We start from the raw sequence: 230686 nt of genomic DNA, 5'->3' as shown, positions 1-230686 counted from the left end.
GCAACCTCGGCTTTGATACGCTCAAACTGCTCGCGGCGTTTGGCATTCACCAGCGGCACGACCACTTCAAGGTCTGGGTACGTCTTGCGGAGAATTTGCGCCGTTTTCAGAAAATCGGCACTGAGCATTTCAACTTCCGCACCCCGGCTCCCTGGCAGCAGCGCCAGACAGTGCACATCATGCGGGATGCCCAGTTCGTCACGCGCCGCATTTTTATCAGGGTCCAGCGGCATGGCATCCGCCATGGTATGACCGATAAAACGGCACGGGACATTAAACCTGTCGTAAAACGCTTTTTCGAAAGGCAGAAAAGCCAGCACCAGATTGGTGGACCGTCCGATTTTGAAAACGCGTTTCTGTCGCCACGCCCACACGGACGGGCTGACGTAATGGATAGTTTTGATCCCCTGCTTTTTCAGGTTCCCTTCAAGGGTAATATTGAAATCAGGTGCATCAATGCCGACAAAGACATCGGGCTTGAGGTCGGTAAAGCGGCGGGTAAGATCGGCGCGAATATGCAGCAGGCGACGCAGGCGGCCCAGCACCTCGACGATGCCCATCACAGCCAGCTCTTCCATTTCATACCAGGCTTCACAGCCTTCGGCCTGCATCAGCGGCCCAGCCACGCCCACAAAGCGGGCATTGGGTACACGGGCTTTAAGCGCGCGGATAAGACCTGCACCAAGAATATCGCCGGAGGTTTCTCCGGCGACCAGGGCGATAGTAAGCGGACGACTGTCGACCATTAACGAATCAGACCACGGGTTGAACGTTCAAAGAATTCCATGAACGTTTTCACTTCAGGATGCTTATTCGCCAGCTCGGCAATTTCCGGCTTCGCCTCTTCCAGCGTTTTACCGCTACGGTACAGCAATTTGTACGCGTTGCGGATCGCGGTAATCGCTTCGCGGCTAAAGCCACGACGCTTAAGGCCTTCAATGTTCACGCCAAACGGCGTGGCATGGTTGCCCTGCGCAATCACAAACGGTGGGACGTCCTGCGCCACACCGGAGCACCCGCCGACCATCACGTGTGCACCGATGATGCAGAACTGATGGACTGCGGTCATGCCGCCAATAATTGCGAAATCATCGACCGATACGTGCCCCGCCAGCGTTGCGTTGTTGGCGAGAATACAGCGGCTACCCACGGTACAGTCGTGCGCAATATGCGCATTAACCATAAACAGGTTGTCGCTGCCCACCTTCGTCAATCCACCGCCTTGCGTTGTACCACGATGAATGGTGACGCTTTCGCGAATGCGGTTACGATCGCCGATTTCCACGCGGGTCGGTTCGCCAGCATACTTAAGATCCTGGTTAACTTCGCCGATGGAGGCGAACTGATAGATCTCATTGTTGCAGCCAATGGTGGTATGACCATTCACGACAACGTGAGATTTCAGTACTGTACCCTCACCAATTTCGACATGGGGTCCAACAATACAAAACGGGCCAATGTGGACGTTTGCGCCAATGATGGCACCCGTTTCCACAATGGCGGTAGGATGAATAAAGGCGGATTTATCAATCACGTATCAGGCCTCCCGGCTACGCGCACACATCATTGTCGCTTCGCAAACAACTTTGCCGTCAACCATAGCTACGCCTTTGAAGCGAGTCAGGCCGCGACGCGTTTTTTCAAAAGTGACTTCCATGATCATTTGATCACCAGGCACGACCGGACGCTTGAAGCGCGCTTCATCGATACCCGCGAAGTAATAGAGTTCACCCGGCTCCAGTTTACCTACGCTTTTAAACGCCAGAATACCGGTAGCCTGTGCCATCGCTTCCAGGATCAACACACCCGGGAAGATAGGTTTACCAGGGAAGTGCCCCTGGAAGAATGGCTCGTTAACGGAGACATTTTTCACTGCGCGCAGAAAACGACCTTCTTCAAAATCCAGCACACGGTCTACCAGTAAAAACGGGTAGCGGTGCGGCAGAAGTTCTAAAATCTCTTCAATATGCAGAGTATGAGTGTCAGTAGTCAAAATACTCTTCCTGTCAAATGTACTAAGTAGCAATAATAACACGGCCTGCCGGTTTATAAACAAAGCCGACAGGCCGGGAAATTTAGCGTTAAACGGATGAACGCTTAGTCTTGTTGATCGATTTTGCGCTCAATCGCTTTGAGTCGCTTGCTCATATCATCAATATTCATCACCAGTGCAGCTGTTTTACGCCATACCTTGTTCGGTTGCAGCGGGATACCGGAGGAATAAACGCCGGGCTCAGTGATGGGACGCATCACCATACCCATCCCCGTCACCGTGACTTTGTCGCATATTTCCATATGGCCATTGATCACGCTGGCACCGCCTATCATGCAGTAACGGCCTATTTTCAGGCTGCCTGCCATGATAACACCACCCGCAACTGCGGTATTGTCGCCAATCACAACGTTATGTGCAATCTGGCACTGGTTGTCTATGATAACACCGTTACCAATAATGGTGTCGTCAAGTGCACCACGGTCAATGGTTGTGCAAGCGCCGATCTCAACGCGATCGCCGATAATCACGCGACCCAGCTGCGGGATCTTAACCCAGTTACCCCGATCGTTGGCGTAACCGAATCCGTCAGAACCAATCACCGTGCTGGACTGTACGAGGCAATTCTCGCCAATCTCAACCTCATGGTAGACAGAAACATTGGCCCACAGACGAGTCCCTGCGCCAATTTTCGTATTTTTTCCAACAAAGCAGCCTGGCCCAATCACCACGTTATCACCCAGCACAACGCCGGATTCGATAACGGCGTTTGCGCCGACTGCCACGTTGTTACCCAGCTGAGCCGTTGAATCAATCGCAGCGCTGGCTGCAATGTTCTGCGCCGGCTGCGGCGTGGTATCAAGAATTTGGGCCATGCGTGCATAGGTCAGGTAGGGATTTTTCACTACCAGTGCAGCGTTAGTGGCAAACGGAAGATCGTCCTGCGTCAGAACAACGGCAGACGCCTGGCACTGAGCCAGGTGTTCACGGTACTTAGGGCTTACCATGAAGGTAATAGTGCCTGCTTTAGCAGATTGCATGGACGCAACAGCGGTGATGACGATATCGCCATCACCGTGTAATTCTGCATCCAACTGCTGAGCTAAATCAGCCAGTCGAATTGAAGGCATTACTTATTTAACCTGTTTCAGAACATCAGCGGTGATGTCTTTAACATCGCTGCTGTTGAATGCAACGGCGTTCGCATCAACAACCAGATCGATGCTCTGATCGGCTGCTACTGCTTTAACGGCAGACTGAATACGCGTCACCAGCTTGCCACGCTCTTCGTTAGAACGACGCTGACGATCCTGCTCGAAAGCCTGCGCTTTCTGAGAGAAGGTCTGGCGCTGAGACATGACGTCTTTTTCCAGTTTGCTGCGCTCGCTCGCTTTCATGGTAGAACCATCACGCTGTAAACGCTGCATCTTGGACTGAAGATCACCTTCCATACGTTGCAGTTCGCTCGCACGGCCTTTGAATTCGTTTTCCAGCGTTGCAGAAACGCCCGTTTTCTGTGCAACCTGCTGGAACAAATTACCCATGTTGACGATTGCAATTTTGTCCGCTGCCTGAGCAGAAGTTGCCATCGCTAAACCGAGACCTGCAGCTAATAACCACTTTTTCACAATTAACTCCTTACCATCCCATTGGCACCCGAGGGGTGCCGTTCTTTGCGTGGCAAGGCGACCGTTTTACCGATCGCCGGTTGTCAGCGCTACACTGCCAACGCATTCCATTGCAGCGGATTATTACCAGGTTTTACCAATGTTAAACTGGAACTGCTCCGCTTTGTCTCCATCGTATTTCTTGAACGGCTGGGCGTAGGAGAAGACCAACGGCCCCAGCGGTGACATCCATTGTAATGCGATACCTGCGGACATGCGAATGTTGCCCGGATCGCTGTAGTCCGGAACGCCCGCTGCACGCATCTGGGCGGTATTCTCCCAGTTGGTATCCCACACCGTACCTGCATCCATAAAGAAGGAGGTACGGACAGAGTTCGCGTACTTATCACTGATAAACGGCGTCGGCGTGATGAACTCGAGGCTCGCCACGGCCATGGCGTTACCGCCTACCGCATCATCAGAGCTACAGACTTGTTTTGAATCGCGGCTTGCGCAGTTATCTTCGTCATTACCGCCGTAGTAAACCGCTTTCGGACCAATGTTATTGGACTGGAAGCCACGAACGGTGCTTGAACCACCGGCGTAGAAGTTCTCATAGAACGGCAGCTCTTTGCTTCCGATACCGTCACCATAGCCCCAGCGGGTACGACCCAGTACGACCCACTTGTGGTCGTCATCAATTGGGAAGTAGGACGCCGTATCCAGAGTGACCTTGTAGAACTCGTTATCCGAGCCCGGGATCGTCACCTTACCGTTCAGGTTAACGCGTGAACCTTCCGTCGGGAAGTAGCCACGGTCAAGACGGTTGTAGGTCCAACCGTAGTTGAAGGTGAAGTCATCCGCGGCGAAACCGTTGTCATCGCTGGACGTACTTGCAGACTGACCGATGGAGTCCAGGTAACGCCACATCGCCACCTGCGGTTGCATGTTAGACAGGTCGTTATGCACGTACCCTAAACCTGCACGCAGGGTGTTGTATTCGTTAACCGGGAAGCCGAGCGTACCATCCAGACCGTAACTCTTGTTGGTATACGAGGAGAGGTCCGCGTCGTCCGCTTTAAAGTCGTTATAGAAGATACGACCACCCAGGCTTACACCGTCCACGGTGAAGTATGGGTTGGTAACGGAGAACTCAGAGTAGGTCTGGTAGTCGTTTTTCGTCCCGTTGATACCGACAGAGTAACCCGTACCCAGCCAGTTATCCTGCTGAACGCCGACCTGGAAGCTCACGCCACTTTCAGTACCGTAACCAATACCGAAGTTGAAACTACCGGTATTACGTTCTTTAACTTTATAAACAACATCCACCTGATCCGGACGACCTGGTACACGCTGAGTATCGGTATCGACCGTTTCGAAGTAGCCCAGACGGTTCAGACGCTCTTTACCCTGGTCGACCAGATCGCTTCCCAGCCATGCCCCTTCCATCTGGCGCATTTCACGGCGCAGAACGGAGTCTTTAGAGGTATCGTTACCTTCGAAGCGGATTTTACGCACGTAGAAACGGTTGCCCGCATCAACGTTAACGTGAAGCTTAACAGTCTTATCCGCGTCGTTAATTTCCGGCTGCGTTTGCACACGCGGATACGCATAACCATAACGGCCGAGCAGCTTCTTAATGCTGTCTTCCATTTTGGTGACTTTAGATCCGCTATACAGATCGCCCGGCTGAATTTTGGTCAGAGATTCAATTTCAGCAGAATGTCCTGCCAGGTTGCCGCTGACTTCAACACCTGAAAGCGTGTATTTATCGCCTTCTGTGATGTTAACGGTAATGTAGATACCTTTCTTGTCCGGAGTCAGACTCACCTGAGTTGAATCGATGTTGAAACGGGCGTAACCGCGATCCAGATAGTAGCTGCGCAGGGTTTCAAGGTCACCCGCCAGTTTCTGTTTCTGGTATTTACGATCGCCTACCACGTTCCACCACGGCACTTCGTCACGCAGTTGGAAGTTGGAGATCAATTCGTCGGTGCTGAACGCGTGGTTACCCACAATGTTGATCTGCTGGATCTTCGCAGAAACACCTTCCTGGAAGACCAGTTTCAGGTCAACACGGTTACGTGGCAGCGGTGTAACAACCGCTTTAACGCTCGCGCTGTATTTACCGACGCTGTAATAGAAATCTTCCAGACCTTTTTCAATGTCTGCAAGGGTTGTGCGGTCCAGAGATTCCCCCACACGAACACCCGATGCCTCAAGGTTCTGCTTAAGCATGTCATCTTTCACCGACTTGTTGCCGGAGAAAGTGATGCTGGCAATCGTTGGACGTTCTTTTACCTGAACCACCAGCGTATCACCATCGCGCAGGACGCGGACGTCCTCAAAGTTGCCAGTGGCAAACAGAGCACGGATGGTGTTACTGATATCTTCATCATTAACCGTATCGCCGGGGCGCACAGGCATACTGAGGAGGGCCGCACCAACGGCGACACGCTGAAGGCCTTCGAAATGAATATCTTTCACTACGAACCCGTCAGCACCGTATACGGTCGCGCTGCTAAACAGCAGCGACGCTATGAGCAACTTTTTCATCGCCATCGTTATTATGCGTTCTTCCTAACTAACTCTCTTACAACCGAGAGAAATCATTGAAAAGTGCAAGCCCCATTAACAGCACCAGCAAAATCGAGCCAATGCGATAACTAAAGTCTTGAACTCGCTCGGATACCGGTCCGCCTTTTAGCTTTTCAATCGCTAAAAACAGCAGATGGCCCCCATCTAATACGGGAAGCGGGAACAGGTTGATTATCCCCAGGTTCACGCTAATCAGCGCAAGGAACATGAGATAGTAAATCACCCCGAACTCCGCTGACATCCCAGCCCCCTGAGCAATCGAAATTGGCCCACTGAGGTTGTTCAGTTTCACATCACCGGTTATCAATTTCCCCAACATGTTGACCGTAAGCTTCATCAGCTGCCATGTTTTATCCGTGGCCTCAACGATGGCGCTAAACGGCCCATACTGGCGTATTGTCTTGTACTCATCTGGCAGTGGGATCACTTTCGGCACAACGCCGGCAAACCCTTCCGCCTTACCGCCGCCCGATTTGGTATCCGGGGTGAGGGTCAGTGAGAGCGAACTCCCCTGCCTTTCCACTTCCAGCGCGAGCGGCTTGCCTGGATTATCGCGCACCAGAGTAACAAAGGTCATCCATTGTGTTAATGGCTGACCATCGACTTTAACGATCCTGTCACCCGCTTGTAAACCTGCTTTACTCGCTGCCGAATTAGACTGCACTTCGGCTAACACCGGCTCGATCTGCGCGCTGCGCGGGCGAATCCCCAGTGTAGCGACTGGATCCTCTTTGTCTGGCTCAAAGCGCCAGTGGCGTAAATCCAGCACTTTTTCCTGCCGCTGGTCGGAACCAAAAGGCGATACGCTGACGGTTGTCTGCTCATCACCGATTTTCGCAACCAGTTGTAACCTCACGGCATCCCAATCAGGGGTTTCGATACCATCAATCGCTTTAAGTTCCATTCCCGGTGTAATTTGCGCCGTTGCTGCAATGGAACCCGTGGTGATTTCACCCACAACCGGGCGTACGCCAGGCACGCCGATAATAAACACCAGCCAGTAGGCGAAGATAGCGAAGATGAAATTGGCTACCGGTCCGGCAGCGATGATGGCAGCACGTTGGCCAACAGTTTTATTGTTGAACGCGCTATGTCGAAGTTCCGGGGCGACAGGCTCAACGCGTTCGTCGAGCATTTTGACATAGCCGCCCAGGGGGATCAGAGCAATGACAAACTCGGTGCCATGCTTATCGGTGCGCTTCCAGAGCGATTTGCCAAAGCCAATCGAGAATCGCTCTACCCGCACACCACAGCGCCGGGCAACCCAGAAATGGCCAAATTCATGCACGGTAATCAGTACACCCAATGCAACAATGAACGCCGCCAGATTCCAGAGAATGCTCAGCATAAAACCTTCCGTTATATCGTCCCAAACACCAGTAAAAGCAGGCAAGCAAATACGGGAACAGCCGCGGTAAGGCTGTCAATGCGATCCAGTATTCCGCCATGTCCTGGAATCAGGTGACCACTGTCCTTAATCCCTGCTTCACGCTTAAACATGCTCTCGGTTAAATCACCCAGTACCGATGCCAGCGCCGCGAAAATCGAACATATCAGCAGCGTGGAGGGGGCAACCTCAAGATTCGCCCAGACGCCATAGCCCCAGGAGATAATCGCTGCCGTAAACAGGCCGCCGATGAAACCTTGCCAGGTTTTGCCCGGAGAAACCTTTGGCGCCAGTTTATGTTTGCCAAACAGTTTACCAAACATATAGGCTCCGGAGTCAGCCCCCCAGACGAGAATCATCACATAAAGCAGCCATATTGCGCCGCTGTAGTGGTTTTCGTCATAGTGCCAGGCGCGCAGCGCAACCATACCCCAGAAGAACGGAACAATCGTGAGCAGACCAAAAATAAGGCGCAACACTTTAGAGTTACGCCAGATCGCCGCAGAGCCCGGGTAGAAAAGCACTAAAACAAGCGCAGCAATCCACCAGGCCAGCGATATCCATAAGGATCCGGCAACCAGCGGCTGGTGAACATCGTGATGATATTCAGGCAAGGTATACAGCATCAGGGCCAGTAAAAAACCACAGAGTACCGCCAGCCATACCCGCTGAGTGCGCGAGGTAAAGCCGCTAAGCTGCCCCCATTCCCACGCGGCGAGCATACACACCACCAACGTAACAATAGCGAATCCCACCGGAGGCAGTAAAAACAGCGCTGCGATAACGACGGGTATTAATACAAAAGCGGAAATCAGGCGATACTTCAGCAAAAGCTACCCCCATCAGGCGTTATCGCCACCAGGCTCGGTGCCGCCGAAACGACGCTCTCGATTGGCAAAGGCATGCAGCGCACCTTCAAAGTCTTGTTCATCAAAATCTGGCCAAAGAACATCCGTAAAGTAAAGTTCAGCGTAGGCAATTTGCCACAGCAAAAAGTTACTTATGCGATGCTCCCCCCCTGTCCTTATAACCAAATCCACGGGAGCCAGTTCATTCATGCAGATTTGCTGACTCAGCGCCTCTTCATCAATCTGGTCGGGTCTTAACAGCCCTTCCTGAACCTGCTCAGCCAAATGCCGAACCCCCTGGATAATATCCCAGCGTCCGCCGTAATTCGCCGCGATATTGAGCGTCAGGCCGGTATTATTTTCCGTCAGCGCTTCAGCTTTGCGAATCCGTTCCTGCAAACGTGAGTTAAAACGACTGGTTTCGCCAATAATACGCAAGCGGACGTTGTGGCGGTGCAGGCTTTTTACTTCACTATCGAGCGCCCACACGAACAGTTCCATCAACGCAGTCACTTCTTGCGCAGGTCGATTCCAGTTTTCACTGCTAAAAGCATAGAGCGTTAACGCATCAATGCCGTTATTGGCGGCAAAAGAAACGGCGCGGCGAACAGATTTCGCCCCGGCTTTATGCCCAAAGGCTCGTATCTTCCCTTGTCTTTTCGCCCAGCGGCCATTGCCATCCATGATGATTGCAACATGGCGACAGCCATGTGCTGGCAAGTTTTCGCTTATTGGTTGATTCGCAGACAACATAACGCGTTTTTAGTCCCTGAAAGGATTTAACGGTACACAGGAATACTGAAGCCTATACATAAAAAAGCCGTGTCATACCACGGCTTACCTGACCACTTAAAGCCAAATACCTGCGATCAGGTGGCGCAGACTATATCACTGAAGCCCAACGCTAACAAATAGCACGACGACTAGTGCTTGCTTTATCACCAGCTTGCGAGACGTGTCACCTGTTTACGCGCAACAATACGTGCCTGTTCATCCACGGCCAGCACCTCTTCCACACTCTGCGGCTCACGCAAATCCATCATCTCCAGCACGGATAAATTCAACGCGGCGATATCAGTAAAGCGGATCTGCTGATTCAGGAATGCTTCAACGGTCACTTCATTGGCTGCATTAAGCGCCGTTGTCGCCGCCTGCCCCTGATCGAAGGCCGTCATCGCCAGTTTCAGGCAGGGATAACGGTCGTAATCAGGCTCGCTAAACGTCAGTGAACTCAGCTTGCAAAAATCGAGAGGCTTAACGCCCGATTTTACGCGGTTTGGCCACGCCATCGTATGAGCAATAGGCGTACGCATATCCGGCTCGCCCAACTGGGCCAGCACGCTGCCGTCCTGATAGCGCACCATCGAGTGAATCACCGACTGCGGGTGGATCAGCACTTCCATCTGTTTCGCCGACGCATTGAACAGCCAGCGAGCTTCAATGTATTCCAGACCTTTGTTCATCATGGTGGCCGAATCGACGGAGATCTTACGCCCCATTGACCAATTCGGATGACGACACGCCTGATCCGGCGTCATTGCGCTCAATTCAGACAGTGGCGTTTCACGGAACGGGCCACCAGACCCGGTAAGCAGAATCGACACAACGCCATTCTGCTCCAGGTCAGCGTACCCCAGGTTTTGTTGAAAAGGTTGGGGTAAACTCTGAAAAATCGCGTTGTGCTCGCTATCGACCGGCAAAAGACGCGCCCCACGCTGTTTTACCGCCTCCATAAAAAGGCGTCCGCAGGTGACCAGCGACTCTTTATTTGCAAGCAGAACATCTTTTCCCGCATCAATAGCGGCAAGCGTCGGCAGAAGACCCGCCGCCCCGACGATTGCCGCCATTACCTGATCAACTTCATCAAGCGAGGCCATATCGCAAGCCGCCTGTTGCCCGCTGAGCACTTCGGTACGACAGCCCTTCTCCTGCAACAGCGCTTTCACCTGGCGGGCGCTCTCTTCATCATCCATCACCGCAAAACGAGGGGTAAACTCCATGCACTGTTCGACCATTCGCTGCACGTTTTTTCCGGCCACAAGTGCGGTCACGGTGTAGCTGTCGGGATTATGACGTACGACGTCGAGAGTGCTGCAACCGATAGAGCCGGTCGAGCCGAGGAGAGTGAGATGCTTCATGAGATGCCCAAAAGTTAGACCAGATAAAAGCAAAACGCCGCCAGCAAGACTCAATGTCCTTCTGAACGGCGTTTATCAGTGTATAGCGAAAATCAGAACTGCATCAGTTCCGCTTCTTTTTCTGCCAGCGCCGCATCAATTTTCTTGATCGCCGCGTCGGTCATTTTCTGAATGTCGTCCTGAGAACGACGATCGTCGTCTTCGCTGATCTCTTTTTCTTTCAGCAGGGCTTTCACTTTATCGTTCGCATCGCGACGCACGTTACGCACGGAAACGCGACCCTGCTCTGCTTCACCGCGAACGACTTTGATCAGGTCTTTACGACGCTCTTCCGTCAGCGGAGGCAGTGGAACGCGAATATCCGCGCCCGCTGAGCTTGGGTTCAGGCCCAGGTCTGATGCCATGATCGCTTTTTCAACGGCCGGGCTCATTGAGCGATCGAACACGTTGATTTTCAGGGTACGGGTATCTTCTACCGTCACGCTCGCCAGCTGACGCAGTGGCGTAGGCGTACCGTAGTATTCTACGATGATGCCATCCAGCAGGCTTGGGGAAGCACGGCCAGTACGGATTTTGCTGATTTGGTTTTTGAACGCTTCTACGCATTTGTCCATGCGTACTTCAGCATCTTTTCTGATGTCGTTAATCACGATACGAATCCTTGAAAACTTGTCTCAGGCAGACTATCCGCCAGCACAGCGCTACAGGTGTGCTAAGTATAGTCGCGTTTAATTCATGACAGCGCCAAAGGCGCGTCCAGGTAAGATACCACTACAAAGTAAAGCGGAATCTTACCTGTATTTATCGCCGACGGAAATTATTCCGTGATCAAAGTGCCTTCTTTTTCGCCCATCACGACGCGACGCAGCGCGCCAGGCTTGTTCATGTTGAAAACACGGATCGGCAGTTTATGGTCGCGAGCAAGCGTGAAGGCGGCAAGATCCATCACTTTCAGCTCTTTATCCAGCACTTCGCTGTAGCTCAGCTGATCGTACATGGTCGCGGAAGGATCTTTTGCCGGGTCGGCAGTAAACACGCCATCTACTTTGGTCGCTTTCAGCACCACATCGGCTTCGATTTCGATACCGCGCAGGCAGGCTGCGGAATCGGTGGTAAAGAACGGGTTACCCGTACCGGCGGAGAGGATCACCACGCGGTTGTTGCGCAGCAGGCTGATAGCCTCTGCCCAGCTGTAGTTATCGCATACGCCATTCAAAGGAATAGCGGACATCAGGCGAGCGTTCACATAGGCGCGATGAAGCGCATCACGCATCGCCAGGCCATTCATCACGGTTGCCAGCATCCCCATGTGGTCGCCCACTACGCGGTTCATCCCCGCTTTCGCCAGACCAGCACCACGGAAAAGGTTGCCACCGCCAATGACCACGCCAACCTGAATACCCAGTTCGACCAGTTCTTTGATTTCCTGTGCCATGCGATCAAGGATGCTTGCGTCAATACCGAAGCCTTCCGATCCTTGCAGCGCTTCGCCACTCAGCTTAAGCAGAATGCGTTTGTACACGGGTTTTGCATTGGTAGCCATGTTTCTTTCCTGAGACTGTCAACGATTAAGATGGGGTTAATTCTGGCGACATGATATGTCGCAAATCAGCACAGCGATACTGGAGCCTGTCTGATTTCGTGAGACGGGTGACAAAAAGAAGCCGCCCTCAGGCGGCTCCTTTTCAATCATTAAGACTGCTTGGACATGGCAGCAACTTCTGCTGCGAAGTCAGTCTCAACTTTCTCGATGCCTTCGCCCACTTCGAAGCGGATGAAGCCAGTCACGTCAGCGTTGTGCTCTTTCAGCAGCTGAGCAACAGACTTGCTTGGATCCATTACGAAAGGCTGGCCAGTCAGAGAAACTTCGCCGGTGAATTTCTTCATGCGGCCTTCAACCATTTTCTCTGCGATTTCTTTTGGCTTACCAGACTGCATCGCGATGTCCAGCTGAACCTGGTACTCTTTCTCTACCACTTCAGCAGACACGTCTTCTGGCTTAACGAATTCTGGTTTGCTTGCAGCGATGTGCATTGCCAGCTGTTTAACCAGCTCTTCGTCAGCGCCTTTAGCCGCAACCAGAACACCGATACGCGCGCCGTGCTGGTAAGAGCCCAGAACATCGCCTTCCAGGGAAGATACGCGACGGATGTTGATGTTCTCACCGATTTTAGCAACCAGCGCAACACGCTCTTCTTCGAACTGTGCTTTCAGCACTTCAACGTCAGTGATTTTGCCTGCAACCGCTGCGTCCAGAACTTTGTTAGCAAATGCCTGGAAACCAGCATCTTTAGCAACGAAGTCAGTCTGGCAGTTAACTTCCAGAATGATGCCGTAGTTGCCGTCGATTTTGGTGATGATCACGCCGTCAGCAGCAACGTTGCCTGCTTTCTTAGCTGCTTTGATCGCACCGGATTTACGCATGTTTTCGATTGCCAGCTCGATGTCGCCGTTCGCTTCGGTCAGCGCTTTTTTGCAATCCATCATGCCTGCGCCAGTACGCTCACGCAGCTCTTTTACCAGGGATGCGGTAATTTCAGCCATTCTTAAATCCTCGGGAGATGTGAACTGCCCGGCCGGGAGCCAAACAGTATAAATTGAAAAAAGGGGCCGATAATGGGCCCCTATTCATACACGGTACTAATAAGGGGTAAAACCTTATTATTCAGCTTCTACGAAGCTTTCTTCCGCCTGAGAAGCCAGATCCTGGGAACGGCCTTCACGAACGGTAGCAGCTACAGCGCTCAGGTACAGGCTAACAGCACGGATTGCGTCGTCGTTACCCGGGATAACGAAGTCAACACCGTCCGGATCGGAGTTGGTATCAACGATAGCGAATACCGGGATACCCAGGTTGTTAGCTTCTTTGATTGCGATGTGCTCGTGGTCTGCATCGATTACGAACAGCGCGTCTGGCAGGCCGCCCATATCTTTGATACCGCCCAGGCTGTTTTCCAGCTTGTCCAGTTCACGAGTGCGCATCAGCGCTTCTTTCTTAGTCAGCTTATCGAAAGTACCGTCCTGAGACTGGGTTTCCAGATCTTTCAGGCGCTTGATGGACTGACGAACAGTTTTCCAGTTGGTCAGCATGCCGCCCAACCAGCGATGGTTCACGAAGAACTGGTCGCAGCTGTTAGCAGCATCTTTCACAGCTTCGCTTGCAGCGCGCTTAGTACCAACGAACAGAATCTTACCTTTACGGGAAGAGATCTTGCTCAGCTCAGCCAGGGCTTCGTTGAACATTGGTACAGTCTTCTCAAGGTTGATGATGTGAACTTTGTTACGTGCGCCGAAGATGAAAGGCTTCATTTTCGGGTTCCAGTAACGGGTCTGGTGACCGAAGTGAACACCAGCCTTGAGCATGTCGCGCATGGAAACAGTTGCCATGTTTAAAACCTCTATATTGAAAGTTGGGGTTATGCCTCCACGTATCCCATATTACCGACCCCGAAGGGCACCCCGGAATATGTGCCGATACGTGTGTGTTGTTACACAAAGTGAGATTTGTCGCTCCCGTCCAGCCTGTGTATCTGAGATGGATCGGAAGTCCGGCGCGCTTTATATCACAAAACACGGCCAGAAACCAATAATTGTTGGCGGAGTGTGCTGTTAATGATTCTCAATTTGGCACGGGGTGCGCCTGACTGATACCATTGACAACACTTACACTAGTATTGTCGAAAAAATCGACACCGATGGACAGATTACATGGCTATCTCTATTAAGACACCTGAAGAAATTGAAAAGATGCGCGTCGCCGGTCGTCTGGCCGCTGACGTGCTTGAAATGATCGAACCGTTTGTGAAACCGGGCGTCAGCACCGGCGAACTGGATCGCATCTGTAACGACTATATCGTCAACGAGCAGCACGCGGTCTCCGCCTGCCTTGGCTATCACGGTTTTCCAAAATCCGTCTGCATCTCTATTAATGAAGTGGTTTGCCACGGCATTCCGGATGACGAGAAGCTGCTGAAAGATGGCGACATCGTCAACATCGACGTGACCGTCATTAAAGACGACTACCACGGTGACACCTCTAAGATGTTCATCGTTGGCAAGCCAACGATTCTGGGCGAGCGCCTGTGTAAAGTCACCCAGGACAGCCTCTACCTGGCGCTGAAAATGGTGAAGCCAGGCATCCGCCTGCGCACCATCGGCGCCGCAATCCAGAAGTTTGTGGAAGCGGAAGGTTTCTCCGTGGTGCGTGAATATTGCGGTCACGGTATTGGTCGTGTGTTCCATGAAGAACCGCAAGTTCTGCACTATGATGCAGACGACGGTGGCGTAGTGCTGCAAAAGGGCATGACCTTCACTATTGAGCCAATGGTCAACGCGGGCGATTACCGCATCCGTACCATGAAAGATGGCTGGACGGTAAAAACCAAAGACAGAAGCTTGTCTGCCCAGTACGAGCATACTATTGTGGTTACAGACAACGGCTGCGAAATTATGACGTTGCGCAAGGATGACACCATCCCGGCGATACTGACGAACATTGAGTGATAAGAAGCCGGCGAATGCCGGCTTTTTTAATGGCGATAGCTTTTTCTTATGGGTGGCGCACGATGAGTAATCTCTTACCCGAACAGTATGCTAACACAGCACTTCCCACCCTCCCCGACCAGCCTGATAACCCGGGCGTCTGGCCACCGCATGAGCTGACCTGCGCACATATCAAATCCCATATGGCGGTTTTCCATCGCTGGCTGGGTAGCGCATTTGATGCAGGCGTCTCAGCCGAACAGCTCATTGAAGCGCGCACCGAATTTATCGACCAGCTCCTGCAACGTCTGTGGATCGACTACGGTTTCGGGCAGGTGAGCGACGTCGCGCTGGTTGCTGTCGGCGGATATGGCCGGGGTGAACTGCATCCGCTCTCTGATATCGACCTGCTAATCTTAAGCCGTAAAAAACTGCCGGACGATCGGGCGCAGAAAATCGGTGAGCTGTTGACCCTGCTCTGGGACGTGAAGCTGGAAGTGGGTCACAGCGTGCGCACGCTGGAAGAGTGTCTGCTGGAAGGGTTATCTGACCTGACCGTCGCCACCAATTTAATTGAAACCCGCCTGCTGATTGGCGACGTGGCGCTGTTCCTCGAACTGCAAAAGCACATCTTTAGCGACGGCTTCTGGCCTTCAGAAAAATTCTTCGCCGCGAAAGTCGAAGAACAAAACCAGCGCCACCAGCGCTATCACGGCACCAGCTATAATCTCGAACCGGATATTAAAAGCAGCCCCGGTGGCCTGCGCGATATCCACACGCTGCAATGGGTCGCCCGTCGCCATTTTGGGGCCACCTCGCTGGACGAAATGGTCGGTTTTGGTTTTCTGACCGAAGCCGAACGTAACGAACTCAACGAGTGCCTGCATCTGCTCTGGCGCATCCGTTTTGCGCTGCACCTGGAGGTCACCCGCTACGATAACCGCCTGCTGTTTGACCGGCAGCTTAGCGTGGCGCAGCGCCTGAATTACCAGGGCGAGGGCAACGAGCCGGTCGAGCAAATGATGAAGGATTTCTTCCGCGTCACTCGCCGCGTCTCTGAGCTGAACCAGATGCTGCTACAGCTGTTCGATGAGGCGATCCTCGCGCTGACGGCAGACGAAAAACCGCGTCCGATTGATGACGAATTTCAGCTGCGCGGCACGCTGATCGATCTTCGCGACGAAACGCTGTTCATCCGCGAACCGGAAGCGATCCTGCGAATGTTCTATACCATGGTGCGCAACAGCACGATCACCGGGATCTACTCCACCACCCTTCGCCATTTACGCCATGCGCGGCGTCATCTGAAGCAGCCGCTGTGTTACATCCCGGAGGCGCGCTCGCTATTCCTGAGCATGCTTCGTCATCCGGGCGCCGTCAGCCGCGGTCTGCTGCCGATGCACCGACACAGTGTATTGTGGGCCTATATGCCACAGTGGTCGCATATTGTCGGGCAGATGCAGTTCGACCTGTTTCACGCCTATACGGTGGATGAGCACACGATCCGCGTCATGCTGAAGCTGGAAAGTTTTGCCAGAGAAGAGACGCGATCCCGCCATCCGCTGTGCGTTGATTTGTGGCCACGCCTCTCTCACCCGGAACTGATCCTGATCGCCGCCCTGTTCCATGATATTGCCAAAGGTCGCGGCGGCGACCACTCCGTACTCGGTGCCCAGGACGTGCTGAAATTTGCCGAGCTGCACGGCCTGAACTCACGTGAGACGCAGCTTATTGCCTGGCTGGTTCGCCATCATCTGCTGATGTCGGTTACCGCTCAGCGTCGTGATATTCAGGATCCGGAAGTGATCAAGCAGTTCGCCGAGGAAGTGCAAACGGAGAACCGCCTGCGCTACCTGGTCTGCCTGACGGTAGCCGATATCTGCGCTACCAACGAAACCCTGTGGAACAGCTGGAAGCAGAGCCTGCTGCGCGAACTGTACTTCGCCACCGAAAAACAGCTGCGTCGCGGGATGCAGAACACCCCGGATATGCGCGAGCGCGTGCGCCACCACCAGTTGCAGGCGCTTGCCCTGTTGCGCATGGATAACATTAACGAAGAGGCACTACATCAGATTTGGGCGCGCTGTCGCGCCAACTACTTTGTGCGCCACAGCCCAAACCAGCTTGCCTGGCACGCCCGGCATCTGCTGAAGCACGACCTGACGAAACCAATGATTCTGCTCAGCCCGCAGGCCACGCGTGGCGGAACGGAGATCTTTATCTGGAGCCCGGACCGGCCTTATTTGTTTGCGGCGGTCTGCGCCGAACTGGACAGGCGTAACCTGAGCGTTCACGACGCGCAGATTTTTACCACCCGCGACGGCATGGCGATGGACACCTTTATTGTACTGGAGCCGGATGGCAGCCCGCTGTCGTCGGACAGGCATGAGGGGATACGCTTTGGCCTCGAGCAGGCGATTACGCAGCGCAGCTGGCAACCTCCGCAGCCGCGACGTCAGCCAGCAAAACTGCGCCACTTTACCGTCGATACCGAGGTCAATTTCCTGCCGACCCATACCGACCGTAAATCGTTCCTTGAGCTGATTGCGCTCGACCAGCCAGGGCTGCTCGCCCGCGTCGGCCAGGTTTTTGCCGATCTGGGAATTTCGCTTCACGGCGCCCGAATTACAACCATTGGCGAACGAGTAGAAGATTTATTTATAATCGCGACGGCCGACCGGCGTGCCCTTAATAATGACCTGCAACTTGAAGTGCAACAACGGTTGACAGCAGCCCTCAATCCAAACGATAAAGGGTGACGTGTTTTTTAGTGAAATGGAAAGAGTAAACAATGCAGCAGTTACAGAACGTTATTGAGTCCGCTTTTGAGCGTCGCGCCGACATCACTCCGGCAAATGTGGATACCGTGACCCGTGAAGCGGTAAACCAGGTTATTTCCCTGCTGGATTCCGGCGCGCTGCGCGTGGCAGAAAAAATCGACGGTCAGTGGGTTACTCATCAATGGCTGAAGAAAGCTGTGCTGCTCTCTTTCCGTATCAACGATAACCAGGTTATCGACGGAGCAGAAAGCCGCTACTTCGATAAAGTGCCAATGAAATTTGCGGATTACGACGAAGCGCGCTTCCAGAAAGAGGGCTTCCGCGTAGTACCACCGGCAGCCGTTCGTCAGGGTGCATACATCGCACGCAACACCGTGCTGATGCCATCCTACGTGAACATCGGCGCCTACGTTGACGAAGGCACCATGGTGGACACCTGGGCTACCGTCGGCTCCTGCGCGCAGATCGGTAAAAATGTTCACCTGTCCGGCGGCGTCGGCATTGGTGGCGTTCTGGAGCCACTTCAGGCTAACCCAACCATCATCGAAGACAACTGCTTCATCGGCGCACGTTCCGAAGTGGTTGAAGGCGTGATCGTCGAAGAAGGTTCTGTGATCTCCATGGGCGTGTACATTGGCCAGAGCACCCGTATTTACGATCGCGAAACCGGTGAAATTCACTACGGCCGCGTTCCAGCCGGTTCCGTTGTGGTTTCCGGCAACCTGCCGTCTAAAGATGGCAAATACAGCCTGTACTGCGCGGTCATCGTGAAAAAAGTGGATGCGAAAACGCGCGGTAAAGTGGGCATCAATGAACTGCTGCGCACCATCGATTAATCGGGTATAACAAAAAGCGGGGGCAACCCCGCTTTTTTTATATCCGAAGGTGGCGAAAATAGATTTTTTCGTTAATTATTCATAGGTTATGTTGAGATCAAGGGTACCGCTATGTACGATAATCTGAAAAGTCTGGGCATTACCAATCCTGATGAAATTGATCGTTATAGTCTCCGCCAGGAAGCCAATAACGATATTTTGAAAATCTATTTTCACAAGGACAAAGGAGAGTTCTTCGCCAAAAGCGTGAAATTTAAATACCCACGCCAGCGTAAGACCGTTGTCGCTGACGGTATCGGTCAGGGATATAAAGAAGTACAGGAAATCAGCCCTAACCTGCGCTACGTTATCGACGAACTCGATCAAATCTGCCAGCGCGATCGCAGCGAAGTCGATCTGAAACGTAAGATCCTTGACGACCTGCGTCACCTGGAAAGTGTTGTTACCCATAAGATCAGCGAAATTGAAGCTGATCTTGAGAAATTGACGCGTAACAAATGAGCCGTTTTATTGCCCGGTGGCGCTTCGCTTACCGGGCCTACGAACGCATGTAGGCCGGGTAAGGCGAAGCCGCCACCCGGCAAAAAGCATCATCTTTGTTCATCCAGCTGCAACGCCACATACAGCAGTAGCCGGTCGTCAAAATTCCCTAAATCCAGCCCCGTCAGTTCCGAGATCCGGTTTAGCCTATACTCCAGCGTATTACGGTGAATAAACAGCGCTTTTGACGTTGCCAGCGGCTGCACGTTATGCCGGAACCACGCCTGCAACGTACGGCGCAGCAGCCCGTTGTTGTCCATCGCTTTCAGACGCACCAGCGGGCGCGCCAGCTCGTTGGCCTGCCAGCCACCGCGCAAACTGTCGAGCAGGACCGGCAGCATCAGATCCTGATAGAAATAACTGCGGCTCTCCGGCATGCGCTGTTTACCCACCATCATGGTAGTGCGCGCCGTTCGCCATGAACGGGCGATACTTCCCGGCCCGGTAAAGTAATTTCCCAGCGCGACGCGAAAACGGAGCTGTCCGTTCTCCTTCATGCGCTCGATGAGCAGCTCAACGCGGCGACGATGATCTTCCGCGTCCCAGCGGCCAAACTGATTAAGCGCAGGCTTGAGCACCACCATTTCCGTCAAAGAGACGATTGCCACCAGGTTGTTACGCTCCGGCGTCGCCAGCATATTTTGCAGCTGCTGTAGCTCCACCATGGCGCTATCCACGCCAAGCTGGCCGCTATCCACCTCAATCACGGCGACCACGCGCGGCTGATTCAGGTCGATACCCAGACGCTGCGCCCACTCGCTCAGGGCAGGCGTGTGCTCCTCCGCCTGGATCAAATTCATCACCAGCTCTTCACGCAGGCGGCTGTCCTGGGCGAGCAGGTGCATCAGACGCGACTGCTCCAGCATCATCTCCGCCGTCATGCAGACCAGCTCGCCGTATTTACGCAGCGATTCAGGATCGCCGGTCAGACCGATAACGCCAACAATCTCTCCTTCCAGACGCAGCGGCAGGTTGATCCCCTGACGGACCCCGTGCAGATGTTTCGCCACGGCGTCATCAATGTCGACCACGCGCCCCTGAGAGAGCACCAGCAACGCCCCTTCGTGCAATTCACCAATACGCTCACGATCGCCGCTGCCGATAATGCGCCCTCGGGCGTCCATTACGTTGATATTGGTATCGATGATTCGCATGGTGCGCGCCACGATATCCTGCGCCATTTTGGTATCAAGATGCCAGCCAGCCATATAACCCTCCCGTGAGCAGAGCTCAAGCATAGGGAAGTTCAGCTAAGGCTGCATTGTGCAGATGCCCAAAGGCAGAGAGAGATGTATGGAGTTGTGGGAAAGGTCACAGAAAAGAGAAAGCCCCTGCGAACAGGGGCTTAAGAAGATTACTGCATCAGGAGATAAATAGAGGTATCACCACGCTGAATATTCAGTGCCAGCACGGACGGCTTGCTGTCGAGAATTTTGCGCAGTTCAGCGATGTTTTTCACCGGCTGCTGGTTAGCGCCCATGATCACATCACCTTTTTTCAGGCCGATACGGGCAGCAGGTGAGTTCGCTTTCACGTTGTTCACCACCACGCCTTTATCTGCCCCTTTGTTGCTCATCTCAGCACCTTCAATACCGCTGAAGATGGTGCTGGAATCCACCTGATTCTGACTGCTCTGTTGCAGTTCCAGGCTCACGTTAACTGGCTTACCTTCACGCAGCAGGCCGAGGGTCACTTTACTGCCGATTGGCATAGAACCCACTTCCGCACGCAGGGCGGCAAAGCTGCTGATCGGTTTACCGTTCAGAGAGGTGATCACGTCACCCGCTTTAATGCCGGCTTTCGCCGCTGAAGAGTTCGGCATGACCTGGCTCACGAATGCGCCGCGCTGAGCGTCCACTTTCATCGCTTTCGCCAGCTCGGAGTTCAGCTCGGTCCCCATGATACCCAGCTCACCGCGTTTCACCTGTCCATATTGCACCATCTGCGCAGTCAGGTTTTTCACCATGTTGCTCGGGATAGCAAAGCCGATACCGATGTTGCCACCGTCCGGTGCCAGGATAGCGGTGTTGATACCGATCAGTTCACCGTTCAGGTTAACCAGCGCACCGCCGGAGTTACCGCGGTTAATGGCCGCATCCGTCTGGATGAAGTTTTCATAGTTTTCCGCATTCAGGCCGCTACGTCCCAGCGCGGAGACGATACCCGAGGTCACGGTTTCGCCCAGACCAAACGGGTTACCGATGGCGACAGTGTAGTCACCCACGCGCAGCGCGTCAGAGTCGGCAAGCTTAATCGCCGTCAGGTTCTTCGGATCCTGAATTTGAATCAGTGCGATATCGGAGCGCGGGTCTTTACCGACCACTTTGGCATCGAATTTACGGCCATCGCTCATCTGAACCTTAATGGTGTTAGCATTATCTACCACGTGGTTATTGGTCACCACGTAGCCTTTCGCTGCATCAATAATAACGCCCGAGCCGAGTGCCATGAATTTCTGCTGCTGGCCGCCGCCCTGACCGTCATCCCCTGCGCCGCCGCCCTGACAGAACGGGGAGCTCTGGAATGGCGAACCGTCCTGGCAGAATGGCGAATTGTCGCCGAAGAACTGCTGGAAATTACGCGGCATACGCGGCGTATTGACGGTTGTGCTGCCCTCAACGTTAATACTCACCACCGATGGCATCACTTTTTCGAGCATCGGGGCCAGGCTTGGCATCTGCTGTGCAGTCGCTGCCGAGGAAGCTGTCTCGGCCGCCGTCGCCAGAGGGGACAACGCTAAACCTAAACTCAGAGCCAGTGCACTCATTGCTAATGTGGTTTTTTTCATGTTTCTCAATCTCGATTTACCAGATAACGCAAAATTGCTGTGTAACTCAGATTCGTTTTATACCGCTTAGTTCCGGGATTAAGTTTATGGAAAAAGTAAAAATTTATTGGTCGTCTTTACAAAACTCATGGCTTATTCAACGGCCATAAGCTTGCGGTATTCATCCCAGGCATACAAATCTGTCATCCCGCTGATATAGTCCTGGATAAGACGACAGCGATAATAATATTCCATGACTGGCCATTGGGAAGAATGACGATCTATTTTACTGACGGCCTCAATGTATGCCAGCCGGTGACGGGTTGAAAGCTTCTGATAGAGACGAGATTCAATCGGCAGGCGGCGAACACGTTCATTTTCGACCAGCTCGCAAAACTCATCGACCGTCAGCTGGAGCAGCGGGCCATAAATTTCCAGCAAACCGCTGATAACCCGGTATCCTTGCAGCTCCAGCTGTTCGACATCCGGGTGGCTGAAAACATGGCGAACAGCCACGTTTTTATATAATTCAAGCAGCTGACTAAAACTGCTCTCATCTTCTAGCAGGGCGTGATTAAATTCCCCGCTAAATATCATCGGCAAATTATCAATGAAACGGGCGGCCGCATACGGCACCAGTTTATTCAGCGTATTGACCCGCAAATACATAAAGAACTGATCTTCGGTACTGCGGCTCAGCGAATTTGAACGCGATTTATCCCAGGCATTCTCGACGACCTGTGCAAACAGAGAACCTTTTTCATGCTCTCCCCAGGCATCGTGAAGATGCTGATACAGCTCCTCGACGCTGAATATTCTTTTTTCCACTGCGTCTTCCAGATCGGCCACGCAATAAGAAATGTCATCAGCCGCTTCCATAATCCACGTCAATGGAAAACGGCCATTCGGCGTTAGCGAAAGTTCTTTACGCAACCGTTCAATGTACGCTTCTTCCGACAGGTAATAGCCCGGTTTTTTCATCAGGTAGCTATGGGTGGCAGGCGTTTCCCCCATCCACCACGCGGGACGCGTGTATTTAAGAATACAGCCCACCTGCGCCCAGGTCAGATTCATGCGCATCAGGGAGTGCACCAGACGGATCCCCTGCGCGTTACCTTCGAAATGACACAGATCCTGACGCACCTTGCGGCGCAGATCGTTCAGGCTATCTTCGCCCTCACGCAGGCGTAAATCGCGTACCACACAGCGGTCATCGCTGAGCGGCTGGCTTATGGCGTCAGAGGGAAAAAGCCGCTGTTTAAACCAGTCATTGATGGCGGCCTCGCCGAAATGACCAAAGGGAGGATTGCCGATATCGTGCATCAGGCAGGCCATCTCAACGATGCTTTCGAACGGCCCGGTCAGTTCATCCAGCCCGTAGGTTTCCAGCAGACGTTGCTCTTTAAGACGGCTGAGGATCTCTTTTGCAATGTAGCGCCCCACCTGCTGCACTTCCATGGAGTGCGTTAACCGCGTACGCACCGCGGCGTTACGCTCCAGCGGGAACACCTGGGTTTTTTGCTGTAACCGGCGGATGGCGGGCGAATTGATGATGCGTCCGCGATCGCTTTCAAAAATGCGCAGGATCTCATGTTCGCTCTTATCGCCCTGCGGCGAACGGAAACGTCGGTGCCAGTTAATTTTGGTGCGAAAATCGATTGGTGCCATGTGCTCCCCCGCGTGAGAATGCGTTTCCCCTTAACCGCATGATAGACTATGCATCTTAACAAGGCACATCGCGAGTAAATCTATGAAAATCGGCATTATTGGTGCAATGGAAGAAGAAGTTACGCTGCTGCGTGACAAAATTGAGAACCGTCAGACCCTCTCCCTTGGTGGCTGTGAGATCTACACCGGCCAGCTGAACGGCGTTGACGTGGCTCTGCTGAAATCAGGCATCGGTAAAGTTGCAGCGGCACTGGGCGCGACCCTGCTGCTTGAGCGCTGCAAGCCTGACGTTATCATTAATACAGGTTCGGCGGGCGGTCTGGCGCCGACGCTGAAAGTGGGCGATATCGTGGTTTCCGACGAAGCGCGTTACCACGACGCAGATGTCACCGCATTCGGCTACGAATATGGTCAGCTTCCGGGCTGCCCGGCCGGGTTTAAAGCGGATGATAAGCTGATTGCCGCCGCTGAAAGCTGCATTAACGAGCTGAACCTCAATGCGGTGCGTGGCCTGATCGTCAGCGGCGATGCCTTTATCAACGGCTCTGTTGGTCTGGCGAAAATCCGTCATAACTTCCCGCAGGCTGTGGCCGTTGAGATGGAAGCCACGGCCATTGCGCACGTGTGCCATAACTTCAGCGTGCCGTTCGTGGTTGTTCGCGCGATCTCTGACGTGGCGGACCAGCAGTCCCACATCAGCTTCGACGAGTTCCTGGCCGTTGCGGCCAAACAGTCCACCGTGATGGTGGAAACCCTGGTGCAGAAACTGGCGCGTGGGTAAGGTGTCATTCAGGGCGCTGGTCGCCCTGCTTCTGCTCGCCCCGGCCTGGCTCATCGCCGCGCCGCGGGTGATCACACTCTCCCCTGCCAATACGGAACTGGCGTTTGCCGCCGGGATTACGCCCGTTGCGGTGAGCAGCTTTTCCGATTATCCACCGCAGGCCGCCCATCTCGAACAGGTTGCCACCTGGCAGGGAATGAACCTGGAACGCATCGTGGCGCTGAAGCCCGATCTGGTTCTTGCCTGGCGCGGTGGTAATGCCGAACGACAGGTGAACCAGCTCTCTTCGCTGGGAATAACGGTAAAATGGGTAGATGCGGTGAGCATCGAACAGGTGGCGCAAACCCTCCGTGACCTCGCGCCCTTCAGCCCTACCCCCCAACGCGCCGAACACGCTGCACAGCAGATGCTCAACGACTATGCTGCGCTTAAAACCCGATACGGCACGCAACCGAAACAACGCGTTTTTCTGCAATTTGGCAGCCAGCCGCTGTTCACTACCGGGAAAGGCTCGATCCAGAACCAGGTGCTTGAGATCTGTGGAGGTGAAAATATCTTTGCCGAAAGCCGGGTCCCCTGGCCGCAGGTCAGCCGTGAGCAGGTTCTGGCGCGACAACCGCAGGCCATTGTGGTGGTCGGAAATGCGAGCGAGATTCCTAAAATAGAACAATTCTGGCATCGGCAGCTTAAAATTCCGGTCATCGCACTCAACAGCGACTGGTTTGAACGCGCCAGCCCGCGTATTATCCTCGCCGCAAAACAACTCTGCGCCGAACTGGCAGAGAGTCACTCAAACAGATAAATACCCTATTCGAGGATTTAACGATGCTCGTGTATTGGCTGGATATTCTTGGCACAGCCGTTTTTGCGATCTCCGGCGTTTTGCTTGCCGGAAAACTACGCATGGATCCTTTTGGCGTACTGGTGCTCGGCGTCGTTACGGCGGTAGGCGGCGGAACGATTCGCGATATGGCGCTGGCAAACGGCCCGGTATTCTGGGTAAAAGATCCAACGGATCTGGTGGTGGCGATGGTCACCTGCCTGTTAACCATCGTGCTGGTTCGTCAGCCTCGCAGACTACCAAAATGGATATTGCCAGTGCTGGATGCCGTCGGTCTGGCGGTCTTTGTGGGAATAGGCGTGAATAAAGCCTTTATTGCCGGGACTGGCCCGCTGGTGGCGATCTGTATGGGCGTGTTGACCGGCGTGGGCGGAGGGATTATTCGCGACATTCTGGCGCGAGAAGTCCCGATGATCCTGCGAACGGAAATCTACGCGACGGCCTGTATCATCGGGGGGATTGTTCACGCCACGGCGTATTATACCTTTGCTGTCCCGCTGGAAAACGCGGCGATGCTGGGGATGGTGGTAACGCTGGTGATCCGTTTAGCGGCGATACGCTGGCACCTGAAGCTGCCGACGTTTGCACTGGATGAAAATTCAAGATAGGTGTCGTTTATAAGCCCGGTGGCGCTTCGCTTACCGGGCCTACAATTTGCATTCAGGTTAAATACTGAATGAAGAACCACACCCGCAGGTGCTGGTCGCATTCGGGTTAGTCACCACAAAGCGCGAACCTTCCAGACCTTCAGTGTAGTCCACTGAACCGCCCACCAGATATTGCAGGCTCATCGGATCAACCACCAGCGCGACGCCCTGTTTCTCGATAGTCATATCACCATCGTTAACCTGGTCGTCAAAGGTAAAACCATACTGGAAGCCACTACAGCCGCCGCCGGTAATATAAACACGCAGTTTCAGATCCGGATTGTCCTCGTCGGCAATCAGGGTTTTCACTTTTTTCGCTGCTGCTTCGGTAAATTCCAGCGGCAACGCTACGTCATCACTCATCTTATGCTCCCATGAATACTGCGACTGCTATTGGGTAAAAATCACCCAATTCTTTTTGTCATTATCTAATACCCTGGTAATTCATTCAAGTATTCTGCTTCAGGGCCTGTTCAGCTTCCTGTTTCGCCAGGGTACGGGCAAGAATGGTGGAGTATAGCGGTTTTCCACCCAGGAATTGGGCTAATAGTGTCGCGCCGAGGCAGGTAATGATCATTGGCAAAATGAGCTGGTAATTGTCGGTCATTTCCAGCACCAGCACGATCCCGGTCAGCGGCGCACGCAGGGAGGCCGCCAGCAGCGCCCCCATTCCCGCAACCGCAAACGTCCCCGCATCCAGATGGTAGGCCGGGAAGCCTGCCGCCGCCGCCATCCCGAACGCCGTACCCAGCAGCGTCCCCAGCGCCAGCATCGGGGCGAAAATGCCGCCCGGGGCACCAGAGGAGAAGCACAATACCGTGGTGATGACGCGTGAAATAAACATAAACAGCAGCAGGCCTACGCTGAAATTCCCCGCCGCGGCAATGGGAATCAGACCGAAACCGCCGCCCGCCGCATTCGGTTCGATAAAACCGAGGATCCCGCACACGCCCCCAAGCAGGCCCCCCACCAGCACCCATTTCGTGGTATTTCCGCCATGGATGCGCTGAAACATATCCTGCACCCGTAAAATCAGGGTGTTAAAAAGCGGGCCAACGACGCCAAAAATCATCCCAAGAATCAGATACAGCCACAAAGTATTGACCGGCGCATTGGTTAGCTTGCCAACTTCAATCACCGCCCCTTCGCCGTTAAAGACGCGAAAGACAATGCTCGACATAATCACGCCGGTAAACACCGCTTTAATGGAGATCAGGTTGTAGCGGAACTGGGCGCGCATCTCTTCAATGATAAACAGGATACCCGCCAGCGGCGCGTTAAACGCGGCAGACAGCCCGGCCGCCGCCCCCGTTGCCAGCAGCGTATGGCGCGCTTCGGCGCTGCGCATACGGAACAGATCGCCGACCATGCGCCCGACGTTACCGCCCAGCTGTACCGTTGGTCCTTCCCGACCGAGCACCATGCCCGCTCCGAGCGTTCCCATCCCGCCGATAAATTTCACAGGAAGCACGCGCCACCAGCGAACCGGGCGTAGCTCTTCCAGCGCCCCCTCAATTTCAGGGATCCCCGAGCCACCTGCTTCAGGTGCGAATTTACGCACCAGAAAATAGCCCACCATGGCAAACAGGGCCGAAAGGCCAAAGGCCCACACCCAGACCAGCCATTCACGATCCGCGAAGCTGGCGACGGTACCTATGCGCCAGTTGAGCACCGCATTGACGGCTTTCTCAAACGCGACGCCTACCAGCCCGGCCAGCGTGCCCACAACGGCGGCTGCCACCAGAATGGCTAACGGGGTTTTGTCACGGTTGAGCAGCCGCCGGATACTGACCCGGTGCTTCGCGCGCGTAAACTGTTGTTGTTCAAAAGAAGGCGTGTTCTCGTTCATTACCTGTTCTGTTTCGTCATACAAAAGGCCGCAGGGATTCTACCAGAGACAATCCCCTCGTCCCCTGAAAAATACTTAACAATTGTTAAGCCTTCTATGGGGCAAAAATTTTATAACCTCTTCCGAATCACTTAGAATAGTTGCCTTAACTCATTTCTACGAACCAGGAACGACGCCATGAGCAAGTCTGAAAACCTCTACAGCGCAGCCCGCGAGCTAATCCCAGGCGGCGTAAACTCACCCGTGCGCGCCTTTACCGGCGTGGGTGGCACCCCGCTGTTTATCGAACGTGCGGATGGCGCATATCTGTATGATGTGGATGGTAAAGCCTATGTCGATTACGTCGGTTCCTGGGGTCCGATGGTACTGGGGCATAACCACCCGGCGATCCGCAACGCGGTGATTGAAGCCGCTCAGCGCGGCCTGAGCTTCGGTGCGCCAACCGAGATGGAAGTCAAAATGGCGGAGTTGGTCACCGAACTGGTGCCAACGATGGACATGGTGCGTATGGTGAACTCCGGTACCGAAGCGACCATGAGCGCTATCCGTCTGGCGCGCGGTTTTACCGGCCGTGACAAGATCATCAAGTTCGAAGGTTGTTATCACGGCCATGCCGACTGTCTGCTGGTGAAAGCCGGTTCCGGCGCGCTGACCCTCGGCCAGCCAAACTCTCCGGGGGTGCCGGCTGATTTCGCGAAACACACGTTGACCTGCACCTATAACGACCTGAGCACCGTTCGCGCCGCGTTCGAGCAGTATCCGCAGGAGATCGCCTGCATCATCGTTGAGCCAGTTGCGGGCAACATGAACTGTATCCCACCGCAGCCTGACTTCCTGCCGGGCCTGCGCGCCCTGTGCGATGAGTTCGGCGCGCTGCTGATCATCGACGAAGTGATGACCGGCTTCCGCGTGGCGCTGGCGGGTGCCCAGTCTTATTATGGCGTGGAGCCGGATCTGACCTGCCTCGGCAAAATCATTGGCGGCGGCATGCCTGTCGGCGCGTTTGGCGGCCGTAAGGACGTCATGGACGTGCTGGCGCCAACCGGTCCGGTTTACCAGGCGGGTACGCTCTCCGGTAACCCGATTGCGATGGCGGCGGGCTTTGCCTGTCTGACCGAAGTGGCGCAGCCGGGTATCCACGAAACCTTGACGGACCGGACGACGCAACTGGCAAACGGTTTGCTGGAAGCCGCAGAAGATGCGGGTATTCCACTGGTGGTGAACCACGTGGGCGGGATGTTCGGGATTTTCTTCACCGATGCGAAAACCGTGACCTGCTATCAGGACGTGGTGAAATGCGACGTGGAACGCTTCAAACGCTTCTTCCACCTGATGCTGGGAGAAGGCGTGTATCTTGCCCCGTCAGCGTTTGAAGCGGGCTTTATGTCCGTGGCGCACAGCGAAGAAGATATCAATAACACCATCGACGCAGCGCGTAAGGTATTTGCGAAGCTGTAAAATGTGCGGCTTGATGCCCTCACCCCAACCCTCAGCCCACAGGGAGAGGGAGCAAACACTGAAACGGCAATCTAAGGATTGCCGTTTACTTTTATTACCGACTCTGCTTTCTCAACAGATAAATAAAGTAAGGCGCGCCGATAAAGGTCGACAGGAGGCCCGCCGGGATCTGATACGGGAACAGCACCATCCTTCCGCACCAGTCAGCAAAGACCAGGATCGCCCCGCCCGTCAGCGCAGAGATCACGATATGCGGCAAAGTCCTGCGGAAACCCATCATACGGGCGATATGCGGCGCCATTAATCCGACAAAACTGAGCGGGCCGATAGTCATGGTGGCCGTCGCCGTCAGGCACGCGGCCAGCAGCAACAGCGCAATGCGCGTTGGCGTCAGCGCCACCCCGACCGCGCGGGCGGTATCCCCACCCAGCGGCAGAATGGTCATCCAGCGGCGGCACAGCGGCACAATCGCCAGCAGCACGATCATCACAATCCCGGTATGCACCACCTGACTGCCGGTGGCGTTGTATGTTGAACCGGAAATCCATGTCAGGATCTGCGCCATGCGCGGATCGCCGCTCGCCTGCAACATCATCAGCAGCATAGTAAACGCGGTGCTGAGCGCCATCCCGGCCAGCAGCATGCGGTGAGGTGAGAAACCACCTCGCCCGGAGGCGATCAGGATAATCATCAGCGTGACTGCCGCACCGATACTCCCGGCAGGCATCAGCCAGCCGAACGCATTTCCCGGTACGAGGAACAACATCAACACTACGCCAAACGCGGCCCCGGAGCTGATCCCTAATACTTCCGGGCTTGCCATCGGGTTGCCGGTGAGACGCTGGATAATACAGCCCGCCACCGCCAGCATGACGCCCGCAATCAGCGCGGAGAAAATCCGCGGCCAGCGCCACTGCATGAGTTCATGCAGCAAATCCCCCGTTGCCCAGTGCCAGCCCGTGGCGTCGCGTCCCAGCGAGAGTGCGGCAAACGAGGCGATAACCAGCACTGCCAGCCCGGCAAGGCTGAACCACACCACCGACTGACGCTCGGCATGCACTTTATCGCCGGCATCCATCGCCGGAGCGCTAATGCTGCGCAGGCGCGGCAGCAGCCACAGCAGCAGCGGCGCGCCGATCAGGGCCGTCACCGAGCCCGTGGAAACTTCCATCCAGACGCGCGCCAGCCAGAGAATGAGCTGATCGGAAAGCCAGAGGATCAGCGCACCAATCAGCGGCGCCAGCATCAGACGCGCCAGCAGACGGCGCGCGCCGAGCATTTTTGCCAGCAATGGCGCAAACAGGCCGATAAAACCGATGATGCCGACGGCGTTAACCAGTAACGCGCTCAGCACAATCGCCAGGGTCAGGGCCGCCAGACGGGCCAGCGACAGCGCCAGCCCGAGATTGCGCGCCACGCCGTCATCGAGGCCCATCAGCGTGAGCGGACGCAGCAGCAGCAGCGTCAGCACCACGCCGCCAAACAGCTGCGGCCACAGGCGCTGGACGATACTCCAGTCGGTCTGGGTGAGCGTGCCGGTACTCCACATAAACATGCTTTGCAGCTGGTCGTGGTGAAACAGCACCAGCAGCTGGTTGATCGCCCCACAGTAGAGGCTGACGACCAGCCCCGCGAGGATCAGCGTGACCGGTGAGAGACGTTTTCCCCAGGCTACGCCAAAGACCAGCGCACCGACCACGCATGCGCCTGCCAGCGCGGCAAACTGCGAGGTTAACGCTCCCGGCAGGGTCCAGAGCGTGGTGATGGTGATCCCCAGCTGAGCCCCCGTCGCCACGCCCAGCGTGGTTGGCTCCGCCAGCGGGTTACGTAGCACCTGCTGAAACAGTACGCCCACCAGTCCCAGTCCCGCCCCGACCAGCAGGGAGATAGCCAGACGCGGCAGCAGGCTGTAGTGGAACAGCATTTGCTGAATATTGTCGATATCCGGTGCGGCAAACGCGGCTGCCCACTGATCGCGCGGTAACGCCGTGGTCAGGTTAAAGCCGGTTAATGCCAGGGCAGCCAGAAAAATGAGCGCTAACAGTAACATCGGGAAACGGGCCATACGCGTGCTCATGCCTTGCCTCCCAGTGCATTGTCCAGCACGCGGGCAAAATGCATGGCCGACAGCGTCGCGCCGTAGAACCATACCGCTGGCGCGCGCAGGAAGCGCTGCTCGCGGACGAACGGCATTGCCTGCCAGAGCGGAGTCGCCATCAGGGTTTGCATTTCGCGCTCATTGCCGTGGTCAAAGCACAGCACGTCCACATCACGAAACGCCGCCAGACGGTCAATCCCCACGGCGGTACTGCCCCAGAACGTCATCTCGCCTTCCCAGGCATTGCGAATGCCAAAGCTGTCGAGCACTTCCTGGAACAGACAGTTATTTCCAAAGACCAGCATATGGCGGGCATCCAGCAGGGTCACCATCAGCAAAGGCCGATCGCCACGGTGGGCAAAGCGCGGCTTAAGGGAATCAATCAGCGCATCAAATTCATTGAGATGTTTTTTCGCCTCAGCCTCACGGTTGAGGAACTGCGCCATCTCGTGGATGGAATTTTTTGCCATGGTCAGCGGCTTTTTACCGTCGCTAAAGGAAAAGCCCCGTCCGGGCGCAATCTTCGCCATGGTCTCTTCCGACGGGCCATACCCCGCAGACCAGAATAAATAAGACGGTTTCATCTGGGTGAGAAGCTCGAGGTTCGGCTCCGTACGCAGACCGATGTCGATGACGGAGTCCGGCAGTTTTGGCTCATTCACCCACAGGGTGTAGTTGGGAATATCGGCCACGCCGTAAGGCGTCACGCCCAGCGCCATCATCAGTTCGACGGGCAACCACTCCAGCGCCACGATGCGGTGCGGATCGACTGCGGCAGCGCGGGCCGGGCCCATCTTTAACAGCAGCGGTGAGAGTGCCATGGCCGTCAGCAGGCGACGGCGGCTAATTAATGTTGGATCCAGCATCAGTAGACAAAGCTCACGGGTGCAGCCCCGGCCGGGTGAGGCAGAATGCCCATAGGAATACCGTAGATATGTTCCAGCGTTTCGCTGCGCATCAGTTCGGCAGGCGTACCCTGAGCGATCATTTCACCGCCGCGCAGCGCTACCAGATAGTCGCAGTAGCGTGCCGCCATGTTGATATCATGCAGAACGGCAATCACAGTCAGGCCGCGCTGCTGGCTTAAGCGATGCACCAGCGCCAGGACGTCAACCTGATGAGCAATATCCAGCGCTGAAGTGGGTTCGTCGAGCAGCAGGCAGCGGCTGTCCTGCGCTACCAGCATCGCGATCCATGCGCGCTGACGCTCGCCACCGGACAGGCTATCCACCAGACGGTGCGCCAGCGGTTTTAACCCAACCAGCGCGATCGCCTCTTCCACTTTCTCTCTGTCAGCAACGCCAAAACGCCCGAGCGCACCGTGCCACGGATAACGTCCAATCGCCACCAGCTCGCGCACCGTCATCCCCTCCGCCTGCGGCAACTGCTGCGGCAGATAGGCCACCTTGCGGGCAAAGGCCTTACTGCTCCAGCTCGCCAGCGGCTGGTCATCCAGCAGAATGTCGCCCTCGGACGGCGGCTGATGACGGCCCAGCATCTTCAGCAGCGTCGATTTACCGGAACCATTGTGCCCGATTAAACCGGTCACTTTACCTGCGGGAAACGTCAAAGAGAGCGGATGCAGCAAGGTGCGCCCGGGTACGCGAAAGGAGAGATTGTTGAGCGTGAAGGTGGAATCGGATTGCGTTTTAGTATCCTGCATGTCAGCCAACTTAAATAAAAAGGGCACGGCGAACCGTGCCCATAAAGAGGTTAGAAGCGGAAGGTCGCCGTGGCAACAACCTGGCGTCCTGCTCCCCAGTAGCATGCATACTCGCTGTAGCAGCTGGAGACGTATTCACGATCAAAGATGTTGTTCACGTTGACGCCGACGGAAGAGCCCGGCAGACCGAAGCGCGCCAGATCGTATTTCACGGTCGCATCCGCCAGGGCATAACCCGCGACGTTAAAGGACTCATAGGCTTTAGGCGACGCTGAGGAGTAGTACGTCACCGTGTTACCGATGTAGCGAGCACCCGCACCAACGGTCAGGCCGCTTAGCGCCGTCTCGTGGAAGGTGTAATCCGCCCACAGTGATGCCATGTTGCGCGGTACTTCTGCCGGACGACGACCTTCATACCAGGTGTCGTGGGTGTATTCCGCATCGGTGTAGCTGTAGGCCGCCGTCACGTTCACGTTAGCCGACACCGCCGCTTTCGCTTCCAGCTCAAAGCCTCGGGAGCGAATTTCACCGCCCTGCACGCTAAAGCCGCTGGTCGGGTTCGCCGGATCCGCGGTCAGGTTATTGTTCTTGGTCAGCTGGTATACCGCTGCCGTCACCACAACAGGCAGATCTTTTGGAACATACTTCACGCCCGCTTCATACTGCTTGCCGCGTGCCGGATCGAACGGTTTACCACCCTGAGTAGTGCCAGAGAGCGGTTCAAAGGATTCACTGTAGCTGAAGTATGGTGTAATCCCGTTGTCGAACAGGTAGTTAATCCCCCCGCGCCAGGTAAATGCCTGATCGTTAATTTCCGCGGTGGTTCCGTTATTACGGTTAAAGGCAGACGTTTTCGCAAAGTCATAGCGGCCACCCAAGGTGAGTACCCACTTATCCCATTCAGCCTGATCCTGCGCATAGAGCCCGGTCTGCTCCTGACGATTGAGCATGGCATACGGGAAGTTCACATTGACGTTCGCATTGCCGTGCTGAGGATTGTTCATGCTGATCGGATCGGCGGTGCCGTAGTCAGCATCAATGTCATTTCGCATACGAAGGTAATCCACACCCGTCAGCAGGGTATGGTCAACGGCGCCGGTCGCGAATTTCGACTGGAGCTGTGTATCAACCGTGAACGAGTTGAGGTCTTCATCTGAGCGCACGTAGGCACGGCTGATCTGGGCCGGGGCGATATAGCCGTTACCGTAAACTGAACGGTAAAGGGTGTTGATTTTGGTATAACGCAGGTTCTGACGCACGGTGAAGGTGTCGTTGAATTCATGCGCGAAGCTGTAACCCACCATTTTCTGACGACGGGAGATCTTATTGTCTTCATCTCCTTCGTTGAAGTCGGTCGGCAGTTTGTGCGCTTTTCCGTTAGCATCATAGTAAGGCACAACGGTACCTTCACGTGGCAGCCAGCCGTAGTAACCCGCATCCGGATCGCTCTGGAAGTTGCTCAGGAAGGTGAAATCGGTTTTATCATCAGGACGCCAGCTGAAAGACGGCGCAATCGCGTAACGAGTAGATTTCACCATTTCCTGCTGCGCGTTCTCACTACGTCCCAGACCGGTCAGACGGTAGGACCACACGCCGTCATCGTCAATCGCGTCGCTGAAATCAAACCCCGTCTGCCAGAGGTTATCCGTCCCCATTTTGAACTGAATTTCTTTCAACGGTTCCGTGGTTGGACGCTTACTGACCATACTCACTACGCCGCCCGGATGGCTTTTGCCATACAGTACAGACGTCGGGCCACGCAGCAGCTCTACGCGCTCAAGGAAGTACGGGTCCATGGACGCTTCAGAGTAGTTGTCTCCCTGCAACTTCATACCATCCAGATACTGGTTGGTATTCACGGTGCTGGAGGTCGTGAAACCACGAATCGAAACCACATCGTAAGTTGTTGAGGCGCCGCGCGTTGCGAAAACGCTTGGGGTGTAGGCCAGGGCCTGTTTAACCGTCCCCGGCTGTTTCATGTCCATCTCTTCACGAGTCACAACAGAAATAGACTGCGGGGTTTTCTCAATGGGTGTATCGGTTTTCGTCGCCGTTGCAGTGCGTTTTGCCGCAATCGTCGCAGCAGGACCCCAGGCACTTTCCTGTGCAGCCGGTGCGGCAGTCACGGTGATGGTTTCTTCTTTCTTGGGGGTTTCAGCGGCCTGTGCATAAGCAGACATGCCGGCAACCGCTGCGGCTACGACGGCTGCGATTTTACGCAGCGACGTGTTAATTGGCTGAGCAGTATTGGAAAGCGCCATGATGGATCTCTGATGAAAAAGGTGAATGATAACGTAAACGAGAATTATTATTATGACCGCAGAATAATATGCGAAACGCTGACGGCATAGCAAGCGATATGCGGCCCTACAAGAATTGAGGGTTTAAGAAATAATCAACGGAAAACGGGTCGTTAATAAGGATTGAAAACAGGGTTAAGGAAATGAGTTGCTGAGGTGAAAAAATACCCCCTTCCAGGGAAGGGGGTGTCATAAGGGCTAGTTGCCGCCGAACATATCCTTGATCCAGCCGGCGACGCCGTCGCTGTCTTTCTTCTCGTTCTGCTGCTGCGGCTGTTGCTGCTGCGGCTGCTGAGGTTGAGAAGACTGATCGAACGGGTTACCTGTCGGTTCTTCTGGCTGGCTTTGCTGGCACAGCGCATCCGGGTTGGTCGTCCAGACCGGCAGCGAACGCACGCCGCCGCCACAGATGAAGTTACCCGAGCTGTCCACGCCCATATCGACGATATCTTCCGGGGCAACGAGGTTCAGCGGCACCGGAGACTGATTGGCCAGATAGCGCTGGTAAATCGACATCGCGCCGCTCGCACCATACAGTTTGGTCGGCTGGTTGTTATCGCGGCCCACCCAGGTGATCACCACTTCACGGCCATCAATACCGGCGAACCAGGTATCGACGTTGTTGTTGGTAGTCCCGGTTTTACCCGCCAGATGCAGACCAGGATACTTCGCCCCCAGCTGACGCCCGGTACCGCGCTGGACCACCTGCTGCATGGTCCACAGCGTCATATAGGCCGCCTGCGCCGGAACAGCGCGCTCCGCCTGCGGGAAGCTCTGATACAGCACGGAGCCATCTTCGGCAATCACCGAACGCAGGGCGGAGAGCGGAGCACGGTTTCCGCCGCTGGCGATGGTCTGGAACGCCTGGGCCACTTCGATTGGCGTCAGGTTAAGCGCCCCCAGGATCATCGCTGGCACAGGGTGCAGCTGATCTTTCGGTACGCCCAGCTTCTGCCAGGTGTCGGTGATGGCGGGGAGGCCCAGCGCCATGCCGAGGTTAACAGTCGGCACGTTCATCGAGCGGGTTAACGCATCCACCAGCATCACCTGGCCGCTGAACTGCTTATCATCGTTCTGCGGAGACCACACCTGGCCGTTAGGCTGGCGCAGGGAGATTGGCGCATCGGCAATCCAGGTGTTCAGTCGATAGAGATTCGGCTGGCTCAGCGCGGTCAGGTAGGTTGCCGGTTTTGCCAGAGAACCAATCGAACGACGCGCCTGCATCGCGCGGTTATAGCCCGCATACTGCGGCTCGGCGCCGCCCACCATGGCGCGAACTTCGCCGGTGTTGCGATCAACTACCACCATCGCGGTTTCCAGATCGCTCAGCTTACGCTGCTTCTTCAAAACCGGAATACCTTCAACCGCCGCTTTTTCTGCCGCATCCTGCGCCACGGAGTCAAAGGTGGTGAAGATCTTCACCCCGGAGAGATCTTTCACTTTATCTCCGAGCTTAGACTGCAACTCCTGACGTACCATCTGCATAAAGGCAGGCTGCGGAGAGATCACCCCACCGCGCGGCTGAACGCCCAGCGGACGCGCGCTCAGCATGTCGTACAGCTCCTGGTCAATCACCTGCTGTTGTTGCAGCAGACGCAGCACCAGGTTACGACGCTCCAGCGCCAGTTTCGGGTTACGCCACGGGTTGTAGATCGACGCGCCTTTTACCATGCCCACCAGCAGCGCCTGCTGATCAAGGCTCAGCTCTTCTACCGGACGGCCAAAGTAGTACAGGCTCGCCAGCGGGAAGCCGCGGATCTCGTTATCGCCGCTCTGACCGAGGTACACCTCGTTCATGTACAGCTCAAGAATACGATCCTTGCTGTAGCGCGCATCCATCAGCACGGCCATGTACGCTTCGTTGGCTTTACGCCAGTAAGAGCGCTCGCTGGAGAGGAACAGGTTTTTCACCAGCTGCTGGGTCAGGGTACTCGCCCCCTGCACCGTACGCCCCGCGGTCAGGTTCGCCAGTACCGCACGACCAATGGAGTAGAGGCTAATCCCGTCGTGCTCGTAGAAGTGGCGGTCTTCGGTTGCCAGCAGGGTATCCACCAGCAGATCCGGGAAGCCGTTACGCGCCACGAACAGGCGCTGTTCGCCGTTTGCGGACGACAGCATGGTGATGAGACGTGGATCGAGACGGAAGAAACCGAACTGGCGATCGTTATCCATGTTCTCAATGGTTTCCAGGCGATCGCCGTCAAAGGTCAGACGCGCGCGCACCTGCCCTTCTTTACTGTCCGGGAAGTCGAACGGACGGCGGATCATCTCAATGCTTTTCGCCTGGACGGTAAATTCACCCGGACGGGTCATTTTCGTGACCTGACGATACTGCGTGGCTTGCAGCAGCTTCACCATCTCATTCTTGCTGATGGACATGTCCGGCTCAAGGTTCACCATGCGGCCGTACACTGCCGCAGGCAATTGCCAGACTTTCCCGTCAATACGGCTGCGGATCTTCTGATCCAGATAAACGCCGTAAATCGCGATCAGAACAACAAAAACAATAAACAGCTTCAGCAGCAGCCAGAACCAGCCGCGCTTACCACGAGGCTTACGCCCTTTGCCTTTCCCTTTACGCGGCATCGGTTCTTCATCCTCATAATCGTCTTCATAGTCATCGTCATACTCCTCATCTCTGAGGCGACGACGGCTTACCTTTTCTTTCGCCGGACGCGTCGGCTTTCCCTTACGTCCTATTGGCTCGCGGTCATTCCCCGCCATGCTTTTTCTCCGCAACATTCAGGCGCAAAGGCCAGATTTTCTTATCTTGCACAGGTCAGTGAAAGAAGAAATCTCTCAAAATAAACAGCAAGACTTTCCTGACAGGAAAGTCTTTAGTGTTTTCTCCCTCTCCCTGTGGGAGAGGGCCGGGGTGAGGGCATCAGGCCGCACTTTCCCTTTCAGGCCGCACTCCCCCATTACGAATATTTCTTCGTGCGCCGTGTCGGCGCGGTATTCGCCGGATCGTCCGGCCAGACGTGTTTGGGATATCGCCCCTTCATCTCTTTCTGCACTTCACGATAGCTCCCCGCCCAGAACGCCCTCAGATCGCGGGTGATCTGCAAGGGACGATGCGCAGGCGAAAGCAGCTCAAGCACTAACGGCACGCGCCCTTCAGCGATGGACGGCGTGGTGGCCTCACCAAACATCTCCTGCATCCGAACCGCCAGCGCTGGCGGATTATCCTCATGATAACGAATGGCAATCCGACTCCCGGTTGGCACAGTGTAATGCCCAGGCAGTTCACTATCCAGACGTTGACGTAACGACCAGTCCAGTAAATTCTGTAACGCTGCCTTAACATCAAGCGCCTTAAGGGCGCGCAGGGAGTGTACGCCGCTCATCTGCGGCAACAACCACTGTTCAAGCGTCGCGAGCAGCGTCTCATCATCCACCGCTGGCCACCCCTTTTCGGGCAGCCACTTCGCGGCGCAGTGCAGACGTATACGATATTGTTCAGCCTCAGGCGTCCAGTTCAATACGCTCAGCCCTTTTTCCCGAATGCCGTTCAGCATCGCCTGGTGTAACTCTTCCTCCGACGGCTTAGCCAGCGGTTTTGTCCCGAGCGTCAGTTTGCCAATCTGGCTACGACGGAACGCCTTCAGCGTGCCCTGGGCATCATCCCATTCGACAATGTCAGATTGCTGAAGCAGCTGCGGGCAGGCACGCGTCAGGGCGTCAATATCTACGGCAACCGCCTGCAAGATGCGCGCATCCGGGGAGTGACTGCCCTGGAGTAAGAGCGGCGCGATCAGCCATTCATGACGCGTCAGAGCATCATCGCTGTCCAGCATCGCGCCCATCCCATTTGCCAGTTGATAACGACCATCCAGCCCGCGACGGCGCGCGATTCTGTCCGGGAAGGCCTGGGCCAGCAGAGGGATAACTTTATCGCTGTCAGGCGATCCTCCCCGGCTCTTCAGGCGGTGACACAACTGCTGCGCGCGCTGTTGCCAGTTTCCCTGATGGCGTGAAAAGGCCTGTCCCAGATCGCTGCTGCCACCGCGCGGCGGCTCCTCAAGAATAGCCGCCAGTTTTGCCGCCGTGGCAATTTCATCGTCGCCTTGTGCTGCCACCAGCATCGCTGCCAGACGCGGATCGTTGCCCAGCGCCGCCATTTTCTGGCCGCGCGCCGTCAGTCGCTCGCCTTCCAGCGCGCCAAGCTGGGTCAGCAGGCTGCGCGCGGCGGAAAGGTTCACAACAGGCGGAGGATTAAGCCAGGTGAGCTGGTCAGGGTCCGGGCAGCCCCACTGCATCAGATCCATTACCAGCCCGGAGAGATCGCTTTGTAAAATCTCAGGCGTACTCTGCAATGCCGCACGCTCCGCCTGCTCGGCGCTGGTTAAATGCAGGCAAATACCCGGCTCAAGACGCCCTGCTCGCCCTGCGCGCTGCACCATGGAGGCCTGGCTGATGCGCTGCGTCAGTAGCCTGGTCAGCCCGGTACGCGGATCAAAACTGGCCACCCTCTCCTGCGTACTGTCCACCACCAGGCGAATGCCTTCGATGGTCAAACTGGTTTCGGCGATATTGGTCGCCAGTACCACTTTGCGCTGCCCCGCCGGTGCGGGAAGGATCGCCTTGCGCTGGTCAGCCAAATGCAGCGCGCCGTAGAGCGGGCACAGCATAACGTCACTGCTCACCCGGGATGCCAGTTGCTCCTGTACGCGCTGGATTTCGCCTACGCCGGGTAAAAACAGCAGCAGCGAGCCGGGTTCCTGACGGAGCAATTCGGCGGTGGCGATGGCAACGGCTTCGTCAAAACGCTGATGGGCAGGCAGCGGCTGATAGCGGCGCTCGACCGGGAACGCACGCCCTTCAGAGGAGATCATCGGCGCGTCAGGGAGCGTCTGCCGGAGCCGCTCGTTATCCAGCGTCGCCGACATAATCAGCAGCCGAAGGTCGTCGCGCAGCCCCTGCTGAACGTCGAGCAGCAGCGCAAGGGCCAGATCGGCCTGGAGGCTGCGCTCGTGAAATTCATCAAGGATCACCAGCCCGACGCCGCTCAGCTCCGGATCGTTTTGCAGCATACGGGTGAGAATGCCTTCAGTGACCACCTCCAGCCGCGTAGACGGGCCAATGCAGGTTTCGGCGCGCATCCGGTACCCTACCGTCTCGCCCGGTTTTTCATTCAGCAGTTCCGCCAGGCGCTGCGCCACATTGCGCGCCGCCAGCCTGCGCGGTTCCAGCAGGATAATTTTCCCGCTGATGCTCCCCTCGCGCAGAATTTGCAGGGGCAGCCAGGTGGATTTACCCGCTCCGGTGGGCGCGCTGAGCAAAACCTGTGGCGCATGTTCTAAGGCTGCGAGTAGCTCAGGAAGGACGACGGCGACGGGCAAAGAGGACACTTACGGCTCCAGAGGGTTAACATTAATCGGCGTACATTGTAGCATCGGCGCATATCATTACCGAGTCTTGCGCATGTCTGAGTCAAAACGGCTATTCTTCGCCATTGAATTACCCACCACGCTTCAACGGCAAATTGTTCGCTGGCGCGCCAGCCACTTCCCCGCGGATGCGGGCCGCCCTGTCGTCGCCGCCAATATGCACCTGACGTTAGCTTTTCTTGGCGAGGTGAGCGCAGAAAAGCAGCGCGCGTTAAGCGCAATGGCCGGACGCATTTCTCAGCCGGGTTTTACGCTGCATCTTGACGATGCCGGGCAATGGCTGCGCTCTCGGGTGGTCTGGCTGGGGACGCGGCAGCCCCCCCGCGGACTGCTCCAGCTCGCCAACATGCTGCGGGCACAGGCCGCGCGCAGCGGCTGTTATCAGAGCCCGCAGCCGTTTCATCCCCACATTACCCTGCTGCGCGATGCGGGTCAGGCTGTTGCCATCCCGCCACCGGGCTTTCACTGGTCCTTTCAGGTGAATGAATTTGCGCTGTACGAATCTGCCTTTGTACAAGGACGCACCCGCTATACTCCGCTCCAGCGCTGGACGCTGGGCGATACGTTAAGGAATCCTGATGAAGTTTAGCCCTGCACTCCAGCCCGCCACGCTGATCCAGCGTTACAAACGCTTTCTCGCTGACGTGATCACGCCTGAGGGCGAAACGCTCACGCTGCATTGTCCTAACACCGGCGCCATGACCGGTTGCGCCACACCGGGTGACACGGTCTGGTATTCCACATCAGAAAATACTAAACGCAAATATCCTCATACCTGGGAAATGACCGAGACGCAAAGCGGGGCATTTATTTGCGTTAATACCCTGCGCGCAAATCAGCTGGTTAAGGAAGCCCTGACAAATGGAATCCTTCCTGAACTGGTGGGTTACGGCACGCAAAAAAGCGAAGTGAAATATGGCGATGAAAGCAGCAGAATTGATTTTATGTTACAGGCGGAAGACCGCCCTGAGTGCTATATTGAAGTGAAATCAGTGACGTTAGCGGAAGAGGAAAACGGCTTCTTTCCGGATGCGGTAACGCTACGTGGCCAGAAGCATCTGCGGGAGCTAATGAGTGTAGCGGCGGCGGGCAAGCGCGCCGTGTTGCTGTTTGCGGTTCTGCATTCAGCCATTGAACGGTTTTCCCCGGCCCGTCATATTGATCCTAAATACGCGCAATTGTTGAATGAGGCACAAAAGCAGGGGGTAGAGATTTTCGCTTATAAAGCGGAACTTTCTGCCGATAATATGACTCTGAGATCCTCTCTTCCCATTGTCCTATAAGGGATTAGACGATTGACTAATAAGTGTTCTGGCCGCGTGCGCAAATACGCTTTTCCTCACAGGGTTGTCAAGTGTTACGTTTAGATAATTGCCATACGGAAAAGCATCTGCTATTTATAGCGACCTGATTTTTCCCCCAACACGGGGATCGATAGTGCGTGTTAAGGAGAAGCAACATGCAAGAAGGGCAAAACCGTAAAACATCGTCCCTGAGTATTCTCGCCATCGCTGGGGTGGAGCCGTATCAAGAGAAGCCGGGCGAAGAGTATATGAACGAAGCCCAGCTGTCGCACTTCAAGCGTATTCTTGAAGCATGGCGTAATCAACTCAGGGATGAAGTCGATCGCACCGTTACACATATGCAGGATGAAGCTGCTAACTTCCCGGATCCGGTCGACCGTGCCGCTCAGGAAGAAGAGTTCAGCCTCGAACTGCGTAACCGTGACCGCGAGCGCAAACTGATCAAAAAGATCGAGAAAACGCTGAAAAAGGTCGAGGACGAAGATTTTGGCTACTGCGAATCCTGCGGTGTTGAAATCGGTATTCGTCGTCTGGAAGCGCGTCCAACAGCCGATCTGTGCATCGACTGTAAAACGCTGGCAGAAATCCGCGAAAAACAGATGGCTGGCTAACGCCTTCCCTCTCACTACTCTGCTAAGGCGGGAGTTTCTCCCGCCTTGTTACCGTTGATATGTCTGAATCTCACTATATCGGGCGCTTTGCGCCATCTCCCTCCGGTGAATTACACTTCGGCTCATTAATTGCCGCGCTCGGCAGCTACCTACAGGCTCGCGCCCGTCAGGGTAAATGGCTGGTTCGCATTGAAGATATCGATCCTCCGCGTGAAGTTCCCGGTGCGGCAGAAACTATTCTGCGTCAGCTGGAACATTACGGTCTTCACTGGGACGGCGACGTACTCTGGCAGTCTCAACGCCATGATGCCTACCGTGAACGTCTGGCGTGGCTTGCTGAACAGGGCCTTTCCTATAACTGCACCTGCACGCGTGCGCGAATTCAGAGCGTGGGTGGCGTTTACGACGGCCACTGCCGTACGCGGCACAACGGCCCTGAGAATGCCGCCGTACGGCTGATACAGCGCGCTCCGGTGACGCAGTTTACCGATGTCCTCTCAGGAACCATTCAGGCGGATGATCGTCTGGCGCGTGAAGATTTTATTATTCACCGTCGCGATGGCTTGTTTGCCTATAACCTGGCGGTAGTTGTCGATGACCATTTCCAGGGCGTCACGGAAATCGTGCGTGGGGCGGATTTGGTTGAGCCTACCGTGCGGCAAATATCGCTTTACCAGCAGTTTGGCTGGACGGTGCCGGATTACATCCATCTGCCGCTGGCGGTCAATGAACAGGGGAGTAAGCTGTCAAAACAGAATCATGCCCCGGCGCTGCCTGACGGCGATCCGCGCCCGGTATTGATCGACGCGCTGCGATTTCTCAACCAGAATGTAACGCAGGAATGGCAGGATCTGAGTCTGGATGAATTGCTGAAAACGGCCATTGCTGACTGGACGCTTATGGCCGTGCCAAAAATCCAGCATTCTCAAATGCGTTGCGCTGAGCTATGATTAGCCGCTTTTTTGATAACAAAACACACTACGAGGTGTACTATTTTTACCCGAGTCGCTAATTTTTGCCGTAAAGTGCTGAGCCGCGAAGAGAGCATGGCGAATGATGCTATTGCACAGCCACACATGTCGGTCATTCCGCGTGAGCAGCACAATATTTCCCGCAAAGATATCAGTGAAAATGCCCTCAAGGTGCTCTATCGTCTGAATAAAGCAGGCTACGAGGCCTATCTCGTCGGCGGCGGGGTGCGCGATTTACTGCTGGGCAAAAAACCAAAAGATTTCGACGTGACGACCAGCGCCACGCCTGAACAGGTGCGTAAATTATTCCGCAACTGCCGTCTGGTTGGTCGCCGTTTCCGTCTGGCGCACGTGATGTTTGGACCAGAAATTATTGAAGTGGCGACCTTCCGCGGTCACCACGAAGCGGGCGTCAACGATCGCACAACTTCCCAGCGCGGCCAAAACGGCATGCTGCTGCGCGACAACATCTTCGGCTCTATTGAAGAAGATGCTCAGCGTCGCGATTTCACCATCAACAGCCTTTACTACAGCGTGGCGGATTTTACCGTGCGCGATTACGTCGGCGGTATGCAGGATCTGAAAGACGGCCTGATTCGCCTGATCGGCACGCCGGAAACGCGCTATCGCGAAGATCCGGTCCGGATGCTGCGCGCCGTGCGTTTCGCCGCCAAGCTAAACATGCGTATCAGCCCGGAAACCGCAGAGCCGATCCCGCGCCTGGCGACGCTGATTAACGACGTCCCCCCTGCCCGTCTGTTTGAGGAGTCGTTAAAGCTGCTCCAGGCAGGCTACGGGTTTGAAACCTACAATTTGCTGCGTGAATACAACCTGTTCCAGCCGCTGTTCCCGACCATTACCCGCTACTTCACCGAAAACGGTGACAGCGCAATGGAGCGGATGATTGCACAGGTGCTGAAGAACACGGATACCCGTATTCATAACGATATGCGCGTGAATCCGGCGTTCCTGTTCGCGGCCATGTTCTGGTATCCGCTGCTGGAAACGGCGCAGCGCATTACCCAGGAGAGCGGCCTCGCCTATTATGATGCGTTCGCGCTGGCGGCAAACGACGTGCTGGACGAAGGCTGTCGCACGCTGGCGATCCCGAAACGTATTACCACGCTGGTGCGTGATATCTGGCAGCTTCAGCTGCGTATGTCCCGCCGTCAGGGTAAACGTGCCTGGAAACTGATGGAGCATCCTAAGTTCCGCGCCGCGTTCGATTTACTCTCTCTGCGTGCTGAAGTCGAAAGAAACCAGGAGCTACAGCGCCTGGCGCAGTGGTGGGGAGAATTTCAGGTCTCTGCACCACCGGAGCAAAAAGATATGCTCACGGATCTCGATGACGAGCCGGCACCGCGCCGTCGTCACCGTCGCCCGCGCAAGCGCGCGCCGCGTCGTGAAGGCACAGCATGACCCTTGCGTATATTGCCATCGGCAGCAATCTGGCCTCTCCGCTTGAGCAGGTTAACGCTGCCGTTCAGGCGCTGGGGGAGATCCCGCAAAGCCATATCGTGGCGGTCTCCTCCTTTTACCGTACGCCCCCGCTCGGCCCGCAGGATCAGCCTGATTATCTGAACGCCGCCGTGGTGCTGGAAACAGCCCTTGACGCAGAAACGCTGCTGGATAATACCCAGCGTATTGAGCTACAGCAGGGTCGCGTACGTAAAGCCGAACGCTGGGGACCGCGCACGCTCGACCTCGATATTATGCTTTTCGGCCACAAGGTGATTAACACCGAGCGCCTCACCGTTCCGCACTATGACATGAAAAACCGTGGGTTTATGCTCTGGCCACTGTTTGAAGTCGCCCCCGATCTCACCTTCCCTGACGGCACCTCGCTGAACGCCGTTCTGCAAAGCCTCAACGCGGAAAAACCGGTCCGCTGGTAATCCCGTGTCACCCCCGATTAGCCATGTGTTAAATATGGTTAATCGATTGCCTAAAATCATTGTTCCCTCGAATGTTACTGTTAGAATGCGCAAAGATCCGCTTTTGGGCCATCAGGAAACAGTATGAAACCAACTACCATCTCCTTATTGCAGAAATGCAAGCAGGAAAAGAAACGCTTCGCCACTATCACCGCGTATGACTACAGCTTCGCAAAACTGTTTGCCGAAGAAGGGATCAACGTCATGCTGGTCGGAGACTCGTTAGGGATGACGGTACAAGGACATGATTCTACTCTGCCGGTCACGGTCGAGGATATTGCTTACCATACCCGCGCCGTGCGCCGGGGTGCGCCCGCCTGCCTGCTACTTTCCGATCTGCCGTTTATGGCGTATGCCACCCCGGAACAGGCCTTTGAAAATGCGGCAACTGTGATGCGCGCCGGCGCCAATATGGTCAAAATCGAAGGCGGCGACTGGCTGGTCGATACGGTGAAAATGCTCACCGAACGGGCCGTGCCAGTTTGCGGGCACTTAGGGCTGACGCCGCAATCCGTGAATATCTTTGGCGGTTATAAAGTTCAGGGGCGTGGCGATGCGGCGCAGACGCTGTTTGATGATGCCCTGGCGCTGGAAGCCGCTGGTGCACAGCTGCTGGTGCTGGAGTGTGTGCCGGTTGAGCTGGCTAAGCGTATCACTGAGGCGCTGTCGATTCCGGTGATCGGCATCGGCGCGGGCAACGTCACCGATGGCCAGATTCTGGTCATGCACGACGCCTTCGGGATCACCGGCGGTCACATTCCAAAATTTGCTAAAAATTTCCTGACAGAAGCAGGCGACATGCGTGCTGCTGTGCGGCAGTATATTGCCGAGGTTGAGTCCGGCGTTTATCCGGGCGAAGAACACAGTTTCCATTAAGGAGTCCAAGTGTGCTAATCATAGAAACTCTGCCGCTGCTGCGCCAGCATATCCGCCGTGCACGTCAGGAAGGTAAACGTATCGCCCTCGTCCCGACCATGGGCAATCTGCACGACGGCCATATGAAGCTGGTCGATGAAGCGAGAGCCCGTGCAGATATCGTGGTAGTCAGTATCTTCGTTAACCCGATGCAGTTCGATCGCGAAGACGATCTGGCGCGCTATCCACGTACCTTGCAGGAAGATTGCGAGAAGCTCAAAAAACGTCATGCGGATATCGTCTTCGCACCGGCCCCCGCAGATGTTTATCCTCAGGGTACCACTGAAGCGACCTACGTCGACGTACCGGGTATATCGACCATGCTGGAGGGTGCCAGCCGTCCGGGCCATTTCCGCGGCGTTTCCACCATCGTCAGCAAGCTGTTTAACCTGGTGCAGCCGGACATCGCCTGCTTTGGCGAGAAAGATTTCCAGCAGCTGGCGCTGATCCGCAAAATGGTTGCCGATATGGGCTACGACATAGAGATTGTCGGCGTGCCGATTGTACGTGCGAAAGATGGCCTGGCGCTTAGCTCCCGTAACGGCTATCTGACTGCGGAACAGCGTAAAATTGCGCCAGGCTTAAGCAAAGTCATGAATACCATGGCAGAGCAACTGCTGGCAAAAGAATTAACCGCAGAAGAAATCATCGCTCTGGCTGAACAGGCGCTGAACGAGAAAGGTCTTCGTGCTGACGACGTTCAAATTCGGGATGCCGATACGCTTCTGGAACTCTCAGATACCAGCAAACGTGCGGTAATTCTGGTGGCGGCTTGGCTCGGCCAGGCCCGCCTTATCGACAACAAAGTGGTTGAACTGGCGTAGTTTTACTACCCGGAAGTGAAAGGTAAACGTAATGATTCGCAAAATGCTACAAGGTAAGCTTCACCGTGTGAAAGTCACCCAGGCCGACCTGCACTATGAAGGCTCCTGCGCGATCGACCAGGATTTTCTCGACGCGGCGGGTATTCTCGAAAACGAAGCTATTGATATCTGGAACGTTAATAACGGCAAACGCTTTTCAACGTACGCGATTGCCGCTGAACGCGGGTCTAAAATCATCTCCGTTAATGGGGCAGCGGCGCACTGCGCGGACGTGGGTGATATCGTCATTATTGCCAGCTTTGTGATGATGTCTGACGAAGAGGCACGTCGCTGGCAGCCAAAAGTGGCATACTTTGAAGGCGATAATGAAATGAAACGTATTGCGAAGGCAATTCCGGTTCAGGTTGCCTAAGCCAATAGTACTGTTATAAATTACCCGACAAATAGGTTGGGTAATTTATACATAATTAAAATGAATAGCGTTCTTTTTATATATTTTTATTAATATATTCAAGTCACCCTGCCGAACACCTGCTCATCAAAATAATGAACAATTATTATCATTCACTATTAAATAATCATATTGACTTAAAGATCGTTTAAGTATTTCTAACGCCTAACGGCTTCTCACAACCATTACTCATCACTTAGAATCCTTTTCCCGAAGCATCTGTTCGGAACGAACATAAGCCTTGCTTATGTTCACTTTTCTAGCATTTAAATATGGATATAAAAAATGTCTTTTAATAAATTAGGTCTGGCAACTGTAGTAGCAATGGTTCTGAGTGCGGGTTCTGCAATGGCAGCTGATATTCCTTCAGATACAGGCACTATTACTTTCCACGGTATGGTTTCTAATAACACCTGTAAAGTATCCCTGGATCAGAAGATTGACCAGGATGGTAATGATTTTGACGTTAACCTGGATACCGTGTTTGTAAAAGACTTCGCTAATGCGCTGGGTACCACCAGCACCCTGGGAGAAAAGAAATTCTCCCTTACCCTGACAGGTTGTGATTCTGCTACCGTCAACCAGGCATCTGCTCAGTTTGATTCCTGGGCGGGTTCTTCTTCAACTTCCGGCGGTCTGCTGGTTCCACCATCAAATACTCAAGGCGCCGCTAAAAACGTCAATCTGGTACTGTCAAACGATGGCAACTCCGCTACCGATCAGATCAAACTGGATCAGACCAACAATACCCAGAAAGCAACGATTGATACCACAGGCGCAGGCGCACTTTACTACCGTGTAGCGTATACCCAGGGTCAGAACTGGGATGCGGCCAACAACCCAGTGTCAGCTGGTGTGGTTCAGGCACAAGCTGCATTCACCATGATCTACGAGTAATTTTAAGCGTATAAATAAAATGCTCATATTATCCCCTGACGTACGTCAGGGGACTATTGATATCATTCCAACAGGAAGTGGAAAAATGTTAAGCACATCATTTTATAAAGGATTTAAAGCTGCCTGCTTTACAGCTGCTGCTGTCGCGTCATTCCAGGCAAGCGCAGATATCGTTATTTCGGGAACACGTATTGTTTATCAGCAGTCGCAAAAAGATGTCATCGTTTCTTTAGACAACCGTGGCAAAAAACCACTATTAGTTCAATCATGGCTCGATGACGGTCGCGATGACACCAATCCACAGGAATTAAAACTACCGTTTATTATTACTCCACCAGTATCCCGAATTGATCCGCAAAAAGGTCAATCCGTTCGGATCTCGTACCTGGGTGGTTCATTGCCGCAAGATCGCGAATCCCTATTCTGGTTCAATGTGCTCGAGATTCCACCGAAGTCAAAAGTGAAAGACGGTGAAAATCCTAACCAGCTCCAGCTGGCATTCCGCACACGTATTAAACTCTTTTTCCGACCTGACGGCCTGAAAGGTACGCCAGGAGATGCAGCAGCCAAAGTAACGTGGTCACAACAAAAACAAGGTAATACGCTAAACCTGATCGCACACAATGATTCCCCTTACAACGTATCTATTTCAAATGTAAAGCTGAAATCAGCAAATAAAGAGTACCAGGTTGAGCATAAATCTATTTTACCGTTTAGTACTCAAATTATGCAGGTAAAAGGTTTAGGTAGTACTGCCACCGGCACTGTTGCTTACGAAACCATTAATGACAATGGCGGCTCTGATACTTTTGAAAGCAAAGTAAATTAATAACCGCACCACCGCCACATTATAAATATAACACGTATGAATGATTCATAGCATTCATACGACGACTTGTCTGGATGAAGCATGCTATTTCAACGATCAATTTTATGTCTCGCAATCTGTGCAGCATTTCCTCTGCATGCCAGCGAGACTGAAAAAAAAGCTGTAGACACCTCATCCGAAACAGAATCGGCCATTGAATTTAATGACCAGTTCCTTATCGATAATGGTGGAGGTATCAATGTCGATCGTTATGCTTATGGCAACCCAGTTATGCCAGGTACTTACCGTGTAAAAGTGAATTTGAATGGCAATTCAAAATCCACGGTCGAGATGACATTCATTGATAACAAAACGCCACGTGCCTCAGCATGTCTGACTAAACTCACGCTGACACAGGCAGGCGTTGATACCAGCATACTAGGCGATGATGTCAAAAACGACGAAACGTCTTGCGTAGATATCAAAAAATATTATCCCGGTGCTTCTGAAAATTTTGATAGTAGCAAGCAGGAAATGGATCTTAATTTCCCGCAAATCTACGTGCTTAAGCTTCCAGCAGGGTATGTCGATCCTTCATTATGGGATAATGGTGTTCCGGCCGGATTACTCTCATACGATCTTAATACCTGGCACAGCGAGTCAAACGGCACCAATTCAGATACCGCTTATGCGGGCTTGCATTATGGCCTGAACGTGGGGCCGTGGCGTTTACGTTCTCGCGGCAGTCTGAACTGGGACAGCGATAATGGCACACATTATTCCAGCCAGGATATCTACCTCCAGCGAGACATCACACCACTTAACGCACAGATGGTAATGGGTGATTCCTACACACGCGGTGATGTCTTTGACTCGGTGAGCCTGCGTGGTGCGCGTATGTATAACGATGACCGCATGCTCCCGGAAGGCACCTCTGGCTACGCGCCAGTAATTCGTGGTGTGGCAAACAGTAACGCCAAGGTTAGCGTAACGCAAAGCGGCAATAAAATTTATGAAACCACCGTTCCACCCGGTGCTTTCGAGATCAATGACCTCAGTACAACAGGCTATGGCAATGATTTGATTGTCACTGTAGAGGAAGCCGATGGAAGTAAACGGACGTTTACCGTTCCGTTCTCCTCAGTTACACAAATGCTCCGCCCAGGCTCCAGCCGCTGGGATGTGGGTTTAGGTGAGCTGAATGATGATTCATTGCACGATAAGCCAAACGTTGGCTACGCAACTTACGCGTATGGTCTGAATAATACCTTTACCGGTTACGTGGGTGCGCAATATACGGATATGGATTTCTACGCCGGCCTGCTTGGTCTGGCTATGAATACCCGTATTGGTGCATTCGCATTAGATGTTACCGGGTCCTATGCCGATATCGACGGGCTGGACACGCTTAAAGGGCAAAGTTATCGGCTGACCTACAGCAAAATGCTTGAAGCTACTAACACATCTCTTAACGTGGCAGCTTATCGCTTCTCTACAGAAGATTATCTCAGCCTTAACGATGCCGCCTCATTGCAGGACAGTATTCATCACGAGGAATATGGCAATCGATCTTATGACAGCAATGCCGAGCTTTATGCTGATTATCAGCGTACCAAAAACCAGATACAGGTCAGCCTGAATCAGCCATTGAATGTTAACGGTGATGAATACGGCTCACTCTATATTAGCGGCACCTGGCAGGATTACTGGAATGACTCTAGCTCCACTTCCGACTACAGCGTGGGTTACAACAATAGTTTTGCTTACGGTAGCTATAGCGTTTCTGTGCAACGCACGTACAACGAAACAGGGGAAAAGGATGACAGCGTTTATTTAAACGTCAGTATTCCATTCAGCATATTCAATAAAGATAGCGCGCAGTCAGGCGGATTCAATAACGTCAACATGAGCCTGCGCACTGATTTAAAAGGCGGTACCAGTTTTAACTCTACGGCAAGCGGCAACTCCAAAAACAGTGAAGTGAGCTATTCCGTTAGCGCCTCATCAAGCGGGGGCAACTACGGCAACCTGAACCAGGTCAGTGGCTATAGCTCATGGAACAGTCCTTACGGGCCGCTCGGTGTCTCAGCGTCCTTTGGCGATGACAATAGTAAACAGTATTCCGCGAGTTATAACGGCGGAATGGTTGTTCACTCGGGTGGCGTTGTATTTACATCCGGCAGTATCGGCGAAACGGATTCACTTGCGCTGGTAAAAGCAAGTGGCGCAACGGGTGCTCGGCTGGGTTACGGCCAAAGCCGCATTAACAGCTCCGGGTACGGGATTATGCCGTATATGTCAGCCTACAGAGAAAACCGAGTATCGCTCGATATCAGCACTCTCGAAGCAGACGTTGAAATCAAAAATACCAGCGCTGTTGCCGTACCTCGCAATGGCTCCGTTGTATTAGTGAATTTTGAAACGGATGAAGGTCGTTCGCTTGTTCTGGAATTACAACGTTCTGATAACGGCTTTATTCCGTTAGGTGCAGACGTTCTGAATGAGAAAAACGAATCTATCGGAACGGTAGGCCAGGCAGGACAAGCTTATGTACGCGGTGTGGAAGACAAAGGCGCTCTCCGGGTGGTATGGGGAAGCGATGGATCCAGCTCTTGCACGGTGCATTATCAGATTCCTGAAAATGCGAAGAAAGCAGGCTTAACCACGATTCTGAGTAATCAACAGTGCCAAATGTAATGATGTTAAAACAGGGAATCACACCCATGGGAAATAATATGAAGAAAAATCATTGCGGTTATTCATTAATCGCATTAGCAATGTTAGCGATGTCAGGTTCTGCTGCGGCAGCCGATCTCAATGTTAACTTCACTGCCAATATCCGCGAAACCACCTGCGATATGAAACTGGTCGGCGGTACGGGTTCAGATACGCAGCAAACGCTGACTATCGGTAATAACGGTCAGGTACGTTTAGATGATGTCAAAGCCGGAACGGCAAATGCCAATTTCAAAATTGTGCTCGTTGAATGCCCGGCGTCGCTAACCTCGTTAAAAACAACCGTAAAAGGAACCAAATCAGGTTATTTAGCTAGCGGCCTTGTTAACCAGATTGCAAAAACTAACGGTGGCGCTGATTACTCTGCGGCTGAAATCGCCAGAGCCGATGCACCAAATACTCCTTTTATCATTAACTCAACCCTGGATTCAGAGCGCCTGGTCTGGAGTCCGACAGAAATCCAGAATAAGGAAGTTGCTCTGGTGGCCACCTTACGTGAAACAAAAGAAAACAGCATGACCATTGGTGATTTTCAGGCCGTGGCGACCTTTGAATTTAGCTACGAGTGATTAGTGCAGGAAAACGGAGCAACATTATGAAATTCAATTCTACTTTTATCGCCCTGTCCGTTTCTGCTCTTCTGTTCTCGGGAATGGCAAGCGCAGCAATTACAGGCACCCCTAGTGTCGAATTAACGATTAAATCAAAAATTGTATCAGGCACATGTACCGCAAAAGTACTTAACGATGCAGGCACAGCCTCCACTGAAATTGCGTTCGGCGACGTATACAAATCCGATCTGGTGAACAAAACCCGTGTCGAGCCGCTCAAGATTAGTTTCACCAACTGTTCTGGAGTAACCAAGGCAACGGTGTCCGCTGCGAAAGGCGCTGGTGGTGAATGCAGTGGCGTCAACAAGACGGGTGATTCTTACTCTGGCGGCTTAGCAACGGGCTTTGAGATCTGGTCGGGTGTTGTCGATACTGGCGAGCTTATGAGCTGTAACACGCCTTCGGCTGCTAAGGATGTCACCATTACTGATGGTACCGGTGAATTCCCGATGAATTCCCGTATCGTTATCGGGCAAGGCCAAACCATTGCTGATGTAGGCGCGGGGGCGGTTACTGCGCCAGTCACGTTTACTATCGCTTATCCATAATACCAGGAACCAGTATGCAACAATCACCGTTTATTTTATACCAGCCCGGTCTTGTGTTGCTTATGGGCTTGGCTGGTGGCATCTTGCCTGGCGTAAGCCAGGCAAGCTCAGGATTAGACGTAAATATTACCGCTAACATTGTTAATAGCACCTGTAAGATGACCGTGGAAAATGACGGCGAAATTTATCTCCCCAATGCGATGCGCAGTTGGTTTTATAACCCGGATGGTAGCGATCGTTTTACTGCAACCGATGATGCAGGTGGTACGCCTTTTAAGATCCATGTAGATGATTGCTATGGAGACAGCGGTACGGCTAAAAAGCTGAGTTTTAGCTTTTCGCCGCAGTCGGGTTTCTGGCCAGGACAAAATCAGGTTTTCAAAAGTGATGATACCGCCGCAGGCGCGGCAAAAAATGTCGGCGTCGTCGTTTTCTCTGAAAAATATAAAAAGAATGTTTTAAACAACGACGGCACGTCAAAAATCACTTTTGACGTAAGCGGTCAGGATACTGCATTTTTAACGGATTATCAGTTCTATGCCCGATATCAAAATATTGGCGTAGTGGCTGGTGGTGTAGTTACCAGTAAAGTATTGGTTGACGTCACTTACGAATAATAATCAGAACAGGAAAAAGGATGAGAATGTTCAACTTTATAAGACAGGGTTTCAACGTGAAAGGCACAATGACGTTTGCCATGGCGAGCGCGTTATTTACCCTCAGCCACTCCTGCTGGGCAGGGGAGTGCCAAATGAATAATGGAAAAGGCGGCACAACCACGCTAATCAATTCTGACTACTCAGGTGGCACCGTACGTCTTCCCCCTCCGGGTAACTACGCCAGTACTCTTTTTAACGTTAACCTGACACCAGGCATTCAGGCCAAATGTGGTCCGGGGGACGATGGTTTTAACCTCGTGTCACAAACAAACCCGACCTTGCTAATGGGGAGTAGTTATGGCAGGGCTATGTTTGAAACAAATATTCCGGGGATTTATTATTCCGTAAGGGTGCACACCGCAGAAAGCACTGGAGGCATGGGTGGTTACTTCGCTATGAATACTACTGGCTGGACTACCGTTGCCTCCTCCGGAAAATCTGACCCGTGGGATGAAAAATGGATAAACACCTCAGTTCAAATTTATATTGATGAAGGTTACAGAGGCAACCCGAACAAAGAAACCTCAATCAGACCCAAACCCGGCACTCTGGGTAAAATGGCTATTGGTAATCCAGATGATAGTGACAACCAACCATGGACATTTATGGTCAACGAGGACTCATTCCAGATCCCGATCGTTCTTCCAACCTGCGACATGGCCATGCTATCGGATGGTACTAATAATGTTAACCTGGGAGAATATTATGTTTCAGATATTAAAAACAATCGGGTTAAGGATATCCCTTTTTCCATTAGCTTAAGCAATTGTACCGGTGTGGCAAATATCACAACCAAACTCACCACCTCAAAGCTAACCGGAAAAAATAATGATCTTCTTGGTAATACGCTTTCGTCCGGAGCTGAAGGCGCAGGCGTGAAAATCATGTATAACGGAACCTCTCAACTTCTGCCGAATAATCCTGACTCATCCTATGTCATAACGGATTACCAAACCCCTGAATCCAAGCAAATTAATTATGTTGCTCAACTGGTAGCAAACGGAAACACAGTGAAACCGGGGTCGTTTAAAGCCACCGGCGTATTCACCCTTTCATACGATTAACCGCTATCCCTGCGGCTGATTACTGATCAGCCGCGACATCGTCTCCAGTGAGTCCGTTCTTAAGATATACAAACGCTTCAACAGGAACGGATTATCCCCCGGCTTCACCTTCCCCTTCATCGTCGTCACTGCCATATGAAAACCAGCCTCATTCGCTGCCTTTATCGCTTTATTGTCATAACCGCCAAATGGATACGACACATACAATACGCGCGGGTTGAACTGCGCCAGTGCACGACGTGAGCGTTCAAAATCAAACAGGATCACGTGATAGCTACGGCTCAACAGGATGGGGTGTTTATAGCCATCCACGCGATGCAGGAAATGAGTGTGAGACTGAATGTCGAACACATCCTGGATGCCCTTAATTTCCTGAATGCTCATAAACTGCAGCGATTTTGGATCCCACTTCTGCGGGTGGCCTTTGATTCGGGATGAAATTATAAACGCCGTCGCGTTGAAGCCATACTCTTTTAGCACCGGATACGCATAGCGGCTCACCGATTTCAGGCCATCATCAAAAGTGATCACCACCGCTTTCGCGGGCAGGTTCATCTTGTTACGTACGTACCCTTCAAGCTGGTACATCGTCAGCGTGGTATAGCCCTGATCGCGTAACCAGGCCATCTGATTATTAAACGCACGTACGCTGGTCGTCGTGGAGGTATGTCGAAAACGGGTGTTCTCTTCATCACGCAAAATATGATGGTAGGTCAGAACCGGTAGCCCGTTATCTTCCTGCGCATCCAGGCTGCTTACCCATGCCAGACGATTACCGATACGGATCTGGAACCAGGTCTGGTTCAGGCGGTCTTTCAGCTTATTCAGAATCGGATAGCGAAGATTAGCGCTTAAGGTGCCAAAGGGCGCGCTTCCGCTGCTGGGGGCGTTATACACCGGCGTGTCTTTCCAGGTAATGAGGTTTTGATTACTGAGCGGCTTGTTCAAGTCACCCAAACTATCCTCAACGCGTTGTTTGCCCTGAACTTTTTCAAGGTGGTCTTTATCAATAAACCCCGTACCGAATCCGAAACGAAATTCATAGTAATCCGCCGCGGCCGGAAAGACAGCGAGGATCTGCCCGGCGCGGACATTCCCCACATTCACAACGGCATTTCCCACCTGCGCCCAGATGGCCGCATCTTCGGTGGTTTGCATATATTGGGCAGGAAGGCCTTGCTGACTGGTCAGGCTGGCAGACGCACCACCGGAAACCACGAGCAGAAGGATAAAGATAACGCGTTTGAGCATGGAATATAAATCGACACAGAAAATCAGCCGCCATTGTAACAAAAGCGGCATCAATACCAATGTTTAATGCTTATACAGATCGTGAAGCAGAACAAAAGGCGGGTTCTTCTGCTGCTGGTGCCACAAGCTGCTCACGCCCGGCGAGCCCTGCGCCACAATGGCGTGACGAAACTCAGCGCTGCTCAACGTTGCGCGCAGCGGATACATCGCTTCGAGTAAAGGCAGGCTGATACCGGAGATTACTTCACAGTTATCGTGCTTATGGCTCATTAGGGCAGCCGCACGGTATGGCGCCGCGCCGGATCTGTCAGTGAGAAAAATCACGCCATCGCCGGTGTCGGTTTCATGCAGCGCGTCACACATCATCCGGCTGAGCATATTGGTGCTCAGCCCTCGCCAGTAATTTACCGCACGACATTGCGCCAGGGGGCCAAATCGGGCCTCCAGCTTAAGCAGCATTTCCTGTGCCTCTTCATCGTGGCAGGTGATCACCCATCCCAGCATAACGTCTCTCCTTAGCAGGCGAGTAGTTTATCCAGGTGAAGGTTAGTTTACGGTGATAACTGTCAAAGAAAGTGCCCGGCAAACAGAACGTCGCCGGGCAGAAGGTTAGCTACGCAGCCCGCGTCCGCGCTGGATCAGATACCAGCACAGCAGATAGAATGCCACGATAAACACCACCAGCACCACAACGGTGGTGAACAGCGGGACATCGGCAATGCCGAGGAAGCCAAAGCGGAAGCCGCTGATCATGTAGACAATCGGGTTCAGGTGCGACAGCGCCTGCCAGAACGGCGGCAACAGCGTCAGGGAGTAAAACACCCCGCCCAGATAGGTCAGCGGCGTCAGCACGAAGGTCGGGATCAGGCTGATGTCATCAAACGTTTTAGCAAACACCGCGTTCAGCAGCCCGGCGAGGGAGAACAGGATCGCCGTCAGCAATAATGTGAGCGCCACGAACAGCCACGAATGCACCTGGAACGGGACGAAGAACAACGAAATCGCCGTCACCAGAATCCCCACGCACAGCCCGCGCGCTACGCCGCCGCCCACGTAACCGGCGATGATCACATGCGTTGGCACCGGGGCCACCAGCAGCTCTTCAATGTTGCGCTGGAACTTGGCGCTAAAGAACGACGACGCTACGTTCGCGTAAGCGTTGGTGATCACCGCCATCATGATCAGGCCCGGCACGATAAACTGCATATAGGTAAAACCGTGCATCTCACCAATGCGGGAGCCAATCAGGTTACCGAAAATGATGAAGTAGAGCGTCATGGTGATCACCGGCGGCACCAGGGTTTGCACCCAGATACGCATAAAGCGGTTAATCTCTTTTGCCCAGATGCTTTTCAGCGCGACCCAGTAAAGATGCGTCATGCCTTGTCTCCTTGTTTGTCGTGCACCAGAGAGACAAACAGCTCTTCCAGTCGGTTTGCTTTGTTACGCATGCTTAATACCTGAATGCCCTGCGCACTCAACTGTGAGAACACGCTGTTGATACCCTGCTCGCGCAGCACTTCTACCTCCAGCGTCGAGGTATCAACCAGGCGATAGTTGTAGCCCTCCAGTTTCGGCAGCGCGCTTTTCGCCGCCAGATCGAGGATAAAGGTCTCTGATTTGAGCTTGGAGAGCAGATTCTTCATCGAGGTGTTTTCCACCAGCTCACCGTGCTGAATGATGCCGATATTGCGGCACAGCATTTCCGCCTCTTCCAGATAGTGCGTGGTCAGAATGATGGTGGTGCCTTTATCGTTCAGATCTTTCAGGAAGCCCCACATGGAACGACGCAGTTCAATATCCACGCCAGCAGTCGGCTCATCAAGGATAAGCAGCTTTGGCTCGTGCATCAGCGCGCGGGCAATCATCAGGCGGCGCTTCATCCCCCCGGACAACATCCGCGCGCGTTCGTTACGCTTCTCCCACAGGTCGAGCTGTTTCAGATACTTTTCGCTGCGCTCAAGCGCCTCTTTGCGCTCAACGCCATAATAACCCGCCTGGTTAACAACAATCTGCTGTACCGTCTCAAACGGGTTGAAGTTGAACTCCTGCGGCACCAGCCCCAGCTGACGCTTGGCGTTGACCACATCTTTTTGCAGATCGTAGCCAAACACGCTGACGCGGCCGGAGGTTTTGTTGACCAGCGAGCTGATGATCCCGATGGTGGTGGATTTCCCCGCCCCGTTCGGCCCCAGAAGCGCGTAGAAATCTCCCGCTTCGACTTTAAGATCTATCCCGCGCAGCGCCTGAACGCCCCCCGGGTAGGTTTTTTTGAGCTGTTCAAGCTCCAGTGCAATCGCCATGAATTCAACTTACCTTAAGTTCTGACACACGTTGTGTGGTTTCATTAAAAGTCGGGTTACCCTATAGTAGCGCAACGCAATCACTTGGTTACAGGTCGCTAACCTCCATGAACGACATAGATACACTCATCAGCAACAATGCACTATGGTCAAAAATGCTGGTGGAGGAAGACCCCGGATTTTTTGGAAAACTCGCGCAAGCGCAGAACCCGCGCTTTCTCTGGATTGGATGTTCTGACAGCCGTGTCCCCGCCGAACGTCTGACGGGTCTTGAACCTGGCGAACTGTTTGTTCACCGCAATGTGGCTAACCTGGTTATTCATACCGATCTCAACTGCCTTTCGGTTGTGCAGTACGCCGTTGACGTTCTTGAGGTTGAGCACATCATTATTTGTGGCCACTACGGCTGCGGCGGCGTGCAGGCGGCGGTCGAAAACACAGAGCTGGGGTTAATCGATAACTGGCTGCTGCACATTCGTGATATCTGGTTCAAACATAGCTCACTGCTGGGCGAAATGCCGCAGGAGCGCCGTCTCGACACCCTGTGTGAGCTGAACGTAATGGAGCAGGTCTATAACCTGGGCCACTCGACGATTATGCAGTCTGCCTGGAAACGCGGGCAGAAGGTCTCCATCCACGGCTGGGCGTACGGTATTCACGACGGTCTGCTGCGCAATCTGGAAGTGACCGCCACCAACCGCGAAACGCTGGAACAGCGTTACCGATCGGGAATTGCCAACCTCAAGCTTAAGCATGTGAACCATAAATAACAAAGCCGGGGGTTTTCACCCTCTCCCTGTGGGAGAGGGCTGGGGTGAGGGCATCAGCCCGCAATTATTCGTCCAGAATCACTACTTTCCCAACATACGGCAGATGGCGATAACGCTGCGCGTAATCAATGCCGTAACCCACCACGAATTCGTCCGGGATGGAGAAACCAACGAACTCCACCGGCACCTGCACTTCACGGCGCTCAGGCTTATCCAGCAGGGTACAAATCGCCAGTGATTTTGGTTCACGCAGGCTCAGGATCTCACGCACTTTAGAGAGCGTGTTGCCGGAGTCGATGATGTCCTCAACAATCAACACATCTTTGCCACGAATATCTTCATCCAGATCTTTCAGGATTTTCACATCACGGGTTGTGGACATGCCGCTGCCGTAACTGGAGGCGGTCATAAAATCGACCTCGTGCGGCACCTGCACTTCACGGCACAGGTCTGCCATGAACATGAAAGAACCACGCAACAGACCGACCAGCACCATTTCGCTGCCGCTGTCCTTGTAATGTTCGGTGATTTGACGACCCAGTTCAGCGATACGCGCTTTGATCTCGGCTTCCGGGATCATCACTTCAACAGTATGTTTCATATTACTAACCAAATGATTTTAGTGAAAATCTCTCAATGCGGATGACTCTCGTTCCGGCATCGATACGCAAGCCAGCCATTATACCAGTAAATGGATAAGCCTGGCGCATGAGTTATAAAAAGCAATATTTGTAATTCCGATCACAGTTGTTAATACCTATAATTAATTGCTAGCAAATAATTAACAAAACTGACGAGTACTTTTCTATGGCTGAAACAAAAACTAAACAGCCGCGTCTACTGGTGACATTAACAGCCGCGTTTGCCGCATTCTGCGCGCTGTATTTGTTAATCGGTGGCGTATGGCTGGTCGCGATTGGCGGCTCCTGGTACTACCCGATTGCGGGTCTGGTTATGGTTGGCGTAACCGTCCTGCTTTTACGCAGAAAACAATCTGCTCTGTGGCTGTACGCAGCGTTACTGCTCGCAACCATGATCTGGGGCGTCTGGGAAGTCGGGTTCGACTTCTGGGCGTTGACGCCGCGCAGCGACATTCTGGTCTTCTTCGGTATCTGGCTGATCCTGCCGTTTGTCTGGCGTCGTCTGATCGTCCCTTCCAGTGGTGCTGTAGCCGGTCTGGTCGTTGCCCTGCTGATTAGTGGCGGCATCCTGACCTGGGCCGGATTCAACGACCCGCAGGAGATCCACGGTACGCTGAACACTGAATCCACACCGGCTGCGGCTATTTCGCAGGTGGCTGACGGCGACTGGCCAGCCTATGGTCGAAATCAGGAAGGTCAACGTTACTCCCCGCTGAAGCAGATCAATGCGGACAACGTGAAAAACCTGAAGGAAGCCTGGGTATTCCGTACCGGCGACCTGAAGATGCCAAACGATCCGGGTGAGCTGACCAACGAAGTGACCCCGATTAAAGTGGGCAACATGCTCTACCTGTGTACGGCGCACCAGCGTCTGTTCGCGCTCGACGCGGCCACCGGTAAAGAGAAATGGCACTTTGATCCACAGCTGAACTCCAACCCGTCGTTCCAGCACATCACCTGCCGCGGCGTCTCTTACCACGAAGCGCGCGCTGATAATGCCAGCCCGGAAGTCATTGCCGACTGTCCTCGCCGCATTATGCTGCCGGTGAACGATGGCCGCCTGTTTGCCATCAACGCTGAGACCGGTAAGCTGTGCGAAACCTTCGCTAACAAAGGCATTCTGAATCTTCAGACCAACATGCCGGACACTACGCCGGGTCTGTATGAGCCGACCTCCCCGCCAATCATTACCGATAAAACCATCGTGATTGCCGGTTCGGTAACGGATAACTTCTCTACCCGCGAAACCTCCGGCGTTATCCGTGGTTTCGACGTGAACACCGGTAAACTGCTGTGGGCCTTCGACCCGGGCGCGAAAGATCCCAACGCGATCCCATCGGATGAACACACCTTTACCTTTAACTCACCGAACTCCTGGGCACCGGCAGCGTATGACGCGAAGCTGGACCTGGTTTACCTGCCGATGGGCGTGACCACGCCGGATATCTGGGGTGGTAACCGTACGCCGGAGCAGGAACGTTACGCCAGCTCCATCGTGGCGCTGAACGCAACGACCGGTAAACTGGCATGGAGCTACCAGACCGTTCACCACGATCTGTGGGATATGGATATGCCGTCCCAGCCAACGCTGGCGGACATTACCGTTAACGGTAAAACCGTTCCGGTGATTTACGCCCCGGCCAAAACCGGCAACATCTTCGTGCTGGATCGCAGCAACGGTAAGCTGGTTGTTCCTGCGCCGGAAAAACCGGTTCCGCAGGGTGCGGCCAAAGGCGACTACGTTACCAAAACGCAGCCGTTCTCTGATCTGAGTTTCCGTCCGGAGAAAGACCTCAGTGGTGCAGACATGTGGGGTGCCACGATGTTTGACCAGCTGGTATGCCGCGTGATGTTCCACCAGCTGCGCTATGAAGGCATCTTCACGCCGCCGTCAGAGCAGGGCACGCTGGTCTTCCCGGGTAACCTGGGGATGTTCGAGTGGGGTGGGATCTCCGTTGACCCTAACCGTCAGGTCGCCATCGCTAACCCAATGGCGCTGCCGTTCGTTTCCCGTCTGATCCCTCGTGGTCCGGGTAACCCAATGGAGCAGCCGAAAGATGCGAAAGGCAGCGGTACCGAAGCCGGTATCCAGCCGCAGTATGGCGTTCCTTATGGTGTGACCCTGAATCCGTTCCTTTCTCCGTTCGGTCTGCCGTGTAAACAGCCTGCCTGGGGTTACATCTCCGGTCTGGATCTGAAGACCAACAAGATCGTCTGGAAGAAACGTATTGGTACGCCACAGGACAGCATGCCGTTCCCGATGCCTGTTCCAGTGCCGTTCAATATGGGTATGCCAATGCTGGGTGGCCCAATCTCCACCGCCGGTAACGTGCTGTTCATCGCGGCAACCGCAGATAACTACCTGCGCGCCTACAACATGACCAACGGTGAAAAACTGTGGCAAGGCCGTCTGCCAGCCGGTGGACAGGCAACGCCGATGACCTATGAAGTGAATGGCAAACAGTACGTTGTTATCTCCGCAGGTGGTCACGGTTCGTTTGGCACGAAGATGGGCGACTATATTGTCGCGTATGCACTGCCTGACGACGCTAAGTAATGAAAAAGCCCGGTGGCGCTAACGCATACCGGGCTTTCGGGTGTCCTATGTAGGCCGGGTAAGGCGAAGCCGCCACCCGGCTTTTTTTATACGGTAAAGCCCAGCATCATCCCCGTATCTTCATGCTCCAGCAGATGGCAGTGGGCCATATAGGCAAACTCTTTCGGCGCTTCGTGATCGAACTTCACCAGCACCTCGCTGACACCGCCTTCCACCCTCACCGTATCTTTCCAGCCCCGGCGATGCGCGTCCGGCGCTTTACCGTTCTCAGAGAGAATACGGAACTGCGTGCCGTGGATATGGAACGGGTGCAGCATCATGTCGCCTTCGCCTGAAATTACCCAGCGTTCAAACTGCCCTTTCGTGGCGGCGAACATGGGCGTGTTCATATCGAACGCTTTGCCGTTGATGCGGTTGGCGTTGTGGAAATCGAAACCATGGCCGCCGTGATCCATGCCGCCCATTTTACCGTGGTCCATATTCATATGGCCCATCATCTGGCCGTGGTGCATTCCCGCCATGGCCTGCTTGCCGTACTTCTTCATCAGCGCCTGCATGCCCATCATGTCGAGCATCGGGTCCATGGAGAGCTGAAGTTTACGCTGCGTAAGCCCGTCCAGCGACGGGAGTGCGGGTAGCGTGGTGAGGGCGTCCGGCAGCGTACCGGAAGCGGCGATCTGTAGCGGCTGAATGCGCAGGACCGGATGGGGTTTATCAAACGGCGCAACGGCCATCCCCATCTGGCTGACCGGCAGAGTCACCAGGTCAAACGCTTTGCCATCGCTGATATCCACCAGCACCTCGAAGCGCTCGCCCATCAGCATCGGCAGCTCGCTCACCTTCACCGGTTCCGGCAGCAGGCCGCCGTCGCTTGCCACCACATACAGCGGGCGTTTATCGCTGGTGGCGAAGTTCAGCGAGCGGGCGTTACAGCCATTTAGCAGGCGTAAACGCAGCCAGCCTTTTGGCGCGGCATGCTGCGGGTAGATTGCGCCGTTGGTCAGCAGCGTATCGCCAAACCAGCCTACCGCCGCGCTCATTACGTCCAGCTGATAGTCAATTTGCCCGTCAGCGCTGAATTTTTTGTCCTGCACAATCACCGGGACATCGTCGATCCCCCACTGTTTTGGCAGGCGCAGCAGGCGGCTTTCATCGTCTTCAATCAGCACCAGACCGGCCAGCCCCATCGCCACCTGATGGCCCGTTTTGCCATGCTGATGCGGGTGGAACCAGCAGGTCGCCGCACGCTGGTCAGGAGTAAAGGTGACGCTGCGTTTACCACCAGGCCTGATGACGCCCTGAGGCCCCCCATCCACTTCGCCCGGGACTTCCAGCCCATGCCAGTGCAGCGTGGTCTCTTGCGCTAGCGTGTTATGAATGTCTACCGTCACCGCCTTCCCTTTGCGTAACTGCAACGCAGGGCCGAGCAAATTGCCGTTATAACCCCACGTCGTGGCGGCGTGCTGACCGAACGTGGTTTTACCGGCCTGCACCACAAGCTGAATGCGGCTGCGGGCATCTGCGGCGAGTAATTCAGGTATGGGTAAAGCAGGTCTGTCGGCGGCAAAAACGGCGCGGCTCCAGAGCGGTAACGCGCTGGCAACCCCCAGCGCGGCAGAAAATTTTAAAAAATCACGACGTTGCATGTGCATTTCCTTATTTCCAGCAGGCGATCTTTTGAGCATAAACCCTCCCCTTACCGGAAGGTCAAGCACGGCGGCAATAATAAAGATCGTCGGCCTGGCATCAAGTATGCTAACGTTAATTTTCCGTGATGCAGTGGTAAAGGCAATGAAGACGTTTTTCAGAACAATTTTGTTCGCCAGCCTGATGGCGATGTGTGCGAACAGTTACGCGCTAAGTGAAAACGAAGCGGAAGATATGGCCGATCTGACGGCAGTTTTTGTTTTTCTGAAAAACGATTGTGGTTACCAGAATTTACCCAATGGGCAAATTCGTCGCGCACTGGTCTTTTTTGCCCAGCAGAACCAATGGGACCTCAGCAACTACGACAGCTTCGACATGAAGGCGCTCGGTGAAGACAGCTACCGTGATTTAAGCGGTATTGGCATTCCCACTGCTAAAAAATGCAAAGCGCTGGCTCGCGATTCACTCAGCCTGCTCGCCTACGTGAAGTAACCTTCCCGACGCCCCTTGTTGACCCGCTAACCGCTTCACGGCGGTGTTGTGTTGCGCCCATCTGCCGGATGTAATGGATGCTAACGAAGGAGGTGCTCCCCATGACCGAAAAAACGGTATGGCAAGAAACGCTGCATGACCAGTTTGGTCAGTATTTTGCCGTGGATAACGTGCTCTATCATGAGAAAACCGATCATCAGGATCTGATAATCTTCGAAAACGCCGCCTTTGGCCGCGTAATGGCGCTGGACGGCGTGGTGCAAACCACCGAGCGCGACGAGTTTATCTATCACGAAATGATGACCCACGTCCCGCTGCTGGCCCACGGCCACGCGAAGGACGTGCTGATTATCGGCGGCGGCGACGGCGCGATGCTGCGTGAAGTCTCGCGTCATCAGAATGTCGAAACCATCACCATGGTGGAAATCGACGCCGGTGTGGTGTCGTTCTGCCGCCAGTATCTGCCCAACCACAATGCTGGCAGCTATGACGATCCGCGGTTTAATCTGGTTATCGACGATGGCGTCAATTTTGTTAACCAGACCACGCAAACGTTTGATGTCATTATCTCTGACTGTACCGACCCTATCGGTCCGGGCGCGTCGCTGTTTACCTCGTCGTTTTACGAAGGCTGCAAGCGCTGCCTGAAGCCTGGCGGGATTTTTGTGGCGCAAAACGGCGTTTGCTTCCTGCAACAGGATGAAGCGCTTGATAGCCACCGTAAGCTGAGCACCTATTTTGCTGACGTCAGCTTCTACCAGGCGGCGATCCCCACTTACTACGGCGGGATCATGACCTTTGCCTGGGCGACGGATAACGACGTCCTGCGCCATCTCTCCACCGAAATTATCCAGGCCCGCTTCCACCAGGCCGGACTCAAATGCCGATACTACAACCCGGCGATCCACACCGCAGCCTTTGCGTTGCCTCAATATCTGCAAGACGCGCTGTCCTCAAAGGAGGTGAACTAATTGAAAAAGCTTAAACTGCATGGCTTTAACAATCTGACCAAAAGCCTGAGTTTTTGTATTTACGATATCTGCTACGCCAAAACAGCAGAAGAGCGCGATGGTTATATCGCCTATATCGATGAACTCTACAACGCCAACCGTCTGACCGAGATCCTGACAGAGACCTGCTCGATTATCGGCGCCAACATCCTGAATATCGCGCGGCAGGATTACGAGCCGCAGGGAGCAAGCGTCACCATTCTGGTCAGCGAAGAGCCGGTTGACCCGCAGCTTATCGACAAAACCGAGCACCCCGGCCCGCTGCCAGAAGTGGTTGTCGCCCACCTGGATAAAAGCCATATCTGCGTGCACACCTACCCGGAAAGCCACCCGGAAGGCGGACTGTGTACCTTCCGCGCGGATATTGAAGTGTCGACCTGCGGCGTGATTTCACCGCTGAATGCGTTGAATTATTTAATCCACCAGCTGGAATCCGATATCGTCACTATTGATTATCGCGTACGCGGTTTTACCCGTGATATCAACGGCATGAAGCACTTCATCGATCATGAGATCAACTCCATTCAGAACTTCATGTCCGACGACATGAAGTCGCTATACGACATGATGGATGTGAACGTCTATCAGGAAAATATCTTCCACACCAAAATGTTACTTAAGGAATTCGACCTTAAGCACTACATGTTCCACACGAAGCCGGAAGATTTAAGCGAAGAAGAGCGTAAGGTCATTACCGACCTGCTCTGGAAAGAGATGCGCGAAATTTACTACGGCCGTAACATTCCGACCGTGTAATCGTGGCCCGAAGCAGGGACGCTTCGGGGAATTACTTCTGTTTCATAAAGTCGCGGTAGGCGTTCACCACTTTCAGGAAATCTTCCACACCGCACAGCGACAGGCTTTCTTCGTCGTAGTAGCTCATCCCCTCTTCCATCTCATCACCCGAGAACTCAAGCTGGTTGGCACGCACCATCACCTCTTCGCCATCCATCCACAGGGTGTATTCGTGCCCGGCGCGTTGCCAGGAGCGTTCACTGCCTTTCACCGTTTCCGCTGCCTGTTCGACTTCATCCAGCAGCGCGAGGTTCTCTTTCACCTCTTCGTTAAACCAGTGTCCAACGGCTTCGTGCCCCATCGACATTCGCACTTTCACCACGCCGGTGATGTCGCGCAAAAATTCGTAATCCATAGCGTTTTCCTCTGCAAAGCCATTAGGGTAATTATCGCAGCAGAGAGGAAGAAAAAAAGCGGGAGAGGTGGGAGGAATGAAAATAAAAAAAATACCCCTCACCCTGGCCCTCTCCCAAAGGGAGAGGGAATAAAATCCCCCTCGCCCCTTGGGGAGAGGGGTTAGGGGTGAGGGGTTGGTTTTTTATACCGCGGTCTGGAAGATCACCCCGTCAGCCTTCTCGGTGTACTGAGAGAGCTGGTCGAAGTTCAGATAGCGATAGGTATCCACCGCCGTCTTATCTACCTGAGCCACAAAGGTCTGGTACTCTTCCGGCGTTGGCAGTTTGCCAATCAGCGCCGCAACCGCTGCCAGCTCCGCAGAAGCCAGGTAGACGTTCGCCCCGGTACCCAAACGGTTCGGGAAGTTACGGGTGGAGGTGGAGACCACTGTCGCACCGTCGGCCACGCGCGCCTGGTTGCCCATGCACAGGGAGCAGCCCGGAATTTCAATACGCGCCCCGCTCTTACCGAACACGCTGTAGTAGCCCTCTTCGGTCAGCTGCGCCGCATCCATACGGGTTGGCGGCGCCACCCACAGACGGGTCGGCAGCTGGCCTTTGTGAGTATCCAGCAGCTTACCGGCAGCACGGAAGTGGCCGATGTTGGTCATACAGGAGCCGATGAACACTTCGTCGATCTTATCGCCCTGTACGTCAGAGAGCAGACGCGCATCGTCCGGATCGTTTGGCGCACACAGGATTGGCTCTTTGATATCCGCCAGATCGATGTCGATCACCGCCGCGTACTCTGCGTCAGCGTCAGCTTCCAGCAGCTGCGGATCCGCCAGCCATTTTTCCATGCCCTGAATACGACGCTCCAGCGTACGGCGGTCGCCGTAGCCTTCCGCAATCATCCACTTGAGCAGCACGATGTTGGAGGTCAGATACTCAATAATCGGCTCTTTGTTCAGCTTGATGGTACAGCCCGCCGCAGAACGCTCGGCAGAGGCATCGGTCAGCTCGAACGCCTGCTCAACTTTCAGATCCGGCAGACCTTCAATTTCCAGAATGCGGCCAGAGAAGATGTTTTTCTTGCCCTTCTTCTCAACGGTCAGCAGACCCTGTTTGATGGCATACAGCGGGATTGCGTGCACCAGATCGCGCAGAGTGATGCCCGGCTGCATTTTGCCTTTGAAGCGCACCAGCACGGATTCAGGCATGTCGAGAGGCATCACGCCGGTCGCTGCGGCAAACGCCACCAGACCGGAGCCCGCAGGGAAGGAGATACCAATCGGGAAACGGGTATGGGAGTCACCGCCGGTACCCACGGTATCCGGCAGCAGCATGCGGTTCAGCCAGGAGTGGATAACGCCGTCGCCCGGACGCAGGGAGACACCGCCACGGTTCATAATGAAGTCAGGCAGCGTGTGGTGCGTAGTGACGTCAACCGGCTTCGGATATGCCGCAGTGTGGCAGAAGGACTGCATCACCAGGTCAGACGAGAAGCCCAGGCACGCCAGGTCTTTCAGTTCATCACGGGTCATTGGACCGGTGGTGTCCTGAGAGCCCACGGAGGTCATTTTCGGCTCGCAGTACGCGCCAGGACGGATACCAGCGACGCCGCAGGCGCGACCGACCATTTTCTGTGCCAGCGAGAAGCCGCGATTGCTTTCCGCCACGTCTTTCGCCTGACGGAACACGTCACTGTGCGGCAGACCCAGCGCTTCACGCGCTTTGGTGGTCAGGCCACGGCCAATGATCAGCGGAATACGGCCACCGGCACGCACTTCGTCGATCAGCACGTCGGTTTTCAGCTCGAAGCTTGCCAACAGTTCGTTGGTTTCGTGGTTGCGCACTTCGCCTTTATACGGGTAAACGTCAATCACGTCACCCATGTTCAGGTTGCTCACGTCCACTTCAACTGGCAGAGCGCCCGCATCTTCCATGGTGTTGAAGAAGATTGGCGCAATTTTGCCGCCGAGGCACAGGCCGCCGCCGCGCTTGTTCGGCACGTGCGGAATGTCGTCGCCCATGAACCACAGCACGGAGTTGGTGGCGGATTTACGGGAAGAACCGGTACCAACCACATCACCGACGTAGGCCAGCGGGAAACCTTTCTCCTGAAGCGCTTCGATCTGTTTAATCGGGCCAACGCTACCCGGCTGATCCGGCTCGATGCCTTCGCGGGCGTTTTTCAGCATCGCCAGGGCGTGCAGGGGGATATCAGGACGAGACCACGCGTCCGGAGCCGGAGAGAGGTCATCGGTGTTGGTTTCACCGGTAACCTTAAAGACGGTCACGGTAATTTTTTCAGCAAGCGCAGGGCGGTTCAGGAACCATTCGGCATCGGCCCAGGACTGCATCACCTGCTTCGCGTAAACGTTGCCTGCTTTGGCTTTTTCTTCTACATCGTAGAAGTTATCGAACATCAGCAGCGTTGAAGAGAGCGCTTTGGCAGCAATCGGTGCCAGCTTTTCGTTGTCCAGCGCGTCAATCAGCGGATGAATGTTATAGCCGCCCTGCATGGTGCCGAGCAGTTCAATGGCTTTTTCAGGAGTAACCAGTGGGGAGGTGGCTTCGCCTTTGGCGATAGCAGCAAGGAATCCGGCTTTTACGTAGGCAGCTTCATCTACGCCAGGCGGTACGCGGTTGATCAGCAGATCTAACAGGAATTCTTCTTCGCCCTCAGGCGGGTTCTTCAGCAGCTCGACGAGCGCGGCCATTTGGGTTGCATCTAAAGGTTTGGGTACAATTCCCTCGGCGGCACGTTCTGCTACGTGCTTACGGTATTCTTCTAGCACGACGGTTCTCCTCGCTCTCATTGTCATATGCGGCGGGCGTTCTCTTCACGCTCCTGTGAGACAGCAGTTTGTAGGGTAAATGCCCGATACCGCGTCGGGCAGCATAGCAGGATTTCTGCACAGTGTTAATCTGTTTACAAAAAAGCAACATTAAATTATTTGCTGAATCGTTAAGCATGGTGTAGCGGGGAGACGAGGCGAATCTTGTCCTCTTTCCCGTCGCCTTTTCAGCTATCCGATATAATTGTGTAATAAATACTCACACTCTTTATCCGGACGCTCCGGTTGGTTTCCCAACAATAGTCAAAACTGTAAAACACGAGTGAATGATACTCGCGGCAACAGCAACGCCTCACGGCACTGCACTCGTCTCGTTGGAGTCAATCTATGAAGTTGCCTTTTAAGCCACATCTTCTTGTTCTGCTTTGCAGTGCGGGGCTGTTTGCCGCCTCGGGTGTCATGTACGTTAAAAGCCGCGCAACGGAACCTGCTACGCCTGCTCCGGTTACACAACAACCTGGCGCACCGGTAGCCCAGCCTGCGCCCGTCGCTGCCCCGGTCTACACTGCGGCGCAAATCGACCAATGGGTTGCCCCTGTCGCGCTTTACCCGGATGCCCTGCTGTCGCAAATCTTGATGGCGTCGACTTACCCGTCAAATGTTATTCAGGCCGCGCAGTGGTCGAAAGATAATCCTAAAATGCAGGGTGATGCCGCCCTGCAGGCGGTAGCCACCCAGCCGTGGGATCCCAGCGTAAAATCCCTGGTTGCGTTTCCTCAGCTGATGTCGTTGATGGGCGAAAATCCGCCATGGGTACAAAATCTGGGAGACGCTTTCCTTGCACAGCCGAAAGATGTGATGGATTCCGTACAGCGGCTGCGCCTGCTGGCCCAACAAACGGGTGCGCTACAATCCACACCGCAGCAGACGGTCACCACCGTCACGAAACCTGCATCGACAAAAACCACGACAACCGCAACGCCTACCAGCCCAACGGTGATCAAGATTGAATCCGCCGATCCGCAGGTGGTGTATGTTCCCACGTATAACCCGAATACGGTTTATGGTAGCTGGCCTAACACCGCTTACCCGCCGGTCTATCTTCCGCCCTCACCCGGCGAGCAATTCACGGACAGTCTGGTTAAAGGATTAGGTTTTAGCCTCGGGGTCGCTACAACCTACGCCATTTTCAGCAATATTGACTGGGATGACGACGACTGGGATCACCATCATCACGATGATGACTGGGACAATCACGGCGGTTATAACCGCAACGGTGATAACAACATCAATATCAACGTGGATAATTTCAACAGAATCAGCGGGCAGCACCTGAACGGTAATAACCACACCTGGCAGCACAATCCTGCCTATCGTGAAGGCGTGCCTTACCCGAATAACCAGCTGGCTAACCGCTTCCACTCTACACAGACAGCCACCGGGCTAAGCGCGACGCAGCAAAATCCAGTCAATCGCGACAGCCAGCGCCAGGCCGCTCTCAGCCAGATGGAAAAATCAACGGGTAAAACCCTCCCACACTCAGTACATACAGCCACGCGGGACGCACAACGTCTGGCCTCAACGCAACAGTTGAAGCAGATCTCGCAGCGAAATAACTATCGTGGATATGACACCAGGCCACAGGCCGTAAAACGGACGAGCACGCCGCAGCGTGAACATCATCAGACTGACATGCACAGACAGGAGAAGCGGGTTTCACAGACGGTACAGCAGCCAGCCAGGCTGCATCGGGCCAATGCCCTGAGCGGCAACGACAGCCGCTCCGCGAACTGGCAAGCCCAGCAGCAGCGCGGGGCGCAAAGCCGGCAGCTCGCTACTCGTCAACATCAGCCGCGCCAGCTCACTGGCGAACGCGCTGAACGCCATGAATTCCGTCATCGTTAAGGGAGCCGACATGAAACGTCAATTACTCAGTGGAATGGTGTTGTTCATGGTCTCGGCGGCCGTCATGGCACAGCAATCGTTCAGTTCGCCAGAACAGGCGACCAGTGCGCTGGCAAGCGCCATCAGCGAGCAAAATGAAAGTGCGATGAACAATTTGCTCGGTGAAAACTGGCGCGATTTCCTGCCGCCCGAAGGCGTTGATCCTGATGCGGTCGATCGCTTCCTGCGCGACTGGAACGTTCATCATAAAACCGTCATCAGTGGCAACGTGGCGCACCTGGTGGTGGGCGATAACGGCTGGCAGCTACCGATCCCGGTGGTCAAAACGGCATCTGGCTGGCAGTTTGATATGCAGGAAGCCGCAGAAGAGATCCTGACCCGCGAAATCGGGCGCAACGAACTCGCAGCCATCGAAGCGCTTCACGCCTATGTTGATGCCCAGCAGAGCTATTTTGCGATGAACCAAAAGTACGCGCAGAAGATAGTCAGTTCTGAAGGTAAAAAGGATGGACTGTACTGGCCCGTCGCTCCCGGTGAAACGCCCAGCCCACTGGGTCCGGCGTTCAGTCCTCCACAGTCGGGGGGCGGGTTACCATGGTTACCGATTCCGCATCCTGCCGGATAAAAATGGCTTTGCCATGGTCGCCTGGCCGGTGAACTACGGTCAGACGGGGGTAATGAGCTTTGTAATTAACCAGGATGACGCGGTTTATCAGGCAGATCTCGGCAACGATTCGGCGCAGAAAGCGCAGGCTCTTAGTGAATACCAGCAGGATAAGACCTGGCAGCCTGTCACACCCTGAACGCAGCGCATAAAAAAAGCGGCCTGAGGCCGCTTTTTTCATCTGAAGAAACTTATTTCTTCTTCGCTTTCGCGTTTGGCAGGTCAGTAATGCTACCTTCAAACACTTCAGCCGCCAGGCCCACGGACTCATGCAGAGTCGGGTGTGCGTGGATGGTCAGCGCGATGTCTTCTGCGTCGCAGCCCATTTCGATAGCCAGACCGATTTCACCCAGCAGCTCGCCGCCGTTGGTACCGACAATCGCACCACCGATGACGCGGTGAGTCTCTTTGTCGAAGATCAGTTTGGTCATACCGTCTGCGCAATCGGACGCGATAGCACGGCCAGAAGCAGCCCACGGGAAGGTGGCAGTTTCATAGCTGATGCCTTTCTCTTTCGCTTCTTTCTCAGTCAGACCAACCCATGCAACTTCTGGCTCGGTATACGCGATAGATGGGATCACTTTCGGATCGAAGTAATGCTTCATGCCGGCGATAACTTCAGCGGCAACATGACCTTCGTGAACACCTTTGTGCGCCAGCATTGGCTGACCGACGATATCGCCGATAGCAAAGATGTGCGGCACGTTGGTACGCAGCTGTTTGTCAACGCGGATGAAGCCACGGTCGTCCACTTCCACGCCAGCTTTGCCCGCGTCGAGATTTTTACCGTTCGGCACACGGCCGATAGCCACCAGCACGGCGTCGTAACGCTGTGGTTCGGATGGGGCTTTTTTGCCTTCCATGGAAACGTAAATACCGTCTTCTTTCGCTTCAACGGCAGTCACTTTGGTTTCCAGCATCAGGTTGAATTTCTTGCTGATGCGTTTGGTGAAGACTTTAACGATATCTTTGTCGGCTGCCGGGATTACCTGGTCGAACATTTCAACCACGTCGATCTCTGAACCCAGCGCATGGTACACAGTACCCATTTCCAGACCGATGATACCGCCGCCCATAACCAGCAGACGCTTAGGAACGGTTTTCAGCTCCAGCGCATCGGTGGAATCCCACACGCGTGGATCTTCATGTGGAATGAATGGCAGTTCGATTGGGCGAGAGCCTGCCGCGATGATCGCGTTGTCGAAGTTGATCACGGTTTTGCCGTTTTCGCCTTCCACTTCCAGGGTGTTCGCACCGGTGAATTTACCCAGACCGTTTACCACTTTCACTTTACGGCCTTTGGCCATACCCGCCAGACCGCCGGTCAGCTGAGTGATAACTTTCTCTTTCCAGGTACGAATTTTGTCGATATCGGTTTTCGGCTCGCCGAAGACGATACCGTGTTCAGCCAGCGCTTTGGCTTCTTCGATAACTTTCGCTACGTGCAGCAGCGCTTTAGAAGGGATACAGCCGACGTTCAGACAAACACCGCCGAGGGTGCTGTAACGTTCTACGATGACGGTTTCCAGACCTAAATCCGCGGCGCGAAATGCTGCGGAGTAACCTGCCGGGCCTGCCCCAAGTACTACGACCTGAGTTTTGATTTCTGTGCTCATCATGACCTCTTAATGTATACCCGTCGTCCACCGGGTCGTTCTATCCGCCCGTATTTTACAAAATTGTTAACAATTTTGAAACAACAAACGGCTCACGAATTATCGCTTTCACCAATAACCTCAAAAACCCCATGAGATTATCAGAAAAAAGCCGGCCGACTGGCCGGCTTTTCGATTACATCACCAGGCGGCGAATGTCGCTCAGGGTGTTGTTGATGATGGTGATGAAACGCGCACCATCAGCCCCGTCGATTACGCGGTGGTCGAAGGACAGAGAGATTGGCATCATCAGACGCGGCACGAACTCTTTGCCATTCCACACCGGCTCCATCGCGGACTTGGACACACCGAGGATAGCCACTTCCGGCGCGTTTACAATCGGCGCGAAGTGGGTGGTACCCAGGCCGCCGATGCTGGAGATAGTGAAGCAGCCGCCCTGCATTTCGCCGGCAGTCAGCTTACCATCACGCGCTTTTTTGGAGATGGTGGTCAGTTCACGGGACAGCTCGGTAATGCTCTTCTTGTTCACGTCTTTGAAGACCGGAACCACCAGACCATTTGGCGTATCAACCGCAACACCGATGTTGATGTATTTCTTCAGCGTCAGCTTCTGGCCGTCTTCGGACAGGGAGCTGTTGAAGCGTGGCATCTGCTCAAGGGCAGCGGCAACGGCCTTCATGATAAAGACCACTGGGGTGAACTTCACGTCCAGCTTACGCTTCTCAGCTTCGGCGTTCTGCTGTTTACGGAACGCTTCCAGATCGGTGATATCGGTCTTATCGAAGTGCGTAACGTGCGGGATCATCACCCAGTTACGGCTCAGGTTAGCACCAGAGATTTTCTGGATACGGCCCAGCTCCACTTCTTCGATTTCACCGAACTTACTGAAGTCCACTTTCGGCCATGGCAGCATGCCCGGGATACCGCCGCCAGCTGCTGCCGCAGGTGCAGCTTCGGCGCGTTTCACCGCGTCTTTCACGTAAGCCTGAACGTCTTCGCGCAGGATACGACCTTTACGGCCGGTGCCCTTCACTTTCGCCAGGTTCACACCGAATTCGCGCGCCAGGCGACGAATCAGCGGAGTCGCGTGGACGTAAGCGTCGTTTTCAGCGAACTCAGATTTTTCTGCTTTAGCAGCAGGGGCAGCAGCAGGTTTAGCAGCCTGAGCCGGTGCAGCAGCAGGTGCCGGAGCAGCCGCGGCAGCCGGAGCGGCGGCAGGCGCTGCGCCTTCCACTTCGAAGACCATGATCAGAGAGCCGGTAGACACTTTGTCGCCGGTGTTGATTTTGATCTCTTTAACGGTACCGGCGAACGGCGCAGGCACTTCCATAGAAGCTTTGTCGCCTTCAACGGTGATCAGTGACTGTTCAGCGGCAACTTTGTCGCCCACTTTCACCATCACTTCGGTCACTTCAACTTCGTCACCGCCGATGTCCGGTACGTTAACGTCTTTCGCGCCGCCAGCAGCCGCTGGTGCAGCGGCCGGAGCCGGAGCAGCAGCCTGAGCAGGCGCAGCGGCAGGTGCAGCACCCGCCACTTCGAATACCATGATCAGCGAGCCGGTAGACACTTTGTCGCCGGTGTTGATCTTGATTTCTTTAACGGTACCGGCGAACGGTGCTGGCACTTCCATAGAGGCTTTGTCGCCTTCTACGGTGATCAGTGACTGCTCAGCCGCAACGGTGTCGCCCACTTTCACCAGGATTTCGGTAACTTCAACTTCGTCACCGCCGATGTCAGGCACATTTACTTCTTTCGCTGCCGCGGCCGCTGCTGGAGCAGCAGCAGGAGCGGCTTCTTTCTTCTCTTCCTGCGCAGGTGCAGCAGCTGCTGCACCGTCGGCGGAATCGAAAATCATGATCAGTTTGCCAGTCTCGGTTTTATCGCCAACAGAGACTTTGATCTCTTTAACGATGCCAGCCTGAGGAGACGGGACTTCCATAGAGGCTTTGTCGCCTTCTACGGTGATCAGCGACTGTTCAGCTTCAACTTTGTCGCCTACTTTGACCAGGATCTCGGTGATTTCAACTTCATCAGCCCCGATGTCCGGTACATTGATTTCGATAGCCATTATTCTTTTACCTCTTACGCCAGACGCGGGTTAACTTTATCTGCATCGATGTTGAATTTGGTGATTGCGTCTGCAACCACTTTCTTATCGATTTCGCCACGTTTAGCCAGTTCGCCCAGTGCTGCTACTACCACGTAGGAAGCATCAACTTCGAAGTGGTGACGCAGGTTTTCGCGGCTGTCAGAACGACCGAAGCCGTCAGTACCCAGTACGCGATAATCATCAGCTGGAACGTAAGTACGAACCTGCTCAGCGAACAGTTTCATATAGTCAGTAGACGCCACCGCTGGCGCGTCGTTCATCACCTGAGCGATGTACGGAACGCGTGGGGTTTCCATTGGGTGCAGCATGTTCCAGCGCTCACAATCCTGGCCATCACGCGCCAGTTCAGTGAAGGAGGTCACAGAGTACACATCGGAACCCACACCGTAGTCTTTCGCCAGGATCTGCGCTGCTTCACGAACGTGACGCAGGATAGAACCGGAGCCCAGCAGCTGAACTTTACCTTTGCTACCTTCGATGGTTTCGAGTTTGTAGATACCTTTACGGATACCTTCCTCGGCACCTGCTGGCATTGCCGGCATGTGGTAGTTTTCGTTCAGGGTGGTGATGTAGTAGTAAACGTTCTCTTGCGCTTCACCGTACATGCGCTGCAGACCGTCATGCATGATGACTGCCACTTCGTACGCGTAAGACGGGTCGTAAGAGATACAGTTAGGGATAGTCAGAGACTGAATGTGGCTGTGACCATCTTCGTGCTGCAGACCTTCACCGTTCAGGGTCGTACGACCAGAAGTACCACCGATCAGGAAGCCGCGAGCCTGCTGGTCGCCTGCCTGCCAGCACAGATCACCGATACGCTGGAACCCGAACATGGAGTAGTAGATGTAGAACGGGATCATCGGCAGGTTGTTGGTGCTGTAAGAGGTCGCAGCAGCCAGCCAGGATGCGCCTGCGCCCAGCTCGTTGATACCTTCCTGCAGGATCTGACCTTTCTCGTCTTCTTTGTAGTATGCAACCTGCTCACGGTCCTGCGGGGTGTACTGCTGGCCGTTCGGGCTGTAGATACCGATCTGACGGAACAGACCTTCCATACCGAAAGTACGCGCTTCGTCGGCGATGATTGGAACCAGACGATCTTTGATTGACTTGTTCTTCAGCATCACGTTCAGGGCACGAACGAAAGCGATAGTGGTAGAGATCTCTTTGTTCTGCTCTTCCAGCAGCTGAGAGAAGTCTTCCAGGGCTGGCAGTTCCAGCTTCTCGGTGAAGTTAGGCTGACGAGCAGGCAGGTAGCCTTTCAGCGCCTGACGACGTTCGTGCAGGTACTTGTGCTCTTCAGACCCTTCCGGGAAGGTGATGTAAGACAGGTTTTCTACCTGCTCATCGGTCACTGGAACGTTGAAACGGTCGCGGATATAACGCACGCCGTCCATGTTCATTTTCTTAACCTGGTGAGCGATGTTTTTACCTTCTGCGGTATCACCCATGCCGTAACCTTTGATGGTGTGGGCCAGGATCACAGTCGCTTTACCTTTGGTTTCCTGCGCTTTTTTCAGTGCAGCGTAAACTTTCTTCGGATCGTGACCACCGCGGTTCAGCGCCCAGATCTGCTCGTCAGTCCAGTCTGCAACCAGGGCTGCGGTTTCAGGATATTTGCCGAAGAAGTGCTCACGAACGTAGGCACCGTCTTTGGATTTGAAGGTCTGGTAGTCGCCGTCAACGGTTTCGTTCATCAGCTGGATCAGTTTACCGCTGGTGTCTTTACGCAGCAGCTCATCCCAACGACCGCCCCACATGACTTTGATCACGTTCCAGCCTGCACCCGCGAAGATGCCTTCCAGTTCGTTAATGATCTTGCCGTTACCGGTTACCGGACCATCCAGACGTTGCAGGTTACAGTTGATGATGAAGCACAGGTTGTCCAGCTTCTCACGGGTCGCGATGGTGATCGCGCCTTTAGATTCTGGCTCATCCATTTCACCGTCGCCCAGGAAGGCGTAAACGGTCTGCTCAGAGGTGTCTTTCAGACCACGGTGTTCCAGGTACTTCAGGAATTTAGCCTGATAGATTGCACCAATTGGACCCAGACCCATAGATACGGTCGGGAACTGCCAGAACTCAGGCATCAGTTTAGGGTGCGGATAAGAAGACAGACCCTTACCGTGAACTTCCTGACGGAAGTTGTTCATCTGCTCTTCAGTCAGACGACCTTCCAGGAAGGCACGTGCATAGATGCCCGGAGAGATGTGGCCCTGGAAGTACACCAGATCGCCGCCGTCTTTCTCGTTGGCTGCACGGAAGAAGTGGTTGAAGCACACTTCGTAAACGGTTGCAGAGGACTGGAAGGACGCCATGTGGCCACCCAGTTCCAGATCTTTCTTGGATGCGCGCAGAACGGTCATGATAGCGTTCCAGCGGATAGCAGAACGGATACGGCGTTCCAGATCCAGATTGCCCGGGTATTCCGGTTCGTCTTCGACGGCAATCGTGTTTACGTAGTTGCTAGCCCCTGCACCTGAAGCCACTTTCACGCCGCCTTTGCGCGCTTCTGAAAGCAGCTGATCAATCAGATACTGAGCACGCTCAACACCTTCTTCACGGATGACCGATTCGATCGCCTGTAGCCAGTCGCGAGTTTCGATCGGATCCACGTCATTTTGGAGACGTTCTGACATGGGGGTATTCCTTATCTATCTAATACGTTGATTTGTCTGGAACCTGTCCCATTGTGCTCTCGGTTAAGAACACAATAAGACAGGTTCTGCGTTTAGTTGCCGCGCTCTAAAAGTACCTGGCGCTTAATCCTTTCGTTGCTGTATGCGGCGCAATGAACGCTCGCGACGCGATTGTTCACGGCTGCGGTCCAGCAAGATTTCCTCAATGAAAGCCAGATGGCGGTGCGACGCTTCACGCGCCTGCTCCGGTTCCCCGGCCATTATCGCCTCGAATACTCGGGTGCGATGGTTGCTTACCAGCGGGAGCATCTCCCGACGGGCATACAACAATTCAAAATTCTGACGAACGTTCTGGGCCAGCATGGGCTCCATGCAGCGTAGCAGATGGAGGAGCACCACGTTGTGCGCTGCTTCGGTGACGGCAATTTGATACTGGACAACGGCGCTGGATTCGGCGTCTAAGTCGCCGGACTGCTGTGCCCGTTCAATGGCCTGATGCAGCTCGCGAATACGTACGCGATCTTCATCAGTGCTGCGAAGGGCGGCGTAATAGGCCGCGATACCTTCCAGCGCGTGACGGGTCTCAAGCAGATCAAACTGGGATTCTGGGTGGTCAGAGAGAAGTTCTACCAGCGGGTCGCTGAAGCTCTGCCACAGGCTGTTTTGCACAAAGGTTCCGCCACCCTGACGACGGAGCAACAGGCCCTTTGCTTCGAGACGTTGAATCGCCTCACGCAGAGAGGGGCGTGAAACGTCGAACTGTTTTGCCAGCTCGCGTTCTGGCGGGAGTTTCTCGCCCGGGCGCAGTGTCCCTTCGAGAATCAAAAACTCCAGCTGCTGCTCAATCACATCGGAAAGTTTTGGTTGGCGAATTTTGCTGTAGGCCATATTCCCTGTCTTACGCCTTTTTGCCCGGAGTCAATTGGTCTTACCAATTTCATGTTCGTATCGCTAAAGTAACAAAGTATTCACCTTCTGTCCATATTGGTTTTGATTGAAATCAGGAAACCCGGCACATTTTAACAACCTTACAGAACTAACGTTTCAGGAATGTAACTTTGCACAAATGAAATGGTTACTCCCAAAGGGGCAGTTTTAACCATATTTAAACGAGGGATTTTGCAATCTGAAGCGATTCAACAAGGCAAAATATGAAAATTCGTCCACTTATGACGCATTTCTATTCTATAGGTTGGGGTATGAGGGGTTAACGTACCGATTTACAATTGGTTTCTTTTTATTCAAGTCGTCATCATCCCTTCATAAAGCAGGTGCATTCGCTGGCACTTACCACTATTCTGGCGCTAACGGAAGCCATCTCCGCTTTTTTCGGTATCGTTAACCGTAAAGAAATAAATACAGAATATGGACTTTCATAATTACACACGCACAGCGTGAACATAACAACCACACACGAGGTTTCAAATGGAAGCTCAACAGCATGGCGATCAGCTAAAGCGCGGCCTTAAAAACCGCCATATTCAGCTCATTGCCCTGGGCGGTGCTATTGGTACTGGCCTGTTTCTGGGCAGTGCGTCCGTTATCCAGTCGGCCGGTCCGGGCATCATTCTGGGTTACGCAATTGCAGGTTTCATTGCGTTTTTGATTATGCGCCAGTTAGGGGAAATGGTCGTTGAGGAGCCGGTTGCAGGCTCTTTTAGCCACTTTGCCTACAAATACTGGGGCAGCTTTGCGGGCTTCGCCTCCGGATGGAACTACTGGGTTCTTTACGTGCTGGTTGCTATGGCGGAACTCACCGCCGTCGGTAAATACATTCAATTCTGGTACCCGGAGATCCCCACCTGGGCGTCTGCGGCAGTCTTCTTCGTGCTGATCAACGCCATTAACCTGACCAACGTGAAAGTGTTTGGGGAAATGGAGTTCTGGTTCGCCATTATCAAAGTAATTGCCGTTGTAGCGATGATCATTTTTGGCGGCTGGTTGCTCTTCAGCGGCAACGGTGGCCCGCAGGCAACCGTACGCAACCTCTGGGAACAGGGCGGGTTCCTGCCGCACGGCATGACCGGCCTGGTAATGATGATGGCGATCATTATGTTCTCCTTCGGCGGTCTGGAGCTGGTGGGCATCACCGCCGCGGAAGCCGACAACCCGGAGCAGAGCATCCCGAAAGCCACAAATCAGGTTATCTACCGTATTCTGATCTTCTACGTGGGCTCCCTGGCGGTCCTGCTCTCCCTGCTGCCATGGACACGCGTCACGGCGGATACCAGCCCGTTTGTGCTGATCTTCCACGAGCTGGGCGACACCTTCGTGGCGAACGCGCTCAACGTCGTAGTGCTGACCGCCGCGCTCTCTGTTTATAACAGCTGCGTTTACTGCAACAGCCGTATGCTGTTCGGCCTGGCGCAACAGGGCAACGCACCGAAAGCGCTGCTTACCGTTGATAAACGTGGCGTACCGGTTAACACCATTATCGTGTCGGCGGTCGTGACGGCGCTTTGCGTTCTGATTAACTACCTGGCACCGGAATCGGCCTTCGGCCTGCTGATGGCGTTGGTGGTTTCCGCGCTGGTGATCAACTGGGCGATGATTAGCCTCGCGCACATCAAGTTCCGCCGCGCCAAGCAGCAGCAGGGCGTAACCACGCGCTTCCCTGCCCTGCTCTATCCGCTGGGGAACTGGGTTTGCCTGCTGTTCATGGCGGCCGTGCTGGTCATCATGCTCATCACGCCAGGCATGGCGATTTCCGTCTACCTCATCCCGGTGTGGATTGCGATCCTCGGCGTGGGCTATATGGTGAAACAGAAAAATGCCAAAACGGTGAAAGCGCACTAAGTGTTTTCTCGCTGTACCCGCGGTTGCGGGTACAGCGTCTTGTTACCTTCCTCACAAATTCACGCCAACAGCAAAATCCTCCATATCACCGCCCTTATATTGCAACGCATATATCCGTTTGCCAGCGAATAATTCTCTCCATACCGAAACCCGGAGATCTGTCGATGGATAACAACAAACTGTCAGTAAAAGAAAAGATCGGCTATGGCATGGGTGACGCCGGATGCAACATTATCTTTGGCGCCATCATGTTATTTGTTAACTATTTTTATACGGATATTTTTGGTCTGGCGCCTGCGCTGGTTGGGGTACTGCTGCTGTCCGTTCGCGTGATTGACGCCGTAACGGACCCAATCATGGGCGCGATTGCCGACCGTACCCGCAGCAAATATGGTCGATTTCGTCCATGGCTACTGTGGATTGCCTTCCCCTATGCGCTGTTCAGCATCCTGATGTTCACCACCCCAGAGTGGAGCTATAACAGCAAAGTTATCTATGCATTTGTCACCTACTTCCTGCTGTCGCTGACCTATACCGCCATCAACATTCCGTACTGCTCGCTCGGTGGCGTGATCACCAACGACCCAAAAGAGCGCGTAGCCTGCCAGTCCTATCGTTTTGTTATGGTCGGTATCGCCACGCTGCTGCTGTCGCTTACGCTCCTGCCAATGGCCGACTGGTTCGGTGGGGATAACAAAGCCAAAGGCTACCAGATGGCGATGACCGTGCTGGCGCTGATTGGTACCTGCATGTTCCTGTTCTGCTTCGCCACGGTGCGCGAGCGCGTTCGCCCGGCGGTACAAACCCACGACGAACTGAAAAACGACCTGAAGGATGTGTGGAAGAATGACCAGTGGGTGCGCATTCTGCTTCTGACGCTCTGTAACGTCTGCCCGGGCTTTATCCGCATGGCGGCCACCATGTATTACGTCACCTGGGTAATGGGGCAAAGCACCCATTTCGCCACGCTGTTTATCAGCCTGGGCGTTGTCGGCATGATGTTCGGCAGTATGCTGGCGAAAGTGCTGACCGACCGCTGGTGTAAGCTGAAGGTCTTCTTCTGGACCAACATCGCGCTGGCGATTTTCTCCTGCGCCTTCTACTTCTTCGACCCGAAAGCGACGACAACCATTGTTGTGCTTTACGTCCTGCTGAATATCCTGCACCAGATCCCATCCCCTCTGCACTGGTCACTGATGGCCGACGTGGACGACTACGGTGAATGGAAAACCGGGAAACGTATCACCGGGATCAGCTTCTCCGGCAACATCTTCTTCCTGAAGCTGGGTCTGGCGATTGCCGGGGCGATGGTTGGCTTCCTGCTCTCCTGGTACGGTTATGACGCGGGCGCAAAAGCGCAGAGCGCGGATGCCATCAACGGCATTGTGCTGCTCTTTACCGTCATTCCTGGCATTGGATATTTAATTACCGCGGGCGTTGTACGTCTGCTGAAAGTGGACCGTGAGACCATGAAGCAAATCCAGTCCGATCTGGAGAAGCGTCGCACCAACTATCGTGAACTGAGCGACTATCAGGAATTTAAAGCCGCTGAGACTAAATAAGGAAAGCCGAATGCAAACCTGGCCAAACCCGTTTATTGAACAACGCGCCGACCCGTATATCCTGCGCCACGATGGACAATATTACTTTATCGCCTCCGTGCCGGAGTATGACCGGCTGGCGATCCGCCGCGCGGACTCGCTGGAAGATTTAGGCAATGCCGAAGAGGTAGTTGTCTGGCGCAAGCCCGACACCGGCCCGATGAGCCAGCTGATCTGGGCACCGGAACTGCATCATATCGACGGCAAGTGGTACATCTACTTTGCCGCCACACATACCCAGGCGCTCGACGAACTCGGTATGTTCCAGCATCGCATGTTCGCCATTGAATGCGCAGATCGCGATCCGCTCACCGGTACATGGGTGGAAAAAGGGCAAATCAAAACCCCGTTTGACACCTTCGCGCTGGATGCCACTACCTTTGTGCATCAGGGCAAACGCTGGTATCTGTGGGCGCAAAAAGCCCCGGACATTTCCGGTAACTCCAATCTTTACCTGTGTGAAATGGAAAATCCGTGGACGCTGAAAGGCGAGCCGGTGATGCTCAGTAAACCGGAATATGACTGGGAGTGCCGCGGATTCTGGGTCAACGAAGGCCCGGCGGTGCTGTTCCATGGCGATAAGCTATTTATCAGCTATTCCGCCAGCGCCACCGACGAGAATTACTGCATGGGATTACTGTGGATAGACGTAGATGCCGATCCGCAAAACCCGGCTAACTGGCATAAATCCCCGCGCCCGGTGTTCGTCACCAGCTACGAAAACCGTCAGTATGGACCAGGCCATAACAGCTTTACGCAGACGCCGGAAGGCGACGATGTGCTGGTCTACCACGCGCGAAACTACACTGAAATTGAAGGCGATCCGCTTTACGATCCGAATCGCCACACTCGCCTGAAGCTCGTCCGCTGGGACGACAACGGGATGCCTGATTTTGGCATCCCGCCTGCGGATACGCTGTAACGGCTTCGGCGCGCTGGGTCAGACCAGCGTGCCGTAAATCGTCAGCAACGCCACAATCACCACCACCACAAACGACGTTTTTTTCGCCATCGAGACGGCAGCTTTAGGCGTTTCGACTTTGTTCGTGTGCGGCTCGCGAGCCAGCGAGAATTGAGCCAGTCGGGTTAAGACCTGATACTGCGCGGTATGGCGGTCTGCAAGGGAGGCAAACCACGCTGGCAACGCCTTTTCACCGTGACCGATGAGGGCATAGACCACGCCGACCAGTCGCACCGGAAGCCAGTCGAGCACGTGCAGAATGGCATCAATGCCGGACTGGAGACGTTCATGCGGCGTAAGATAGCGGGCAAGCCAGGTCTGCCAGGCGCGCAGAAAAGCATAGCCCATCAGCAGTACTGGTCCCCATGGACCGCCCACCACAAACCAGAACAGCGGCGCCAGGTAGTAACGGAAGTTAATCCACAGCAGCGCGTTTTGTAGCTCGCGCAGAAATTCGCGTTCATCGCAGTCCGGCGGTACGCCGTGGATCATCGTCAGCTCGCTCGCCATCGCGCCGCGCGCGTGGACATCATCCCGGGAAGCAGCTTTCAGATACGCGTGATAGTGCAAACGCACCTTGCCCGCGCCAATACACAACACGCCCAGCAGTATCCATACCACCAGCAGCGGCACGTTGAAAAAGAGGCCGTAAAGTGAGCGTAGCAACAGGAACGTAATCACCATCACACCTGCCGTCATAAGCAGCGTGCGTAGCATAGAAAAATGCTTGATCCGGCGGAATAATACTTCCAGCCGATGATCCAGATGCCAGTGCTCGCCGAGTTTAAACAGGCGTTCGGCGATCATAACCAGCAGCATGGTAAACAACGTCATGTTATCTCCTTATCTGACGACGTGGTAAGCATGGCGTGAAACCGGGACCAGTCAAACGCCGGGCCGGGGTCGGTTTTTCTTTCGGGGGCGATGTCGCTGTGCCCCGTAATATTGTCTGCAATGGCGGGATAAAGCCCCACTAAAGTTTGCGTCACAGCAACCAGTTTCTGATATTGCGCATCGGTGTAAGGCGTGGTGTCCGTTCCTTCCAGTTCAATTCCAATGGAGAAATCATTGCACCGCTCGCGCCCCTGATACATCGACACGCCGGCATGCCAGGCTCGCTTATCAAAAGGAACATACTGAACCACTTCGCCATCACGGCGGATCAGGCAGTGCGCCGATACGCGCAAATGCGCAATCTCAGCAAAGTAAGGATGAGCATCGGGATCTATCGTTCCTGTGAATAACGCGTCGATCCACGGACCGCCAAACTCACCTGGCGGGAGACTTATGTTGTGAACCACCAGCAGTGTGGGCTTTTCATCCTCCGGGCGGCAATCGTGGTGCGGCGACGGTACATGTCGCGCGTCCACCAGCCATCCGTTTTCTAACAACATGCTGGAACTCCTTATCTATGGTGCTGTTACTCGGTTCAGAGTAGCATGTTTCAATATTATGATTCGTTACCAATTTGGAGTTTTATCATGCCGCCTCGCCGCTATAACCCCGACCACCGACGTGACGCGCTTCTGGAACGTATTAATAGTGATATCCCGGCAAGCGTTGCCCATGCCCTGAGAGAAGACCTCGGCGGTGACGTCAGCGCCGATAACGATATTACCGCCCAATTGTTGCCAAAAGAGACACGGTCGCACGCGGTAGTCATCACCCGCGAAGCGGGGGTTTTCTGCGGTAAACGCTGGGTTGAGGAGGTCTTTACCCAGCTGGCGGGCGACGAGGTGCAGGTAACATGGCACGTTGAGGACGGAGATGCGGTCACGGCAAATCAGCCACTGTTCGAGCTGGACGGCCCGTCCCGCGTCTTGCTGACCGGTGAACGCACCGCGCTCAATTTTGTGCAAACGCTCTCTGGCGTTGCCAGTGAAGTACGCCGCTACGTTGACCTGCTGGCAGGCACCCGCACGCAGCTGCTGGATACCCGTAAAACCCTGCCGGGCCTGCGCACCGCGCTGAAATACGCCGTGCTCTGCGGCGGTGGCGCCAACCATCGTCTGGGGCTATCCGATGCCTTCCTGATCAAAGAGAACCACATTATTGCCTCTGGCTCGGTACGTCAGGCCGTGGAAAAAGCCTTCTGGCTGCATCCGGATGTGCCGGTTGAGGTGGAAGTGGAAACGCTGGATGAGCTGGACGAGGCCATTAAAGCGGGGGCTGACATCATCATGCTCGATAACTTCGACACGGAGCAGATGCGTGAAGCGGTCAAACGCACAAACGGCCAGGCGCAGCTTGAGGTGTCCGGCAACGTGACGTTCGACACCCTCCGCGAATTTGCTGAAACCGGCGTCGATTATATCTCCGTTGGCGCCCTGACCAAGCACGTACGTGCCCTGGACCTCTCGATGCGCTTCAAATAACTGATCTTCCCCTCTCCCCCGGAGAGGGGAAATACGAAACCGCTCGCAATTACGCTGTCCTTCTCTGCAACACTGAATCATTTCCCTGAAAGCCCTTTCACGTTCGCGCTTTTGCCCCTCGTTTCTGCGCGCCGGTACTGCCACAGTAGCGCCACTTAACGTAAGGAGCAGATATGAACAGACAACAAGGATTTACCCTGATTGAGCTAATGGTGGTCATTGGCATTATTGCCATCCTGAGCGCGATTGGCATCCCGGCTTATCAGAACTACCTGCGAAAAGCAGCGCTCACCGATATGCTGCAAACGTTCATCCCCTACCGCACCGCTATTGAGCTTTGCGCCCTGGATCGTGGTGGTGTGGATCGCTGCGACGCAGGAACCAATGGCATCCCCTCCCCGACAACCACGCGTTACGTTTCAGCGATGAGCGTGGCGAAGGGGGTCGTATCGTTAACAGGGCAGGAAAGCCTTAACGGACTTGAAGTGCTCATGACACCGATCTGGAGCGACGGTAACGGTATGACGGGCTGGACGCGTGCCTGCAACATTGCGTCCGACACGGCGCTCAGACAAGCCTGTGAAGATGTTTTCCGCTTCGACAACAACTGACAGGAGTGGACAATGAACACCGAACAGCTTATGACGCTCTGTCAGCGCCATCACGCACTGCTACTCGCAAGCGACACCGAGATGATCAGCATTGCGGTGGTGGGTAATCCTGCCTCTGAGCTGATGGAAGCGTTACGCTTCGCCACGCAGAAACGTATTGATATTGAGTGCTGGACGGCCGAACGGATGGAAAAACGGCTTCAGTCCCTCTCATCATCACACCTGCCGGGAATAGCGCCAAACTCAGCCGCTGACGTGCTCAGTACAACGTTGCAGCAGGCAGTGAACCAGCGGGCTTCTGACATCCATATTGAACCGACGGAGCACGGCTACCAGATCCGTTTGCGAATCGACGGTGTTCTCTACCCGCAACCGCCGGTTTCCGCCGCCCTCGGTACGACGCTTGCCGCACGCCTGAAGGTGCTGGGCCAACTGGATATTGCGGAGCGCCGCCTGCCGCAGGACGGTCAGTTTACGGTGGAGCTGGCAAGCGTCCCCGTCTCTTTTCGTATCGCAACCCTTCCCTGTAGCGGTGGAGAAAAAATCGTGCTTCGTCTGCTTCACCAGGTACAGCAGGCTCTGGAGCTTGAACTGCTGGGGATGAGTGCAGACCAGCAGGCCCGTTTTTCCGGGGCGCTTAACAGCCCTCAGGGGTTGATTCTGGTCACCGGCCCGACCGGTAGCGGGAAAACGGTGACGCTGTACAGTGCGTTACAGGCGCGAAATACCCCTGACGTTAATATTTGCAGCGTGGAAGATCCCGTTGAAATCCCGCTTGCAGGCTTAAACCAGACGCAGATTAATCCGCGCGCGGGGCTGACCTTCCAGAGCGTGCTGCGTGCCCTGCTCAGGCAGGATCCTGACATCATTATGGTGGGTGAAATTCGTGACGGCGAAACGGCAGAAATTGCCATTAAGGCGGCGCAAACCGGGCATCTGGTGCTGTCCACCCTTCATACTAATTCGACGACTGAAACGCTGGTACGGTTGCAACAGATGGGCGTCGCGCGCTGGATGATCTCTTCGGCGCTCTCGATGGTGATTGCCCAGCGGCTGGTGCGTCGTTTATGCCCGTACTGCCGACAGGAAGCCAGCCGCCACACCGAATTACCTCGCACGCTGTGGCCCCGGCCGCTTCCTCGCTGGCAACCCACCGGTTGCGAGCGCTGCTACCACGGTTTTTATGGTCGCGTAGCCATTTTTGAAGTGCTCGTCATCGACGACACGCTGCGGCAGGCCATCGCCAGCGGAGCAAGCACGGAGGTGATTGGGTCAAGCGCTCGTCAGGCGGGAATGACCTCTTTGTTTGAGCACGGCTGCATGACCGTAGAGCAAGGGCTGACTACGCTCGAAGAGCTGTTACGCGTCCTGGGAATGCCCGATGGCTGCTAATTCGCTCTGGCGCTGGCGTGCCCTGACCACCGAGGGGGAGGTGCAAACCGGCACCCTCTGGGCCATCGACCGTAACGCAGCTTACACGGCTCTGGTGCTTAAACAGCTGCACCCGCTGGCGCTAAAACGCTGCCAGCAGCGACACCGATGGCAGGTGCAACACTGCTACGATATTTTTCGCCAGCTCGCCACGCTGCTACAGGCCGGACTCACGCTGTCCCAAAGCCTGCACATGCTGGCGGAACAGCATCCTTTGAAGCACTGGCAGGCGCTGCTGCACAGTCTTGCTGATGACCTGAGCGAAGGTTGCGCCCTGTCAGAGGCCATGAAGAAATGGCCAGAGGTGTTTAGCCCCCTTTATGTCTCGATGGTGAAGACGGGTGAGCTGACGGGTAAGCTCGAAGCCTGCTGCCGTCAGCTTGCGCTGCAGCAAAAATCCCAGCAGCAGCTCAGTGCAAAGGTGAAGAAAGCGCTGCGCTATCCGCTGATCATCCTGACGCTGGCCGTTTTCGTGGTGCTGGCGATGGTCACGCTGGTGTTGCCTGAGTTTGCTGCAATCTACAAAACGTTCAACACCCCGCTCCCTTTGCTCACGCAGGCAGTCATGGGGCTGGCGGCCCTGGTTCAGGCGCATATGCTCACCCTTTTGGCCCTGCTCGTGGCAATGGTTGTCATCGCCTGTAAGCTGCGGCGGCATCCGCGCTGGCAGTATGTCTTATTACACGTACCGGTGATGGGCACGCTGATGCGTGGGCAAAAACTGGGGCAAATTTTTACCGTGCTGTCATTAACCCAGCAGGCTGGAATTGCTTTTTTACAAGGAGTGGAGAGTGTGGAGGAGACCGTTGAGAGTGGCTATTGGCAGGAGAAACTCCGTGAGATACGCAGCGATATCGAACAGGGGATGCCCGTGTGGTCCTCCTTCCAGAAGGCCTCTGTTTTTACACCACTGTGTATTCAGCTCATTCGCACCGGAGAAGTGTCGGGTTCACTGGATGTGATGCTGATGAATCTGGCCCGCCATCATACGGAACAGACATTTCAGCAGGCAGACAATCTGGCGGCGCTTCTTGAGCCTTTGCTACTGGTCGTGACAGGTCTGATTATTGGCACGCTGGTGGTGGCGATGTATCTGCCAATTTTCCATCTGGGGGATGCAATGAGCGCGGGGTAATGCTGGCGCACGGACGCGCGCCAGCCGTAGCCGTCAGAGGCTATTAAATACACGGTTTTCCTGCTCCTGAACGCGGATAAACGTCGTGCGTTTCGTCAGCTCTTTCAGGCGGGAAGCCCCAACGTAGGTGCAGGCAGAACGCAGACCGCCGAGGATATCGCGCGCCGTGTTTTCGACCGGGCCACGCAGTGGCAGCTTAACGGTTTTGCCTTCCGCCGCACGGTATTTCGCGACACCACCCACGTGACGGGTCATCGCAGATTCAGAGCTCATTCCGTAGAACAGCATGAATTTCTCACCGTTCTCTTCCACCACGGTACCGCCGCTCTCTTCGTGGCCGGCCAGCATGCCGCCGAGCATCACGAAGTCCGCGCCGCCGCCGAAGGCTTTCGCCACATCGCCTGGCATGGTGCAGCCACCGTCGCTGATGATCTGGCCGCCCAGACCGTGCGCGGCGTCAGCGCATTCAATTACCGCAGACAGCTGCGGATAACCCACACCGGTTTTCACGCGCGTGGTGCAAACGGACCCCGGGCCAATGCCTACTTTCACAATGTCGGCCCCGGAGAGGATCAGCTCTTCACACATTTCACCGGTCACCACGTTGCCCGCGATGATGGTTTTGGTTGGCCAGGCTTCACGCGCCTTGCTGACGAACTGGACGAAATGCTCGGAATAACCATTTGCCACGTCAATGCAGACAAAATTCAGCGCCGGATTGGCGTTCAGGATCTGTTTGGTTTTCTCAAAATCTGCATCAGACGTACCGGTCGAGACCATCACATGCTTCACCACGTCAGCCGAGGCGGAGGCGACAAACGCATTCCACTCCTCAGGGCTGTAGTGTTTATGTACCGCAGTAAGGATGTCGAATTGCGCCAGCGCGGTCGCCATCTCGAAGGTCCCGACGGTGTCCATGTTGGCCGCGATAATCGGCACGCCAGACCACGTCTGACCGGAATGCTTAAAGGTGAATTGACGTTCGAGTTCAACGTCTGAGCGACTTTTCAGTGTAGAGCGTTTAGGGCGGATAAGAACGTCTTTGAAACCTAACTTCAGATCTTCTTCAATACGCATGTGCGGATTCCTGGGGTTAGAGGCAAATATATTAAAAGCACAACTCCAGTGACGCTATCATACGCACTAATACCTGCTCCGCAAGACTGCGAAATTCTCTTTTTTTACGCTACAATCCTATAAATTTACCTGGTAAAAAGCGGGTAAAGAGAGCTAAACATTGGCTGTTGTAAGTTTGAATTTTAAGCAACTGATTTTAAAACTGAATAATTCCCAGGATCTGATTTAATGGGGTATATCGTCGCATTAACCGGCGGCATCGGTAGTGGTAAAAGCACCGTTGCGCACGCGTTTGCTCGTCTCGGCATCACGATTATCGACGCCGATATCATTGCCCGTCAGGTGGTAGAACCCAATACACCCGCCTTAAACGCCATCGAAGCGCATTTTGGTCGCCGTGTGATACAGGCTGACGGCACCCTGAATCGTCGGCAGCTGCGTGAGTGCATATTTTCCGATCCGGCGGAAAAAGCCTGGCTTAATGCCCTGCTCCACCCCATTATCCACCATGAAACTCAGCGTCAGATTGCCGCAGCCAGTTCGCCCTATGTGTTGTGGGTGATCCCGTTACTGGTGGAAAATCAGCTACAGAATAAGGCGGACAGAACGCTGGTGATTGACGTTTCCCGCGAAACGCAAATCCAGAGAACCATGGCGCGTGACCATGTTTCACGCGAGCATGCTGAACAAATTCTTGCCGCACAGGCCACGCGCGAAGCGCGCCTCGCCGTTGCGGATGATGTTATTGATAATAACGGCGCACCAGATGCCATTGCATCGGATGTTGCTCGTCTGCACGCGAAGTATCTGACCTTCGCCGCGCAGGCCGTTGCACAGGAAAAACCATAATGTCGACTCATATCCTTTTTGAGCATCCGCTTAACGAAAAAATGCGTACCTGGCTACGCATAGAATTTCTTATTCAACAACTTTCACAACATCTGCCCGTCAACGATCATGCCACCGCGCTGCATTTTTTCCGCAACGTGGGCGATCTGCTGGATGTGATTGAACGCGGCGATGTCCGCACTGAGCTGTTGAAAGAGCTGGAGCGCCAGCAGCGTAAATTACAGGCCTGGGCCGAAGTACCGGGCGTAGATAAAAGTCGAATTGACGCTTTACGCCAGCAGCTAAAAAACAGCAGCGCGACGCTGATGGCCGCGCCGCGCGTTGGACAATTTTTACGCGAGGACCGTCTGATTGCGCTGGTGCGTCAGCGTCTGAGCATACCGGGCGGTTGCTGTAGCTTTGACCTTCCAACGCTGCATATGTGGCTGCACATGCCGCAGGAACAGCGCGATCGCCAGGTAAACAGCTGGATGGGCAGTCTGGAGCCGATGAATCAAACGTTATCCCTGATCCTCGATCTTGTGCGTCACTCTGCCCCGTTCCGCAAGCAGACCAGTCTCAACGGTTTTTATCAGGATAACGGCGACGACGCCGATCTTCTGCGTTTGAATCTCTCTCTTGGCGAGCAGCTTTACCCGCAAATTTCCGGACATAAAAGCCGTTTCGCGATCCGCTTTATGCCGCTGGACAGTGAGCATGGCACCGTGCCGGAACGCCTCGATTTTGAACTGGCCTGTTGTTAAGGAGTGCCGATGTCTGACGTAACCACCGTAAACTGCCCAACCTGTGGGAAAACTGTCGTCTGGGGAGAAGTGAGTCCATTTCGCCCATTCTGCTGCAAACGCTGTCAACTTATAGACCTGGGCGAATGGGCGGCGGAAGAGAAACGCATTCCGAGCGAAGGCGATCTCTCGGATAGCGATGACTGGAGCGAAAACCAGCAGTAACGTTCAAAGCCTGCTGGCGCTTCGCTTAGCAGGCCTACGGTTGTGCAACCAGCCGGAGGATCACAGGCTCATTGGCAGGCGGGAATTTTTCCGCATCGCTGGCCTGAAGCTCAATCCAGTTACCCGGCTGCCCCTCTTTTCCCCATGGCTCACCTTCCCAGTTTTCCACCAGCCAGAACCAGAGCGTGATGTGCCTGTCCGGAAACTGGTACTCCAGCTTATCGAATAGCGTTGCGTCAAGCGGGGTGATCCCCACCTCTTCCTGAAGCTCACGCACCAGCGCCTGCTCCGGCGTTTCACCTGATTCGATTTTCCCGCCGGGGAATTCCCATTTGTTGGCCATATGCGCATCGGCGGCACGTTGGGTAATGAAGATCTGGTTTTGCGGGTTGCGAATGATCCCGACAGCAATTTGCAGTGTTTTCATCATGTCACGTCCATAAAAAAGGCGCAGATATCTGCGCCTTTTCGGTTTGTTATGTTCTTAGCTCAGGCGGCCGTGGCACGCCTTGTATTTTTTGCCGGAACCGCATGGGCACGGATCGTTACGACCGACTTTACGATCGCCCGTCTGCGCTGCGATTGCCGCTGCGGCTTCGCTCTCATCGGTCTGATGACTCAGCTGCTGCATCTGTGCCAGACGCTCAGCTTCTTCACGACGCTGCTGCTCCATCGCTTCCACTTCTTCCGGCATACGCACCTGAACTTTGCTCAGAGTGCTGATGACTTCATACTTCAGCGACTCCAGCATGGCAGCAAACATGGAGAAGGATTCACGCTTGTACTCCTGCTTCGGATCTTTCTGCGCATAACCACGCAGGTGGATACCCTGACGCAGGTAGTCCATCGCCGCCAGGTGCTCTTTCCACAGGGAGTCCAGGGTCTGCAACATTACGCCTTTCTCGAAGTGACGCATCATCTCAGCGCCAACCACTTCTTCCTTACGCTTGTAGACGTCCAGCGCGGTTTCGTAGATACGCTCGCGCAGGGTCTCTTCGTGCAGCTCAGGCTCTTTGTCCAGCCACTCTTTGATTGGCAGTTCGAGGTCGAAGTCGTTTTTCAGACGTTCCTGCAGGCCTTCGATATCCCACATCTCTTCCAGAGACTGCGGTGGAATGTGCGCGTCGATAGTGGCTTTGAACACATCTTCGCGAATGCTGTTAATGGTTTCGCTCACGTCGGACACGTCCAGCAGTTCGTTACGCTGGGTATAGATTGCACGACGCTGGTCGTTGGCAACGTCATCATATTCCAGCAGCTGCTTACGAATGTCGAAGTTGCGGCTTTCTACTTTACGCTGGGCGTTGGCAATCGCTTTGGTAACCCACGGGTGCTCGATCGCTTCGCCAGGTTTCATGCCCAGTTTACGCATCATGCCGGACACACGGTCAGAGGCGAAAATACGCATCAGCGCATCTTCCATGGACAGATAGAAGCGGGAAGAACCGGCATCACCCTGACGGCCCGCACGACCGCGCAGCTGGTTATCGATACGACGAGATTCATGACGCTCGGTACCAATGATGTGCAGACCACCGGATGCCAGCACCGCGTCGTGACGCACCTGCCAGTCGGCTTTTATCTGCGCGATTTGCTCCGGGGTTGGGTTTTCCAGCTCGGCCACTTCGGCCTGCCAGCTACCGCCGAGCATAATATCGGTACCACGACCCGCCATGTTGGTAGCGATGGTTACGGCAGCCGGGTAACCCGCCTGCGCAACGATATCTGCTTCTTTAGCGTGGAACTTGGCGTTCAGCACGTTGTGCTTGATGCCCGCCTTGGTCAGCTCGTTAGACACCACTTCAGATTTCTCGATGGAGATGGTCCCCACCAGAACCGGCTGGCCCTTCGCGGTACGATCGCGAATATCTTCGATGATCGCCTGGATTTTTTCCGCTTCGGTCATGTACACCAGGTCCGGCATATCCTTACGGATCATTGGACGGTTGGTTGGTACTACCACGGTATCCAGCTTATAGATGGAGCTAAACTCAAACGCTTCGGTATCTGCGGTACCGGTCATCCCCGCCAGCTTCTCGTACAGACGGAAGTAGTTCTGGAAGGTGATAGACGCCAGCGTCTGGTTTTCGTTCTGAATATCCACGCCTTCTTTCGCTTCCACGGCCTGGTGCAGACCATCGGACCAGCGACGTCCCTGCATGGTACGACCGGTGTGTTCATCGACGATGATGACTTCACCGTCTTTAACGATGTAGTCAACGTCGCGGGTGAACAGGGCGTGCGCGCGCAGTGCAGCCGTTACGTGGTGCATCAGCATGATGTTGCTCGGGGAGTACAGAGACTCGCCCTCTTCCATAATGCCTTCAGCCACCAGCAGCTCTTCGATTTTCACCAGGCCGCGTTCGGTCAGGTTGACCTGACGCGCTTTTTCATCCACGGAGAAGTGACCTTCACCCTGGAAAGTATCGGAGTCTTCTTTCTCCTGACGCAGCAGGTGTGGAATGATTTTGTCGACTTTACGGTACATCTCGGAGCTGTCTTCGGCCGGGCCGGAGATGATCAGCGGGGTACGCGCTTCATCGATCAGAATGGAGTCAACCTCATCCACCAGCGCATAGTGCAGTTTACGCTGGACGCGCTCTTCAGGGCTGAACGCCATGTTGTCACGCAGGTAGTCGAAGCCGTATTCGTTGTTGGTGCCGTAGGTGATGTCCGCGTTGTAGGCTTCACGCTTCGCAGGTGCCGGCAGGCCGGACATGTTAATGCCCACGGTCATGCCGAGGAATTCGAACAGTGGACGGTTATTTTCGGCGTCGCGTTGCGCCAGATAGTCGTTGACGGTAACAACGTGAACGCCCTTACCCGTCAGCGCATTCAGGTAAGCCGGCAGCGTTGCAGTCAGGGTTTTACCTTCACCGGTACGCATTTCCGCGATGCAGCGCTCGTTGAGCACCATCCCGCCCAGCAGCTGCACGTCGAAGTGACGCATGCCGAACACGCGTTTACTGGCCTCACGTACTACGGCAAAGGCTTCCGGGATCAGGCTTTCTAAGGTTTCGCCTTTCTCCAGACGCGCACGGAACTCCGCGGTTTTTGCTTTCAGTTCATCATCAGAGAGCTTCTCCATCGCCGGTTCCATACCGTTGATGACGTTCACAGCTTTGCGCATGCGGCGCAGGGTACGATCGTTACGACTACCAAAAACTTTGGTTAATAATTTGATTAGCATAATAAATTCTCAAACGCCCCAGTCGGGCAGATAAATTAAGGTATTGAAAAAGGGTTAATTTAGCTGAGGCGTTGAGGCCCGGCACGGATGCCGTGAACCTGGCTAATCCAGGTCGAAACAGAGAAGGATGCGGGGGAAACAAAAGCAGTTTGCGCCGTCTGACTCACGGTCACAGGCGGCTGGTTGTCCTGCGTCAGAAGCGCATTGAGCGTATCGAGCAGAGCAAGGTGCTGAGCCTGGACCGGCAGCGTTTCTTCAGCAACAGGCATCGTCTGCGGCGCCATCGCGAACGACAGATGGCGAATAACCGTGCGAATCGCGTGTTGCTGCCAGTAATCAACGGAGAAATTGGGACGACGGTTGGCTTCAAGCCATGCGAGATTAGTGAAGTTAACCCGCGTGGTGAGATCATGCTTGGTCGTCGTGGAACGTGCTGGCGTTGCCGCGTCTGCGCTGTTGCTGAGCACAGGCAAGCCGAGACTCGCCGCGACCATCCCCAATAAGAGATGCGGCCAGAAGTAACGTCTGCCAAATTGTCGCCAGCGCGTCAGTATTCCGCTCACTTGCTCCACCACGTTCGCCCGCCAGTGCAGGCTGAGTTCAGTTATTCTTTTTTAGCGCCCAGATATTACCACTAAAGCCAATACACGACAGCAGGAATGACACCTTGCAGCAGGTAAAAACGGTCATTAATGCAGCGAACACACCGTTATTTGGCACCCAACACAGGCCAGGGGTGAGAGAGACAAATCCAGAAAGGGCAGAAATAAAAACGACTGGCTTCCCTGGTCGGAGAGAGTACCAGGTGAACCAGTCGCTTTTCTTACGAAACGGCTTTAACCGTTACGCCAGGACCATAGTCGGGGCTTTGAACGCCAGCGGCAGTTCAGCTTCGTCTTCGAAGGTCACATATTCCCAGGCTTCCTGTTTTGCCAGGACGGCCTGCAACAGTTTGTTGTTCAGTGCATGACCGGATTTAAACGCGGTAAAGGCACCAATGATGTTGTGACCACACATGAAGAGGTCGCCGATCGCGTCCAGCATTTTGTGACGAACAAATTCATCTTCAAAACGCAGACCGTCTTCGTTCAGTACGCGATAATCGTCAACAACGATGGCACAATCGAAGCTGCCGCCCAGGCACAGGCCGCGGGATTGCAGATATTCGATATCACGCATAAAGCCGAAGGTACGTGCTCGGCTGATCTGACGCATGAACGCATCCGCAGAGAAGTTCATCGCATAGCGCTGGGTGCTGGAGTCAATCGCCGGATGGTTAAAATCGATGGTGAAGTCCAACGAGAAACCATTGTACGGTTTGAATTCAGCCCATTTGTCGCCATCTTCGACGCGAACGGTCTCTTTAATGCGAACAAATTTCTTCGCGCAGTTCAGTTCTTCGATGCCGGCATCCAGCAACAAATAAACGAACGGAGCAGCACTCCCGTCCATGATCGGGATTTCTGGCGCATCGACTTCAACCATAATGTTGTCGATACCCAGACCCGCCAGGGCGGCGTTCAGGTGCTCTACGGTAGAAATCCGCACGTCATGCTCGTTCACCAGACAAGTACAGAGCATAGTATCACGCACAGATTTGGCATCGGCCGGAAAATCTACCGGTGGATTCAAGTCGGTGCGACGATAGATGACCCCGGTATTGGCCGGCGCAGGGCGTAACGTCAGTGTGACTTTCTTGCCGGTATGTAAACCGACACCCGTCGCCTGAACGATACGTTTAAGTGTCCTTTGTTTGATCATCGTATAATCTCGCCAAATTAACTATCCAACCGAGAGTGTATATCACTAACGGTGGGCCAGTTTAGCACAAAGAGCGCAAATCCCCAAATTCCAGCCAATTCTTAGTCAGCTTGCTTACGCAGGAACGCCGGGATATCCAGATAATCTGGCTCTTTTGCCGTTTGTGGAGTCGGGTCGTTCACCACTTTCGCAGCCGGTTTTTGCTCCTGAGTCAGAGGCGACATACCGTGCTGCTGGTAACGATCCATCACCGGCTGCTGAGTCTGTTTGTTGGTCACGAGGGTGATCTCAGGACGCTTGTCCATACCGATACCGGTGGCCACAACAGTCACACGCAGTTCGTCGTTCATTTCCGGGTCAAGGGACGTACCGATAACAACGGTCGCGTTGTCAGAGGCGAATGCACGGATGGTGTTACCCACGGTTTCGAACTCATCCAGACGCAGGTCAAAGCCAGCGGTAATGTTGACCAGCACGCCGCGCGCGCCAGACAGATCGATATCTTCCAGCAGTGGAGAAGAGATCGCCATTTCAGCGGCTTCTTCCGCACGGTCTTCACCGCTCGCCACGCCAGAGCCCATCATCGCATAGCCCATCTCGGACATCACGGTGCGAACGTCTGCAAAGTCAACGTTCATCAGGCCAGGACGGGTAATCAGTTCAGCAATACCCTGAACCGCGCCTTTCAGCACGTCGTTTGCCGCGCCAAAGGCGTCCAGCAGAGAGATACCGCGACCCAGCACTTTCAGCAGCTTGTCGTTCGGAATGGTAATCAGAGAGTCCACGTGCTTGGACAGCTCGGTGATACCCTGCTCCGCGAAAGCCATACGCTTCTTACCTTCAAAGTTGAAAGGCTTGGTCACGACAGCAACGGTCAGAATACCTAAATCTTTAGCGACTTCCGCCACAACGGGTGCTGCACCGGTACCTGTACCGCCGCCCATACCCGCTGCGATGAAGACCATGTCTGCACCGTCCAGTGCAGCGCGCAGCGCTTCACGATCTTCTTCAGCCGCGTTGCGGCCCACTTCCGGGTTAGCCCCTGCTCCCAGACCTTTGGTGATGCCACCACCGATCTGAATCGTCTGGCCAACAGCCGTTTTACGCAGCGCCTGCGCATCGGTGTTCACCGCGAAGAATTCAACACCTTCGATGCGCTCGCGCACCATGTGCTCTACGGCGTTACCGCCGCCGCCACCGACGCCGATGACTTTAATCACCGCGTCGTTGGTTAATTCCATAGGTTCAAACATAATCTCTCTCTCCGTTGTGCCTGTCGCCCGAGACCGCTAATTCTCTCCGGTCTCTTAAAAAATTAAAATTCTTTTCGCAACCAGGTGTTAAGTCGTTTGACCCACGACCCCACCGAGACGCGTTTTTCCACCTCTGCCTCACCACTTAAATGGGATTCTTTCCCGTAGTGCAGCAGGCCCACCGCCGTTGAATAGTACGGCTCCTGAGCATAATCCGTTAAACCGGTAATATTCAGCGGCGCACCAATACGCACCTGCGTATGGAACACGCGCTGAGCGCAGGCCGCAAGACCTTCAATTTGCGCTGCCCCGCCGGTTAATACAATCCCCGCTGCGAGATGATGTTTCACACCCTGCTGGCGAAGCTGTTCCTGTAACTGCAAAATCTCTTCGTTGACCAGGTTGAGCAGCTCGGTATAACGCGGCTCAATTACCTCTGCCAGCGTCTGGCGTTGCAGGCTGCGCGGCGGTCGACCGCCTACGCTCGGCACTTCAACGCTCTCGTCTTTGCCGACGATAGAGCCCAGCGCGCAACCGTGGCGCACTTTAATCGCCTCTGCATCGCTCGGTGGCGTACCAAAGGCGTAAGCGATATCGCTGGTCACCACATTCCCGGCGTACGGGATCACTTTGGTGTGGCGCAACGCACCGCCGGTATAGACAGCCATGTCCATTGTACCACCACCAATATCGACCACACAGACGCCCAGTTCACGTTCGTCTTCGGTCAGCACGGAATAGCTCGCGGCAAGTCCGGCGAAAATTAGTTGGTCAACTTTCAGGCCACAACGTTCAACGGCTTTTACAATGTTCTTCGCCATATCGTTGTGACATGTGATCAGGTGCACTTTTGCCTGCATACGTACGCCCGACAGACCGACCGGATTCTTGATACCTTCCTGGTAGTCGATCGCGTATTCTTGCGGGATCACATGCAGCACACGGTGCTCGTCGCGAACACGCACGGATTTCGCCGTGTGGACAACGTTCTCAACGTCTTCCTGCGTCACTTCTTCTTCAGAAATCGGCACCATACCGATTTCATTCTGGCAACTGATGTGCTTACCAGAAAGAGCCAGATAGACAGAGGAAATCTGGCAATCTGCCATCAATTCAGCCTGGTCGATGGCGCGCTGAACGCATTTCACCACCGACTCAAGGTCGTTTACCCCACCTTTATCCATACCACGGGAAGGGCAGCTGCCCACGCCAATGATATTGACCATACCGTCGGGCAGAACTTCCCCTACCAAAGCGGCAACCTTCGCGGTGCCAATCTCCAGTCCTACTACCAATTTTCTGTCCGTCGACTTGATCATTGTTGTTCTGCCTGTACCTGTGCCTGATTTTGTTGCTGATTAGGTTCCTCGACCGGAGCCGGCTCCCAACCGACTGCTGCGCCTGAGTCATAGCGCAAATCAACGTAGCTTATCCGTTTGCCATCCGTCTGCGCCTGCTGCTGTAAAACCGGGTAAAGTTCTACAAAACGCGCCAGACGTTTCATTGTGTCGCCGCGGCCAAGATTGAGCTTAATGCCATTCGTTAAGGTCAGCTGCCAGGAACGGCGCGCCGTCATCGCAGCATCTTTTAACGTAAAGCGATCCTTAGCCAGCACCTGCCCCATCTCACGAAAACCCTGCAATACTTCGTTTTCGCTGCCTTCCGGGCCATACAACATCGGTAAATTCTGCTTGTTGACACGATCGCTCGGGACGCTGAACGAATTTCCGTCTACGTCAACCATATGCTGATCATTCCAACGCGCAATCGGCACATATTCAACCAGATGAATCTTCAATTCATCAGGCCATTGCTTTCTGACACTCGCCTGTTTTATCCACGGCAGACGTTCAATCTGGCTCTGGATAATGTTGACGTCCTGCGTCATAAAGGTGCCAGGCGACCCCAGCGCCAGAATTGACTGGCGAATGTCATCGTTACGCGTGTAGTGACGCTCTCCGGTCACTACCAGCTTCGACAGCGGCAACCGCTGTGCGTCTTCCATCCAGCCCAGCACCATCCAGCCGCTGATAAACACGGTGCACAGCACCCCGAGCAGGAAGATAATCCCTGCAAGACGCGTTCCATTACTCCGGCGCGAAGAAGAATATTCTTCTTCGTCATCGCGGTTGCGCGTGTTCAACGCAGCCTGAGACATATCAGCCCGCCTGGTCCAGAATACGTACGACTAATTGCGAGAAGCTCATTCCCGCCTGACGCGCCGCCATCGGCACAAGGCTATGGCTGGTCATACCCGGAGACGTGTTTGCTTCCAGCAGATAAAATTGCCCGTCACCGTCAAGCATCACATCAATTCGTCCCCAGCCTCGGCATCCCAAAACATTCCAGGCTTTAAGCACCAGAGACTGTAATTCCGCTTCACGTTGTGCTTCAAGACCAGCTGGGCAGAAATATTGCGTCTCATCAGAGAGATACTTCGCCTCATAATCATAGAAGACTCCGGCGGGTTGGATGCGAATTGACGGTAAAATTTCTTCACCAAGCATCGCGACGGTAAATTCCGGCCCGCTAAGCCATTTTTCAATCAGAACTTCTTCATCATGTTGAAATGCCAGAGCTAAAGCGTCAGCCAAATCTACAGCTTTATCAACTTTGGACATTCCCACGCTCGACCCTTCACGGCTAGGCTTCACAATAACCGGTAAGCCCAGTGCCGCAATGCGTGTATTAACGCTGTCCGACAAGCCCAATTCAAATTCACGGCGCGTCAGTGCAACCCATGGCGCAACGGGCAGACCCGCCCCCTGCCACAGCAGTTTGCTGCGCAGTTTATCCATGGAGATAGCGGATGCCATCACGCCACTGCCGGTGTACGGCATACCGATCAGCTCCAGCAGCCCCTGCAACGTGCCGTCTTCACCGCCGCGGCCATGCAACGCGATAAAGACTTTATCGAAGCCCATCGCTTTCAGCTGCGTAACGTCCACCTCTTTCGGATCAACCGGATGCGCGTCCACGCCACCTTCACGCAGGCCCGCCAGCACGGCAGCGCCCGAATTCAGAGAAACCTCGCGTTCGGCGGAAGTGCCGCCAAACAGGACAGCAATCTTATCAGCCATGACGCTCGTCCTCCTGAGTTTGCGGCTTCAGTTTGATTTCAGCTAAGGTACGGGCGATTTTGCCGATATTTCCCGCACCCTGAATCAGGATCAGATCGTTACCCGTCAGGACCGGGGCAAGCATTTCAGCTACCTGCACCGGGTCGGGGACCAGGATAGGGTCCACTTTACCGCGTCCGCGGATGGTACGACATAAAGACCGACTGTCCGCGCCCGGAATCGGCGCTTCGCCCGCGGCATAAACATCCAGCATCAGCAGGGTATCGACCTGCGAAAGGACGTTGGCAAAATCGTCATACAGATCGCGGGTACGTGTGTAACGGTGCGGCTGGAAGATCATGACCAGATTCTTTTCCGGCCAACCCGCGCGTGCCGCTTTGATGGTTGCGTCCACCTCCGTCGGATGGTGACCGTAGTCATCGACCAGCATCGCAGAACCTGGCTTACCGTTTACTGGCTCCAGTGGGAACTCACCCAGGAAGTCGAAGCGACGGCCCGTTCCCTGGAAGCTTTCCAGCGCGCGCAGGATCGCCTCATCATCAATGCCTTCTTCCGTTGCAACAGCCACCGCCGCCGCCGCATTCAGGGCATTGTGACGTCCCGGCGCGTTCAGGGTGACATGCAGGAGCTCTTTATCCTGGCGTGCCAGGGTGAAATGCCCCTGCGCACCAATCTGCTTATAATCTTCCACGCGTACATCAGCGTCTTCGCTGAAGCCGTAGGTGGTAATTTGACGCCCGACGCGCGGCAGCAGCTCGCGGATCACCGGGTCGTCCACGCACATCACCGCACGGCCATAGAACGGCAGGTTGTGCAGGAAATTAATAAAGGTCTGCTTTAAGTTCTCGAAGTCGCCCTGGTAGGTATCCATATGGTCAGCTTCGATATTGGTGACGATAGCCACCATCGGCTGCAAATGCAGGAACGACGCGTCGCTTTCATCCGCTTCCGCAATCAGATAACGGCTGTGGCCCAGACGCGCATGCACGCCAGCGGCTTTCACCAGACCACCGTTAACGAACGTTGGGTCGAGACCCGCTTCCGCATAAATGCTGGAGACCATCGCTGTTGTTGTGGTTTTACCGTGCGTACCGGCCACCGCAATGCCGTGACGGAAACGCATCAGTTCCGCCAGCATTTCCGCGCGACGGATCACCGGAATGCGCGCCTCATGCGCCGCAACGATTTCCGGGTTATCCGCGGAGATCGCGCTGGACACTACAACCACGCTCGCATCGCTCACGTTTTCCGGGCGATGATTGAAATAGATAGTCGCCCCCAGCGACGCCAGCTGCTGCGTAACAGGGTTTGGCGCCAGGTCAGACCCGCTGATCTGATAGCCTTCGTTAGCTAACACTTCGGCAATACCGCCCATGCCAGCACCACCGATGCCGACAAAGTGAATGTGCCGGACGCGACGCATCTCGGGCACGATAGAACGCAGTTTTGCCAGTTGTTGTGTATTCATTCTCTAAACGCCATCGACTACTTCAAAAAAATCGTGCAGCGCAACACACGCTGCGAGAATTATGCCTGGGCTGCCAGGCTCACTTCTTTTGCCACCCGTTCCGTTGCATCCGGGATAGCGGTCGCGCGTGCGCGTTGCGCCATCTCCAGTAATACATCCCGGTTCCAGCCCGCCAGGGTAGTGGCGACCGCATCAGCGGTAAATTGTGGCTGCTCAAAAATCTTCGCGGCACCCGCTTTCTCAAGCGGCAGCGCATTCCAGTACTGCTGTCGGTCTTTGTGCTGGAACGGCACAAACAGCGCCGGCAAACCGGCGGCGGCGATTTCGCTCACCGTCAGCGCACCCGAGCGACAGACCACGACATCGGCCCAGGCATAGGCTGCGGCCATATCATCAATAAATTCAGTCACTTTATGCTGCGGCTGACCTTCCTGCGCGTAAGCCTGCTCAACGCTCTGCTGAGCGCCCTTCCCGCTCTGGTGCCAGATGGTCACCGCATCACCCAGTTTTGCCGCAACCTGTGGCATCGTCTGGTTTAAAATACGTGCGCCCTGGGAACCGCCGACAACCAGCACGCGCACCGGCCCTTCTCGGCCCGCCAGACGTGCATCTGGCAGCGGCAGCGCCAGCACGTCCACACGCACCGGGTTCCCTACGACATCCGCTTTCGGGAATGCCCCGGGGAAGGCCTGCATAACTTTGGTGGCGATTTTTGCCAGCCATTTGTTGGTCAACCCGGCAATACCGTTCTGCTCATGCAGAACAACAGGGATGCCCAGTGACCACGCCGCCAGTCCTCCCGGACCGGAAACGTAGCCGCCCATGCCCAGAACGACGTCAGGCTTAAAGCGCTTCATAATGTCGCGCGCCTGACGCCAGGCATTGAAAATGCGCACCGGCGCCAGCAGCAGCGCCTTGATCCCTTTGCCACGAAGGCCAGAAATACGAATAAAGTCGATCTCGATACCGTGTTTAGGTACAAGGTCGGCTTCCATGCGGTCTGCGGTTCCCAGCCAGCGTACCTGCCAGCCCTGTTCCATTAAATGGTGCGCAACCGCCAGTCCCGGGAACACGTGTCCGCCGGTCCCGCCTGCCATCACCATTAACCGCTTCGGTTGATTCATCGTGAACCTCGTGTAAACGCCTGAGCTTTCTCCAGACGCGTTTCATAATCTATGCGTAACAAAAACATGATGGCCGTCGACATGATCAACAGACTCGAACCACCATAACTGATCAACGGCAACGTCAGACCTTTGGTCGGCAGCATACCCGCTGCGGCCCCAACGTTTACCAGTGCCTGGAAGCTAAACCAGATACCAATTGAGCAGGCCAGGAAACCGGAGAAGCGGTGATCGATCTCCAGCGCTTTACGGCCAATCGACATGGCGCGGAAAGCGACGAAGAATACCATTAATAGCGCCAATACCACACCGATATAACCCAGTTCTTCCCCAATAATGGAGAAGATGAAGTCGGTATGCGCCTCCGGTAAATACTCCAGTTTTTGCACCGAGTTGCCCAGGCCTTGGCCCCAGACTTCGCCGCGGCCAAACGCCATCAGCGACTGTGTCAGCTGATAACCGCTGCCGAACGGATCTTCCCATGGGTTCCAGAACGAGGTCACACGGCGGATACGGTATGGTTCGGCGAGGATCAGCAGCACCACCGCCGAAATCCCCATCCCGATGATGGCAATGAACTGCCACAGTTTTGCTCCCGCCAGGAACAGCATCGCCAGCGTAGTGACAAACAGTACGACAACCGTACCGAGGTCGGGCTGCGCCAGCAGCAGGATCGCAAGTACCAGAATCACGCCCATCGGTTTTAAGAAGCCGCGCAGGTTGTTACGAACTTCGTCGACTTTACGCACCAGGTAGTTTGCCAGGTAGCAGAACAACGAAAGCTTGGTGAACTCTGCAGGCTGAATACGCAGCGGACCAAAGGCGATCCAGCGTGATGCCCCGTTAACGGAGCTCCCGACGACCAGAACGATCAACAGCATGATGATTGAGGCGATAAGCATGGCCGTACTGTGCCGCTGCCAGAACGACATCGGCAGGCGTAAGGTGATCATTGCCAGGCAGAACGCGAGAATGATGTACAGCCCGTCACGCTTGGCAAACAGGAACGGATCGTTTGCCAGACGCTGTCCGACAGGCATCGACGCCGAGGTGACCATAATAAAGCCGGTCGCAGCCAGCCCCAGCGTGAGCCAGAACAGCGTGCGGTCGTACATAATCAGGCTGTCGGAATCTTTATCCCGTGAAGCCATCACCCAGCCTTTCAGCGCCGTAAACAGCCATACCAGGATACCAAACCCTGGCAGACGCGGCATTTTCAGGCGAGGGAGAGATAAACGCATCAGCCTAACTCCTTCGCCAGGCGGGTAAAGACATCGCCCCGCTGTTCGAAATTCTTAAATTGATCGAGGCTGGCACAGGCTGGCGAGAGCAGCACCATATCGCCGGGCTTCACGCGGGGGGCGATAAGGCGCATCGCCTGTTCCATGGTCTCGGTTTGTTCGGCGACCTCAGGACGCAACGCCGCAAGCTCGCTGCCATCGCGGCCAAAGCAATAAAGGCGCACGTTATCACCGTTGAGGTACTGCTTCAGCGAGGAGAAATCGGCTGATTTACCGTCGCCGCCCAGCAGCAGATGCAGTGTGCCTTCAACGTGCAGACCGTTCAATGCCGCCTCGGTGCTACCCACATTGGTCGCTTTGGAATCGTTAATCCAGCGTACGCCGTTGTGTTCCAGCGCCAGCTGAAAACGGTGAGCCAGGCCGGTAAAGGTGGTCAGCGCCTTCAGGCTTGAAGATCGCGGCAGGCCAACGGCATCCGCTAGCGCCAGCGCCGCCAGCGCGTTGGTGTAGTTATGCTGGCCGGAGAGCATCATCTCTTTCACGTTCAGCACCTTCTCACCTTTCACCCGCAGCCAGGTTTCGCCCTGCTGGCGGTTAAGGTGATAGTCACCCATGTTAATACCGAAGCTAATGCAGCGATCGTCTGCGCCACGCACCGGCATGGTGAGTGCATCATCGGCATTCACCACGCAGACTTTGGCATTTTCATAGACACGCAGCTTGGCCGCGCGGTACTGCTGCAAGCCGAACGGGTATCTGTCCATATGATCTTCGGTGACATTAAGGATCGTCGCTGCCGCCGCATGCAGGCTTGAAGTGGTTTCCAGCTGGAAGCTGGAAAGCTCAAGTACAAACAGCTCACACCCTTTATCGAGCAGCATCAACGCGGGCAGACCAATGTTACCGCACACGCCGACATTTTTGCCCGCCGCTTTCGCCATCTCACCCACCAGGGTGGTGACGGTGCTTTTACCGTTTGAACCGGTAATGGCAACGATCGGGGCCTGCGCCTCCCGGCAGAACAGTTCGATATCGCCAACAATCTCAACGCCTGCATCCGCCGCGGCACTCAGCGAAGGATGCGCCAGCGCCATGCCCGGGCTGGCAACAATCAGATCGGCGACCAGCAGCCACTCATCATTCAGACCACCCAGGTGGCGTTCAACCTGCTCCGGCAGCTTGTCCAGACCCGGCGGAGAGACGCGCGTATCCATCACGCGCGGCGTCACGCCACGCGCAAGGAAAAAGTCCACGCAGGAGAGGCCGGTAAGGCCCAACCCGATGATAACGACTTTTTTGCCCTGGTAATCTGCCATGATTAACGTACCTTCAGCGTTGCCAGGCCAATCAGCACCAGCATCAGCGAAATAATCCAGAAGCGCACAATGACGCGCGGCTCCGGCCAGCCTTTCAGTTCATAGTGGTGGTGAATCGGTGCCATACGGAAGATGCGCTGACCGCGCAGCTTGAAGGAACCGACCTGCAAAATCACCGACAGGGTCTCAACCACAAACACACCGCCCATAATCACCAGCAGGAACTCCTGACGCAGCAGCACGGCGATAATGCCCAGCGCGCCGCCCAGCGCCAGTGAACCGACGTCGCCCATAAAGACCTGCGCCGGATAGGTGTTGAACCACAGGAAGCCCAGCCCCGCGCCGACAATCGCCGTACAGACGATCACCAGCTCACCAGCGTGTCGCAGGTACGGGATGTGCAGGTAGTTTGCAAAGTTCATGTTACCGGTCGCCCACGCCACCAGCGCGAAACCGCCCGCGACAAACACGGTTGGCATGATGGCCAGGCCGTCCAGACCATCGGTCAGGTTGACGGCGTTGCCGGTGCCGACGATCACAAAGTAAGCCAGCAGAATGTAGAACAGCCCCAGCTGCGGCATCACGTCTTTGAAGAACGGCACCACCAGCTCGGTGGCCGGGGTGTCTTTTCCTGCCAGGTAAAGCGCGAAGGCCACACCCAGCGCAATTACCGACATCCAGAAATACTTCCAGCGCGCGATCAAACCTTTGGTGTCTTTGCGCACGACTTTGCGGTAGTCATCAACAAAACCGATGATCCCGTAGCCAACCAGAACGGTCAGCACGCACCAGACGTAGGGGTTAGACGGATAAGCCCACAGCAGAACGGACACCACAATCGCGGTCAGGATCATGATCCCGCCCATGGTCGGCGTACCGCGCTTGCTGAAATGCGATTCCGGACCATCGTTGCGTACAACCTGGCCGAAAGAGAGTTTTTGCAAACGGGCAATCATGCGCGGGCCCATCCACAACGAGATGAACAGCGCAGTCAGCAGGCTGACGATGGCGCGAAACGTCAGATAGGAAAAGACGTTAAAGCCTGAATAATATTTGACCAAATGTTCGGCCAGCCAAACTAACATGTCCCGTTCTCCTGTAATGCGTGCACAACCTCTTCCATGGCGGCACTACGTGAACCTTTAACTAAAACAGTCACAATCTGTTTTTCTGTAATCAATGCCTTCAGGCGTTCGATCAGTGCAGATTTATCGGCAAAATGTTCGCCAACTTCACTGGCATCGGAAATGGCCTTGCTCAGCGTGCCTGCGCTCAGTACGCGGTCAAGCCCGGCAGCTTTCGCCGCTTCGCCAACCTGTACGTGGCAGGCTTCGCTTTCATCACCCAGCTCGGCCATATCGCCAACAACCATCACGCGATAGCCCGGCATCTCAGACAAGACCTGCACGGCCGCCGTCATGGAGCCGACGTTAGCGTTGTAGGAGTCATCCAGCAGGAGTTTGTTTTCAGCCAGCTGGATTGGGAACAGACGCCCCGGCACGGCTTTTAAATTCGCCAGACCAGTTTTTATCGCAGCGTGTGAGGCCCCTACCGCCATTGAGAGCGCTGCCGCAGCAAGCGCATTGGCGATGTTATGACGACCCGGCAACGGCAGCAGCACGTCGATGTCGCCCGTTGGGGTCATGAGGGTGAACTCGGTGCCGTGTGACGTCACATGAATGTTGGTCGCCGAAAAATCACTGTTTGCCGCATTCGGGGAGAAGCGCCAGGTTTTGCGTGAACCAATGATGCTCTGCCAGTTCAGCCAGTCATTGTTATCGGCATTCATAATGGCGATGCCGTCATCCGGCAGGCCGGTATAAATTTCACCTTTCGCTTTCGCCACACCGGCCAGCGAACCAAAACCTTCAAGATGTGCCGCCGCCAGGTTATTCACCAGCGCCGCTTCCGGACGCGTCAGGCTCACGGTCCAGGCGATTTCGCCCTGATGGTTAGCCCCTAACTCAATCACCGCATATTCATGCTCGTGGGTCAGGCGCAGCAGCGTCATCGGTACACCGATGTCATTATTAAGGTTGCCCGCCGTATAAAGCGTGTTTCCGCACTGGCTAAGGATCGCCGCCGTCATCTCTTTAACGGAGGTTTTGCCCGACGAGCCCGTCAGCGCCACGACGCGTGTTGGCACCTGCTGGCGAACCCATGCCGCCAGCTCACCAAAGGCCAGGCGCGTATCTTTCACCACAATCTGCGGCAAATCGATATCGAGCTTACGGTTGACCAGCAGCGCACCCGCGCCGTTATCTTTAGCCTGTTGCGCAAAATCGTGGGCGTCAAAACGTTCACCCTTCAGCGCCACAAACAGGCAGCCCGCCGTCACCTTACGGGTGTCGGTGGTCACAGCCTCGATGGTCAGATCCTGACCATGCAGCATCCCCTGCAATACCGCAGCGGCCTGGCTTAACGTAATGCTAATCATGCCACCACTCCCAGCAGACGCGCTGCCGTCACGCGGTCTGAGTAATCCAGACGACGATTGCCGACGATCTGATAATCTTCATGACCTTTACCGGCCAGCAGAACCACATCGTTCTCCTGCGCCTGCATAATGGCGTTAGTCACGGCCTCCGCACGGCCTTCGACCACGCGCGCACGACCCGCATCCAGCATGCCCGCCAGAATGTCGTTGATAATGGCCCTCGGCTCTTCGGTACGCGGGTTGTCATCGGTCACCACGGGAATATCCGCGAACTGCTCAGCGATGGCGCCCATCAGCGGACGTTTGCCCTTGTCGCGATCGCCACCGCAGCCAAACACGCACCAGAGCTTGCCAGCGCAGTGCAGACGCGCCGCTTCCAGCGCTTTTTCCAGCGCATCCGGCGTATGGGCGTAATCCACGACCACCGTCGGCTTGCCCGGCGCACTGAACACTTCCATGCGGCCACAGACCGGTTGCAAACGCTCAGACGTTTTCAGCAGATCTACCATCGGGTAACCCAGCGCCAGCAGCGTCGCCAGCGCCAGCAGCAGGTTACTGACGTTGAAAGCCCCCATCAGGCGGCTTTCAATTTCACCTTCGCCCCAGGTGGAAGCAAAGCGGATCGTCGCCCCGCTATCGTGGTAGTTCACTTCGACTGCCTTCAGCCAGCGGCCACGACAGTTCGGATTAATGCGATCTTCCATCGACACCGCCACCGCATCTGGCAGTTTTTCCAGCCAGCGGCGACCGACTTCGTCGTCGGCGTTAATGATCGCCTGCCCGTGGTGGTGAGTGGAATAAAGCAGCCATTTCGCCGCTTCGTAGTGCTCCATATCACCATGATAATCAAGGTGATCGCGGCTCAGGTTTGTAAAGACAGAGGCGGCAAATTTCAGTGCCGCCACGCGATGTTGTACCAGACCATGGGAGGAGACCTCCATCGCCGCGAAGGTCGCCCCCTGCTCTGCAAGGCCTGCCAGCACACGCTGCACGTCAACCGCCGAGCCTGTAGTGTTTTCCGTCGGGCTTACTTTGCCCAGAATACCGTTCCCCACCGTGCCCATGACGGCACCGGTTTCACCCAGCAGCTGAGCCCATTGCGCCATCAGCTGAGTGGTGGTGGTTTTTCCGTTGGTTCCTGTCACGCCAACAAGCTTTAACTGGTCGGAAGGTTCGTCGTAAAAACGTCCTGCCAGCGCGGAGAGACGCTCATTCAGCTGGCTGAGATAGATGACCGGCACGCCGTGCATTTCACGGATCTCACCGTCTGTTGCCTCATCTTTGGCCTCAGCAATAATGGCAGCAACACCTTGCGCAATCGCCTGCGGGATATAACGACGCCCGTCCGCCTGATGACCTACCACTGCCACAAAAAGATCGCCAGAAGCCGCTACGCGGCTGTCCAGTACCATCTCTCGCAGTGCTCGCGCAGGTAGCATAGGCACCCACGGAGCAAGAAGGTCGCGCAAATTACGATCTGCCACCTGTTCCCTCGCCTTGATTAATTACAAATTCACTTTTTTCGCCCGTCGCCAGCGCATCCGGTTCAATGTTCATGGTGCGCAACACGCCGCCCATAATAGCCCCGAACACAGGCGCGGAGACGGCGCCGCCGTAGTATTTACCCGCCTGCGGATCGTTGATGACGACCACCAGCGCAAAACGCGGATTGCTTGCAGGCGCTACGCCTGCGGTATAGGCAATGTATTTGTTGATATAGCGGCCGTCCGGCCCCACTTTTTTCGCTGTACCGGTTTTGATGGCGATACGATAGCCCTTAATCGCAGCCTTCACGCCACCACCACCGGGCAGCGCGACGCTTTCCATCATATGTACGACGGTACGAACGATAGATTCCGGGAAAACACGTTCCCCCGGAACCGGTGGATCAACTTTGGTAATCGACAGCGGGCGATAAATGCCATAGCTGCCAATCGTTGCGTAGACTCGCGCTAACTGTAAGGGAGTTACCATTAGCCCGTAGCCGAAAGAGAAGGTGGCCCTCTCTATGTCAGACCACCGTTGTTTTTGAGGATATAAGCCACTGCGTTCTCCGACCAACCCCAAATTGGTCGCCTTTCCCAGCCCAAAACGTGAGTAAGTATCTACTAACGCTGAGGACGGCATCGCTAACGCCAGTTTTGACACACCGACGTTACTCGACTTCTGTAAGACCCCGGTCAGGGTCAGTTCGCTGTAACGTGCCACGTCTTTTATTTCGTGGCCGTTAATTCGATAAGGGATCGTATTCAGAACGGTATTTTCGTTGACGATGCCCCGCTGTAGAGCCGTCATCACCACCATAGGTTTTACGGTTGAACCGGGTTCAAACACATCGGTGATGGAGCGGTTACGCATCGCATCTTTTGCTGTACCGGCAAAATTATTCGGGTTGTATGAGGGACTACTGGCCATCGCCAGCACTTCACCTGTCGCCACATCCACCAGCACGGCACTGCCCGATTCCGCCTTGTTAAACGCGACGGCGTTGTTCAGCTCACGATAGACCAGCGCCTGCAAGCGCTCATCAATACTCAGGGCCAGGTTGTGCGCGGCCTGGCTGTCTGTCGAGGAAATATCTTCAATGACGCGACCATAGCGGTCTTTACGCACGATTCGCTCGCCAGGCTGGCCGGTAAGCCACTTGTCGAAGCTTTTTTCAACGCCTTCAATCCCCTGGCTATCCACGTTGGTGAAGCCAATCAGGTGCGCGGTGACTTCGCCGGAAGGATAATAACGGCGGGATTCTTCCCGCAGATGAATGCCGGGCAGCTTAAGTTTTTTAATGTAATCAGCCATGTCAGGGTTCACCTGACGGGCAAGATAGATGAAGCGCCCTTTCGGGTTGGCGTTAACGCGTGACGCCAGCTGATCCAGCGGCATTTTCAACGCGTCTGAGAGCGCCTTCCAGCGGTTATCAAGGGTGATCCCGCCTGCGTCATGCAGCTCTTTAGGATCGGCCCAGATCGCCTTCACCGGTACGCTCACCGCCAGCGGGCGGCCGGAGCGGTCGGTGATCATCCCACGAGAGGTAGAAACTTCCTGCACGCGCAGAGAACGCATATCCCCCTGACGCACCAGCATGTCAGGCGCGATGATTTGTAGCCACGCCACGCGCCCCAGCAGGAAACCCAGCGCCAGTAAAATGCAGCCGCAAAGCAACGCAAAACGCCAACTGATAAAGTTGGCCTGTTCTTCCTGGCGTTTTGGTTTTAGCGTTTTTGCCGCTGCTTTCATGCGTCGCGTTTTCCCTTATTTTTGTACTACGATATTTTCCTGCGAAGGATCAACATGCTGTAATTGCAGTTTTTCCGTTGCGATCCGTTCAACCCGGCTGTGATCGCCGAGCGCGTTTTCTTCAAGGATCAGATTTCGCCATTCAATATCCAGCGCATCGCGTTCCAGTACCATCTGTTCGCGCTGCGCAGTTAACAAACGGGTATGGTGAGCGGTGGTTACCACCATGACTGCCGTCACAATGATGCAAATGAACAAGCAGAGTGGCAGCTTCCCAAACCGCAAAAGATCGTCGCCGATCACGCCAGGCAAGGCATGGCGCTCGTTGCTTCCTAACGATCCCTTAACTTTGCTTAGGGTCTCTGTCACTCTGCTGATCATGCGTTCGTCCTCTCTGCAATACGCAGCACTGAACTACGGGCACGTGGATTCTCTGCCACCTCTTCTTCGCCCGGCATCAACTTGCCTAATGCTCGCAAATGACGGCCTCCCAGCTTTCTGAGTTGTTCTTCCGTCATCGGCAGCCCAGCTGGAACCTGCGGACCGCGGCTCTGTTCACGCATAAAGCGCTTAACGATGCGATCTTCCAGCGAATGGAAGCTGATGATGGATAACCGCCCACCCGGGGCCAGCACGTCGAGCGAGCTTTTTAGCGCCAGCTCTATTTCCTCCAGTTCACTGTTTACCCAGATACGAACCGCCTGGAAGGTACGGGTCGCAGGATGTTTGTGCTTGTCCTTCACTGGCGTTGCCGCCGCGATGACTTCTGCCAGCTCTTTGGTACGGGTCATTGGCTCAACGCGGTTGCGCTCCACGATGGCGCGCGCAATACGTTTGCCAAAGCGTTCTTCGCCGAAGGTTTTGATCACCCAGGCAATATCCGCTTCGTCAGCAGTTTGTAACCACTCGGCGGCAGACTGGCCGCGGGTGGGGTCCATACGCATATCCAGCGGACCGTCGCGCATAAAGGAGAAGCCGCGTTCTGCATCATCAAGCTGTGGTGAAGAGACGCCAAGATCGAGGAGGATCCCGTCGATTTTGCCGGTCAGGCCGCGCTCGGCGACATAATCCGCAAGCGCAGAGAAAGGTCCATGCACGATGGAAAAGCGAGGGTCATCGATGGTTTGCGCAACGGCAATCGCCTGCGGATCGCGGTCAATTGCCAGCAGGCGCCCTTCCGCTCCAAGCTGAGAGAGGATCAAACGCGAGTGGCCACCGCGACCAAAAGTGCCATCAATATAGATGCCATCTGGACGAATATTCAGGCCGTTAACGGCCTCATCCAGCAGCACCGTTGTATGTTTATAATTTTCCATCATATTTATAGAGACAAGTCCTGCAGCCGTTCCGATAATGTTGCGGAATCAGACTGCTCAGCGTCGATATCTTCCTTGACCTGTTGATACCAGGTCGTTTCGTCCCACAGTTCAAACTTGTTGAACTGCCCGACCAGCATCACTTCTTTAGTCAGACCGGCATGTTGCCGCAACACAGGCGCAATCAATAATCGCCCGGCGCTATCCATCTGACATTCACTGGCATGTCCCAATAACAACCGCTGTACGCGGCGTTCCTGCGGGTTCATGCTCGACAGTCGCGACAGCTTTTGCTCAATGATTTCCCATTCAGGCAAAGGATAAAGCAGCAGGCAGGGGGAGTTGATGTCAATGGTGCAAACCAGTTGACCCGAAGCGTTCTCAATCAGCTGGTCACGGTATCGGGTTGGTACCGATAAACGCCCTTTGCTGTCGAGATTGACTAACGTTGCTCCACGGAACATGCCAGCCTCATCCCTCCTCACCACTTTAACCCACAAATTCCCACCTGAAGGAGTTTACGGAGCGAGGGAAAAGCTTGTCAAGCCAGGACTCTCTCTGTACGGACCCGAAAGCATCCTATTTACAGAGCAAGAGTGACCTGGCTAATAACTAAACAACTGGCGAGGCAAAATTAACGTTATGAATATTTGTAAGAAAAAAACCGAATATGCACACGAGCGTTAAGACTCACTCAATATCATCGCAGGGAAATATAAAGTGTCAGTTTGCGACGCGGGCAGCATTTTAAGGCATATCGCCGGGGGATAACAGCACCAGTTTAATCCCGAGGCAATATGGATTCGTTCGTGTGCATTGAGGCCTGGAGGGAGAGTGAAAAATGGCTGAATATTCATCGGCTGGCGCCTGTTTGTAACAAAACAATACAAAGAAATGTCAGTCAAAAATTTATAATTGTGCTTTTTAACACCAAAATGGATTCAGAAAAATAGCAGGCTATGAATCTTAGAGATAAATCCTAATTTTTATCCGGGAATTATTTATCGCAATAAATTCGCCGCAAAAGGGGCAGTTATACCGCCCCTGTGGAAATATTAATGGCGGCTCAAAATTCCGCGCCGATAGAGATTACGTTTGATACGCGTAAGCCCGGGTTTCGGCTTGCGGGGTTCATCCAGGCTTGCCAGAACAATCTCCAGCACGCGCTCGGCGACGTCGCGGTGACGCTGAGCCACGGCCAGCACTGGACATTGCAGGAAGTCGAGCAGTTCGTTATCACCGAAGGTAGCAATCGCCAGATCGGATGGCAGCTTGCCATCGCGACGTAACGTCACGTCCATCACTCCCTGCAACAGAGCAAACGAGGTGGTAAACAACGCCTGCGGCATCGGGTGCGTTTCCAGCCATTTCTCGAACAGCTGGGCAGCCGCTTCGCGCTCATAACTGTTGGCATAGAGATAATGAACGTCACGCGGATCGTCTTTCCATGCCGTACGGAACCCTTGTTCACGCAGGAAGCTTACCGAAAGTTCAGGCAAAGCGCCAAGATACAGCACCGTTTCAGCCGGGAAGGTACGCAGCTCGGCAGCCAGCATTTCTGCATCGTCCTGATCGGCACCCACGACGCTGGTGAAATGTTCACGATCGAGCGCACGATCCAGCGCCACTATCGGGAATGGATCGTTCGCCCAGCGCTGATAGAACGGATGCTCGGGTGGTAAAGAGGTCGACACGATGATGGCATCAACCTGACGTTGCAGCAGATGCTCAATGCAGCGCATCTCGTTGTCGGGCTGATCCTCGGAGCAGGCAATCAACAGCTGATAGCCCCGCTGACGAGCCTGACGTTCCAGATAGTTGGCGATGCGGGTATAGCTGGTGTTTTCCAGGTCCGGGATCACCAGGCCAATAGAGCGGGTGCGCCCGGCACGTAAACCTGCGGCGACAGCATTCGGATGGTAATTATGCTCACGAACGACTGCCATCACTTTCTCAACGGTCTTATCGCTGACACGATACTGCTTTGCTTTACCGTTAATCACATAGCTGGCCGTGGTTCTCGACACGCCGGCGAGCCGGGCGATTTCATCCAGTTTCACAATTGCCCCTCAAAAAAAGAAAAGAGTCCATGGCCCTGTCAAGGTTATGGTTAAATATTTTAACATCTAAACGCAGAATAGCCTTCACGGCAACCGCTTTTGTCTGCGTTGTCGGCGGATTACGCAAAAAAAAGCCCGGCTTTGGCTACCGGGCTGAAAGAGGCGAACCTATTGCGCTACTCACGCATGATTTTATCGCCGCGCGAGAGGCCAACAACGCCAGAGCGCGCAACTTCAACAATTTTTGCCACATCCCTGACAGAGGCCAGGAAAGCGTCCAGCTTATCGCTCGTTCCGGCAAGCTGGACAGTATATATAGAAGGCGTGACGTCAATAATCTGCCCACGGAAAATATCCGTGTTGCGCTTGACCTCTTCACGGCCGTAACCGCTGGCCTGAATTTTCACCAGCATCACTTCACGTTCGACGTAAGCCCCCTGCCCCAGCTCGCTGACGCGCAACACGTCCACCAGCTTGTGCAATTGCTTTTCGATCTGCTCAAGCACTTTCGCATCGCCGACAGTCTGGATCGTCATGCGCGAGAGCGTAGGGTCATCGGTCGGTGCCACGGTCAGGCTTTCAATGTTATAGCCGCGCTGGGCAAAGAGCCCAATAACCCGCGACAGTGCGCCCGACTCATTTTCCAGTAATACAGATAATATCCGGCGCATATCAGGTTCTCTCCGTTTTGCTTAACCACATTTCATCCATACCACCGCCACGAATATGCATCGGATAAACGTGCTCTGTGCCATCGACGATAACGTCCATGAAGACGAGGCGATTGTTTTTTACGTGCTCAAGCGCTTCGCCGAGCTTCGCTTCCAGCTCTGACGGATCGGTTACCCGCATGCCAATATGACCATAGGCTTCAGCCAGACGGACAAAGTCCGGAAGTGATTTCATATAGGACTGAGAGTGACGGCCCGAATAAATCATATCCTGCCACTGTTTTACCATGCCGAGGTAACCGTTATTCAGGTTCAGCACTAGCACTGGCAGTTCATATTGCAGCGCAGTAGAAAGTTCCTGAATATTCATCTGTATACTGCCGTCACCCGTTACGCAGATAACCGTTTCGTTTGGCAACGCCAGCTTTACCCCCAGCGCGGCGGGCAAACCAAAGCCCATCGTGCCGAGCCCGCCTGAGTTGATCCAGCGACGCGGTTTATCAAACGGGTAATACAGCGCAGCAAACATCTGATGCTGGCCCACGTCAGAAGTGACATACGCATCGCCATTGGTCAGACGCCAGATCGTCTCGATCACCGCCTGCGGTTTGATGTTCTCACTTTGCGTGTCGTATTTAAGGCACTGACGGCCACGCCATTGCTCGATTTGTTGCCACCAGTCGCGGATCTCGTCCAGCGGTTGAGAGGCGGTCTCCTGCGCCAGCAGATCCAACATTTGATCCAGCACCTGTCGTGCGTCTCCCACGATCGGCACATCCGCCGGCACCGTTTTAGAGATAGAAGTAGGATCGATATCAATGTGCAGCACCGTCGCATTCGGGCAGTATTTCGCCAGGTTGTTCGTGGTGCGATCGTCAAAACGCACGCCGACGGCGAAAATCACGTCAGAATTGTGCATCGTCATATTGGCTTCGTAGGTGCCGTGCATACCCAGCATGCCCAGCGCCTGCCGATGCGTGGCAGGGAATGCCCCCAGCCCCATCAGTGATGACGCGACAGGAAGATTGAGCCTCTCGATCAGTTCGCGTAGTTGCGTTTCGCAGGCTGCATTGACGGCGCCGCCCCCCACATAGACCACCGGTTTTTTCGCAGACAGCAGCGTTTGAAGCGCACGTTTAATCTGTCCTTTGTGCCCTTGCGTGGTCGGATTATACGAACGCATGCTCACCGACTCAGGCCAAAGGTAAGGCAGTTTATTCGCCGGATTGAGAATATCTTTTGGCAGATCGACAACCACTGGCCCAGGACGACCGCTGGCGGCCAGCCAGAAGGCTTTTTTCAGTACGCCCGGGATATCTTCAGTTTGTTTAACCAGAAAGCTGTGCTTCACCACGGGGCGTGAGATCCCCACCATGTCGCACTCCTGAAACGCATCATAGCCAATCAGCGACGTCGCCACCTGTCCGGAAAGAATGACCAGTGGAATAGAGTCCATATACGCAGTCGCTATGCCGGTAATGGCATTGGTCGCCCCCGGCCCGGAAGTGACCAGCACAACACCCACTTCGCCCGTGGCGCGGGCCAGGCCGTCAGCCATATGCACAGCAGCCTGTTCATGACGAACCAGAACATGATCAATACCGCCTACCGTGTGCAGCGCGTCATAAATATCGAGAACCGCGCCTCCGGGATAGCCGAACACTTGTTTCACGCCCTGATCGATAAGCGATCGGACGACCATTTCCGCGCCAGACAACATCTCCATGCTTTGCCTCCAGGCTTTTGTTATAGACGGTCTACAGAATTCATTTCCGCGCCGTCTTCTGACAGGGTAAACCCATCTTATAATGTGCAGAGTGATGGATACCTTAACCGCTCGTTATGAGGCAGGCAATTAGCAAACGGGATGCGGGAATGAGCAATAAAAGCAGAAAAAACAGCTGACAGACATGAATATGGTGAATTCGTCTGGTATGAGTGGAGACAATAATAATTCATCTCTTAAAAAGAGGATGGATCAGGAAATCATCTATTTTTGAGCATGCATAAGTAACTGAAAAAATGAACACAGAACATAATATCGCCAGTTTTAAAAACCGCAGAATAAACCGCATGACGCCATGCGGTTTATTCACCAGAACCTAGCGACGGCAAATATTGATCAGCAGCTCTTCCATCCACTGATGCCCTTTATCCCGACCCGCAGCCTCATGCCAGGAAAGATAACAGGTACGGCTATTAAGCTTGAGCGGCAGAGGTAAAATTTGCAGATTCAGTGAATCGGAGAACTCTTCAGCAAGCCAGCGCGGCGCAATAGCGACTAACTGCGTCTGAGAAACGACATTTAATACGCTGACCATGGCCATTCCCTGATAAGCCACGCAGGCTTGTTTATCGGCGGTGTCATACCACGGCTGACTGAATGAGGCATATCTGTCAAGAGCAACAACGGCGTGTTGCTCACTGTAAACATCGCTTTCACGCAGCGGCGAATTCATACGGGGATGTTTTTTACTGGCGACTAACACCATTTCGTCTTTGAACAACGGAACACAGGCAAACTCTGGACGGCGGAACTCTTCGTATCCCAGAACAAACTCTGTTTCCTGATAACGAAGCTGGTGTTCAGTGTTTTGATTTAATGATGATTTAAAAACGAGATGAATATTTGGGGCGATCTGTTCAACTTTATTATATATAACAGACGTCAAATAATTATCTAACGGACTGCAAACACAGAGATGGAAAACCCGCTCACTGCTTAAGGGTTCAAAGCCCGAACCGGGAAGTTCATTTTGAACCAGCTGTAGCGCCTGACGAATCGAACCGAATAGCTGGAATGCACGCGCTGTAGGCTGAATTCCCCTCCCATAACGAACGAATAACTCGTCGTTAAACATCACCTTAAGTCTGGCTACGGCATTACTCACGGCAGGCTGAGACATTCCCAGAGATTGCGCTGCTCGCGTAATATTCTGCTCCTGCATCACTGCATCGAATACAGTTAACAAGTTAAGATCCACTGTGCGTAACTGAGGCTTAACCCCATCATAAGTCTGTGGTTGGTTAATATTATTTTCTGGCATTTCTGACTCCACCGTCACGCTAAATTCCCTTTGCCCAGGTACAGTAATAACTTCGAAAAATATGATTTACCATGCATATACAACAAGCGAAAGGAAATTATTTAAAATTCGGAATATATAAAGAGCCCCATTCACCGAGCGGCTTTACGCACCCCATAAATGAAGAGTTAAAAATCGTTCAAAAGATATCTCAAACTTTATTGTGAGCATGAAACCATAAACCAGACAAATACACAATCAACGCTCTCATTAATAATGACTTAAGCGTTAATAAACTATTAATAGTATACAACGCATATTCATTAACAAATTGATATCAATTTTGATAACTTACTTACCCGTAAATCATTCATGAAGTTTATAAATCAATGATATGAAACACATTCCATTTCATAGCATGTTGGTGAAAATAGTATGTTCAATTGCTACCAATTATATTCAAATTATTCCAGAGATGAATCCCCAGTCCAATAATAGACAATAAAATCGTTTAGCCACGCACAAACCAGCACAATTAGCTAATGTATTCTCCCTGCGTTGGGTCCCCGTTTTGTCGGGGAGGGGTTGACATGAGTCGGCGTATCCAGTACCACTAAAAGCATATCGCATTCACCTGGAGCAGGATTCATGATTCGCACCCTTCGTTTCACCGGTCTACTACTACTAAACGCATCCACTGTGCGCGGTAGACTGGCGGGCGAAATTCAGCGTTGAATCGTCTTCAGTAAAACTAAAAACCCGCGCCACTGCGCGGGTTTTTTTATGCTCGTAGCAAGGCGCCCTAAGACTGACAAGGACCTAACCCATGAGCCAGCAAGTCGTTATTTTCGATACTACTTTACGTGACGGTGAACAGGCATTACAGGCGAGCCTGAGTGTTAAAGAAAAACTGCAAATTGCGCTGGCCCTGGAACGCATGGGTGTAGACGTAATGGAGGTCGGTTTTCCTGTCTCCTCGCCGGGTGATTTTGAGTCAGTGCAGACTATCGCCCGCACCATCAAAAACAGCCGCGTGTGCGCTCTGGCTCGCTGCGTTGAGAAAGATATCGATGTGGCCGCGGAATCCCTGAAAGTTGCAGAAGCTTTCCGTATCCATACTTTTATAGCCACCTCCCCCATGCACATTGCAACCAAGTTGCGCAGCACGCTGGATGAAGTGATCGAACGTGCGGTGTATATGGTTAAACGGGCGCGTAACTACACTGACGACGTGGAATTTTCCTGTGAAGATGCAGGCCGCACGCCGATTGACGATTTGGCCCGTGTAGTGGAAGCCGGTATTAATGCCGGAGCCAGAACCATCAACATCCCGGATACCGTCGGCTACACCATGCCGTTTGAGTTTGCCAACATCATTACTGGTCTGTATGACCGCGTACCAAATATTGATAAAGCCATTATCTCTGTACACACCCACGATGACCTGGGTCTGGCCGTTGGCAATGCTATCGCGGCGGTGCACGCCGGCGCGCGTCAGGTAGAAGGCGCGATGAACGGCATCGGCGAACGCGCAGGCAACTGTTCGCTGGAAGAAGTGATCATGGCGATCAAAGTGCGCAAAGACATCATGGACGTGCACACACGCATCAATCACAACGAAATCTGGCGCACCAGCCAGACCGTCAGCCAGATTTGCAACATGCCGATCCCGGCCAACAAAGCGATTGTCGGTACGGGCGCGTTCGCTCACTCTTCCGGTATCCACCAGGATGGGGTGCTGAAGAACCGTGAAAACTACGAAATCATGACTCCGGAATCCATCGGTCTGAACCAGGTTCAATTGAACCTGACCTCACGCTCTGGTCGCGCGGCAGTGAAGCACCGTATGGAAGAGATGGGCTACAAGGACAGCGATTACAACATGGATCAGCTGTACGACGCCTTCCTGAAGCTGGCGGACAAGAAGGGCCAGGTGTTCGATTACGATCTGGAAGCGCTGGCATTCATCAACAAACAGCAGGAAGAGCCAGAGCACTTCCGTCTGGACTACTTCAACGTCCAGTCCGGCTCAAGCGACATCGCCACCGCCTCCGTGAAGCTGGCCTGCGGGGATGAAATTAAAGCGGAAGCCGCCAACGGCAACGGCCCTGTGGATGCCATTTACCAGGCGATTAACCGCGTCACTGAGTACGACGTAGAGCTGGTGAAATACGACCTGACGGCTAAAGGGCACGGTAAAGACGCCCTGGGTCAGGTGGATATCGTCGTCAATTATAACGGTCGCCGCTTCCACGGTGTGGGTCTGGCGACAGATATCGTCGAATCCTCCGCGAAAGCGATGGTGCATGTCCTGAACAACATCTGGCGCGCCGCCGAAGTCGAAAAAGAGTTGCAACGCAAAGCTCAGAATAAAGAGAACAACAAGGAAACCGTGTGATGTCGAAGAATTACCATATTGTTGTGTTGCCGGGTGACGGTATTGGCCCGGAAGTGATGGCACAGGCGCTGAAAGTACTGGAAGCCGTTCGTTCGCGTTTTGCGATGAAAATTACCACCAGCCACTACGATGTGGGCGGTATTGCGATTGATAACCACGGTACGCCATTGCCGAAAGCCACTGTGGAAGGCTGTGAAAATGCCGATGCCGTGCTGTTTGGCTCCGTGGGCGGCCCTAAGTGGGAACATTTGCCGCCAGCAGAGCAGCCGGAGCGCGGTGCGCTGCTGCCGCTGCGTAAACATTTCAAACTGTTCAGCAACCTGCGTCCGGCGAAGCTGTACCCGGGGCTGGAAGAGTTCTGCCCGCTGCGCGCGGATATCGCGGCCAACGGTTTCGACATTCTCTGCGTGCGTGAGCTGACCGGCGGCATCTACTTCGGTCAGCCAAAAGGTCGCGAAGGCAGCGGTCAGCATGAGAAAGCGTTTGATACCGAGGTCTATCACCGTTTTGAAATTGAACGTATCGCCCATATCGCGTTTGAGTCAGCGCGCAAACGCCGCCGTAAAGTGACCTCTATTGATAAAGCGAACGTGCTCCAGTCTTCCATTTTGTGGCGCGAAATCGTCAGTGAAGTCGCTAAGCAGTACCCGGACGTTGCGCTGTCGCATATGTATATCGACAACGCAACGATGCAGCTGATCAAAGATCCGTCTCAGTTTGACGTGCTGCTGTGCTCCAACCTGTTCGGCGATATTCTCTCGGATGAATGCGCCATGATCACTGGCTCCATGGGCATGCTGCCCTCGGCCAGCCTGAACGAAGAAGGCTTTGGCCTGTACGAACCGGCGGGGGGCTCCGCGCCGGATATCGCAGGCAAAAACATCGCCAACCCGATTGCGCAGATCCTCTCCCTGGCTCTGCTGCTGCGCTACAGCCTGGATGCAGGCGATGCAGCAACCGCAATTGAAAACGCCATTAACCGGGCGTTAGAAGAAGGCGTCCGTACCGGTGATTTAGCACGCGGCACGGCGGCAGTCAGTACCGATGAAATGGGCGACATCATTGCCCGCTATGTCGCTGAAGGGGTGTAATCATGGCTAAGACGTTATATGAGAAGTTGTTTGATGCGCACGTTGTTTACGAGACGCCAGACGAAACCCCACTGTTGTACATCGACCGTCATCTGGTACACGAAGTGACGTCTCCTCAGGCATTTGACGGCCTGCGTGCGCACAAGCGCCCGGTGCGTCAGCCGGGTAAAACCTTTGCCACGATGGATCACAACGTTTCCACCCAGACCAAAGACATTAATGCATCTGGCGAGATGGCACGTATCCAGATGCAGGAGCTGATTAAGAACTGTAACGAGTTTGGCGTGGAGCTGTACGATCTGAACCACCCCTATCAGGGCATCGTCCACGTAATGGGGCCTGAACAGGGTATTACTCTGCCGGGCATGACCATTGTCTGCGGCGACTCCCACACCGCGACGCACGGCGCATTTGGCGCCCTGGCGTTCGGGATTGGCACCTCTGAAGTGGAACACGTTCTGGCGACGCAGACCCTGAAGCAGGGCCGCGCCAAAACCATGAAGATTGAAGTGAAGGGAAAAGCCGCGCCGGGTATCACCGCGAAAGATATCGTGCTGGCGATTATCGGCAAAACCGGCAGTGCAGGTGGTACCGGTCACGTCGTTGAGTTCTGCGGCGACGCTATCCAGGCGCTGAGCATGGAAGGTCGTATGACCCTGTGCAACATGGCCATTGAGATGGGTGCCAAAGCAGGCCTGGTGGCCCCAGACGACACCACCTTCAACTATGTGAAGGGGCGTCTTCATGCGCCGAAAGGACAGAATTTTGACGACGCGGTAGCGTACTGGAAAACCCTGAAAACGGACGAGGGGGCAATTTTTGATACCGTTGTGACGTTGCAGGCGGAAGAGATCGCCCCGCAAGTCACCTGGGGCACCAACCCGGGCCAGGTCATTTCCGTCAACGACAGCATTCCTGACCCGGCTTCCTTCGCCGATCCGGTCGAGCGCGCGAGTGCGGAAAAGGCGCTGGCTTACATGGGGTTGAAACCCGGCGTACCGCTGACCGACGTGAGCATTGATAAAGTGTTCATCGGCTCCTGCACTAACTCCCGTATCGAAGATTTACGCGCTGCGGCAGAAATTGCAAAAGGCCGCAAAGTGGCACCGGGCGTGCAGGCGCTGGTTGTGCCGGGCTCCGGTCCGGTGAAAGCCCAGGCGGAAGCGGAAGGTCTGGATAAGATCTTTATCGAAGCAGGCTTCGAGTGGCGCCTGCCCGGCTGCTCCATGTGTCTGGCGATGAACAACGACCGCCTGAATCCGGGCGAGCGCTGTGCCTCCACCAGCAACCGTAACTTTGAAGGCCGTCAGGGCCGCGGTGGGCGCACCCACCTGGTCAGCCCGGCAATGGCCGCCGCTGCGGCAGTCACCGGTCATTTCGCCGATATTCGCAGCCTGAAATAAGGAGACAATCATGGCAGAGAAATTTACCCAACATACGGGCCGTGTTGTCCCGCTGGACGCCGCTAACGTCGATACTGACGCGATCATTCCTAAACAGTTTTTGCAGAAAGTGACGCGCACGGGTTTTGGGGCGCATCTGTTCAACGACTGGCGCTTCCTCGACGATAAAGGCGAAGTGCCGAACCCGGAATTCGTCCTGAACTTTCAGGAATACAAAGGCGCCTCCATTTTGCTGGCGCGGGAAAACTTTGGCTGCGGATCGTCGCGTGAACACGCGCCATGGGCATTGACCGACTACGGTTTTAAAGTGGTTATCGCCCCAAGCTTCGCGGATATCTTCTACGGCAACAGCTTCAACAACCAGCTGCTGCCGGTGACGCTGAGTGACGAACAGGTCGATGAACTGTTTGCGCTGGTGCAGGCAAATCCGGGGATGTCGTTTGAAGTGGATCTGGAAGCAGAAGTGGTGAAAGCCGGTGACAAGACCTACAGCTTTAGCATTGATGCGTTCCGTCGCCACTGCATGCTGAACGGTCTGGATAGCATTGGCCTGACGCTGCAGCACGAAGAGGCTATCTCCACCTACGAGAAAAAACAACCTGCGTTTATGGGCTAAAGGCAATGGCCCGCAGGGCGCGGGCCATTGATAAGGGTGCGTTGAGGCGTAACCACTCTGGAGAGGCGGGGAAAAAACCCGCCAATACCGCTAACGTTTTGCTTCGTAAGCCAACACTGCCGCCAGCTCTGTTTTCTCCTGTCTGAAGTGCAGCTCACACAGCGAGTCACGCACCATCCAGGTGAAGATCAACAACGTCGTACAGATCAGAAACAAACCTAACAGCAGAGTACGTTTTGGCATTCCAGCCTCCTTATTGCTTTTCGGCAATGAAGAGACTAACCTCGCAATGTTGGTTGTGAAGTTGGTCTCCCCATCAGTTTTTTTGATGTGGGACTCTCCACTGTTTGCCTCTTGCGAAAGCCTGAGGCAAACAGCCTCAAGCACCCGTCACGCACTTTATGCGCCTTCTCTGCTCCTGTCAGAAAATCGTTTCATTTCGTGAAGCCGCCTTCCAGAATCAAACGTCTTTAACCCGGCACGTTAACACAAGCGTGATGACCGAAATCGCTGCGATCACCCAGTACACGGATGCATGTCCATAGCTTTGCGACAGCGCCCCCTGAATCACCCCTGCCAGAATCACGCCGGTAGAGATACTGTTAGTAAACAGCGTGGTCGCGGAGCCTGCTCGCCCCGGCATTAAATCCTGGAACCAGAGCATGCCGATCCCGGCAACGATTCCGATAAATACCGCGTTAAATAGCTGTAACGCCAGCAAAGCTTCACGCGAATGGAAAAGGATTAACCCCGCGTAGAACACCACCCCAGCCGCCACGGCGACGACCATCATCCGACGCTTTCCGAAACGTTTTACGTAGTAACCCGCCAGAATCATCGCCGGGATCTCCAGCCCGGCAGCGGTGCCCATCAGGATCCCCGCGAGCTTGTCGGGCAGTCCCAGATCGCTGCTGATCCACAGCGGCATATCGATAATGTACATGGTGTTGCAGGTCCACATCAGCGTGGAGGCGATAAACAACATGCGGACGTTTTTATCCTGCCAGCCGCTTACCTGGGTGATGGGCTTGTCCGTCACCTGCTCTACGCGCGCCACCGATGGCAGCACAAAGGCTATCAGCGCCAGGCTGATGGCAAAAATTCCCGCGGCGATGGTGAACATGACGGTGAAACCGTAGTTCAGCGCCAGCATGAACGCCAGCGGGGGGCCGATGACCCATGCGAGAGAGAGCTGCGCACGCATCACCGAGCTGAACATCACCACTTCCCGCGCCGAGTTGTCGGCGTACTCCCGGGCCAGGGCGAAGAGCTGCGGCATGGCGGTGTTCGCCAGAGAGGCCAACAGCACGCCACAGGTGATAAGCGTCAGGTAGTGACGATTAAAGGCAAACAGCAACGCGTTGCCCACGGCCATGGCGCAACAAAAGAGGATCAGCTTGCGGCGATCGCCCTGGCTGTCGGATCGTTTCGCCAGCCACAGGCTGACGAGGATCCCGGCAATGGCGTTGACGGTGTAGAACAGGCCTACCCAAAATGGCTGCGCCCCAACCTCACGACTGAGAAACAGGCTCAGCGTCGGCGCCTGTAGCGCACCGGCCACGCCCATCATGAAGGCCACCAGCATAAAAGCGGCGTACACGCCGTTCAGGCGTCGCCCCATCGTCATCAACCAGAGCATGCGCAAGTCCTTATGAAAGCGAATCGAAATTGGGTGAAATAGTAAACGAAAAAAGCCAGCAAAAACATTTTGCTGGCGGGTGATTAGCACCAATACTCAGTCACACATGATCGAGGCGAGTTAGCGAGAAGAGGTCGGTTTCGTAACGTCCCACTGCATCAGATCTTCCAGTATTCTCAGCCGCTGCTCTGCGCACTGGCGGGCCAGCCAGGACACTCCCTTTGTCGCTGAAAAATAGTGCTGATAAAACTGACGTGCGGTAGACCTCTTCATAATTTACCTCCTCGCTTCATCGATAAGGATTATTGGCTTAATATAGGGATTAATAAATTGCTGATTTTTTGTCAGGAGTTCCTCTTTTATGCCTTCTGGTCGTCTGCAACAACAATTTATCCGCCTCTGGCAGTGCTGCGAGGGGCAATCGCAGGAGACCACGCTGAACGAGCTGGCTGAGCTCCTCAACTGCTCCCGGCGTCATATGCGTACCCTCCTTAACACCATGCAGCAGCAGGGCTGGCTAAACTGGGAGGCCGAAGCCGGACGCGGTAAGCGCTCGCGCCTGACTTTCCTCTATACCGGCCTGGCGTTGCAGCAACAGCGGGCGGAGGATCTGCTGGAGCAAGACCGCATCGATCAGCTGGTCCAGCTGGTGGGCGACAAAGCCGCCGTGCGCCAGATGCTGGTCTCGCATCTGGGACGCAGCTTTCGTCAGGGACGCCACATTCTGCGAGTGCTTTACTATCGCCCAATGAAAAATCTGTTGCCCGGTACGGCGTTACGTCGCTCTGAAACCCACATGGCCCGGCAGATTTTTAGCGGCCTGACGCGGATAAATGAGGAAAACGGGGAACTGGAAGCGGATATTGCCCATCACTGGCAACAGGTGTCTCCGTTGCACTGGCGCTTCTTTTTACGTCCCGGCATTCATTTCCACCATGGACGCGAGCTGGAGATGCGCGACGTTATCGACTCCTTAGAACGCGCCCGCACGCTGCCGCTCTACTCGCATATCGCGCGGATCCACTCCCCAACGGCATGGACGCTGGATATTGAGCTATCGCAGCCGGACAAATGGCTTCCGTGGCTTCTGGGCTACGTGCCCTCGATGATCCTGCCTGCCGAGTGGCGATCCCTGAACAATTTTTCCAGCCAGCCGATTGGTACGGGCCCCTACTCCGTTTCACGGAACAACAGTAATCAGCTGAAGATCCGCGCCTTTGATGATTACTTTGGCTATAGGGCGCTGATCGACGAAGTCAACGTCTGGGTACTGCCGGATCTCAACGAAGAGCTGAGCGCAGGCCTGACGCTGGAAGGGCCAACAGCCGGTGAAAAGGCGTTCGAAAGCCGCCTGGAGGAGGGCTGCTACTACCTGCTCTTCGATAGCCGCAGCCATCGCGGGGCGAATCACGACGTACGCAGGTGGATCAGCCATGTTCTGGCGCCCGCTAACCTGATTTATCACGCAGAGGAGCAATACCAGACCTGGTGGTTCCCGGCCTATGGCCTGCTTCCGCGCTGGCACCATGCGCAGCCAGTACGCAGTGAAAAACCTGCCGGACTGGAGACCATCACCCTCAGCTACTATCGCGATCACATTGAACACCGGTTTATCGCAAGGATCATGAGTAAGCTGCTGGCAGCCGAGGGCGTGACGCTGGCGATACAGGAAGTGGACTATGATGAATGGCACCGTGGAGATGTTATCAGCGATATCTGGCTCAACAGTGCGAACTTCACGCTGCCGCTTGATTTTTCGCTCTTCTCTCACCTGTATGAAGTGCCCCTGATTCAGCACTGTATCAATCGGGACTGGCAGCGAGACGCCGCACGGTGGCGGGCAGGAGAAATGGATCTGGCCGCCTGGTGTCAGGAGCTGCTGGCCGGGCAGACGATCGTACCGCTGATTCACCACTGGCTGCTGATCCAGGGTCAGCGCAGCATGCGCGGCCTGCGAATGAATACCCTGGGCTGGTTTGATTTTAAATCCGCGTGGTTTGCGCCGCCGGAGCCATAACGCTTTCGTAATATTCACCAAATCATTACAATAGCGCCGTTCTCAACGGGGTGCTGCATCACTGATGTGCGCTGAGATAATACCCGTCGAACCTGATCCGGATAACGCCGGCGAAGGGATTTGAGGCTGTCTCTCAAAATCCTTTGCCACTCAACCCTGAGGTGCAAAGTGTTAAAAAACGTTCTTCCTCTGCTGGCGCTGTTTGCGCTGCCTGTTTTTGCTAAGCCTGTCCTGACGGTCTACACCTACGACTCCTTCTCCGCCGACTGGGGCCCCGGCCCGGCGGTGAAAAAAGCCTTTGAAGCCGACTGCAACTGCGAGCTGAAATTCGTGGCACTGGAAGATGGTGTCTCTCTGCTTAACCGGCTGCGTATGGAAGGCAAAAACAGCAAAGCCGACGTGGTGCTCGGGCTGGATAACAACCTGCTGCAAGCCGCCACTCAAACCAGACTGTTCGCCAAAAGCGGCGTGGCGGCAGATGCCGTCAACGTGCCGGGCGGCTGGAAAAACGACACCTTCGTTCCCTTTGATTACGGTTACTTTGCGTTTGTCTACGATAAAAACAAGCTGAAGAATCCGCCCAAAAGCCTGAAAGAGCTGGTCGAAAGCGATCAGAAGTGGCGCGTGATTTATGAAGATCCGCGCACCAGCACGCCGGGTCTGGGGCTGCTGTTGTGGATGCAGAAAGTCTATGGCGACAAAACGCCTGAGGCGTGGCAGAAACTGGCTGCGAAAACCGTTACCGTCACCAAAGGCTGGAGCGAAGCCTACGGCCTGTTCCTGAAAGGCGAAAGCGACCTTGTGCTGAGCTACACGACTTCTCCGGCCTACCACATTATCGCCGAGAAGAAAGACAACTACGCTGCCGCGAACTTTGCTGAAGGGCATTATTTGCAGGTGGAAGTGGCCGCCCGCACCGCCGCGAGCAAACAGCCGGAGCTCGCCGAGAAATTCCTGAAGTTTATGGTTTCACCGGCATTCCAGAATGCTATTCCGACAGGAAACTGGATGTACCCGGTCACTGATGTTGCGCTGCCGGCAGGTTTTGAGCAGCTGAACAAACCGCAAACCTCCCTGGAATTTACGCCGCAGCAGGTTGCCACCCAGCGCGCCGCATGGATAAGTGAATGGCAACGCGCCGTCAGCCGCTGATCCCCGGCTGGTTAGTTCCCGGGCTGCTCGCCGCTATACTGATGGTGGTCGTCAGCCTGGGTGCATTCCTTGCGCTGTGGTTTAACGCGCCAGAGAGCGATCTGCTTGCCCTCTGGCACGACAGCTATCTCTGGCACGTCATCCGTTTCTCCTTCTGGCAGGCGTTTCTTTCCGCGCTGCTGTCGACGCTCCCGGCCATTTTCCTCGCGCGCGCCCTCTATCGCAGACGTTTCCCCGGCAGGCTTGCCCTGCTGCGGCTGTGCGCGATGACGCTGATCCTGCCCGTGCTGGTGGCGGTGTTCGGCATTCTGAGCGTCTATGGTCGGCAGGGATGGCTGGCATTCCTTTTCAACCTGCTTGGTCTGGAATGGACCTTCTCGCCATACGGCCTGAAAGGCATTCTGCTGGCGCATATTTTTTTCAATATGCCGATGGCCACGCGCCTCTTTTTACAGGCGCTGGAAAACATTCCCGGTGAGCAGCGTCAGATTGCCGCCCAGCTTGGCATGCGCGGCTGGTCGTTCTTCCGCTTTGTCGAATGGCCGTGGCTGCGACGCCAGATTGCCCCGGTTGCCGCGCTAATCTTTATGCTCTGCTTCGCCAGCTTCGCGACCGTACTTTCTCTCGGCGGCGGGCCGCAGGCCACCACCATTGAGCTGGCGATCTATCAGGCTTTAAGTTACGACTACGATCCGGGCCGCGCCGCGCTGCTGGCGATCGTGCAGATGGTATGCTGTCTGGCACTGGTGTTACTCAGCCAGAGGCTAAGCAAAACGATCCCCGCAGGAAGCAATAACATGACAGGCTGGCGCGATCCGCAGGACAGCCTGTATAGCCGCGTCGCGGATTTTATGCTGATCGCACTGGCACTCCTGCTTTTGCTGCCCCCGCTGCTGGCCGTTATCGTTGATGGACTGAATCGCAATGTGTTGTCGGTACTGCAACAACCTGTCCTGTGGCAAGCGACGTGGACCTCCTTGCGCATTGCGCTGGCAGCCGGGCTACTGTGCGTGATTCTGACCATGATGCTGCTCTGGAGCAGCCGCGAGCTGTACGCGCGTCATGCCCGTAAAGCCGGACACGCGCTGGAACTGACGGGTATGCTGATCCTGGCGATGCCGGGCATTGTGCTGGCGACCGGATTCTTTTTACTGTTCAACAGCACCATCGGCCTGCCGGAAAGCGCCGACGGCATCGTCATTTTTACCAACGCACTGATGGCCATCCCTTACGCGCTCAAGGTACTGGAAAACCCGATGCGCGACGTCAACAGCCGCTACAGCTTGCTGTGTCAGTCGCTGGGCATGCAGGGCTGGCAGCGCCTGAAGGTGGTAGAATTGCGCGCACTGAAACGTCCGCTCGCCCAGGCGCTGGCGTTTGCCTGCGTGCTGTCGATTGGCGATTTTGGCGTAGTGGCGCTCTTCGGCAACGAGGATTTCCGCACGCTGCCGTTCTGGCTTTATCAGCAAATTGGCTCTTACCGTAGCCAGGACGGCGCCGTCACGGCGCTGCTCCTGTTGCTGCTGTGCTTTGCGTTATTTACCGTTATCGAAAAACTTCCGGGGCGTGATGTTAAAACTGACTGATGTAACCTGGCTTTATGAGCACCTGCCAATGCGTTTTACCCTCTCCGTTCGTCAGGGAGAGCGAATCGCAGTGCTTGGCCCCAGCGGGGCCGGAAAAAGTACCCTGCTCAATCTGATCGCCGGTTTTCTGCAACCTGCCAGCGGGTCGATCGTCATTGATAACGGCGAGTTTACCTACGCTCCGCCGGCTAAGCGCCCGGTGTCGATGCTGTTTCAGGAAAACAATCTGTTCAATCATCTTACGGTCTGGCAGAACATCGCGCTGGGTATGGATCCGGGGTTAAAGCTCAGTGCTGCGCAGCGTCAGACGCTGGAGGCGATCGCCGAACAAATGGGCCTGTCTGCGTTTATCAACAGACTACCGGGGGAGCTTTCCGGCGGCCAGCGCCAGCGCGTGGCGCTGGCACGCTGTCTGGTGCGCGAGCAGCCGCTGCTGCTGCTCGACGAACCCTTTTCGGCGCTCGACCCGGCTCTGCGTCAGGAAATGCTCTCGCTGGTTGAGGAGGTGTGCGAGCGCGAACAACTGACGATGCTGATGGTTTCGCACAGCATTGAAGATGCCGCACGCATCGCGCCGCGATCGGTGGTGATCGCGGAGGGCCGTATTTTGTGGGATGGAGAAACAGAAGAACTTCTGAGTGGTAACGCAGGGGCATCTTCATTGTTGGGTATTCGTGCGGTCTGATGCCCTCACCCTAACCCTCTCCCACGGGGAGAGGGAAAACACCTTAACGGCTCACCACCTTCAACAGGATCTCGCCGTACACCGGCATCAGCGGGTGGCGGATCAGCGCCACCAGCGCTACCACCGCCACGCCGAGCGTAAGTGGGGCCAGCCAGAGCAGGCGCGTGCGCGGGAGATAGCGGGTCAGGCGATCGACGCTCGCTTTCGCGCTGCGCCACAGGCGCCAGCAGAGCCAAACCGCCAGCCACAGCAGCACCGCCGTACCCAGCAGCAGCCATTTAAACTCACCGCTTTGCATACCGTCAGGAATATCAATCGCCGCGCCCGCCAGGATACCCGGCAGGAAGTAGAACGGCGGCCAGAAGACGCAGCCGATGATATTCGGCACCACAAACTTCGCGACGGGCAGATCCAGCATCCCGGCCACCATCGGCACCAGTGGACGCGTTGGCCCAACGAAGCGCCCCACGAGGATGGTGAACATGCTGTGCTGGTGCAGCGCGTGCTCGGTTTTATCCAGCAGCGCTTTGTTTTTTTTCATGAACGACCAGCGGTGTAGCGGCTTCTTAAAGCGCCAGCCCAGCCAGAAGGAGATCCAGTCCCCCAGCAAACAGCCGATAATACCGGCCATCCACGCCTGCCAGAAATTGACCTCGCCGCTGCCGATAAGCGCCCCAAGCCCCGCCATCATCACGGTGCCGGGCAGGATCAGCCCGACCAGCGCCAGCGACTCCAGAAACGCCACCAGCGCCACGGCGATGAGCGAATACATAACGGACTGGGTAATAAAATGTTCCAGCAATGCCTGCATAACTATTCCGGTCAGAAAACGAATCAGCGATTCTGCTTAGCGCCCTGCACCGCGTCAAGGCATCAATTGTCTGAATAGTTTACAAGATGCGCCTGAAGTTCACCTGAATGTTTACCGATTATTCACATCCCGCACGGAATTCGCTCGGGCTGGCACCGGTGCACTTCTTAAACACGCGAGAGAAATAGAGCTGATCTTCAAAGCCAACGTTACGCCCGACGGTGGCGATAGGCATTCGGGTGGTGCTGAGCAGCAGTTTCGCCTGGCTGATGCGCTGATCCTCGCGCCAGCTGAGTACGCTCACGCCAAGCTGCTGGCGGAACAGATGCGACAGCCGTGACGGCGACAGGCACACATGCTGGGCGACGCTGGCAATATCAAACTGGCTGTCGGCAAGGTGGTCGCTGATGTACTGGCAGGCGTCGCGGACGCGGTTGTCCAGCGGCGGATTAAGCGACTCGTTGATGGCCTCCATGCGGCGCAGCAGCACCTGTTCAAGCAGGTTGATGGCCAGCAGTTCGGCGTAGCGCCCTCCCGCCTGCCCTGCCTCAATAATCTGTGCAAACAGCTCACGGAACTGCGCCAGATGCGCCTCATCCGGGCGATAAAAACCGGTTTGCGCGAAAATGGCCGGCCACGAGAGCCACTCCTGCCAGTAGGCGCGCGGACGGAAATAGACCCACTGGTGATACCACTCTTTGGCATCCGGGTGGCGCCCGTAGTGGTGGATCTCCCCCGGCGGGAACAGCAGCATATCACCAGGGCGGCAGATAAACTGCCGATCGCCGTTTTTAATCACCCCTTCCCCGCGAACGGTCAGGTTCAGAATATACCCTTTCATTCCGAGCGGTCGATCGACGTAGAAATCGAGATACCCCTCGGCCTCAATGGGCGTCAGCCCCGCCACCAGATGGGCGTTAAATGAGTATCCCGGCAGCAGGGGATCGTTTTGCGGTTCGGCCATAGATTCAGTTCTCCCAAGGGTCCTGAAGGAAACCAATTGTCCATATCGATAAAAGCAGTATAAAAATGGCCCGCGAAAAGATCCAAAAAGCATCACGCCTCTTTTACGTCCGCCATGTTTCAGCCTTTTCCCCTGATTTCTCCGCCAGCACGGGCGGATAAGCAGTAACAAAAGTGTCTATAAGTACGGCAGAAATGTCCACATTGAATATTTGCACGGCGTCACACTTTCAATCGTAACAGCAATTTAATCCATAAGATTAGCGGATCCTGCCTGACGATTTTTGTCCCCAGTCTCTAATGTTCTTCCATACCTGTTTTGGATGGAGCAACACCATGGCAATTGCAATTGGCCTCGATTTTGGCAGCGACTCAGTTCGCGCGCTGGCAGTGGACTGTACGACTGGCCAGGAAATAGCAACCAGCGTTGAGTGGTATCCGCGCTGGCAAGAGGGGCGCTACTGCGATGCGCCGAACAACCAGTTCCGTCACCACCCGCGCGATTACATTGAATCAATGGAAGCGGCGATCAAAACCGTGCTGGCGGAGCTGACGGATGCCCAGCGGGCCGACGTCGTGGGGATTGGCGTCGACAGTACCGGTTCAACGCCGGCCCCGGTTGATGCAGAAGGCCGCGTACTGGCGCTTCGCCCGGAGTTTGCCGATAACCCGAACGCCATGTTTGTGCTGTGGAAAGACCATACCGCCGTGGAAGAGGCGGAAGCCATCACCCGCTTATGCCACCAGCCGGGCAAAACCGACTACTCGCGCTACATCGGCGGGATCTACTCCAGCGAATGGTTCTGGGCAAAAATCCTGCACGTTACCCGCGCGGATGGGTCGGTCGCACAGGCAGCGGCGTCATGGATTGAGCTGTGCGACTGGGTTCCCGCCCTGCTCTCCGGCACCACTCGTCCGCAGGCTATTCGCCGTGGCCGTTGCAGCGCCGGGCATAAATCGCTGTGGCATGAAAGCTGGGGTGGTCTGCCTCCGGCAGCGTTCTTCGATGAACTCGACCCGATCATCAACAAAAACCTGACATACCCGCTGTTTACCGACACCTTCACCGCCGATATTCCTGTCGGCACGCTCTGCGAAGAGTGGGCGAAACGCCTCGGTCTGCCGCAAAACGTGACCATTTCCGGCGGCGCGTTCGACTGCCATATGGGGGCCGTGGGCGCGGGTGCGCAGCCCAACACGCTGGTAAAAGTTATCGGCACCTCCACCTGTGACATTCTGACGGCAGATAAAGCCAGCGTCGGTGACCGCGCAGTGAAAGGCATCTGCGGTCAGGTTGACGGCAGCGTGGTGCCCGATTTTATCGGCCTCGAAGCGGGTCAATCCGCGTTTGGCGATATCTACGCCTGGTTTGGCCGGGTGCTCGGCTGGCCGCTGGATCAGCTGGCGGCCGCGCATCCTGAACTGAAAAACCAGATTACCACGAGCAAAAAACAGCTCCTGCCGCAGCTCACCGAAGCCTGGGCAAAAAATCCGTCTCTCGATCACCTGCCGGTGGTGCTGGACTGGTTCAACGGCCGTCGTACGCCGTTTGCCAACCAGCGTCTGAAAGGGGTGATTACCGATCTCAACCTGGCGACCGACGCGCCCGCGCTGTTTGGCGGCCTGATCGCCGCCACCGCGTTCGGCGCGCGCGCCATTATGGAGTGCTTCACCGGGCAGGGCATTGACGTGAACAACGTGATGGCTTTGGGCGGTATCGCCCGTAAAAACCCGGTGATCATGCAGGCCTGCTGCGATGTGCTCAACCGTCCGCTGCAAATTGTGGCTTCCGATCAGTGCTGTGCGCTGGGCGCAGCGATTTTCGCGGCCGTGGCCGCAGGCGTCCATGCGGATATCCCGATCGCGCAACAGCATATGGCGAGCGCCGTCGAAAGTACGCTCCAGCCGCAGGCACAGCAGGCACAACGCTTTGAACAGCTTTATCAGCGCTACCAGCAATGGGCAAAAAGCGCCGAACTTCACTATCTCCCTGTCGCCGCCCCGGCCAAAAGCACCGCGGACACTACGGCAACCCTGACACTTTAAGGACACGATAATGACCATTTTTAATAATTATGAAGTGTGGTTTGTGATTGGCAGCCAGCATTTATACGGACCGGAAGCGTTGCAGCAGGTGACGAAACACGCGGAGCACGTTGTGAATGCGCTGAACGCGGAAGCCAAACTGCCGTGCAAACTGGTGCTGAAGCCGCTGGGTACTACGCCGGACGAAATCACTAACATCTGCCGCGATGCCAATTACGATGACAAATGCGCTGGCCTGGTGGTGTGGCTGCACACCTTCTCGCCAGCCAAAATGTGGATCAACGGCCTGGCTATCCTCAACAAACCGCTGCTGCAATTCCACACTCAGTTCAACGCCTCCCTGCCGTGGGACAGCATCGACATGGACTTCATGAACCTGAACCAGACCGCGCACGGCGGCCGCGAGTTCGGCTTCATCGGCGCGCGCATGCGTCAACAGCATGCCGTAGTGACCGGGCACTGGCAGGACGGTCAGGCACAAAAACGCATTGGCTCCTGGATGCGTCAGGCGGTCTCTAAGCAGGATACCCGTCACCTTAAAGTGGTGCGTTTCGGCGACAACATGCGTGAAGTTGCCGTAACCGACGGCGACAAAGTGGCCGCGCAGATCAAGTTCGGCTTCTCCGTGAATACCTGGGCAGTGGGCGACCTGGTGCAGGTGGTGAATGACATCAGCGATGGCGACGTTAACGCGCTGGTGGACGAGTACGAAAGCAGCTACCGCCTGACGCCTGCGGCACAGGTCAACGGCGACAAGCGCCAGAACGTGCTGGATGCCGCACGCATTGAACTGGGCATGAAGCGCTTCCTGGAACAGGGCGGCTTCCATGCCTTCACCACCACCTTTGAAGATCTCCACGGCCTGAAACAGCTCCCGGGTCTGGCGGTACAACGTCTGATGCAGCAGGGCTACGGTTTTGCGGGCGAAGGCGACTGGAAAACTGCCGCTCTGCTTCGCATCATGAAGGTGATGTCAACCGGTCTGCAGGGCGGCACCTCTTTTATGGAGGACTACACCTACCACTTCGAGAACGGCAACGATCTGGTGCTCGGCTCGCACATGCTGGAAGTGTGTCCCTCTATCGCCGTCGAAGAGAAACCGATCCTCGATGTGCAGTACCTCGGCATTGGCGGCAAAGCGGATCCGGCCCGTCTGATCTTCAACACCCGTACCGGCCCGGCCATTAACGCCAGCCTGATCGACCTCGGCGACCGTTTCCGCCTGCTGGTGAACTGCGTCGATGCTGTGGAAACTCCGCATTCTCTGCCGAAACTACCGGTCGCGAACGCCCTGTGGAAAGCGCAACCTGACCTGCCAACCGCGTCGGAAGCCTGGATCCTGGCCGGCGGCGCGCACCACACCGTCTTCAGCCACGCGCTTGACCTGAACGATATGCGTCAGTTTGCCGAGCTGCACGACATCGAACTGACCGTGATTGATAACGACACCCGTCTGCCAGCCTTTAAAGACGCGCTGCGCTGGAACGAAGTCTATTACGGTTCAAAACGCTAAGCCCTGAATGCCCGGTGGCACTTCGTTTACCGGGCCTACGGTTCTGTAGGCCGGATAAGCGCAGCGCCATCCGGCAGGAGACGACAATGTTAGAAGATCTCAAACGTCAGGTACTCGAAGCCAACCTGGCGCTGCCAAAACATAACCTGGTGACCCTGACTTGGGGCAACGTCAGCGCCGTTGACCGGGAAAAAGGCGTGTTCGTGATCAAGCCTTCGGGCGTGGATTACACGGTGATGACCGCGGAAGATATGGTGGTGGTCAGCATCGAAACGGGTGAAGTGGTTGAAGGCGATAAAAAGCCCTCCTCCGATACGCCCACTCACCGCCTGCTGTATCAGGCCTTCCCGACCATCGGTGGGATTGTGCATACCCATTCGCGTCACGCGACCATCTGGGCGCAGGCGGGCCAGCCAATTCCGGCCACCGGCACCACCCACGCGGACTACTTTTACGGCACCATTCCCTGCACGCGTCTGATGACCGATGCGGAGATCGGCGGTGAGTACGAATGGGAAACCGGGAACGTGATCGTCGAAACCTTCGAAAAACAGGGTATCGACGCGGCGCAAATGCCCGGCGTGCTGGTGCACTCCCACGGTCCGTTTGCCTGGGGTAAAAACGCGGAGGACGCGGTGCACAACGCGATCGTGCTGGAGGAAGTCGCCTACATGGGGATCTTCTGCCGCCAGCTGGCACCGCAGTTGCCGGATATGCAGCAAACCCTGCTCGATAAGCATTATCTGCGTAAGCACGGCGCGAAAGCGTATTACGGGCAGTAGCTTGTTGGCCGGATAAGCGCAGCGCCATCCGACTGAACAGGCACTGTATAAAACCCCAGCAAACACCCCTCAACCAGGCTATAATCAGGCCTGGTTTTGTTTTATGGGATAACGCCGTGACGCAGGCGCAAGAAGGCTTTTTACTGACCAGACACTGGCGGGATACCCCTCAGGGTACTGAGGTTGAATTCTGGCTGGCAACGGACAACGGCCCGCTAAACGTTACGCTCCCGCCGCAGGAGTCCGTGGCCTTTATTCCTGAAGCTCACGTCGAGAAAGTGAAACAAATGCTGCGCGGCGAAAACGGCTGGCGCATAACCCCGCTTGAACTGAAAGATTTCCACCGCCAGCCGGTTTACGGCCTCTATTGCCGCGCCCATCGCCAGTTAATGCGCTATGAAAAACTGCTCCGTGAAGCGGGCGTGACGCTTTACGAGGCCGATATTCGCCCGCCTGAACGCTTTCTGATGGAGCGGTTTATCACCGCCCCCGTCTGGGTAGATGGCACCGCGCAAAATGGCAGGATCGTTAACGCGCGCCTCAAGCCTAGCCCGAATTATCGCCCCCCGCTCAAGTGGGTCTCGCTGGATATCGAAACCACCCGCCACGGCGAACTGTACTGCGTTGGTCTGGAAGGCTGTGGGCAGCGGGTTGTCTATATGCTCGGGCCGCCAAACGGCGATGCGTCCGCGCTGGATTTTAATCTGGAGTACGTCAACAGCCGCCCGCAACTGCTGGAGAAGCTCAACCAGTGGTTTGCCGAGCACGATCCGGATGTTCTGATCGGCTGGAACGTAGTGCAGTTTGACCTGCGCGTGCTGCAAAAACATGCCGAGCGTTACCGTATCCCGCTGATTCTGGGGCGCGGCAACAGCGAGCTGGAGTGGCGTGAGCATGGTTTTAAGAACGGTGTTTTCTTCGCGCAGGCTAACGGTCGCCTGATTATCGACGGCATCGAGGCGCTGAAATCCGCCTTCTGGAACTTCTCTTCCTTCTCGCTGGAAGCGGTCGCCCAGGAACTGCTCGGCGAAGGTAAATCCATCGACAATCCCTGGGACCGAATGGACGAGATCGACCGGCGCTTTAATGAAGACAAACCCGCGCTCGCCACCTATAACCTGAAAGATTGCGAGCTGGTGACGCAGATCTTCCACAAAACCGAGATCATGCCCTTCCTGCTGGAGCGGGCGACGGTGAACGGCCTTGCGGTCGACAGGCACGGCGGCTCGGTAGCGGCCTTCAGCCACCTCTATTTCCCGCGGATGCACCGGGCGGGCTATGTCGCCCCTAACCTCGGCGACGTGCCGCCGCAGGCCAGCCCCGGCGGTTACGTGATGGATTCACGGCCCGGGCTGTATGATTCGGTGCTGGTGCTGGATTATAAAAGTCTGTACCCGTCGATTATCCGCACATTTCTGATTGATCCGGTAGGGCTGGTCGAGGGGATGGCGCAGCCAGACGATGCGCACAGTACTGAAGGTTTTCTCGGGGCACGCTTCTCGCGCGAAAAACACTGCCTGCCTGAGATCGTGGGAAACATCTGGCACGGCCGCGACGAGGCAAAACGCCACGGCAACAAGCCGCTCTCACAGGCGCTGAAAATCATTATGAACGCCTTTTACGGGGTGCTGGGCACCAGCGCCTGCCGCTTCTTTGATCCGCGTCTGGCGTCGTCCATCACCATGCGCGGGCACGACATTATGCGCCAGACCAAAGCGTTGATTGAATCCCGGGGTTATGACGTTATTTATGGCGACACCGATTCCACCTTTGTCTGGCTGAAATCGGCCCATTCAGAAGACGACGCCGCGCAAATCGGCAAAGAACTGGTCGCCTTCGTGAACGCCTGGTGGCGCGAAAATTTGCAAAAAGAGCGGTTAACCAGCGCGTTAGAGCTGGAGTTTGAAACCCATTTTGCCCGCTTCTTAATGCCGACCATTCGCGGAACCGACCAGGGCAGCAAGAAGCGCTACGCCGGACTGATTCAGGAAGGCGACAAGCAGCGGATGGTGTTTAAAGGGCTGGAGACAGTGCGCACCGACTGGACGCCGCTGGCACAGCAGTTTCAGCAAACCCTTTATCTGCGGGTGTTCCGCAATGAGCCGTATCAGGACTACGTGCGCGAGACGATAGCCAGCCTGATGGCGGGCGAACTTGACGCGCAGCTGGTGTATCGCAAGCGCCTGCGCCGCCCGCTGGCGGAGTACCAGCGTAATGTTCCTCCGCACGTCCGCGCGGCGCGACTGGCGGATGAAGAGAACGTTCGACGGGGCCGCGCGCCGCAGTATCAGAACCGGGGAACGATCAAATACGTCTGGACAACGAACGGACCAGAACCCGTTGATTACCAGCAGTCTCCGCTCGATTACGATCACTACCTGACCCGCCAGCTTCAGCCTGTTGCGGAGGGAATTTTACCGTTCATCAACGACGACTTTGCTACACTAGTGACAGGACAACTTGGGCTATTTTGACGCGTGACGAAACCGTTGCCATCCAGTACCATAGCGCCCTTTCCATTCCCGGACCCATTTTTCGATGACCGTCTTTTTTGACGGGGTCGAACTATTGCCTGCAATTAAAGATTAGAGCCGAACAACTATGCCTTTTACACTTGGTCAACGCTGGATCAGCGATACAGAAAGCGAACTTGGATTAGGAACCGTCGTTGCCGTCGATGCGCGCATGGTTACCCTCCTTTTCCCTGCTACCGGTGAAAACCGCCTGTACGCTCGCAATGACTCCCCTGTTACCCGCGTAATGTTCAATCCGGGTGATACCGTGACCAGCCATGACGGCTGGCAACTGAAGGTTGAAGACGTAAAAGAAGAGAATGGACTGCTCGCCTACATCGGAACGCGTCTTGATACCGACGAGACAAATGTCATCCTGCGTGAAGTGCTGCTCGACAGCAAACTGGTGTTCAGCAAGCCACAGGACCGTCTGTTTGCCGGGCAAATCGACCGAATGGATCGCTTCTCCCTGCGCTACCGCGCGCGTAAGTTTCAGAGTGAGCAGTACCGCATGCCGTGGAGCGGCCTGCGCGGTCAGCGTACCAGCCTTATTCCCCATCAGCTGAATATCGCCCATGACGTGGGCCGTCGCCATGCGCCTCGCGTGCTGCTGGCTGATGAAGTGGGCCTGGGTAAAACCATCGAAGCAGGCATGATCCTGCACCAGCAGCTGCTCTCTGGCGCTGCCGAGCGCGTGCTGATTGTGGTTCCAGAAACGCTGCAACATCAGTGGCTGGTTGAAATGCTGCGCCGCTTTAACCTGCGCTTCTCCCTGTTCGACGATGAGCGCTATGCCGAAGCCCAGCACGACGCGGACAACCCGTTTGAAACCGAACAGCTGGTCATTTGTTCCCTGGACTTCGTGCGCCGCAGCAAGCAGCGCCTGGAGCATCTGTGCGACGCTGAATGGGATCTGATGGTCGTCGACGAAGCGCATCACCTCGTCTGGAGCGAAGACGCGCCAAGCCGTGAATACATGGCGATTGAGCAGCTTGCCGAGCGCGTACCGGGCGTTCTGCTCCTGACCGCTACGCCGGAGCAGCTGGGTCTTGAGAGCCACTTCGCCCGTCTGCGTCTGCTCGATCCCAACCGTTTCCACGATTTTGAGCAGTTTGTTGAAGAGCAGAAAAACTACCGCCCGGTGGCGGACGCCGTCGCGCTGCTGCTGGCCGGTAATCGTCTCTCTAATGATGAACTTAACACTCTCAGCGATCTGATTGGCGAGCAGGATATTGAGCCGCTGCTTCAGGCCGCGAACAGCGACAGCGATAATGCGGGATCCGCGCGTAAAGAGCTGATCGACATGCTGATGGATCGCCACGGTACCAGCCGCGTGCTGTTCCGTAACACCCGTAACGGCGTGAAAGGCTTCCCGAAACGCGAGCTGCACACCATCAAACTGCCGCTGCCGACCCAGTACCAGACGGCGATTAAAGTCTCCGGCATTATGGGTACCCGTAAATCTGCGGAAGATCGCGCGCGCGACATGCTCTACCCGGAGCAGATTTATCAGGAATTCGAAGGCGACACCGGCACCTGGTGGAACTTCGATCCGCGCGTGGAGTGGTTGATGGGCTACCTCACTGCTCACCGTTCCCAGAAAGTGCTGGTGATCTGCGCCAAAGCCGCTACCGCATTGCAGCTGGAGCAGGTTCTGCGTGAGCGCGAAGGCATTCGCGCCGCCGTGTTCCACGAAGGCATGTCCATAGTTGAGCGCGATCGTGCAGCAGCCTGGTTTGGTGAAGAGGACAGCGGCGCGCAGGTTCTGCTGTGCTCTGAAATCGGTTCTGAAGGCCGTAACTTCCAGTTCGCCAGCAATCTGGTGATGTTCGATCTGCCGTTTAACCCGGATCTGCTGGAGCAGCGTATCGGCCGTCTGGATCGTATCGGGCAGGCGCACGATATTCAGATCCACGTGCCGTATCTGGAGAAAACCGCCCAGTCCGTGCTGGTGCGCTGGTACCACGAAGGGCTGGACGCGTTTGAACACACCTGCCCGACCGGCCGCACCATTTACGATCAGGTCCATGGCGATCTGATCGGTTACCTGGCCGCGCCTGAAAATAGTGAGGGCTTTGATGAGCTGATTAAATCCTGCCGTGAGAAGCACGACGCACTGAAAGCGCAGCTGGAGCAGGGTCGCGATCGCCTGCTGGAGATCCACTCCAACGGCGGTGAAAAAGCGCAGCAGCTGGCCGAAAGCATTGAAGAGCAGGACGACGACACCAGCCTGATCAGCTTCTCCATGAATCTGTTCGACATCGTCGGTATAAACCAGGACGATCGCGGCGAGAACATGATCGTGCTGACCCCGTCCGATCATATGCTGGTGCCGGATTTCCCGGGCCTGCCGGAAGACGGCTGCACTATCACCTTTGAGCGTGATGTGGCGCTGTCCCGCGAAGACGCACAGTTCATTACCTGGGAGCACCCGCTGATCCGCAACGGTCTGGATCTGATCCTCTCCGGCGATACCGGCAGCAGCACCATTTCCCTGTTGAAGAACAAAGCCTTGCCTGTGGGCACGCTGCTGGTGGAGCTGATCTACGTTGTGGAAGCGCAGGCGCCGAAACAGCTTCAGCTTAACCGTTTCCTCCCGCCAACGCCGGTGCGTCTGCTGCTGGATAAAAACGGTACGAATCTGGCCGGCCAGGTGGAGTTTGAAAGCTTCAACCGTCAGTTGAGCGCGGTGAACCGCCATACCGGCAGCAAGCTGGTGAATGCGGTGCAACAGGACGTGCATGCCATTCTGCAACTGGGTGAAACCCAGGCCGAAAAAGCGGCCAGAGTGCTGATTGATGCGGCGCGCAGCGAAGCCGATGAGAAGCTTTCTGCCGAGCTGTCGCGTCTGGAAGCGTTGAAAGCGGTGAACCCGAACATTCGTGACGATGAGCTGGCCGCAATTGAGAGCAACCGCCAGCAGGTGCTGGAAAGTCTGAATCAGGCGGGATGGCGTCTCGACGCCCTGCGTCTTATCGTTGTGACGCATCAGTAAGCGGAGCGCAAAATGGTAATGGAGCCCTACAATCCCCCGATGGATCCGTGGCTGGTCATTCTGTATCAGGACGAGCACATTATGGTGGTTAACAAGCCGAGCGGCCTGTTGTCCGTGCCGGGGCGTCTGGAAGAGCATAAAGACAGCGTGATGACGCGTATCCAGCGCGATTATCCCCAGGCCGAGTCTGTCCATCGTCTGGATATGGCGACCAGCGGCGTGATTGTGGTGGCTCTTAATAAGGCGGCAGAACGTGAGCTGAAGCGTCAGTTCCGCGAGCGCGAGCCGAAGAAGCAGTATGTCGCCCGCGTGTGGGGCCATCCGGCGCAGGCGGAAGGGCTGGTGGATTTACCGCTGATTTGCGACTGGCCGAACCGGCCAAAGCAGAAGGTGTGTTATGAAACCGGCAAGGCTGCGCAGACCGAGTATGAAGTGCTGGAGTACGCGCCGGATAATACCGCGCGCGTCCTGCTGAAGCCGATTACTGGGCGCTCCCATCAGCTGCGTGTGCATATGCTTGCGATGGGTCACCCGATTCTGGGTGACAGATTCTATGCGCCGCCGGAAGCGCTGGTGTTAGCGCCGCGCCTGCAACTGCATGCGCAGACGCTCACCATCACCCACCCTGCTTTCGGCAACGCCATGACGTTCAAAGCCCCGGTGGACTTCTGAAAAAATGGCCCGACACTGTCGGGCCATTTTTTTATTTAAAACCTTTCTGCTCTTTAATCAGCTCGTAGGCTTTCTGGATTTCCTGCGCTTTCTGTTTCGCCATCTCCATCATCTCAGGCGGCAGGCCTTTCGCCACCAGCTTATCCGGATGGTGCTCGCTCATCAGCTTACGATAGGCGCGTTTGATGGTCGTGACATCGTCAGAGGGCTTCACGCCGAGGACATTACAGGCATCTTCAAGCGTAGGGCCACGCTGCGCCTGCTGCCAGCCGCCACCGGACGATTGCTGTTGATAACCGCCGCCAAAGTGCGCGCCGCCCTGCATCATGCGCAGGAACTGATCGAACTGCATGCGGGAAATGCCCAGCTCTTCAGCAATCACATACAGGACGTCCCGTTCATTCGGATGCAGAGAGCCATCCGCGAAGGCGGCCTGGATTTGAATTTCCAGAAACATCCGAATTAAATCAAAGCGCCCGAAGCAGATGCTACGGAACTGCCGCATTTTTTCACGCAGCGGGTAGTTATCCGCTTTACCAATCCGGAATGCATTCTGCGCCGCGACGCGGGATTCGCCGTGCAGATTCATGCGATCCATAAAGACGCTGGCAACCTGAATATCGGCTTCCGTTACGCGCCCTTTTGATTTGGTTAAGTGCCCCATCACCTCGAAGGTGGTGGAGAAGAAGAGTGACTGGCGCTCGCGCTGGTTGGCAAACCAGGCCATTTTGCGGCTGCGTGCTTTATCAAACATATGGCCGATAATGAGGCCAAGAACAACACCCCAGAATCCGGCACCCATAATAATTGCGAACGCAACGCCGATTATTTTACCCCAATACTGCATATACTCCCCGAATGGTCATGTTCCTGGCCGACGCAACGCCATCATTACAGTGGTCGCGCCACGGTCAATTGAGGGACATCGCCTATAATTTGCATTATCATACTCGTCATTCGATAGCGAGCCTAACACTCTGGCGCGCAAACGGGCAGGATTAACGCTGGTACTGCGCTGATGAGTAAGATAGTCTCTGAGCGTTTGTAAGCCGTAGCCACTGATGACGGAACAATAAAATACAACGTATGAAAAAACGTATCCCCACCCTTCTGGCCACAATGATTGGCACCGCCCTGTATAGCCAACAGGGGCTCGCAGCCGATCTCGCCTCGCAGTGTATGCTTGGCGTCCCAAGTTACAATCGCCCACTGGTGAAAGGCGATACGAATGACTTACCCGTCACCATTAATGCCGACAGCGCAAAAGGTAATTATCCTGACAATGCAACCTTTACGGGCAATGTCGATATTAACCAGGGAAACAGCCGTCTGCTGGCTGACGAAGTGCAATTGCACCAGAAGCAGCCGGAAGGTGCTCAGGCGCCTGTCCGTACGGTGGATGCGCTGGGTAATGTGCACTATGACGACAATCAGGTCATCCTGAAAGGTCCGAAAGCCTGGTCGAATCTGAATACCAAAGACACCAACGTCTGGGAAGGTGATTATCAGATGGTCGGTCGTCAGGGGCGCGGTACCGCAGACCTGATGAAGCAGCGCGGCGAGAACCGCTACACCATTCTCGAAAACGGCTCGTTTACGTCCTGTTTGCCAGGGTCAAATACCTGGAGCGTTGTGGGCAGCGAAGTGATCCACGACCGTGAAGAACAGGTTGCAGAGATCTGGAACGCCCGTTTTAAACTCGGCCCGGTGCCCATTTTCTATAGTCCTTACCTGCAACTGCCTGTGGGTGACAAACGTCGTTCAGGCTTCCTGATCCCGAACGCCAAGTACAGCACGTCGAACTACTTTGAGTTCTACCTGCCGTACTACTGGAACATTGCGCCCAACATGGACGCCACGATCACGCCGCACTACATCCATAAGCGCGGTAACATCATGTGGGAGAACGAATTCCGCTATCTGACCAAAGCGGGCGCGGGTCTGATGGAGTTTGATTATCTGCCATCAGATAAGGTGTTCCAGGACGAACATCCGAGCGAAGGTGATAAGCACCGCTGGATGTACTACTGGAAGCACGCCGGGGTATTGGATCAGGTGTGGCGCTTCAACATCGACTACACCAAAGTCAGCGATCCGTATTACTTCAACGACTTCGACTCTAAATACGGGTCCAGTACCGACGGTTACGCCACGCAGAAATTCAGCGTGGGCTACGCCATTGAGAACTTTGACGCGACGGTGTCGACCAAGCAGTTCCAGGTATTTGATACGCAATCGCGTAGTACCTATGGTGCAGAGCCGCAGCTGGACGTGAACTGGTACCAGAACGATGTGGGTCCTTTCGACACGCACGTTTACGCTCAGGCGGTCCATTTCGTCAACACCAACTCGGATATGCCGGAATCAACGCGTCTGCATATCGAGCCGACGATCAATCTGCCGTGGTCAAACGACTGGGCAAGCCTGAATACCGAAGCCAAGCTGATGGCCACCCACTATCAGCAGAAAAATCTGGACTGGTATAACAAACGCTATGGCACCGATCTTGAAGAGTCGGTAAACCGTACGCTTCCGCAATTCAAAATGGACGGGAAGCTGATTTTCGAACGTGACATGGCTCTTCTCGCGGATGGATACACCCAGACGCTTGAGCCACGTATGCAGTATCTGTACGTGCCTTATCGCGATCAGAGCAAAATTCAAAACTACGACTCGTCCTTCCTGCAATCAGACTACAGCGGCCTGTTCCGCGATCGTACCTACGGCGGCCTTGACCGTATTGCGTCTGCTAACCAGTTAACGACCGGCGTCACAACGCGCATTTATGATGATGCTGCCGTTGAACGTTTTAACGTTTCTGTTGGTCAAATCTACTATTTCACCGAGTCTCGTACCGGTGATGACGACATTAACTGGGAGAAAGACAACAAAACGGGCTCACTGGTATGGGCGGGCGACACCTACTGGCGTATGACGGATCGTTGGGGTCTGCGCGGTGGTGTTCAGTACGATACACGACTGGACAATATCGCGACGGGCAGCGCTGCCATCGAATATCGTCGTGATGAAGATCGCATGTTGCAGTTGACGTACCGTTACGCCAGCCCGGAGTATATCCAGGCGACACTGCCAAACTATGCGAATACAGACCAATACAAAGACGGTATTTCACAGGTGGGTACCGCCGCGAGCTGGCCGATCGCCGATCGTTGGTCAGTCGTCGGAGCGTACTACTATGACACGAATGCCCAAAAACCTGCTGACCAGATGCTGGGTCTGCAATATAACTCCTGCTGTTACGCAATACGTGTCGGTTACGAACGCAAACTTAACGGCTGGGATACGCAAAACAGTCAGGGCAAATACGATAACGTGATTGGCTTTAATATCGAGTTGCGCGGCCTGAGCTCTAACTACGGTCTGGGCACGCAGCAGATGCTGCGCTCGAACATTCTGCCGTATCGTAGTTCATTGTAATGTGCTTGATTTACAACGTAATCCGCTTTGCGGTTAATTGAAATGGAAAAAGTATGAAGAACTGGAAAACGCTGCTACTCGGTGTCGCTATGGTTGCGAATACCAGCTTCGCGGCCCCACAGGTTGTCGATAAAGTCGCGGCTGTGGTTAACAACGGCGTCGTGCTTGAAAGTGACGTTGACGGTTTGATGAAATCTGTAAAGCTCAACTCGGGCCAGGCAGGTCAACAACTTCCGGATGACGCTACGCTGCGCCACCAGATCCTGGAACGTCTGATCATGGATCAGATTGTCCTGCAAATGGGCCAGAAAATGGGTGTGAAGATCTCTGACGAGCAGCTCGATCAGGCGATCGCCAACATTGCAAAGCAGAACAACATTACCCCGGACCAGATGCGTAGCCGCCTGGCCTATGACGGCATCAGCTATGCCACCTACCGTAATCAGATCCGTAAAGAGATGCTGATTTCAGAAGTGCGTAACAATGAAGTCCGTCGCCGCGTCACCATCCTGCCTCAGGAAGTGGATGCCCTGGCGAAACAGGTGGGTAATCAGAATGATGCCAGCACTGAACTTAACCTGAGCCACATCCTGATCCCACTGCCGGAAAACCCAACCTCCGATCAGGCGGCTGAGGCGGAAAGTCAGGCGCGCGCTATCGTTGAGCAGGCGCGTAATGGCGATGACTTCGGCAAACTGGCGATCACCTACTCTGCTGACCAGCAGGCGCTGAAAGGCGGCCAGATGGGCTGGGGTCGTATTCAGGAGCTGCCATCCCTGTTTGCCCAGGCGCTGAGCACGGCGAAGAAAGGCGACATCGTCGGTCCAATCCGTTCCGGTGTGGGCTTCCACATTCTGAAAGTGAACGACCTGCGCGGTCAGAGCCAGAACATTTCGGTTACCGAAGTGCATGCGCGCCATATCCTGCTCAAACCGTCTCCGATCATGACTGACGATCAGGCCCGTGCAAAGCTGGAACAGATCGCCGCAGACATCAAGAGCGGTAAAACCACCTTCGATAAAGCGGCAAAAGAGTTCTCTCAGGATCCTGGCTCTGCAAACCAGGGCGGTGACCTGGGTTGGGCGGCAGCGGATATTTACGATCCAGCTTTCCGCGATGCGTTAATGAAGCTGAATAAGGGTCAGATGAGCGCGCCAGTGCACTCCTCCTTCGGCTGGCATCTGATCCAGCTGATGGACACGCGCAACGTGGATAAAACCGACGCGGCGCAGAAAGATCGTGCGTATCGGATGCTGTTTAACCGTAAGTTCTCTGAAGAAGCCGCAACCTGGATGCAGGAACAACGCGCCAGCGCTTACGTGAAAGTGTTGAGCAACTAATGAAACCGCATCGTGTTGTGATCACTCCCGGCGAACCCGCCGGGATTGGGCCTGACCTTGTGGTTCAGCTCGCCCAGCGCAGCTGGCCGGTAGAGTTGGTTGTTTGCGCAGATGCAACACTGTTACAAGACCGGGCAGCCTTGCTCGGTCTGCCTTTAACGCTCCTCCCTTACGTTGAAGGCCAACAGCCCGCACCGCAGCAGGCTGGTACTCTCACCCTGCTTTCTGTTCCGCTCCGTGCACCTGTTGTCCCCGGTGAGTTACACATCGAAAACGGCCACTACGTTGTCGAGACGCTGGCGCGCGCCTGTGACGGTTGCCTTCAGGGCGAATTTGCCGCCCTGATCACCGGTCCGGTGCATAAAGGCGTAATCAACGACGCGGGCATTCCGTTTACCGGGCATACCGAATTTTTCGAAGAGCGTTCGCACAGCCCGAAAGTGGTGATGATGCTGGCAACCGAAGCAATGCGCGTTGCGCTGGTAACAACGCACCTGCCGATCAAAGCCATTCCGGATGCCATTACGCCTGAACTCCTGCGTGAGATCATTGGCATTTTGCATCACGATCTGCAAACCAAATTCGGTATTCCGCAGCCGCATGTGCTGGTTTGCGGCCTGAATCCGCACGCGGGTGAGGGCGGACATATGGGCACTGAAGAGATCGACACCATCATTCCGGTGCTTGAGGAGATGCGGGCGAAGGGGATGAACCTCAGCGGGCCACTGCCTGCCGACACCCTTTTCCAGCCCAAATACCTGGATAAAGCCGATGCCGTACTCGCGATGTACCACGATCAGGGTCTGCCCGTGCTAAAATACCAGGGATTTGGTCGCGGGGTGAATATCACCCTCGGCTTACCCTTTATTCGAACGTCCGTTGACCACGGTACTGCGCTGGATCTGGCAGGCCAGGGAAAAGCGGATGTCGGCAGTTTTATCACGGCGCTTAATCTCGCCATCAAAATGATTGTTAATACTCAATGACTAATCGAGTCCATCAGGGCCACTTAGCCCGTAAACGCTTCGGGCAAAACTTCCTCAACGATCAGTTTGTGATCGACAGTATCGTTTCTGCCATTAATCCGCAGAAAGGCCAGGCCATGGTCGAAATCGGCCCGGGTCTTGCCGCGCTGACCGAGCCGGTAGGCGAACGCCTTGACGAACTGACCGTTATCGAACTCGACCGCGATCTGGCCGCGCGTCTGCAAACGCACCCTTTCCTCGGGCCGAAGCTGACGATTTATCAGCAGGATGCGATGACCATGAACTTTGGCGAACTGTCAGAAAAAATGGGACAGCCGCTGCGCGTGTTCGGTAACCTGCCGTACAACATCTCCACCCCGCTGATGTTCCATCTGTTTAGCTATACTGATGCCATTGCCGACATGCACTTCATGTTGCAAAAAGAGGTCGTTAACCGTCTGGTTGCAGGGCCGAACAGTAAAGCGTATGGTCGTTTAAGCGTGATGGCGCAATATTACTGCAATGTGATCCCGGTATTAGAAGTGCCGCCTTCCGCGTTCACGCCACCACCAAAAGTGGATTCTGCGGTTGTGCGCCTGGTGCCACATAAAACGATGCCGTATCCGGTCAAAGACCTGCGCGTGCTGAGCCGTATAACGACAGAAGCCTTTAACCAGCGCCGTAAAACGATTCGTAACAGCCTTGGCAATCTGTTTACCGTTGACGTGTTAGCTGAGTTGGGCATCGACCCGGCAATGCGTGCGGAAAATATTTCCGTAGAGCAGTACTGCAAGCTGGCTAATTACATCAGCGACAATGCGCCGCCGAAGGAGAGCTAAGCCATGATTGATTCGCCCCGCGTCTGTGTTCAGGTTCAAAGCGTCTACATTGAGTCCCAATCCACACCGGATGAAGAACGTTTTGTCTTTGCTTATACCGTAACCATTCGCAATCTGGGGCGGATGCCTGTGCAACTGCTCGGGCGCTACTGGCTTATCACCAACGGCAATGGCCGCGAAATTGAAGTCCAGGGTGAAGGTGTGGTCGGTGAACAACCCCATATCGCCCCTGGCGAAGAGTATCAGTACACCAGCGGTGCGGTCATTGAAACGCCACTGGGTACCATGCAAGGCCATTACGAAATGGTCGATGCCGACGGTAATGCTTTCCGCATTGCTATTCCTGTGTTCCGTCTCGCCGTACCTACACTTATTCATTAATCTAATGTCTACATATCTGATTGGCGACGTTCACGGTTGCTACGATGAACTGATCGCATTATTAAAACAGGTCGATTTTACTCCCGGGCAGGACACGCTCTGGCTTACAGGCGATTTAGTGGCGCGCGGCCCTGGCTCCCTTGACGTCCTGCGTTACGTCAAATCTCTGGGCGACAGCGTGCGGCTGGTACTGGGCAACCACGATCTGCATCTGCTGGCCGTATACGCCGGGATCAGCCGTAATAAGCCGAAAGATCGCATTACCCCCCTGCTGGAAGCACCGGATGCCGATGAGTTGCTCAACTGGCTGCGTCGCCAGCCACTGCTACAGATTGACGAAGAGAAAAAGCTGGTGATGGCTCATGCCGGCATCACGCCTCAATGGGATCTTGAGACGGCAAAAACCTGTGCGCGCGACGCCGAAGCGGTGCTGGCGAGCGACTCCTACCCGTTCTTCCTTGATGCGATGTACGGCGACATGCCGAATAACTGGAGTGATGACCTCAGCGGCCTGGCGCGGCTACGTTTTATCACCAATGCCTTTACGCGGATGCGCTACTGCTTCCCGAACGGGCAGCTGGATATGTATTGCAAAGATACGCCGGAAAATGCCCCTGCGCCGCTTAAGCCATGGTTTGCGATTCCGGGCCCTGTGACAAACGAATATAGCGTGGTATTTGGGCACTGGGCATCACTGGAAGGAAAAGGCACCCCGGAAAATATCTATGCGCTGGATACCGGATGCTGCTGGGGCGGGGATTTAACCTGCTTACGCTGGGAAGATAAAACCTACTTTGTCCAGCCATCCAACCGACAGCTGGATTTAGGCGAGGGAGAGGCGGTCGCCTCCTGAAGATGTTTATCCTCTCCCTTTGGGGAGAGGATAAAAACGTTAACGACGTTCCAGAATTTCGAAGCAGTAGCTGTGCGAGTTCTGCGCATCCGCATCGTGAAACTCACTGAATACGGACTCCCACTCGTCCGGATCGTAATCCGGAAAATGGGTATCCCCTTCCACTTCCGCATCAATGTGCGTCAGATACAGTTTCTGCGCTTTTGGCAGGAACTGCTCATACACGCGACCACCACCGATCACCATGATCTCTTCGGCATCGCCGCAGGCGGCAATCGCTTCATCAACGGATTTCACCCACTGCACGCGATCGTCAGTGCCCGGCTGGCTACTGATCACAATATTCTTACGACCCGGCAATGGACGACCAATCGACTCCCAGGTCAGGCGGCCCATCACTACTGGCTTGTTTAACGTAGTACGTTTAAACCATGCGAGATCGGCAGGCAGGTTCCACGGCATGGCGTTTTCCATGCCGATAACGCGGTCTACCGCCAGCGCTGCAATCAGACTGATCATTGAAAATTTCCCGGATGCAAAAAATTGCCGCCACTATACGGAAAGCTTAATCTTTCGTCGACTGGCGGCAGGGTAAAGAATTAGAAATTTTTTAATATTGCTGGCAACTCCACTTCACGCAGAGGGTTTACTCTCCGGTTCATCCGCAGGATCGCCGGTATGCTTGCCCTCTTCCGTCCCCTGCCAGCCGTGGCGCTGAACCAGCGACAGGTGATTACGATCCTCGTTGATGATTTCCGTCAGCATGGTGCTGGTGCGTTTAAACACCGCTGCGCGTTCGGTTGCCGTACTGCTCGCCATCGCCACCATCTCTTCCACCATCTCATGGTTAAAGCGGCGGAACAGATCGGCACGTTCACGCGCTTCATACGCACCAAGCCCCAGACTTTCCAGCGCCATGCGGCCAGATTTGAGCGCCCCTTCGAAGGTTTCACGTTCAGGGGCTGCCACCCCCGCCTGACGCAGCTGGATGTAGTGATCCACATCGCGCGCACGGGAGATAATGGTCAGATGCGGAAAATGCTCTTTAACCAGCTCAACCATCTGCATGCTGGTCTCAGGATCGTCGATGGCGTTAATCAGCACCTCGGCTTTCGCCGCCCCGGCGGATTCCAGCAGGTCCGCCCGGGTCGCATCACCGTAAAACACTTTCATATCGAATTTACGCAGCGTATCAACATGGTCAGGATCGTGATCGAGGATAACCATTTTCACACCGCTGGAGAGCAGTAAACGGCCTGCGATCTGCCCGAAGCGGCCAAATCCGGCGATGATCACGCGCGGCTGCTCCTCGTCGATCTCATCGGCTTCTCGCTCCTGTTCGCTTCCCGTTTTTTCCAGACGCGTCAGCAGCACCAGCAGAATTGGCGTTGCGGCCATCGACAGCGCGACCGCCAGGGTCAGCGCTTTTGCCCATTCCGGATCGAGTACATTTGCCATCTGCGCTGCGCCAAAGACCACGAAAGCAAACTCACTCCCCTGTCCCAACAGCACGGCAAACCAGCGGCGTTGCGGTTTTGGCACGTTTAACGGTCGGGCAATCAGCCACAGCATCGCCATTTTAATGACCAGGAAACCCACCAGCAGAATGATAATGCGCAGCGGGTGGGTTACCAGCGTCCCGAAGTCGATAGACATCCCGACGCCGATGAAAAACAGCCCAAGCAGCAATCCTTTAAACGGCTCGATATCGCTTTCCAGCGCGTGACGATATTCGGAGCTTGCCAGTAAGACCCCTGCGAGGAAAGCGCCCATCGCCATCGACAGCCCAGCCTCTTCAAGCAGCAATCCAAAACCAAACACCAGGAATAACGCAACGGCGCTGAATACTTCGCGCAGGCCAGAGCGAGCCACAAAGCGCAGCAACGGACGCGTTACGTAGCGCCCCAGAAGAATTACCAGCGCCAGCGCACCGACAACCTTCAGCGCAGATAAGGCAAATGCCCCCAGCGTCGTTGATGCGCCGCTGGTTGCCAGCAGCGGGATCATCGCTACCAGCGGGATGGCGGCAATATCCTGGAACAGCAGTACGGAGAAGGTGCTGCGCCCCATTTGCGAGACCGTCAGGTTACGTTCGTTCATTGCCTGCATGGCAATCGCCGTCGAGGAGAGCGCCAGCGTCATGCCGATCAGCTCTGCGACTTTCCACTCCATCCCCAGCAAAATGCAGAACCCGCCCAACAGCAGACCGCAGGCCAGCATTTGCAAAGCGCCACCGCCAAACACCGAGGCGCGCAGTTTCCACAGCCGCTGCGGATCCAATTCCAGGCCAATGACAAACAGCATCAGCACCACGCCGATTTCCGCAAAATGCAGGATTGACTCGGCATCCGTCACCAGCCGAAAGCCCCAGGGGCCAATCACACACCCGGCAATCAGATAGCCGAGCACCGAGCCCAGCCCCAGACGGACCGCCACGGGCACAATTAATGCCGCCGCGCCGAGGTAAATCAGCGCCTGTATCATCGTATGGCTATCCATTGTGCCCCTCCTGCCACTCGAGTAAGCGTTGTTTGTAGTGACGAGCCTGCGCCTGCAAGGTTTCATCGTCGCAGATAAAGGTACAGTGCATTGCAAAAGGCGGAAGCCAGTTCAGGCCACAGTAAAGGGCGGTAGCCTGGAGCGGCTGCGCCAGCACGTCAAATCCGGGGAAAGCGCCAATCTCAAAGTGGCTTTCACCCCCACCGGTGGTTACAGCCCACATCAGGCTTTTTCCCTGAAGCGCTTTGCCGTTATGTCCGTATGCCCAACCGTGCGACAAGACTTTGTCGATCCACAATTTCAGCAGCGGAGGTGTGCTGTACCACTGCATCGGATGCTGCCAGACGATCAGATCGGCACGAGAGAGCGCCTCCTGTTCGGCGGCGACATCGATACTGAAATCAGGATAGAGTTGATAGAGGGAACGTATCTCAACGTTTTCGAGCGTCCTTGCCTGCTCAAGCATCCGTTTATTCGCATGCGAATGTTGCGGATAGGGATGCGCATAAATTATCAGAACCATGAATATGCCTGTCTTTTACTTTTCTTGTAGCATTGAGTGTAGACAGTTACCACCCCGACTTAAAGGGGCTATCTAACGGTTAAAAGTAAAACGCAAGTATTGGCAACCCATCCCACCTTACCAGCGACAGTGGCGCTAAACACGAAGAGCGATACGCGAGACAAATTCATCCTACAAAATAGTTATGGCCATTCATATTATCAACAGATATTTTTAGCGAAACTTAAGTCATTATTTAATAAATCAACCTGTACATAACCCATTGAAAAAATAATAATTTTATGCTTTTTTGTTTTAAGCTCACGCTTTAAGACGGACTAAATACGTTTTACGCACGTTATCTAATGTTCCTTCTCACTCAAATGGATGTGTACATGAGCAACAATTTCTTTAGATTAAATCATACAACCAAAACTCTTGGAAAGATATTTCCTGCCTTGTTGATATGCACCCCTGCGGTTGCATTTTCTGCAACGATTGACCAATCAACTTCTGTTCCTCAAGATTTCTCAGCCGATGCTGAATATATTATTAATAAAAACGTGACGATCTCCTCCGCTGGTAGTGAAGCGGCGGTATCGGTCTCTGGGTTTGCGATCGATAATGTCACTAACAAAGGGAATATTTCTGGCACGGGAAATGGCCTGAATATAAATACTGGTGTACAGCGCATTGTAATTAATAACGACATCGGCGCAACCATTTCCTCCACCACCGCGAATGCGGTGAATATTCAGTCACTACTCGGTGATTTTAATAACAGTGGAAACATTACTGGCTCGGAAAATGGCATTTTTGTCAGTGAAAACTCCTCCGCAGTAAATATTACCAATACCAGCACCGGAACGATAAAAGGAAAAACAGGTCTTAGTACTCAGGTTGGCATTGGCATTAATAACAGTGGCGAAATTATCGGTACAAACGGTGATGCTATTACGGCAAATGATGGCAACACTAAGATTTTTAACAGTGCCACTGTGCAGGGAACCCAGTACGGAATCAATGTAAAAGATACAGCAAAATTAGATATCAAAAATAGCGGAACGATTAGTGGTGAAACAAACGCTATTATGTTTGCCAGCGATAAAAATAACACGCTACTGCTCGACACTGGCTCCAACCTCATCGGTGACGTAATATCCACAAATTCCAGAGGAAATACCCTGACGTTGATCGGCACCGGTACGGAAGACAGTAACTTCGTGGGTCTGAATAAAGGCGACGGTTTTGCCAGCGTAAAAATGGAGGGTGAAAGCTGGGCACTGTCGGGCGATCTCGACATTATTGGCTCTGGCGACTCCTTGCTGATAGAGACTGGCGCGTTAACCCTGTCGGGTGCGGTATCGAATACCGGTAATACGCGGGTGGCCAAAGACGCCTCGCTGCAACTGGGCGATGGCGAAAAAACTGCGACGCTCAGCGGTGGGCTCACCAACAATGGTATCGTCATTTTTAATCAGGGTAGCGATTTCACTTTCGCCACCGACATGACCGGTAGCGGTAACGTCGAAAAAGTTGATTCCAACACGCTGACCCTGACAGGCAAAAATAGCTATACAGGGAATACGGTTCTGCACGGTGGCACCACGCTGGTCTCCACCGGAGCAACGCTCGGCGTCAAGGGCAGTAACGCCACCGTTACCGTTGAAAACGGCGCGACCTTTGCCACCGCAGGCGAAGTGAACAACAACATCGCGATTCTTAGCGGCGGTACGCTGGCGGCATGGAATGCAGTCCAGGGTAACTCCACGCTCAGCGCTTCCGGTGTTGATACCATCAACGGCAACGTGGCTAATGGCGGCACGCTGTTGCTGAGTGCGGCTGATAATAGCGTTGGCAATAATTTTACGATTAATGGCGACTACACCGGCTCTGACGGTAGCCAGATTGTGATGAACAGCACTCTGGGTGAAGATAACTCACCAACTGACCACCTCACCATTACGGGCAGCAGCTTCGGTCAGTCCGGCGTCAGCATTACCAACATTGGCGGCGCAGGCGCGCAAACCCTTAACGGTATGGAAATTGTCAGCATTGGCGGCAGTTCCGAAGCCCAGCTGACGCTGGCAAAACCGGTCGTCGCAGGCGCCTGGGAGTATAACCTCTACCAGCACAGTGACGGAAACTGGTATCTGGAATCAAAGGCGACGCCTTCTGATGATCCTTCCGACGACACCGATGACGGTGGCAATAATGATGACGGCGGTAACACCGACGGCGGTGGCAACACCGATAATGGTGGTAACACCGATGACGGTGGTAACACAGATGACGGTGGTAACGCCGATGATGGTGGTAACACCGACAACGGCGGCAACACTGACAACGGCGGCAACACCGATAACGGCGGCAACACTGACAACGGTGGCAACACCGATAACGGCGGCAACACTGACAACGGCGGCAACACCGATAACGGCGGCAACACCGATAACGGCGGTAACAGTGCCCCGGAAGTTATGGCACCTGAAGTGGGTGCTTACTTAGGTAACTACCTTGCCGCGCAGAGCATGTTCCTGCATAAGCGCGACGATCGCGACCAGCTCACTTTCCGCAATGAAGACGATCTGAACACATGGATGTACGTTAAGGGTCGCTATCATGAGAACGATGCGGGTGGCGATAAAGTCAGCTACGACACCACCACCACCGTTCTGCAAGTCGGCAGCGATTTCATGAGCAAGCCAATGGATAACGGCATCCTGCGTGCCGGTGGTATGTTCGGTGCAGGCCAGGCGAAGACCCACTCTGATGCGAAGCACAACGTGCGTGACGCACAGGGTAAAGTTGATGGCTTCAATGTTGGGCTTTACGCCACCTGGCAGGAAGATCAGAAATTACGTCTGGGCAGCTACGTTGATACCTGGGCCGCTTATAGCTGGTACAACAACAAAGCCACCAGCAATCGTAACGATGAAGATTACGATAGCGAAGGTTTCGCCGCGTCTGTTGAAGTCGGCCACGCGTGGGTTATCCAGTCTGAAAATGAACGTACATGGAAGATCGAGCCACAGGCGCAGGTGATCTACAGCTATCTCGATCAGGAAAATCACACCGATCGCGACGGCGTACGCGTAACCACGCTGGACAATGACAGCGTCTTTGGTCGTCTTGGCGTTAAAGCAAGCTACTTCCAGCAGAAGGACGTCAAGGCCTGGCAGCCATACGTCGCAGTTAACTGGTTGAAAGGTGCTGGTCAAAACGATCTGGCATTCAACGACGAAACCGTCAGCAACGATACGCCAGAAGATCGTGGTCAGTTAGAGCTGGGCGTAACCGGCAACCTGAACGAAACCACAACGATCTCCCTGCGTGCCAGCGGTGAGTGGGGTGAAAACAGCTATGCCGCTTACGGCGGTCATATTTTGTTAAACCATCGCTGGTAATCGATCATTCTGACGCAAAAAAAGCAGTGGCATGTGCCACTGCTTTTTTTTAGTTATCCAGCTCACCCATTGATTTAACCTGGTCACGGTTAATCTGTTCAGTTTGACCGGTTTCGGCGTTTTTGTACGATACCAGACCGGTATCGTCATCCACCTGCGGTTTCCCGTCAGTAACGATAGTTTTACCATCGGTGGTTTTTACGGCCTGATTTGACGAACAGCCCGCCACGGTGAACATTGCAGTGGCAGCCAGAACGGAAGCGATCAGTAGTTTATTTTGCATGGTGTTTTCCCCTGCTCTCAGTTGAATTTTCGTTATCGACCTAACCATTTTAGGCTAACTGACTGAAAGCGGATGAAAAACCAGAAGGTTCTTAAGATGGGTAAAGAAAACCGTAGGGCGGGTAAGCGAAGCGCCACCCGCCACTTGCCCGGCGGCGCTAACGCTTGCCGGGCCTACGCAGATTACTTGCTAATCTGAGCGTGCATTTCCTGCACCGAAATCACCTTCTCGGTGGCATCCGCATTCAGCGCCATGGCCGTCGCGAAACCGCCGTTCAGGGTGGTGTCGTAATGCACTTTATACTGGAGCGCGCTGCGGCGAATCAGCTTGGAGTCTTCAATCGCCTGGCGACCTGCGGTGGTGTTGATGATGTAGGTGTACTCACCATTCTTGATACGGTCCTGAATGTGCGGACGACCTTCATGCACCTTGTTCACCAGACGCGGGTTGATCCCAGCTTCACCCAGCACAATTGCCGTGCCGTGGGTTGCATCCAGCTCGAAGCCCTGTTTAAGCAGCTTGGCGGCCAGGTCAACCACGCGCTCTTTATCGCCTTCGCGAACGGAGAGCAGCGCACGGCCCGATTTTCTCATGGTGGAGCTGCTGCCCAGCTGTGCCTTGGCAAACGCTTCTGCGAAGGTGCGGCCCACGCCCATCACTTCCCCGGTAGAGCGCATCTCTGGCCCTAACAGTGGGTCAACGCCCGGGAATTTGTTGAACGGCAGCACCACCTCTTTCACCGAGTAGTACGGCGGGATGATTTCTTTCGTGACGCCCTGCTGAGTCAGCGTCTGGCCAGCCATCACGCGCGCCGCCACTTTCGCCAGCGGAATACCGGTCGCTTTAGAGACGAACGGTACGGTACGTGCCGCACGCGGGTTGACTTCAATCAGATAAACTTCGTTGTCTTTCACTGCGAACTGAACGTTCATCAGGCCGCGAACCTGTAGCTCGAAGGCCAGCTTCTGCACCTGCTGACGCATCACATCCTGAATCTCCTGGCTCAGGGTGTACGCAGGAAGAGAACATGCGGAGTCACCGGAGTGCACGCCAGCCTGCTCGATGTGCTCCATGATGCCGCCAATCAGCACCATTTCGCCGTCGCAGATAGCGTCAACGTCGACTTCAACCGCGTCGTCGAGGAAGCGGTCGAGCAGCACTGGCGCATCGTTGGAAACGCTCACCGCCGTCTGGAAGTAGCGACGCAGGTCGGCTTCGTCATAGACGATTTCCATCGCACGGCCGCCCAGTACGTAGGATGGACGCACCACCAGCGGGTAACCAATCTCTTTCGCTTTCTCAACGGCCATTTCAATCGCGGTCACGGTGGCGTTCGCCGGCTGTTTCAGCTTGAGACGATCAACTGCCTGCTGGAAACGCTCGCGGTCTTCCGCACGGTCAATCGCGTCCGGGCTGGTGCCGATGACCGGCACACCTGCTGCTTCCAGCGCACGCGCCAGCTTCAGCGGAGTCTGGCCGCCATACTGCACGATCACGCCTTTCGGCTTCTCGATGCGCACGATTTCAAGCACGTCTTCCAGCGTAACCGGCTCGAAGTAGAGGCGGTCGGAAGTGTCGTAGTCGGTCGAGACGGTTTCCGGGTTACAGTTGACCATGATGGTCTCGTAACCGTCTTCGCGCAGCGCCAGCGAGGCATGCACGCAGCAGTAGTCGAACTCAATGCCCTGGCCGATACGGTTTGGACCGCCGCCCAGCACCATAATCTTGTCGCGGTCGACGGACGGGTTCGCCTCGCACTCGTCTTCATAGGTGGAGTACATGTACGCGGTATCGGTCGAGAACTCTGCCGCACAGGTATCCACGCGCTTGTAAACCGGGTGCAGGTCATACTGGTCGCGCAGCTTGCGGATCTCCGCTTCACGTACGCCCGCCAGTTTAGCCAGACGCGCATCGGCGAAGCCTTTACGCTTCAGCATGCGCAGTAAGTCTGCGTCAAGGCCGTTGATGCCCAGCTCTGCCACTTTCTCTTCCAGACGCACCAGCTCTTCAATCTGCACCAGGAACCAGCGGTCGATGTTAGTCAGGTTAAATACGCCGTCGATAGAGAGGCCCGCACGGAAGGCATCGGCGATGTACCAGATACGCTCTGCGCCCGCGTCTTTCAGCTCGCGGCGGATTTTGGTCAGTGCTTCCGGGTCGTCCAGGCTGACTTTCGGGTCAAAGCCGGTCGCGCCCACTTCCAGGCCACGCAGCGCTTTTTGCAGGGATTCCTGCTGCGTGCGGCCAATCGCCATGACTTCACCAACGGATTTCATCTGGGTAGTCAGACGGTCGTTCGCGCCGGCGAATTTCTCGAAGTTAAAGCGAGGAATTTTGGTCACAACGTAGTCGATGGACGGTTCGAAGGACGCTGGCGTGCGGCCACCGGTGATGTCGTTCATCAGCTCGTCAAGGGTGTAACCCACCGCCAGTTTCGCCGCCACTTTCGCAATCGGGAAGCCGGTGGCTTTGGAGGCCAGCGCGGAGGAACGGGACACGCGCGGGTTCATTTCGATAACAATCAGACGGCCGGTTTTCGGGTTCACCGAGAACTGCACGTTCGAGCCGCCGGTTTCCACGCCGATTTCACGCAGTACCGCCATCGAGGCGTTACGCATGATTTGGTACTCTTTGTCGGTCAGCGTCTGAGCTGGCGCAACGGTGATGGAGTCGCCGGTGTGGATCCCCATCGCGTCGAAGTTTTCGATGGAGCAGACGATGATGCAGTTGTCGTTTTTATCACGCACCACTTCCATCTCGTACTCTTTCCAGCCAATCAGCGATTCATCAATCAGCAGCTCTTTGGTTGGGGAGAGATCCAGACCGCGTTCGCAAATCTCTTCGAACTCTTCGCGGTTGTAGGCGATACCGCCGCCGGTGCCGCCCATGGTGAATGATGGACGGATGATGCACGGATAGCCCACGTCAGCCGCGACGGCCAGCGCTTCTTCCATGTTGTGTGCGATACCGGAACGCGCGGTGTCGAGGCCAATTTTTTTCATTGCTACGTCGAAGCGACGACGGTCTTCTGCTTTATCAATCGCGTCGGCGGTTGCACCAATCATGGTCACGCCGAACTCTTCCAGCACGCCCTGACGCTCCAGCTCCAGTGCACAGTTCAGCGCCGTCTGGCCGCCCATGGTCGGCAGCACCGCATCCGGACGCTCTTTCTCGATAATTTTGCGTACCACTTCCCAGTGAATCGGCTCAATGTAGGTCGCATCTGCCATTTCCGGGTCGGTCATGATGGTGGCCGGGTTAGAGTTGACCAGGATGACGCGGTAACCCTCTTCGCGCAGGGCTTTACACGCCTGCGCGCCGGAGTAGTCAAATTCGCAGGCCTGGCCGATCACGATCGGGCCAGCGCCAAGGATCAGGATGCTTTTTATGTCTGTACGTTTTGGCATGGTCTTCTCAGCTCCTGATTATTTAGCAGTCTTACGGTATTGCTCGATAAGTTCGATGAAGTGATCGAACAGCGGCGCGGCATCGTGTGGGCCCGGGCTGGCTTCAGGGTGGCCCTGGAAGCTGAACGCAGGCTTATCGGTGCGATGGATACCCTGCAAGGTACCATCGAACAGTGACTTATGCGTCACGCGCAGGTTAGCTGGCATCGTCGCTTCATCCACAGCGAAGCCGTGGTTCTGCGCGGTGATCATTACCGTGTTGTTGTCGATATCTTTCACCGGGTGGTTACCACCATGGTGGCCGAACTTCATCTTGACGGTGTTCGCTCCGCTCGCCAGCGCCAGCAGCTGATGGCCGAGACAGATGCCGAATACCGGGATATCGGTTTCAAGGAAGGACTTAATGGCGTCGATAGCGTAGTCACACGGCGCCGGGTCGCCAGGACCGTTAGAGAGGAAGATGCCGTCCGGGTTCATCTTCAGAACATCTTCCGCAGACGTTTGTGCCGGGACGACCGTCAGGCGGCAGCCACGGTCAACCAGCATACGCAGGATGTTGCGCTTGGCACCAAAATCGTAGGCCACCACGTGGAACGGCAGCTCGCTTTCCGGTTTCGCTTCCGGCAGGTCGCCTTCCAGAGTCCAGCTTCCCTGCGTCCAGCTGTAGGCTTCTGTGGTAGTCACTTCTTTCGCCAGGTCCATCCCGTTCAGGCCCGGGAAGGCTTTCGCTTTTTCCAGCGCCAGCGCCGCATCGAGGTTGTCCCCTGCGATGATGCAGCCATTTTGTGCACCCTTCTCGCGCAGCAGACGCGTCAGCTTACGGGTATCGATATCGGCAATCGCCACAATGTTATGGCGCTTCAGGTAAGAAGAGAGGTCTTCGGTGTTGCGGAAGTTGCTGGCAATCAGCGGCAGGTCGCGAATGACCAGGCCTTGCGCATGTACCTGAGAGGATTCTTCGTCAGCCGTATTGGTGCCGACATTGCCGATATGAGGATAAGTAAGAGTAACGATTTGGCGAGAATAGGAAGGATCAGTGAGGATTTCTTGATAACCGGTCATTGAAGTATTGAAAACGACTTCCCCAACCGCCGAACCCGTTGCCCCTATGGCCCGACCGATAAACTGGGTTCCGTCTTCCAGAACCAATAGCGCTGACTTAATCAAAACACCCTCCAGAGAATATTCACTCACTTTATTTGCATATTAATTCATAACCATGTCATGGATCAATGCAAATGTGTTGCCAGCGGATTTTTGGCAAACGGCGGCATTCTGGGGATTTGCCATGTAAAAGTCAACTTAAAACGGGGATTTTGTTTATTCTTTTGCAGGCCTGATGGCTTGATTTCAAATTAAGCGGCAAAAAGATCAACTAAATCACTGTGGAAACCGCTTGCGCAGGCAGTTTAAAAGAAACAATCGTCTTGCGGGAATAAAAAGTGGACCAGATGGTCAAAATTTACAGTACAGCAACATAAAATAGCATGAAAACACTTACTTTAAATGAGTTAAATGCAATAATCCTTTGAAATAGACAAAATAAAAGGGCAATAAAATATTGCCCTATGCAATCAAACAGTTACGACTGCAATAACCACATCACGATGGGTAATAACGCTTACAAATTGTTGAGTTCGAGCACATCTCGCATATCAAAAAGACCATTTGGCTTACCTTTTAGCCACAGTGCGGAGCGTACCGCCCCGTTTGCAAACGTCATGCGGCTGGATGCTTTATGTGTGATTTCGACCCTTTCACCAATATCGGCGAACATAGCGGTATGTTCGCCGACGATATCACCCGCGCGAACGGTGGCAAAACCAATGGTGCCAGGCACGCGCTCGCCAGTGTGACCTTCGCGAGAATAGACCGCGATGTCTTTCAAATCTTTATCCATTGCATAAGCAATCGCTTCGCCCATCGCCAGCGCCGTGCCAGATGGGGCATCGACTTTATGGCGGTGGTGCGCTTCAATAATCTCAATGTCGGTATAGTCGCCCATCACCTTCGCTGCCTTTTCCAGCAGTTTCAGCATAACGTTAACGCCTACGCTAAAGTTCGCGGCGAAGACAATCGCAATGTCGGCGGCTGCTTCCTGAATGGCCTGTTTACCGGCATCATCGAAACCGGTGGTGCCAATCACCATCCCTTTACCGTGCTGGCGGCAAAACGCCAGGTGAGTCAAAGTGCCTTCCGGACGGGTAAAGTCGATGAACACGTCAAAGTCTTCTTTCACCGCCTCCAGGTTGCTCTGCACGGTAACGCCTGTCTTGCCCGCGCCTGCCAGCTCGCCCGCATCGGAGCCCAGCAGGGATGAACCTTCACGCTCCAGCGCCGCGCCAAGTGCCACGCCATCCATCTGTAGTGCCGCCTGAATCAGCTGGCGACCCATACGTCCACCCGCGCCCGCAATGGCGACACGGATCTGTGCATCATGCATAGTTATTCTCTTACGTTAAAATGATGTAAACCGTTTTCAGATTAACCAGCCTTCGCTAACGCTGCCAACTGAAAACACCAATAATTAGAATTTAACGTGAAACCGACTCAGATATCAGTAAAAGACATGATTTTGTCGTCACGATAAGATACGAAGCAAAAAAAAGGCCAGCACAGAAGGTGCTGGCCTTTCATCAGAAAAGAAATTATTCCACTTCGCGGGCGTCAATTCGCAGCTCTTTCGGCACTTCAAAGACAATGTTCTCTTCACGGCCTTCCAGCGGCACCGCTTCGCCACCACCCAGCTCTTGCAGGCGGGCAATGACGTTTTGCACCAGAATATCCGGCGCTGAAGCACCTGCGGTAACACCGACGCAGGCCGCGTTTTTCACCCACGCTTCCTGAATGTCCGTTGCGTCGTCGATCAGAAACGCCGCTTTCCCCATACGCTGCGCCAGTTCGGCCAGACGGTTAGAGTTAGAGGAGTTTTTTGAACCGACCACCAGCACCACGTCCGCCTGTTCAGCCAACGCGCGCACGGCTTCCTGACGGTTGGTGGTTGCGTAGCAGATATCATCTTTGCGCGGCCCGACGATTTTTGGGAAGCGCTGGCGCAGGGCGTCAATCACGTCTGAGGTGTCGTCCACGGAAAGCGTCGTCTGGGTCATAAACGACAGACGCGCTTCGTTTTTCACATTCAGCGTAAAAACGTCTTCCGGCGACTCAACCAGATACATACCCCCTTCCGGGTTGCTGTACTGACCCATGGTGCCTTCAACTTCCGGGTGACCGGCATGGCCAATCAGAATCGACTCTTCACCACGACGGCTTGCACGCGCCACTTCCATATGCACCTTGGTCACTAACGGACAGGTGGCATCGAATACGGTCAGATCGCGGCTTTTGGCTTCGTTACGTACGGCCTGGGATACGCCGTGCGCGGAGAAGATGAGGATTGCGCCGTCCGGCACTTCGCTGATCTGCTCGATAAAAATCGCACCGCGCTCGCGCAGGCTGTCGACCACGTAGCGGTTGTGCACCACTTCGTGACGCACGTAAATCGGCGCGCCGTAAATCTCCAGCGCATTTTCAACAATGCTGATAGCGCGGTCTACACCAGCGCAAAAACCGCGCGGGTTAGCCAACAGGATCTGCATTTCAGTCCTCCAGCGCCGGATCGATCTCCAGCACTTCTACATCAAAATGAACGGTACGCCCGGCAAGCGGATGGTTGAAGTCAACGGTGATGGAATCCCCGTTGATTTCGCGGATCACGCCAGGCATTTCGCTGCCGTCCATAGCGGTAAAGAGCATAATCGCCCCGATCTCCGGTTCACCCGCATCCATAAACTCACGGCGCGAGAAGTACTGAATCAGATCCGGGCTTGGCACACCGAATGCCGCATCCGGCTCCAGTGAGAACGCTTTTTTCTCACCCTCTTTCAGCCCGAGAAGCTGTTGTTCGAGGCCTTCAGACAGGGAGGTGTCGCCCAGACGAAACAGCGCCGGTTTGCCATTGTTGCGGGTGGACTCGGCCGTGGAGCCGTCATCCAGCTTCAGCGTGAAATGAACGAGAACCGCGCTGTTGCTCTGTACGGATTTAGACATGCAAATTGCTCGCTTGTTTTGGGTCACCATTTGCCCGGTGGCGCTACGCTTACCGGGCCTACGGGGGCCACAAATTCTGTAGGCCGGGATCGCTACGCGTCACCCGGCTGGTTTTGTTACGCCTGCTCTTTCGCGGCCGGTTTAGGCAAGAAGCCTTCCAGCACGATTAACGCTGCACCAACGCATATTGCGCTATCGGCGAGGTTAAAGGTCGCAAAGTGCCAGTCGCCGACGTAGAAGTCGATCATATCGACTACAAAGCCGTGCCACAGGCGGTCAAACAGGTTACCCAGTGCGCCACCAATGATCAGCGCGTAGGCGATGTTATTCAGCTTTTGCGTGGCCTTCGAGCGGTACATCAGCACCGCGAGCACGACGCAGATACCCGTTGCGATACCTGCGAAGAACCAACGCTGCCAGCCACCGCTGTCGGCAAGGAAACTAAACGCCGCGCCGTAGTTGCGGGCGTAGTGCAGGTTAAGCGACGGGAACAGCGGGACCGTATCCCCCAGAGCGAAATTCTGGAGGATCAGGAACTTGCTGCCCAAATCAATAATCAGCACCACTACCACCAGCCACAGCCAGCGCAGTCCTGTTGAACAGAGAGTTTTACTCATCAGGCAAACTTACGTTTTTCGCCGTCGCCGGCGACGTTGCTTACACAGCGTCCGCAGATGTCTGCGTGTTCCGCCACCTGGCCGACATCGGTAGTGTAATGCCAGCAACGCGGGCATTTTTCACCATCGGCTTTGCTCAGTGCGACCTTCAGTCCTTTGAGCAGTTCGCTCTGCTGAGCATCAGCAGATGCCTCGGCATAATCCGCAACTTTCGCACCGGAGGTCAACAGGACAAATCGTAATTCATCGCCCAGCGCGGTCAGCTTCGCGGCCAGCTCAGGCTCTGCGTACAGGGTCACCGTCGCTTCCAGAGAGCCACCGACTTTCTTGTCAGCGCGCGCCTGCTCGATTACCTTGTTCACTTCGCCACGCACTTTCAGCAGCTCGTCCCAGTAGGCGTCGTTCATTGCTTCAGTGCTGGAGAGGTCGAACAGACCTTCGTACCACTCGCCGGTGAAGACATACTTCTCACGGTCGCCCGGCAGGTAACCCCAGATTTCATCTGCGGTGAAGGACATGATCGGCGCCATCCAGCGTACCAGCGCCTCTGCGATGTGGAACAGCGCGGTCTGGCAGCTACGACGCGCCACGCTGTCCGCTTTCGCGGTGTACTGGCGGTCTTTGATGATGTCGAGATAGAACGACCCCATCTCAATGGAGCAGAAGCGCATAAGGCGCTGCACCACTTCGTGGAAGTCGTAAGACTCATAGGCTTTCAGAATATCTTCCTGTGCCGCTTTCGCGCAGCCTACCGCCCAGCGATCGAGCACCACCATCTCTTCCGGCTTCACCATGTCTTTTACCGGATCAAACCCGTTCAGGTTCGCCAGCAGGAAGCGCGCGGTGTTACGAATACGACGATAGCTGTCAGCAGCACGTTTCAGGATCTCGTCAGACACCGCCATTTCGCCCGTATAGTCGGTGGATGCCACCCACAGGCGCAGAATATCCGCGCCCAGCTTGTTCATAACGTCCTGCGGAGAAACGGTGTTACCGATGGATTTGGACATCTTACGGCCCTGACCATCCACGGTGAAGCCGTGGGTCAGTACCTGGCGGTAAGGTGCTTTGCCCTTCATGGCGGTGGAGATCATCAGGGATGACATGAACCAGCCGCGGTGTTGGTCGGAGCCTTCCAGATACATGTCGGCAGCGTGACCGGCGAACTCAGGGCGCACGTCAACCACGGAGGAGTGGGTAGACCCGGAGTCGAACCACACGTCCAGGGTATCCGGCACTTTCTCGTAGTTGTCCGCGTCAGCGCCCAGGATGTCACGGGAATCGAGATCCCACCACGCCTGAATGCCGTCAACTTCAACGCGCTTCGCCACCTCTTCCATCAGTTCCAGGGTGTTCGGGTGCAGTTCCTGCGTCTCTTTATGCACGAACAGCGACATCGGCACGCCCCAGGTGCGCTGACGGGAGATACACCAGTCAGGACGGTTAGCCACCATGGATTCGATACGCGCCTGGCCCCAGTCCGGGATCCACTGCACGCCTTTGATCTCTTTCAGAGACTGCTCGCGCAGGCCTTTCTGGTCCATGCTGACGAACCACTGCGGGGTCGCACGGAAGATAATCGGGGTCTTATGGCGCCAGCAGCACGGATAGCTGTGCTGCATTTTCTCAACGTGCAGCAGCGCGCCGCTGGTGCGAAGCATGTCAACGATGATGTCGTTGGCTTTAAAGACGTTGATACCGTCCAGCGCCGGGTAGGTGCCAGGCAGGTAAGAGCCATCCGGACCGACCGGGTTGGCGATTTCCAGACCGTATTTCAGGCTGATGTTGTAGTCGTCAGGACCGTGGCCGCCGGCGGTATGCACCGCACCGGTACCCGCGTCCAGCGTGACGTGGTCGCCCAGGATCGCCGGAACGTCGAAGTCCAGGAACGGGTGTTTGAAGCGCATCAGCTCCAGCGCGTCGCCTTTTACGGTACCCAGCACGCTGTAATCAGTGATGTTCGCGCGTTTAAGCACGCTTTCAACCAGATCTTTTGCCAGGATAACCGCGCGACCATCAATTTGTACCAGCGCGTACTCAAACTCACCGGACAGGGAAATGGCACGGTTGGCTGGTAACGTCCACGGGGTGGTGGTCCAGATAACCAGCGAGACTGGACCGCTTACGCCTGGCAGGCCAAATTTAGCTTTGATCGCATCCTGATCGACCGCTTCGAACGCCACGTCGATAGAAGGCGAGGTTTTGTCGTAATACTCTACTTCCGCTTCTGCCAGCGCAGAACGGCAGTCCACGCACCAGTGCACCGGCTTAGCGCCTTTATGCAGGTGACCGTTGCCGATGATTTTACCCAGCGCACGGATAATGTTGGCTTCGGTTTTGAAGTCCATGGTCAGGTACGGGTGCGACCAGTCGCCTAGCACGCCCAGACGGATGAAGTCAGCGCGCTGACCGTCTACCTGGGTGGCAGCGTATTCGCGGCATTTCGCGCGGAACTCTGCGGCGGTGAACTTCTCACCCGGCTTACCGTACTCTTGCTCCACTTTCAGCTCGATTGGCAGACCATGGCAGTCCCAGCCCGGAACATAAGGCGAGTCATATCCCGCGAGTCCTTTGGACTTCACGATAATGTCTTTCAGAATCTTGTTTACAGAGTGACCAATATGAATGCTGCCATTCGCATAGGGAGGGCCATCATGCAGAATGAAGGTTTTTTTGCCTTTTTTGGCTGCACGAATGATGCCGTACAGGTCATCATCAGTCCAACGCGCCAGCATTCCCGGTTCGCGCTTGGCGAGATCGCCGCGCATCGGGAACCCTGTTTCCGGCAAATTCAGGGTTGATTTATAGTCACTCATCAGATTCTCGGTTCCGTATTTATCACGTAGGCAGTTAAGCCGGTTCTAAAGCCCAAAAAACTCGCGGGCCGTTAATTCATCTCGCGCGATTTGCGCCTTAAGTTCATCCAGCGAAGCGAATCGCTGTTCATTGCGTATTTTTTTACGCAGTATCACATCTATATGGCGACCGTAGAGGTCCATTACAACGTCCAGCAGGTGTACTTCTAACTGTTGACGCACACCGGAAACCGTTGGACGTGTACCAATGTTGGCAACACCGTAGAAAGGCTTCTCACCCAGTCCTGCCACTTCCACCGCATAGACCCCTTTAACCGGGGAGACCTGACGACGCAGCGGTATATTCGCCGTCGGAAAACCTATCGTGCGGCCCAGCGCATCGCCATGGACCACACGACCTGAAATTGTGAACGGATGACCCAGCAGCGTTTCTGCCGTGTCCAGTTCATCGTTCGCCAGCGCCTGACGTACCGCCGTGCTGCTGACGCGCACCCCGCCCTCACAGAAGGTCATCGTACTGGTGACGTCAAACCCGTACTCCAGGCCAGCCTTCTGTAATAACAAGAAATCGCCCTGACGACCAGCGCCAAAGCGGAAATCATCGCCCACGGCGAGAAACTGCACGCCAAGCTGCCTGACCAACAGATCGCTGACAAAGTTTTGTGCGGTCAGCGCGGCAAACCGACGGTCGAAGCGTACGCACAGGACGTAGTCCACGCCGGACTCCGCCAGGTAGCGTAACTTCTCACGCAGACGCGTCAGCCGCGCGGGGGATTTCTCGCCGGCAAACAGCTCCAGCGGCTGCGGTTCGAAAATCATCACCACAACGGGCAGGCCACGCGCCTCCCCTTCTTTACGCAATCCCTGCAACAGCGCCTGATGCCCACGATGCACGCCGTCAAAATTACCAATGGTCAGCACGCACCCGTGCGGGGCTTGACTGAGATTATGTATGCCGCGTATCAGCTTCATGACTGGCTCAAAACAGTGAAAATCGCCAAAGTATACCTTGTACGGCGGTTAAGGTTAACCGGCGATTGTTCACGCGAAACAGAAAGCCGTATGATTTCATCAGGCTGACCTTTCACAGCAAAAAAATCTGCCCGAGAACTGCGATTTTTATGCCGAAAGGCTGTATTCACGAAAGACAAGCTGGTAGAATCCTGCGCCATCACTACGTAACGTAGCGTCGCTCATTAACGGCGCTTATTTGCACAAATCCATTGACAAAAGAAGGCAAAGAGGGCATATTCCTCGGCCTTTGAATTGTCCACATAGAACATATTTGGGAGTTGGACTTGGCTAATATCAAATCAGCTAAGAAACGTGCCGTTCAGTCTGAAAAGGCTCGTAAGCACAACGCAAGCCGTCGCTCTATGATGCGTACTTTCATCAAGAAAGTATACGCAGCAATCGAAGCAGGCGACAAAGCTGCAGCGCAGAACGCATTTAACGAAATGCAACCAATCGTGGATCGTCAGGCTGCTAAAGGTCTGATCCACAAAAACAAAGCAGCGCGTCATAAAGCAAACCTGACCGCGCAGATCAACAAACTGGCTTAATCGCTACTTGTTGTTGCTTGTTTGAAAGAACCCGCTTAACGCGGGTTTTTTTATGTCTTCAGATTGCCGGCGGCGTAAACAGCGCCGAGTAGTCGCGGTTGCAGATTCGCTGCACCGCCGGGTGCTGAATCATCCTTTCGGCGAATATGGCGTGATACTCTTCCATCACGTTATCCACCCTGCCAATCTCGGTAATCTTGTCGTCTGAATAGAGATCGTGCGCGTACAGCGTCGGGGCAACGAAGATAGCGTTGTGCGCCTCGCCAAAAGCCTTCATCAAAGCCGCATCGTCGAACTCACCGAGGATCTCCACGTTCAGCCCCTGCGAGTTAAACCAGTTCAGCAGCTTACGTCCGAGCATAGACCGCCTACCCGGCACCAGCAGGCGGCGCTCTTCCAGGCAAGCAGGAAACGGTTTTTCCGGCGGCGGATTAATGCACCAGAAACTGACGCCGCATTCGCCAATTTTCACCGAGAACAAGCCTTCCTGCTGCGTGGAGTCGATTGGGCAATCCGAAATGATCATATCCAGCTTATGCTGGCTCAGCTGTTCCAGCAGCATCTCGTGAGTGGACTCAAAGCAGCGTAAATGAATCTGTTCATCTTCCACCACCGCCGCATCCAGCACACCGCTTACCAGCCGTTTGGACAACGCATCCGCCACGCCCACGTCAAAGAGCAGGTTCGACTCTTTGCGATAGTTAACGATATCCAGCATCTCCTGGCTCAGGGTGAACATCTTGTCCGCATAGCGGAACACCAGTTCGCCCAGCTCGCTCGGCTCAATGCCACGTCCTTTCCGCTTAAAAAGCTTGCCCTGTAAGCGCTCTTCCAGGGCTTTGATTTGCCCGGTAATAGTTTGTGGTGTCAGATAGAGCGCCTCTGCCGCTCCCACGACCGAGCCCTGCCTGTAGACATGCCAGAAGTAATAGAGATGGTTATAGTTCAAATGAGACATCACGTTTTCACTCCCTGATAGTTTATCGGGAGAAGGCTTCCCTTCTCCCGGTTTCCTGTTATGCCTGGACAGCCTGTCCGGACAACTTCACCTTCAACAAGGTATAACCAATAACCGCGGCCAGTAACGACCCGATAAGAATGCCGAGTTTCGCCCAGACGATAAGCTCAGGCGCGCTGGCACCAAACGCCAGCGTCGAGATAAAGATCGACATGGTGAATCCAATACCGCACAGCACGCCGATGGCCATAATCTGACTAAAGGTGGTTCCGTTTGGCAATGACGCCAGCTTCAGCTTCAGCGCCAGCCAGCAGAACAGGCTGATACCCAGCGGCTTACCGATAAACAAACCAGCGATGATACCCAGCGGCAGCACAGAGGTGAGTCCGTCCAGGGTAACACCGGCCAGGGAAACACCCGCGTTGGCAAATGCAAACAGCGGCAGGATCATAAAGCCCACCCACGGATGAAGCACATGCTCCAGCTGTCTGGCAGGCGATTTGCCGTCCTGCTCCTTCAGCGGAATAAAGAAGCCAACGATAACGCCCGCCAGCGTGGCATGCACGCCAGACTTCAGCACCGCCGTCCACAGCACCATCCCCACCAGAATATAAATACCCGTGCGTCGGACGTTGAAGACGTTCAGCAACGCCAGCACCGCAATAGCCACGGCCGCCACGCTCAGCGACAGAACCGACAGATCGCTGGTGTAGAACAGCGCGATAATCACGATAGCGCCCAGGTCATCGATAATCGCCAGCGCCATCAGGAAAATTTTCAGTGCTACCGGGACGCGGCTACCGAGCAAGGCTAAGACCCCGAGCGCAAACGCGATATCCGTTGCGGCCGGGATCGCCCAGCCGTCACGCGCAACCGGATCCTGCCATGCAAACGCGAGAAAGAGCAACGCGGGAACGATCATCCCGCCAATCGCCGCGATCACCGGAAACGCCGCGCGCTGTCGGCTGGCAAGAGAACCGATCACCAGCTCACGTTTGACCTCCAGGCCTACCAGCAGGAAGAACACCGCCATCAGCGCATCGTTGATCCACAGCAGCATGTTCTTGTTAATTTCCAGCGCCCCGACCTTCAGCTCGACGGGGGTTTCCAGAAATGCGTGATAGAGATCGCGCGTCATGCCCATATTGGCGAGCAGCATGGCGGCTGCAGCAGCAATAATCAGGATGACGCCGCCGGATGCCTCACTGCTAAAGAAACGGTGTAGTAATTTCACGTTTAAGCTCTCTTTTACAACAATACCTCGGTAAAACCATAATATCAGCGCAAACAGATCGGTAAAAACAGATTAATATTGGTTATAGATTCAGTTTAACCGAGGAATAACGCTATAAAGCAAAAAGCCCGGAATCGCTTCCGGGCTTTAAAGGATAGTAACCAGCTGGCAGGTTAGCGGGTTAAATCGTCGAAGAATTTTTTGACGCCATCGAAGAAGCTTTTGGAGCGCGGGCTGTTTTTCTCACCCGTCGGGCCACCAAAACTCTCCTGAAGCTCTTTCAGCAGCTGTTTCTGCTTGTCGTTCAGGCCGACCGGCGTTTCAACGACCACGCGGCATAACAGGTCACCCTGCGCGCCACCGCGAACGGATTTAACGCCTTTGCCGCGCATGCGGAACAGCTTCCCGGTCTGGGTTTCGCCAGGGATTTTCAGGTTAACGCGACCGTCCAGCGTCGGCACTTCGATTTCGCCGCCCAGCGCCGCCATCGCAAAGTTGATCGGCACTTCACAGTACAGGTTGTTACCTTCACGCTCGAAGATGGCGTGCTGTTTAACCTGAACCTGAACGTACAGATCCCCTGCCGGTGCGCCGTGCTCGCCAGCTTCCCCCTCACCTGCCAGACGGATGCGGTCGCCCGTATCTACGCCTGCCGGGATCTTAACGGACAGCGTTTTGGTTTTCTCCACGCGACCGTGACCGTGGCATTTGGTGCACGGATCTTTAATCAGCGTACCGCGACCATGACAATGCGGACAGGCCTGCTGCACCGCGAAGAAGCCCTGGCGCATCTGCACCTGACCGGAACCGTGACAGGTTGGACAGGTCTGTGGCTGAGTCCCCGCTTTCGCGCCGCTGCCGTGGCAAACGTCACACTCTTCCAGCGTCGGGATACGGATCTCTTTGGTTACGCCACGAACCGCTTCTTCCAGTGTCAGGTCCATGTTATAGCGCAGATCTGCGCCGCGCGCCGCGCGCTGACGACCACGACCGCCGCCGAAGATATCGCCAAATACATCGCCAAAGATGTCGCTGAAATCAGCGCCGCCGCCGAAGCCGCCGCCACCAAATCCACCGCCGCCCATGCCGCCCTGTTCAAAGGCCGCGTGACCATACTGGTCATAAGCCGCACGTTTTTGTGCATCGGTCAGGACTTCGTAGGCTTCTTTAATCTCTTTAAATTTGGCTTCAGCCTCTTTGTCACCCTGATTACGGTCAGGGTGGAATTTCATGGCCAGGCGCTTATATGCCTTTTTGATTTCACGCTCTTCCGCAGTTTTCGGAACGCCTAAAATCTCGTAATAGTCTTGCTTTGCCATTGGTTTTTTTAAGCCCCTTAACATGCGAGCACGGGCGTGGAGAATACTCCTACGCCCGTGCCGATTAATTACCCTGCATCAGGGCGATTATTTTTTATCTTTCACTTCTTCGAACTCAGCGTCGACAACATCGTCGTCTTTCGCGTTGTTCTGGGAAGCATCAGCGCCCGCCTGCTGCTGTGCGTGCTGCTGCTGAGCGATTTCCATCAGCTTCTGAGAAACCTGTGCCAGCTCCTGCATCTTCGCTTCAATGTCCGCTTTGTCTTCGCCTTTCAGAGACGTTTCCAGCGCGCTCAGTGCAGTTTCGATCGCAGTTTTGTCTTCCGCTGGCAGTTTATCGCCCGCTTCTTCAACCTGCTTACGGGTGCTGTGCAGCAGATGGTCACCCTGGTTACGGGTCTGAACCAGCTCTTCGAACTTACGGTCGGATTCCGCATTAGCTTCGGCATCACGAACCATTTTTTCGATTTCCGCTTCGTTCAAGCCAGAAGATGCCTTGATGGTGATCTTCTGCTCTTTACCGCTGTTTTTGTCTTTCGCAGACACGTGCAGGATACCGTCAGCATCGATGTCGAAGGTGACTTCGATCTGTGGCATGCCGCGTGGTGCCGGGTTAATACCGTCCAGGTTGAACTGACCCAAAGATTTGTTATCCGCCGCACGCTTACGCTCACCCTGAATCACATGGATGGTTACCGCAGACTGGTTGTCTTCAGCGGTGGAGAACACCTGGCTGTGTTTCGTCGGGATAGTAGTGTTTTTGTTGATGAGCGGAGTCATCACGCCACCCATGGTTTCGATACCCAGTGACAGCGGAGTAACGTCCAGTAGCAGTACGTCTTTCACTTCACCCGTCAGAACACCACCCTGAACCGCAGCACCGATAGCAACCGCTTCGTCCGGGTTCACGTCTTTACGTGGCTCTTTACCAAAGAATTCAGCAACTTTCTTCTGAACCATTGGCATACGAGTCTGACCACCTACCAGGATAACGTCCTGAATATCAGACACGGACAGGCCAGCGTCCTGCAATGCAACTTTCAGTGGCTCGATAGAACGGTTCACCAGGTCTTCTACCAGGCTTTCCAGTTTCGCACGGGTCACTTTGATGTTCATGTGTTTTGGACCGGTCGCGTCTGCGGTGATGTACGGCAGGTTCACGTCGGTCTGCTGAGCGGAAGACAGCTCGATCTTCGCTTTCTCAGCGGCTTCTTTCAGGCGCTGCATGGCCAGCGGGTCGTTACGCAGGTCAATGCCCTGATCTTTCTTAAACTCGTCAACGAGGTAGTTGATCAGACGGGTATCGAAGTCTTCACCACCCAGGTGGGTATCACCATTGGTTGCCAGAACTTCGAAGGTTTTTTCGCCGTCAACGTCGTCGATTTCGATAATAGAGATATCGAAGGTACCACCACCCAGGTCGTAAACCGCGATAGTGCGGTTGCCAACTTCTTTGTCCAGACCGTAAGCCAGCGCAGCTGCGGTTGGTTCGTTGATGATACGTTTTACTTCCAGACCTGCGATACGGCCAGCATCTTTGGTTGCCTGACGCTGAGCATCGTTGAAGTAAGCAGGTACGGTGATAACAGCTTCAGTTACCGGTTCACCCAGGTAATCTTCCGCGGTTTTCTTCATTTTCTTCAGCACTTCAGCAGAGATCTGCGGAGGTGCAGTTTTGGTGCCTTTCACATCAAGCCATGCATCGCCGTTATCGGCTGCGATGATTTTGTAAGGCATGATGGAAACGTCACGCTGAACTTCTTCGTCCTGGAAGCGGCGGCCAATCAGGCGTTTGATCGCAAACAGGGTGTTTTGCGGGTTTGTCACTGCCTGACGTTTAGCCGGCTGACCAACCAGAGTTTCACCATCCTGGGTATAAGCAATGATAGAAGGCGTGGTGCGATCGCCCTCGGCGTTCTCCAGCACACGTGCAGTAGTGCCATCCATAATCGCTACACAAGAGTTGGTAGTACCCAGGTCGATACCAATAATTTTACCCATCTAAACGTCTCCACTAAAAATTCAGTCAACATGTGGTTGTGTACCTGTAATAAGGGCAGAACGTACTTTTTCAACTGCCCAGATTTGATTTTTTTCAGGTCCACACACTGCGGTTGCTTACAAGATGGGGTCACAACGGCATCCATCAAGGGGGAAGGATAAAAAATTTTTTAATTTCACCCCGATGAGATCATAGACGGCGCCGATGCCGCCCATTATGATGCCGCGCCCCGTCAGGTAGAACTGGCGCGGGTTTAACCATTTCACCATATTAATGATGATTTTTTTGAGGACTTATGGGCAACACTAAGTTGGCTAATCCGGCTCCGCTGGGCCTGATGGGTTTTGGCATGACCACCATTCTGCTGAACCTGCACAACATCGGGATGTTCCCGATGGACGGCGTAATCCTGGCGATGGGCATTTTTTACGGCGGTATCGCGCAAATTTTCGCGGGCCTGCTGGAATATAAGAAAGGCAATACCTTCGGCTTAACCGCCTTTACCTCTTACGGTTCGTTCTGGCTGACGCTGGTCGCCATTCTGCTGATGCCTAAAATGGGCCTGGCAGATGCTTCAAACGCCCATTTCCTGGGCGTGTACCTGGGACTGTGGGGCGTGTTCACCCTGTTCATGTTCTTCGGCACCCTGAAGGCGAACCGCGCGCTGCAATTCGTCTTCCTGAGCCTGACCGTGCTGTTCGCTCTGCTTGCCGCGGGTCACCTGGCGGATAACGAAGGCATCGTTCACGTTGCCGGCTGGGTCGGTCTGGTGTGCGGCGCAAGCGCTATCTACCTGGCAATGGGTGAAGTGCTGAACGAGCAGTTCGGCCGCACCGTATTACCGATTGGTGAAAAACACTGATCCCTCTGTCGTGCCCGCGTCGCGGGCACGACATCCCTCTGACTGGCGAAGCCACATCCCCAATACCAGCCCCATCAGCGATAACGCCAGCACGTACCATGCAGGTGCAAGGGGTGACAGCCCCATCAACACCGTGACCACAATCGGGGTCAGCCCACCGAAAATGGCATACGAGACGTTATAAGAGAATGAGATGCCGGTGAAGCGTACCTCCGGCGGGAAGGCGCGGACCATTACGTACGGTACGGCGCCAACGACGCCCACGCACAGCCCGACGATGCCGTACAGCAGGAACAACTGTTCAGGATGGCTGCCCGCAAGATGGTAGAATGCCCAGCTCGACGCGGCCAGCAGCAGGCTGCCGACAATAAAGGTCACGCTGGCACCGAAACGATCCGCCGCCAGTCCCGCGGCCAGACAGCCAAAGCAGAGCATAATTGTCGCGATACTGTTCGCCTGTAACGTCACAGCAGGCGCAAAACCGTACTGTTTTTGCAGCCAGACCGGCGACATCAAAATGACCACCACGATACCCGCAGACAGCAGCCAGGTCAGAAGCATCGACACGACTACCGCTTTTTTATGCCGCACTACTACGGTTTTTACCGGCAATTCTTGCGCCAGCGCCTTCCGCTGCTGCATTTCCAGAAATACTGGCGTCTCCTGCAACCAACGTCGCAGGTACATTGCCACCAGCCCAAACGCCCCGCCCAGCAGGAACGGGATACGCCAGCCCCAGTCGTGAACGGCCTGTTGCGTCATGCTGGTATTGATGATGGTTGCAACCACGGAGCCAAGCAGAATCCCGATCGTCAGTCCTGCGGTCAGGGTTCCGCACGCAATGCCGATGCGGCGCACCGGGACGTGCTCAGCGACAAACACCCACGCGCCCGGCACTTCCCCGCCGATGGCCGCGCCCTGAAGAATACGCATCAGCAGCAGCAATAACGGGGCGATAATGCCCATCGACTCATAGGTAGGCAAAAGGCCAATCGCCAGCGTCGGCACGGCCATCAGCAGGATGCTGAGGGTAAACATCTTCTTGCGCCCAACCAGATCGCCAAAGTGCGCCATAACAATGCCGCCCAGCGGACGCGCCAGATACCCGGCAGCGAAAATGCCGAAGGTTTGCACCTGACGCAGCCATTCAGGAATATCCGCCGGGAAAAACAGCGCCCCCACGACGGCGGCGAAGAAGACAAAGATGATGAAGTCGTAAAACTCCAGCGCGCCGCCCAGAGCAGCGAGCGTGAGGGTTTTGTAGTCCTGTCGATTCAGAGGTCGGGTGTTATGTGACATAGCGAACCATTGTGCATGTGTTGTGGATTATTTTTTACAGTAATCGTAAAGAAAAAATTACTATATCGTAAATCCATTTACACGCTACTGCGGCTGGCGCTAATGTCACATTTAAAGCATTTTCAGGAGATTGTTTCGCGGCGAGCGCTTTTAGGGCGAAATGCTGCTACCACGTTGCCGTCAGTTTCCACGTACGGACCGTCAAGCAGTTGTATACAATACGGTACACTTGCAAAGATACCGTGGACGATAACGCTCCCGTCTTCGGCTTTTACTCCTTCCAGCGTTTCTTTTATCGACTTCGGCTGCCCCGGCAGGTTCAGGATCAGCGCCTGTTTGCGGATCACCCCGACCTGACGGGAAAGAATGGCCGTCGGGACAAAGTGTAGACTGATCTGGCGCATCTGTTCACCGAAGCCCGGCATTTCACGATCGGCGATAGCCAGCGTCGCGTCCGGCGTTACATCGCGGCGCGCGGGGCCGGTTCCGCCCGTCGTCAGCACAAGGTGGCAGCTCATCTCATCCACCAGCTCACACAGGGTCTGCTCGATGATCGGCTGCTCGTCCGGGATCAGGCGAGTCTGGATCTCAAACGGGGTAGTGAGCGCGCTGCCCAGCCACGCTTCCAGAGCAGGGATGCCTTTATCCTGATAAACACCGCTGGAGGCGCGGTCAGAAATCGACACTAAGCCGATGCGTAAGGTATTCATATCCATTCCATTCAAAAAGTACTGATTAAAGGGAATGATACACGCAGAGAGAAAATTCAGACAGAGGCGGGGGAAAGAGGCGTGACCGGGAACCCGGTCACGCAGAATGATTACAGCAGGTCGCCGATCATTTTTTCCAGTTTTTCCTGGTCGATAGCAAACTTACGGATACCGTCCGCCAGTTTATCTACGGCCATTGGATCCTGGTTGTGCTGCCACAGGAACTCGGACTCGGTGATGCGCTCTGGGCGCGCTTTCACTTCACCGGTGTAGGACAGTTTACGCTCGATAGCACCTTCGCTTTCTGCCAGCTCTTTCAGCAGCGCAGGGGCGATGGTCAGGCGGTCACAGCCAGCCAGCTCAATGATTTCACCGACGTTACGGAAGCTTGCGCCCATAACAACGGTCTCATAGCCGTGCTGTTTGTAGTATTCGTAGATTTCCGTCACGGAAATCACGCCTGGATCTTCAGACGCCGCATACTCTTTCTTGTCGGTGTTGGCTTTGTACCAGTCCAGAATACGGCCCACAAACGGAGAAATCAGGTATACGCCAGCTTCGGCACATGCACGCGCCTGTGCGAAGGAGAACAGCAGAGTCAGGTTACAGTTGATCCCTTCTTTTTCCAGCTGCTCAGCGGCGCGAATGCCCTGCCATGTAGAGGCCAGTTTGATCAGGATACGGTCGTTGCTGATGCCCGCATCGTTGTACAGTTTGATCAGGCGTTTTGCTTTGGCAATAGACGCTTCGGTGTCGTAGGACAGGCGAGCATCAACTTCAGTAGAGATACGGCCAGGAACGAGCTTCAGGATTTCCAGACCGATGTTTACTGCCAGTTTGTCAGTCGCATCCACAACCTGCTGCGCGCGGTCATTGCTCTGTGCTTTTGCCCAGGTCACCGCCTCGTCGATCAGTTTGCGATACTCAGGGATCTGCGCGGCGTTAAGGATCAGAGAAGGGTTGGTTGTAGCATCCTGCGGCTGGTACAGCTTCATTGCCGCAATATCTCCGGTGTCAGCGACGACAGTGGTGAACTGACGAAGGGAGGTCAATTTATCCGTCATGATAGTGTTTCTCTTTTAACGTTCCCTGGATAATTCACACTACCGACAGCCTGCCAGCAGCGGAAAAATGACAGGTTTACTTGTTAGGGGGATGTAACCGGTCTGCCCTGATGATAACACGAGTGAGAGGCAGCGCAACCGCAGACAGTGCGCTTAGGCAGAGTATGATAAACTCAGAATATTAACAGGCTGCTAAGTAACAGCATGCACAATCAGTGGTAGCGCTTACATATTCACGTTGGCATCAACAAGAGGGACGTTAGTGCCTGATTTCTTTTTCTTTATTAACGAAGTTCTCTGGGGTTCAATCATGATATACCTGCTTTCAGGGGCAGGTATCTGGTTTACGTGGCGCAGCGGACTGATTCAGTTTCGCTATATTCGCAAATTTGGCAGAAGTCTGAAAAACAGCGTCACACCACAGCCGGGCGGCCTGACCTCATTTCAGGCGCTCTGTACCAGCCTGGCCGCGCGCGTCGGCAGCGGTAACCTGGCCGGTGTCGCGCTGGCAATCGGCGCGGGCGGTCCGGGCGCGGTATTCTGGATGTGGGTGACGGCGATTATCGGTATGGCCACCTCCTTTGCTGAATGCTCGCTTGCGCAGCTCTACAAAGAAAAAGACGGCAACGGTCAATTTCGCGGCGGCCCCGCCTGGTATATGGCTCGCGGACTGGGAATGCGCTGGATGGGCGTCCTGTTCTCAATCTTTTTACTGATGGCCTATGGTCTTATTTTCAATACCGTTCAGGCTAATTCCGTCGCCCACGCGCTGCGCTTTGCCTTCAATTGTCCGGAGTGGCTGACGGGCAGCGCGCTTGCCCTTCTCACCCTGCTGACCATTGTGACCGGGCTGAGAGGGGTTGCCCGCCTGATGCAGTGGCTGGTTCCGCTGATGGCGCTGCTGTGGGTGTCAACCAGCCTGATGGTATGCGCGATACATATCGACGAGGTGCCGAACGTCATCGTCACCATTTTCCAAAGCGCGTTCGGCTGGCGCGAAGCGGCTTCCGGCGCGCTGGGTTACACCCTTAGCCAGGCTCTCACTGCGGGTTTTCAGCGAGGCATGTTCTCCAACGAGGCGGGAATGGGCTCCACGCCGAATGCCGCCGCAGCGGCCGCATCCTGGCCCCCGCATCCCGCCGCGCAGGGCATTGTACAGATGATTGGCGTCTTCACAGACACCATTGTTATCTGCTCCGCCAGTGCGATGATAATGTTGCTGTCCGGCGCCGTTGAACATCCATCCGGCAGTACAGCAGGCATTCACTGGGTACAACAGGCGCTGGTCTCCCTCGTCGGCGGTTGGGGCGCAGGCCTTGTCGCCCTTGTCGTGGGGCTTTTTGCCTTCAGTTCTATTGTGGTGAACTATATCTATGCCGAGAACAACCTTATTTTCCTGAAAGTTGACTCGCGTCTTGCCCGCAACATCCTTCGCGCGGGTGTGCTGGCGATGGTATTTGTCGGTTGCCTGCTTAGCATGCCGATGATCTGGCAACTGGCGGATGTCATTATGGCGCTGATGGCCATCACCAATTTGACGGCAATTTTGCTTCTTTCACCGGTTGTGGCGCTGATCGCGCGCGATTATCTGCGTCAGCGCAAGCTCGGCGTACAGCCCGTCTTTGACGCCTCACGCTATCCCGAAATCGAATCACAAATTGCCCCTGGCACCTGGGATGATTTGCCGCGGCAATAACAGCTATCGATCAATTCAGGGCGATTTTTTGTTAAAGTCGCTCTAAATTTCCTGCAAGGACTGGATATGCTGATTCTGATTTCACCTGCCAAAACGCTCGACTACCAGAGCCCGCTCGCCACTGAGCGTTATACCCAGCCGGAATTGCTGGACTACTCGCAACAGCTGATCCACGAGGCGCGTAAGCTTTCGGCTCCGCAAATCGCTTCGCTGATGAGCATCAGTGATAAACTCGCCGACCTGAACGCCACCCGTTTTCACGAGTGGCAGCCTGACTTCACGCCCGCTAACGCCCGCCAGGCGCTGTTGGCCTTCAAAGGTGACGTCTACACTGGCCTGCAAGCAGAAACGTTTAGCGAAGCCGATTTCGATTTTGCCCAGCAGCATCTGCGCATGTTATCCGGCCTGTACGGGGTGCTGCGCCCGCTGGATCTGATGCAGCCATATCGTCTGGAGATGGGTATCCGCCTGGAAAACGCCAAAGGCAAAGATTTGTACCAGTTCTGGGGCGATGTCATTACCGATAAGCTTAACGCGGCGCTACAAGCCCAGGGGGACAACGTGGTGATCAACCTGGCCTCCGATGAGTACTTCAAATCGGTGAAGCCGAAAAAGCTGGATGCGGACATTATCAAGCCGGTGTTCCTCGACGAGAAAAACGGCAAATTTAAAGTGATCAGCTTCTACGCCAAAAAAGCGCGCGGTCTGATGAGCCGTTTCATCATTCAAAACCGCCTGACGAAGCCAGAGCAGCTCACTGGCTTTAACAGTGAAGGGTATTTCTTCGACGAGGCATCGTCAGGAAAAAACGAGCTGGTGTTTAAGCGTCACGAGCAATAAAAGACAACCCCGCCAGCTGGCGGGGTTTGTGTTAATGGTGCTTCCGGTCCGGCCCCGGGCGATGATCGTCATGACGGTGATGATCGTGACGATCGCGATGTTCATCGTGCGGACGCCAGTGGTTATCGCGCCAGTCATAGTGCGCTTTCCACCAGTCATGGTCGCGCCAGCGGCCGCCATCCCAGTAGTGTCCGTTATTATCCCGATCGCCAATTTGCAGTTTTACCGCAGGGACGAGGGTGATCTCAGCTGCCTGCACCGCCATGGGAGCGACCAGCATCAGTGAAAGCGCGATAAGTGCAGGTTTCAGTGTAGACATAGGTGACTCCTTATTCTTCTTGCCCAACGTGGGCCGATGTAAGGAGAGTACGTGATGGGAACGGTGGATGTTATTCTCTGCAATCCTAAACCCTAAGTAACCGCATTTATTGGGAATTTCTGCTTTTTTCCTGCTGTTTTTCTCCTTATTTTCTCCATAAAAAAGCCGGGTGGCGGCTTCGCCTTACCCGGCCTACTTTCTGAAATGTTCCAGGCCCGGTAAGGCGTAGCCGCCACCGGGCAATAAACTCACGCTCGGGTCATCATCAGCTTACGCAGTGCGGCAAAGTCTGCGGGCAGCTCATGGGACAGCAACGGCAGGTCGGCGCGCTCGGCCAGCTCTTTTGGCAGCGGCAGCGTTTCACCCAGGATCGCTTCCACGCTCTCTTTGAACTTGGCCGGATGGGCGGTACCGAGGAACAGGCCATACTCACCCGGTTGAAGCTGATCGCGCAGGGCACGATAGGCAATCGCCGCGTGCGGCTCAGAGGTATAGCCCACCGCTTTCAGCTCGCGCATGGTGGCTTTCGTGGTTTCGTCCGTCACCGCTGCGTAGCCCAGGTCGCCCAGACGCCAGACCTTACGGCGGAACAGCTCTTCCACACGCGGCCAGTTGTTAGGCTGTGACACATCCATCGCATTGGAGAGCGTGGCTTGCGTCGCGTTCGGCGCCCATTTTCCGTCCTTCAGGAAACGCGGCACGGTGTCGTTGGCGTTGGTAGCGGCGATAAAGCGCTTCACCGGCAGGCCGAGTGATTTCGCCAGCAGGCCCGCCGTCAGATCGCCGAAGTTCCCGCTTGGCACAGAAACTACCAGCTGATTGCGCGCGTCCTGCGGCAGCTGGGCCACCGCTTCGAAGTAGTAGCAGATCTGCGCCAGCAGACGGCTGATGTTGATGGAGTTGGCAGAGTTCAGCCCCAGCGCCGCCTTCAGCTCTTCGTCATCAAAGGCCTGCTTCACCAGCGCCTGGCAGGCATCGAAATCGCCGTCGATCGCCACGGTTTCAATGTTGCCCCCAAGAGTGCAGAACAGTTTTTCCTGAAGCGGGCTGATTTTGCCTTTCGGATAGAGGATCACCACGCGGACGTTTTTCAGGCCGTAGAACGCATGAGCCACCGCCGCACCGGTATCACCTGAGGTCGCGGTCAGGATGGTCACCGGTTTGTCGCCGCTGATGTGGGTCAGCATCTGCGCCATAAAGCGACCGCCGAAATCTTTGAACGCCAGCGTCGGGCCGTGGAACAGCTCCAGACAGCCAACGTCAGGCTCCACCTGCTTCACCGGGGCCGGGAAAGCAAACGCCGCGCGCACGCGCTCTTCGAGCAGCTCCTGCGGGATTTCGTCGCCAATAAACGCAGACAGAATTTTGGTGCTGCGGGTGACAAAGTCCTGCTTAAGCAGTTCATCGATTTCAGTCAGTTGAAATTCCGGCAGGTCGTGGGGGAAGAACAGCCCCTGATTTTTGCCCAAACCCTGCGTTACCGCCTGCGCAAAGCTGACCTGCTCGTTATGATCTTTAAGGTTGTAGAGTTTCATTCGTTATCCCAGTACTCGTGCGCCAGCCGTGTCCAGACGGCAAATATGAACAAAGCCTTCCTGATTTTGCAGGTAGTGTTTAGAGAGCCAGTCCGCCACGCGCTGCGCGGTGTCTGGCTTGTCGCATAAGGCGAACAGCGTTGGGCCGGAGCCGGAGATGCCGCACGCCTGTGCGCCGATATCCATGGATGCCTGTCGCGCTTCGTTAAAGCCCGGCAGCAGCTTCGTGCGATACGGCTCGGCAATAACGTCTTTCATCAGTTTCGCCGCCAGCTGCGGCTGTCGGGTATAGCAGGCATGAATAAAGCCCGCCAGATGACGCCCGTGGGCGATACAGTCCTGACGACGATACTGCGCCGGCAGGATCGCACGCGCTTCGGCGGTAGAAACCTTAATGCCCGGATAGGCAAGCACCCACAGCCACTCATCAAACCCTGGCACCTGCTGGCTGATGATGCCATTTTCTTCAATCATCAGCTGCATGCCGCCAAGGAAGCACGGCGCCACGTTATCATAATGAATGCTGCCGGAGATGCGCCCTTCCAGCTCGCCCATCAGCGCCAGCAGGCGGCTGTTGTTCAGCGGCTTGCCGCAGTGCTCATTCATCGCCACCAGCGCGGCGACCACCGAGCAGGCGCTGGAGCCGAGTCCCGAACCAATCGGCATGCTCTTTTCCAGCGTCATGGCGACCGGCACGTTTTTACCGATCTCCTGACAGAAGCGTTCCCAGCACTGATAAACGATATTCTCACGCGGTTCAGGCGGCAGCTTGCTGGCAAAACGGCCGACGTTATTCAGGCTGAAGCGCTCTGCCGCCTCAACCGTTACCGTATCGCCCAGCAGCGAACCATCCACCGGCGTAACCGCCGCGCCCAGCACGTCAAATCCGACGCTCATATTGGCGCTGGAAGCCGGGGCATATACTTTAACCATCTTAAACTCCTAACTTCCATGACAGGGTACGCAGCAGATCGGCAAACACGCCCGCCGCCGTCACATCATTCCCTGCGCCATAGCCGCGAAGTACCAGCGGCAGTGGCTGATAATAATGGCTGTAGAACGCCAGGGCGTTCTCGCCGTTTTTCACCTTGTACAGCGGATCGTTGCCATCCACTTCGGCAATCTTCACGCGGCAGACGCCGTCTTCTTCAATATTGCCAACATAGCGCAATACCTTACCTTCATCACGGGCTTTCGCAACGCGGGCGGCAAAGGCGTCGTCAAGCTGCGGCAACCTGGCCATAAAAGCGCTGACGTCGCCGCTGTCATCAAATTCTGCTGGCAGCACCGGCTCAATCACGATATCCGAAAGCTCCAGCTCGCGGCCGGTTTCGCGCACCAGGATCAGCAGCTTACGCGCCACATCCATACCGGAGAGGTCGTCGCGCGGATCCGGCTCGGTGTAGCCCAGCTCGCGCGCGGCGCGGGTGGCTTCCGAAAGGCTCATCCCTTCGTCCAGCTTGCCGAAGATAAACGACAGGGAGCCGGAGAGGATGCCGGAGAAACGCTGTAGTTCGTCGCCCGCGTTCAGCAGGTTTTGCAGGTTCTCGATGACCGGCAGGCCTGCGCCCACGTTGGTGTCATACAGAAACTTGCGGCGCGACTTGCTCGCCGCCAGACGCAGCTGGTGATAGTAATCCATCGACGAGGTGTTGGCCTTTTTGTTCGGCGTCACCACATGGAAACCTTCGCGCAGGAAATCCGCGTACTGATCGGCCACAGCCTGGCTGGAGGTACAGTCGACGATCACCGGGTTAAGCAGGTGATACTCTTTCACCAGACGGATCAGACGACCCAGGTTGAACGGCTCTTTCGCCTCTTCCAGTTCCGCCTGCCAGTTTTCCAGGTTCAGACCGTGGACGTTAGTCAGCAACGCTTTCGAGTTCGCAATTCCGCAGACGCGCAAATCGATATGTTTCTTCTTAAGCCACTCCTGCTGGCGCTTTACCTGCTCCAGCAGCGCGCCGCCGACGCCGCCGACGCCCACCAGGAACAGCTCAATCACCTGGTCGGTGTTGAACAGCATCTGATGCACCACGCGCACGCCGGTAGTGGCGTCATCGTTATCCACGACAACGGAAATTGAACGCTCTGATGAGCCCTGGGCAATCGCCACGATATTGATATTGGCCCGCGCCAGGGCGGCAAAGAATTTGGCGGAGATTCCGCGCAGGGTGCGCATGCCGTCGCCTACCACGGAGATCACGGCCAGACGCTCCTGAATCGAGAGCGGCTCCAGCAGCTCTTCTTTCAGCTCCAGGTAGAACTCTTCTTCCAGCGCGCGACGGGCGCGCAGGCAATCGCCCTGCGGGACGCAGAAGCTGATGCTGTATTCGGAAGAAGACTGCGTGATCAGCACCACGGAGATCCCGTTACGGGACATGGCCGCAAATACGCGTGCCGCCATGCCAACCATACCTTTCATACCCGGGCCAGAGACGCTGAACATCGCCATGTTATTAAGGTTCGAAATGCCTTTTACCGGCAGGTCATCTTCATCAGCGCTGGCGCCAATCAGCGTACCCGGCGCCTGCGGATTACCGGTGTTTTTAATCAGGCAAGGGATCTGGAACTGGGCAATCGGGGAGATGGTACGTGGGTGAAGCACTTTGGCGCCGAAGTAGGAAAGCTCCATCGCTTCCTGGTACGACATCGACTTCAACAGCCTGGCGTCCGGCACCTGGCGCGGGTCGCAGGTATATACACCATCAACGTCAGTCCAGATCTCACAACAGTCTGCACGTAAACAGGCCGCCAGCACGGCAGCGGAGTAGTCAGAGCCGTTACGCCCCAGCACCACCAGTTCGCCCTTCTCGTTACCGGCGGTGAAGCCTGCCATCAGGATCATGTGGTCAGACGGGATTTTGCTCGCCGCAATGCGGCGTGTCGACTCGGCAATGTCGACGGCGGATTCAAGGTAGTGTCCCACAGCCAGCAGTTTTTCAACCGGATCGATGACCGTCACGTGGTGACCGCGCGCTTCCAGCACGCCCGCCATGATGGCGATAGAGAGTTTTTCACCCCGGCAAATCAGCGCCGCGTTGATGCTGTCCGGGCATTGACCCAGCAGGCTGATACCGTGAAGGACGTGTTTAATCTGGGCAAATTCGAGTTCCACGGTGCTTTTCAGCTGCGCCAGCGGGAAGCCAGGCTGGGCGTCTGCCAGCCCCTGAAGCAGTTCAGCGAAGATACGTTCGGCGTCGCTGATGTTCGGAAGTGCATCCTGGCCACCGATGGTTTTTTCAATCATCGCCACCAGGTGGTTCGTGATTTTTGCCGGGGCAGAGAGCACGGTAGCAACCTGCCCCTGCCTGGCGTTACTTTCCAGGATATCGGCAACACGCAGAAAACGCTCTGCATTTGCCACTGATGTACCGCCGAACTTCAACACTCGCATGGTTCTACCTCATTTCCTTTAGCCGAAAAAAAAGCCCGCACTGTTCAGGTGCGGGCTTTTTTCTGTTTTTCCTGTACGCGTCAGCCCGCATCGTTACCTGTGGTAATGATGATGGTTGTAGTAATGGTGGTGATGCTGATGCGTTTCATGGATGTTGTGTACTCTGTCATTATTATCTGTCTGTGCTCTATTCTTTTAGGGTTAAAGGATCGGACACCTTAAGTCAATGAATTTTTAATTTGATCACAACTCGGGACATTCTCACGTCCCGCTGCGTGCAGATTTATTTTCATCGGAATACCCCAGATGCAACCCCAGACATCAGCAGGATCGGCCATAATAAAAACCTATGACACTATTTTACTCGGCTAATTTTTTTTCAATATCATGAAGCAATCGGTGCAGCATTGCCGTGTCGCGCTGTTCAAGACGCCCCAGGCGCTGCTGTAACCAGTCCACCATTTTTTGATCGTCAGCGACGCCCAGTTGCTCGAGAAGCTTATCTGCACGAATACGCAGCGCCGCCAGCTGGTTTTCATCCGTTACTGACGCTGGCGGCTGAGAAATTTGTATTAAGGATGCTAATTGATAGCAGTACACCATCACCGCCTGCCCCAGATTGAGTGACGGATAATCCGCCACCATCGGCGCGCCCGTCAGGACGTCAGCCAGTTCCAGTTCTTCGTTAGTTAGCCCGGAATCTTCTCGCCCAAAAACCAGCGCGGCTTTCTCCAGCCACTGGCTTTTTTCTTCCAGTAGTGGCACCAGTTCAGCAGGCGTGGCGTAATAATGAAACTTCGCCCGGCTGCGCGCGGTCGTCGCGACGGTAAACGAAATATCGTGCAGCGCCTCAGCGAGCGTAGCGTAAGTGGTTATATTATCGAGAATATCACCCGAACCGTGCGCCACCCATCGCGCAGCAGGCTCCAGATGCGCCGCGCTGTCTACGATACGCAAATCGGTAAAACCCATGGTCTTCATGGCACGCGCCGCAGCGCCAATATTTTCAGCTCTTGCTGGTGCCACCAGCACAATCGACAGATGCATTTATGCTCTCTTTTTAATCAGTTAGCAGGTAAAAATGTGATTCACTTCAACATATTACGCAGCACGAATTTACAATTTTGCAACACAAATCACCGAAATAGCGTTTCATAACAATTAAAAAAAGCTAAACTATTTTGTGGCTGAACAATCAGTTAGAATGTTAACAGAAGTCCATTATCCTTATGTTTTGTAATGATAATGACCTTATGAATACTCTTTTCCGATTGGATTCGTACCGTTTATCAATCAATGTCCGCAACTAGTTGGTTTATTGAAAAATTGTGACAAAGGCTAGCATTCAGCTACGATGATTTCATCAAACTGTTAACGTGCTACAATTGAACTTGATATATGTCAACGAAGCGTAGTTTTATTGGGTGTCCGGTGTCACTTAGCCTGTTATGTTGCTGTTAAAATGGTTAGGATGACAGCCGTTTTTGACACTGTCGGGTCCAAAGGGAAAGTACCCACGACCAAGCTAATGATGTTGTTGACGTTGATGGAAAGTGCATCAAGAACGCAATTACGTACTTTAGTCACGTTAAGCCGATCATGTTAATTTGCGACATGCATCAGGCAGGTCAGGGACTTTTGTACTTCCTGTTTCGATTTAGTTGGCAATTTAGGTAGCAAACATGCAGACCCCGCACATTCTTATCGTTGAAGACGAGTTGGTAACACGCAACACGTTAAAGAGCATTTTCGAAGCAGAAGGCTACGATGTCTTTGAAGCGACCGATGGCGCAGAGATGCATCAGATCCTTTCTGAAAATGATATCAACCTGGTGATTATGGATATCAATCTGCCGGGCAAAAACGGGCTTCTTCTGGCGCGCGAACTGCGTGAACAGGCGAACGTCGCGTTGATGTTCCTGACAGGCCGTGACAACGAGGTTGATAAAATTCTTGGTCTGGAAATCGGCGCGGATGACTACATCACCAAGCCGTTCAACCCTCGCGAGTTAACCATTCGTGCACGCAACCTGCTGTCCCGCACCATGAATCTGGGTACGGTCAGTGAAGAGCGTCGTAGCGTCGACAGCTACAAATTCAACGGCTGGGAACTTGATATCAATAGCCGTTCGCTGATTAGCCCGAACGGTGAGCAGTACAAACTGCCGCGCAGTGAATTCCGCGCGATGCTGCACTTCTGCGAAAACCCGGGCAAGATCCAGTCCCGTGCAGAACTGCTGAAGAAAATGACCGGTCGTGAGTTGAAGCCACACGATCGTACCGTTGACGTAACCATCCGTCGTATTCGTAAACATTTCGAATCTACACCTGATACGCCGGAAATCATCGCCACGATCCATGGTGAAGGCTATCGTTTCTGCGGTGACCTCCAGGAGTAATCCTCCCGTCACGCAGTAAAAAACGGCGCTTTTGCGCCGTTTTTTTTATCAATGCCACGGCATAATCGGCACCGCGCTAATCGCGTTTTTCGGTGAGCCTTCCACGACTTTGTCGGAATAAGCCAGATAAGCCAGTGTGTTGCGCTTCGCGTCATAAAAACGGACCACCTGTAGCTTTTTGAACACCAGCGAGGTCCGTTTCTGGAATACAACGTCGCCCTGCGCTTTGCCGTTTTTAATTTTGTCACTCAATTCCACCGGACCAACCTGCTGGCAGGAGATGGCCGCGTCAGACGTGTCTTCAGCCAGCCCCAGGCCGCCTTTAATCCCGCCGGTCTTCGCCCGGCTGACATAGCAGGTGACGTTTTTAACGTCCGGATCGTCAAAGGCCTCCACCACAATTTTGTGGTCCGGCCCAAACATTTTAAACACGGTGTCCACGGAGCCAATTTGCTCCGCCTGTGCCACGCGCCCTGCCATCAGCGCCAGTGCTGCAAAGACTAAAACCTTGTATTTCATATTGTTACCATTCATAAAAATTACGCTGAGCGATTATTCAACAGGTTAGATAAAAATGTAGCAAGATCACAGGATTAGAATATATCCGCACTTAAATCACCACAAAAAGCATTTATGCGCAAAAAAAACACTGAATGCTAAAACGTCAAAAAATGCTATTATCCGCTAACCTGTAAACAGGCACCTGCGGCAGTTTTAAGGATGAGGATAGTATATGGATCAGGCTGGAATTATTCGCGACCTGCTCACCTGGCTGGAAGGTCATCTCGACCAGCCTTTGTCACTGGATAATGTGGCGGCAAAAGCAGGCTATTCCAAGTGGCATCTGCAAAGGATGTTCAAGGATGTCACCGGTCATGCTATCGGTGCCTATATTCGCGCACGTCGTTTATCAAAGTCTGCTGTCGCGTTGCGCCTGACCGCGCGACCAATCCTGGATATTGCCCTGCAATATCGCTTCGATTCACAGCAAACCTTCACTCGCGCCTTTAAAAAACAGTTCTCGTTAACGCCAGCGCTTTATCGCCGCTCGCCGGACTGGAGCTCCTTTGGTATGCGTCCGCCGCTGCGTCTGGGCGAGTTTGCGATGCCAAAATATGAAATCATCACCCTGCCGGAAACGCACCTGGTCGGCACCACGCAGAGCTACTCCTGTTCCCTGGAGCAGATCTCCGAGTTCCGCCATCAGATGCGCGTTCAGTTCTGGCGCGAATTTTTAAGCCACGCTCCGGCGATCCCGCCGATTCTGTATGGCCTGAACGAAACGTATCCAAGCCAGGAAAAAGATGACGAGCAGGAAGTGTTCTATACCACGGCGCTGACGCCTGACATGGCGAACGGTTACATTCATGGCTCGAAGCCTGTCGTGCTGGAAGGCGGCGAGTATGTGATGTTCTCATACGAAGGGTTAGGAACGGGCGTTCAGGAGTTCATCCTGACCGTTTACGGGACCTGCATGCCAATGCTGAATCTGAATCGCCGTAAAGGTCAGGACATTGAGCGCTACTATCCGGCGCAAGATGCAAAACCGGAAGAAGGCCCTATCAATCTGCGTATGGAATTCCTGATTCCGGTACGTCGTTAACGCTGCAACTCATCCAGTGCAGGGGCATCAAGATGCGAAATGTCCCCTGCCATCTCAACCACCCACCCCGATGCCAGCCAGGCACTTTCCTGATAGTCGATACGGGAAATGGAACAGTTGCGCAGACGCAAACGGCGCTCGGCGTAAGCCGGCAGCCCCAGAATGGTACTTACCAGGCAACCCAGCGCGATACCGTGGCTCACCAGCAGCGGTCGGCTACCTGCCGGGAGTTTCAGGCACTCGGCCAGCGCGGCATGCATGCGCACGCTCAGCTCCTGCATGGATTCCCCCTCAGGGATGCGACCATCTTCAGTGCCGTTCACCAGCGTGCGACGCCAGCCTTCTTCGGTTTCCGTCAGCGTATCGATAGGGCGTTTTTCCAGCACGCCCATATCCAGCTCGCGCAGGCGCGGTTCAAGGGTCACGTCGCAGCCACAGGCATCGGCGATGATGCGTGCCGTCTGCTGCGTGCGGCCTAAATCACTGGAGATGACGTGAGTGATACCCAGCGTTCTGGCGCGTTCCGCCACCTGCCACGCTTGCTGCACACCTTTGTCGGTGAGAGGACTGTCTGACTGGCCTTGAATACGTCGCTCGGCGTTCCACTGCGTTTCACCGTGGCGAACAAGGTATACCTGTAACATGCTTTTTTTCCGTTATACTGCGATGAATTTTTTAAATCGAGCTTAATTATGCACCATGTTGTCTCTGCTACCACCAATCCTGCCAAAATTCAGGCAATTCTAAGGGCATTTGAAGAGATCTTCGGCGAAGGATCCTGCCATATTGACGCCGTCGGCGTCGAGAGCGGTGTGCCGGAACAGCCGTTTGGCAGCGAGGAAACACGCGCTGGCGCACGAAATCGCGTGGCGAATGCAAAAGCCGCCGTGCCAGATGCTGACTTCTGGGTCGCGATTGAAGCAGGTATCGACGAAGGGGCGACCTTCAGCTGGGTTGTCATCGAAAGCCGCGAGCAGCGCGGCGAAGCGCGTTCAGCCACGCTGCCGCTGCCGGAGGTCATACTGGAGAAAGTCCGCGCGGGTGAGGCGCTGGGGCCGGTAATGTCGCACTACACCGGCATTGATGAGATTGGTCGTAAAGAGGGGGCGATTGGCGTCTTTACCGCGGGCAAGCTCACCCGTTCGAGCGTTTACCACCAGGCCGTTATTCTGGCGTTAAGTCCGTTCCATAACGCGATTTATCGTTAAGTTTGTAGGCCGGATAAGGCGAAGCCGTCATCCGGCGTTTTTAAGCAATACCGCTTCCAGCCACTGACGCAGTTCAACCGGCGCCGACTTCAGGCTGTTTGAACCCCGGGTAATCGTCGCGATGCCCGCGCCCAGCTCGTTTTTCAGTTCACGCTGGCTCATTTCGCCACGCAGCAGTTCCTCAATAATGCGTACCCGTGTACCCAGCGCTTCACGCTCGTCTGGCGTCAGCATCAGCTGTAGCAAGGGTAAATGCAGATCTTTGTCGTAAGACTGGCGGAGCAACTCCACAAAACGAAGCCACTCCTGATGACGCAGTTCGGCCATGGCCGAGGAATACGGGGAATGCTGGGTCATGTTATGCTGCCTCTTGTACTCATTAACGAGTACAGCATAACACAACCCGCGCCGATCAGTAACGTCTCTGCCACTCGGCATCGCTCATCAGGGCATCTTTCTCCCCCATGAAGTGCCGATAGTAGGCGTCATACGCCAGCACGTTCTTCACATATCCGCGCGTTTCCGAGAACGGAATGCTCTCGACGAACGCCACGGCGTCGAGTCGCCCTGCGCTGTTGCCAAGCCATGTCCGCACGCGGCCTGGCCCGGCGTTGTACGCCGCTGACGCGAAGATACGGTTATTACCGAACTGCTGATAGACGTACTGCAAGTAGCTGGTACCGATGTTGATGTTGGTCTCCGGATCCAGCAGCTGGGACGGGCTGCTGTAGCCTGGGATATTAAACATCTTCACCGTGTGCGTCGCGGTGCCCGGCATAATTTGCATCAGGCCGCTGGCCCCCACCGGCGAACGCACTTTCGGGTTCCAGGCGCTTTCCTGACGGGCAATGGCCATCGCGTAGCTTTGCGGAATATCTTTGCCGCTGGTGTAGCGATCGAACAGATCCTTATAAGCCAGCGGGAAACGCTCTTCGAGATGATCCCACAGCTTGCCGGCGATCGTCGCCTGCACGCTCAGATCCCACCAGCGATTATCAAACGCATAGCGGGCAAGCTGCGCCTTCTCGCCGGTGGTACGGCTGGTGACCAGGTTGGCCCATTCGCTGCGCGCGGTATTATCCAGATTCCAGTACATCAGCTCGCGCACGCGCGCCATTTCCGGACCCTGCGTCAGCGCCGGGTTCGCGTTGGCTGGCGCTTTGTCGATCTTCAGGGTGTACTCCTCGCCCAAACGCTGCGCCGCCGCCATCGGGTAGAAGCCGCGCTGCTGCATCAGGGAGTGGAGGATCGCTTTGGCTTCGTCTTCACGACCACGCTCCAGCAGCAGGTCCGCCTGCCAGTAACGCCATTCATCTTTCTCTTTAGCATCCATCGGCAGGCGCGCCAGCCAGGTATTGAGGCCACGACGATCGCCCGTTCCCAGCGCCATGCGCACGCGACGCTCCACCAGCGAGACAGAGTTTGAACGCATTACCGCATCGTCACGCCAGCGCGCCTGTTCGTCGGTGACATCTGTTCCCATCAGTCGCCATGCCACAATATCGCGCAGTTCCTGGGTTTGATCGTCATTAAGCTGCTGGGCCTGCACCAGCTGCGGGATCATCAGCCGGGCGTTTTCCACATCCTCACGCGCCACGCTGGCAAAGGCCACCGCCGCCATCTGGCGGGTAAAATCGGTCGCGCCGGTGGTACGCGCAAACGTCAGCACGGTATTGGGATCGTTTGCCAGACTGATAACGGCAGAGGCAATGGTCTGATAATCCGCGGGCATCTGGCCCGCCAGCACGGTGACCAGCCGGGTGTTACCGGCCTTCATCGCCAGGCGAATACGTTCCAGGTAAGAGAGCGGATCCTGCTTGCCCGAGGCGCGCCAGGCGCTGAACAGCGGATCACAGGCGTTTGGCTGGCTTTTGCCCGTCAACCACAGCTCTTTCGCGCCGGTCCAGGCTTCCTCCTGCTGACCGGTCGCCCATTTCGCATAATAGTAATTACACTGCGCTTCCGTCGCGCCCGGTTTATCCGGGCTGAAAGCCAGCAGGCCGCGCCAGTCTTCGCGACGGGCCAGCTCGTTCACAAACCGGGACTTCAGGGTGCGCGCAGGCGGCAGTGTCGGGTTCGCCTGAATGAAGTTATTTACGGTGACGGTCGGTTGATTCATGAGATCATCAGTGATCTGACGATACTCCAGATACGGATACAGCGGATAATCCTTCAGCGTCGGCATCAGCGCCTGCACGGTATCCATCTGCTTGTTGTCCCATGCCTGCTTAATCTGGGCATAGCGGTTACGTTGTTCATCCAGTGAATCGGCATGCACCGCCTGGCTTACCGCCATTACGCATACGCTGGCAGCCAGCAGACGCCAGACCACCCGTTTGGCTTTTTCCACAAGCTCTTCCTCATTGTTTTTCGTCAGTTGCAGCGTCTTGCCACGTTAAAGTTACCTCAACTTATGCTAACCAGGCATCCCACAACGCGCCACGTCATGGACACTTTTTTACCTTTCTTGCGCGTTTTAACACTCCCGACGTTCCTGGCTGGGATTAGGGCGTGAAAAAGGCTACACTTCGAGGCTGAAATTCATTCTCATCACGATAAAAGAGGCGAAGTCCAACGTGGCTCAATTCGTTTATACCATGCATCGTGTCGGCAAAGTTGTCCCGCCGAAACGTCATATTCTTAAAAATATCTCGCTGAGCTTTTTCCCGGGCGCAAAAATCGGTGTTCTGGGTCTCAACGGTGCCGGTAAGTCCACCCTGCTGCGCATCATGGCCGGCATCGATACAGACATCGAAGGTGAAGCCCGTCCGCAGCCTGGCATCAAGATCGGCTACCTGCCGCAGGAACCTCAGCTGAACCCGGAACACACCGTGCGTGAATCCGTTGAAGAAGCGGTATCCGAAGTGGTTAACGCCCTGAAAGGTCTGGATGAAGTGTATGCCAAATACGCCGAGCCGGATGCGGACTTCGACAAACTGGCCGCTCAGCAAGGCAAATTTGAAGAGATTATCCAGGCGCACGACGGTCACAACCTGAACGTGCAGCTGGAGCGCGCGGCAGATGCCCTGCGTCTGCCGGACTGGGATGCGAAAATCGCGAATCTCTCCGGTGGTGAACGCCGCCGCGTGGCGCTGTGCCGCCTGCTGCTGGAAAAACCAGACATGCTGCTGCTCGACGAACCGACCAACCACCTGGATGCGGAATCCGTGGCCTGGCTGGAACGCTTCCTGCACGACTTCGAAGGCACCGTGGTGGCAATTACCCACGACCGCTACTTCCTCGACAACGTGGCGGGCTGGATCCTGGAGCTGGACCGCGGTGAAGGGATTCCGTGGGAAGGCAACTACTCTTCCTGGCTGGAGCAGAAAGATCAGCGTCTGGCGCAGGAAGCGTCTCAGGAAGCGGCGCGCCGTAAGTCTATTGAGAAAGAGCTGGAGTGGGTTCGTCAGGGCGCGAAAGGCCGTCAGTCCAAGGGCAAAGCCCGTCTGGCGCGCTTCGAAGAGCTGAACAACACCGAATACCAGAAACGTAACGAAACCAACGAACTGTTTATTCCACCTGGCGCACGTCTGGGGGATAAAGTGGTTGAAGTGACCAACCTGCGTAAGTCATACGGCGACCGCCTGCTGATCGACGATCTGACCTTCTCCGTACCGAAAGGCGCTATCGTCGGCATTATCGGTCCGAACGGCGCGGGTAAATCCACCCTGTTCCGCATGATGTCCGGTCAGGAACAACTTGACAGCGGCTCTATCACCCTGGGTGAGACCGTGAAGCTGGCCTCCGTTGACCAGTTCCGTGACGCGATGGACAACAGCAAAACCGTGTGGGAAGAAGTCTCCGGCGGTCTGGATATCATGCGTATCGGCAACACCGAGATGCCAAGCCGCGCCTATGTTGGCCGCTTTAACTTCAAGGGCACCGACCAGGGCAAACGCGTGGGCGAGCTGTCTGGGGGTGAGCGTGGTCGTCTGCACCTGGCGAAGCTGCTTCAGGTTGGCGGCAACGTTCTGCTGCTCGATGAACCTACCAACGACCTGGACATCGAAACCCTGCGCGCGCTGGAAAACGCCCTGCTGGAATTTCCGGGCTGCGCCATGGTTATCTCGCACGACCGCTGGTTCCTTGACCGTATCGCAACCCACATTCTGGACTACCAGGACGAAGGTAAAGTGGAGTTCTTCGAAGGTAACTTCACCGAATACGAAGAGTACAAGAAACGCACGCTGGGCGCAGACGCGCTGGAGCCGAAGCGTATTAAGTACAAGCGTATTGCGAAATAAAAGCAAAACGGCAACTTCGGTTGCCGTTTTTTATGTTTGTTCCCTCTCCGCGTGGGAGAGGGCCTGGGTGAGGGCATCAGGCCGCACAGTGTGTAGGCCGGGTAAGGCGAAGCCGCCACCCGTCTTTTTTATTTGCCCACGTAATACCGCTTCACCTCATCAAACTGCATCGCAAAGTCGATATAGCTCATCAGCGCAGGCGAATTGAGCTTACGGCTCGGATAGGCCAGCCAGAGATCGTTCCCCTCAACGCGCCACTCCGGTAGCACCTTTACCAGCACGCCCTTTTCGATTTTATCTTCCAGCAGGAATGCGGGTAACAGCGTGATCCCCGCCCCGGCAATGGCGCATTCTCGGGCGTACACCAGGTTATCCGTCATGTGGGCGTTATCCGGTAGGTAGCGGTAATCCTCACTCTCGCTTCGCAGAAGCCACTCCGACCATGCCCGGTGCGTAATGCAGCGGTGATCCACCAGCTGTCGGGGATGGATTAACGGCGCCCGACGCGCCAGATAGTCAGGCGAGGCCAGCATGTAGCGCGGACAGTGCCCAATCATGCGGCCAATCAGGGAAGAATCCTGCGGTTTGCCGGTGCGCAGCGCCACGTCAAAACCCGACTCGACCAGATCTACCACATCGTCTGAAATTGATACATCCAGCGACACGTCAGGGTAGCGAAGCTGGAACTCGGCATTCATATGCGCCAGCAGCGTCGCGCCAATCCCTGCCGGACAGGTGATCCTCAGCCGTCCGCTGGGGTTTTCTCGCAGCCGCTGAATGGCATACTCCGCGCGCTCGCTGGCCGCCAGCATCTCGCGGCAGTGCACCAGATAGTGCTCGCCCGCAAACGTCAGGCTTATTCTGCGCGTCGTGCGGTTAAGCAGGCGGATCCCCACCTGCTGCTCCAGCTGGCTAATGCGCTGGCTGACGCTGAATTTCGGCAGTTCAGCCTTCTGCGCCGCCGCAGTAAAGCTGCCCATCTCAGCCACCAGCGCAAACAGCGCCATATCCTGTAGCTGTTTAAACATGATTGTTCACCCTGTACGAACGCTGAGTTCTTGATTGTCCATCTTATCATGCAGCTGACCACTTAATAGACTAGCCTCAACACAACGCATTCATTGAGGAGAACACCATGTCTGTTAAAGCCATTGCCGTTAACCCAGAAAATCCCTCCACCTTCGTTGAAATCACCCCGCCGATGCCGCAGCCCGGCGAGTACGATCTGCTGGTGGAGGTGAAAGCCGTCTCCGTAAACCCGGTGGATACCAAAGTACATGCAGGCATTGCCAAAAGCGGACTGAAGGAGCCGCGCATTCTCGGGTGGGATGCCAGCGGGATCGTCAAAGCCGTCGGGGCTGGCGTCACCGGATTCAAACCGGGTGACGAAGTATGGTACGCGGGGGATATCACCCGACCGGGCAGCAATACCACGCACCAGCTTATCGATGCGCGCATTGTCGGGCACAAGCCTGCAAACCTTGGCTGGGCCTCTGCGGCAGCACTGCCGCTGACGGCGCTCACCGCGTGGGAAGGCCTGTTTGAACGGCTGAAGATTCAGGATGCCGACGCAGATAAAACGCTGCTGATAATTGGCGGCGCGGGTGGAGTCGGATCGCTGGCGATCCCGTTTGCGAAGCACAACAGCAAGGTGAAGATCGTCGCAACCGCCTCACGAGAAGATTCCGCCCGATGGTGTCGCGATCGCGGGGCTGACGTTGTCGTAGATTACCGCGACCTGAAGGGTGAACTGGCGAAACAGGGGCTCACCTTTGTGGATTACATTTTTATCCTCAACGACACCGACGGGCACTGGGATGCGGTCAGCGATCTGATTGCCCCTCAGGGACACATTTGTTCCATCGTTGAAAATGCGCATCCGCTAAACCAGGACAAGCTGAAGTCCAAATCTGCCGCCCTGCACTGGGAATTTATGTACACCCGCAGCATGTACCAGACCGCGGATATGGCGCGCCAGGGCGAGATTTTAAATGAGGTGGCGAAGCTGGTGGATAACGGCGTGGTGGAAAGCTCGCTCAGCGAAACGCTGCACGGGCTGAGCGTGGAAAGCATTACCGAAGCGCACCGCATGGTGCTGGAGGGGCATATGCGTGGGAAAGTGGTGGTTGAGTTCTGAGTGGTTTGTTCCCCCTCACCCTGCCCTCTCCCCACGGGGGAGAGGGTAAAGACAGCTCCGTGCGATCCCCTCTCCCCTTTGGGGAGAGGGTTAGGGTGAGGGGTAAGTTTTTTACCCCTGCTCACCCATCATCTCTTTCACCAGCTCGACGCAGCGCAGGAAACGGGTGTCGTAATCCGACTCTTCCACATGCACAAACTCAACGTTGTTCTCGTTGAGCATCTCCACCAGCATGGTCTGGAACTCACGCCTGTCTACCGAGCTGCCCAGGCTGCGCATGCCGTCGGCTACCCATGGGGTGTTGTTTTCCAGCAGGATAACCAGATCAAAGCGGTATTCATCAATCAGCGCCTGCACAAACGAGTGCTCACGTCCTTCGTACTTTTTACAGAACGCCTGCGTGGTGACGAAATCGGTATCAATAAAGGCGACTTTATTGGCGTATTTCACCGCGAAATCAATGTATTGGGCATGACCGAGCGCGATTTTATCGTAGTCGGAATACTGTAATGCCATCTCGTCACCACCGAGGTGTGAGAAGACGTAATCGCGGCCATACTCCCACGCACTGGTGGTATTGAAGATATTCGCCAGCTTATTCACCAGCGTCGATTTCCCGCTGGACTCGCCGCCGAGGATCGCCACCGTACGCACGAAGAACGGCTTCACCTCGGTCGGAATGTAGTCCCAGTAGCGGAACGGGTTCTCGCGGATCTGCGCCCCGCTGATGTTCATAAAGGTGCGTTTAGGATCGATCAGCACGGTTTCGATGCCCAGATGCTCGCGGAACTGCGGCGCGTCGGACTCTTCAGAGGTGTAGATCCAGTTAGGCGCAATGCCCTTCTCTTCCATAAACGCTTTGATGCCGTTGCTCCACACGTCCCAGCCGTGCGGGTACGGCTCCATGCCCTCTTCGTTAAAGGCATGAATACGAATATTTTTCTGATATTTAAAGGTCTGAAGCAGCCAGCGCAGGCGATCCGGCACGGTGGGCTGCTGCGACATGGCGCTGTCTTCAAACAGCTGGCGATCGCGGGTTTCATCATAACCCATGATGATATGCAGCTCGTCGACCTGGCTACAGGCGCGCTGGATCAGATAGATATGCCCGGTATGCAGCGGGTAGAACTTACCGAACACCACGCCAATGTTCTTTTGCATCCGCGGAAATTCAAGCCCCAGAAAACGGTGCAGCGCTTCCAGCTTCTGCGCGCTGGGGCTTTTGATTTTGGCGTTCAGCAGTTGGCTCAGGTAGCCCTTGGTCATGCCGCTGGCGTCCGCTACCTGCTGTAACGTGCAACCCTTCTGGCGGATAGCGGTCTTGATGTAGTCAAATGATGACATAAATTACGGTGCCTCCTGCAAAATCGAATACGTAATTATAAGTCGTCAAAGACATTTAACGCATCTGCGAGTTTTTTAACGCCAAAAACCTGCATCCCTTCCGGAATTTTTTTCGGCACGTTGGCGGCCGGAACAATTGCGCGGCGGAAGCCATGTTTTGCCGCTTCGGAGATACGCTCCTGACCGCTCGGCACCGGGCGAATTTCGCCCGCCAGCCCTACTTCGCCAAATACCACCAGATCCTGCGGCAACGGTCTGTCACGCAGGCTGGAGACCATCGCCAGCAACAGCGCCAGATCCGCGCTGGTTTCCGTAACCTTCACCCCACCAACCACATTGACGAACACGTCCTGATCCGCCATTTGCAGGCCGCCGTGACGGTGCAACACCGCCAGCAGGATCGCCAGGCGGTTCTGTTCCAGACCGACCGCCACGCGCCGCGGATTACCCATCATCGAGTGATCCACCAGCGCCTGAATTTCAACCAGCAGCGGACGCGTCCCCTCCCACAGCACCATCACCGAACTACCGGACGTAATTTCGTCGCCACGGCTCAGGAAGATGGCCGACGGGTTGCTGACTTCGCGCAGCCCCTGCTCGGTCATGGCAAACACGCCCAGTTCATTCACCGCGCCGAAGCGGTTTTTATGGCTGCGCAGGGTACGAAAACGGGAATCCGCATCGCCGTCGAGCATCACCGAGCAGTCGATACAGTGCTCAAGCACTTTCGGGCCGGCCAGCGAGCCGTCTTTGGTGACGTGGCCCACCATCACTATCGCTACGCCGCGCGTTTTGGCAAAGCGCGTTAAGTACGCAGCCGTTTCACGCACCTGCGCCACGCTCCCCGGTGACGACTGAATGTCCGCCATGTGCATCACCTGGATGGAGTCGATCACCATCAGTTTCGGCTGCTCTTCTTCGGCAATCATGCAGATCTGCTCGATGCTGGTTTCCGAGAGCATATTCAGATTGCCGGTCGGCAGACCGAGGCGGTGCGCGCGCATCGCCACCTGCTGGAGTGACTCTTCGCCCGTGACGTACAGGGTTTTCATCTGTTCGGCGAGCTTGCAGAGCGTTTGCAGCAGCAGGGTCGATTTACCCGCGCCCGGGTTACCGCCGATCAGAATAGCGCTGCCCGGCACTACGCCACCGCCGAGCACGCGGTCAAATTCTTTGAATCCGGTTGAGAAGCGCGGCAGCGCCTCAAGGCTGATATCCGAAAGTTTTTGTACCTTCGACACGCCTGCATTGCCCGCATAGCCGCTCAGGCGTTCATTGCGGGCCACGCTCGGCGAAGCCGCCACACCACGCACTTCGGTGATGGTGTTCCAGGCATGACAGGCGCTGCATTGCCCCTGCCAGCGCGGATAATCCGCACCACATTCATTACAGACAAATGCGCGTTTTGGAGCTTTCGCCACGGTTTACCTCGTTATTTCTGTGCGGTCTGCGCGCCGGATAGCGCTGACGCTTACCCGGCCTACAAAAGCAGGCCGCTATTTTTGATTAATGCTGCCGGAGAGAATGCAGAACACGCCCATCAGGTCAGCATGACGGATAGTGACTTCCGTCTTTTCATTCACTTTCGGCTTGGCGTGGTAGGCAATACCCAGTCCGGCAACTTTGATCATCGGCAGATCGTTCGCGCCATCGCCGATGGCGACGGTCTGTTCGACCGGAATGGCGTATTTCTCCGCCAGACGCGTCAGCGTATTGGCTTTGTACTGCGCATCCACGATGTCGCCAATCACTTGTCCGGTGAGTTTGCCGTCCATGATCTCCAGCTCGTTTGCCACCACGGTGGTCAGACGCAGCTTGTCACGCAGGTAATCGGCAAAGAAGGTGAACCCACCGGAGGCAATCGCCACTTTCCAGCCGAGCGTCTCCAGCTTGAGCACCAGCTGCGTCAGCCCTGGCATCAGGGGCAGTTCATCGCGCACCTGACGCAAAATGTTAGCATCGGCCCCCTTCAGGGTCGCCACGCGCTGTCTCAGGCTGGCGGTGAAATCCAGCTCGCCGCGCATCGCGCGCTCGGTGACTTCCGCCACCAGCTCGCCGCTGCCCGCCAGTTTAGCAATCTCGTCAATACACTCGATCTGAATGGCGGTGGAGTCCATGTCCATCACCAGCAGGCCAGGCGTTTTCAGGTGCGGAATTTTGCCGAGCGGGGCTACGTCCAGCCCGGCATCGTGCGCAAGACGCGTGGCGCGCTGCGTCAGGGAACCCGCCAGGCGAATAACCTGATAATCTTCCACGCACCAGGCCGCAACGATGACCATCGCTGCGCCCAGTTTAGTTTGATACTGGGTGAGGCGTTGCTTATCCAGGCCGCGTCCGTACAGCAGCCAGCCGCTACGGCCAGCGTGGTAATCGAGAGGCATCACCTCATCGCCACTTAAAGAGAGCGGCAATCCTGGCCATAAAGAGACATCCGTTGGCAGGTCGCACCAGGTAATGTTCGGCATTGAAGCTCCTGTAATTTCGTTCGCGCCGGAAGGTTCCAGAGGGAAAATAACGCATGAGGCTACCCTGTAACCATCACTTCTGGCAACATTAAGCCGTAAATTTTAAGCAGGTGGAATATGGCTCGCGCAAAACTGAAATTCCGGCTTCATCGCGCCGTGATTGTCCTGATCTGTCTCGCACTATTAGTGGCGCTTATGCAGGGGGCATCCTGGTTTAGCCAGAATCACCAACGACAGCGTAACCCACAGTTTGAAGAACTGGCCCGTACGCTGGCGCGCCAGGTGACGCTCAACGTTGCGCCGTCTATGCGCACCGAAACACCGGATGACAAGCGGATAGCGCAGGTATTGCGCCAGCTTACGGAAAACAGCCGCATTCTGGATGCGGGCGTGTACGATGAACAGGGCGACCTGATTGCCCGCGCGGGTGAGCATGTCGACGTGCGCGACAGGCTGGCGCTGGACGGCAAAAAAGCTGGCGGTTATTTCAATCAACAAATCGTTGAACCCATTCAGGGCAAGAATGGCCCACTCGGCTATTTACGTCTGACACTCGACACCCACACCCTGCCAACCGAAGCCAAACAGGTGGATAACACCACCAATATTTTGCGCCTGATGCTGCTGCTCTCGCTGGCGATTGGCGTGGTACTGGCGCGCACGCTGCTGCAAGGCAAGCGCACCCGCTGGCAGCAGTCGCCGTTCCTGTTAACCGCCAGCAAGTCAGTTCCCGAAGAGGAAGAGAGCGAGAAGAAAGAATAGTGATAAAGTAGGCGGATGATTCGGAAAAGGAACTCTGCCATGTCGACGTTACGCCTGCTTATCTCTGACTCTTACGATCCCTGGTTTAATCTCGCGGTAGAAGAGTGCATCTTCCGCCAGATGCCCGCCACCCAGCGCGTCCTGTTTCTCTGGCGCAACGCTGATACGGTCGTTATTGGCCGCGCGCAAAATCCGTGGAAAGAGTGTAACACCCGCCGTATGGAAGAGGACAACGTCCGCCTGGCGCGCCGCAGCAGCGGCGGCGGTGCGGTGTTCCACGATCTCGGCAACACCTGCTTTACCTTTATGGCGGGCAAGCCGGAATACGACAAAACCATCTCGACCTCCATTGTGCTCAATGCGCTCAATTCGCTCGGCGTGACGGCTGAAGCCTCGGGTCGTAACGATCTGGTAGTGAAAACACCTGAAGGCGACCGGAAAGTGTCAGGCTCAGCCTACCGCGAAACGATGGATCGCGGATTCCACCACGGCACATTATTGCTGAATGCCGATCTGAGCCGTCTGGCAAACTATCTGAACCCGGACAAGAAAAAGCTCCAGGCGAAAGGCATTACCTCCGTGCGCGGTCGCGTGGCGAATCTGGTGGATCTGCTGCCGGGGATTACTCATGAGCAGATTTGCGACGCGATCCGTGAAGCCTTTTTCAGGCATTACGGTGAACGCGTAGAAGCCGAGGTGATTTCTCCGGATAAAACCCCGGACCTGCCCAACTTCGCGGAAACCTTTGCGCGCCAGAGCAGCTGGGAGTGGAACTTCGGTCAGGCACCGGCGTTTTCACACCTGCTGGATGAGCGATTTACATGGGGCGGCGTTGAGCTGCACTTTGACGTGGAGAAGGGCCATATTACCCGCACGCAGGTCTTTACGGATAGTCTCAATCCTGCACCGCTGGAGGCGCTGGCCGCACGTTTACAGGGCTGTCTGTATCGGGCGGATATGCTGCAGCAGGAGTGTGATGCATTAATTGGGGATTTTCCGGAGCAGGAAAAAGAGCTGCGGGATGTATCGGCGTGGATTGCTCAGGCCGTGCGCTAGTAAAAAAGCCCGCTGGCGCTACGCTTAGCGGGCCTACAAAACCGTAGGCCGGGTCAGGCGAGGCCGCCACCCGGCACAACAGCTCTTACTCTTTATCGCCCAGCAGAACGGATTCCAGCGCGATTTTGATCATGTCGTTGAAGGTGGTCTGACGCTCGGCAGCGGTGGTCTGCTCGTGAGTACGGATATGGTCAGACACGGTGCAGATGGTCAGCGCTTTCGCACCGAATTCAGCCGCCACGCCGTAGATACCGGCCGCTTCCATTTCCACGCCCAGAATGCCGTATTTTTCCATCACGTCGAACATGTCGCCTTCTGGCGAGTAGAACAGATCGGCAGAGAACAGGTTGCCCACGCGCGCGTCAACGCCCAGCGCTTTTGCTGCGTCAACCGCGTTACGCACCATGTCAAAGTCAGCGATGGCAGCAAAGTCATGATCTTTAAAGCGAATGCGGTTGACTTTAGAGTCGGTGCACGCGCCCATGCCGATCACCACGTCACGCAGCTTAACGTCCATGCGCACCGCGCCGCAGGAGCCGACACGGATGATTTTCTTCACGCCGAAATCGGTGATCAGCTCTTTGGTGTAGATGGAGCAGGATGGGATACCCATGCCGTGACCCATCACGGAGATTTTGCGGCCTTTATAGGTACCGGTGAAGCCCAGCATGCCACGCACGTTGTTCACTTCACGCACGTCTTCCAGGAAGGTTTCTGCAATGTGTTTCGCGCGCAGCGGGTCGCCCGGCATCAATACGACGTCAGCGAAATCACCCATTTCTGCATTAATGTGAGGAGTTGCCATCTTCAGTTCCTTTTACATTGTTGTTTTTGCCGGGTGGCGGCTGCGCCTTACCCGGCCTACATTCTCTTCTCCCTCTCCCTGTGGGAGAGGGTCGGGGTGAGGGCATCAGGCCTCACCCAATCCGTTTAGAACATAGCCTTGCCATATTCCATGTCAGACGTACCAAAGTATTTCGCAATCGTCTGGCCGATGTCCGCGAAGGTTTCACGATGACCCAGCGAGCCCGGTTTGACTTTCGGGCCGTACACCAGCACCGGAATGTGCTCACGGGTGTGGTCGGTACCGGTCCAGGTCGGGTCACAGCCATGGTCAGCGGTCAGGATCAGAATGTCATCTTCCCCCACCAGCTCCATCAGCTCTGGCAGACGGCGGTCAAACAGCTCCAGACCCGCGGCATAACCGGCAACGTCGCGACGGTGACCCCAGGAGGAGTCGAAGTCCACGAAGTTGGTGAAGACAATGGTCTTGTCGCCCGCTTCTTTCATCTCTTTGATGGTGGCGTCGAACAGCGCATCCAGACCGGTCGCTTTGACCTTTTTGGTGATGCCGCAGTTAGCGTAGATGTCCGCGATTTTACCTACGGAAACGACCTGGCCGTCTTTCTCGTCGACGAGTTTTTGCAGCACGGTCGGCGCCGGTGGCTCCACGGCCAGATCGTGACGGTTGCCGGTACGCTGGAAGTTACCCGCTTTGTCGCCGATAAACGGACGCGCGATAACACGGCCAATGTTGTAGCCGCCTTCGGTCAGCTCTTCACGGGCGATCTCGCACAGCTCGTACAGTTTATCCAGGCCAAACGTCTCTTCGTGGCAGGCGATCTGGAACACAGAGTCAGCAGAGGTATAGAAAATCGGTTTGCCGGTTTTCATGTGCTCTTCGCCGAGCTGATCCAGAATCACGGTACCGGAAGAGTGGCAGTTGCCGAGGTAGCCCGGCAGGTTGGCGCGCTTCACCAGCTTATCGAGCAGCTCCTGCGGGAAGCTGTTCTCGTGATCGGAGAAGTAACCCCAGTCAAACAGCACCGGCACGCCAGCGATTTCCCAGTGACCGGACGGCGTATCTTTACCGGAAGAGAGCTCGTGCGCCCACGCGTAGGCGCCCACCACTTCCGCGTTTCCGTCCATACCGGCTGCGATTTTACCGGTAGAACCTTCATGCGCTTTTACCAGCCCGAGGCGGGTCAGGTTTGGCAGGTTCAGAGGGCCTTTACGACCGTTGTCCGCTTCGCCTTTTGCACAGGCTTCCGCGATGTGACCCAGGGTATCGGAACCCACGTCACCAAAACGTTCTGCATCTTCGGTTGCGCCGATGCCGAATGAGTCCAGCACCATAATAAATGCACGTTTCATAATTGTTCTCCGTACTTAGTGCTTCATAAAAATGCGATCAGATCAGTATACCGCTATTCAGTGATACGACGATAGACCGTCGGTGTGGTTTCCGGTGCTTTATCGTCAAGAGTTATTGCCGCCTTCACCGCTTTCGCCGCGTCCTGCCAGCTGGCTTCGTCTTTCGCGTGGATCACCGCCAGCGGACGTTGGCCGTCAACGCTGTCGCCCAGACGGGCCATATCGGTAAAGCCGACGCTGTAATCAATGGTGTCCGATGCCTGACGACGACCGCCGCCCATAGACACGACCGCCATGCCGAGCGCGCGGGTATCCATAGCCGAGACAAAGCCTTCACTGTCCGCATAGACCGCTTTGCTGAGCATCGCGGTGGGCAGGTATTTCGCGTAGTTTTCCACGAAGTCGGTCGGGCCTTTCTGCGCCGCCACCATCCGACCAAAGATCTCCGCCGCTTTGCCGTTGTCCAGCACCGCCTGAAGCTTCGCGCGGGCTTCCGCGTCGTCTTTGGCCAGCTTGCCGGAGATGAGCATCTCAACGCACAGCGCCATGGTGACATCGAACAGGCGCGGGTTACGGTATTCGCCTGTGAGGAACTGCACGGCCTCGCGGACTTCAACGGCGTTACCGGCGCTGGACGCCAGCACCTGGTTCATGTCCGTCAGCAGTGCGGTGGTGCGCACGCCCGCGCCGTTGGAAACGCCAACGATCGCTTCAGCCAGCGCCTCAGAGAGTTCATAGGTCGGCATAAACGCGCCGCTGCCCACTTTCACATCCATCACCAGCGCGTCCAGCCCTTCCGCCAGCTTTTTGGCGAGGATAGAGGCGGTGATCAGCGGGATGGAGTCTACGGTCGCGGTAATGTCACGCGTCGCGTAGAAACGCTTGTCTGCTGGCGCAAGAGAGCTGGTCTGGCCGATAATCGCCACGCCAACGTCTTTAATAATGTCGCGGAAGCGGTTGTCATCCGGGAAGATATCGAAGCCCGGAATGGCTTCCAGTTTGTCGAGCGTACCGCCGGTATGACCCAGGCCGCGCCCGGAAATCATCGGGATGTAACCGCCGCAAGCTGCCACCATCGGGCCAAGCATCAGGGAGGTCACGTCGCCCACGCCGCCGGTGGAGTGTTTGTCCACAATCGGGCCGTTGAGGTTGAGGCTTTTCCAGTCCAGAACGGTTCCTGAATCTCGCATCGCCATGGTCAGGGACACGCGCTCAGGCATCGACATATCGTGGAAGAAAATGGTCATCGCCAGAGCCGCAATCTGCCCTTCAGAGATGGTGTTATCACGAATGCCGTTGATAAAGAAGCGGATCTCTTCGTCGCTTAATGCATGACCATCACGTTTTTTACGAATAATTTCTTGTGCGAGAAACACGGTAACCTCCATGCGGAATCGGGTGAATGGCGGCGGGTATGTTGACCCGCCCTACGATCCTGTAGGCCGGGTTAGCGTAGCGCCACCCGGCAATTCAAACTTAGTAGCTGCTTGCGCTCTTACCGTCACCGTGACCCAGCGCTTTCAGCAGGCTGGCCAGCAGGCTGGACGCGCCGAAGCGGTAGTGGCGGGAGTCCGCCCAGTCGGCGCCGAACAGCTCGTCGGCAATCGCCAGGAACTGCTGCGCGTCTTCTGCGGTACGCACGCCGCCTGCCGGTTTGAAGCCAACGGTTTTGGACACGCCCATATCACGGATAACTTCCATCATGATGCGCGCGCTTTCCGGAGTCGCGTTGACCGGCACTTTACCGGTAGAGGTTTTAATGAAATCCGCGCCCGCTTTGATAGCGATTTCAGACGCTTTACGAATCAGCGACTCTTCTTTCAGCTCGCCGGTTTCGATGATCACTTTAAGCAGCACGTTTGCCGCCGCACATGCGTCTTTACAGGCTTTCACCAGGTCAAAACCGACCTGCTCGTTGCCGGCGATCAGCGCGCGGTACGGGAATACCACGTCAACTTCGTCTGCGCCGTACGCAATCGCCGCGCGGGTTTCCGCCAGCGCGATCTCGATGTCGTCATTACCGTGCGGGAAGTTAGTCACGGTCGCAATGCGCACGTCCGGCGTGCCCTGTTCTTTCAGCGTTTTGCGGGCAATCGGGATAAAGCGCGGGTAGATACAGACGGCGGCGGTATTACCCACTGGCGTTTTTGCCTGATGGCACAGGGCGATGACTTTTTCATTGGTGTCGTCATCATTCAGGGTGGTCAGGTCCATCAGTTTCAACGCGCGCAGGCTGCTTGCAGTTAAATCGGTCATAACATTCTCCAACGGCAGTGCCGTATAAATTTTACCTTGCGGGTCTGTGAGTATTCTAACATTCACCCGCATCCACACTTCGACATTCATCACAGTTAATGAAAACTGTGTGCAAATTTGCATTACTGTAATGAGATCTTCTTCAAACTTTCATGCGTCAACCGCCGACAAAAGCAGCGATACCCCCTGTCGGATCAAAAGCCCCGGCAGGCTGGCTTCTTACAATTCGTTCACCATCCGCAGAACCCTCAAGGAAGTTGAACATGCCCGACGCCCTGCAACAACGTTGCCTGCACATTGTGACCAGCCCGGTGTTAACCCCGGAACAAAAACGTCATTTTCTGGCGCTGGAAGCGGAGAACAATCTGCTCTATCCCGCTCTGCCAGAGGCGGCCCGCGCCGCGCTGGACGAGGGATACATCTGCGACATGTTCGAAGGTCATGCGCCTTACAAACCGCGCTACGTGCTGCCGGACTACGCTAAATTTCTGGCTAACGGCTCAGAATGGCTGGAGCTGGAAGGGGCGAAAGATCTGGATGATGCCCTCTCACTGCTCACTATCCTTTATCACCATGTTCCGTCCGTCACATCAATGCCAGTCTATCTGGGTCAGCTCGATGAGATACTCAACCCATATGTTAAAATTCTAACACAGGATGAAATCGATAGCCGAATAAAACGTTTCTGGCGTTACCTGGACAGAACCCTGCCCGATGCCTTTATGCATGCCAATATCGGCCCGGCGGATACGCCCGTCACGCGTGCCATTTTGCGAGCGGACGCAGAGCTGAAGCAGGTCGCGCCGAACCTGACCTTTATTTACGACCCGGACGTCACCCCTGACGATCTGCTGCTGAGCGTGGCGAAAAACATTTGCGGGTGCAGTAAGCCGCATATTTCCAATGGCCCGGTGAATGATAAAATTTTCACAAAAGGTCGTTATGGCGTGGTGAGCTGTTACAACTCCCTGCCGCTGGCGGGCGGCGGCAGCACGCTGGTGCGCCTTAACCTGAAAGCGATTGCGGAGCACAGCCGCTCACCGGAAGACTTTTTCACCCGTACCCTTCCCCACTACTGCCAGCAACAAATCGCGATCATCAATGCGCGCTGCGATTTTTTATATGAACAATCCGGCTTCTTTGAGAATAGCTTCCTGGTGAAAGAGGGGCTGATTGATGCCGATCGTTTTGTACCGATGTTTGGCATGTACGGTCTGGCCGAAGCGGTAAACGTGCTGTGCGAGAAAGCAGGCATTACGGGACGGTACGGTAAAAACGAGCAGGCCAATGCGCTGGGTTACCGCATCAGTGAACAGCTGGCGGCGTTCGTTGAAAACACGCCGGTGAAACACGGCTGGCAGCACCGCGCGATGCTGCACGCGCAGTCAGGGATCAGTTCTGATTCATGCACCACGCCGGGGGCGCGTCTGCCGTACGGTGACGAGCCAGATCCCATCAGCCACCTGCTGGCCGTAGCCCCGCACCATAAACACTATCATTCGGGGATCAGCGATATTCTCACCCTGGATGAGACGGTTAAACGCAATCCTCAGGCGGTGGTGCAGCTGTGCCTGGGGGCGTTCAACGCCGGTATGCGTGAGTTCACCGCGAATGTGGCCGGAAACGACCTGGTGCGCGTTACCGGGTATATGGTGCGGCTCTCCGATCTGGAGAAATATCGGGAGGCCGGCTCGCGCACCAACACCACCTGGCTCGGCGAGGAGGCCGCGCGCAATACCCGTATTCTGGAACGTCAGCCACGCGTGATAAGCCATGAACAGCAGATGCGCTTTAGTTAGTCAGGTTATTCCCTTCTCCTGCGTGGACGGGCCGGGCAGCCGCCTGGCGCTGTTCCTCCAGGGCTGTAACCTGCGCTGCAAAACCTGCCACAACCCGTGGACCATCGGGCGCTGCAACGACTGCGGCGACTGTGTTCCCCACTGTCCTCATGATGCGCTGACGATTCAGGCCGGGCGCGTCTGGTGGCAGGAGAGTCACTGTCAGCAGTGCGATACCTGCCTGCACCTGTGTCAGCAGCAGGCGACGCCGATGGCGCAGCGATACAGCGTCGAGGAGATCCTCTCACGGATCCGCACGTCCGCGCCGTTTATTGAGGGCGTGACCGTCAGCGGGGGTGAAGCCACGACGCAGCTGCCGTTTGTGGTTGCGCTGTTCACCGCGATCAAAGCCGATCCGTCCCTGCGCCATCTGACGTGCCTGGTGGACAGCAACGGCCTGTTAAGCGAAACCGGCTGGCAAAAGCTGTTACCGGTGTTTGACGGCGCGATGGTGGATCTGAAAGCCTGGGGCAATGAACATCACCGTTTTCTGACCGGGCGCGAAAACACGCTGATCAAGCAGAGCATCCGCTGGCTGGCCGATCGTCATCGCCTGACGGAGCTACGCCTGCTGGTGATCCCCGATCGGTGTGATTATCTGCAACATCTGTCATCGCTGACCGCTTTTATCCACGCGTTGGGGAACGTTCCGGTGCGGATCAACGCGTTTCATGCCCATGGGGTTTACGGGGAGGCGGCGCGATGGCGGAGCGCCGCGCCGGAGGACATCGAGCCGCTGGCGCAGGCCCTGGAACGACAGCAGATCACGGTGATCCGCCCGACCCTTTATCTATAGCGTGATGCCGAAGACCGCGCGGGTATTTTCCAGCAGCGCGCTGGCAATCACATCTTCAGGCTCCTGACGCAGCTCACACAGCACATCAAAAACGCGCGCCGCCTGCTCCGGGCGGTTGGGCTGGCCCTGAAAACCATTCAGCGGCATGTCAGGGGCATCCGTTTCCAGCAGGAGCGAAGACAGGGGGAGCTGCGCCATCACATCCCGGGTTTTGCTGGCACGCGGATAGGTGATAGTGCCACCGACACCAATTTTATAGCCCAGCTCGATAAAACGCTGCGCCTGCTGAAGGCTTCCAGCGAAACCATGGACCACGCCCCTGCGCGGCACGTCGATGCGCTTCAGGTGCATCGCCAGTTTGTCATGGGTGCGCCTGGAGTGGAGGATCACCGGCAGATCGTGGCGCTTTGCCAGCCGGAGCTGCGCATCCAGGATCGTCTGCTGGCGTTCAAACTGCGGATCTTCACGATAGAGATCGAGGCCGATCTCACCGATGGCAACCAGCTTCGTATCCGCGTTTTGCAGCGTGGCATCCAGCCTGTCGAGATGGTCATCAAGATGGTGCTCAATCACGATCGGATGCAGACCCAGCGCGGCATACAGCGCATCGTGACCCTGGGCAAGCGCCAGGACTTTCTCGAATCTCGCCGCTTCAATAGCGGGCACAATAATGGCTCTCACACCGGCCTCAGCCGCACGCGCAATACTTGATGTTTCCTCCCCGCTAAACGGCGGGAAATCAAAGTGGCAATGGGTATCGATAAAAGAGTGCGTCACGCCAGGTCCTCGTTATCGAGTATGCCGTCGTTGGCCTGCGGCGCGTCCACCAACGGCATCGCCACCGCGTCATTGGCCACACTAGCGGGTGGCAATATGATGCTTTTATGCCGATGAAGAGGCGGTTGCTCGGCCAGCATTTTCCCGACGGTCGCCAGGAAGTATCGCCCGCATAGCCGCCCCGTTTTGTAATCCATACGCAACGCAGGCAGCCGACTGCCCAGCGCCATGCTCAGCAGCGGCTTCGGCGGGTAAATTTCAAAGATGCGCAGCTTGCCCGGTGGTTTTTCAATAAAACGCTGCATCGCGCCGTAGGTGGTTTCATGCTGCTTCGCGATATTCACCAGCGGTTGCAGGCTGCTGTCGCCCAGCCAGCGTTCCATCCGCTTAAACCACTGTGGGGTGTAATACATCTGAGAAGGCACCGTGCGGATCACCACTATGGTTTTCGCCCCGCGCCGTGCGGCCTCCTGTACCGGCACCGCGTCGCTGATACCGCCGTCAAGATAGTTTATCCCCTCCAGCAGCGCGCCGGTACGGTAGAAACCCGGGATCGCGCTGGAAGCGCGAATGATATCCAGCCAGTTCTCTTTCTGCGGCGAAAAGTAACCCGGTGAATAGTCATCGCCACGGCTGGCGCACATCCAGAACGCTTTGCCGGTATCGAACAGTCGTGACGCGGTATCCATGGCCAGCGGCATCTGGCTGGAGGTGGCATCCAGTAACCAGTCGAGATCGATCAGGTTCCCGCCGCGCACGAAGCGTACCGGATTGAAGAATTCTTTGGAGGTGGTGTAGCGCATAATCACTTTGCGCGCATAGCCGGGCTGGTTGCAGACATAGGCGGAGAGGTTCTGCGCCCCGGCAGAGGTACCGAAGTAGAGATCGAACGGGTTGAATTGCGCGCGCATAAATTCGTCGAGCACGCCGGCGGTAAAAATACCGCGCTGCCCGCCACCTTCACAGACCAGCGCAAGCTGGCCTGCATGAAACGGTTTTAACGTCAGCGGCGCAATATTGCCGAGCGTCACGGGAATTCGTTGCCCCACCTCTGCCTTCCTGTTTTCATTATTTTGATGAGACACAGTAACGCACATTCCCGATGGTTCTCAAACGAGAAAAAGCCAGTCACGAGGACTGGCTTGAGTTTGTTTAATAACTATTGCGTTTGCTACGGGCGACGTCGACCCGTAAACAGGCTGACCAGGAACAGAATAATACCGACGACGAAAACAATTTTCGCTGCCCATGCCGCGGTACCCGCCAGTCCACCAAAGCCCAATGCGGCGGCAATTAACGCGATAACCAGAAATATAATGCCCCAACGAAACATAAGCCTCTCCTTTACCATAGTTAATGTCGGCCGCTAAACGTGAGCGCTCAGGTCACTCACCGGCTTTTCCAGAGTCGTTTTTATTTCGCCCGCAGTTTTCAGCCAGACGGGCGAGTGGTACTGCTTTACTTCGTTTTCAGATCGTTTTTGACGCTTTTCACACCATCAATAGCTTTCGCAATTGACTCGGCACGATCGCTTTGTGCCTGGTTCTCAACCGTACCGGACAGCTGGACCACACCATCGGTGGTTTCAACTTTCACCATACGGGATGGCACGATGTCGTCAGCTAACAGTTTAGCTTTGATTTCGCTGGTAGTTGCTGCATCTCCGGCATAGCCCTTCACCGACGATTCTTTGCTGTCACGTACGTGCAGTTTGTCGCTTACAGAGCTTACGCCCTCAACGCCTTTCGCTACTTTAACGGCCTCTTCAGCCTGGGTCTGGCTTTCAACGAAACCGCTCAGAGTGACAACCTTGTTGTCGGTTTTAACAGAAATATCGGTGCTCTTAATGGATTCATGATCCACCAGTGCGGCTTTCACTTTTGCTGTGATAGAGCTGTCATCCATGAAATTACCGACTTTATTCATAGAGCTATCGATTTTTTCCCCTGCGGTATTAGCGGTATTTTGCGCTTTATCCATGGTGCTGGATTCCGCCAGAGCAGAACCGCTTACCAGGACACTACCCAACGTTACGGCCAGCAGAGTTTTAGAAATCTTCAGTCTTGTCATATTCATCGATTTATTCCTGTGTTTTGCCCGTTATTTGGGCGACATACTTCCCTAAATCTTGGTTTTATATATTGCGAATTAACACACGGGCGAAATGGAGAACCAGTGGACATGCATTGAACAGTTAATTCATCCACGCCCGGTGCTAAACACTGAGTTAAATATAGATCACAATCAGAGGGGTGCATTCAGAATTGGGGAAAAAACGAACGAATAGCGAAAAATTACGTTGAATTAAGAACATTCCGCAAGGGTTTAATAACACTGGAATTAAAGAAGAGCACGGCGGCTGCCGTGCTCTGAGAGGGAATTAATGCTCGCGCGTTTTGCGGAACTGAACGTCGGGATAACGTTCCTGCGTCAGGTTCAGGTTAACCATGGTCGGGGCGATATAGGTCAGATTATCGCCACCGTCCAGCGCCAGCTGAACTTCGTTCTTACGCTTAAACTCTTCGAATTTCTTCACGTCTGAACATTCAACCCAGCGCGCGGTCGCCACGTTCACCGATTCGTAAATCGCTTCCACGTTGTACTCGCTCTTAAGACGGGCAACTACCACGTCAAACTGGAGCACACCCACCGCGCCCACGATCAGATCGTTGTTGGCGATAGGGCGGAACACCTGTACAGCCCCCTCTTCCGAAAGCTGGACCAGGCCTTTCAGCAGCTGCTTCTGCTTAAGCGGATCGCGCAGGCGAATGCGACGGAACAGTTCCGGCGCGAAGTTCGGGATACCGGTGAACTTCATCATCTCGCCCTGCGTGAAGGTATCGCCGATCTGAATGGTACCGTGGTTGTGTAAACCAATGATGTCACCCGGATAGGCTTCTTCCACGTGGGAACGGTCGCCCGCCATGAAGGTCAGCGCGTCGGAAATCACTACGTCTTTACCAATACGCACCTGACGCAGCTTCATGCCCTTTTCGTACTTACCGGAAACCACGCGCATAAAGGCGACGCGGTCGCGGTGTTTCGGGTCCATGTTGGCCTGAATTTTAAAGACGAAGCCGGAGAACTTCTCTTCCTTCGCTTCTACTTCGCGGGTGTCGGTTTTACGCGGCATCGGCTGCGGGGCCCACTCAACCAGACCGTCGAGCATATGGTCAACGCCGAAGTTGCCGAGTGCGGTACCGAAGAAGACCGGGGTAATGTCACCGCTCAGGAACAGCTCTCTGTCGAACTCGTGAGAGGCGCCTTTGACCAGCTCAAGCTCATCGCGCAGTTGCGCGGCCAGCTCTTCACCGACAGCGGCGTCCAGCTCCGGGTTGTCCAGCCCTTTCACGATGCGGACTTCCTGAATAGTGTGGCCCTTACCGGTCTGATACAGGTAGGTTTCGTCTTTATAGAGGTGGTAAACCCCTTTGAACAGCTTGCCGCAGCCAATCGGCCAGGTGATTGGCGCGCAGGCGATTTTCAGCTCGTTTTCCACTTCATCCATCAGCTCCATCGGATCACGGATGTCACGGTCGAGTTTGTTCATAAAGGTAAGGATCGGCGTATCGCGCAGACGAGTGACTTCCATCAGCTTGCGGGTACGATCTTCAACACCTTTCGCGGCGTCGATCACCATCAGGCAGCAGTCCACCGCCGTCAGGGTACGGTAGGTATCTTCGGAGAAGTCTTCGTGCCCCGGGGTGTCCAGCAGGTTCACCAGGCAGTCATGATACGGGAACTGCATCACGGAGGTGGTAATCGAAATACCACGCTGCTTTTCCATCTCCATCCAGTCGGATTTAGCATGCTGGCTGGAGCCACGGCCTTTAACGGTACCCGCGGTCTGGATCGCCTGTCCGAACAGCAGCACCTTCTCGGTGATGGTCGTTTTACCGGCATCCGGGTGCGAGATAATGGCAAAAGTGCGGCGTTTGGCCACCTCTTGCAGATAAGGAGACAACGTCATAATCAATTCTTCTTAGGTAAGCGCGGCAGCAGGCCGCGCATCATGGAATACGAAAAATGCGGCTATTTTACCCATCAACAGGGGGCAGGCAATCATTGTTTACACAGGAGCTGCTCCAGTTCGTTCAATGACGTTACGGTCCAGGTCGGTTCGATGCCTTCAGGCAACGTGCGGCCATGCGCATTCAGCCAGACGGTCGACAGGCCCGATCTCATACCTCCCAGAATATCAGATTCTGCCGTATCCCCCACCATCAGCACGCGATCGCGGTCAGGATTGCCCGCTTGCGCCAGCGCATAATCGAAAATACGCGGATCCGGCTTCGGCACGCCTACCTCTTCGGAGATCACCAGCGCGTCGAAATGATCGCGCAAGCCAGTGCGTTCAAGGCGGATCTGTTGAAGCGCGGTAAAGCCGTTGGTGATGATCCCAAGCTTCACCTTCCCTTTCAGCGAATCCAGCAGAGAAACGGCACCGGGCAGCGGCGCGCAGATATCCGCCATCGCATTCAGGAAGGCCTCGTTCAGCACCCCAGGACTGATGTTTAACCGTTCAGCCCAGACGTCAAAACGCTGATGCTGAAGCTGTAACGCGGTGATGGCTCCGTTCTGGTAATCCACCCACAGCGGCTTGTTCACCGCCTGATAGTCCTGAAAATCTTCCGCGGTGAACGTCACGCTATAGTCGAGAAACATCCGCTGTAGGCCGCCGAACGAGTCAAACGTAAACAGCGTTTCGTCGGCATCAAAGAAAATCCAGTCCCATTTCATCGTTACAACCTTATTTTCGTTATCCAATCGGCAGAGCCATGATAATGGCGTCTTCACGTCCCTCTGCGGTGGGGTAGTAGTTACGGCGGATAGTCGCCTCGTTGAAGCCTAAGCTTTCATAGAGCGCGATGGCGGCGACATTGGACGCGCGCACCTCCAGCCACAGGGTGAAAACGTCACGGGTTTCCAGCTCACGAATGAGGTGCTCAAGCAGATCCCTGCCCAGCCCGCGGCGCTGGTAAACGGGATCGACCGCGATATTAAACAGCGTCGCCTCGTCCAGAACGACCTGCGTGATGGCGAACGCGGCCATCGCACCGTCAACGTCCAGGCGGAGATTTAAATAGCGTTCGCCCTGATTGCTGGCAAACGTCTTTTCGCTCCACGGAAAGGCATGGGCGCGTGTTTCAATCGCGAACGCGGTGGCCAGGTCAGCCGTCGTGAGGGAAGAAATCGTGTTCATATTCGCAAATTTGTTGCCATAGCGCGCTACGCGCTTTTGGGTTGGCTTTCAGTTCGTCCAGCGCTGGCGAGCTGATCTGGCTTCCTTCAAGAGGTAGCTCATCCACCGCCCCGATTCGCCAGCTGTTACAGCGGCTGTCAGGGGGAAGCATCGCGACGCTTTCGGGCGCCAGCTGTAATACCTGATCGTTTGTCACCTTCAGGGTGCGAAGGACATCCTCAATCAGGGGTTCGTTCAGGGCAGGCGGCGCTTCTGCCACCATCACCAGGCGGACATGCGCAGGGATGGAGATGGCTATTTCGCCCCGCAACGCCGTCGGGCGACGCAAAGCCCACTGGGTGATGCCCAGCTGCTGCAACTGCCAGTCTCGTCGGGATGTCATAGCGAAAACTCCTGTCTCTCAGGCGCGCAAATATAGCAAATGTGTCGAAACTGCGCCATCTACCTACTATAATCCCCGCCTGAGTTTATTGAGGAACAATTCATGTCTGCATTTACCCCGGCAAGTGAAGTCTTGCTGCGTCACAGTGATGATTTCGAAGAAAGCCGTATTCTGTTTGCCGGAGATATGCAGGATGACCTGCCCGCACGTTTCGACTGTGCTGAAAGCCGTGCCCACACCCAATACTACCACCACTGGCAGGTGCTGAGCCGCCAGATGGGCGAGCGCGCACGCTTTAGCCTGGTGGCGGAGCAGAGCGATATTGCTGACTGCGATACGCTCATTTACTACTGGCCGAAGAACAAACCGGAAGCCCAGTTCCAGCTGATGAACCTGCTTTCTCTGCTGCCGGTCGGCTGCGATATTTTTGTCGTCGGTGAGAACCGCAGCGGGGTGCGAAGCGCAGAGCAGATGCTCGAAGGCTACGCGCCGTTGACGAAAATCGACAGCGCCCGACGCTGCGGCCTGTATCATGGCCGTCTGGAAAAACAGACCACTTTTGATGCCAACACCTTCTGGGACGAGTACCAGCTTGACGGCCTGACCATTAAAACCCTGCCGGGTGTGTTTAGCCGTGACGCGCTTGATACGGGCAGCAAGCTGCTGCTGTCCACCCTGACGCCGCACACCAAGGGCAAGGTGCTGGATGTCGGCTGTGGCGCGGGCGTGCTGTCAACGGTTCTCGCCAGCCACTCACCAAAAGTGCGTTTAACCCTGTGTGACGTGAGCGCCCCGGCGGTAGAAGCCAGCCGCGCCACGCTTGCTGCGAACGGCATTGAAGGCGAAGTGATCGCCAGCAACGTCTTCTCCGACGTGACCGGTCGCTTTGACATGATCATCTCTAACCCGCCGTTCCACGACGGGATGGAAACCAGCCTTGAAGCGGCGCAAACGCTGATCCGTGGCGCAACCCGTCACCTTAACAGCGGCGGTGAGCTACGTATTGTGGCGAATGCCTTCCTGGCGTATCCGAAAGTGCTGGATGAAACCTTCGGCTTCCACGAAGTGATCGCCCAGACAGGCCGCTTTAAGGTGTATCGCACCGTGATGACGCGCCAGGCGAAAAAGTAATTCCCCTGCCCGGCGATGGCTGACGCTGCCATCGCCCATTTTTGCAGCAATCAAAACAACGTGCGCAATTTTCTGTTGACGTAAAGCTGAAAACATCTAGAATGCGCCTCCGTGGTTACGATACTTTTACAGTGTCGATGGTATGCGAAGGTGGCGGAATTGGTAGACGCGCTAGCTTCAGGTGTTAGTGTCCTTACGGACGTGGGGGTTCAAGTCCCCCCCCTCGCACCATAAATCACGTTGATATTGCTCGCACTGGGCGAAGGTGGCGGAATTGGTAGACGCGCTAGCTTCAGGTGTTAGTGTCCTTAGGATGTGGGGGTTCGAGTCCCCCCCCTCGCACCAACGAGGCGATATCAAACCAGTAAGATGACTGTGCGAAGGTGGCGGAATTGGTAGACGCGCTAGCTTCAGGTGTTAGTGTCCTTACGGACGTGGGGGTTCAAGTCCCCCCCCTCGCACCAATTATCTTACATCCCTTCAGCAGTACCTCTTGTTTTTCCCTTTTATTTCAAACTCATCAGAATCACCAGCAGTCCACTGATTAGCGCAACGCATGATGGCAACAGCACGTAATGCCGTAACTGTTTGTGCCAGATCATCGCGGATGTCACCAGCAAGCCCGAAACAATCATTGCTTTCCAGACATCAATGGGAAGATCGGCAAACATCAGCCCACCGATAATGGAACCAGGCAGCAATATTCCCCACCCACTTCCCAGCGCTTTGCTCAACATGGTTTCACCTCTCGCACTGATAATGATAACCAGTATCATATGATAGTAATTATCACTTGTCAGCATGCGACGTAAGAAATTGCGCCAGCAATTGCTTTCCCATAATGACAGAGAATGTGTAAGGTGATAAATTGCCCACCTGTTAACTTCCGATAACGTTTTTCTGATAATAAAAATTCAATTTTGTAGCGACCAATAATACATAACAACACCTTGCTCATTGTTTTAATTGAGTTTTAATAAAAACGCACGCATATGACATCACAATCCTGGCTGTCCTTAGTCAACAAGAAATATCAGCTTTCTTTACGTTTATTTTTATTTCTGAACGCTGCATCAGCATTGTTCTCGGTAACAAACCCTCTCTATTCCGTTCGTGTGTTATCAGTCCCCCTGTTTGCCGTATTGACTGCCAGCACTGGCTTACTTATCTGGCACTGGAAAAATAGCACGCGAAAAATAAATATCCCTGCTGTTTCAGCTATTTTTGGGTTTTTATGGGCATGGCAGATCGTCTCAAAATTTCTGTTAATAACGCACGATCACGCAACCTATTTAATGATGGCGCTATTAACAGTGCTTTTTATAGGGTCTCTGGCTTTCGCCAGTAATATTAAAGCCTTTACGTTACATTCATTTCCCGCTTTTATATCCTGCCTGTGGCTTAGCCCGTCCGAAAACTGGCTGAGAATGGCCTATTTTTTCGCGCTGCCGGTGGTCGCCATTGGTATCCATCATGTTCTTCAGCGGCGTAATGACCGTTTCGCCCAGGAGCTGCTTTCCGAACTGCTCGAAGAGCGTGAAACCCTGACCGATCTCAGCATGATGGACCCGCTCACCGGCCTATATAACCGTCGCGGGCTGCAAAGCCGGCTTGAGAACCTCCCCAGGCCTGACGCTGGCGAGCACTTTGTGCTGCTGATGGATATCGACCATTTCAAAGCCTACAACGATCATTACGGCCATATGATGGGCGATCAGGCCTTGATCAGGGTCTCGGCTGCGATCCGCGACGCCGTGCGCTCACGCGATGTTGTCGCCCGGTTTGGCGGGGAAGAATTTATGGTGCTGTTAAGTAACATCCCACTGGAGCAAGCGCGCCAGACAGCTGAACGCATACGTCAGAAGGTTTACGATCTCAAAATCCCCCACATGTTTAACGAAAGCGTCGCCACTAACGTGACCATCAGCATTGGCATAGCCATGTTCGAAGGTGAAGACGTTGATGGCGCACTGGCGAAAGCCGATAAAGCCCTCTATGAAGCCAAGCATATGGGACGCAACAGCATTCTACTGAGCGACGAGCTTCATATCGCCTGAAACCGCCTTCACAGCGCCAGGATAAAACGCTTGCGCTCGGTTTTATCTATAGTTAGGATTGGCAATCATTATCATTTAGATTTGTAATCCACACTATGGCGACTCGTACCGCACACATCGTTGAGCCACTACTCTGGCGAGCTCCACTCTCCGCCGGAGAAACGACGCTTGCGGATGCCATTCGGGAAAAAATCGCCGTAACACGTGCCCATCTGCTGGATTTCATCAAACTGGATGAAGCACCGCCGCATCATGCTCTGACGCTGACTCAGTGGCAACGACCTGCCGAGCTGCGGTCACTGCTGGCAACCTATTCCGACCATATTTATCGTAACCAACCGACGCTGGCGCGGGAAAATAAACCGCTGCTTTCCCTCTGGGCACAATGGTATATCGGGCTGATGGTGCCGCCTGTCATGCTGGCCCTGTTGACCCAGGAAACGATGCTCGATCTCTCGTCGGAACATTTCCACGTCGAATTCCATGAGACCGGACGCGCCGCCTGTTTCTGGATTGATGTACACGAAGATCCGAGCGCGAGTCACCTGTCAGCGCAGGCGCGTATGGAACGGTTGATTACAAGAGCGCTGGTTCCGGTCATTGATGCGCTGGAAGCGACGGGGGAGATCAACGGCAAACTGATCTGGAGTAATACCGGGTATCTTATCCACTGGTATTTAACGGAGATGAAGCCGTTGCTCGGCGACGAGAAAGTGGATGCGCTGCGTCAGAGCTGTTTCTTTGCCAGACAGCTGTCGGATGGGCGGGATAACCCTCTTTACCGCACCGTGGTTCCGCGTGAGGGACTTCTGGTGCGTCGTACCTGCTGTCAGCGCTACCGTCTGCCGGATGTCCAGCAGTGCGGCGATTGCACGCTTAAGTAGTCTGGCCCTGCCTGAAACCCGCAGAGAGAGGGAACAAACACTAAAAACGGCAACCTGCGTTGCCGTTTTGCTTTTACCTAAGCGACCTGCTGATTTTCCTCTTCCCCATTACGCTGTGCTTCTTCCGCTTCCTGCTGAAGCAACTGTTTCTCGTACACCTTGAAGAACGGGAAATAGATAATGGCGGAAACGCAGGCCAAAACCAGCACCAGAATGGCTGCACGGAAATCCCAGCCCAGCGCCCAGGCGGCACCAACCGGAGCCGGTGCCGTCCACGGCACAACGGAAATCACGCGGCCAATCAGATCAAACTTCATCGCTGCCCATGCCAGCACGGCATTGACCATCGGCGCCAGCAGGAAAGGAATAAAGAACACCGGGTTCATCACAATCGGCGTACCAAAAATCACCGGTTCATTGATATTGAAAATGCTTGGCACCACGCTCAGGCGTCCAATGGAGCGCAGGTGCGCGGAGCGGCTACGCAGGTAACAGAACACCAGCCCCATCGTCGCTCCTGACCCACCGATCACAATAAAGAACGTCCAGAAGGCTTCCATAAAGATGTGTGGTAAAGGCAGGCTCGCCGCCAGCGCGGTCTGGTTCGCCCCCAGGTTCGTCAGCCAGAACATTTGCAGCATACCCGATACAATCGCTGCACCGTGGATCCCGGCAAACCACAGCAGGTGGCCAATCAGCACCGCCAGCAGGATCGCTGGCAGCGAGTCCGCCGCAGAGACCAGCGGTTTGAATATCGACATGATGGCCTGTGGGATCAGCATACCGAACTGCGACTGGATCAACAGACTCAGCGGATAAAGCGTCAGCACCACCACCAGCACCGGGATCAGCAGGTCAAACGAGTTTTTGATCATCGGCGGAACCTGGTCTGGCAGACGGATCCCGATATTGTGTGCTTTCAGGAAACGCATCATCTCAACGCAGTAAATCGCCACCAGGATCGCGGTGAAAATCCCGGTCCCTCCAAGGCTATCAACCGGTAAGGCGCCTTTGGTTTTAGGCGCGGCGACCAGCAGGAACGCCATCAGCGACAGCATCGCGCACATGAACGGATCCAGCTGATGGGTTTTAACGTAATGTTTGCCCAGGTTGTAGGCGATAGCCGCACAGATATAGAGGGACATCACCCCCATCGTCATATCAAACGGCGTCAGAATTTGACCTTCAAACTGCTTCGCCATATCCAGCCAGGCGCGGGCAAAGCCCCAGGTGGTATCTGGCGAAAAAGGTGGGTAAGCGAACACTAATAAAAACGACCCGACAATCATAAACGGCATTGCCGAGATGAACCCGTCACGAATCGCCATAACGTGACGCTGGGAAGAGATGCGCCCGGCAATAGGGCTGACATAATTTTCAACGAAGCGGAAAATCAGATTAAATGCAGCATGGTTGGCAGACATAGCAGATCTCCTGTCAGACGTTCGTTTCGGACGTTCTCACGTCACACGTTGTTCCATACATCAGCGTCACAACCTTGCCGGATCGTGTACCTGCGGTACTGCTCAAACGGAATGGTTTCATAATTAGCTCTTATTATTAGATACAGGGGAAGTTACACACTCAGTATTAATCTCTGCATCACGCTCTGCAACCGGTTACTGTAACCGGTTTCTGTGAATGTGAAGGCGATCCAGAAATCGCCCCTGACGGATATTTGTTACTTAAGGGATATTTACAGCGACTAAATTCTTATGACAGATTACGGAAGATATTTGTCAGGAGGAATCAATGAGTTTGCAGTCTGTACAGCAGTTTTTCGCCGAACACGCTCCGGATATAGAAATCATCGAGCTTAACCAAAGCACAGCGACTGTTGCCCTTGCTGCTGCCGCGCACAACGTTGAACCCGGCCAAATTGCCAAAACGCTGTCACTGAAAATTAAAAATGATGTGATTCTGGTGGTTGCAAAAGGCGATGCGCGTCTGGATAACAAAAAGCTCAAAGAGACATTCGGCGCAAAAGCCCGCATGCTCAGCTGCGATGAGGTAGTAACCCTGACGGGTCATCCTGTTGGCGGAGTCTGCCCTTTTGGACTGGAAAATCCGCTCTCTGTTTACTGTGACATCACTTTAAAACAGTACGCCGAAGTGTTACCCGCAGCGGGCGCCATCCACAGTGCGGTGCGTATATCGCCCGACAGAATGGCGGAACTGACCGCAGCGAAATGGGTTGATGTCTGTATTTGAACGTTGCGCCAGAAAAATTCTGGCGCATCACTTAACACTACGAGAAAGAAGGAACGGTGAGAGCGGAACGGCGTATTTCCCTGACCGGGAGATGCGCCAGGATATCTGCCGCATCCAGTAATCCCACATCAGAATTGACGCCCAGTTTTACCATTGCGTTAAACTTATGCGCCCGGATGGTTTTGATATTGCGTTCAAGCTGTGCCGCAATTTCAGGGATCGAAAAACCCGATGACATATATCGCAGAATCGCCCTTTCAGTTGGGCTTAGCATACGATGCTGGCTCACACACCAGTGATTGTACACGTTGTCGTTCACGTGATGCGTTTCGCTGAGTAATGTCTCCAGCCCCTCCATTAACTGCTTCAGCGGAACCGATTTACTGATAATTCCATGTAAGCGAGAAGGTGAAAGATGGCTGACCAGTCTCGCCTCCATTTCATCAGAGGCCAGCACAATACGCTTGACGTCGCTGTGGGTGAAGGTGAGATCCCGCAAACAGGCCAGACAGTTTCGCCGCTCCTCACGCTCATCGGACAATGAATAAATTACGGCAAAGAATGAGATTTCCGAGAGCGCCGCTTTGAAGTTGTCAAATCTGGCAAACAGGTGCACCTGGTAATGGCTCAGGGCGGGCATCGCAAAAAGATGCTTCAGCCCCATAGCGCTCATTGAGCAGCTTTCGATGACGGCGATATGTTTTGTTGCAGTGGTCTTTTCCATTCCTCAAACTCTCCATAAGCCGACATTAAACTGAGTTCTCGCATTCCCTGGGTACTGCTTATCCACGCGTACATATCGGCATTACTGCGAAGTGATAAGCGACGCATTGCACTGTTTTTCTGTGCACTGATCGTTTTATTACTTTTATTAAGTAGCGTGGCTATTTGGTTGATTCCCCAACCTTTACCTAACAAACGCAACACCTTGCGTTCAGAGTGGGTAAGCGCAATCATTTGCTCACTCTCCTCTTCAATATCAGGATTTTCCGGTATCAATAACGTCTGGCTTATTCGCTCGGCACGTTCACTCCCCGCGCGAATAGCGTTAATTACGCCTTCAATGGGTTCCATATCCGAAAGCAGCGTGCTTTCCGGACGCATAAGAAGCTCTACTGCAAGTGGATAAAGGGGGCGCGAAACGAGGAATATCCAGTGAATATCCCGGTACTGATTCATTAACCCATAATATTGCTCAAGCGTGCCGCGTGGATTACGATACTCACCCGAAATATCGGCAATAACGACCCCAGCGCGACGCAATTGTAATAACGTCAACTCCTGCATCGAACGGCAGTACGTTATCTCAAAATCGGGAAAATGACGCGACATGACGCCACCTAACCCATTTTGCATAACCGGTACTCTGCTGATCACCACTCCGTGTTTACCATTCAATGGCAACATAGACCCTCCCTGTCATGAATTCTTTATTTAAGAACGAACTAACCCTGCAAGGTTAAACACGTTTGCATTCCGAAGTACAAACGGGTTAATACTCGCAAAATAGAACAAATATCACATGGGTTAAGAAACGCCCAATACAGGCCTAATATCGCATAAAGACCATTTAAATTTAATTCAAATTGCGTGAAAAGATCGAAAATATGAAATTAGAAATACTTAATATATTGTTTTTATAAATCCTAATTTCACATTCATTAAATAAATAACAATGCTGTCTTTCCTCCGCCCCCATCGCGCCACTGATCGCACAAATGTTGATCTGGCCCAGCGCAAAGGGCCCTGCACTTTGTGTTAAAAGTAAGCAATCTCTCTTCTCTTCAGGGCGTTTCATGCAGGCAGATCGGTCTACGCAACGTGCCACCACGCGGCTATGTATTCAGTGCGGGCTTTTTCTCTTACAGCACGGCGCAGAAAGCGCCCTCGTCGAAGAGCTCTCCACACGCCTTGGGCTGGCGCTGGGGATGGACAGCGTTGAGAGTTCCATCTCGTCAAATGCCATTGTGCTGACCACCATTAAAGACGGACAGTGCCTGACCTCCACCCGTAAAAATCATGACCGCGGCATTAACATGCACGTCGTGACGGAAGTGCAGCACATCGTGATCCTTGCTGAACACAAGCTGCTCGATCTCCGGGAGATAGAAAAACGTTTCAATCAAATCAAACCCCTCCGGTATCCGCGCTGGCTGGTTGTGCTGATGGTGGGACTGTCCTGCGCCTGCTTCTGCAAGCTCAACGCGGGCGGCTGGGACGGCGCTGTCGTGACCTTCTTTGCCAGCAGCATCGCAATGTATGTCCGCCAGCTGTTGACGCACAGACAGCTACATCCGCAAATTAACTTCTGCATCACGGCATTTGTGGCGACAACCGTATCCGGCCTGCTTTTGCGCCAGCCCTACTTCGCCAGCACGCCTACTGTTGCGATGGCCGCCAGCGTATTGCTGCTGGTGCCAGGTTTTCCCTTAATTAATGCCGTCGCTGATATGTTCAAAGGCCATATCAACACCGGTCTGGCGCGCTGGGCGATAGCCAGCCTGCTGACGCTGGCGACCTGTATCGGGGTGGTAATGGCCATGACACTCTGGGGGTTACGCGGATGGGCGTGATGGATTTTATGCTCGTACTGGCACAGGACATGCTCTTGTCTGCCCTTCCCGCCGTTGGTTTTGCGATGGTGTTTAACGTCCCACAGCGTGCATTACCCTGGTGTGCGCTGCTGGGTGCCATTGGCCACGGCTCTCGTATGATCATGATGACAGCGGGCTTTAATATTGAATGGTCGACGTTTATCGCCTCCATGCTGGTTGGCAGCATCGGTATTCAGTGGTCCCGCTGGTATCTGGCGCACCCGAAGGTATTCACCGTGGCGGCAGTGATTCCTATGTTCCCGGGCATTTCAGCCTATACGGCGATGATCTCCGCCGTCAAAATCAGCCACTTTGGCTACAGCGAACCCCAGATGATCCTGCTCCTGAGCAACTTCCTTAAAGCCTCGTCGATCGTGGGTGCGCTCTCCATCGGCCTGTCGATCCCCGGCTTATGGCTTTACCGCAAACGTCCACGCGTATAATAAAATCGCTTGCAATTGTATCGTGTACTATCTATATTCATTTCATGGACGCAAAAACGAACGACACCACCAACGCGCTTCTGCTGGATAACCAGCTCTGTTTTGCCCTCTATTCGGCAAATCTGGCGCTTAACAAGCTGTACCGGCAACTGCTGGCACCGCTTAACCTGACCTACCCGCAATACCTGGTGATGCTGGTGCTCTGGGAACAGGATGATATTACGGTGTCAGACATTGGCGAGCGGCTGTACCTGGATTCCGCCACGCTGACTCCCCTGCTGAAACGCCTGGAAAGCGCAGGATTGATCCTCCGCCAGCGTTCCCGTCAGGATGAGCGTCAGGTCGCCGTCACCCTGAGCGACGCGGGTCGGGCGCTGCAACAGCAGGCCGTGACGATACCCCACGCCGTGGGCTGTGCATCGCAGTGTGATACCGACACCATGCTGGCGCTCAAGCAACAGCTCGAAAGTTTGCGCCAACAGCTGCATCGCGCGTAAGGCTGTACTTTACGCGTCTAATTTTAACTTAAAACATCGCGCGCTATTTAATAGCGCATATAAACGTAAGATGAGGAACCTGCCATGTCTTTAGAAAAAGTTGTCTACACTGCCAAAGCCAAAGCAACCGGAGGCCGTGATGGCCGCGCCACGTCTTCCGATGGCGTTCTGGATGTCAAACTGGGTGTGCCAAAAGAGATGGGCGGCATGGGGGGTGAAGTAACCAACCCTGAACAGCTGTTCGCTGCGGGCTACTCCGCCTGCTTCCTGGGCGCAATGAAGTTCGTTGCGGCACGCGATAAATTCGCTCTGCCAAAAGACGCCTTTATTGAAGGCGAAGTAGGGATCGGCCCGCTGCCAACCGGTTTTGGTATCGAAGCGAAGCTGAACATCCACGTTGAAGGGATGGACGCAGCGGAAGCCAAAAAACTGGTGGATGCGGCGCACATCGTCTGTCCGTACTCTAACGCGACGCGCGGCAATATCGACGTGACGCTGAACATCATCGCGTAACCAGCCCCTGTGATTTTAGCCCCGGTAAGCGTAACGCCACCGGGGAAATCCTCTCCTTTCCTCCCCTCTCTCTGTGCTACCATAACCCTCAATCACGCCCGTAGTAATCAGTTGAGAAAGTGTTATGTCCTCCAGAATTCTGACCACCAGCATTGCTGGCATTGATGCCTTTATGCGCGATCCTCGCGGTGTGTTGACGCACGCCGAAGGCGGCACGCTCGCGGTATTTGCCGACAACGCCCCGGCGTTTTATGCGGTCACGCCGGAACGTCTGGCGCAGCTTCTGGAAATTGAAGAGAAGCTGTCGCGCCCGGCGAGCGATGTCATGCTGGATAATCAGTTTTTTGACGAACCCGCCAGCGCCCCGGTGGCCGTTCCAATGGGGAAATTTCCCATGTACGCCGGTTGGCAGCCGGACACCGATTTTCAGCGGCAGGCGGCCTTATGGGGAATAGCCCTCTCGCAGCCCGCAACACCGGAAGAGCTGGCAGCCTTTACCGCATACTGGCAAGCTGAAGGAAAAGTCTTCCACCATGTTCAGTGGCAGCAAAAATTCGCGCGCAGTCTGCAAATCAACCGCGCCAGCAACAACGGCCAGCCAAAACGTGATATCAATGCTTTTTCAGAACCGGACAAAAAAATCCCTGATGGATTCCGAGGTGCGAAATGAAAAACGTCGGCGACCTGATGAAACGTTTGCAGAAGATGATGCCTGCCAACGTGAAGCCCGCCTTCACCACCGGTGAAGAGCTGCTGGCATGGCAAAAAGAGCAGGGTAAAATTCGCGCGGCTGCCCTCGCCCGCGAAAACCGCGCGATGAAAATGCAGCGCACCTTTAACCGCTCGGGCATTCGCCCTCTGCACCAGAACTGCTCCTTCGAGAATTATAAGGTCGAGTCTCAGGGGCAGATGAACGCCCTTAACCAGGCGCGCCAGTACGTGGATGAATTTGACGGCAACATCGCCAGCTTCATCTTTAGCGGAAAACCCGGCACCGGGAAAAATCACCTCGCCGCCGCTATCTGCAACGAGCTGCTGCTGCGCGGGAAGTCAGTGCTGATTATCACCGTGGCCGATATTATGTCCGCCATGAAAGACACCTTCAGTAATCGCGAAACCAGCGAAGAACAGTTGCTAAATGATTTAAGTAACG

Annotated in this window: 204 protein-coding genes, 3 tRNA genes, 2 pseudogenes, 1 riboswitch and 1 other annotated feature (2 of these 211 running past the window's edge); of the genes and pseudogenes, 89 read left to right on the top strand and 120 right to left on the bottom strand. The window is 55.0% G+C overall.

Features of this window, described 5'->3' with window-relative positions; genetic code table 11:
- From lpxB to rpsB, 14 genes are all read right to left on the bottom strand, one after another.
- Positions 1-746, bottom strand: the 5' portion of a protein-coding gene (gene lpxB / locus L3069_RS04080) for a lipid-A-disaccharide synthase (RefSeq protein ID WP_038415379.1). 403 nt of this gene lie to the left of the window's left edge; 746 of the gene's 1149 nt are visible here — the first part of the coding sequence; the start codon lies at positions 744-746; its stop codon lies beyond the left edge, outside the window.
- Positions 746-1534, bottom strand: coding sequence for an acyl-ACP--UDP-N-acetylglucosamine O-acyltransferase (lpxA, locus tag L3069_RS04075; RefSeq protein WP_003856164.1), 789 nt, complete (start codon positions 1532-1534; stop codon positions 746-748). Before lpxA ends, lpxB begins: the two co-directional genes overlap by 1 nt.
- A gap of 3 nt (positions 1535-1537) precedes the next feature.
- Positions 1538-1993, bottom strand: a complete 456-nt coding sequence (gene fabZ / locus L3069_RS04070; protein WP_003856165.1) for a 3-hydroxyacyl-ACP dehydratase FabZ — start codon at positions 1991-1993, stop codon at positions 1538-1540.
- 104 nt (positions 1994-2097) lie between these two features.
- Positions 2098-3123 (bottom strand): UDP-3-O-(3-hydroxymyristoyl)glucosamine N-acyltransferase, encoded by a 1026-nt coding sequence (gene lpxD / locus L3069_RS04065; protein WP_038415377.1) that lies wholly within the window; start codon positions 3121-3123, stop codon positions 2098-2100.
- 3 nt (positions 3124-3126) lie between these two features.
- Positions 3127-3621, bottom strand: a complete 495-nt coding sequence (gene skp, locus L3069_RS04060; protein WP_006810039.1) for a molecular chaperone Skp — start codon at positions 3619-3621, stop codon at positions 3127-3129.
- A gap of 123 nt (positions 3622-3744) precedes the next feature.
- Positions 3745-6162, bottom strand: coding sequence for an outer membrane protein assembly factor BamA (gene bamA / locus L3069_RS04055; protein WP_022647109.1), 2418 nt, complete (start codon positions 6160-6162; stop codon positions 3745-3747).
- A gap of 31 nt (positions 6163-6193) precedes the next feature.
- Complete coding sequence (gene rseP, locus L3069_RS04050; RefSeq protein ID WP_022647108.1) at positions 6194-7546, bottom strand: sigma E protease regulator RseP; 1353 nt, start codon at positions 7544-7546, stop codon at positions 6194-6196.
- 11 nt (positions 7547-7557) lie between these two features.
- On the bottom strand, positions 7558-8415 hold the full coding sequence (gene cdsA / locus L3069_RS04045; RefSeq protein ID WP_023299368.1) for a phosphatidate cytidylyltransferase: 858 nt from the start codon (positions 8413-8415) through the stop codon (positions 7558-7560).
- Positions 8416-8427: 12 nt separating this feature from the next.
- Positions 8428-9186, bottom strand: a complete 759-nt coding sequence (gene ispU / locus L3069_RS04040; RefSeq protein ID WP_003856176.1) for a (2E,6E)-farnesyl-diphosphate-specific ditrans,polycis-undecaprenyl-diphosphate synthase — start codon at positions 9184-9186, stop codon at positions 8428-8430.
- A 185-nt stretch (positions 9187-9371) separates the two neighbouring features.
- Positions 9372-10571, bottom strand: a complete 1200-nt coding sequence (gene ispC / locus L3069_RS04035) for a 1-deoxy-D-xylulose-5-phosphate reductoisomerase (protein WP_023299367.1) — start codon at positions 10569-10571, stop codon at positions 9372-9374.
- Positions 10572-10663: 92 nt separating this feature from the next.
- The gene (frr, locus tag L3069_RS04030) at positions 10664-11221 is read right to left on the bottom strand and encodes a ribosome recycling factor (RefSeq protein ID WP_003856180.1); all 558 of its coding nucleotides are present in this window, start codon (positions 11219-11221) and stop codon (positions 10664-10666) included.
- 167 nt (positions 11222-11388) lie between these two features.
- Complete coding sequence (pyrH, locus tag L3069_RS04025) at positions 11389-12114, bottom strand: UMP kinase (RefSeq protein WP_008501910.1); 726 nt, start codon at positions 12112-12114, stop codon at positions 11389-11391.
- A gap of 149 nt (positions 12115-12263) precedes the next feature.
- The gene (gene tsf, locus L3069_RS04020; RefSeq protein ID WP_015572722.1) at positions 12264-13115 is read right to left on the bottom strand and encodes a translation elongation factor Ts; all 852 of its coding nucleotides are present in this window, start codon (positions 13113-13115) and stop codon (positions 12264-12266) included.
- A gap of 117 nt (positions 13116-13232) precedes the next feature.
- The gene (gene rpsB / locus L3069_RS04015; RefSeq protein ID WP_022647105.1) at positions 13233-13958 is read right to left on the bottom strand and encodes a 30S ribosomal protein S2; all 726 of its coding nucleotides are present in this window, start codon (positions 13956-13958) and stop codon (positions 13233-13235) included.
- Positions 13959-14279: 321 nt separating this feature from the next.
- Between rpsB and map the strand changes: the two genes are divergently transcribed.
- The 4 genes from map (at position 14280) to L3069_RS03995 (ending at position 19170) form a co-directional block, all read left to right on the top strand.
- Complete coding sequence (gene map / locus L3069_RS04010; protein WP_022647104.1) at positions 14280-15074, top strand: type I methionyl aminopeptidase; 795 nt, start codon at positions 14280-14282, stop codon at positions 15072-15074.
- Between the two features lie 62 nt (positions 15075-15136).
- Positions 15137-17812 (top strand): bifunctional uridylyltransferase/uridylyl-removing protein GlnD, encoded by a 2676-nt coding sequence (gene glnD, locus L3069_RS04005; RefSeq protein ID WP_032676702.1) that lies wholly within the window; start codon positions 15137-15139, stop codon positions 17810-17812.
- A gap of 32 nt (positions 17813-17844) precedes the next feature.
- The gene (gene dapD, locus L3069_RS04000; RefSeq protein WP_023299365.1) at positions 17845-18669 is read left to right on the top strand and encodes a 2,3,4,5-tetrahydropyridine-2,6-dicarboxylate N-succinyltransferase; all 825 of its coding nucleotides are present in this window, start codon (positions 17845-17847) and stop codon (positions 18667-18669) included.
- Between the two features lie 111 nt (positions 18670-18780).
- Positions 18781-19170: a DUF3461 family protein gene (locus L3069_RS03995; RefSeq protein WP_022647102.1), complete on the top strand. Its 390-nt coding sequence runs from the start codon at positions 18781-18783 to the stop codon at positions 19168-19170.
- Between the two features lie 89 nt (positions 19171-19259).
- Here L3069_RS03995 and L3069_RS03990 read toward each other — a convergent pair whose 3' ends face one another.
- The 3 genes from L3069_RS03990 to dgt form a co-directional block, all read right to left on the bottom strand.
- On the bottom strand, positions 19260-20417 hold the full coding sequence (locus L3069_RS03990) for a CdaR family transcriptional regulator (protein WP_003856217.1): 1158 nt from the start codon (positions 20415-20417) through the stop codon (positions 19260-19262).
- A 146-nt stretch (positions 20418-20563) separates the two neighbouring features.
- A complete protein-coding gene (gene degP / locus L3069_RS03985; RefSeq protein ID WP_022647101.1) occupies positions 20564-21997 on the bottom strand; it encodes a serine endoprotease DegP in 1434 nt (477 codons plus the stop codon).
- 132 nt (positions 21998-22129) lie between these two features.
- Positions 22130-23644 (bottom strand): dGTPase, encoded by a 1515-nt coding sequence (gene dgt, locus L3069_RS03980; RefSeq protein ID WP_023299363.1) that lies wholly within the window; start codon positions 23642-23644, stop codon positions 22130-22132.
- A gap of 82 nt (positions 23645-23726) precedes the next feature.
- Here dgt and mtnN point away from each other — a divergent pair, with 82 nt between their 5' ends.
- From mtnN to L3069_RS03965, 3 genes are read left to right on the top strand one after another with little or no spacing between them, the layout of a single operon-like run.
- Positions 23727-24425: a 5'-methylthioadenosine/S-adenosylhomocysteine nucleosidase gene (gene mtnN, locus L3069_RS03975; protein WP_003856223.1), complete on the top strand. Its 699-nt coding sequence runs from the start codon at positions 23727-23729 to the stop codon at positions 24423-24425.
- Positions 24418-25227 carry a vitamin B12 ABC transporter substrate-binding protein BtuF gene (gene btuF, locus L3069_RS03970; protein WP_023299362.1) on the top strand — a complete coding sequence of 270 codons (810 nt, stop codon included), beginning with the start codon at positions 24418-24420 and terminating at the stop codon, positions 25225-25227. The genes mtnN and btuF overlap by 8 nt, the downstream gene beginning before the upstream one ends.
- A gap of 23 nt (positions 25228-25250) precedes the next feature.
- Positions 25251-25874 (top strand): TRIC cation channel family protein, encoded by a 624-nt coding sequence (locus tag L3069_RS03965; RefSeq protein WP_003856227.1) that lies wholly within the window; start codon positions 25251-25253, stop codon positions 25872-25874.
- 57 nt (positions 25875-25931) lie between these two features.
- Here L3069_RS03965 and erpA read toward each other — a convergent pair whose 3' ends face one another.
- Entirely contained in the window at positions 25932-26276 is a 345-nt protein-coding gene (gene erpA, locus L3069_RS03960) for an iron-sulfur cluster insertion protein ErpA (RefSeq protein WP_003856230.1), read from the bottom strand.
- Positions 26277-26361: 85 nt separating this feature from the next.
- A complete protein-coding gene (clcA, locus tag L3069_RS03955) occupies positions 26362-27762 on the bottom strand; it encodes a H(+)/Cl(-) exchange transporter ClcA (protein WP_038415375.1) in 1401 nt (466 codons plus the stop codon).
- A gap of 177 nt (positions 27763-27939) precedes the next feature.
- Here clcA and hemL point away from each other — a divergent pair, with 177 nt between their 5' ends.
- A complete protein-coding gene (hemL, locus tag L3069_RS03950; RefSeq protein ID WP_038415373.1) occupies positions 27940-29220 on the top strand; it encodes a glutamate-1-semialdehyde 2,1-aminomutase in 1281 nt (426 codons plus the stop codon).
- 94 nt (positions 29221-29314) lie between these two features.
- On the opposite strand, the gene fhuB is transcribed toward hemL, so the two are convergent.
- From fhuB to hrpB, 6 genes are all read right to left on the bottom strand, one after another.
- Complete coding sequence (gene fhuB / locus L3069_RS03945) at positions 29315-31297, bottom strand: Fe(3+)-hydroxamate ABC transporter permease FhuB (RefSeq protein WP_032625558.1); 1983 nt, start codon at positions 31295-31297, stop codon at positions 29315-29317.
- Complete coding sequence (gene fhuD, locus L3069_RS03940; RefSeq protein ID WP_023299359.1) at positions 31294-32184, bottom strand: Fe(3+)-hydroxamate ABC transporter substrate-binding protein FhuD; 891 nt, start codon at positions 32182-32184, stop codon at positions 31294-31296. The genes fhuB and fhuD overlap by 4 nt, the downstream gene beginning before the upstream one ends.
- The gene (fhuC, locus tag L3069_RS03935) at positions 32184-32981 is read right to left on the bottom strand and encodes a Fe3+-hydroxamate ABC transporter ATP-binding protein FhuC (RefSeq protein WP_022647093.1); all 798 of its coding nucleotides are present in this window, start codon (positions 32979-32981) and stop codon (positions 32184-32186) included. Before fhuC ends, fhuD begins: the two co-directional genes overlap by 1 nt.
- 50 nt (positions 32982-33031) lie before the next feature.
- A complete protein-coding gene (gene fhuA / locus L3069_RS03930; RefSeq protein ID WP_100167730.1) occupies positions 33032-35242 on the bottom strand; it encodes a ferrichrome porin FhuA in 2211 nt (736 codons plus the stop codon).
- A gap of 237 nt (positions 35243-35479) precedes the next feature.
- The gene (mrcB, locus tag L3069_RS03925) at positions 35480-38005 is read right to left on the bottom strand and encodes a bifunctional glycosyl transferase/transpeptidase (RefSeq protein WP_022647091.1); all 2526 of its coding nucleotides are present in this window, start codon (positions 38003-38005) and stop codon (positions 35480-35482) included.
- 197 nt (positions 38006-38202) lie between these two features.
- Positions 38203-40632, bottom strand: coding sequence for an ATP-dependent helicase HrpB (gene hrpB, locus L3069_RS03920; protein WP_038415367.1), 2430 nt, complete (start codon positions 40630-40632; stop codon positions 38203-38205).
- A gap of 73 nt (positions 40633-40705) precedes the next feature.
- On the opposite strand from hrpB, the gene thpR reads away from it, so the two are divergent.
- From thpR to L3069_RS03840, 16 genes are all read left to right on the top strand, one after another.
- The gene (gene thpR / locus L3069_RS03915) at positions 40706-41260 is read left to right on the top strand and encodes an RNA 2',3'-cyclic phosphodiesterase (RefSeq protein ID WP_038415365.1); all 555 of its coding nucleotides are present in this window, start codon (positions 40706-40708) and stop codon (positions 41258-41260) included.
- Positions 41250-41954: a DNA/RNA nuclease SfsA gene (sfsA, locus tag L3069_RS03910; protein WP_023299353.1), complete on the top strand. Its 705-nt coding sequence runs from the start codon at positions 41250-41252 to the stop codon at positions 41952-41954. Before thpR ends, sfsA begins: the two co-directional genes overlap by 11 nt.
- 176 nt (positions 41955-42130) lie before the next feature.
- Positions 42131-42586 carry an RNA polymerase-binding protein DksA gene (dksA, locus tag L3069_RS03905; RefSeq protein ID WP_001155232.1) on the top strand — a complete coding sequence of 152 codons (456 nt, stop codon included), beginning with the start codon at positions 42131-42133 and terminating at the stop codon, positions 42584-42586.
- Positions 42587-42645: 59 nt separating this feature from the next.
- Positions 42646-43536, top strand: coding sequence for a tRNA glutamyl-Q(34) synthetase GluQRS (gene gluQRS / locus L3069_RS03900; RefSeq protein ID WP_022647088.1), 891 nt, complete (start codon positions 42646-42648; stop codon positions 43534-43536).
- Positions 43537-43578: 42 nt separating this feature from the next.
- Positions 43579-44976: a polynucleotide adenylyltransferase PcnB gene (gene pcnB, locus L3069_RS03895; RefSeq protein WP_071785222.1), complete on the top strand. Its 1398-nt coding sequence runs from the start codon at positions 43579-43581 to the stop codon at positions 44974-44976.
- Positions 44973-45452 carry a 2-amino-4-hydroxy-6-hydroxymethyldihydropteridine diphosphokinase gene (gene folK, locus L3069_RS03890; protein WP_038415362.1) on the top strand — a complete coding sequence of 160 codons (480 nt, stop codon included), beginning with the start codon at positions 44973-44975 and terminating at the stop codon, positions 45450-45452. Before pcnB ends, folK begins: the two co-directional genes overlap by 4 nt.
- 123 nt (positions 45453-45575) lie before the next feature.
- Positions 45576-46367, top strand: coding sequence for a 3-methyl-2-oxobutanoate hydroxymethyltransferase (panB, locus tag L3069_RS03885; RefSeq protein WP_022647086.1), 792 nt, complete (start codon positions 45576-45578; stop codon positions 46365-46367).
- 11 nt (positions 46368-46378) lie between these two features.
- Positions 46379-47230, top strand: a complete 852-nt coding sequence (panC, locus tag L3069_RS03880; protein ID WP_022647085.1) for a pantoate--beta-alanine ligase — start codon at positions 46379-46381, stop codon at positions 47228-47230.
- A gap of 31 nt (positions 47231-47261) precedes the next feature.
- On the top strand, positions 47262-47642 hold the full coding sequence (gene panD, locus L3069_RS03875; protein ID WP_022647084.1) for an aspartate 1-decarboxylase: 381 nt from the start codon (positions 47262-47264) through the stop codon (positions 47640-47642).
- A 324-nt stretch (positions 47643-47966) separates the two neighbouring features.
- Positions 47967-48578, top strand: coding sequence for a fimbrial protein (locus L3069_RS03870; RefSeq protein WP_023299349.1), 612 nt, complete (start codon positions 47967-47969; stop codon positions 48576-48578).
- Between the two features lie 85 nt (positions 48579-48663).
- Entirely contained in the window at positions 48664-49407 is a 744-nt protein-coding gene (locus L3069_RS03865) for a fimbrial chaperone (RefSeq protein WP_022647082.1), read from the top strand.
- Between the two features lie 81 nt (positions 49408-49488).
- Positions 49489-52083: an outer membrane usher protein gene (locus tag L3069_RS03860; RefSeq protein WP_038421468.1), complete on the top strand. Its 2595-nt coding sequence runs from the start codon at positions 49489-49491 to the stop codon at positions 52081-52083.
- Positions 52084-52121: 38 nt separating this feature from the next.
- Entirely contained in the window at positions 52122-52691 is a 570-nt protein-coding gene (locus L3069_RS03855) for a fimbrial protein (RefSeq protein WP_032625598.1), read from the top strand.
- Positions 52692-52717: 26 nt separating this feature from the next.
- A complete protein-coding gene (locus L3069_RS03850) occupies positions 52718-53281 on the top strand; it encodes a fimbrial protein (protein ID WP_038415359.1) in 564 nt (187 codons plus the stop codon).
- 14 nt (positions 53282-53295) lie between these two features.
- Entirely contained in the window at positions 53296-53898 is a 603-nt protein-coding gene (locus tag L3069_RS03845; RefSeq protein WP_038415358.1) for a fimbrial-like protein, read from the top strand.
- A gap of 20 nt (positions 53899-53918) precedes the next feature.
- Positions 53919-55004, top strand: a complete 1086-nt coding sequence (locus L3069_RS03840; protein WP_051979812.1) for a fimbrial protein — start codon at positions 53919-53921, stop codon at positions 55002-55004.
- 3 nt (positions 55005-55007) lie between these two features.
- Here L3069_RS03840 and L3069_RS03835 read toward each other — a convergent pair whose 3' ends face one another.
- From L3069_RS03835 to L3069_RS03820, 4 genes are all read right to left on the bottom strand, one after another.
- Entirely contained in the window at positions 55008-56255 is a 1248-nt protein-coding gene (locus L3069_RS03835) for a polysaccharide deacetylase family protein (RefSeq protein WP_038415356.1), read from the bottom strand.
- A 63-nt stretch (positions 56256-56318) separates the two neighbouring features.
- A complete protein-coding gene (locus tag L3069_RS03830) occupies positions 56319-56759 on the bottom strand; it encodes a PTS sugar transporter subunit IIA (protein WP_022647075.1) in 441 nt (146 codons plus the stop codon).
- Positions 56760-56864: 105 nt separating this feature from the next.
- Positions 56865-57635, bottom strand: a complete 771-nt coding sequence (locus L3069_RS03825) for an ABC transporter permease (RefSeq protein WP_022647074.1) — start codon at positions 57633-57635, stop codon at positions 56865-56867.
- Positions 57632-58558, bottom strand: coding sequence for an ABC transporter ATP-binding protein (locus tag L3069_RS03820; RefSeq protein ID WP_003856300.1), 927 nt, complete (start codon positions 58556-58558; stop codon positions 57632-57634). Before L3069_RS03820 ends, L3069_RS03825 begins: the two co-directional genes overlap by 4 nt.
- A 107-nt stretch (positions 58559-58665) precedes the next feature.
- Here L3069_RS03820 and can point away from each other — a divergent pair, with 107 nt between their 5' ends.
- Entirely contained in the window at positions 58666-59328 is a 663-nt protein-coding gene (can, locus tag L3069_RS03815) for a carbonate dehydratase (RefSeq protein ID WP_003856301.1), read from the top strand.
- A 64-nt stretch (positions 59329-59392) separates the two neighbouring features.
- Here can and hpt read toward each other — a convergent pair whose 3' ends face one another.
- On the bottom strand, positions 59393-59929 hold the full coding sequence (gene hpt / locus L3069_RS03810) for a hypoxanthine phosphoribosyltransferase (protein ID WP_003856303.1): 537 nt from the start codon (positions 59927-59929) through the stop codon (positions 59393-59395).
- 206 nt (positions 59930-60135) lie between these two features.
- Between hpt and L3069_RS03805 the strand changes: the two genes are divergently transcribed.
- The gene (locus tag L3069_RS03805) at positions 60136-62526 is read left to right on the top strand and encodes a glucose/quinate/shikimate family membrane-bound PQQ-dependent dehydrogenase (protein ID WP_023299340.1); all 2391 of its coding nucleotides are present in this window, start codon (positions 60136-60138) and stop codon (positions 62524-62526) included.
- 86 nt (positions 62527-62612) lie between these two features.
- On the opposite strand, the gene cueO is transcribed toward L3069_RS03805, so the two are convergent.
- Positions 62613-64172: a multicopper oxidase CueO gene (cueO, locus tag L3069_RS03800; protein ID WP_038415353.1), complete on the bottom strand. Its 1560-nt coding sequence runs from the start codon at positions 64170-64172 to the stop codon at positions 62613-62615.
- Positions 64173-64317: 145 nt separating this feature from the next.
- On the opposite strand from cueO, the gene L3069_RS03795 reads away from it, so the two are divergent.
- The 3 genes from L3069_RS03795 to speD all read left to right on the top strand — a co-directional run bounded on the left by L3069_RS03795 (position 64318) and on the right by speD (position 66431).
- Positions 64318-64665, top strand: a complete 348-nt coding sequence (locus tag L3069_RS03795) for a YacC family pilotin-like protein (RefSeq protein ID WP_003856306.1) — start codon at positions 64318-64320, stop codon at positions 64663-64665.
- 101 nt (positions 64666-64766) lie between these two features.
- The gene (speE, locus tag L3069_RS03790; protein ID WP_022647071.1) at positions 64767-65636 is read left to right on the top strand and encodes a polyamine aminopropyltransferase; all 870 of its coding nucleotides are present in this window, start codon (positions 64767-64769) and stop codon (positions 65634-65636) included.
- Positions 65637-66431, top strand: a complete 795-nt coding sequence (gene speD / locus L3069_RS03785) for an adenosylmethionine decarboxylase (RefSeq protein WP_022647070.1) — start codon at positions 65637-65639, stop codon at positions 66429-66431.
- 31 nt (positions 66432-66462) lie between these two features.
- On the opposite strand, the gene yacL is transcribed toward speD, so the two are convergent.
- Positions 66463-66825: a protein YacL gene (gene yacL, locus L3069_RS03780; RefSeq protein WP_022647069.1), complete on the bottom strand. Its 363-nt coding sequence runs from the start codon at positions 66823-66825 to the stop codon at positions 66463-66465.
- Between the two features lie 183 nt (positions 66826-67008).
- The gene (gene acnB / locus L3069_RS03775) at positions 67009-69606 is read right to left on the bottom strand and encodes a bifunctional aconitate hydratase 2/2-methylisocitrate dehydratase (protein WP_038415351.1); all 2598 of its coding nucleotides are present in this window, start codon (positions 69604-69606) and stop codon (positions 67009-67011) included.
- A 387-nt stretch (positions 69607-69993) separates the two neighbouring features.
- On the opposite strand from acnB, the gene L3069_RS03770 reads away from it, so the two are divergent.
- Both L3069_RS03770 and L3069_RS03765 read left to right on the top strand, forming a co-directional pair.
- Positions 69994-71511: a DUF3300 domain-containing protein gene (locus L3069_RS03770; RefSeq protein WP_032625518.1), complete on the top strand. Its 1518-nt coding sequence runs from the start codon at positions 69994-69996 to the stop codon at positions 71509-71511.
- A gap of 10 nt (positions 71512-71521) precedes the next feature.
- Positions 71522-72314, top strand: a pseudogene (locus tag L3069_RS03765) (DUF2950 family protein).
- A 52-nt stretch (positions 72315-72366) separates the two neighbouring features.
- Here L3069_RS03765 and lpdA read toward each other — a convergent pair.
- The 4 genes from lpdA to pdhR all read right to left on the bottom strand — a co-directional run bounded on the left by lpdA (position 72367) and on the right by pdhR (position 79428).
- Entirely contained in the window at positions 72367-73791 is a 1425-nt protein-coding gene (gene lpdA, locus L3069_RS03760) for a dihydrolipoyl dehydrogenase (RefSeq protein ID WP_003856313.1), read from the bottom strand.
- 175 nt (positions 73792-73966) lie between these two features.
- Positions 73967-75862, bottom strand: coding sequence for a pyruvate dehydrogenase complex dihydrolipoyllysine-residue acetyltransferase (gene aceF, locus L3069_RS03755; RefSeq protein WP_023299336.1), 1896 nt, complete (start codon positions 75860-75862; stop codon positions 73967-73969).
- A gap of 14 nt (positions 75863-75876) precedes the next feature.
- Positions 75877-78540, bottom strand: a complete 2664-nt coding sequence (gene aceE, locus L3069_RS03750) for a pyruvate dehydrogenase (acetyl-transferring), homodimeric type (RefSeq protein ID WP_022647064.1) — start codon at positions 78538-78540, stop codon at positions 75877-75879.
- Positions 78541-78663: 123 nt separating this feature from the next.
- Positions 78664-79428 carry a pyruvate dehydrogenase complex transcriptional repressor PdhR gene (gene pdhR / locus L3069_RS03745; protein WP_006173806.1) on the bottom strand — a complete coding sequence of 255 codons (765 nt, stop codon included), beginning with the start codon at positions 79426-79428 and terminating at the stop codon, positions 78664-78666.
- A 537-nt stretch (positions 79429-79965) separates the two neighbouring features.
- On the opposite strand from pdhR, the gene aroP reads away from it, so the two are divergent.
- The 3 genes from aroP to L3069_RS03730 all read left to right on the top strand — a co-directional run bounded on the left by aroP (position 79966) and on the right by L3069_RS03730 (position 83859).
- Positions 79966-81336, top strand: coding sequence for an aromatic amino acid transporter AroP (aroP, locus tag L3069_RS03740; RefSeq protein WP_023299335.1), 1371 nt, complete (start codon positions 79966-79968; stop codon positions 81334-81336).
- A 164-nt stretch (positions 81337-81500) separates the two neighbouring features.
- Entirely contained in the window at positions 81501-82898 is a 1398-nt protein-coding gene (locus L3069_RS03735) for a glycoside-pentoside-hexuronide (GPH):cation symporter (protein WP_022647062.1), read from the top strand.
- Positions 82899-82908: 10 nt separating this feature from the next.
- Positions 82909-83859: a family 43 glycosylhydrolase gene (locus tag L3069_RS03730; RefSeq protein ID WP_038415349.1), complete on the top strand. Its 951-nt coding sequence runs from the start codon at positions 82909-82911 to the stop codon at positions 83857-83859.
- An 18-nt stretch (positions 83860-83877) separates the two neighbouring features.
- Here the strand turns inward: L3069_RS03730 and ampE are convergent, their stop codons facing one another.
- Together ampE and ampD are read right to left on the bottom strand one after the other, a co-directional pair.
- Positions 83878-84732 carry a beta-lactamase regulator AmpE gene (ampE, locus tag L3069_RS03725; protein WP_022647060.1) on the bottom strand — a complete coding sequence of 285 codons (855 nt, stop codon included), beginning with the start codon at positions 84730-84732 and terminating at the stop codon, positions 83878-83880.
- Complete coding sequence (ampD, locus tag L3069_RS03720; protein WP_022647059.1) at positions 84729-85292, bottom strand: 1,6-anhydro-N-acetylmuramyl-L-alanine amidase AmpD; 564 nt, start codon at positions 85290-85292, stop codon at positions 84729-84731. The genes ampE and ampD overlap by 4 nt, the downstream gene beginning before the upstream one ends.
- An 87-nt stretch (positions 85293-85379) precedes the next feature.
- On the opposite strand from ampD, the gene nadC reads away from it, so the two are divergent.
- From nadC to hofC, 4 genes are all read left to right on the top strand, one after another.
- Positions 85380-86273, top strand: a complete 894-nt coding sequence (gene nadC / locus L3069_RS03715; RefSeq protein WP_022647058.1) for a carboxylating nicotinate-nucleotide diphosphorylase — start codon at positions 85380-85382, stop codon at positions 86271-86273.
- 173 nt (positions 86274-86446) lie between these two features.
- Entirely contained in the window at positions 86447-86884 is a 438-nt protein-coding gene (gene ppdD / locus L3069_RS03710) for a prepilin peptidase-dependent pilin (protein WP_023299332.1), read from the top strand.
- A gap of 12 nt (positions 86885-86896) precedes the next feature.
- The gene (gene gspE, locus L3069_RS03705) at positions 86897-88276 is read left to right on the top strand and encodes a type II secretion system protein GspE (protein ID WP_038415347.1); all 1380 of its coding nucleotides are present in this window, start codon (positions 86897-86899) and stop codon (positions 88274-88276) included.
- Positions 88266-89450 (top strand): protein transport protein HofC, encoded by a 1185-nt coding sequence (gene hofC / locus L3069_RS03700; RefSeq protein WP_063135787.1) that lies wholly within the window; start codon positions 88266-88268, stop codon positions 89448-89450. The genes gspE and hofC overlap by 11 nt, the downstream gene beginning before the upstream one ends.
- 33 nt (positions 89451-89483) lie before the next feature.
- Here hofC and L3069_RS03695 read toward each other — a convergent pair whose 3' ends face one another.
- Positions 89484-90527, bottom strand: coding sequence for a GMP reductase (locus L3069_RS03695; protein ID WP_022647054.1), 1044 nt, complete (start codon positions 90525-90527; stop codon positions 89484-89486).
- A 228-nt stretch (positions 90528-90755) separates the two neighbouring features.
- Here L3069_RS03695 and coaE point away from each other — a divergent pair, with 228 nt between their 5' ends.
- From coaE to yacG, 3 genes are read left to right on the top strand one after another with little or no spacing between them, the layout of a single operon-like run.
- Positions 90756-91376 carry a dephospho-CoA kinase gene (coaE, locus tag L3069_RS03690; protein WP_038415344.1) on the top strand — a complete coding sequence of 207 codons (621 nt, stop codon included), beginning with the start codon at positions 90756-90758 and terminating at the stop codon, positions 91374-91376.
- On the top strand, positions 91376-92119 hold the full coding sequence (zapD, locus tag L3069_RS03685) for a cell division protein ZapD (protein WP_038415343.1): 744 nt from the start codon (positions 91376-91378) through the stop codon (positions 92117-92119). The genes coaE and zapD overlap by 1 nt, the downstream gene beginning before the upstream one ends.
- Before the next feature lie 9 nt (positions 92120-92128).
- Positions 92129-92323 (top strand): DNA gyrase inhibitor YacG, encoded by a 195-nt coding sequence (gene yacG / locus L3069_RS03680; protein ID WP_003856332.1) that lies wholly within the window; start codon positions 92129-92131, stop codon positions 92321-92323.
- A 34-nt stretch (positions 92324-92357) separates the two neighbouring features.
- On the opposite strand, the gene mutT is transcribed toward yacG, so the two are convergent.
- The 23 genes from mutT to leuO form a co-directional block, all read right to left on the bottom strand.
- Entirely contained in the window at positions 92358-92750 is a 393-nt protein-coding gene (gene mutT, locus L3069_RS03675) for an 8-oxo-dGTP diphosphatase MutT (protein WP_032621758.1), read from the bottom strand.
- Between the two features lie 57 nt (positions 92751-92807).
- Positions 92808-95513, bottom strand: coding sequence for a preprotein translocase subunit SecA (secA, locus tag L3069_RS03670; RefSeq protein ID WP_022647050.1), 2706 nt, complete (start codon positions 95511-95513; stop codon positions 92808-92810).
- A 59-nt stretch (positions 95514-95572) separates the two neighbouring features.
- Positions 95573-96076 (bottom strand): secA translation cis-regulator SecM, encoded by a 504-nt coding sequence (gene secM / locus L3069_RS03665; RefSeq protein WP_032621757.1) that lies wholly within the window; start codon positions 96074-96076, stop codon positions 95573-95575.
- A 280-nt stretch (positions 96077-96356) separates the two neighbouring features.
- Positions 96357-97274, bottom strand: a complete 918-nt coding sequence (lpxC, locus tag L3069_RS03660) for a UDP-3-O-acyl-N-acetylglucosamine deacetylase (RefSeq protein ID WP_003856337.1) — start codon at positions 97272-97274, stop codon at positions 96357-96359.
- Positions 97275-97375: 101 nt separating this feature from the next.
- Complete coding sequence (gene ftsZ, locus L3069_RS03655) at positions 97376-98527, bottom strand: cell division protein FtsZ (protein ID WP_022647048.1); 1152 nt, start codon at positions 98525-98527, stop codon at positions 97376-97378.
- 62 nt (positions 98528-98589) lie between these two features.
- The gene (gene ftsA, locus L3069_RS03650; protein WP_003856340.1) at positions 98590-99846 is read right to left on the bottom strand and encodes a cell division protein FtsA; all 1257 of its coding nucleotides are present in this window, start codon (positions 99844-99846) and stop codon (positions 98590-98592) included.
- Positions 99843-100685, bottom strand: a complete 843-nt coding sequence (gene ftsQ, locus L3069_RS03645) for a cell division protein FtsQ (protein WP_003856342.1) — start codon at positions 100683-100685, stop codon at positions 99843-99845. Before ftsQ ends, ftsA begins: the two co-directional genes overlap by 4 nt.
- Position 100686: 1 nt before the next feature.
- Positions 100687-101607 carry a D-alanine--D-alanine ligase gene (locus L3069_RS03640; RefSeq protein WP_038415341.1) on the bottom strand — a complete coding sequence of 307 codons (921 nt, stop codon included), beginning with the start codon at positions 101605-101607 and terminating at the stop codon, positions 100687-100689.
- Complete coding sequence (gene murC, locus L3069_RS03635) at positions 101600-103075, bottom strand: UDP-N-acetylmuramate--L-alanine ligase (RefSeq protein ID WP_022647046.1); 1476 nt, start codon at positions 103073-103075, stop codon at positions 101600-101602. Before murC ends, L3069_RS03640 begins: the two co-directional genes overlap by 8 nt.
- A 59-nt stretch (positions 103076-103134) precedes the next feature.
- Positions 103135-104199 carry an undecaprenyldiphospho-muramoylpentapeptide beta-N-acetylglucosaminyltransferase gene (gene murG / locus L3069_RS03630; protein WP_038415340.1) on the bottom strand — a complete coding sequence of 355 codons (1065 nt, stop codon included), beginning with the start codon at positions 104197-104199 and terminating at the stop codon, positions 103135-103137.
- Positions 104196-105440 carry a cell division protein FtsW gene (gene ftsW / locus L3069_RS03625; RefSeq protein WP_022647044.1) on the bottom strand — a complete coding sequence of 415 codons (1245 nt, stop codon included), beginning with the start codon at positions 105438-105440 and terminating at the stop codon, positions 104196-104198. Before ftsW ends, murG begins: the two co-directional genes overlap by 4 nt.
- Positions 105440-106756, bottom strand: coding sequence for a UDP-N-acetylmuramoyl-L-alanine--D-glutamate ligase (gene murD, locus L3069_RS03620; protein ID WP_038415338.1), 1317 nt, complete (start codon positions 106754-106756; stop codon positions 105440-105442). Before murD ends, ftsW begins: the two co-directional genes overlap by 1 nt.
- 2 nt (positions 106757-106758) lie before the next feature.
- Complete coding sequence (gene mraY / locus L3069_RS03615; protein WP_003856353.1) at positions 106759-107841, bottom strand: phospho-N-acetylmuramoyl-pentapeptide-transferase; 1083 nt, start codon at positions 107839-107841, stop codon at positions 106759-106761.
- Complete coding sequence (murF, locus tag L3069_RS03610; RefSeq protein WP_038415337.1) at positions 107835-109193, bottom strand: UDP-N-acetylmuramoyl-tripeptide--D-alanyl-D-alanine ligase; 1359 nt, start codon at positions 109191-109193, stop codon at positions 107835-107837. Before murF ends, mraY begins: the two co-directional genes overlap by 7 nt.
- Positions 109190-110677 (bottom strand): UDP-N-acetylmuramoyl-L-alanyl-D-glutamate--2,6-diaminopimelate ligase, encoded by a 1488-nt coding sequence (murE, locus tag L3069_RS03605; RefSeq protein ID WP_023305439.1) that lies wholly within the window; start codon positions 110675-110677, stop codon positions 109190-109192. Before murE ends, murF begins: the two co-directional genes overlap by 4 nt.
- The gene (gene ftsI, locus L3069_RS03600) at positions 110664-112430 is read right to left on the bottom strand and encodes a peptidoglycan glycosyltransferase FtsI (protein ID WP_022647040.1); all 1767 of its coding nucleotides are present in this window, start codon (positions 112428-112430) and stop codon (positions 110664-110666) included. The genes murE and ftsI overlap by 14 nt, the downstream gene beginning before the upstream one ends.
- 15 nt (positions 112431-112445) lie before the next feature.
- Complete coding sequence (gene ftsL, locus L3069_RS03595; RefSeq protein WP_003856363.1) at positions 112446-112811, bottom strand: cell division protein FtsL; 366 nt, start codon at positions 112809-112811, stop codon at positions 112446-112448.
- Complete coding sequence (rsmH, locus tag L3069_RS03590) at positions 112808-113749, bottom strand: 16S rRNA (cytosine(1402)-N(4))-methyltransferase RsmH (RefSeq protein ID WP_038415333.1); 942 nt, start codon at positions 113747-113749, stop codon at positions 112808-112810. Before rsmH ends, ftsL begins: the two co-directional genes overlap by 4 nt.
- Positions 113750-113751: 2 nt before the next feature.
- Positions 113752-114210: a division/cell wall cluster transcriptional repressor MraZ gene (gene mraZ / locus L3069_RS03585; protein WP_014830641.1), complete on the bottom strand. Its 459-nt coding sequence runs from the start codon at positions 114208-114210 to the stop codon at positions 113752-113754.
- Between the two features lie 591 nt (positions 114211-114801).
- The gene (gene cra, locus L3069_RS03580) at positions 114802-115806 is read right to left on the bottom strand and encodes a catabolite repressor/activator (protein WP_003856369.1); all 1005 of its coding nucleotides are present in this window, start codon (positions 115804-115806) and stop codon (positions 114802-114804) included.
- A gap of 176 nt (positions 115807-115982) precedes the next feature.
- Positions 115983-116477: an acetolactate synthase small subunit gene (ilvN, locus tag L3069_RS03575; RefSeq protein WP_001252742.1), complete on the bottom strand. Its 495-nt coding sequence runs from the start codon at positions 116475-116477 to the stop codon at positions 115983-115985.
- Between the two features lies 1 nt (position 116478).
- Positions 116479-118203, bottom strand: a complete 1725-nt coding sequence (gene ilvI, locus L3069_RS03570; protein WP_038415330.1) for an acetolactate synthase 3 large subunit — start codon at positions 118201-118203, stop codon at positions 116479-116481.
- A gap of 376 nt (positions 118204-118579) precedes the next feature.
- The gene (gene leuO, locus L3069_RS03565; protein WP_038415328.1) at positions 118580-119524 is read right to left on the bottom strand and encodes a transcriptional regulator LeuO; all 945 of its coding nucleotides are present in this window, start codon (positions 119522-119524) and stop codon (positions 118580-118582) included.
- Between the two features lie 627 nt (positions 119525-120151).
- On the opposite strand from leuO, the gene leuL reads away from it, so the two are divergent.
- From leuL to leuD, 5 genes are all read left to right on the top strand, one after another.
- Positions 120152-120238: a leu operon leader peptide gene (gene leuL, locus L3069_RS27430; protein ID WP_057979999.1), complete on the top strand. Its 87-nt coding sequence runs from the start codon at positions 120152-120154 to the stop codon at positions 120236-120238.
- Positions 120239-120329: 91 nt separating this feature from the next.
- Positions 120330-121901, top strand: a complete 1572-nt coding sequence (gene leuA, locus L3069_RS03560; protein ID WP_100167727.1) for a 2-isopropylmalate synthase — start codon at positions 120330-120332, stop codon at positions 121899-121901.
- Positions 121901-122992: a 3-isopropylmalate dehydrogenase gene (gene leuB, locus L3069_RS03555; protein ID WP_038415326.1), complete on the top strand. Its 1092-nt coding sequence runs from the start codon at positions 121901-121903 to the stop codon at positions 122990-122992. The genes leuA and leuB overlap by 1 nt, the downstream gene beginning before the upstream one ends.
- Before the next feature lie 2 nt (positions 122993-122994).
- A complete protein-coding gene (leuC, locus tag L3069_RS03550) occupies positions 122995-124395 on the top strand; it encodes a 3-isopropylmalate dehydratase large subunit (RefSeq protein WP_038415324.1) in 1401 nt (466 codons plus the stop codon).
- A 10-nt stretch (positions 124396-124405) separates the two neighbouring features.
- On the top strand, positions 124406-125011 hold the full coding sequence (gene leuD, locus L3069_RS03545) for a 3-isopropylmalate dehydratase small subunit (RefSeq protein WP_023299315.1): 606 nt from the start codon (positions 124406-124408) through the stop codon (positions 125009-125011).
- A gap of 90 nt (positions 125012-125101) precedes the next feature.
- On the opposite strand, the gene L3069_RS03540 is transcribed toward leuD, so the two are convergent.
- The 3 genes from L3069_RS03540 to sgrT all read right to left on the bottom strand — a co-directional run bounded on the left by L3069_RS03540 (position 125102) and on the right by sgrT (position 126923).
- Positions 125102-125254 carry a Hok/Gef family protein gene (locus L3069_RS03540; RefSeq protein ID WP_010427008.1) on the bottom strand — a complete coding sequence of 51 codons (153 nt, stop codon included), beginning with the start codon at positions 125252-125254 and terminating at the stop codon, positions 125102-125104.
- A gap of 217 nt (positions 125255-125471) precedes the next feature.
- The gene (locus tag L3069_RS03535; protein WP_022647031.1) at positions 125472-126650 is read right to left on the bottom strand and encodes a sugar efflux transporter; all 1179 of its coding nucleotides are present in this window, start codon (positions 126648-126650) and stop codon (positions 125472-125474) included.
- Positions 126651-126770: 120 nt separating this feature from the next.
- Complete coding sequence (sgrT, locus tag L3069_RS03530; protein ID WP_003856388.1) at positions 126771-126923, bottom strand: glucose uptake inhibitor SgrT; 153 nt, start codon at positions 126921-126923, stop codon at positions 126771-126773.
- Between the two features lie 88 nt (positions 126924-127011).
- Here sgrT and sgrR point away from each other — a divergent pair, with 88 nt between their 5' ends.
- The 4 genes from sgrR (at position 127012) to thiQ (ending at position 132090) form a co-directional block, all read left to right on the top strand.
- On the top strand, positions 127012-128667 hold the full coding sequence (sgrR, locus tag L3069_RS03525) for an HTH-type transcriptional regulator SgrR (RefSeq protein ID WP_022647030.1): 1656 nt from the start codon (positions 127012-127014) through the stop codon (positions 128665-128667).
- Between the two features lie 36 nt (positions 128668-128703).
- Positions 128704-128804, top strand: a riboswitch (TPP riboswitch).
- 31 nt (positions 128805-128835) lie between these two features.
- The gene (gene thiB / locus L3069_RS03520) at positions 128836-129819 is read left to right on the top strand and encodes a thiamine ABC transporter substrate binding subunit (RefSeq protein WP_022647029.1); all 984 of its coding nucleotides are present in this window, start codon (positions 128836-128838) and stop codon (positions 129817-129819) included.
- The gene (gene thiP, locus L3069_RS03515) at positions 129795-131405 is read left to right on the top strand and encodes a thiamine/thiamine pyrophosphate ABC transporter permease ThiP (RefSeq protein WP_022647028.1); all 1611 of its coding nucleotides are present in this window, start codon (positions 129795-129797) and stop codon (positions 131403-131405) included. Before thiB ends, thiP begins: the two co-directional genes overlap by 25 nt.
- Positions 131389-132090, top strand: coding sequence for a thiamine ABC transporter ATP-binding protein ThiQ (gene thiQ, locus L3069_RS03510; RefSeq protein ID WP_032621321.1), 702 nt, complete (start codon positions 131389-131391; stop codon positions 132088-132090). Before thiP ends, thiQ begins: the two co-directional genes overlap by 17 nt.
- Positions 132091-132133: 43 nt before the next feature.
- Here thiQ and L3069_RS03505 read toward each other — a convergent pair whose 3' ends face one another.
- Entirely contained in the window at positions 132134-132901 is a 768-nt protein-coding gene (locus L3069_RS03505) for a DedA family protein (protein ID WP_017383796.1), read from the bottom strand.
- Positions 132902-133019: 118 nt separating this feature from the next.
- Complete coding sequence (araC, locus tag L3069_RS03500; protein WP_032625458.1) at positions 133020-133865, bottom strand: arabinose operon transcriptional regulator AraC; 846 nt, start codon at positions 133863-133865, stop codon at positions 133020-133022.
- Positions 133866-134200: 335 nt separating this feature from the next.
- Here araC and araB point away from each other — a divergent pair, with 335 nt between their 5' ends.
- The 6 genes from araB (at position 134201) to rluA (ending at position 144385) form a co-directional block, all read left to right on the top strand.
- Entirely contained in the window at positions 134201-135910 is a 1710-nt protein-coding gene (gene araB / locus L3069_RS03495; protein WP_038415321.1) for a ribulokinase, read from the top strand.
- A gap of 10 nt (positions 135911-135920) precedes the next feature.
- A complete protein-coding gene (araA, locus tag L3069_RS03490; RefSeq protein WP_015572656.1) occupies positions 135921-137423 on the top strand; it encodes an L-arabinose isomerase in 1503 nt (500 codons plus the stop codon).
- Between the two features lie 86 nt (positions 137424-137509).
- On the top strand, positions 137510-138205 hold the full coding sequence (gene araD, locus L3069_RS03485) for an L-ribulose-5-phosphate 4-epimerase (RefSeq protein WP_022647024.1): 696 nt from the start codon (positions 137510-137512) through the stop codon (positions 138203-138205).
- A gap of 116 nt (positions 138206-138321) precedes the next feature.
- Positions 138322-140679, top strand: a complete 2358-nt coding sequence (polB, locus tag L3069_RS03480) for a DNA polymerase II (protein WP_038415320.1) — start codon at positions 138322-138324, stop codon at positions 140677-140679.
- A gap of 127 nt (positions 140680-140806) precedes the next feature.
- A complete protein-coding gene (rapA, locus tag L3069_RS03475) occupies positions 140807-143713 on the top strand; it encodes an RNA polymerase-associated protein RapA (protein WP_023299306.1) in 2907 nt (968 codons plus the stop codon).
- 12 nt (positions 143714-143725) lie between these two features.
- The gene (rluA, locus tag L3069_RS03470; protein ID WP_038415318.1) at positions 143726-144385 is read left to right on the top strand and encodes a bifunctional tRNA pseudouridine(32) synthase/23S rRNA pseudouridine(746) synthase RluA; all 660 of its coding nucleotides are present in this window, start codon (positions 143726-143728) and stop codon (positions 144383-144385) included.
- Positions 144386-144416: 31 nt separating this feature from the next.
- Here rluA and djlA read toward each other — a convergent pair whose 3' ends face one another.
- Entirely contained in the window at positions 144417-145232 is an 816-nt protein-coding gene (djlA, locus tag L3069_RS03465; protein WP_023299305.1) for a co-chaperone DjlA, read from the bottom strand.
- A gap of 239 nt (positions 145233-145471) precedes the next feature.
- On the opposite strand from djlA, the gene lptD reads away from it, so the two are divergent.
- From lptD to apaH, 6 genes are read left to right on the top strand one after another with little or no spacing between them, the layout of a single operon-like run.
- The gene (gene lptD / locus L3069_RS03460) at positions 145472-147823 is read left to right on the top strand and encodes an LPS assembly protein LptD (RefSeq protein ID WP_023299304.1); all 2352 of its coding nucleotides are present in this window, start codon (positions 145472-145474) and stop codon (positions 147821-147823) included.
- A 53-nt stretch (positions 147824-147876) separates the two neighbouring features.
- On the top strand, positions 147877-149163 hold the full coding sequence (gene surA, locus L3069_RS03455; protein WP_003856417.1) for a peptidylprolyl isomerase SurA: 1287 nt from the start codon (positions 147877-147879) through the stop codon (positions 149161-149163).
- Positions 149163-150149 (top strand): 4-hydroxythreonine-4-phosphate dehydrogenase PdxA, encoded by a 987-nt coding sequence (gene pdxA / locus L3069_RS03450; protein WP_022647019.1) that lies wholly within the window; start codon positions 149163-149165, stop codon positions 150147-150149. The genes surA and pdxA overlap by 1 nt, the downstream gene beginning before the upstream one ends.
- Positions 150146-150967, top strand: a complete 822-nt coding sequence (rsmA, locus tag L3069_RS03445) for a 16S rRNA (adenine(1518)-N(6)/adenine(1519)-N(6))-dimethyltransferase RsmA (protein ID WP_003856423.1) — start codon at positions 150146-150148, stop codon at positions 150965-150967. Before pdxA ends, rsmA begins: the two co-directional genes overlap by 4 nt.
- Positions 150968-150970: 3 nt before the next feature.
- Positions 150971-151348 (top strand): Co2+/Mg2+ efflux protein ApaG, encoded by a 378-nt coding sequence (apaG, locus tag L3069_RS03440; RefSeq protein ID WP_003856425.1) that lies wholly within the window; start codon positions 150971-150973, stop codon positions 151346-151348.
- A gap of 4 nt (positions 151349-151352) precedes the next feature.
- Complete coding sequence (gene apaH / locus L3069_RS03435; RefSeq protein ID WP_022647017.1) at positions 151353-152201, top strand: bis(5'-nucleosyl)-tetraphosphatase (symmetrical) ApaH; 849 nt, start codon at positions 151353-151355, stop codon at positions 152199-152201.
- 39 nt (positions 152202-152240) lie between these two features.
- Here apaH and folA read toward each other — a convergent pair whose 3' ends face one another.
- The 3 genes from folA to kefF form a co-directional block, all read right to left on the bottom strand.
- Positions 152241-152720: a type 3 dihydrofolate reductase gene (folA, locus tag L3069_RS03430; RefSeq protein WP_003856431.1), complete on the bottom strand. Its 480-nt coding sequence runs from the start codon at positions 152718-152720 to the stop codon at positions 152241-152243.
- A gap of 114 nt (positions 152721-152834) precedes the next feature.
- A complete protein-coding gene (kefC, locus tag L3069_RS03425) occupies positions 152835-154700 on the bottom strand; it encodes a glutathione-regulated potassium-efflux system protein KefC (RefSeq protein ID WP_022647016.1) in 1866 nt (621 codons plus the stop codon).
- Complete coding sequence (gene kefF, locus L3069_RS03420) at positions 154693-155223, bottom strand: glutathione-regulated potassium-efflux system oxidoreductase KefF (RefSeq protein WP_022647015.1); 531 nt, start codon at positions 155221-155223, stop codon at positions 154693-154695. The genes kefC and kefF overlap by 8 nt, the downstream gene beginning before the upstream one ends.
- Positions 155224-155585: 362 nt before the next feature.
- On the opposite strand from kefF, the gene L3069_RS03415 reads away from it, so the two are divergent.
- Complete coding sequence (locus tag L3069_RS03415; RefSeq protein WP_369874995.1) at positions 155586-158609, top strand: autotransporter outer membrane beta-barrel domain-containing protein; 3024 nt, start codon at positions 155586-155588, stop codon at positions 158607-158609.
- Between the two features lie 49 nt (positions 158610-158658).
- On the opposite strand, the gene L3069_RS03410 is transcribed toward L3069_RS03415, so the two are convergent.
- The 10 genes and pseudogenes from L3069_RS03410 to L3069_RS27425 form a co-directional block, all read right to left on the bottom strand.
- Positions 158659-158892, bottom strand: coding sequence for a YgdI/YgdR family lipoprotein (locus L3069_RS03410; protein ID WP_003856439.1), 234 nt, complete (start codon positions 158890-158892; stop codon positions 158659-158661).
- A 182-nt stretch (positions 158893-159074) separates the two neighbouring features.
- Complete coding sequence (carB, locus tag L3069_RS03405; protein WP_038415313.1) at positions 159075-162299, bottom strand: carbamoyl-phosphate synthase large subunit; 3225 nt, start codon at positions 162297-162299, stop codon at positions 159075-159077.
- A gap of 18 nt (positions 162300-162317) precedes the next feature.
- Positions 162318-163466: a glutamine-hydrolyzing carbamoyl-phosphate synthase small subunit gene (carA, locus tag L3069_RS03400; protein ID WP_038415311.1), complete on the bottom strand. Its 1149-nt coding sequence runs from the start codon at positions 163464-163466 to the stop codon at positions 162318-162320.
- Positions 163467-163920: 454 nt separating this feature from the next.
- Entirely contained in the window at positions 163921-164742 is an 822-nt protein-coding gene (gene dapB / locus L3069_RS03395; RefSeq protein WP_022647011.1) for a 4-hydroxy-tetrahydrodipicolinate reductase, read from the bottom strand.
- 205 nt (positions 164743-164947) lie between these two features.
- Positions 164948-165898, bottom strand: coding sequence for a 4-hydroxy-3-methylbut-2-enyl diphosphate reductase (ispH, locus tag L3069_RS03390; protein WP_022647010.1), 951 nt, complete (start codon positions 165896-165898; stop codon positions 164948-164950).
- Position 165899: 1 nt separating this feature from the next.
- Positions 165900-166349, bottom strand: a complete 450-nt coding sequence (fkpB, locus tag L3069_RS03385) for an FKBP-type peptidyl-prolyl cis-trans isomerase (protein ID WP_022647009.1) — start codon at positions 166347-166349, stop codon at positions 165900-165902.
- Positions 166350-166465: 116 nt separating this feature from the next.
- Positions 166466-166966 carry a signal peptidase II gene (lspA, locus tag L3069_RS03380; RefSeq protein WP_038415309.1) on the bottom strand — a complete coding sequence of 167 codons (501 nt, stop codon included), beginning with the start codon at positions 166964-166966 and terminating at the stop codon, positions 166466-166468.
- The gene (ileS, locus tag L3069_RS03375) at positions 166966-169782 is read right to left on the bottom strand and encodes an isoleucine--tRNA ligase (protein WP_038415308.1); all 2817 of its coding nucleotides are present in this window, start codon (positions 169780-169782) and stop codon (positions 166966-166968) included. The genes lspA and ileS overlap by 1 nt, the downstream gene beginning before the upstream one ends.
- Positions 169783-169827: 45 nt before the next feature.
- The gene (gene ribF / locus L3069_RS03370; RefSeq protein ID WP_023299293.1) at positions 169828-170754 is read right to left on the bottom strand and encodes a bifunctional riboflavin kinase/FAD synthetase; all 927 of its coding nucleotides are present in this window, start codon (positions 170752-170754) and stop codon (positions 169828-169830) included.
- A 7-nt stretch (positions 170755-170761) separates the two neighbouring features.
- Positions 170762-170979: pseudogene (locus L3069_RS27425) on the bottom strand (DUF2575 domain-containing protein).
- A 101-nt stretch (positions 170980-171080) separates the two neighbouring features.
- Here L3069_RS27425 and rpsT point away from each other — a divergent pair.
- Positions 171081-171344 (top strand): 30S ribosomal protein S20, encoded by a 264-nt coding sequence (gene rpsT, locus L3069_RS03365; protein WP_003856458.1) that lies wholly within the window; start codon positions 171081-171083, stop codon positions 171342-171344.
- 58 nt (positions 171345-171402) lie between these two features.
- Here rpsT and nhaR read toward each other — a convergent pair whose 3' ends face one another.
- The 4 genes from nhaR to dnaK form a co-directional block, all read right to left on the bottom strand.
- A complete protein-coding gene (nhaR, locus tag L3069_RS03360; RefSeq protein WP_008502038.1) occupies positions 171403-172302 on the bottom strand; it encodes a transcriptional activator NhaR in 900 nt (299 codons plus the stop codon).
- 58 nt (positions 172303-172360) lie between these two features.
- Complete coding sequence (gene nhaA / locus L3069_RS03355; protein WP_038415304.1) at positions 172361-173536, bottom strand: Na+/H+ antiporter NhaA; 1176 nt, start codon at positions 173534-173536, stop codon at positions 172361-172363.
- A 173-nt stretch (positions 173537-173709) separates the two neighbouring features.
- Complete coding sequence (dnaJ, locus tag L3069_RS03350; RefSeq protein ID WP_008502040.1) at positions 173710-174855, bottom strand: molecular chaperone DnaJ; 1146 nt, start codon at positions 174853-174855, stop codon at positions 173710-173712.
- A gap of 87 nt (positions 174856-174942) precedes the next feature.
- Complete coding sequence (gene dnaK / locus L3069_RS03345) at positions 174943-176856, bottom strand: molecular chaperone DnaK (RefSeq protein ID WP_006810169.1); 1914 nt, start codon at positions 176854-176856, stop codon at positions 174943-174945.
- A gap of 296 nt (positions 176857-177152) precedes the next feature.
- Here dnaK and satP point away from each other — a divergent pair, with 296 nt between their 5' ends.
- Entirely contained in the window at positions 177153-177719 is a 567-nt protein-coding gene (gene satP, locus L3069_RS03340; protein WP_022647004.1) for an acetate uptake transporter, read from the top strand.
- Here satP and L3069_RS03335 read toward each other — a convergent pair.
- The 3 genes from L3069_RS03335 to tal all read right to left on the bottom strand — a co-directional run bounded on the left by L3069_RS03335 (position 177696) and on the right by tal (position 180792).
- Entirely contained in the window at positions 177696-179018 is a 1323-nt protein-coding gene (locus L3069_RS03335; RefSeq protein WP_023305417.1) for an MFS transporter, read from the bottom strand. The genes satP and L3069_RS03335 overlap by 24 nt on opposite strands.
- 122 nt (positions 179019-179140) lie before the next feature.
- Positions 179141-179728 carry a molybdopterin adenylyltransferase gene (gene mog, locus L3069_RS03330; protein ID WP_003856479.1) on the bottom strand — a complete coding sequence of 196 codons (588 nt, stop codon included), beginning with the start codon at positions 179726-179728 and terminating at the stop codon, positions 179141-179143.
- A gap of 110 nt (positions 179729-179838) precedes the next feature.
- The gene (gene tal / locus L3069_RS03325) at positions 179839-180792 is read right to left on the bottom strand and encodes a transaldolase (RefSeq protein ID WP_003856481.1); all 954 of its coding nucleotides are present in this window, start codon (positions 180790-180792) and stop codon (positions 179839-179841) included.
- Positions 180793-181054: 262 nt separating this feature from the next.
- On the opposite strand from tal, the gene L3069_RS03320 reads away from it, so the two are divergent.
- Positions 181055-182488 (top strand): sodium:alanine symporter family protein, encoded by a 1434-nt coding sequence (locus tag L3069_RS03320; RefSeq protein WP_038415297.1) that lies wholly within the window; start codon positions 181055-181057, stop codon positions 182486-182488.
- 66 nt (positions 182489-182554) lie between these two features.
- On the top strand, positions 182555-183328 hold the full coding sequence (gene yaaA, locus L3069_RS03315) for a peroxide stress protein YaaA (RefSeq protein ID WP_022650381.1): 774 nt from the start codon (positions 182555-182557) through the stop codon (positions 183326-183328).
- A gap of 31 nt (positions 183329-183359) precedes the next feature.
- On the opposite strand, the gene L3069_RS03310 is transcribed toward yaaA, so the two are convergent.
- From L3069_RS03310 to yjjY, 7 genes are all read right to left on the bottom strand, one after another.
- The gene (locus L3069_RS03310) at positions 183360-183647 is read right to left on the bottom strand and encodes a DUF2502 domain-containing protein (RefSeq protein WP_022646999.1); all 288 of its coding nucleotides are present in this window, start codon (positions 183645-183647) and stop codon (positions 183360-183362) included.
- A 248-nt stretch (positions 183648-183895) separates the two neighbouring features.
- Positions 183896-185182, bottom strand: a complete 1287-nt coding sequence (gene thrC, locus L3069_RS03305; RefSeq protein WP_003856490.1) for a threonine synthase — start codon at positions 185180-185182, stop codon at positions 183896-183898.
- A 3-nt stretch (positions 185183-185185) separates the two neighbouring features.
- Positions 185186-186115: a homoserine kinase gene (gene thrB, locus L3069_RS03300; RefSeq protein WP_023299286.1), complete on the bottom strand. Its 930-nt coding sequence runs from the start codon at positions 186113-186115 to the stop codon at positions 185186-185188.
- A gap of 1 nt (position 186116) precedes the next feature.
- Positions 186117-188579 (bottom strand): bifunctional aspartate kinase/homoserine dehydrogenase I, encoded by a 2463-nt coding sequence (thrA, locus tag L3069_RS03295; protein ID WP_038415294.1) that lies wholly within the window; start codon positions 188577-188579, stop codon positions 186117-186119.
- 24 nt (positions 188580-188603) lie between these two features.
- Positions 188604-188721, bottom strand: a sequence feature (Thr leader region).
- The gene (gene thrL, locus L3069_RS03290; RefSeq protein WP_015572623.1) at positions 188660-188728 is read right to left on the bottom strand and encodes a thr operon leader peptide; all 69 of its coding nucleotides are present in this window, start codon (positions 188726-188728) and stop codon (positions 188660-188662) included. It overlaps the preceding feature by 62 nt.
- 211 nt (positions 188729-188939) lie before the next feature.
- Positions 188940-189626, bottom strand: coding sequence for a tRNA/rRNA methyltransferase (locus L3069_RS03285; RefSeq protein WP_038415292.1), 687 nt, complete (start codon positions 189624-189626; stop codon positions 188940-188942).
- A 399-nt stretch (positions 189627-190025) separates the two neighbouring features.
- The gene (yjjY, locus tag L3069_RS03280) at positions 190026-190166 is read right to left on the bottom strand and encodes a protein YjjY (protein ID WP_001541509.1); all 141 of its coding nucleotides are present in this window, start codon (positions 190164-190166) and stop codon (positions 190026-190028) included.
- A 95-nt stretch (positions 190167-190261) separates the two neighbouring features.
- Between yjjY and arcA the strand changes: the two genes are divergently transcribed.
- Positions 190262-190978, top strand: coding sequence for a two-component system response regulator ArcA (gene arcA / locus L3069_RS03275; RefSeq protein ID WP_003856501.1), 717 nt, complete (start codon positions 190262-190264; stop codon positions 190976-190978).
- 48 nt (positions 190979-191026) lie between these two features.
- Here arcA and creA read toward each other — a convergent pair whose 3' ends face one another.
- The gene (creA, locus tag L3069_RS03270) at positions 191027-191497 is read right to left on the bottom strand and encodes a protein CreA (RefSeq protein WP_003856503.1); all 471 of its coding nucleotides are present in this window, start codon (positions 191495-191497) and stop codon (positions 191027-191029) included.
- A gap of 214 nt (positions 191498-191711) precedes the next feature.
- Here creA and robA point away from each other — a divergent pair, with 214 nt between their 5' ends.
- Positions 191712-192581, top strand: a complete 870-nt coding sequence (robA, locus tag L3069_RS03265) for an MDR efflux pump AcrAB transcriptional activator RobA (RefSeq protein ID WP_022646995.1) — start codon at positions 191712-191714, stop codon at positions 192579-192581.
- On the opposite strand, the gene gpmB is transcribed toward robA, so the two are convergent.
- A complete protein-coding gene (gpmB, locus tag L3069_RS03260; RefSeq protein WP_006810187.1) occupies positions 192578-193225 on the bottom strand; it encodes a 2,3-diphosphoglycerate-dependent phosphoglycerate mutase GpmB in 648 nt (215 codons plus the stop codon). The genes robA and gpmB overlap by 4 nt on opposite strands.
- A gap of 48 nt (positions 193226-193273) precedes the next feature.
- Here gpmB and yjjX point away from each other — a divergent pair, with 48 nt between their 5' ends.
- On the top strand, positions 193274-193789 hold the full coding sequence (gene yjjX / locus L3069_RS03255; protein ID WP_038415289.1) for an inosine/xanthosine triphosphatase: 516 nt from the start codon (positions 193274-193276) through the stop codon (positions 193787-193789).
- A gap of 27 nt (positions 193790-193816) precedes the next feature.
- On the opposite strand, the gene trpR is transcribed toward yjjX, so the two are convergent.
- Together trpR and sltY are read right to left on the bottom strand one after the other, a co-directional pair.
- Positions 193817-194146: a trp operon repressor gene (gene trpR, locus L3069_RS03250; protein ID WP_038415287.1), complete on the bottom strand. Its 330-nt coding sequence runs from the start codon at positions 194144-194146 to the stop codon at positions 193817-193819.
- Between the two features lie 55 nt (positions 194147-194201).
- Entirely contained in the window at positions 194202-196139 is a 1938-nt protein-coding gene (sltY, locus tag L3069_RS03245; RefSeq protein WP_038415284.1) for a murein transglycosylase, read from the bottom strand.
- A gap of 226 nt (positions 196140-196365) precedes the next feature.
- On the opposite strand from sltY, the gene ettA reads away from it, so the two are divergent.
- A complete protein-coding gene (gene ettA / locus L3069_RS03240) occupies positions 196366-198033 on the top strand; it encodes an energy-dependent translational throttle protein EttA (protein WP_126509566.1) in 1668 nt (555 codons plus the stop codon).
- Between the two features lie 128 nt (positions 198034-198161).
- Here ettA and L3069_RS03235 read toward each other — a convergent pair whose 3' ends face one another.
- Positions 198162-199061: a LysR family transcriptional regulator gene (locus L3069_RS03235; RefSeq protein WP_100167726.1), complete on the bottom strand. Its 900-nt coding sequence runs from the start codon at positions 199059-199061 to the stop codon at positions 198162-198164.
- Positions 199062-199168: 107 nt separating this feature from the next.
- Here L3069_RS03235 and L3069_RS03230 point away from each other — a divergent pair, with 107 nt between their 5' ends.
- Complete coding sequence (locus L3069_RS03230; protein ID WP_032676682.1) at positions 199169-200170, top strand: zinc-binding alcohol dehydrogenase family protein; 1002 nt, start codon at positions 199169-199171, stop codon at positions 200168-200170.
- A 111-nt stretch (positions 200171-200281) separates the two neighbouring features.
- Here the strand turns inward: L3069_RS03230 and nadR are convergent, their stop codons facing one another.
- From nadR to serB, 3 genes are all read right to left on the bottom strand, one after another.
- On the bottom strand, positions 200282-201514 hold the full coding sequence (gene nadR / locus L3069_RS03225; RefSeq protein WP_038415278.1) for a multifunctional transcriptional regulator/nicotinamide-nucleotide adenylyltransferase/ribosylnicotinamide kinase NadR: 1233 nt from the start codon (positions 201512-201514) through the stop codon (positions 200282-200284).
- A 35-nt stretch (positions 201515-201549) separates the two neighbouring features.
- Positions 201550-202935: a DNA repair protein RadA gene (gene radA, locus L3069_RS03220; protein ID WP_003856523.1), complete on the bottom strand. Its 1386-nt coding sequence runs from the start codon at positions 202933-202935 to the stop codon at positions 201550-201552.
- Positions 202936-203010: 75 nt separating this feature from the next.
- Positions 203011-203979, bottom strand: coding sequence for a phosphoserine phosphatase (gene serB, locus L3069_RS03215; RefSeq protein ID WP_003856524.1), 969 nt, complete (start codon positions 203977-203979; stop codon positions 203011-203013).
- A 117-nt stretch (positions 203980-204096) separates the two neighbouring features.
- Between serB and L3069_RS03210 the strand changes: the two genes are divergently transcribed.
- Together L3069_RS03210 and lplA are read left to right on the top strand one after the other, a co-directional pair.
- The gene (locus L3069_RS03210) at positions 204097-204741 is read left to right on the top strand and encodes a YtjB family periplasmic protein (protein WP_015572615.1); all 645 of its coding nucleotides are present in this window, start codon (positions 204097-204099) and stop codon (positions 204739-204741) included.
- A gap of 39 nt (positions 204742-204780) precedes the next feature.
- Entirely contained in the window at positions 204781-205797 is a 1017-nt protein-coding gene (gene lplA / locus L3069_RS03205; protein WP_038415276.1) for a lipoate--protein ligase LplA, read from the top strand.
- An 85-nt stretch (positions 205798-205882) separates the two neighbouring features.
- Here lplA and deoD read toward each other — a convergent pair whose 3' ends face one another.
- The 4 genes from deoD to deoC all read right to left on the bottom strand — a co-directional run bounded on the left by deoD (position 205883) and on the right by deoC (position 210207).
- Positions 205883-206602: a purine-nucleoside phosphorylase gene (gene deoD, locus L3069_RS03200; RefSeq protein ID WP_003856538.1), complete on the bottom strand. Its 720-nt coding sequence runs from the start codon at positions 206600-206602 to the stop codon at positions 205883-205885.
- A 125-nt stretch (positions 206603-206727) separates the two neighbouring features.
- On the bottom strand, positions 206728-207951 hold the full coding sequence (gene deoB / locus L3069_RS03195) for a phosphopentomutase (RefSeq protein ID WP_022646989.1): 1224 nt from the start codon (positions 207949-207951) through the stop codon (positions 206728-206730).
- A 53-nt stretch (positions 207952-208004) separates the two neighbouring features.
- A complete protein-coding gene (gene deoA, locus L3069_RS03190) occupies positions 208005-209327 on the bottom strand; it encodes a thymidine phosphorylase (RefSeq protein ID WP_022646988.1) in 1323 nt (440 codons plus the stop codon).
- 100 nt (positions 209328-209427) lie between these two features.
- A complete protein-coding gene (gene deoC / locus L3069_RS03185; RefSeq protein WP_038415274.1) occupies positions 209428-210207 on the bottom strand; it encodes a deoxyribose-phosphate aldolase in 780 nt (259 codons plus the stop codon).
- Between the two features lie 263 nt (positions 210208-210470).
- Here deoC and L3069_RS03180 point away from each other — a divergent pair, with 263 nt between their 5' ends.
- The gene (locus L3069_RS03180; RefSeq protein WP_038415273.1) at positions 210471-212006 is read left to right on the top strand and encodes a YjjI family glycine radical enzyme; all 1536 of its coding nucleotides are present in this window, start codon (positions 210471-210473) and stop codon (positions 212004-212006) included.
- A complete protein-coding gene (locus L3069_RS03175; protein WP_032625395.1) occupies positions 211981-212841 on the top strand; it encodes a YjjW family glycine radical enzyme activase in 861 nt (286 codons plus the stop codon). The genes L3069_RS03180 and L3069_RS03175 overlap by 26 nt, the downstream gene beginning before the upstream one ends.
- Here the strand turns inward: L3069_RS03175 and L3069_RS03170 are convergent.
- From L3069_RS03170 to L3069_RS03135, 8 genes are all read right to left on the bottom strand, one after another.
- Entirely contained in the window at positions 212836-213618 is a 783-nt protein-coding gene (locus L3069_RS03170) for a TatD family hydrolase (RefSeq protein WP_022646984.1), read from the bottom strand. The two genes, L3069_RS03175 and L3069_RS03170, sit on opposite strands and share 6 nt — an antisense overlap.
- Entirely contained in the window at positions 213615-214667 is a 1053-nt protein-coding gene (locus L3069_RS03165; RefSeq protein ID WP_023299272.1) for a patatin family protein, read from the bottom strand. The genes L3069_RS03170 and L3069_RS03165 overlap by 4 nt, the downstream gene beginning before the upstream one ends.
- A gap of 122 nt (positions 214668-214789) precedes the next feature.
- Positions 214790-214951: a DUF1328 domain-containing protein gene (locus L3069_RS03160; RefSeq protein ID WP_003856556.1), complete on the bottom strand. Its 162-nt coding sequence runs from the start codon at positions 214949-214951 to the stop codon at positions 214790-214792.
- Between the two features lie 125 nt (positions 214952-215076).
- Positions 215077-215694, bottom strand: a complete 618-nt coding sequence (gene osmY / locus L3069_RS03155) for a molecular chaperone OsmY (RefSeq protein WP_022646982.1) — start codon at positions 215692-215694, stop codon at positions 215077-215079.
- A 304-nt stretch (positions 215695-215998) separates the two neighbouring features.
- A complete protein-coding gene (gene prfC / locus L3069_RS03150; protein WP_022646981.1) occupies positions 215999-217588 on the bottom strand; it encodes a peptide chain release factor 3 in 1590 nt (529 codons plus the stop codon).
- 92 nt (positions 217589-217680) lie between these two features.
- Positions 217681-218358 carry a pyrimidine 5'-nucleotidase gene (yjjG, locus tag L3069_RS03145; RefSeq protein ID WP_022646980.1) on the bottom strand — a complete coding sequence of 226 codons (678 nt, stop codon included), beginning with the start codon at positions 218356-218358 and terminating at the stop codon, positions 217681-217683.
- A gap of 19 nt (positions 218359-218377) precedes the next feature.
- Complete coding sequence (rimI, locus tag L3069_RS03140) at positions 218378-218821, bottom strand: ribosomal protein S18-alanine N-acetyltransferase (RefSeq protein WP_038415270.1); 444 nt, start codon at positions 218819-218821, stop codon at positions 218378-218380.
- Positions 218790-219203 carry a DNA polymerase III subunit psi gene (locus L3069_RS03135; RefSeq protein WP_022646978.1) on the bottom strand — a complete coding sequence of 138 codons (414 nt, stop codon included), beginning with the start codon at positions 219201-219203 and terminating at the stop codon, positions 218790-218792. Before L3069_RS03135 ends, rimI begins: the two co-directional genes overlap by 32 nt.
- A 102-nt stretch (positions 219204-219305) precedes the next feature.
- On the opposite strand from L3069_RS03135, the gene rsmC reads away from it, so the two are divergent.
- The 4 genes from rsmC (at position 219306) to L3069_RS03115 (ending at position 220798) form a co-directional block, all read left to right on the top strand.
- The gene (gene rsmC / locus L3069_RS03130) at positions 219306-220334 is read left to right on the top strand and encodes a 16S rRNA (guanine(1207)-N(2))-methyltransferase RsmC (protein WP_032625390.1); all 1029 of its coding nucleotides are present in this window, start codon (positions 219306-219308) and stop codon (positions 220332-220334) included.
- Between the two features lie 144 nt (positions 220335-220478).
- Positions 220479-220565: transfer RNA gene (locus L3069_RS03125), tRNA-Leu, on the top strand.
- A gap of 28 nt (positions 220566-220593) precedes the next feature.
- Positions 220594-220679, top strand: a tRNA-Leu gene (locus L3069_RS03120).
- A gap of 32 nt (positions 220680-220711) precedes the next feature.
- Positions 220712-220798 (top strand) — tRNA-Leu (locus tag L3069_RS03115).
- Between the two features lie 42 nt (positions 220799-220840).
- On the opposite strand, the gene L3069_RS03110 is transcribed toward L3069_RS03115, so the two are convergent.
- The gene (locus L3069_RS03110) at positions 220841-221110 is read right to left on the bottom strand and encodes a DUF1435 domain-containing protein (protein ID WP_026080652.1); all 270 of its coding nucleotides are present in this window, start codon (positions 221108-221110) and stop codon (positions 220841-220843) included.
- A gap of 216 nt (positions 221111-221326) precedes the next feature.
- Between L3069_RS03110 and L3069_RS03105 the strand changes: the two genes are divergently transcribed.
- Positions 221327-222391 (top strand): GGDEF domain-containing protein, encoded by a 1065-nt coding sequence (locus L3069_RS03105; RefSeq protein WP_023305406.1) that lies wholly within the window; start codon positions 221327-221329, stop codon positions 222389-222391.
- A gap of 95 nt (positions 222392-222486) precedes the next feature.
- A complete protein-coding gene (gene fhuF, locus L3069_RS03100) occupies positions 222487-223275 on the top strand; it encodes a siderophore-iron reductase FhuF (protein ID WP_022646974.1) in 789 nt (262 codons plus the stop codon).
- Between the two features lie 77 nt (positions 223276-223352).
- Here fhuF and L3069_RS03095 read toward each other — a convergent pair whose 3' ends face one another.
- Positions 223353-224699 carry a PTS cellobiose transporter subunit IIC gene (locus tag L3069_RS03095; protein ID WP_006810218.1) on the bottom strand — a complete coding sequence of 449 codons (1347 nt, stop codon included), beginning with the start codon at positions 224697-224699 and terminating at the stop codon, positions 223353-223355.
- Between the two features lie 328 nt (positions 224700-225027).
- On the opposite strand from L3069_RS03095, the gene L3069_RS03090 reads away from it, so the two are divergent.
- Positions 225028-225486 carry a YbaK/EbsC family protein gene (locus L3069_RS03090; RefSeq protein WP_022646971.1) on the top strand — a complete coding sequence of 153 codons (459 nt, stop codon included), beginning with the start codon at positions 225028-225030 and terminating at the stop codon, positions 225484-225486.
- A gap of 37 nt (positions 225487-225523) precedes the next feature.
- Here L3069_RS03090 and bglJ read toward each other — a convergent pair whose 3' ends face one another.
- On the bottom strand, positions 225524-226159 hold the full coding sequence (gene bglJ / locus L3069_RS03085) for a DNA-binding transcriptional activator BglJ (RefSeq protein ID WP_032625381.1): 636 nt from the start codon (positions 226157-226159) through the stop codon (positions 225524-225526).
- Positions 226156-226893 (bottom strand): response regulator transcription factor, encoded by a 738-nt coding sequence (locus L3069_RS03080; protein WP_022646969.1) that lies wholly within the window; start codon positions 226891-226893, stop codon positions 226156-226158. Before L3069_RS03080 ends, bglJ begins: the two co-directional genes overlap by 4 nt.
- Positions 226894-227282: 389 nt before the next feature.
- Here L3069_RS03080 and L3069_RS03075 point away from each other — a divergent pair, with 389 nt between their 5' ends.
- The 6 genes from L3069_RS03075 to dnaC all read left to right on the top strand — a co-directional run.
- Positions 227283-228059, top strand: a complete 777-nt coding sequence (locus L3069_RS03075) for a threonine/serine exporter ThrE family protein (RefSeq protein WP_017383842.1) — start codon at positions 227283-227285, stop codon at positions 228057-228059.
- The gene (locus L3069_RS03070) at positions 228050-228523 is read left to right on the top strand and encodes a threonine/serine exporter (RefSeq protein ID WP_038415262.1); all 474 of its coding nucleotides are present in this window, start codon (positions 228050-228052) and stop codon (positions 228521-228523) included. Before L3069_RS03075 ends, L3069_RS03070 begins: the two co-directional genes overlap by 10 nt.
- Positions 228524-228567: 44 nt before the next feature.
- A complete protein-coding gene (locus tag L3069_RS03065; RefSeq protein WP_126509564.1) occupies positions 228568-229020 on the top strand; it encodes a MarR family winged helix-turn-helix transcriptional regulator in 453 nt (150 codons plus the stop codon).
- A gap of 84 nt (positions 229021-229104) precedes the next feature.
- Positions 229105-229533 carry an organic hydroperoxide resistance protein gene (locus tag L3069_RS03060; protein WP_003856578.1) on the top strand — a complete coding sequence of 143 codons (429 nt, stop codon included), beginning with the start codon at positions 229105-229107 and terminating at the stop codon, positions 229531-229533.
- 124 nt (positions 229534-229657) lie between these two features.
- The gene (dnaT, locus tag L3069_RS03055) at positions 229658-230203 is read left to right on the top strand and encodes a primosomal protein DnaT (RefSeq protein ID WP_038415259.1); all 546 of its coding nucleotides are present in this window, start codon (positions 229658-229660) and stop codon (positions 230201-230203) included.
- Positions 230200-230686, top strand: partial view of a DNA replication protein DnaC gene (gene dnaC / locus L3069_RS03050; protein ID WP_038415258.1) — the 5' portion only. Its footprint extends 251 nt past the window's final position; only the first 487 of its 738 coding nucleotides appear in the window; it begins with the start codon at positions 230200-230202; its stop codon lies off the right edge, out of view. The genes dnaT and dnaC overlap by 4 nt, the downstream gene beginning before the upstream one ends.

This window comes from Enterobacter cloacae complex sp. ECL411 (genome assembly GCF_021869665.1).
In the GTDB taxonomy this organism is placed as follows: domain Bacteria; phylum Pseudomonadota; class Gammaproteobacteria; order Enterobacterales; family Enterobacteriaceae; genus Enterobacter; species Enterobacter intestinihominis.
This window is presented reverse-complemented; position numbering and strand designations above follow the sequence as displayed.

What these genes read in the sequence shown, in the direction of transcription:
- lpxD (WP_038415377.1), bottom strand. Translation starts at nt 3,123, where the DNA reads ATGCCTTCAATTCGACTGGCTGATTTAGCTCAGCAGTTGGATGCAGAA.
- bamA (WP_022647109.1), bottom strand. Translation starts at nt 6,162, where the DNA reads ATGGCGATGAAAAAGTTGCTCATAGCGTCGCTGCTGTTTAGCAGCGCG.
- rseP (WP_022647108.1), bottom strand. Translation starts at nt 7,546, where the DNA reads ATGCTGAGCATTCTCTGGAATCTGGCGGCGTTCATTGTTGCATTGGGT.
- ispU (WP_003856176.1), bottom strand. Translation starts at nt 9,186, where the DNA reads ATGTTGTCTGCGAATCAACCAATAAGCGAAAACTTGCCAGCACATGGC.
- ispC (WP_023299367.1), bottom strand. Translation starts at nt 10,571, where the DNA reads ATGAAGCATCTCACTCTCCTCGGCTCGACCGGCTCTATCGGTTGCAGC.
- pyrH (WP_008501910.1), bottom strand. Translation starts at nt 12,114, where the DNA reads ATGGCTACCAATGCAAAACCCGTGTACAAACGCATTCTGCTTAAGCTG.
- tsf (WP_015572722.1), bottom strand. Translation starts at nt 13,115, where the DNA reads ATGGCTGAAATTACCGCATCCCTGGTAAAAGAGCTGCGTGAGCGTACT.
- rpsB (WP_022647105.1), bottom strand. Translation starts at nt 13,958, where the DNA reads ATGGCAACTGTTTCCATGCGCGACATGCTCAAGGCTGGTGTTCACTTC.
- map (WP_022647104.1), top strand. Translation starts at nt 14,280, where the DNA reads ATGGCTATCTCTATTAAGACACCTGAAGAAATTGAAAAGATGCGCGTC.
- glnD (WP_032676702.1), top strand. Translation starts at nt 15,137, where the DNA reads ATGAGTAATCTCTTACCCGAACAGTATGCTAACACAGCACTTCCCACC.
- dapD (WP_023299365.1), top strand. Translation starts at nt 17,845, where the DNA reads ATGCAGCAGTTACAGAACGTTATTGAGTCCGCTTTTGAGCGTCGCGCC.
- L3069_RS03995 (WP_022647102.1), top strand. Translation starts at nt 18,781, where the DNA reads ATGTACGATAATCTGAAAAGTCTGGGCATTACCAATCCTGATGAAATT.
- L3069_RS03990 (WP_003856217.1), bottom strand. Translation starts at nt 20,417, where the DNA reads ATGGCTGGCTGGCATCTTGATACCAAAATGGCGCAGGATATCGTGGCG.
- degP (WP_022647101.1), bottom strand. Translation starts at nt 21,997, where the DNA reads ATGAAAAAAACCACATTAGCAATGAGTGCACTGGCTCTGAGTTTAGGT.
- dgt (WP_023299363.1), bottom strand. Translation starts at nt 23,644, where the DNA reads ATGGCACCAATCGATTTTCGCACCAAAATTAACTGGCACCGACGTTTC.
- mtnN (WP_003856223.1), top strand. Translation starts at nt 23,727, where the DNA reads ATGAAAATCGGCATTATTGGTGCAATGGAAGAAGAAGTTACGCTGCTG.
- L3069_RS03965 (WP_003856227.1), top strand. Translation starts at nt 25,251, where the DNA reads ATGCTCGTGTATTGGCTGGATATTCTTGGCACAGCCGTTTTTGCGATC.
- erpA (WP_003856230.1), bottom strand. Translation starts at nt 26,276, where the DNA reads ATGAGTGATGACGTAGCGTTGCCGCTGGAATTTACCGAAGCAGCAGCG.
- clcA (WP_038415375.1), bottom strand. Translation starts at nt 27,762, where the DNA reads ATGAACGAGAACACGCCTTCTTTTGAACAACAACAGTTTACGCGCGCG.
- hemL (WP_038415373.1), top strand. Translation starts at nt 27,940, where the DNA reads ATGAGCAAGTCTGAAAACCTCTACAGCGCAGCCCGCGAGCTAATCCCA.
- fhuB (WP_032625558.1), bottom strand. Translation starts at nt 31,297, where the DNA reads ATGAGCACGCGTATGGCCCGTTTCCCGATGTTACTGTTAGCGCTCATT.
- fhuD (WP_023299359.1), bottom strand. Translation starts at nt 32,184, where the DNA reads ATGCTGGATCCAACATTAATTAGCCGCCGTCGCCTGCTGACGGCCATG.
- fhuC (WP_022647093.1), bottom strand. Translation starts at nt 32,981, where the DNA reads ATGCAGGATACTAAAACGCAATCCGATTCCACCTTCACGCTCAACAAT.
- fhuA (WP_100167730.1), bottom strand. Translation starts at nt 35,242, where the DNA reads ATGGCGCTTTCCAATACTGCTCAGCCAATTAACACGTCGCTGCGTAAA.
- mrcB (WP_022647091.1), bottom strand. Translation starts at nt 38,005, where the DNA reads ATGGCGGGGAATGACCGCGAGCCAATAGGACGTAAGGGAAAGCCGACG.
- thpR (WP_038415365.1), top strand. Translation starts at nt 40,706, where the DNA reads ATGTCTGAGTCAAAACGGCTATTCTTCGCCATTGAATTACCCACCACG.
- sfsA (WP_023299353.1), top strand. Translation starts at nt 41,250, where the DNA reads ATGAAGTTTAGCCCTGCACTCCAGCCCGCCACGCTGATCCAGCGTTAC.
- dksA (WP_001155232.1), top strand. Translation starts at nt 42,131, where the DNA reads ATGCAAGAAGGGCAAAACCGTAAAACATCGTCCCTGAGTATTCTCGCC.
- gluQRS (WP_022647088.1), top strand. Translation starts at nt 42,646, where the DNA reads ATGTCTGAATCTCACTATATCGGGCGCTTTGCGCCATCTCCCTCCGGT.
- folK (WP_038415362.1), top strand. Translation starts at nt 44,973, where the DNA reads ATGACCCTTGCGTATATTGCCATCGGCAGCAATCTGGCCTCTCCGCTT.
- panB (WP_022647086.1), top strand. Translation starts at nt 45,576, where the DNA reads ATGAAACCAACTACCATCTCCTTATTGCAGAAATGCAAGCAGGAAAAG.
- panD (WP_022647084.1), top strand. Translation starts at nt 47,262, where the DNA reads ATGATTCGCAAAATGCTACAAGGTAAGCTTCACCGTGTGAAAGTCACC.
- L3069_RS03870 (WP_023299349.1), top strand. Translation starts at nt 47,967, where the DNA reads ATGTCTTTTAATAAATTAGGTCTGGCAACTGTAGTAGCAATGGTTCTG.
- L3069_RS03865 (WP_022647082.1), top strand. Translation starts at nt 48,664, where the DNA reads ATGTTAAGCACATCATTTTATAAAGGATTTAAAGCTGCCTGCTTTACA.
- L3069_RS03860 (WP_038421468.1), top strand. Translation starts at nt 49,489, where the DNA reads ATGCTATTTCAACGATCAATTTTATGTCTCGCAATCTGTGCAGCATTT.
- L3069_RS03855 (WP_032625598.1), top strand. Translation starts at nt 52,122, where the DNA reads ATGAAGAAAAATCATTGCGGTTATTCATTAATCGCATTAGCAATGTTA.
- L3069_RS03850 (WP_038415359.1), top strand. Translation starts at nt 52,718, where the DNA reads ATGAAATTCAATTCTACTTTTATCGCCCTGTCCGTTTCTGCTCTTCTG.
- L3069_RS03845 (WP_038415358.1), top strand. Translation starts at nt 53,296, where the DNA reads ATGCAACAATCACCGTTTATTTTATACCAGCCCGGTCTTGTGTTGCTT.
- L3069_RS03840 (WP_051979812.1), top strand. Translation starts at nt 53,919, where the DNA reads ATGAGAATGTTCAACTTTATAAGACAGGGTTTCAACGTGAAAGGCACA.
- L3069_RS03835 (WP_038415356.1), bottom strand. Translation starts at nt 56,255, where the DNA reads ATGCTCAAACGCGTTATCTTTATCCTTCTGCTCGTGGTTTCCGGTGGT.
- L3069_RS03830 (WP_022647075.1), bottom strand. Translation starts at nt 56,759, where the DNA reads ATGCTGGGATGGGTGATCACCTGCCACGATGAAGAGGCACAGGAAATG.
- L3069_RS03825 (WP_022647074.1), bottom strand. Translation starts at nt 57,635, where the DNA reads ATGACGCATCTTTACTGGGTCGCGCTGAAAAGCATCTGGGCAAAAGAG.
- L3069_RS03820 (WP_003856300.1), bottom strand. Translation starts at nt 58,558, where the DNA reads ATGGCGATTGCACTGGAGCTTGAACAGCTCAAAAAAACCTACCCGGGG.
- can (WP_003856301.1), top strand. Translation starts at nt 58,666, where the DNA reads ATGAACGACATAGATACACTCATCAGCAACAATGCACTATGGTCAAAA.
- hpt (WP_003856303.1), bottom strand. Translation starts at nt 59,929, where the DNA reads ATGAAACATACTGTTGAAGTGATGATCCCGGAAGCCGAGATCAAAGCG.
- L3069_RS03805 (WP_023299340.1), top strand. Translation starts at nt 60,136, where the DNA reads ATGGCTGAAACAAAAACTAAACAGCCGCGTCTACTGGTGACATTAACA.
- cueO (WP_038415353.1), bottom strand. Translation starts at nt 64,172, where the DNA reads ATGCAACGTCGTGATTTTTTAAAATTTTCTGCCGCGCTGGGGGTTGCC.
- L3069_RS03795 (WP_003856306.1), top strand. Translation starts at nt 64,318, where the DNA reads ATGAAGACGTTTTTCAGAACAATTTTGTTCGCCAGCCTGATGGCGATG.
- speE (WP_022647071.1), top strand. Translation starts at nt 64,767, where the DNA reads ATGACCGAAAAAACGGTATGGCAAGAAACGCTGCATGACCAGTTTGGT.
- yacL (WP_022647069.1), bottom strand. Translation starts at nt 66,825, where the DNA reads ATGGATTACGAATTTTTGCGCGACATCACCGGCGTGGTGAAAGTGCGA.
- L3069_RS03770 (WP_032625518.1), top strand. Translation starts at nt 69,994, where the DNA reads ATGAAGTTGCCTTTTAAGCCACATCTTCTTGTTCTGCTTTGCAGTGCG.
- lpdA (WP_003856313.1), bottom strand. Translation starts at nt 73,791, where the DNA reads ATGAGCACAGAAATCAAAACTCAGGTCGTAGTACTTGGGGCAGGCCCG.
- aceF (WP_023299336.1), bottom strand. Translation starts at nt 75,862, where the DNA reads ATGGCTATCGAAATCAATGTACCGGACATCGGGGCTGATGAAGTTGAA.
- aceE (WP_022647064.1), bottom strand. Translation starts at nt 78,540, where the DNA reads ATGTCAGAACGTCTCCAAAATGACGTGGATCCGATCGAAACTCGCGAC.
- pdhR (WP_006173806.1), bottom strand. Translation starts at nt 79,428, where the DNA reads ATGGCCTACAGCAAAATTCGCCAACCAAAACTTTCCGATGTGATTGAG.
- aroP (WP_023299335.1), top strand. Translation starts at nt 79,966, where the DNA reads ATGGAAGCTCAACAGCATGGCGATCAGCTAAAGCGCGGCCTTAAAAAC.
- L3069_RS03735 (WP_022647062.1), top strand. Translation starts at nt 81,501, where the DNA reads ATGGATAACAACAAACTGTCAGTAAAAGAAAAGATCGGCTATGGCATG.
- L3069_RS03730 (WP_038415349.1), top strand. Translation starts at nt 82,909, where the DNA reads ATGCAAACCTGGCCAAACCCGTTTATTGAACAACGCGCCGACCCGTAT.
- ampE (WP_022647060.1), bottom strand. Translation starts at nt 84,732, where the DNA reads ATGACGTTGTTTACCATGCTGCTGGTTATGATCGCCGAACGCCTGTTT.
- ampD (WP_022647059.1), bottom strand. Translation starts at nt 85,292, where the DNA reads ATGTTGTTAGAAAACGGATGGCTGGTGGACGCGCGACATGTACCGTCG.
- nadC (WP_022647058.1), top strand. Translation starts at nt 85,380, where the DNA reads ATGCCGCCTCGCCGCTATAACCCCGACCACCGACGTGACGCGCTTCTG.
- ppdD (WP_023299332.1), top strand. Translation starts at nt 86,447, where the DNA reads ATGAACAGACAACAAGGATTTACCCTGATTGAGCTAATGGTGGTCATT.
- gspE (WP_038415347.1), top strand. Translation starts at nt 86,897, where the DNA reads ATGAACACCGAACAGCTTATGACGCTCTGTCAGCGCCATCACGCACTG.
- hofC (WP_063135787.1), top strand. Translation starts at nt 88,266, where the DNA reads ATGGCTGCTAATTCGCTCTGGCGCTGGCGTGCCCTGACCACCGAGGGG.
- L3069_RS03695 (WP_022647054.1), bottom strand. Translation starts at nt 90,527, where the DNA reads ATGCGTATTGAAGAAGATCTGAAGTTAGGTTTCAAAGACGTTCTTATC.
- coaE (WP_038415344.1), top strand. Translation starts at nt 90,756, where the DNA reads ATGGGGTATATCGTCGCATTAACCGGCGGCATCGGTAGTGGTAAAAGC.
- zapD (WP_038415343.1), top strand. Translation starts at nt 91,376, where the DNA reads ATGTCGACTCATATCCTTTTTGAGCATCCGCTTAACGAAAAAATGCGT.
- yacG (WP_003856332.1), top strand. Translation starts at nt 92,129, where the DNA reads ATGTCTGACGTAACCACCGTAAACTGCCCAACCTGTGGGAAAACTGTC.
- mutT (WP_032621758.1), bottom strand. Translation starts at nt 92,750, where the DNA reads ATGAAAACACTGCAAATTGCTGTCGGGATCATTCGCAACCCGCAAAAC.
- secA (WP_022647050.1), bottom strand. Translation starts at nt 95,513, where the DNA reads ATGCTAATCAAATTATTAACCAAAGTTTTTGGTAGTCGTAACGATCGT.
- lpxC (WP_003856337.1), bottom strand. Translation starts at nt 97,274, where the DNA reads ATGATCAAACAAAGGACACTTAAACGTATCGTTCAGGCGACGGGTGTC.
- ftsZ (WP_022647048.1), bottom strand. Translation starts at nt 98,527, where the DNA reads ATGTTTGAACCTATGGAATTAACCAACGACGCGGTGATTAAAGTCATC.
- ftsA (WP_003856340.1), bottom strand. Translation starts at nt 99,846, where the DNA reads ATGATCAAGTCGACGGACAGAAAATTGGTAGTAGGACTGGAGATTGGC.
- ftsQ (WP_003856342.1), bottom strand. Translation starts at nt 100,685, where the DNA reads ATGTCTCAGGCTGCGTTGAACACGCGCAACCGCGATGACGAAGAAGAA.
- L3069_RS03640 (WP_038415341.1), bottom strand. Translation starts at nt 101,607, where the DNA reads ATGGCTGATAAGATTGCTGTCCTGTTTGGCGGCACTTCCGCCGAACGC.
- murC (WP_022647046.1), bottom strand. Translation starts at nt 103,075, where the DNA reads ATGAATACACAACAACTGGCAAAACTGCGTTCTATCGTGCCCGAGATG.
- murG (WP_038415340.1), bottom strand. Translation starts at nt 104,199, where the DNA reads ATGAATCAACCGAAGCGGTTAATGGTGATGGCAGGCGGGACCGGCGGA.
- ftsW (WP_022647044.1), bottom strand. Translation starts at nt 105,440, where the DNA reads ATGCGTTTATCTCTCCCTCGCCTGAAAATGCCGCGTCTGCCAGGGTTT.
- murD (WP_038415338.1), bottom strand. Translation starts at nt 106,756, where the DNA reads ATGGCAGATTACCAGGGCAAAAAAGTCGTTATCATCGGGTTGGGCCTT.
- mraY (WP_003856353.1), bottom strand. Translation starts at nt 107,841, where the DNA reads ATGTTAGTTTGGCTGGCCGAACATTTGGTCAAATATTATTCAGGCTTT.
- murF (WP_038415337.1), bottom strand. Translation starts at nt 109,193, where the DNA reads ATGATTAGCATTACGTTAAGCCAGGCCGCTGCGGTATTGCAGGGGATG.
- ftsI (WP_022647040.1), bottom strand. Translation starts at nt 112,430, where the DNA reads ATGAAAGCAGCGGCAAAAACGCTAAAACCAAAACGCCAGGAAGAACAG.
- ftsL (WP_003856363.1), bottom strand. Translation starts at nt 112,811, where the DNA reads ATGATCAGCAGAGTGACAGAGACCCTAAGCAAAGTTAAGGGATCGTTA.
- rsmH (WP_038415333.1), bottom strand. Translation starts at nt 113,749, where the DNA reads ATGATGGAAAATTATAAACATACAACGGTGCTGCTGGATGAGGCCGTT.
- mraZ (WP_014830641.1), bottom strand. Translation starts at nt 114,210, where the DNA reads ATGTTCCGTGGAGCAACGTTAGTCAATCTCGACAGCAAAGGGCGTTTA.
- ilvN (WP_001252742.1), bottom strand. Translation starts at nt 116,477, where the DNA reads ATGCGCCGGATATTATCTGTATTACTGGAAAATGAGTCGGGCGCACTG.
- ilvI (WP_038415330.1), bottom strand. Translation starts at nt 118,203, where the DNA reads ATGGAGATGTTGTCTGGCGCGGAAATGGTCGTCCGATCGCTTATCGAT.
- leuO (WP_038415328.1), bottom strand. Translation starts at nt 119,524, where the DNA reads ATGCCAGAAAATAATATTAACCAACCACAGACTTATGATGGGGTTAAG.
- leuL (WP_057979999.1), top strand. Translation starts at nt 120,152, where the DNA reads ATGATTCGCACCCTTCGTTTCACCGGTCTACTACTACTAAACGCATCC.
- leuA (WP_100167727.1), top strand. Translation starts at nt 120,330, where the DNA reads ATGAGCCAGCAAGTCGTTATTTTCGATACTACTTTACGTGACGGTGAA.
- leuB (WP_038415326.1), top strand. Translation starts at nt 121,901, where the DNA reads ATGTCGAAGAATTACCATATTGTTGTGTTGCCGGGTGACGGTATTGGC.
- leuC (WP_038415324.1), top strand. Translation starts at nt 122,995, where the DNA reads ATGGCTAAGACGTTATATGAGAAGTTGTTTGATGCGCACGTTGTTTAC.
- leuD (WP_023299315.1), top strand. Translation starts at nt 124,406, where the DNA reads ATGGCAGAGAAATTTACCCAACATACGGGCCGTGTTGTCCCGCTGGAC.
- L3069_RS03540 (WP_010427008.1), bottom strand. Translation starts at nt 125,254, where the DNA reads ATGCCAAAACGTACTCTGCTGTTAGGTTTGTTTCTGATCTGTACGACG.
- L3069_RS03535 (WP_022647031.1), bottom strand. Translation starts at nt 126,650, where the DNA reads ATGCTCTGGTTGATGACGATGGGGCGACGCCTGAACGGCGTGTACGCC.
- sgrT (WP_003856388.1), bottom strand. Translation starts at nt 126,923, where the DNA reads ATGAAGAGGTCTACCGCACGTCAGTTTTATCAGCACTATTTTTCAGCG.
- sgrR (WP_022647030.1), top strand. Translation starts at nt 127,012, where the DNA reads ATGCCTTCTGGTCGTCTGCAACAACAATTTATCCGCCTCTGGCAGTGC.
- thiP (WP_022647028.1), top strand. Translation starts at nt 129,795, where the DNA reads ATGGCAACGCGCCGTCAGCCGCTGATCCCCGGCTGGTTAGTTCCCGGG.
- thiQ (WP_032621321.1), top strand. Translation starts at nt 131,389, where the DNA reads ATGTTAAAACTGACTGATGTAACCTGGCTTTATGAGCACCTGCCAATG.
- L3069_RS03505 (WP_017383796.1), bottom strand. Translation starts at nt 132,901, where the DNA reads ATGCAGGCATTGCTGGAACATTTTATTACCCAGTCCGTTATGTATTCG.
- araC (WP_032625458.1), bottom strand. Translation starts at nt 133,865, where the DNA reads ATGGCCGAACCGCAAAACGATCCCCTGCTGCCGGGATACTCATTTAAC.
- araB (WP_038415321.1), top strand. Translation starts at nt 134,201, where the DNA reads ATGGCAATTGCAATTGGCCTCGATTTTGGCAGCGACTCAGTTCGCGCG.
- araA (WP_015572656.1), top strand. Translation starts at nt 135,921, where the DNA reads ATGACCATTTTTAATAATTATGAAGTGTGGTTTGTGATTGGCAGCCAG.
- araD (WP_022647024.1), top strand. Translation starts at nt 137,510, where the DNA reads ATGTTAGAAGATCTCAAACGTCAGGTACTCGAAGCCAACCTGGCGCTG.
- rapA (WP_023299306.1), top strand. Translation starts at nt 140,807, where the DNA reads ATGCCTTTTACACTTGGTCAACGCTGGATCAGCGATACAGAAAGCGAA.
- rluA (WP_038415318.1), top strand. Translation starts at nt 143,726, where the DNA reads ATGGTAATGGAGCCCTACAATCCCCCGATGGATCCGTGGCTGGTCATT.
- djlA (WP_023299305.1), bottom strand. Translation starts at nt 145,232, where the DNA reads ATGCAGTATTGGGGTAAAATAATCGGCGTTGCGTTCGCAATTATTATG.
- lptD (WP_023299304.1), top strand. Translation starts at nt 145,472, where the DNA reads ATGAAAAAACGTATCCCCACCCTTCTGGCCACAATGATTGGCACCGCC.
- surA (WP_003856417.1), top strand. Translation starts at nt 147,877, where the DNA reads ATGAAGAACTGGAAAACGCTGCTACTCGGTGTCGCTATGGTTGCGAAT.
- pdxA (WP_022647019.1), top strand. Translation starts at nt 149,163, where the DNA reads ATGAAACCGCATCGTGTTGTGATCACTCCCGGCGAACCCGCCGGGATT.
- rsmA (WP_003856423.1), top strand. Translation starts at nt 150,146, where the DNA reads ATGACTAATCGAGTCCATCAGGGCCACTTAGCCCGTAAACGCTTCGGG.
- apaG (WP_003856425.1), top strand. Translation starts at nt 150,971, where the DNA reads ATGATTGATTCGCCCCGCGTCTGTGTTCAGGTTCAAAGCGTCTACATT.
- apaH (WP_022647017.1), top strand. Translation starts at nt 151,353, where the DNA reads ATGTCTACATATCTGATTGGCGACGTTCACGGTTGCTACGATGAACTG.
- folA (WP_003856431.1), bottom strand. Translation starts at nt 152,720, where the DNA reads ATGATCAGTCTGATTGCAGCGCTGGCGGTAGACCGCGTTATCGGCATG.
- kefC (WP_022647016.1), bottom strand. Translation starts at nt 154,700, where the DNA reads ATGGATAGCCATACGATGATACAGGCGCTGATTTACCTCGGCGCGGCG.
- kefF (WP_022647015.1), bottom strand. Translation starts at nt 155,223, where the DNA reads ATGGTTCTGATAATTTATGCGCATCCCTATCCGCAACATTCGCATGCG.
- L3069_RS03415 (WP_369874995.1), top strand. Translation starts at nt 155,586, where the DNA reads ATGGATGTGTACATGAGCAACAATTTCTTTAGATTAAATCATACAACC.
- L3069_RS03410 (WP_003856439.1), bottom strand. Translation starts at nt 158,892, where the DNA reads ATGCAAAATAAACTACTGATCGCTTCCGTTCTGGCTGCCACTGCAATG.
- carB (WP_038415313.1), bottom strand. Translation starts at nt 162,299, where the DNA reads ATGCCAAAACGTACAGACATAAAAAGCATCCTGATCCTTGGCGCTGGC.
- dapB (WP_022647011.1), bottom strand. Translation starts at nt 164,742, where the DNA reads ATGCATGATGCACAGATCCGTGTCGCCATTGCGGGCGCGGGTGGACGT.
- ispH (WP_022647010.1), bottom strand. Translation starts at nt 165,898, where the DNA reads ATGCAGATCCTGTTGGCTAACCCGCGCGGTTTTTGCGCTGGTGTAGAC.
- fkpB (WP_022647009.1), bottom strand. Translation starts at nt 166,349, where the DNA reads ATGTCTAAATCCGTACAGAGCAACAGCGCGGTTCTCGTTCATTTCACG.
- lspA (WP_038415309.1), bottom strand. Translation starts at nt 166,966, where the DNA reads ATGAGTAAAACTCTCTGTTCAACAGGACTGCGCTGGCTGTGGCTGGTG.
- ileS (WP_038415308.1), bottom strand. Translation starts at nt 169,782, where the DNA reads ATGAGTGACTATAAATCAACCCTGAATTTGCCGGAAACAGGGTTCCCG.
- ribF (WP_023299293.1), bottom strand. Translation starts at nt 170,754, where the DNA reads ATGAAGCTGATACGCGGCATACATAATCTCAGTCAAGCCCCGCACGGG.
- nhaR (WP_008502038.1), bottom strand. Translation starts at nt 172,302, where the DNA reads ATGTCTCATTTGAACTATAACCATCTCTATTACTTCTGGCATGTCTAC.
- dnaJ (WP_008502040.1), bottom strand. Translation starts at nt 174,855, where the DNA reads ATGGCAAAGCAAGACTATTACGAGATTTTAGGCGTTCCGAAAACTGCG.
- dnaK (WP_006810169.1), bottom strand. Translation starts at nt 176,856, where the DNA reads ATGGGTAAAATTATTGGTATCGACCTGGGTACTACCAACTCTTGTGTA.
- satP (WP_022647004.1), top strand. Translation starts at nt 177,153, where the DNA reads ATGGGCAACACTAAGTTGGCTAATCCGGCTCCGCTGGGCCTGATGGGT.
- L3069_RS03335 (WP_023305417.1), bottom strand. Translation starts at nt 179,018, where the DNA reads ATGTCACATAACACCCGACCTCTGAATCGACAGGACTACAAAACCCTC.
- mog (WP_003856479.1), bottom strand. Translation starts at nt 179,728, where the DNA reads ATGAATACCTTACGCATCGGCTTAGTGTCGATTTCTGACCGCGCCTCC.
- tal (WP_003856481.1), bottom strand. Translation starts at nt 180,792, where the DNA reads ATGACGGATAAATTGACCTCCCTTCGTCAGTTCACCACTGTCGTCGCT.
- yaaA (WP_022650381.1), top strand. Translation starts at nt 182,555, where the DNA reads ATGCTGATTCTGATTTCACCTGCCAAAACGCTCGACTACCAGAGCCCG.
- L3069_RS03310 (WP_022646999.1), bottom strand. Translation starts at nt 183,647, where the DNA reads ATGTCTACACTGAAACCTGCACTTATCGCGCTTTCACTGATGCTGGTC.
- thrC (WP_003856490.1), bottom strand. Translation starts at nt 185,182, where the DNA reads ATGAAACTCTACAACCTTAAAGATCATAACGAGCAGGTCAGCTTTGCG.
- thrB (WP_023299286.1), bottom strand. Translation starts at nt 186,115, where the DNA reads ATGGTTAAAGTATATGCCCCGGCTTCCAGCGCCAATATGAGCGTCGGA.
- thrA (WP_038415294.1), bottom strand. Translation starts at nt 188,579, where the DNA reads ATGCGAGTGTTGAAGTTCGGCGGTACATCAGTGGCAAATGCAGAGCGT.
- L3069_RS03285 (WP_038415292.1), bottom strand. Translation starts at nt 189,626, where the DNA reads ATGCATCTGTCGATTGTGCTGGTGGCACCAGCAAGAGCTGAAAATATT.
- arcA (WP_003856501.1), top strand. Translation starts at nt 190,262, where the DNA reads ATGCAGACCCCGCACATTCTTATCGTTGAAGACGAGTTGGTAACACGC.
- creA (WP_003856503.1), bottom strand. Translation starts at nt 191,497, where the DNA reads ATGAAATACAAGGTTTTAGTCTTTGCAGCACTGGCGCTGATGGCAGGG.
- robA (WP_022646995.1), top strand. Translation starts at nt 191,712, where the DNA reads ATGGATCAGGCTGGAATTATTCGCGACCTGCTCACCTGGCTGGAAGGT.
- gpmB (WP_006810187.1), bottom strand. Translation starts at nt 193,225, where the DNA reads ATGTTACAGGTATACCTTGTTCGCCACGGTGAAACGCAGTGGAACGCC.
- yjjX (WP_038415289.1), top strand. Translation starts at nt 193,274, where the DNA reads ATGCACCATGTTGTCTCTGCTACCACCAATCCTGCCAAAATTCAGGCA.
- trpR (WP_038415287.1), bottom strand. Translation starts at nt 194,146, where the DNA reads ATGACCCAGCATTCCCCGTATTCCTCGGCCATGGCCGAACTGCGTCAT.
- L3069_RS03235 (WP_100167726.1), bottom strand. Translation starts at nt 199,061, where the DNA reads ATGTTTAAACAGCTACAGGATATGGCGCTGTTTGCGCTGGTGGCTGAG.
- L3069_RS03230 (WP_032676682.1), top strand. Translation starts at nt 199,169, where the DNA reads ATGTCTGTTAAAGCCATTGCCGTTAACCCAGAAAATCCCTCCACCTTC.
- nadR (WP_038415278.1), bottom strand. Translation starts at nt 201,514, where the DNA reads ATGTCATCATTTGACTACATCAAGACCGCTATCCGCCAGAAGGGTTGC.
- serB (WP_003856524.1), bottom strand. Translation starts at nt 203,979, where the DNA reads ATGCCGAACATTACCTGGTGCGACCTGCCAACGGATGTCTCTTTATGG.
- L3069_RS03210 (WP_015572615.1), top strand. Translation starts at nt 204,097, where the DNA reads ATGGCTCGCGCAAAACTGAAATTCCGGCTTCATCGCGCCGTGATTGTC.
- lplA (WP_038415276.1), top strand. Translation starts at nt 204,781, where the DNA reads ATGTCGACGTTACGCCTGCTTATCTCTGACTCTTACGATCCCTGGTTT.
- deoD (WP_003856538.1), bottom strand. Translation starts at nt 206,602, where the DNA reads ATGGCAACTCCTCACATTAATGCAGAAATGGGTGATTTCGCTGACGTC.
- deoB (WP_022646989.1), bottom strand. Translation starts at nt 207,951, where the DNA reads ATGAAACGTGCATTTATTATGGTGCTGGACTCATTCGGCATCGGCGCA.
- deoC (WP_038415274.1), bottom strand. Translation starts at nt 210,207, where the DNA reads ATGACCGATTTAACTGCAAGCAGCCTGCGCGCGTTGAAACTGATGGAC.
- L3069_RS03180 (WP_038415273.1), top strand. Translation starts at nt 210,471, where the DNA reads ATGCCCGACGCCCTGCAACAACGTTGCCTGCACATTGTGACCAGCCCG.
- L3069_RS03175 (WP_032625395.1), top strand. Translation starts at nt 211,981, where the DNA reads ATGAACAGCAGATGCGCTTTAGTTAGTCAGGTTATTCCCTTCTCCTGC.
- L3069_RS03160 (WP_003856556.1), bottom strand. Translation starts at nt 214,951, where the DNA reads ATGTTTCGTTGGGGCATTATATTTCTGGTTATCGCGTTAATTGCCGCC.
- osmY (WP_022646982.1), bottom strand. Translation starts at nt 215,694, where the DNA reads ATGAATATGACAAGACTGAAGATTTCTAAAACTCTGCTGGCCGTAACG.
- prfC (WP_022646981.1), bottom strand. Translation starts at nt 217,588, where the DNA reads ATGACGTTGTCTCCTTATCTGCAAGAGGTGGCCAAACGCCGCACTTTT.
- yjjG (WP_022646980.1), bottom strand. Translation starts at nt 218,358, where the DNA reads ATGAAATGGGACTGGATTTTCTTTGATGCCGACGAAACGCTGTTTACG.
- rimI (WP_038415270.1), bottom strand. Translation starts at nt 218,821, where the DNA reads ATGAACACGATTTCTTCCCTCACGACGGCTGACCTGGCCACCGCGTTC.
- L3069_RS03135 (WP_022646978.1), bottom strand. Translation starts at nt 219,203, where the DNA reads ATGACATCCCGACGAGACTGGCAGTTGCAGCAGCTGGGCATCACCCAG.
- rsmC (WP_032625390.1), top strand. Translation starts at nt 219,306, where the DNA reads ATGTCTGCATTTACCCCGGCAAGTGAAGTCTTGCTGCGTCACAGTGAT.
- L3069_RS03110 (WP_026080652.1), bottom strand. Translation starts at nt 221,110, where the DNA reads ATGATACTGGTTATCATTATCAGTGCGAGAGGTGAAACCATGTTGAGC.
- L3069_RS03105 (WP_023305406.1), top strand. Translation starts at nt 221,327, where the DNA reads ATGACATCACAATCCTGGCTGTCCTTAGTCAACAAGAAATATCAGCTT.
- fhuF (WP_022646974.1), top strand. Translation starts at nt 222,487, where the DNA reads ATGGCGACTCGTACCGCACACATCGTTGAGCCACTACTCTGGCGAGCT.
- L3069_RS03095 (WP_006810218.1), bottom strand. Translation starts at nt 224,699, where the DNA reads ATGTCTGCCAACCATGCTGCATTTAATCTGATTTTCCGCTTCGTTGAA.
- L3069_RS03090 (WP_022646971.1), top strand. Translation starts at nt 225,028, where the DNA reads ATGAGTTTGCAGTCTGTACAGCAGTTTTTCGCCGAACACGCTCCGGAT.
- bglJ (WP_032625381.1), bottom strand. Translation starts at nt 226,159, where the DNA reads ATGAGCGCTATGGGGCTGAAGCATCTTTTTGCGATGCCCGCCCTGAGC.
- L3069_RS03080 (WP_022646969.1), bottom strand. Translation starts at nt 226,893, where the DNA reads ATGTTGCCATTGAATGGTAAACACGGAGTGGTGATCAGCAGAGTACCG.
- L3069_RS03075 (WP_017383842.1), top strand. Translation starts at nt 227,283, where the DNA reads ATGCAGGCAGATCGGTCTACGCAACGTGCCACCACGCGGCTATGTATT.
- L3069_RS03070 (WP_038415262.1), top strand. Translation starts at nt 228,050, where the DNA reads ATGGGCGTGATGGATTTTATGCTCGTACTGGCACAGGACATGCTCTTG.
- L3069_RS03065 (WP_126509564.1), top strand. Translation starts at nt 228,568, where the DNA reads ATGGACGCAAAAACGAACGACACCACCAACGCGCTTCTGCTGGATAAC.
- L3069_RS03060 (WP_003856578.1), top strand. Translation starts at nt 229,105, where the DNA reads ATGTCTTTAGAAAAAGTTGTCTACACTGCCAAAGCCAAAGCAACCGGA.
- dnaT (WP_038415259.1), top strand. Translation starts at nt 229,658, where the DNA reads ATGTCCTCCAGAATTCTGACCACCAGCATTGCTGGCATTGATGCCTTT.